This is a genomic window from Streptomyces sp. NBC_01515, assembly GCF_045040345.1.
GTDB lineage: Bacteria > Actinomycetota > Actinomycetes > Streptomycetales > Streptomycetaceae > Streptomyces.
Map to the genome: position 1 here is coordinate 3,824,194 of NZ_CP109416.1, position 228,992 is coordinate 4,053,185.

Below are 228,992 nucleotides of genomic sequence, written 5' to 3' on the forward strand. Positions count from 1 at the left end.
TGGCTCGGCTCGATCCCCTTCACCCTGCTCGGCCTCGGCAACGGCTACGGGCTCACCTCCCAGACCACCGGCGTCGCGAACATGGCCTGCACCATGGGGCTCGCGGTGCTCGGCGGCCTGTGGTTCCCGATCAGCCTCTTCCCCGGCTGGCTGCGCGCGATCTCCCACTACACCCCGACCAACCGCTTCGCCGAGCTCGGCACCTCCGTCGCCGACGGGCATGCCCCGGCACTCGGCGCGATCGTGGTGCTGACAGCTTGGCTGCTCGCGTTCGGTTCGTACGCTGTGCTGGCGTACCGCCGGACCGGGCGGACCGTGTGACCGGGGGAGCGAGAGAGATGTCCTGGATGCGAGGGATCACCTGCCAGGTACGCCACTGGCGGGCGGAGCGGGCCCGCTGGAAGGCCGACATGGCGGAGTTCAAGGCCGCGCAGAAGGAGGCCCGCCGCAGGGGCGAGTGGCCCGAGAACCCGGGCCCGCCGCCGACCGGCTTCACCCTGCTGCCGTGGCTCCTGATGGGCATGGGCTCCTTCTCCAACCTCCTCCAGGGCAAGACCTCCAACCCCTGGATCGGCGGCCTGGGCCTGTTCGCCTTCAACTCCCTCTACATCTATGTGGTGTTCCGCTCCTTCGTGAAGGAGAAGCGCCAGGCGGTCTCGACCGTGGTCGCGCTGATCGTGATGGGCCTGATCACCTGCGGCCTCGCCCTCGGCTACGGTGGCAGCTGGCTCTACTTCTTCCCCCTGCTCGGCCTCGCCACGGGCGCCGTCGTCCGGGGCCCGCGCCTCGGCCAGGTCGGCCTCGCCCTGACCGCCCTCGCCGCCGCAGTCTCCGTGTACCGGTCCGGCTGGGACGCGATCAACATCGCCTACGGCACGTTCCTGTCGACGATGGTGACCGCGGCGATCCTCTCCCTCTCCGAGGCCGTACGCGAACTGCGCTCCGCCCGCGAGGAGTTGGCGCGCCGGGCGGTCGAGAAGGAACGGATGCGGTTCTCCCGCGACCTGCACGACCTGCTCGGGCACACCCTCTCGGTGATCGTGGTGAAGTCGGAGGCGGCCCGGCGCCTCGCACCCCGCGACATGGAGGCGGCGCTCGGCCAGATCACCGACATCGAGGCCGTGGGCCGGCAGGCGCTCACCGAGATCCGCGAGGCCGTCACCGGCTACCGCGAGGGCAGCCTCGCCACCGAACTGGACCGCGCCCGCTCCGCCCTGTCCGCCGCCGACATCGACCCGGTCGTCCGTCAGTCGGGCCCGCTGCTGACCCCGCAGAACGAGGCCCTGCTGGGCTGGGTGGTCCGCGAGGCGGTCACCAACGTCGTACGGCACAGCGGCGCGACCCGCTGCGAGATCACGTTCGACGGGGTCATGGACCGCGTCCGCCTGACGATCGCGGACGACGGCCCCGGGGACAGCCTGAGGGACGGGAACTCCCCTGCGACCGGTCCCGCCGAGGGCATCGGCGGGACCGGTCTGAAGGGCCTGACGGAACGCCTCGCGGTGGCGGGCGGCTCCCTGCGGGCCGGCCCGTCACCACGCGGCGGCTTCACGGTCACCGCCGAACTCCCGGTGGAGTCGGCGGACTTGACGCCCTCCGTCGTGACTACGGCTGGGTCTACGGCTGGGTCTACGGCGCCCAGGGAGCCGTGACGACCCAACTCACGTCGTCCGTCCACGAGGTGGCGCTGTCGAAGGCGTTGGAGCCGCCGTCGCTCGCGATGTAGACGTTGTAGTTGTAGTGCCGGAGATATCTGGTCGGGTAGTTGTACGACGCGAACGACGTGCCCGTGCCGCTCTTGCCGGTCGAGGCGCAGAACGTGGCGTCCTGTCTGAACTGCGTTGTCCCGACCATGGGTTGGCGGTAGAGCTGGTAGTTGTAGTGGCGCAGGAAGTCACCGGGATAGTTCCGTGACTCGAACGAGTAGCAGGAGCTGTCGGCGAGTCCCCTGCGGACGATCCAGGTGGCATCGCTCTTGTCGAGCGTCGCGCTGCTGGACGTGATGGCCGAGAGGACCGCCGCGTTGTTCTGGTGCCGGATGTAGTCGCCGGTGCAGCACGAGGTGGTCGCGCGCAGCGAGATCTCCGAACCGGCCGCCAGCGTCCCGGTGGTGCCGGTCGAGGCACCGTAGCCGACGGACACGATGTTCGCCTGTACGGAGTCGTCGGCGGCGTCGGTCGGGATGCCGGCGGTCATGACGCCCTCGAAGAACGAGCCGATGGAGCCGTTGCTGTTGTCCCCGCCGGTGCCCAGGACGATCGCGCCTTCCTGATGCATGGGCGAGTAACCACTCGTGGTGGGTTCACCCCCGGAATAGGAGGTCGTGAGACTCCCCGACTGCGCATTCCCGGATCTCAGCGCGAAATGGTCCTGACCGTTGTTTTTCAGCAAAGCGGTGACGAACGGTATCGCGCCGGTGCCGGTGTTCGCCGTGTTCTTGCTGTACCCGGAGTCCGACTGGAACAGCCCGTTCTCCAGGTCGGCCTGCACCCAGGGGCCCCCGCCGTAGCAGGGCGAGAACCAGCACTCGGTACCGAAGTTGATCGCGTCCATGTGACCGTTGCCGGTGTCCTGGTTGCTGGTCTCCGCGTTGCCGTAGTCGAAGCAGCAACTGCCGTTGACGTGGGTGCCCGACGTCACCATGTACATCCCCTCGGCGGCACCGTTGGTGGCCACGCCCGAGGTGGCGTTGTCGCGGTAGCCCATGCCGGCCGAGATCTCCAGGCCGTAGACCTGATGCCCGCCGGCGGTCACCGGCAGCGCGTCCGCGGGCGCCCCGACATCGGCGACACCGGCCCCGCCCGCGCCCTCGATCGTGAGGTCGTTGTGGCGCGCGGACTGGTCGTAGATCTTGGTGATGACGCAGGTCGTACCGGCACAGAACGAGTCCTGCGCCGCCGCGTTGGCATACCCCCCGGCCGCCAGCGGCCCGATGTTCGCGGTGGTGCTGTCGGAGGCCCGCTGCACCTGGTACAGCGAGCCGTTGTACGAGGAGTAGAGCGCCCGGACGAGACTGTGCGCGGCGACGCAGGGGGTTCCGGCGGTGGCGTAGATGTCGCACGGCAGCGAGGTGGCGGCCGAGGCCTGCGGCACGCCGACGGCCAGCGCGAGGACGGTCACGAGCGCGGACAGGGCGGCGAGGGTGGCGTTTCTCAGCCGGCGCGGCCGGGTGCGGAGGAATCTCAAGAACACGGTGCACCTCATTCTGTTGCTGTTCCTGGTAGGGCGGTGCGGGTGGTTGACGCGGGTGCGGGTGCGAGTGCGGGTGGTTGACGCGGGTCCGGGTGAGGGTGCGGGTGCGGGTGGAGCGTCGGCGCCCGATCGGTGCGGTCGATATACCGAACGCCGTTCGATCGAAATGCCGAACCAATTCGCGATCGAAATGTCGAACTGTCGAGAGTTTGTCGAAAGGTTCCCGAAAGCGGCCCGGCACCCGGAAATTCAAAGGCGATTACAGAATGCCGAGGCGATTGTTTGCCCGCAGCCGGATACCGTCAAGACTCGCGGACGCGAACAATGAAGAGTTTTTGACAACCACCCCGGGTCTCCCTGGGCCTTACTCTTGCCCCGTGGATGAGATGCCCCGGGACCACCGGCCCGCCAAGTCCGTCAGAGTGCTGCTCGCCGAGGACCAGGGCATGATGCGCGGCGCGCTCGCCCTGCTGCTCGGCATGGAGGCGGACCTGGAGGTCGTCGCCCAGGTCGGGAGGGGTGACACGATCGTGGACGCCGCCCTGACCCACCGCCCCGACGTCGCCCTCCTCGACATCGAACTCCCCGGCATGAGCGGCCTGGAAGCCGCCGCCGAACTCCGCGAACAGGCCCCGGACTGCCGGGTGTTGATCCTCACGACCTTCGGCCGCCCGGGCTATCTGCGCCGGGCGATGGAGGCGGGCGCGGCGGGCTTCCTGGTGAAGGACGGCCCGGTCGAGGACCTCGCCGCCGCGATCCGCCGCGTCCTGACCGGCGAGACGGTCATCGACCCGGCCCTGGCCGCCGCCGCCCTGAGCGCGGGCCCCAATCCCCTCACCGCCCGCGAGTGCGACGTCCTCAAGGCCTCGGTGGACGGCGCGACAGTCTCCGACATCGCCACGAAACTCCACCTCTCCGAGTCGACTGTCCGCAACTACCTCTCGTCAGCGATCGGCAAAACAGGCACCCGCAACCGCATGGAGGCGATGCGGGAGGCCCGACAACAGGGCTGGCTGTAGCCCCCGACTCCCCCGGCCCGCCGCCGCCCTACGCTCCGGTCCCCCGGCGGAACAACGCCGTCCAGAGGAAGTCCTCCCCGAAGCACGGCGAGGCGTCCGGTTCATCCCGCATCCGGCGCACCTCGACCACCTCCAACTCCCCGAATATCCACCGCAGTTCATCATCCGTGTAGGCCAACCCGCCCTGAAGCCCGGAGCCGCGATAGAGCTCGGCATCGGGCAGCTCGGACCCCATCCCGCCGGCGGCGAAGCACGTGAGCGCGAAGTGCCCGCCGGGTGCGAGGACTTGGTCCAGCAGGGCGAGGTAGCTGATGCGCCGGTGCGGGGGCAGGTGATGGAAACACCCGGAGTCGTAGACGAGGTCGTAGGGGCCGGGGAGTTCGGTACGGGGGAGGGCGAACACGTCCCCGCAGTGAAAGCGAACCTGGGGGCCCTCCCCCTCCCCTCCCCCCACCCCCGCCTCCCCCACTCGGTCCCGCGCCCGCTCCTCCGCCCAAGCGACAGCCGTAGGCGACAGATCCACCCCGTCCACTTCGAAGCCCCGCGCGGCCAGTTGAAGCGCGTTGCGCCCCGGACCGCACCCCAGGTCCAGAGCGCGGCCACCCCCGCTTATCAGCCCCCGATCGACATACCCGACCAGGTTCTCGTCCGGCTTCGCCACAAAGAACGGCACCGGCCTGTCACGGTCGGCATAGAACCCGTCCCACCAGGAGGCACCCCGCGAACTCCAACGGTCGGCCTCCGGCGCGAACAGCCCGTCCAGGAGCCGGAGTACGTCGTCGACCGTGCGTATGTCCCGCCCACGCCGATTCCGATCCGCCCGGTCCATCCGGCCCCCTCTCCGATACGCCGATCGTAGAAGCGGACAGACCGAAAACCCAGGTCAGCGAGCATCCAGGACGCCCGCACGAACCCCGTCAACTCCCGTGTACGGGGCGGGAGTCGACACCGAAAGGGCACCACCCCAGGGGCCCGGTGAAACCATGCCGACACCCCGCCCCAGGCCCACCAGGACGGCACTCCCGGTCACGCCGGCCACACTTTTCAAGAACTCAGCCCTCACCCCACGCCCGCAGCCTTCACAAGCGGTGCGTCCCGCGACAGCTCCCGGAACCCGAGCCCGTAGTACAGGCCGCGTGCCCGGGGATGTCCCGGTGCGCCCAGGCAGGCGACCGTCATGTGGGTGGCGCCGGAGGCTCGTGCTCGGTGCATCCCGTGGAGGAGCATCGCTCTTGCCAGCCCTTGTCGCCGGTATTCCGGATGCGTTCCGACCGGTTCGAACTCGGCGGTGCTGTTCGCCTCGTCGAGCCACATGATGGTCGAGGAGGCCATCGTGCCGTCCGGTGCCTCCCCCAGGATGTGCAGGTCGCCGCGGTAGCCCGGGGTCCGGCGGACGCTCTCGTAGCTCTCGGCCGTGTAGGCCGAGGGAGCCCAGGCGTCGAGGTGGGCCTGGACCGCGGCCTCGGGGCCGACCTCGTCGGCGGTGCGGAAGCTGAACCCCTCTGGGAGTACCGGCTGTTCCAGGTCCGTCAGGTCCCGCTCGTTGAGCTGGGTCCAGGAACCGGTGTCGCCGAGCGCGGCCGAGTCGGTCTCGTAGCCGTGTGCCGCCCATCGCTTCAGGGCGGACTCGTCGGCGGCGCTGGGCATCACCGTCCGCTCGATGCCCGCCGCCGTGCCGTCGTACCAGTCGATCACCTCGTCGATGAGCCCGGCGTGGTCGGGGTGGACCTGGTACGTGAGGCAGGCCTCGGTGTTGTCCTTCACCGAACCGTCGTTCCGGCGTACCCGGTGCGGAAGTCGGGCCCAGCCCCACGCCACCAGGTCCCCGCCGGAGAACCACAGCCGACGCGGTCGGCCCGTGTCGGCGGCGGCCTGCCCCTTGCCCCAGTTCCAGGCCAGCTCGCCGAACATCGCTTCGGCGTTCACCAGCTCCGGGCGGACGGCGGTGACCCGCTGCGCCAGCCCCTGCATGAGCCGCAACTCCGCGGCGGTGACAAGCTCGACGTTCGTCATGGTGGGCCACTGTGTCAGGGCCCCGCGAAGTCGGCGAACCGTTTTCCGGGGCCGCCCATCGCGACGGTCACCTACGGAGGCCGACCGCCGCGCGTCACGGCCCGGCGCGAACGGTGCCCGCCGCAGCCCTAGTTGGTGGTCACCTCCGCCGACTCGTAGGCAGTCCCCGCCGGGGCCACGCATGCGAACCAGTTGTCCGGAGAGCCGGCCGCCGGGCGGATCGACGCTTCGCCGCTGCTGGCGTCGGCCCCCGCGGCCACCCTGCGGGCCACGGTGGACGTGCCGTCCTTCCAGGTGCAGGTGACCTCCTGCGCGGTCTTGGCGACCTGGCCGACGACCAGACGCGCGGGACCGTCGGTCTTCTTCGGGTCCAGGGAGGTCGCGCCCGACTTGAGGTCCGTGCCCGCCATGGTGTCCTGCTCGGAGGCCGAGTCACCCATCAGGAGACCCGGCTCGCCGCTCCCGACGGCCCGTCGTACGAAGTACGTGATCTTGCCGACCAGCGCGGACGCCCGGTCCTTGTCCCAGGGTTCCTCGTGCCTGCTGGACATGGACCTCAGCTGGCCCTCGGCCTCCGCCAGGGTGCGGGGGGCGCCCCACACGTCGACCGTGACGTACCACGCCTGGCCCTGCTCGGTGCCCGTCGCGAGCAGGGTCTCCTGCGGCACGTACACATGCCGGTCCTCCGGCGTCGACGGCTCGGTCGCCCGCTGTGTCACCGCGGGCGACACCTCGACCCCGTTCCCGTCGCGCAGCCCGGCCAACGCGAGCGTGCCCGATCCGCCGACGATCACCAGTGCCGCCGCCGTCGCGAGTGCCCAGCGGCGGGCCCGGCGTCGGCGTCCGCCGCGGATCACCGCCTGGTAGGGGGCTATGCCGATCTCGACCTCGTCCGCGGCGTCGGCCAGCAGGAGGGCGATGTCTCTGTCCGTCATGGTCTGGTTCGTCTCCCGGTCCGCGCTCATCACTTCCGCCCTCCCTGCGTCACCATCTCGGCGAGTCCCGGTATGGCGCGGAGTTTCGCGATCCCCTTGGCCGCGTTGCTCTTCACCGCGCCGACCGAGCAGCCCATCGCCTGGGCCGTCTGTGTCTCGGTCAGGTCCTCCCAGTACCGCAGCACCACCGCCTCCCGCTGCCTCGGCGGCAGTTGGGCCAGTGCCTGCAACAGGGCGCTGCGGTCCTCGGCCTGGGCGATGCGGTCGCCGGTGTCGGCGATCTCTCGCACCAGGCCCGAGTCGTCCTTGGGCGCCAGGAACTCCTTGAGTCGTCTCCGGTGCTTGCGTGCGTGCGCGTTGATCATCACGCGCCGTACGTACGCCTCCGGATCGTCGGCCGCGCCGACCTTGCGCCAGGCCACAAAGGTCTGTTCGAGCGTCGACTGGACCAGATCCTCCGCGGCGTGCTGCTCCCCCGTCAGAAGAAATGCCGTCCGCATCAGCCGCGGCCAGCGGCCGATGACAAAGCTCTGGAACCCGTCATCCCGAGCCTCCCGAGCCTGCTTGCGATCCCCCATGGGCACCTCCTAGATGTCTAAAGGAGTCCATGAGCAGCCCGGACCGTTGCCTCACTTCTCAAAAACCGTTGCCTCACTCCTCGAAACCGTCGCCTCACTTCTCGAAACTCGTGGAAGCCGCGCCGTCCGAGGCCGCCGCCGGATCCGAGGCCGCCCCCGGGTCCGCACCGACCACACCATCCGCCACGCCCTCCGCGTCCACCACAACCTCCCCGTCCACCACAACCTCCCCATCCGCGCTCGCACTCGCACTCACCCGCGCCACAGCAGGCCCCGCCCCCTTCCCCTTCCCCCACGGCAGCCACACCGCCATCAGCACCACCCCACCCAGCAGCACCCCCGCCCCCGTACGGAACGCCAGCGCGTACCCCTCGGTCAGCGCCTCCGGCGTCCCCCCACCGCCGCCCGCCACCCGCGCCGTACGCGCCGCGGCGATCGTCGACATGACAGCGAGCCCCAGCGAACCCCCCATCGTGCGCGAGGTGTTGATCAGCCCGGAGACCAGCCCGGCCTCCCCCGGCGCGGCCCCGGACGTGGCGAGCGCGGCGAGCGGCGTGGCCGTCAGGCCGGCGCCGAGCATCATCAGGATTCCGGGGAACATGATCTCGGTCAGGTAGTCGCCCCGCGCGGTCATCAGGGACTGCCAGCCGAAGCCCACCGCCGCGATCAGCGTCCCGATGACGGCCACGTTGCGCGCGCCGAGCACCGGCATGAAACGGGGCGCCGACTTGGAGCCGAGCAGGACCGCGAGCGAACTCGGCACCAGCGCGAGCCCCGCCTCCAGCGGGGTGTACCCGAGCACGTTCTGTGCGTACAGGGTCATGAAGAACCACATGCAGAACATCGCGGAGCCGGACAGGAACATCGCCGCGTTCGCCGACGACACCGCCCGCGCCCGGAACAGTCCGAGCGGCATCAGCGGAGCCGCCGTACGCGCTTCGACGACGAGGAAGAGCACGATCAGCGCGAGTCCGGCGGCCAGCGGAAGCAAGGTGGCGGTGGCCGTCCAGCCCCTGGCCTCGGTCTGCGAGATGCCGTAGGCCAGCACGCCGAGCCCCGCCGTGACCAGGACGGCGCCGGGCAGGTCGAGCCGCCGCCGGTCTCCGGCGCGGCTCTCCGGGAGCCAGCGCAGCGAGCTGAGCAGTACCACCGCGCCGACGGGCACATTGATGAGGAGCACCCACCGCCAGGACAGGGTGTCCACGAGGACCCCGCCGACGAGTCCGCCCGCGGCCCCGCCGCCGGCGCCGACGGCCGTCCAGGTGGCGATGGCCCGGGCGCGGGCCGCGCCCTCCGCCACCGCCGAGGTGACGATGGTCAGTGTCGAGGGCGCCAGCACCGCGGCCCCCAGTCCCTGCACGGCCCGGGCGAGCAGCAACTGCCAGCCGTCCTGGGCCAGTCCGCCGCACAGCGAGGCCAGGGTGAACAGCGCGAGCCCGACCAGGAACATCCGCTTGCGGCCGTAGAGGTCACCGGCCCGGCCGCCGAGGAGCATGAACCCGGCGAAGGCGATGGCGTACGCGTTGACGACCCATTGCAGCCCGGACGCGCTCATCCCCAGGTCGGTCCGCATCGAGGGCAGCGCCACGTTGACGACGGACACGTCGAGCACGACGAGGAACTGCCCGGCACACGCGAGCGCCACGACCAGCCAGGCGGGCGGTGCCGCGCCGCGGGGGAACAGGCGGGATATTCGGGAGACGTCAGCGGCTCGGGGCATGGTGGTCATACTCTCAACCGGCCCGCGCCCCTTGCATCGGCATTTCGCCCGGGAGGTGGGAGGGCCGTAGGACCTAGACCACAGGACCTACACCGCCCACCGGACCTATACCGTCCGCAGGCCCTACACCGCCCGCAGGCCCTGCACCGCCCGCAGCAGGGTCACCACGGCCGCCCCGCCCAATCCGATGTTGTGCGCGAGCCCCACCTCGGCCCCCGGCACCTGCCGCTCCCCCGCCGTCCCCCTCAACTGCCAGACCAGCTCGGCGACTTGGGCGATCCCGGTGGCCCCCAGCGGATGTCCCTTGGAGATCAGCCCGCCGGACGGGTTGACCACCCAGCGCCCGCCGTAGCTCGTCGCCCCGGACTCGACGAGCTTCCCCGACTCCCCCGGCTCGCACATGCCGAGCGCCTCGTACGTCAGCAGTTCGTTGATCGAGAAGCAGTCGTGGAGTTCTACGACGTCCACGTCCTCGATGCCGAGTCCGGACCGTTCGTAGACCTGGCGGGCGGCGGCCCGGGACATGGGCTGGCCGACGACGTCGATGCACGAGCCGGACGCGAAGGAGTCCTCGGTGTCGGTGGTCATCGCCTGGGCGACGATCTCGACGAGCGAGCCCGCACCCTCACCCGGTCCCGTCCCCCTCGCCAACTGCCGCTGTTCCGCGAAGCGTTCGGAGACCACGACCGCCGCCGCGGCTCCGTCCGAAGTCGGTGAGCACTGGAGCTTCGTGAGCGGATGGTGGACGACCCGCGCCGCGAGGATGTCGTCGACGTCGTACACGTCCTGGAACTGGGCGTTCGGGTTGTGCGCGGAGTGCCGGTGGTTCTTGGCGGCGACGGCGGCGAGCTGCGCCTCGGTGGTGCCGTACTTCTCCATGTGTTCGCGGGCCGCGTCGCCGAAGATCTGGGCGGTGGGCGGGGTCATCTCGAAGCCGTGCCGGGCGGCCATGACGCCGTAGTGCCGGGCGACGGGGGAGGTCGAGAAGTCCCCGCTGTCCGCCCCTCCGCCCAACGCGCCCCGCTTCATCTTCTCGAAGCCCAGCGCCAGCACGCAGTCGGCGGCCCCGCCCTCCACGAGCTGCCGGGCCAGCATCAGGGCGGTCGAGCCGGTGGCGCAGTTGTTGTTGACGTTGTAGACGGGGATGCCGGTGAGACCTAGCTCATAGGCTGCGCGCTGGCCCGCGGTCGAGGGCTGGAAGCAGTAGCCGACGAGAACCTGTTCTACGTCGCCGTAGGAGATCCCGGCGTCCGCGAGGGCGGCGTTCCCCGCCTCCCTCGCCATGTCCCAGTACTGCCACTCCCGGGTCTCGGGCTTCTCGAACCTCGTCATCCCGACACCTGCGGCATAGGCCTTCATGGCGGGCGAGATTAGAACACGTTCCAGTGAATGACCAGACCTGACGAGAGGTCAGATATTCATGGGACGGTCAAGGATTCGTTAGTACGCCGAAGCATCGGAATAGTTGCCCATGCATACGAGGTTTACCGTGCACTTATCCCGCACGGATCACGCCACACCTACGGCCTGGAGGCCCTACTCCATGACGCACACGTCGACCGACCAGCCCGCACGGAGGCCGTCCGGCGCCGTCGTGCCGGTGCTCGCCTTCGCGGGCATCGTTGTCGCGGTGATGCAGACCCTGCTCGTCCCGGTCATCAAGGACCTGCCGCAGCTGCTGAGCACCGAGCCCAGCAACGCCACCTGGGTCCTGACCTCGACCCTCCTCTCCGGAGCCGTCGCCACGCCGATCATGGGCCGCCTCGGCGACCTCTACGGCAAGCGCCGGATGCTGATCCTCAGCCTGGCCATCATGGTCGTGGGAGCGCTGGTCAGCGCCCTCACCAGCGACCTGCTCACGATGATCGCGGGCCGCGCGCTCCAGGGCTTCGCGATGGGCGCGATACCGCTGGGCATCGGCCTGATGCGCGACATGCTGCCCCGCGAGAAGCTCGGCTCGGCGATGGCCCTGATGAGTTCCTCGATCGGCGTCGGCGGCGGCCTCGCGCTGCCCGCCGCGGCGCTCGTCGCCCAGCACGCCGACTGGCACGCCCTCTTCTACGGCGCCGCCGGCCTCGGTGTCCTCGCGATCGGCCTGACCCTCCTCGTCGTACCGGAGTCGCCGATGCGCGCGGAGGGCACCTTCGACGTGCTCGGCGCGATCGGTCTCTCCGCGGGCCTCGTCCTCTTCCTCCTGCCCATCACGAAGGGCAGCGACTGGGGCTGGACCTCCGGCACCACGCTCGGCCTGTTCGCCGCGGCGGCCATCGTCCTGCTCCTGTGGGGCGTGATGGAACTGCGTCTGAAGGCCCCGCTGGTCGACCTGCGCACCACCGCCCGCCCGGCGGTCCTCTTCACCAACCTCGCCTCGATCATGGTCGGCGTCTCCTTCTACGTCGTGTCCCTCGTCCTGCCCCAGCTCCTCCAACTGCCTAAGTCCACGGGCTACGGTCTCGGCCAGTCGATGGTCACCGCCGGTCTGCTGGTGGCACCGCTCGGCCTGACGATGATGTTCACGGCCCCCGTCTACGCCCGTCTCTCGGCGAAGTACGGTCCCAAGGTCACCCTGATCCTCGGCATGCTGATCATCGGCATCGGCTACGGCGCGGGGCTCGGCCTCATGAGTGCGGCCTGGCAGTCCCTTGTCATCGCCGTCGTCCTCGGTGCCGGTATCGGGCTTGCGTACTCCTCGCTTCCCGCGTTGATCGTGGGGGCGGTGCCGGCGTCCGAGACCGGTGCGGCGAACGGGCTCAACACCCTGATGCGGTCGATCGGTACGTCCGTCTCCAGTGCGGTGATCGGGATGGTGCTGGCGAACACCGCGAACCATGTGGGCGGGGTTGCCGTCCCGACCATGCACGGGTTCCACGTCTCGTTCCTGATCGCCACGGGTGCGGTTGCCGTGGGGCTGTTGATGGCGCTGTTCCTTCCCAAGCCGAACCGGGCGCCGCAGTTGAACTTCAGCAGCGAGGAAGAAGCCAACCTTGAGCGGGCCGAGGAGGTTCTGCGGGGCTTCCGGGGGCGGGTGTTGAGCGCCGACGGGGTTCCGGTCGCCCGTGCCAAGGTCACGCTGATCGACCGTCGTGGGCGGCAGGCGGGGGCGACGCTCTCCGAGGAGGACGGGAGTTATGTGCTCGCTGTGCCTTCGCAGGGGGCGTATGTGTTGGCGGCGCGGGCTTCAGGGCACGGTCCGTTGGCCTCGTCTGCGACGCACGGCGGGGACGAGGCTGCCGTGGACCTGGATTTGTCCTTGCCCGGCGAGACCGTTAGCGTGTAGTCGGTAGTTCGTTGTCTGCGGGCGCGTGGGGACTGGTCGCGCAGTTCCGCGCGCCCCTAAAAGCTGGTCGCGCCCGCGCGGCGGAGCCGCACATCGATACAGTCCCGCGCCCCTAAAAGACGGACGCGCACCCCTGACTCGTAGCGGAGCCGCGCCCCTGAAGGCAAAAGCCGCACCGCACCCCCTGTCGAATTGCTCGGCGGGGGGTGCGGCAGCATATGCGTACGCCCCGCCGAAAGGACCCCCGTGCCCTCGACACCCAAGCCCAAGACCCTTGCCGCGTTCGAGGCAGCCAAGGGGTTCATGCCGGCCGGTGAAGGGCTCGCCCTGTACGCCGCCGCCGTGGAAGCCGGAGGCCTGGGTCTCCCCCTCCTCGAAGTCGGGACGTACTGCGGGCGGTCCACGCTCCTCCTCGCCGATGCCGCCCGCGAGGCCGGAGTCACCGCGCTCACCCTGGACCATCACCGGGGCAGCGAGGAGCAGCAGCCGGGCTGGGACTATCACGACCCGGAGACCGTCGACCCGGAGATCGGGCTGATGGACACGCTGCCGGCCTTCCGGCGCACCCTGCACAAGGCCGGGCTGGAGGAGCATGTGGTCGCGCTCGTCGGGCGGTCGCCGCAGGTGGCCCGTATCTGGGGCAGCCCGCTCGGGCTCGTCTTCATCGACGGTGGGCACACCGACGAGCATGCGAACGGGGACTACGAGGGGTGGGCGCCCCATGTCGCCGAGGGCGGGCTGCTGGTGATCCATGACGTGTTTCCGGAGCCGGAGGACGAGTTCACCGGGCAGGCGCCGTACCGGGTGTATCTCCGGGCGCTGGAGTCCGGCGCGTTCACGGAGGTGTCGGCGACGGACTCCCTGCGGGTCCTACGGCGTAGCGGTACCGGTATCTGAGGTCAACTGGGCAGCCCCGCCAACCAGTTGATGAGGTACTGGTTGACCTCGGCCGGGCGTTCCTGCTGGATCCAGTGGCCGCAGCCCTCCAGGATGTGCGAACCGCGCAGGCCGGGCAGGGTCACCGGGTACGCGGCGATCGCGTCGGACAGCCAGGTGGTGGAGGCGTCCAGGGAACCGCCCAGGAACAGGGACGGCTGGGTGACCGGGGCGCCGTCGTAGGCCACCAGGTCCTCCCAGTCGCGGTCCATGGCGCGGTAGCGGTTCAGGGCGGTGGTCAGGCCCGTGCGCTCGAACTCCCCCGCGTAGACGTCCAGTTCGGCCTCGCTCAGCCAGGCGGGCGTCGACGCCGGGAAGCGGTCGCGCAGGGTGCCGCCGCCCCTGCTCACGAAGTGCGGGTCGGGGGCGCCCGGTTGGGGCATCGTGTCGGCGGAGAACGCGGCGTAGAAGCCTGCGAGCCAGCCGCGTACGTCCGGTTCGATCTCGGCCTCGGCGCGGCCCGGCTGCTGGAAGTAGGAGACGTAGAACTCCTCGTCCCCGCCCATCCCCGCGAAGATCTCGCTGGGGCGCGGGCCGCCGCGGGGCGTGTAGGGGACGCTCAGCAGTCCTGCGGCTCGGAAGACGTCCGGCCTGAGGAGGGCGGAGTTCGCCGCGATGCCGGCACCCCAGTCGTGGCCGACGATCACCGCCGACCGCTCGCCGAGCGCGTGCACGACCGCCACGGCGTCCTCGACCAGGTCGAGCATCCGGTACGCCGACACGTCCTCGGGGCGCGAGGAGCGGCCGTAGCCGCGTACGTCGACGGCGACCGCGCGGTGGCCCGCCGCGGCCAGTGCCGGGAGCTGGTGGCGCCACGAGTACCAGGACTCCGGGAAGCCGTGCACGAGCAGGACCAGGGGGCCGGTGCCCTGTTCCACGAGGTGGATGCGGCCGGCGGGGGCGGGGACGAGCCGGTGGACGGCTTCCTTGACCATGGTCATGTGTCCTCCGTGACGGGGGCTGGTCCCTTGATCCTCCGCCCCGGCACCGCCACCCCACGACTCTTGTTGCCGCTTCGGCAAACCCACCCTGTGCGGCGGCTAGGGTGGCTTCCGTGTCGTACGTAGGTCCGGACTTCGATCCTCCGCAGCCCCGCCGTCCCCGTCGAGGGCCCCTGACCGTGGCGCTGGCCGCGCTGGTCCCGGGGGCGTTGATCGGGTGGTTCGTGTACGAGGCCGTCGGCGGCCCGGGCGACAGCTCGGGCAACACGGCCTCCGCCTCCACCGCCTCGTCCAGCGCGCCCGTGTCCCCGTCGGGCACCGCGTCCAACGACGACAAGCCGCCGGGGCCGAGTCCCCTCAAGGGCAAGGTCGTCGTCATCGACCCGGGGCACAACGTCACCAACTTCCAGCACAGCGCCGAGATCAACCGCAAGGTGGACATCGGCACGAACTGGAAGGAGTGCGACACCACCGGGACGTCGACCAACGCGGGTTACGCGGAAGCCCAGTTCACGATGGACGTGTCCCACCGGCTGAAGGCGATCCTCGAAAAGCAGGGCGTCACGGTGAAGTTGACGCACGACGGCGACTCCCCGTCCTGGGGACCGTGCGTCGACCAGCGGGCCAGGATCGGGAACGACGCGCACGCGGACGCCGCGATCTCCATCCACGCGGACGGCGCACCGGTCGGCGACCGGGGCTTCCATGTGATCCTGCCGGGCTCCGTGCACGCGGGCGGCGCCGACACCCGCGCCATCGTCGGCCCCTCGGCCATCCTCGGGAAGGGCATCGCGGGCGATTACCATCGCGCGACGGGCGAACAGTTCTCCAATTACATCGGCGACGGCACCGGTCTCGTCACGCGTAAGGACCTGGGCGGTCTCAATCTGTCAACGGTTCCCAAGGTGTTCATCGAGTGCGGCAACATGCGCGATAGCAATGATGCTGCACTGCTGACGAACAGCGCCTGGCGACAGAAGGCGGCGCAGGGAATCTCTGAGGGAATCGTGAGTTTCCTGCGCGGGTAGCGATCAGTGGGCTGATCCGGGCGGACACCCCGACAGGGTGGACGATAGGGTCAACCGACGACGAGACGACCTACGAAGGACCTGAAGTGAATATCCGCTCCCTCACACGAGGCGACGGCGTGGTGATCGGAGCAGCGGTATTGCTCTCCATCGCGTCGTTCCTCAAGTTCTACACGGCCAACGGGATCGACCTGGACATCACCGCGTGGACGAGCCTCGGTAACGGCCTCGGCACCTACATGGGCGGCGTCATCGGTGCCGCTCTCGTCGTCGTCAACCGTTGTCTGCCGCAGCCGCGCAAGGTCGTGGGCCTGGACCTCGGGACAGTCGGCGTGGCGTTCACGGTCCTCACCGCGTGGGCCCTGTTCTGGACGCTGGTGGACGTCGGCGACAACGTCAGCGCCGGTGCCGGCCTCATCCTCGGTTTCATCGCCGCCCTCGTCCTGGCCGGGGGCGCCATCGCCACTCCCCTCGTCCCCGCCCTCCAGGCCGCCCTCGTCCCGGCCCCCAAGCCGGCCGCCCCGCAGCCCTACGGCGCCCAGCCGCCCGGTGGTTACGGCTACCCGGGCGCCGGTGCGCCGCAGCCCTCGTACGGCACTCCGCCCCAACAGGCGCAGGCCGCCCAGCCGTTCGGGCAGCCCGCGCCGGCTCCGGCCGGGGACTTCTCGCCGTTCTGGTTCGCGGTGCCGGTGGCCCGGCCGCTGTTCGCGGAGGACGGTTCGCCGTCGCCGATCGCCGAACTGGCGCCGGGTACCTGGTACTTGGCCGTGGAGCAGCGTGGTCCGGCGCTCGTGGCGCAGACCCAGGACGGCCGTCGTGGCGTCCTGCAGGACACGTCGGGGATCCAGCGCGGCTGAGTCCCCCTCCCGCTTCGACCGCGGCCCCTCGCCCTTCCGGGTGGGGGGCCGTTGTCGTACAGTCGCAGCCGTCGATCGATTGACTGACGGACCGTCAGAGACTGCAACTCGGTTGCTGTGGAGGCGATATGCGGCTCGGTCTCGCACTCGGGTACTGGGGGCGCGGGCCCTCCGCCGACCATGTGCCGCTGGCCCAGGAGGCCGAGCGGCTCGGGTACGACTCCGTGTGGACGGCCGAGTCGTGGGGCTCCGACGCCTTCACTCCCCTCACCTGGATCGCGGCGCGGACGTCAACGATCAAGCTGGGTACGGCCGTTGCGCAGATGGCGGCCCGGTCCCCGACCACCACCGCGATGCACGCGCTCACGCTCGACCATCTCTCCGGCGGGCGCGTGCTGCTCGGGCTCGGGCTGTCGGGGCCGCAGGTGGTGGAGGGGTGGTACGGGCGGCCGTTCCCCAAGTCGCCGCTCACCGCGACCCGGGAGTACGTCGAGGTCGTACGGCAGGTGCTGCGGCGGGAGGCGCCGGTCGAGGTGGCCGGGCGGTTCCACGCGCATCCGTACCGGGGCGCGGACGGCACGGGGCTCGGCAAGCCGCTCAAGTCCATTACGCATCCCCTCCGTTCGGACCTGCCGGTGCTGCTCGGTGCGGAGGGGCCGAAGAACGTGGCGCAGACCGCCGAAATCGCGGACGGGTGGCTGCCGTTGTACTGGTCGCCGAGCCGGCCGGAGGTCTACGGGACGACCACGTTCCGCGACGGCTTCCTCGTCGCACCCATGGCACAGGTGAAGGTCTGCGACGACGTCGCCGAGGGCCTCCTCCCCGTGAAGATGATGCTCGGCTTCTACATCGGCGGGATGGGGCACGCGGCCCGTAACTTCCACGCCGATCTGATGGCGCGCATGGGGTACGAGGAAGAGGCCCGGCGGATACAGGAGTTGTTCCTCGCGGGCCGCCGGGAGGAGGCCGTGCTCGCGGTGCCGGACGCGTTCGCCGACGAGATCTCGCTCGTCGGACCGCGTGAACGCATCGCGGAGCGGCTGGAGTTGTGGCGCAAGGGCCCGGTGACGGACCTGCTGGCCCTTGCGCCCGACCCGCACACGCTGCGGGTGCTGGCGGAGCTGAACTCCTAGGAGCCGCTCAACTCGCCTTCAGCCGCCCGCCAGTTGGCCTGCCGACGGCACCTTGTCGGTCACCGAGGCGCCGGCGCTCTTCCCGGCGTCCTTGACCTTGTTGATGATGTCGTCGAAGGAACCCGCCGTGGCGTCGGTCGAGTCGCCCTTGCGGAGCTTGGACGGCAGGTCCTTGAGGGAGTCGATGCCGGCGCTGAGCGGGGCGACCGCCTTGGCGAGCGTGGGGTCGCCCTTGGCGTTCTTCGTGGCCGCCTTGAGCCGGTTGTACGCGAACGCGCCCGCGAGGCCCGCCTTGATGAGCGCGAACCTGCGTCCGCTCGCGCCCTTCTTGAACTTGCCCGCCTTCCAGGGCTTCACGATCCACTGGTAGGTGGCACCGGCGGCGAGGCCCGCGTTCGCGACGAAGCGGGTCTTGGCGAACTTCTGCCGTTCGGCGGAGGTACTGGGGCTCGGGGTCGCGGCGGCCACGACGGCCGCGGTGTCCTGCGTGGCGTCATCGGTGGCGCTGCCGCAGGCCGTGGCTCCGGCGAGCAGGGCGCAGCACAGAGTGAGCGCCACGAAGAGGCGCCGTATCGGTACGGGCACGGGTTCCTCCGGGGTGTTCTCCCCGAGTGGGTGTCCTTACCCCGGCAGCCTCACCCGGCTCGGCCACGCGCGCCACCCGGGCGGGACCGTACGGGTTTCATCCCGCCGGAAGCGGCAATCCGCTTGGCATGTCCCCCTACTACCGACGCGGTTCGAATTCGGTCGGCAATGTCATCGTGATCATCGCCGACATCATGGCCCTCATCCTGGCCCTCTGGATTCTGATGTACCTGTTGGACGCCAACCGCGCGAACGACCTCGTGCAGTTCGTCCACCGCTCGGCCAACTGGCTCGCCGGCTGGTCCCGCGACCTGTTCACCTTCGACGAGGCGTGGGCGCGGGTTGTCTGCGGTTATGGCCTGGCTGCGGTGGTGTACCTGTTCATAGGGCATGCGATAGCGAACCGGGTTCACCGCTAAGCACCCGCGCGGATGTCGTCTGCGGGAGCGTCGTGGCTGGTCGCGCAGTTCCCCGCGCCCCTAAAAGCACCGGGGTTTTTAGGGGCGCGGGGAACTGCGCGACCAGCCCCCACCGGGCCCGCGCCTAACAACAATCCGGATCCAGCCCCAACGGCAAGTGCTCCGCACCGAACACCGCACAGGTCGCGTCATGCCCCCCGAGCGCCGCCACCGCAAGCAGCAACGACCCCGCGGTCCACGTGGTCAGCTCACGAGGCCACACCGCATCGTCATCGAAGACGTACCCGGTCCAGTACAGCCCGCTCTCAGAATCGCGCAGGTGCCGAATGGACTGGAGAATCTCCAACGCCCGGTCGGACTCACCCAACACCCAGAGCGCGAGGGCGAGTTCGGCGGACTCACCCCCCGTGACCCACGGGTTGGGAACGACACACCGCACCCCCAGCCCCGGCACGACGAACCGGCTCCAGCCCTCCTCCACCCGGGACTTGGCCTCCGCACCGGTCAACGCACCACCCAGCACCGGGTAGTACCAGTCCATCGAGTAACGGCCCTTGTCCAGGAACCGTTCCGGATGCCGCCGGATGGCGTGCCGCAGCGCCCCGACCGCCAACTCCCAGTCCGGCTGCGGCTCTTCCCGCTCCTCGGCGATCGCAAGGGCGCACCGCAGCGCCTGGTGGATCGAGGAGGAGCCGGTGAGCAGCGCATCGGCCGTGTCCGTACCGTCGTCCTCCCGCTTCCACCCGATCTGCCCGCCCGGCTGCTGAAGGCGCAGCACGAACTCGACCGCGGCGAAGACGTTCGGCCACAGCCGGTCCAGGAAGGTGTCGTCACCGGTGGCGAGGTAGTGGTGCCAGACGCCTACGGCGATGTAGGCGACGAAGTTGGTCTCGCGCCCCCGGTCGGTCACCTCGCCCGCGTCGCCGTCCGCGTAGGCCGCGAACCAGGACCCGTCCTCGTTCTGGTGCCGGGCGAGCCAGTTGTACGCCCGCTCGGCGGCCTCGTGCTCGCCCGCCGCGTCCAGCGCCATCGCGGCCTCGGTGTGGTCCCACGGGTCGAGGTGATGGCCCCGGAACCACGGGATCGCCCCGTCCTCCCGCTGCACGGCGAGGATGCCGGCGACGGTCGCGGCGGCCTGCTCCGCGGTGAGGACCCCGGGCAGGACGAGGTGTTCTGTCCGGGGAGTGGTCACTTGGCTTCCGCCACGGGGAGGTGCGGCTTGGTCGCGTAGGCCACGAAGCTCTTGCCGATCAGCGGGTTCAGCGCCTGTTCGGCGACCCGGGTCGCGAGGGGTTTCTTCATGATGTCCCAGACCAGGAGCTTGTGGTACGCCTGCACCGGCAGCACCTTGTCGTTGTCCACGCCGAACGCGCACTTCAGCCACCAGTACGGCGAGTGCAGCCCGTGCGCGTGGTGCGTGCCGTACGGCTTGAGGCCGGCCTCGCTGATCTTGGCGAGGAGTTCGTCCGCCTTGTAGATGCGGATGTGGCCGCCCTCGACCTCGTGGTAGGCGTCGGAGAGGGCCCAGCAGATCTTCTCTGGGCCGTAGCGCGGGACGGTGATGGCGATGCGGCCGCCGGGCTTCAGCACCCGGACCATCTCGGCGAGCACTCCCTTGTCGTCGGGGATGTGCTCCATGACCTCGGAGATGATCACGACGTCGAACGACTCGTCCGGGAAGGGGAGTTGAAGCGCGTCGCCCTCCATCGCGGTCGCCGTGGCTCCGGCGGGGGCCTCGCCGGCCTCCTTCATCGCCGCGAACCACTTGGCGACCTCGCGGATCTCCTCGGCGTTCTGGTCGAGGGCGACGACCTGTGCCCCTCGCCGATAACACTCGAACGCGTGCCGCCCGGCACCGCATCCGAGGTCCAGGACACGGTCGCCAGGGGCGAGCGGGAACCGGGAGAAGTCGACGGTCAGCACGTGGCCCTGCTTTCGGGAGAGACGCCGGTAACACTGGTCGGGGAAGGGGAAAGGGACGGAGCCGGAGACGGGGACGGAGTCACCGAGGGCGACAACGATGCCGGGGCCGCGCTGCCCGCCGGGCCTGCGGCGATCGCCTCGCGGTACCTGGCCGCCGTGCCCTCCGCCGCCTTCGCCCAGGTGAAGCGGGCCAGGACGCGTTCGCGGCCGGCCGCGCCGAGGCGGGCCCGGAGTGCCGGGTCGGTCAGGAGGCGGCTCAGGGCGGTCGCGAGTGCGCCCGGGTCCGCCGGCGGTACCGCCAGGCAGGTCTCGCCGTCGCGCCCCGCGACCTCCGGGATGGCTCCGCCCGTGGTGGCGACGAGGGGCGTACCCGTGGCCATCGCCTCCGCCGCCGGGAGCGAGAAGCCCTCGTACAGCGAGGGCACGCAGGCGACCTCCGCCGAGCGGACCAGGTCGACGAGTTCGGCGTCGGAGATGCCCTTGACGAAGTCGACGGCGCCTTCGAGGCCGTAGCGCTCGACGGCCTGGGCGACCGGGCCCTCGGTGGGGCGTTTGCCGACGACGATCAGGTGGGCGTCGGGGTGTTCGGTGCGGACCTTCGCGAGGGCCTCGACAAGGAAGACGAGGCCCTTGAGGGGGACGTCCGCGCTGGACGTGGTGACGATCCGGCCCGGCACCTGCGGTACGGCGGGGTCCGGGGAGAACAGGTCGGTGTCGGCGCCGATGTGGACGACGTGGATGCGGTCGTCGCGGACGCCGAGGTGGTCGATGATCTCCTGGCGCGAGGTGCCGGAGACGGTGAGTACGGAGGGCAGGCGGCGGGCGACCCGCTTCTGCATCCGCGTGAAGGAGTACCAGCGGCGCTTGGACATGCGCTGGCGCCAGTTCTCGGCCGCGTCCAGCTCCAACTGCCGGTCCACGGTGATGGGATGGTGGATCGTCGTCACCAGCGGGGCGCCGACGTCCCCCAACAACCCGTACCCCAGCGTCTGGTTGTCGTGCACGATGTCGAACTCGCCGCGCCGGGCCCGGAGATGGCGGCGGGCGCGGAGCGAGAACGTGAGGGGCTCGGGGAAGCCGCCGGTCCACATCGTCGCCACTTCGAGGGCGTCGATCCAGTCCCGGTACTCGTCGCGCTTCGGGGTGCGGAAGGGGTCCGGGGAGCGGTAGAGGTCGAGCGAGGGCAGCTCGGTCAGGGAGATGCCGTCGTAGCCCTCGTCGAGCACGGGGTACGGCTGCGAGCCGATGACCTCGACGCGGTGCCCGAGGCGGGCCAGTTCGCGGGAGAGGTGGCGGACGTAGACGCCCTGGCCCCCGCAGAACGGGTTCCCCTTATAGGTGAGGAGTGCGATACGGAGCGGTCGCTCGCCGTCGGCTGCCAGGTCCTCCTGGGGACCCGCCTGACTGGCCTCAGCGGTCACTCTGAGCCCCCTTCTGCCTGCACTGTCCCGCGAGATTACGCCGGGACGCTAATCTAGAACAAGTTTCAGACTTGATCGTCCAGGAGGTTCCGAATCTACCGGCCGGTACGGGCGCTGTGAGAAGTGGATCAGGTGATTCACACCACGGCCGACGCCCTGCCATGATCGGTGCGATCACCCGCCCTCACCGACAGTCACGGATCGGGAGCCATGTCAGCGCAAGCCAAGCCCGAAGCCACTGCGCGGACCTCGCCGCCCCTCACCGAGCGGCAGGAGGCCCGTCGGCGCCGCATCCTGCACGCGAGCGCCCAGCTGGCGAGCCGGGGCGGTTTCGACGCGGTGCAGATGCGGGAGGTCGCGGAGTCCTCGCAGGTCGCGCTCGGCACGCTGTACCGGTACTTCCCGTCCAAGGTGCATCTCCTGGTCGCCACGATGCAGGACCAGTTGGAACACATGCACGGCACGCTCCGCAAGAAGCCGCCGGGCGGTGACACGGCGGCCGAGCGGGTCGCGGAGACCCTGATGCGGGCCTTCCGCGCGCTCCAGCGCGAGCCGCACCTCGCCGACGCGATGGTCCGCGCGCTGACCTTCGCGGACCGCAGCGTCTCCCCCGAGGTCGACCAGGTGTCGAGGCAGACCACGGTGATCATCCTGGACGCGATGGGCCTCGAACACCCCACGCCCGAGCAGCTGTCGGCGGTCCGGGTCATCGAGCACACCTGGCACTCGGCGCTGATCACCTGGCTCTCGGGACGGGCGTCGATCGCCCAGGTGAAGATCGACATCGAGACGGTCTGCCGGTTGATCGATCTCACGGAACCGGGCGGGGCCGGGGACCGATAATTCCCCCATGGCGATCATCCACCGCACCTACCTGAAGCCCACGAAGCTCGAACTCCTCACCACCTGGCTCCCCACCCGCGCCTGGTATCACGGCTCCCCCGAACCGGAGTTGGTGAAGTCCGGCGGGTTCCGGCTCGACGACCCTGAGGGCGAGGTCGGCATCGAGTTCATGGTCGTCACCGACGCCCCGGACGCCTACCTCGTACCGCTCACCTACCGGGCCGCCCCGCTCCCCGGCGCCGAACACGCCCTCGTCGGCACGATGGAACACGGCGTGCTCGGTCCGCGCTGGGCCTACGACGGCTGCCACGACCCGGTGCTGACCGCCGGGCTGACGGCGCTCGTCGAGGGGCGGGTGGAGGCGCAGGCGCAGAGCGTCTCCGACACCCTGGACCGGGAGGTCGCCCGCTCCTGGACCGGTACGGCACGCGTCCCCGCCCTGGGCGCCCCGGCCGACACCGCCGAGGCCACCGAGTTCGCCGTACCGGACGGCCCGACCCTGCGGCTGCACCGGGTGCTGACCCCCGGCTCCACGCCTCCCGAGGACGCGATCGGCCAGGTCACCGGCGCCTGGGCACAGGCCGACGGCACCCGGGTCCGAGCGCTGTTCGCCACGCTCCGGCCCGGTTAGTCCCTTAGTTCCTCAGTCCCTGTGGCTCATGCGCTGGTGGAGGCCAGCGCCTTGCGCCGGTCCGCCACGTAACGCGCCACGGTCTTCCGGTCGGCCGCCGTCAACAGCCGCTTCTCGACGGCCTGTTGGACATCCCGGACCGCTCCGGACAGCCCCGTGTCCGCCTGGCACTCCGCGTCGGCGCGTGCGGTGCGGATCTCGTCGTTGCCGAGCGCGCGCAGGGCCGTCTCGTCCGAAGCAGCTTGCTGTAGACGGGAGCTGACATTCTGCCGGGGTGCCTGGAGGTCCTTCGCCGGGTGCCCCGCCTTGGTCATGCACGAGGACCAACGGCGTACGGCGGCAAGGTAGTCGGGGTCCTTCTCCACGGCGTCGAGGACACGGTTCGCCAGTCCTACGGTGACGGGCTCGACCTTGTTCCAGTCCGCGCCGTACAACTCCGCGCGGGCCCGGGCGACACAGCCGTCGGTGGAGTAGGCGAGGCTGACGCCGTCGGGCAGGCGCAGGCTCACCCGGTGGGCCGGGGTGCCGGTCAACGCCCGTTGCCAGGCGGCCTGGTGGGGTTCGCTCGCGGGGACGGGGGTGGACCGCTGGTAGAGGTACTCGCCGACGATGCCGTAGCCGTCCTGGGTCGCCTTCCGGACGGTGAGCAGGCCGTAGGGGTTGGTCTCCTCGCCGCGCCGGGACGCGGTGCGGGGCTGGGCCGTGTAGGTCTGGCCGCGGGCGCTCATGCAGGCGGCGACGGCTCGTTCCTCGCGGTCGTGCAGGCGTACGGCGTCGGCGTACGTGGACGCGGTGGCGCCCGACAGGGGACGGACGTCGGGTGCCTCGGGCCCGCGGGCCGGCTGCTCACCCCCGTGAGAGCAGCCGACCGCGGTCAGCACAAGGAGCACCGTGAACAGTGTCCGCCGCGCCGTGGTTGTGCTCACACGCACCAGTCGTTGGAGGCGACGTTGTGCCAGTACACGGTGTTCGCCAGCGAGCCGTTGTAGTAGCCCTTGGCGAGGATGTAGCTGGAACCCGTGTAGCCCGTGCCCGAGTAGATCCGGACGTTGCAGTTGTTGCCGTTGTTGTACAGCGACTCGGCGTTGTTGAACTTGTTGTACTGGAGCAGGTTCGTGTTGTCGCCGTAGACCACGCCGGGGTCGCCCGAGCCGTTGACGCCGAGGTAGGCGCACAGTCCCCCGGAGGGGCAGTCCGACAGCGCCGCGCTCGCGGGGGCGGCGGTGATGAACGCGCCGGTGGTGGCCAGGGCCACGCTTCCCAGGGCGATGCCGGCCTTGGCCAGGATCCGCTTCATTCTCTGTGTTCCTCCATCACTCGGGGTGCCGCCCACGGGACCAAGTCGTCCGTGGCGCGGGCGAGTTGCCGTGACCAAGGTGGCGGAGGGAGGTGGCCGTGGACCTTGCGCAAACCTTGTCCCGCAGGTGGGCAGGTGGTTGGGTGCGCGGTGGAGAACCCGTGAAGCACGTGGGGTGGGGCTGTGGAGACGGACGCGAGCGGATTTCGGCTGCTGGGCCCCGTGGAGTTATGGGTGGCGGGCTGCCCGGTCGACCTGGGCCCCGCCAAGCGGCGCACGGTCCTGGCGGCCCTGCTGGTGGACGCGGGCCGCTGGGTACCGGCCGAGACCCTGATCGACCGGGTCTGGGGCGAGGCCCCGCCCGCGCAGGTGCGCGCCACCTTGTACGCCCATGTCGCCCGTATCCGCCGGGTCCTGGCGGAGACGGGGCCAGGGCTCACCGCACTCTACGGCGGTGACCCTGGGAGCCCCGAAGTCCTCTCCCCCGCACCGGAGTTGGTGCGCGGCCCGGCCGGATACCGGCTCGACCTCGGGCCCGACCTGGTCGACGTGCACCGCTTCCGGAGCCTGGTCACGCGGGCCCGCCGGACCCAAGGCTCCGACGCGGCACGGGTGTTGACGCTGCGGGAGGCGATGGGGCTGTGGCAGGGGACGCCGTTGGCCGGGCTGCCCGGCGAGTGGGCGGCGCGGACCCGGGAGAGCTGGGTGCATCAGTACGTCGACGCCGTGCCGGCCTGGGCGGAGGCCGAACTCCGGGTCGGGGGGCACCTGGTGGTGGTCGACGCGCTGTCCGTCCTCGTCGCCGAGCACCCGCTGGTCGAGCCGCTCGCGGTGGCGCTGATCCGGGCGCTGGACGCGGCCGGGCGCGCTCCGGAGGCACTCGCCTGCTACGGCGCCCTGCGCGAGCGGCTGGCCGGCGAACTCGGCACGACCCCGGGGGCGGAGGCCCAGCGGGCACACCAGGCGGTGCTGCGCGAGAAGGCCGCCCCGCGACCGCCGTTCGGGACCGGCACCGAGCGCGCCAAGACGGTCGTACCCGCTCAACTCCCCCTCGATGCCGTGGGGTTCACCGGTCGGGAGGAGGAACTGGCGCGGCTGGAGAAGGTCTTGGGGGCGAGCACGCGGCGGCCCAGCGCCGTCGTGGTGTCGGCGGTGTCCGGGACGGCGGGCGTGGGCAAGACGGCTCTGGCGGTGCACTGGGCGCACCGGGCCCGGGACCGGTTCCCGGACGGGCAGTTGTATGTGAACCTGCGCGGCTACGACCCCGACCGTCCGATGACCGCCCCCGACGCGCTGGTCCGGTTCCTGACCGCGCTCGGGGTGTCCGAACAGGACATCCCGCCGGAGCCGGACGACCGGGCGGCGCGCTACCGCACGGAGGTCGCGGACCGGCGGATGCTGATCGTGCTGGACAACGCGGCGACCGTGGAGCAGGTCCGTCCGCTGCTGCCCGGCACCGGTTCCTGCGCGGTGCTGGTGACCAGCCGGGACAGCCTGGCCGGGCTGGTCGCGCGGGAGGGCGCCCAGCGTCTCGACCTCGACCTGCTGCCCGCCGACGCGGCCCGCACCCTGCTGCGCCGGCTGATCGGCCCCCGCGCCGAGGCCGAGCCCGCCGCCGTGGACGCCCTCGCCGCGCAGTGCGCCCGGCTGCCCCTGGCGCTGCGCGTCGCCGCCGAACTCGCCGCCGCCCGCCCCTGCACCCCGCTGGCCGACCTCGTGGCCGAACTCGCCGACCAGCAGCGGCGGTTGTACCTCCTCGACGCGGAGGGCGACCCCCGGGCCGCCGTCGTCACGGTGTTCTCCTGGTCGCTACGGCAACTGCCCGCGGAAGCGGCACGCACGTTCCGCCTGCTCGGCCTGCACCCCGGCCCCGACCTCGACGCGTACGCCGCCGCGGCGCTGACCGGCAGCACGCTGCCGGCCACCCGCCGAGCCCTGGAGATCCTCGCCCGCGCCCATCTGGTCCAGCGCGCGGACACCACCCCCGCACCGACCGGCACGTCCACGCAGGCCGCCCGCGGTCCCCTCGACACCCCCACCCGGGCCCACCTGAGCCAGCGCGCGGACACCACCCCCGCACCCACCGGCACGCCCACCCCAGACACCCGCCGCACCCACGACACCCCCACCCCCAACCAACCCGCCCCACGCGCGAACCCCGCCCGCTACGGCATGCACGACCTGCTGCGTGCCTACGCCGTCCGGCTCGCCGTGGCCCAGGACGCGCCGGAGACCCGCGAGGCGGCGCTCGACCGGCTCTTCGACCACTACCTCGCCACCGCGGCCACCGCCATGGACCGCCTCCACCCGGCCGAGGCCCACCGGCGCCCCGCCGCTCCCGAGACCTCGACTCCCATGCCCGACCTGTCGGATCCGGACGCCGCACGCGCCTGGCTGAACACCGAGCGCACCTGTCTGACGGCGATGTCCGCGCACACCGCCGCGCACGGCCGGCCCACGCACGCCATCCGGCTCTCCCTCACCCTGTACCGCCATCTCATCAGCGGCCACCACACCGACGGCCTCACGATCCACGGCCACGCCCGCGACGCCGCCCGGCTGCTCGCCGACCCGGCGAGCGAAGCCCTCGCCCTGCTCGGCATCGGCACCGCCCACTACCAACTGGCCCGGCACGAACCGGCCCGCCGGCACCTCCAGGAGGCGCTGGCCCTGTTCCGCCGGGCCGCCGATCCCACCGGCGAGGCCCGCGCCCTGACCAACCTCGGCCTGGTCGAGGAACGCCTGGGCCGCTTCCTGTCGGCCGTCGAGTACCTCGACCGGGCCCTGGTGCTGTACCGGAGCATCGACGACACGTCGGGCGAGTCGATCGCGCTGAAGAATCTCGCCCATGTCGAGGGCCAGTTGGGCCGCTACGACGAGGCCGCCGACCACCTCCAGCAGTCCCTGACCCTGCTGCGCCGCACCGGCAACCGCTATCTGGAGGCGCACGCGCTCATGGACCTCGGCACGGTCGAGACGCGCCTCGACCGCCTGGACGAGGCCGCCTGTCACCAGGAACAGGCCCTGGTCCTGCTCCGGGAGGTGGGCGACGGCTACGGCGAGGCCGGGGCCCTGCACGGCCTCGGCCTGGTCCACTCGCTCCGTGACGACCACGTACAGGCCGCCGAATGCCACCGCCAGGCACTCGCCCTCTACTCCCGCAACGGCGACCGCGACGGCGAGGCCAGAGCCCTCAACGGCCTCGGCGAAGCCGCCCGGGCCGCCGCCCACCCCACCGACGCCCTCACCCACCACACCGACGCCCTCACGATCGCCGAGGACATCGAGAACCCGGGCCAACAGGCCCGCGCCCACGCGGGGTTGGCCGAAGCCCACCACGCCCTCGACGACCCCGCCCCCGCCGTCCACCACTACGAGCACGCACTCACCCTGTACACGGAACACGGCATGCCGGAGGCGGACGCGGTCAGGCAGCGGCTGGCCTCGATGACCCCTGGAGTTCGCTCTCCCGGGGCCACCGGCCGCTGAACCAGGGCGAGTTACTCCTCCGGCGGAAACACCGGCTCCCCGCTCCCCAGCAGCGTGATCATGATGGCCTCCACCGGGCATCCCTCCGCCGCCGCGAGGATCCTCTCGTTGGCGTCGGTCTCCGGTTCGGCCGGGTGGGACTGCATGGCCGCGTCGAGGCGGAAGCGGTCGGGGGCCTGGTGGGTGCACTGGGCCGAGCCGATGCAGATGGAGCGGTCGACCTCTACCTGCCAGCGGTCGCCCATCGCCTGGTCACCCCTCCCAGCCGGCGGGCAGGTGGATCATCTTGTGTTCGAGGAACTCGGAGTAGCCCTCCGGCCCGAACTCCCGTCCCAGGCCGCTGTTCTTGTAGCCGCCGAAGGGGCCGAGCATGTCGAGGCTGAAGGTGTTGACGTTGTACGTGCCGGTGCGGACCTGGCGGGCGATGTCGATGCCGTGGGCGACGTCGCCGGTCCAGACGCTGCCGCTCAGGCCGTAGTCGGAGTCGTTCGCGATCTTCACGGCCTCCGTCTCGTCGCCGTACGGGAGGAGGCAGATCACCGGGCCGAAGATCTCCTCGCGGGCTATGCGCATGGAGTTGTCGACGTCTCCGAAGAGGGTCGGCTCCACGTACCAGCCGTGGTCGATGCCCGGTGGACGGCCGCCGCCCGTAAGGATTTTGGCGCCCTCCTCCTGGCCTATGCGGATGTAGTCGAGGTTTCGTTGTTGCTGACGCTTGGTGACCAGCGGGCCCACCTGGGTGGCCGGGTCGAGCGGGTCGCCGACCACCAGCGCGCTCGCCGCCGCCGCGAACGCGTCCGCGAACTCGTCGTAGCGCGAGCGGGGTACGAGGATGCGGGTCTGGGCGACGCACGCCTGGCCGTTGTTCATCCAGGCGGACGAGACGATGCCGGGGACGGCGGTCGTGATGTCCGCGTCGGGCAGGACGATCGCCGCCGACTTGCCGCCCAACTCCAGTGTCACGCGCGTGAGATGGCGGGCCGCGACCTCCATCACGCGCTTGCCCGCCGCGACCGAACCGGTGAAGGAGACCTTGTCGATGCCCGGATGTCCGACGAGGTACTCACTGACCTCGCGGTCGGCCGGGAGGATCGACAGGACGCCGTCCGGCAGGCCCGCCTCCTTCGCTATCTCGCCCAACAGGTAGGCGTCCAGGGGCGATTCGGGCGACGGCTTGAGGATCGCCGTGCAGCCGGTGAGCAGCGCCGGTGCGAGTTTGGCGGCGGCCACGAACTGCGGGACGTTCCACGGGACCACGGCCGCGACCACCCCGACCGGCTCCCGGCGGACAAGGATCTTGCCGAGGACTCCGTCGCGGCTCTCCTCGTAGGTGAAGCCCTTCGCGACGGTGATCGCCGCGTCCCAGACCATCATCGCGCCGAGGGCCTGCCCGAGGATGCTCCAGGAGTACGGCGACCCGTTCTCGGAGGAGATGACGCGGCCGATCTCCTCGTACCGGGCGGCGATCGCGTCCTTGATGCGGGTGACGACCGCGATCCGTTCGTCGAGGGTCGTGCGGGGCCAGGGTCCTTCGTCGAAGGCCTTGCGGGCCACGGCGACCGCGCGGTCCACGTCCTCCCTCGACGCGTGCGGCACGCGGCCGATGACCTCCTCGCTGTGCGGGGAGATCACCTCGATGACGTCCTTGCCCAGGGGATCGGTCAACTCCCCGCCGATGAACAGCTGTCGGTGTTCCACGAGCTCCGTCATGGCCGAACGCCTCCCCGGTACCGCTGTCTGACGATCCATCAGATACGAAGACTGAATACCAGTTCCGGTCGATGGAGTCCACGTATAGTGGCCGGAAGGCGGCGATTGGGGAGTCCATGACGTCCATGGGGCAGGTCCACGACCACGGCGGCGGCGTTCGCTCCATCGAAGTCCCCATCCCCGACAACCCGTTGGGGACCACCCTCGTCTACGTCGTCGACACCGACCGCGGACCGGTCCTGGTCGACACGGGCTGGGACGACCCGGCTTCCTGGGACACCCTGGTCGCGGGCCTGTCGGCCTGCGGGACGTCGGTCGGCGAGGTCCACGGCGTGGTCATCACCCACCATCACCCCGACCACCACGGCCTGTCCGGGCAGGTGCGCGAGGCCTCCGGGGCGTGGCTCGCGATGCACGCGGCGGACACGGCGATCGTACGGCGGGCCCGGTCGACCCAACCGGGGCGCTGGCTGGCGTACATGACGGCGAAGCTCACGGCGGCCGGTGCCCCCGAGGAGCACCTCGCACCCCTGCGCGCCGCCCGCCCGCGCAGCGTGCCGGGCCTGGCCCCCGCCCTCCCCGACCGCGAGATCGTCCCCGGCGAACTCCTCGACCTGGCTGGGCGTCGACTGCGCGCGATCTGGACCCCGGGCCACACCCCCGGCCACGTCTGCCTGCACCTGGAGGAGGACCACCCGGCCCAACTCCCGGGCCACGGACGCCTGTTCTCCGGCGACCACCTGCTCCCCGAGATCACCCCGCACATCGGCCTGTACGAGGACCCGGACGACGACACGCTCCCCGATCCGCTCGGCGACTACCTCGACTCGCTGGAGCGGATCGGCCGGCTGGCCCCGGCGGAGGTGCTCCCGGCCCACCAGCACACGTTCACCGACGCGGCCGGTCGCGTAAGGGAGTTGCTCGCCCACCACGAGGACCGCCTGGCCGACCTCCTCTCGCTCCTCTCCGAACCCCTCACGCCGTGGCAGGTCGCCGAGCGGATGGAGTGGAACCGGCCCTGGGCCCACATCCCGTACCAGTCAAGGAACATCGCGGTCTCGGAGGCCGAGGCGCACCTCCGCCGACTGGTCAAACTGGGCCAGGCGGAGGAGCGGACGGGGAGCGAACCGGTGACGTACGTGGCGGTGTAGTCCGGTCACGGACGCCATTCCGTCGCGGGGATAAATCGGTCGTGGGGCGACGGGTGCGGCTGATACCAACGACCGCATGGACCTTGACCCTTTGCAACGCCTGCTCGCCGAACGTGCCTGTGAGCGCGTGATCCTGGACTTCGTCCGGCGCCTCGACCTCGGCGAACCCTCCTCCGTCGCCGAGTTGTTCACCGAGGACGGCACCTGGGAGTGGCCGGACGGCAAGCGGCTCGTGGCGGGGCGGGAGGCGCTGCGGAAGTACTTCGGTTCCCGTCCCGCCGGCCGGCTCTCGCGGCGCCTGATGTCGAACGTCCTGGTCACCCTCACCTCCCCCGGCACGGCGATCTCGACCGCGTACTTCACGACGTACCGCGTCGACGGCCACCACGGCGGCATGGTCCCCGCCGGTCCCCCGGTCCAGGTCGGCCACTACGAGGACAACTTCCGCGAGGTGGACGGCAGTTGGCTGATCGCGACCCGGACCCTGTTCCTGCCGTTCGGCGGCCCCACCCCGCGTCACTGACCACCTGAACGACTGCTCGCGTACGCGATCCCCTCGTCGTACGACATCGCCAGGCCCTCCCGGTATCCCGTCTCGTAGGCGGCGTCGCCGAGGTGTTCGCGGACGCGGAGTTCGCAGGTGCGGCGGGTGGCGATGAGGTCCGGGGAGTCCATCTGGGCGCGGCCGGTCAGTTCCCAGAGGCGGGTGCCGATGCCGAGGAGACGGGCGGCGCGCTGGGCGTCTCCGGTCGCGACGACGGCGGCGGCCAGGAGGTCGAGGGACATGGCCGCGCCGGCCGTGTTGTGCAGCAGGGCGTGGCCCGCGATCGAGGTGCGGGCGCCGCGCACCGCGGCCGGCAGGTCACCGCGCCCCAGGTCCGCCTGGGCGATCAGGTAGTCGGCGTAGGCCCCGCACCAGTACTCGCCCTGCTTCCGGCTGGCGGTGCGCACCTCGTCGGCGACCTCGCGGCCCCGCCCGTACTCGCCGCGCAGGACGAGCGCGAGGGAGAGCGCGAGCCGGACCTGGAGCTGGGCGGCGCCGAACGCGTCGTCCTGGATGACGAGTTGGGGTGCGGCGGCGAGGACGTCGATCGCCTCGGCGAGGCGGCTGGTGAGGGCCAGTTGGCCGCCCCGCACGTACACGGCGGCGACCATGGCGACCGGGGAGTCCTGTTCGCGGGCCGCGTCTGCGCAGCGGACCGCCCAGTTGGCGGCTGCCTCCTGGTCGCCCTGGAGGATGGCGACGGCGCCGCGCGACCACAGGGCGAGGGTGCGGCCGTGGCCGGGCGGCGGGTCGGCGGCGAGGGCCTGGTCGAGGCAGGCCTGGGCCTCGCGGAGGTAGCCGCAGTGCCGCCACAGGAACCCGACATGGCCCGCCATCTCCACGGCCGCCGTACGGTCCGGTTCGGCGAGCGCGCTTTCAACTGCCGCACGGAAATTGGCGTGTTCGCTCAGCACCCGCTCGCACCAGGCGACCTGCCGTCCGGTGTTCCACTCGGCGCAGCCCTGCTGGGCGAGGCGGGCGTAGTGCTCGCGATGGCGGCGTCGTACGGCATGTTCCTCGCCGAGGGCGTACAGCCAGTCGGTGCCGTACTCGCGGACGGTGTCGAGCATCCGGTAGCGGGCCGAGATGACGGGGTCGGGCAGCACGATGGACTGCGCGACGAGCCGGGCGAGCAGCCCGGCGATCCGCTCCGGGGCCAACGGGCCGCCCGCGCACACCTGTTGGACGGTCTCCGCGCAGAACCCGCCGGTGAAGACGGACAACCGCGCCCACAGCAGGCGTTCGAGCGGCGCGCAGAGTTCGTGGCTCCAGCCGATGGCGGTGCGCAACGTCTGGTGGCGGGGCGGGCGTTCACCGGGGGCGGAGGTCAACAGGTCCAGGGTCGACGGCAGATCGGAGGGCGAGGGCAGGCGTTCGCCGAGCCGGGCGTGGAGTTGGTCGAGGGTGAGGTCGGCTAGGCGGGCGGCGGCGAGTTCGAGGGCGAGGGGGATGCCGTCGAGGCGACGGCAGACGGCGGCGGCGATGGCACGGCCGGCCACGTCGTCCTCACCCAACGGCCGCCCGGCGTCGGCGGCACGCTCGGCGAACAGGGCTACGGCGTCACCGGCGGCGGCACTCTCGCCGGTACCGTCACCGCTGCCGCCGTCCACGGGGAGCGGTTCGAGGTGGAGGACCTCCTCGCCGGGCAGCGCGAGGCGTTCCCGGCTGGTGACGAGGATGCGCAGCCCGGGTGCGCGGGACAGCAGCGCGGCGGCGACCTTGGCGCAGTCGGCGAGGAGGTGCTCGCAGGAGTCGAGGACGATCAACAGCCGTTTGCCGTGGGCCCATTCGGCGATGACGTCGATCACCGGCCGGGTCGACTGGTCGGCGAGCCGGAGGGTCTCCATGACGGCGAGGTCGACGAGCCCCGGGGTGTGCAAGGGGGACAGCTCGGCCAGCCAGACACCGTCGGGATACGCGTCCCGCACCCCCGCCGCCGCCCGCAGGGCGAGCCGCGTCTTCCCGACCCCACCGACCCCGACCACACTCACCAGCCGGGCCGCCGGCCCGCCGCCCGGGTCCAACAGCGCCTGAAGCAGGGCGAGTTCGTCGCGCCGCCCGACGAAACTGTGGGTCTCGGGCGGCAGATTCCCGAGGTTCCCGGGGTTCGGGTGAGTCGTGTCCGGCACGAGGCCCAGTGTGTCCGCACACCACCGACTCCACGCGCGTGTCCCGGAACGCGGTCCACGCCTGCCCGGAATAGTCGCAACACCCCCAAAATGGCCGTACTTCATGACCACTTGCGGCCTGATTTCGACGCGCGGTGATCGAGAGGTGATCAACTCCCGGTTGGCGCAGCACCCCCTCGTCCGGTTCAGCCCAACTTGAGGAGCAGTTCGGAGAGTTCGGCCGGCCTGGTGATCATGCAGTCGTGGCCGGTCTCCAGTTCCCACACCTGGGCCGGGGTGCCGTTGGGCTGGATCGTGGGGACGGGCCGCCGCTCGAAGCCTTCCGGTTCGCTGCCCACGCAGTGGATGTGGGTGCGGGGGATCGTGTTCGCGGCGGGGTTGTCCAGCCGGACCGGTTGCTGGAGGCACAGCGCCGGCTGATCCGAGATCATCGTGCGCAGCCAGGCCACGTCCGCCGGATCGGTGACCCCGAACAGGCCGCCGGGCGGCGGGAGTTCGGGCAGCGGGGGAATCCGCCAGGGGGTGTCGGACTGCGCGGCCAGGTCGATCAGGACCTGGGTCACGGGCAGGAGGTCGGTCGCGCGCTCGCCGTCCACCGGGACCATCGCGTCGAGGTAGACGAGCTGGGCGATCCGGTCCGGGAGCGTGTTGGCCACGCCGGAGACGACCAGCCCGGCGTAACTGTGCCCCACGAGGACCACGTCCGTGAGGTCCTGCTCGGTGATCAGCCCGACGACGTCGTCGACGTGGGTGTCGAGGCCGACCTCGGGGCCGAGCAGGTGCGCCTTGTCCCCATACCCGGTGAGGGATGGGGCGAGCACCCGGTGTCCGGCCGCCGTCAGCAGCGGGACCACCCGGTCCCAGGCCTGCCCGCTGTGCCAGGCGCCGTGTACCAGCAGATATGTAGACATGACTGTGCTCCTTGGTGTGGTGGTGGTGGCCGGGGTTCCCGAGCCGTGGCGGCCGGCGCGCTGATCAGCACACGCTCGACCGGCCATCGGGTGGCCACTGAGCGGCCGTCGACCGGCCACCGCCAACGCTGCCGCCCACCCCACCCCCCAGCCAGTGCCCCACCGACCCTGGGGGTGACAGGACCAGGCACGCGCCCCTCCTGCCGCTCTACAGTGAGGAGATGGCCGAGGAACCGAACCCGCTGGGCGAGTACGTCCGCGCCCGCCGCGAACTCGTCACCCCCGAACAGGCGGGCATCCCCGCCTTCGGGGTACGCCGCGTGCCCGGCCTGCGCCGCGAAGAGGTCGCGATGCTCGCCGGCATCAGCGCCGACTACTACCTGCGCCTGGAACAGGGCCGCGACCGCAACCCCTCCGTACAGGTCCTGGAGTCCATAGCCCGGGTGCTGCGACTCGACGACGACGCGACGGCCCACCTCCTGCTCCTCGGCGCCGCCAAGCCCCGCCGACACCGCACCAGGCCCCGCCCCCGCAAGGAAACCGTCCCCCCGGGCATCAGCAAACTCATCGCGACACTCCCCCTCCCCGCACTCGTGGAGGGCCGCTACTTCGACGTCCTGGCCGCCAACTCCCTCGCGACCGCGCTCTCCCCGCGCTTTACCGCGGGAGCCAATCGGCTGCGGTCCCTGTTCCTCGACCCCGCCGAGCAGGCCCTGTACCCGTACTGGGAGGGCGCCGCCGGAGGCATGGTCGCCGGTTTCCGCGAGTCCGTCGGCACCGACACCGACGACCCCCGTTTCATCGAGCTGGTCGGCGAACTCTCCCTCGCCAGCCCCCTGTTCAGCCGTCTCTGGGCCCGCCACGACGTCCTGGCCTGCGAAGCCGCCCCCAAGCACCTCGCCCACCCCCAGGTCGGCGGCCTCCAACTCAACCGCGAACGCCTGAGCATCGACGGCGCCCCGGGCCGGACCCTCGTCATCTACCACCCGGACCCCGACACCGACGCGGCGGACAAACTCGCCCTCCTGGCCTCCTCCATCGCTACGGCAGCAGCGCGACCGACCGCACCAACTCCTCGGCCGCACCGAGCAGTTCGACCTCACGCGCAGTCATCGTCGGATTGACCGCCCGCCTCCGCCGCGCCTCCGACACCCCCTCCCCCGTGAGCCCGGAGGGATCCGCGAGCAGCGAGACGAGCAACGCGCGCGCCGGTCCGGCGACCGGCCGATCATCGTCTACGGCGATCTGGGCCAGGATCATCGCGGAGAGCCCCCAGTCCAGCCCGGGATCACCGTCCTCCGCCGTGGCCCAGTCGATGACGCGGGGCCCGTCCGGGGTGAGGATCACGTTCTCCGGATGCAGGTCGAGGTGCAGCACCCGGGTTCCGGGCCGCCGACCGGGGACGGCGTGCAACTGCCGTAGCAGAGAAGCGAGTACGGTCCCGGCCCGCACCACGTCGGTCGCGCCCGCGACGAGGGCCTCCAGCATGGTGGGCCCGGTCAGCCGCTCCATCACGAGGTCGGTACGCGAGGCGCCCGCGTCCCCCATGCGCACCCGGGGCACGGGATAGCCGTGGGCCCGCACATGTTCCATCACCGCGCCTTCGGCCGCCGCGTCCCCCCAGTCCTCGCGATTGCGGCGCAGCACCCACGCCTCGTCGATCTCGTACACGTCCGCGGTACGGCCGGAGCCGATCAGCTTCCCCGTCGCGTTCCCCCTGGCCGGCATGGCCAGAAATCTAACCCCTGTGTGAGGCGGCGCGCACCGGCCGTGACAGAGGGGGTGAAGCGGCCCACATGACCCATGTCACGAACTACTTGGATTAGTAGTGTTTAGGGGTGTCATGTACGCGTCCCAAACACCCTCTGACCTGCGGTTTGAGAGCCAGGTCACACAGTTCATCTTTCACCCACATGCGACCACAACTAGTAAAAGGGGTCTTTGCGGACACGGATCGAGAGTGTTTCTCTGGAGCAGTCGCACGGCGCCGACGAGTCCTCACGGGCCTCGGCGCCGACGCATTGCCACCGCCGCGCACCGCGTGACACCGGCAGGCGTACGACGCCTCTGTCCCCGAAGAAACAGGTTCTCCGTGTCCGTCTCCCGCATCGTCGCTCGCATCGCCTCCCCGAAGAAGGCCCTGACCGCCGCCGCTCTGGCCGCCGCCACCACCGGTCTCGTGCTGACCTCGGCTCCCGCCCAGGCCGCGACGACCTCCGCCTCCTCCGCTCAGTCGGTCGCGCACAAGATGATCCCGAGCGCCGCGCAGTACAACGCGTTCAGCAAGATCGTCGAGCACGAGAGCGGCTGGAACGTCACCGCCACGAACTCCTCCTCCGGCGCCTACGGCCTGGTCCAGGCCCTCCCGGGCTCGAAGATGGCCTCGGCCGGCTCCGACTGGAAGACCAACGCCGCCACCCAGATCAAGTGGGGCCTGGACTACATGAACTCCCGCTACGGCAGCCCCACGGCCGCCTGGAGCTTCTGGCAGTCCAACGGCTGGTACTGATCCACCGGCTCCACACACGCACCACGCGGCGGCGGTCCCCGGCACACCGGGGGCCGCCGCTACATTGCGTTCATGGCCGAGAACACACCGCCCCAGTCCTACGACCGTGAAGCGCGCGGAGTGCGGCTGGTGGCCGTGCTGCTGGGGCTGACCGTGGTCAGCGGGCTCATCGACGCCGTCAGCTATCTGGGCCTCGGGCATGTCTTCACCGCGAACATGACCGGCAACGTCGTCGTCCTCGGCTTCGCCGCCGCCGGGGCGCCCGGTTTCTCGGTGGCGCACACCCTCACCTCCCTCGGCTTCTTCGCCGCGGGCGCGGTGGCCGGCGGCCGGATCACGGCCCGCATGGACACCGGTTCCCGCCGCACCTGGGCCCGGGTGAGCCTGGGCGCCGAGGCGCTGCTGGTCGGCGCGGCGGCGGTGATCGCCTTCGCGGCGCCGGACGAGCGCGCCACGACGTACCCCCTGATCGCGCTCACCGCCTTCGCGATGGGTCTGCGCAACGCCACGGTCCGCAAGCTCGGCGTCAGCAACTACTCGACCACCACGGTCGTGACGATGACCATGACCGGCCTGATCTCCGACTCGGTCACGGGCAAGGCCTCGGGCCCCGGCGCCCGCCGCCGCGCCGCCGCCCTCGTGGCGATGCTCCTCGGCGCGTTCCTGGGCGCCTGGCTCACTCTGCACCACGGACTGCGCTACCCACTCCTGCTCGCAGCCCTGGCCGCCGGAGTGTTCGCGCTGACCGCATCTGGCCGGGAGTAGCCCAAAGGCCGGTCAAGAAGGCAGAATTCGTGCGTCCAAGTCCCACGATCAAGAGGATCGATCACGCATGATCACGCTCACGAAGGAAGACGGTCCGGCGGATCTGGACGGAGTGACCCATCTGGAGATCGGGGCGTCCTGGGACCCGACCGTCGGCAGCAGCGGCGGCTTCATCGGGAAGCTGCGCCAGAAGGCCGGTACGGACCTCGACCTCATCGCCATCGCGATGCAGGGCCAGGACCCGGTACGGCTCGCGGGGCTCGACTCCGTGGACCCGCTGGGCAACGGCTCGCTGGTGCACAGCGGGGACAACCAGACCGGCAAGGGCGAGGGCGACGACGAGACGGTGACCGTCGATCTCGCGCGGATACCCACCAACATCACGTCGATCGTCTTCGTCGCCGCCGCCTACAAGAAGGGCAGTTCCTTCCAGAAGGCACGGAACATCGCCTTCAAGGTGTACGACGCCACGGGCGGCAGCACCCAGCAGGTCGCCGAGATCTGGCCCAACCTGCTCAGCGACCACAACAGCTGCGCGGTCGCCAAGGCGGTCCGGGAAGGCGGGAGTTGGAAGCTCCAGGTCATCAACGAGACCGGGAAGATCAAGCAGGGTGACGAGCGGGAGCTGATGAAGTTCGCGGTACGGAAGTAAGCACAGCGGTGATCGAGGACGGGCCGGCGGCGCCGGGATGCCGCCGGCCCGAGTTTCTCAACCGGCGGTCACCTGAAGCTCTTTGACGCCGTTGATCCATGCGGAGCGCAGCCGGCGCGGGTCGCCCGTCAGCGTCAGGCCGGGCATCGCGTCCGCGATCGCGTTGAAGATCAGGTCGATCTCCAGGACCGCGAGGGACTTGCCGAGGCAGTAGTGCGGGCCTCCGCCGCCGAAGCCCAGGTGCGGGTTCGGGTCGCGCATGACGTCGAACCGGTCCGGGTTCTCGAAGACTTCGGGGTCGTGGTTGGCGGAGGCGTAGAAGATGCCGACGCGGTCGCCCTTCCTGATCGACTTGCCGCCCAGCTCGGTGTCCTGGGTCGCCGTGCGCTGGAAGGCGTTGACCGGGGTGGCCCAGCGGACGATCTCCTCGGCGGCGGTCGACGGGCGCTCCCGCTTGTACAGCTCCCACTGCTCGGGGTGGGTGAGGAACGCGTGCATGCCGTGGGTGATGGCGTTGCGGGTCGTCTCGTTGCCGGCGACCGAGAGCATCAGCACGAAGAAGCCGAACTCGTCGGAGTTCAGGTTGCCCTCGTCCTCGGCGGCGACCAGGGTGCTGACGATGTCATGGGCCGGGCACTGCTTCCGCTCGGCGGCCATGCCCATGGCGTAGGCGATGAGTTCGGCGGCGGACTCGGCGCCGACCTGCTCCGTGATGGCGTACTCGGGATCGTCGTACGCGATCATCTTGTTGGACCACTCGAAGATCTTGACGCGGTCCTCCTGCGGGATGCCGATGAGTTCGGCGATGGCCTGGAGGGGCAGTTCGCAGGCGACCTCGGTGACGAAGTCGAAGGGGCCGGAGTGGGCGCGGGCGCCCGCCACGATCGAGTGGGCCCGGTCGCGCAGGCGTTCCTCCAACGCGCGGATCGCCCTTGGTGTGAAGCCGCGTTGGACGATCTGGCGGACACGGGTGTGCTCGGGCGGGTCCATGTTGAGCAGGATCAGCCGCTGGACGTCGATCGACTCGCGCGTCATGTGCTCGCCGAAGCGGATGATCGCCGTGTTGAGGGTCGAGGAGAAGATCTCCGGGTGGGTGGAGACGTACCGGACGTCGGCGTGCCGGGTCACGGCCCAGTAGCCCTCGTCCTGGAACCCCGCGATGTTGAGGGGCTGCGGTATCCAGCGCACCGGCTCGGCCGCGCGCAGTTCGGCGAACTCCGGTAGCGGGACGCGGTGGTGGAGCAGGTCCGGGTCGGTGAAGTCGAACCCGTCGGGGAGAGCTGGACAGGGCATGGGCACTCCAGCCGGTTTCTGACGGTCCATCAGGAACATGGGAATGCCCGTGAAGGTAATAACGGGTTCTACAAGTCGCAAGAGGCACGGCAACCCGAATTCCCTGCACGACCCTTGCGGTTGTGGACGGCCTGTCAGCAGACTGCACACAGAACTAGAACGCGTACTAGTTCTGCGTGGCGGGTGGCCGGGACGCCCGCGCCGCGCGGTGTACGAGGAGAGGACGTGTCCCATGGTCGCGGAACCCGTCATCGTGGAAGCCGTACGCACCCCCATCGGCAGGCGCGGCGGAGCACTCGCCAACCTGCACCCCGCCTATCTCCTGGGCGAGACCTACCGTGAACTCCTCGGCCGCACCGGCATTCACGCCGACTGCGTCGAGCAGGTCGTCGGCGGCACGGTGACCCACGCCGGCGAACAGTCCATGAACCCCGCACGCAACGCCTGGCTGGCCATGGGGCTGCCGTACGAGACGGCGGCGACCACGGTCGACTGTCAGTGCGGCTCCTCGCAGCAGGCCTCGCACATGACGGCCAACATGATCGCGGCGGGCGTCATCGACGTCGGGATCAGCTGTGGCGTCGAGGCGATGTCACGGGTGCCGCTGGGGTCGGGGTCGAAGCACGGACCCGGGAAGCCGTTCCCGGACGAGTGGAACGTGGACCTGCCCAACCAGTTCGAGGCCGCCGAACGCATCGCCCGCAACAGGCGGTTGACCCGCGAGAACGTCGACTCGCTCGGCCTGATCTCGCAGGAGCGGGCGGCCATCGCCTGGTCCGAGGAGCGCTTCAAGAAGGAGACGTTCGCCGTCCAGGTACCGACGACGGAGGACGAACAGCGCGCCGGGCACGGCATGTGGCGGCTCGTCGACCGGGACGAGGGCCTGCGCGACACGTCGATGGAGGCACTGGCGCGGCTGAAGCCGGTCATGCCGACTGCCGTGCACACGGCGGGCAACTCCTCGCAGATCAGCGACGGAGCGTCCGCGATCATGTGGGCGTCGAAGCGGATGGCGCGGGCGCTGAAGCTCAGGCCGAGGGCACGGATCGTAGCCCAGGCGCTGGTTGGATCGGATCCCCACTTCCACCTCGACGGCCCGATCGACGCGACACGTGCGGTGCTCGGCAAGGCGGGCATGACGCTCAAGGACATCGACATCGTCGAGATCAACGAGGCGTTCGCGTCAGTGGTGTTGAGCTGGGCGCAGGTCTTCGAACAGGACCTGGAGAAGGTCAACGTGAACGGCGGTGCGATCGCCCTCGGCCATCCGGTCGGCGCGACGGGCGCACGGCTCATCACCACGGCCCTTCACGAACTGGAGCGCTCCGACAAGGAGTTCGCACTGATCACGATGTGCGCGGGCGGGGCGCTGGCAACCGGCACGATCATCCAGCGTCTGTAGCAAGCCAGTTGGCGGGGTGCAGGTGCTCCTCGGCGCAGGCGCGGAAGGCCGCGAGGAGTGGGCGGCCCTCCTCGCCCGCGCGAACGGCCAGCACGACCGGGACCGGGGCCACGCCGTCGATCGGGACCGTCGTCAGATCGAGCCGCAGGCCCTTTCTGACGGCGCCCGCCGGAACGATCGCCACCGCCTCGCCCGCCGCGATGGCTTCGAGCTTGTCCTCCAACTCCCGGACGAACGGCCCGTCAGGCGCGGGCCGGCCGTCCGGGCGGGGGTCGACGCGCCAGAACGCGTTGAACTCCTCGTCGGGGAACCGGGGTACGGGCTCGTCGGCGATGTCGTCGATGCTGACGCGCTCCTTGCCGGCCAGCCGGTGACCGACCGGCATCAGCAGCACGCGGGGCTCCTCGCAGAGGACACTGACGCTCAACCCCTCGGTGGCGAACGGGAATCGGCCCACCACCACGTCGACCCGGTGCTCCAGCAGAGCGGACGGCAGCTCGCCCCAGCCGAGAAAACGGCTGTGCACGTCTGCCTCCGGGTGCCCGGCACGCAGCGCACGCACCGCCGGGGTGATGATGAGCCCGGTCATGAACCCGACGACGACCCGGCTGGGCTGCCCGACCTCCCGCACCACAGCCGCAGCCTCCGCCGCCGACCGCAACAGCGCCTGGGCCCGGGGCAGGAACGCCCGCCCCGCTTCGGTGAGTTGAGTGCCCTGCGCGGTCCGGTCGAAGAGCCGCACGCCCAACTCGCCCTCCAAGCGCCGGACATGACGACTGAGGGACGGCTGCGCGAGATGCAGCACGACCGCAGCCCGCCCGAAGTGCAGTTCCTCGGCGACGACGGTGAAACAGCGCACCAGCCGCAGATCCAGGTCACTCATACCTCGACTGTACGACGGCACAACCGCGCGAGCTGCACTGATACCGGAAATGAATCACGTCTTCCGGAGTCGGTCTTGGACGGACGGGGTGCGCCGGGCGCAGGCTGAAGGCACACCAATTCTTCCGACCCGACTTATTGGATCAGGGTGATTTCGTCATGCGTGTTTTCGTCACCGGAGCGACCGGATTCGTGGGCAGCGCGGTCGTCCGCGAACTGCTCGACAACGGCCACCAAGTGCTGGGCCTGGCGCGTTCCGACGCGTCGGCCGAACGGCTCGCCGCGACCGGGGCGGAGGTGCACCGGGGTTCGCTGGAGGACCTCGACGCCCTCCGCGCGGGCGCGGCAGCGTCCGACGGTGTGATCCACACCGGTTTCATCCACGACTTCTCGAACTACGCCGCCTGCGTGGCGATCGACCTGAGCGCGGTGAGGACCCTCACCGAGACCCTCACCGGTTCGGACCGTCCCCTCGTCATCAGCTCCGTGATGAGCCACGGCCGCACCGAGGACGACGTACCCGACCCCACCGCCCGCCCCGACCTGGTCCGCCTCCCGGCCGAGGTGACGACCCTGACGGCGGCGGCACGAGGCGTCCGTTCCTCGGTCATCCGACTTCCCCAGGTGCACGGCGAGGGCGATCACGCCTTCGTCCCCGGCGTGATCGAGATCGCCCGCACCAAGGGCGTCTCCGCCTACCCCGGCGACGGCACGAACGCCTGGGCCGCCGTCCACCGCGACGACGCGGCGGTCCTCTTCCGGCTGGCCCTGGAGAACGCCCCCGCGGGCACGGTCCTGCACGCGGTCGACGACGAGGGCGTCCCCGTACGGGAGATCGCCGAGGTCATCGGCAAGCGGCTGGACCTACCGGTGAAGAGCGTGCCGGTCGAGGAGGCCGGCGCCCACTTCGGCTGGCTGGGCCACTTCTACACATCCGACCTCGTGGGCACGAGCACGGTCACCCGGGAGCGGTTCGGCTGGACCCCGACCCGGATCGGCCTGCTCGCCGACCTCGACAACGACTACTACTTCGAGGTCAACCAGCCGTCGTAGCAGACCAGTTGACGAAGCTCGTGAACGCAGCGGGGCCGAGGGTGAGGATCGGCCCCGCCGGGGTCTTGGAGTCGCGGACAGCGAGGGAGGAGGTGGGGCAGGGGAATTCAGCGATCTCTACGCACTGCCCGCCCTGGTCACTGCTGTACGAGGACTTGCGCCAGGCGAGCGGACCGAGCGGCGCGCACTCGACGCACTGCCCGCCCTGGTCACCGCTGTAGCTGGACTTGCGCCACTGAGTCGCCTTCGGCATCGCGTTGTTCCCCATAACGTTCCTCCATCACGCGCCGGATCAGCTCCGCCGAATCCCTGAGGGAGAGGGCGGCGGCCTGGAGATGATCGTAACGGAGCGAACAGTCGTTGACGGTGTCTGGGTTGGCGGTCGGATTCCCGCTTCCGTAGCCCTCGGTGTAGACGATGGTCGGGTCGCTGGGGAAGCGGTAGAGGTCGTACGAGCCTTGCAGCCCCGCGTGCGCTCCCGCCGAGAACGGCAGGATCTGGATGTTGACCCGAGGATTGTTCTCATAGCTCAACAGGCGGGCCAGTTGGTTTCTCATGGTCTTCCGGCCGCCGATCTCCAGATACAGCGCGGCCTCGCTCAGGATCGCCCAGAAGACCGGCGGATTCTCCTTCTCCAAGATGCGCTGACGAGACATTCGTACGGCGGTCCGGTCGTCCAGCTTCGTCTCGTCCAGCGTGCCGAGCACGGCGCGGGCGTACTCCTCGGTCTGGAGGAGACCGAGGATCATGTGCGCCTCGAAGGAGCAGATCTCGACGGCCCGCGCCTCCAGCTCACCCACCTCCCGGAACCAGGCGGGGAGTTGACTGCGCAGCACCAGGTCGAGCAACCGGGTCAGGAGCCCACCGGTGTTGAGGGCGGCGTCGACCTGCCTGCTGAACTCCAGCGTGGGGAGCTTCTTCGCCGTCTCGATCTGGCCGATCAGTGACCCGGTGTAGTTGATGATGACGCCGAGCTGCCGCTGTGTGAGACCGGCCGCTTCCCGATAGCGGCGCAACTCGTAGCCGTAGTAGTCCAGCGGCGACGCCCCTGGATCAAGCGTAGCGATGTGCACGCGAAGCCCCCTGTCTCCGTCTCCCGACAATGCGCACCCGTAAACGGGTTGTATTCATGCCATTGCCGAGGGTAGCGACGGGGCGCCAGTCTCGTAGCGTGAACGAACCAATTCCCCCCGCCATGCTGGCCGTTCCCCACCGCCAGCAGTACGTCATGCACCTCACCGTGGGTGAACACTCGGCCCGGCACATCCGCCGTATCGTCCGCTCGTTCCTCCTGGAATGGGGCATGCCGGAGCTGTCCGACGCCGTCGAACTCGCCGTGACGGAGCTGGTCGCCAATGTCGTACGGCATGTTCCGGACCGGCGCTGCGGACTGCTGTTGCTGCGTCAGACGACCGGCGTACGGGTCGAGGTGAGCGACAGTTCCTCCCAACTCCCGGACCTGCACACCGACTTCGACGCCGAGTCGGAGAACGGACGCGGGCTCGTGATCCTGGACGCGATGACGGACAAGTGGGGGGTGACACGGGCTTCCGGAGGGGGAAAGGCGGTGTGGTTCGAATGCTGGCGCACCCCACCCCTCCAAGCCGGGGTCATTTCTAACCAGTAACAGCCCATGACACTGGTTAGATTTACCCCCAGCTTCCAGCAACCACCCACCCGGGGTTGGCCGCTGAGCCGAGGCGGCGTGCTGGCGAGGCGCGAGCGCGCCTCCTCACCCCGGCCCACGACGCAGCCCACCCGACGGGCTCCCCACCTGGGCCCCCGTTCCTCAGGGCCGCTCGCTCGCTTCTCCAACGGGCTGGAGCGGCCCTAGTCAAGGGTGGCCCGCAGGGCCATCGCCGAAGGCGACGCGACCGCAGGGAGCGCCCTTTACTCGGGCCGCGGAAGCCCGACACTGGCCAAGAAGCGGGCGGCCCAACGTCCACTTCTGACGAGGCCGGTTCTTCACTGCGGCCCGGTGGGGGCTGGTCGCGCAGTTCCCCGCGTCCCTTAAAGGCGCTGCACATCACCGGCGTTGACCGGCTCGGCGTTGATCTCAAGGGGTTTCGGCGGCCGCAGCGACCGCGCCCGCGGCCCCTGGAAGACGTACGCCAGACCGAAGCCCCCGGCGACGACCGCCGCACCACCCGCCGCGTCCAGCACCCAGTGATTGCCGGTCGCGACGATCGCCGAGACGGTGAAGAAGGGATGCAGCAGACCCAGCGCCTTCATCCACCACTTGGGCGCGAGAGCGAAGATGACCACCCCGCACCACAACGACCAGCCGAAGTGCAGCGAGGGCATCGCCGCGTACTGGTTGGTGAGAGCGGTGAGAGTGCCGTAGTCCGGCTTGGAGAAGTCCTGGACGCCGTGGACCGTGTCGATGATGCCGAGGCCGGGAAGCAGGCGGGGCGGGGCCAGCGGGTAGAGCCAGAAGCCGACCAGGGCCAGCAACGTGGCGAAACCCAGCGCCGAACGAGCCCACCGGTAGTCGACCGGCCGACGCCAGTACAGGACAGCCATCACCGTCAGCGGCACCACGAAGTGGAAGGACTCGTAGTAGAAGTTGAAGAAGTCCTTCAGGAAGTCGACCTTCACGACCCAGTGGTTGACCGCGTGCTCGACATCGATGTGCAGGAAGCGCTCGATCGAGAGGATCTCGTGGCCGTGGTGTTCCGCCGTGGCCCGGCCACCGGAATTGGTGCCGCCGGTCGCCGCGAGGCGGACCTGCTGGTAGGCGGCGTAGGTGACGCGGATCAGGAGGAGTTCGAGGAGGAGGTTCGGACGGGTCAGGACGCGGCGCAGCTGCGGGATCAGCGGGACGTGCTTCCAGCGCGTGGGGACCGGCTCGGCGTACTCGGTGGGGATCGGCCGCCGGTAGTACTCCGACGTACGGGACAGGAACGGCACGACGGTCGCGGCGGCGAGCGCCATGAGCAGGACGACGTTGTCACGCAACGGATAGACGGCCGCCATGTTCGGCAGCATCATCTTCGCGGGCAGCGTGACCACGAGGATCACGGCCACCGGCCACACGTACCGGTCCGAGGCCCGCTTGCCGACCCGGCCGACCACCGCGAGCAGCACCCACAGCAGCTGGTGCTGCCAGGTCGTCGGCGACACGGCGATCGCCGCGCAGCCGGTGACCGCGACCGCGAGCAGCAACTGCCCGTCGCGCGCGTACCGCACGGCCCGGCGCAGGCCCAGGTACGTGACGGCCGCGCCGAGCGCCAGGAAGACGCCGATCTCCAGCGGGCCGGTGAGGCCGAGCCGCAGCAGCGCGCCATGCAGCGACTGGTTGCCGAGGCCGTCCGCCGCGCCGCCGAGACCCGCGCCGGCCATGTGGTGCACCCAGTAGGTGTACGAGTCGTGCGGCATCGCCGCCCACGCGATCGCCACGCTCGCGGCGAACGTCAGCACGGAGGTGATCGCGGCCCGGCGCCGGCCGGTGAACCACAGCAGCGGCGCGAACAGCAGCACCGTCGGCTGGAGCGCGGCGGCGAGACCGATCAGCACCCCGCCGGCCCGCTCGCCGCGCACGGTGAAGCAGCCGAGCAGTACGAGCAGGACCGGGATGATGCTGGTCTGGCCGAGCCAGAGCGTGTTGCGCACCGGCAGCGACAGCATGAGCAGGCTGATCGCGACGGGCGCGGCCAGCAGCGAGGCACGGCGGGTCACGGGCTTCGGCAGGGCGCGGGAGACGACCAGGCCGAGCGCGACGACCAGCAGCAGGGTGCCGAAGGTCCAGCCCCAGCCGAGGGCTTGTTCCGCGGCCCGGGTGAGCGGTTTGAGGACGAGCCCGCCGAAGGGCGTGCCGGTGAACTGCGTCGAGTCGTACAGCGAGCCCTTCACATGAAGGACGCCGTTCGGTCCGACCCAGGTCTCCAGGTCGGTCAGCCGGTCCCCCTGCGGGGTGCTGAGGACCACGGCCACCTGCCGTACGGCGAGGACCGCGGCGACCAGCCACAGACCCAGGCGCGCCACGCGCAGCCGTGCCCTGGCCGTCTGGGCCGCACTCGACCCGAATGCTCCCGCGGCTCCCGCCGGTCGCCCGCTGTGCTCCACGTTCGCCACGCCTCGTAGGCCTCCGCCCCGCTCGTCCCACGCGATCACGCGCGCGGTTGTTCCCTCTGGGAACCCTATGAGGTTCGCACCCCCTGCGGGAGAGACGCAGGCAACCCCCCCTTCACCTGACGTCCGCCCTCCTTTTGTCCGGATGACGATAGTCGGCCCCCGGTTGCCTGGACACGGCAAATAACTACGCGCTTCCGACCGGCCCGACGGCCCGATAGCTTGTGGACATGATCGGTTTACTGATCGTTTCGCCGCGTGGGTCACTACTGAGGTCCTCGCGGAGGCAGCGGCGGGGGCGGGCACGCGCGCGTGTGACGGCCGTCGTCCTGGCGCTGTTCGCCCTGCAGCTCGGCTCGCTGGTGTCCCCGGCCTGGGCATGCGGCTGCGGCGCCCTGGTGCCGGGCGGTTCGCAGCAGGTCGCGGTGGGACGCGAGGCGTCGGTGGTGCGCTGGGACGGGCGCCAGGAGCAGATCGTGATGCGGCTCACCGTCTCCGGGGACGCGCGCCGGGCCGCCTGGATCATGCCGGTGCCGCACCGGGCGACGGCCACGCTCGCCGACCCCGCGCTCTTCGACGCGCTGGACACGCTCACCGCGCCCGCGCACCGCACCCGCCATCACTTCTGGCCCCAGGACGGCGACTGGCCGCTCGTCTCCGGCGGCCCCGGCGGCGGCCCCCCGCGCGGCGCCGTACCGCCTCCCGGAGTGGGCGTGGTCGGCCGTGAGCGGCTCGGCCCGTTCGACGTGGCCCGGCTGACGGCCACCGACCCGGACGCACTCGGCGACTGGTTGCACACGAACGGGTTCGTCCTGCCGTCCCGCCTTGACCAGGCCCTTCAGCCGTACGTCGACCAGCGCTGGGAGTACGTCGCGATCCGCCTCGCCCCCGCGACCGCCGGCACGGCCCTGAACGGCGCCCTCGACCCCCTGCACCTCACCTTCGCCGCCGAGTCCCCCGTCTACCCGATGCGCCTGTCCCGCCTGGCCGGCACCCCGCAGTCGCTCGGCCTGTACATCTTCGCCGCGCACCGCATGAAACTGAGCAGCACGATCGGCGGCTCGCAGCCGCAGGTCGCCTACGCCGGCCGCGTCACCGCCACCTCCGGCCCGCTGGCCGCCCTCGCCAAGGGCACCCCGTTCCTGACCGCCGTGAACCAGGAGTTCCCCGACCCGTCCCGCATCACCGGCGACCACCTGCTGCGCCGCACGGCGACGGACACCACGTTCCAGCAGGTGATCTACGAGGACCGGCTGAGCAAGGTCGCGGGCGTCCCGGCGTGGCTGCTGACGATCGGCGGGGGCCTCGCGCTGCTCACGACGACCGGCGTCCTGCTGGCCGTACGGCGGTCCCGGCGGACGCGGCGGCCGGAGATCCCGCCGCCACCGGCGTTTCCACCGCCGCCGACGCGCGCGCCGCCGGGCAATTGACGATGCTGCTCATCGGGGTAAGCACAACTCACCGGACACACGAAAGGCACGAGCACATGAGCGAGTCGCAGGTGTGGAACGACGTGGACGACTACTTCATCAGCCAACTCGCCCCGGACGACGAGGTGTTGGAGGCGACCCTGCGCGACAGCGAGGCCGGCGGCCTCCCCCAGATCGCGGTGTCCGCCACCGAGGGCAAGCTGCTGCACCTCCTGGCCCAGATCCAGGGCGCCTCGCGCATCCTGGAGATCGGCACGCTCGGCGGCTACAGCACGATCTGGCTGGCCCGCGCGCTGCCCGCCGACGGCCGGCTGATCTCCCTGGAGTACAGCCCGAAGCACGCCGAGGTCGCCACCCGCAACCTCGCCCGCGCGGGCCTCGACAAGATCGTCGAGGTACGGGTGGGCCCGGCCCTGGAGTCCCTGGCCGCACTCGCCGACGAGACCGCCGAGAACCCGGCCCCCTTCGACCTGGTCTTCATCGACGCCGACAAGTCCAACAACCCGCACTACGTGGAGTGGGCCCTCAAGCTCACCCGCCCCGGCAGCCTGATCATCATCGACAACGTGGTCCGCGGCGGCCGGGTGGCCGACGCGGACAACACGTCACCGGACGTCCAAGGCACGCGCACCGCGATCGAGTTGATCGGCTCGCACGCGCGCCTGTCGGGTACGGCGATCCAGACGGTGGGCAAGAAGGGCTACGACGGTTTCGCGCTGGCGCGGGTGCTGGCCTAACCCTCCCGACCCTCCCGGCCCTCCCGGGTTCTCAACCCTCGTGATAGAAGCCGACGTTGACGCTGCGCGGCCCGGTGCGGTCCTGGATGACGATCTCGCCGCTCCCGCCGCGCGGCAACGGCACGCTGCCGCCGTAGCCGACGGTCTGGGCGTACTCGCCGACGATCAGGCGTACTTCGGAGGACGGGTCGGGCTGGGAGCCTCTCAGCCAGCTCACCTGCCAGATGCCCTCGGGTCCGCACAGGAACTCCAGATGGACCCGTGAGATGAACAGCCAGTCGTCCGGTGTCACCAGCCGGCACACCGTCTCGTCGCGGCCCACCCGCAGCACCGCGCCCGGGTCACTGGGCGCGTCGGCCATCAGCATGCCGGCCGTGGCGCCCTCGTCCGTCCCGGAGACCGAGGCCATGGTGAGTTCGAGCACGTGCGCTCCCCTATGAAGTGTCCTTACAGCAGCGGGCGCATGATAAATCGCCCGGCGCCACCGCGTCCGGCACAATTGAAGTCATGACCGAGCGAAAGCCACCGGGTGTGTCCTTCGAGTCCTGGGTCGACAAGCAGATCCGGGACGCCGAGCGGGCCGGAGAGTTCGCCCAACTACCGGGCGCGGGCAAGCCGTTGCCGTCCGGCGCCGATACGACGTACGACGAACTGTGGTGGATCAAGCAGAAGATGGCCCGCGAGGGCATCTCCGTGCTGCCGCCGACGCTGGCCCTGCGCAAAGAGGCCGAGGACGCCCTTGCTGCGGCGTACTCGGCCTCTTCGGAGCGGATCGCACGGCGGATCATCACCGAAGTCAACGTGAAGATCCGCGAGATGATGTTCAAGCCGCCGCCCGGCCCCCCGCTGGGAATGAAGCCGTACGACGTCGAAGAAGTCGCGCGGGAGTGGCGGGAGCGCCGGGCGGTTGACGGGCAGGGCTGAACTGGCGGCCTCGGCCGGTCACATGTGTAGCGATCACATGTGGAGAAGCCGCTCCGTCAGCTCGCGGTAGTCCCGCAGGGCCAGGCGGAGTTGCTCGGTGTCGTCCGAGCCGTCGGTGCCCTTGGACTCCCAGGAGCCGTGCAGGGTGGCGCGGCGCTTGGTGACGGCCTCCGTGAAGCGGGCGGCGACCTCTTCCAGTACGTGGTCGGCCTCCTCGACGGCGGACCGGGGCTCGTCGACGAACCCGGTGACCGCGTGCTGCAGCCGCAGGCTGAACTTGTCGCTCTCGTCGTGCGCCAGCAGGCTGCCGTTCTCGGCGTCCTGCGGGACACGCCGTCCGTTGCCATTGCCCGAGGCGGCACCGGTACTGACGGCGGGGGCGGGCTCGGGGGCATGGACGGGGCGGTCCGTGCGGTCGGAGCGCTCGGTGCCGGTCGTGTCGCCGGTGCGCGGGCTCGGGATCGCCCGGTCGGTTTCACGCGACGAGGTCGTCGGTGACGTCGACGTCGTCGTCGGAGTCGATGCGGTCGGCGTCCTCTCGGACGACCCGAGCGGCGTCACCTTCTCGGAGCCTCGCGGTGCCGACTTGTCGTCGGTGGTCCGGCCGTCGGTGGACTTGTCGTCGCCGGTCCTGCTGCCGAACGGCTTGGTGCCGGACCCGGTCGCGGTACCGGACTCACGCGACGCCTTCTCGGCATCCCGCTGTTCGGCGGTCTTGTCCATGGTCCTGTCGGTCCTGTCGGTCCTGTCGGTTTCCTTGCGGTCGGCGCGCTCCGCGTTCGTGCTCGTGCTCGCGTCCTTGTTGTCGCCGGTCGGCCGTATCGCGTCGGACATATAGCTCAACTCCCCTTCAGTGCCTGCTTGTTGAATGAGCCGATCGAGTGGCGGCCGCCGCGCCCGTGGCCGTTGCCGTTACGGCTGTCGTCGCTCACCAGGTCGTCGAAGAGGGCGCGGGCTTCGAGCATGGCCTCACGCATCTCCTCGGTACCGGCCTGGCTCTCCGGTGTGCCGTTCGTCCGCGCGGTGACGACGCGGTGCACGCGCCGGTAGCCGTGGACGTGGTCCGCGTGGTGCACGGACAGCGCGTCGAACTGCTTCTCGTACTCCTGGACGTCGGGGAAGCCCCGGGCCCCGGCGACCTCGCCGAGCAGCTGGTCCACGTCGGACATGGCCTGGCGGGGCGAGTCGACGAAGAGCTCCTGGGCGGAGGCCCAACGGGCCTGGTACTGCTCACGGGCCGCGGGCTCCAGCGGCTGCTCCTGCAGCGAACCGTGCTCCTGGACGCGCGCGCCGAGCTCCTGCTCGGCGGCCTTCGCGTCGCCGTCGTGCCGGGCAACGGTCCGGTCGTACTCCGGCCCGAAGCGGCGCTTCAGGCCCGAGCCGCCGGTCGCGCCTCGGGCACGCAGCGCCAGGGCGGCCGCGGCAGCGACCACGCCGACCACGATCACGATCAAAACGATGATCACGCCTGTGGACATGAGTGCCTTCCGGGTTCTTGGCCAACCGGCTCTCGTAGTCGGTCGGTTCCTCTACCGGGTTGCCGTAAAGGCCCTCTTCAAACGACGGCCACACCTCGGCGGAATTCGTGGTGCCGGTGTGTCGATCCCGCCCCGCCCCGTTCGACGCACGGGTAAGGACCGATCGAGGAGGTAGTCATGGGTGAGGTAGTCATGGGTGAGGTAGTCGCACGGCTGGCCGTGTCGCTGGACGGGTACATCGCGGGGCCGGAGTCGGGGCGGGAGCATCCGCTGGGTATCGGCGGGGAGCGGCTGCACGCGTGGGTGTTCGGGCTGCGGAGCTTTCGCCGGATGCAGGGATGGGAGGGCGGGGCGGGCGGCCCGGACGACGAGTTGCTCGCCGAGTGGATCGAGCGGCTGGGGCCGGTGGTCATGGGGCACGGGATGTTCGTCACCGGGGAGATCCCGTGGGGCGACGAACCGCCGTTCCACGCCCCGGTGTTCGTCGTCACGCACCAGCCGCGCGAGTCGGTGGTGAAGAAGGGCGGCACGACCTACCACTTCGTCACCGAAGGCCCCGGCCGCGCACTGGAGCTGGCCCGCGAGGCGGCCGGCGGCAAGGACGTCTCCCTGGCGGGCGGCGCCGATCTGGTCCAGCAGTTCATCCGCGCCGGGTGGTTGGACGAACTCCTCCTGCACGTCGTGCCGGTCCTCGCGTGCGGCGGGCGCCGCCTGTTCGACAACGTGGGCGACGCGCACATCGAGTGGAGGAAGACCCAGGTCCTGGACTCCCCCGAGGTGACCCATATCCGGTTGCGCCGCACCCCCACCGGCTCCTGACAATGGCCGCATGACCTGGACGATCGCCCCGGAACCCTACGACTCCCCCGTCGCCGCCGCGCTCTGGCGGGCGTACTACACCGAGGTCAGCGACCGCTGGTACCTGCTGCACGAGAACCGTCGGACGGATCCCGCCGAGCTGGAGCGGGAGATCGCCGCCCCGACCGGCTCCGAACTCGCCCCACCCGGCGGCCAGTTGCTGGTGGGGTGGTACGAGGGTGCGGCAGCCGGATCGGCGGGCGTACGACTCCTCGACGCGACGACCGCCGAGCTGACGAGGGTCTTCGTCCACGAGGGGATGCGCGGCCGGGGCGGCGCCCCGAGGCTCGTCACGGCCGCCGAGGACGCCGCCCGCGGGCTGGGCGCCAAGGTGATGGTCCTCGACACCCGGAACGACCTGGTGGAGGCCCGCGCCCTGTACGCCCGGCTCGGCTACGAGGAGACCGAGCGGCACAACGACGACCGGTACGCGGAGCACTGGTTCCGCAAGAGCCTCAACTGAGCTTCGCAGCCGTCCCGTTGTGCGGCTGCTCGCTGTCCGACCCGCACAGCTCGCCGTTGAGTTCCTTCACCAGTTGGATCAGATCGGTGGGCCGGTCCGGCCCCCACCAGTCCCCCAGGGTCTCCGCGAGGGACTCCTCACGGGCCTGGGACAGCTTCTCGGCCACTTCCCGTCCCTCGTCGGTCAGTCGGAGGTCGAGGCCCTCCCGTACGGCGAGGCGGCGGCCCTCGATCTGGCGGACGGCGGCGAGGATGACGGGCAGCGGCACGGAGCTGCGCTCGGCGAGCACACCCGGTTCCGCCCAGCCGTCCCGCTTGATGCGCAGCAGCAGCCAACTCGCCGCCGGCTGAAGGTCGTAGCCCGCTTTCGCAGTGATCGTCTTGTAGATCTCGCGGCGCCCTTCCCGCGTGCCGAGCACGGACAGCGCGCGGCAGACCTCGTCGTAGGAGGACCGCTGGACGGGGTTGCTGGCGAGGGTCTCGGTGACATCCGGTGCCGTGACCGAGCCGCGCAGCTTGTCCTCCTTGAGGAACCACGCCAGGACGAAGCCGACGAGGGCGACGGGGGCGGCGTAGAGGAAGACGTCGGTGATGGAGGAGGCGTAGGCGTGGAGGGCCTCGGGGCGTACGGCGGGCGGGAGTTGGGAGATTCCGCGCGGGTCGGACTCCAGGCCGTCCGGGGTGACGCCGGGCGGGAGTGAGGTACCCCGGAGAGCATCCGTGAGCTTGTCACCCAGGCGGCTCGCGAAGACCGTGCCGAAGATGGCGACGCCGAACGAGGCCCCGATGGAGCGGAAGAAGGTCGCGCCGGAAGTGGCGACGCCGAGATCCTCGTACGAGACGGCGTTCTGCACGATCAGCACCAACACCTGCATGACCAGGCCGAGTCCGAGCCCGAAGACGAAGAAGTACGCGCTCATCTCGGCGGTGGAACTGCCCTCGTCGAGGCGGTGGAGCAGCAGCAGGCCGAGGGCGGTGATGCCGGTGCCCGCGATGGGGAACACCTTCCAGCGGCCGGTGCGGCTCACGATCTGGCCGGAGGCGGTGGACGAGATCAGCATGCCGAACACCATCGGCAGCATGTGGACGCCGGACATGGTCGGGGTGATGCCCTGGACGACCTGGAGGAAGGTCGGCAGATAGGTCATCGCGCCGAACATCGCGAAGCCGACGATGAAGCTGATGACGGCGGCGAGCGTGAAGGTGCGGACGCGGAAGAGTTTGAGCGGGAGGACGGGTTCGGCGGCCCGGCGCTCGACGGCGACGAACGCCCCGATCAGCACCACGCCGAGCACCGCGAGCCCGATGATCTGCGGCGAGCCCCAGCCCCAGGTGGTGCCGCCGAGCGAGGCGACGAGGACCAGGCAGGTCGCGACCGCGGCGATGAGGAAGGTGCCGAGGTAGTCGATGACGTGCCGGGTCGACTTGCGCGGGATGTGCAGGGCGGTGGCGATGACGGCGAGGGCGACGACGCCGACGGGGAGGTTGATGTAGAAGACCCAGCGCCAGCTCAGATGCTCGGTGAACAGCCCGCCGAGCAGCGGCCCGAGGACACTCGTCGCACCGAAGACGGCGCCGAACAGCCCCTGGTAGCGCCCGCGTTCGCGCGGCGAGACGACGTCACCGACGATCGCCATCGACAGCACGATCAGACCGCCGCCGCCGAGTCCCTGGAGGGCGCGGAAGCCGATCAGCTGGGGCATGTTCTGCGCCGCGCCGCAGAGCGCGGACCCGATGAGAAAGATCACGATCGCGATCTGGAACAGCCTTTTCCGGCCGTACTGGTCGCCGAGCTTGCCCCAGAGCGGGGTCGCTGCGGTCGACGCGAGCAGATACGCGGTGACCACCCACGACAGGTGCTCCAGCCCGCCGAGATCGCTGACGATGGTCGGCAGCGCGGTCGACACGATGGTCTGGTCGAGGGCGGCGAGCAGCAGCCCCAGGAGCAGCGCCCCGATCGAGACGAGGACGTTGCCCGACACGTGTTCCTGAGCGGAACTGCCCCGCTGCGGGGGCCCCTCCGGTGGCTGCCCGTCCTGCACATTCCCCGTCATACCGTGCGCATCGTCGGCCATGAAGACCTCCTGCGGCTCTCGTTACACATCCATGGTGATCGGTATGGCCGTTTACGGCCTGTTGAGTCCGTTTGGAAGCTGTCATTCCGGGGGTCGGAGGAGACGACGTGAAGGAGATCCGCATAACCTCTGGAGTCCGACGGGGAGGGACGAACACGTGAACGAGGCGAAGGGCCACATATGCCCGCAGTGCGGGGCACCCCGGGCGGCCGACGGCTCCCCGTCCTGCGCCTGCACCCAACGGGCGTCCGACGCGCTGCGTGACGCGCGCACGGCGGAGGCGGCAGCGGCGGAGGACTTCGACCCGCTGCGGATCAGGCCGTATGTGGAGCTGGACGGCACCCCGCAGGACCAGCCGCCCGCACCGGTGCCGCCGGTGGCACCCGAGGGTGAGACCCAGCGGCTGCCGGCGGTGGAGCAGACGATGCCGCTGCGAGCGGTGACCCCCGCACCGGCCGCACCGGCTCCCCAGGGGGAGACGTCGGTCCTCCCGCCCCCGGCAGACCTGAGCCTGTTCGCGCACGGCGGCAGCGGCGAGGGGGGGCCGGAACACCCCACGGACGACGACGCCTCCCCACGCCGCCGCAACCGCCGCACCGTCCTCCTCGCCGTCACGGGAGCCGTCGTGGCGGTGGCAGCGGTGGCGGGTTTCGCGAGCGGCATGTTCTCGTACGAGACACCGTCCCGGGACGAGGCGGCCCCCCAGGACGTGAGGGCGAGCGTCCCGACGCCATCGAAGAGCGGGGCACCGGCAACACCGTCCGCGACCGGCTCCACCTCCGCACAGCCCACGTCGGCGTCCCCGACCCCCTCCCCCAGCGAGACCCCGTCACCGACGGCGTCGTCGACCCCGTCGGCCACGGCGTCCAGCTCCGCGAACGCCAGCAAGACCCCAACCCCCACCACCACCGCTTCCACGGCCTCCGCCACGAACCGCCAGAGCAGCAGCACCCCCAACCCGGTCCTCCAACGCGGCGACGAAGGCCCCGAGGTAACCGAACTCCAGCTCCGCCTGACCCAGTTGAGGCTCTACACCGGCCCCGACAACGGCATCTTCGACAAACAGGTCCAGACGTCGGTACGCACCTACCAGGTGGCCCGAGGCATCACGTCCGACACGCTGGGGGTGTACGGGGCGGCCACGCGAGCGAGGCTGGAATCAGAAACGACCGAGCCGTGACGCTGCGCTGGCTGGGGGGCGGGGGGGGGCTGAGAGGCGCCGGGGTTGTTGGGCGACAGGGCCGTGACGCTGGGCTGGCGGGGGGCGGGGGCTGAGAGGCGCCGGGGTTGTGGGAGGTGCCGGGGTTGTGGGGTGACAGGGCCGTGACGCTGGGCTGGCGGGGGGCGGGGGCTGAGAGGCGCCGGGGTTGTGGGAGGTGCCGGGGTTGTGGGAGGTGCCGGGGTTGTTGGGTGACAGGGCCGCGAGCTGGGCCGGCTGGGGGCTGATAGGCGCTTGGGTTGTGGTGGGTGCCGGGGCTACGCACGGGCCCGCAGGGCAACTCCCCGAGGGCCAACACCCCAAAGGGGCGCGGGGAACTGCGCGACCAGCCCCCACGGCGCGGCACCCGCAAGACAACCCCAGGAGGCACAACCGGCGCGCCACCCCCTCCCCCTCCCCCTACCCCTACCCCACGTGCAGCCGAATCCCCCCGCCCCCCAAGTCCTCAACCCGCACCTCACGCAAATCCCGCACCACCACATCCGCCCGGTGGAACCCGGCCTGCGGCCCGACCCCCACCACCCGCATCCCCGCGGAGCGCCCCGCCGCAATACCCGCCCCGGAGTCCTCGAAGACAACACAGTCCGCGGGCGCGATGCCCAGTTCGGCGGCGCCCTTCAGGAAACCCTCGGGATCAGGCTTGCTCGCGCCGACGGATTCGGCGGTGATCCGGACCTCCGGCAACTCCAACCCCGCCGCACCCATCCGCGCCGTGGACAGCGCCACGTCCGCCGACGTGACGAGCGCGTGCGGCAGCCCCCGTAGAGACGCCAGGAACTCCGGCGCGCCCGGAATCGGCACGACGCCCTCGACGTCCGCGGTCTCCTCGGCCAGCATGCGGGCGTTCTCCGCGTAGTTCTGCTCCATGGGCCGGCCGGGCAGCAGCACAGCCATCGACGCGTACCCCTGCCGCCCGTGCACGACCTTCATGACCTCGTCCGCGTTCAGCCCGTGCCGGTCGGACCAGTTCCGCCAGATCCGCTCGACGACGGCGTGCGAGTCGACGAGGGTGCCGTCCATGTCCAGCAGGAGGGCGCGGGCGGTGAGCACGGTGGTGGCCGTCATCGGCAGGCTCCAAGGAACGGGAGAGAGAAACGCGGGTCAACCCCCGGAGGGACAAGGTGGCCCCGCCCGCCGGTCAGGGAGAACGGACGGGAACCACTTTGTTTCCCTACGGTACAAAACCGAACCGGCATCGCGCCACCACCCCCCGGAACAGTTCACCCACCGTTCAGCTCACCCCGCCGAACCAAAGCCCCCATCAGCCCCCATCAGCCCCCATCAGCCCCCGTCACCCGGCGACGACCTCCCACAGACTCCACGCCCCCAGCGCCAGCATCAGCACCGCCGCGATCCGCGTGATCAGCTTCAACGGAACCCGCTTCATCAGCGCCTTCCCGCCCACGATGCCCAGCCCGGCCACCGCCCACAGCGCCAGCACCGCACCGAGCCCGACGGAGAACGGATCGTCGTAACGGGCCGCGAGGTTGGCCGTCATGATCTGGGTCAGGTCACCGAACTCGGCGATCAGGATGAGCATGAAACCGGCGCCGGAGACCCGCCAGAAGGACTGGTCCTTCGGCTTGCGGACCTCCTCCTCGTCCCCTCCCTTCTTGAAGAGGAGCACCGCGGCCCCGCCCAGGAAGAGCACACCGGTCACCGCGGCCACCAACTGCTGCGGCAGCAGCGTCAGTACGCTGCCCGCCGCCACCGCGAGCACGACATGGAGCAGGAACGCGGCGGCGACGCCGACGAAGACGTACGAGGCGCGGTAACGGGTGCCGAGGACGAGTCCGGCGAGCGCGGTCTTGTCGGGGAGTTCGGCGAGAAAGACGACGCCGAAGACGAGCGCCGTCACGCTGATGCTGATCAAGATTCCTCAATCGGTCGGGGCTGCCCCACCGAGAGTGTGTTTGCTGTCCGCGGACACCTCGGCACGGCAGCGCACACGAAAAACGACTAGTGCACTGCTTTACCGAAGGTCTCGCTGGCCGACCCATCCCACCTGCGAGATGAACCTGCCTCCGGGCGCCGGCTCAGACGAGCTGAGCAGTATGTCGACGGTCCGGCGAAGAGCTACTCCCCTTCTGCGGCATCCACTGTACGCGAGGACCGGCCCTGCCCACCCGTGAGGAAAGTCTCGTCACACCTCTTGTTGTGTCATGAACACGTCACTAGCTTCTTACCGGACGCACACCTCCCCGCAACACGGCACCGCGAGCATTTCCCCGCTCGCACTCCAACACCCCCACACCACAAGGGAGTTCGCATGCCGAAGTTCTACGCGCGTCGACGACGGCTCAGCATACTCGCGGCACTTACCGGACTCATAGCCTTCGCCGGACTCTTCAACGGCCCGACCGCCTCCGCCGCCCTCCCCACCCCGGTCAGCGCCGCCACCGCCCGCACCTACCTCGCCTCCCTCACCGTGGCGACCGAGGTCAGGACCGGCTACGAGCGTGACCTGTTCCCGACCTGGGACACCATCAGCGGTACCTGCAACACCCGTGAGTGGATCCTCAAGCGCGACGGCACGAACGTCGTCACCACCGCCGCCTGCGTCGCCACCAGCGGCAGCTGGTACTCCCCCTACGACGGCGCCACCTGGACCGCCGCCTCCGACGTCGACATCGACCACCTCGTCCCGCTGGCCGAGGCCTGGGACTCCGGTGCCCGCAACTGGACCACCGCCCAGCGCGAGTCCTTCGCCAACGACGTCACCCGCCCGCAGCTCCTCGCGGTCACCGACAACGTCAACCAGTCCAAGGGCGACAAGGACCCGGCCGAGTGGATGCCCTCGCTCACCTCGTACGCCTGCACCTACGTGCGTGCCTGGGTCCAGGTGAAGTACTACTACGACCTCTCGGTCGACACCGCCGAGAAGGCCAAGCTCACCTCGGTCCTCAGCGGCTGCTGAGCCCCGCAGTCAAGTGGTCATCCGCGGAACCTAGTCGCTGGCCTCCGTCGTTCCGTACCGTACGGGGCGACGGAGGAGGGCGAGCCGTAGGGGCGCGCCGGTGTCGAGAGTGCGAGCGCGCGGAGGCGCGAAGCGCTGAGCACGGTCGTGCTCTCGACACCGGCTTGAGCGCCCCGGAGGCGAGCCCGACCAGACAAGGGGCGGGTGATCAACCGTGGCCGGACTGCGCCTTGGACCACTGCTTCGCTACGCCGACGGCTCGTCCGCGACCGTATGGGTCGAGGCGAGCCGTCCGTGCACCGCCGAGGTACGCTGCGCGGACGGCGCCCGGGGCACCGCCCGGACCTTCCAAGTGGCGGGCCACCACTACGCGTTGGTGCCGGTGGAGGGCCTCACGCCCGGGACGTCGACACCGTACGACGTGTTCCTGGACGGCACGCGCGTGTGGCCGCTGCCGGACTCCCCCTTCCCGCCGTCCGTGATCCACACCCCGGACGCCGACGGCACGGTCCGTGTCGCGTTCGGCTCCTGCCGCTGGGCCGCACCCGCCGCCGACGCCCACGACCCGGTGGGCCCGGACGCCCTGGACACCCTGGCCTCGCGCATCGCGCGCGACCCGGAGTCCGAACGGCCGGACGTACTCGTCCTGTTGGGCGACCAGGTGTACGCCGACGAGGTCTCCGACGCGACCCGCCGCTGGCTCTCCGCCCGCCGCGACCTGCGCGAGCCGCCGGGCAGCGAGGTCGCGGACTACGAGGAGTACACGCGCCTCTACTACGAGTCCTGGCTGGACCCGGAGATCCGCTGGCTGCTCTCCACCGTGCCGAGTTGCATGATCTTCGACGACCACGACGTCATCGACGACTGGAACACCAGCGCCGCCTGGCTGGCGGACATGCGGGCCACCCCGTGGTGGCGCGAGCGGCTGCTGAGCGGGCTGATGTCGTACTGGGTGCATCAGCACCTGGGGAACCTCTCCCCCGCCGAACTCGCCGCCGATCCCCTCTACCTGGCGGTCCGGGACACCCCCGACGGCACCGACGAACTCCGCGCCTTCGCCTGCCGCGCCGACGCCGACCCGGCCACCGTCCGCTGGAGCTACCGGCGCGACTTCGGCCGCGTCCGCCTGCTGATGGTGGACAGCAGGGCGGCCCGCGTCCTCGACGAGCGGAACCGCGCGATGCTCGACCCCGGCGAGGCCGACTGGCTGCGCACCGAGGCACTGAAGGACCCCGGTTCCTACGACCACCTCCTCATCGGCACCTCCCTGCCCTGGCTGCTGCCGCACCTCGTCCACGACGCCGAGTCCTGGGACGCGGCCCTGTGCCGGGGCGAACGGGGCGCCCGCTGGGCCGAGTTCGGCGAGAAACTGCGCCGCGCGGCCGACCTGGAACACTGGGCGGCGTTCCCGGAGTCCTTCGAGGACCTGGCCGACCTGATCGCCGAGGTGGGCTCGGGAGACGCGGCGCCGGCGTCGGTGCTCGTGCTGTCGGGGGACGTACACCACGCGTACGTGGCGGAGCCCAAGTGGCGGACCAGGCCAGGCGGTTCGGGACCGAGCGAGCCCGTGGACTCCCGCGTCCTCCAGCTCACCTGCTCCCCCGTCCACAACTCCATCCCCGCTTACATACGCGTCGGCTTCCGCTTCGGCTGGAGCGCGGTCGCGCGCGGCCTGGGCCGCCGCCTGGCCCGGCACGGCCGTTGCCCGCACCCGTCGGTCAAGTGGCGCAAGACGGGCGGGCCTTGGTTCGGCAACCAGCTCATGACCCTTACCCTGCACGGCCGTTCGGCCCGGCTGCGGCTGGAGCAGGCGCGGGCGGACGGGACGCTGAAGACCGTGGAGGAGTCCCCGCTGACACCCCCGTGACCTCGGTCGGGGCATGATGAGGCGGGCCGTCCGTTTTCCCAGCGGGCGGTCTGCTCCATTGCGCCCCCACACGCCCGGGAGTCACCCCTTTGTCTGCAGCGAACGCGTCCGACGGCGACCCGGCCCCCGTCCTTGCCCCCACCCCGGCCCTCACCCCGGCCTCCGTCTCGGTCGCCGTGGTCGGCGCCGGTCCGCGCGGCACCAGCGTCCTGGAGCGCCTCTGCGCCTCCGCGCCCGACCTCCTCCCGCCCGGCACCCGGCTCACCGTCCACGTCGTCGACCCGGCGCCCCCGGGCCCCGGCCGCGTCTGGCGCTCCGCGCAGCCCCCCGAGCTGCTGATGAACACCGTGGCCTCCCAGGTGACCCTCTTCACCGACGCCAGCGTCGACTGCGCGGGCCCGGTCCGCCCCGGCCCGAGCCTGCACGAGTGGGCGCCCGCCGAACTGGGCCCGGACGACTACCCCACCCGCGCCCACTACGGCCGCTACCTGGAGTGGGTGTTCGCCCGCACGGTCCGCGAGGCCCCCGAGTCCGTTCAGGTGGAACCGCACACCGCCCGCGCCGTACGCCTCGACGACACTCCCGACGGCCACCAGCGCCTCACACTCGACAACGGCCGTACCCTGTCCGCCCTTTCGGCCGTGGTCCTGGCCCAGGGCCACCTCCCGACGGCCCCGGACACCACCCACCGCCGCCTCACCTCCTACGCCGACCGCCACGGCCTGCGCCACATCCCGCCCGCCAACCCGGCCGACGTCGACCTGACCGTCGTACACCCCGGCGAACCAGTCCTGTTGCGCGGCCTGGGCCTCAACTTCTTCGACCACACGGCCCTGTTGACGACGGGCAGGGGCGGCCGTTTCGTCCGCACGGAGAACGGCCTGCGCTACGTCCCCTCCGGCAACGAGCCCCGCCTGTACGCCGGTTCACGCCGAGGCATCCCGTACCAGGCCCGCGGCGACAACGCGAAGGGCCCCTACGGCCGCCACACCCCCCTCCTCCTCACCCCCGAGGCGATATCCGCCTTCCGCAAACGCGCCGACTCCGCCGAGCCCCCCGAATTCCTCACGGAGATATGGCCGTTGGTGGCGAAGGAGGTCGAGACGACCTACTACACCGCGCTGCTACGGCCCTCCCGGCGCCCGGAGTCGACGGACTTCACCGAGCGCTTCCTCGCCGTCCCGCACCGGGACCCCCAAGAGGCCCTGATCCTGGACGAGTTCGGGGTCGTGGCCGCCGACCGCTGGTGCTGGGACCGGCTGGCGCGGCCGTATACGGAAGCCGATCTCGCGCATCCCACCGCCTGGCGGGACTGGCTGCTGTCGTATCTGCGCGAGGACGCCGAGCACGCGGCGCTCGGCAATGTGGACGGCCCGCTCAAGGCGGCCCTGGACGTGCTGCGCGATCTGCGCAACGAACTCCGGCTGGTCGTCGACCACGGGGGTCTGGCCGGTGCCTCCCGCCGTGACCACCTGGACCGCTGGTACACGCCGCTCAACGCGTTCCTGTCGATCGGCCCGCCCCGGCGCCGTATCGAGGAACTGGCCGCACTGGTGGCGGCGGGCGTGGTGGAGGTGCTCGGGCCGCGGCTTGAGGTGCGGGAGGCGGACGGTGCCTGGGTGGCGCGCTCCCCGGAGGTGCCGGGCTCGGCGGTGCGTGTGACCACCCTCATAGAGGCGCGGCTCCCCGAACCGGACCTGCGCCGTACCGCCGACAAACTGCTCGGCCGGCTGTTGACGACGGGCCGGTGCCGGCCGCACACGGTGGACGGTTACGAAACGGGCGGACTCGACGTGACACCACGTCCGTACCGTCTGATCGACCGTCAAGGAGGCGTCCACGCACGGCGGTTCGCGTTCGGGGTGCCGACTGAGGGCGTGCACTGGGTGACCGCGGCGGGTGCTCGCCCAGGCGTGGATTCGGTCACGCTTTCGGACGCCGACGCGGTGGCGAGAGCGGTTCTGCGTGCGGCGACGGCCGAACCGCAAACGGAAGCGGAAGCGGAACGGTGGCCAAATGCTGAACTCGCAAGCATTGATTAGGTGCTCTTCGCCCGCCACGGAGCGGCCTTGCTCTTCGGCATCCTCGGCGGCGCTGCCGGCGAGCGGACGTCGGCGGACCAGACGCCGGTAGCCGCCTGGCCTGCTGAGCGACTGGCCGGTGCCCCCTCCCAGGGGCACCGGCCAGTCGCGTCAGGGAGCCCAGCCGAACGGCACCGTGAAGCAGGCGGCGCGGGTGTGGCTGCCGGGCATGTCGTGGATGACGACGGAGGACGCCTCGCCCTGCCGGAAGCCCCACTCGTGCCGGGCACCGACCTCGGCGGCGCCGTGCTCGTCGGCCGTGAAATCGAGCCAGACCTCGTTGTCGGCGTTGGTGGCGGCCGGGTCCGTGGACGGCTTGTGCTGGAAGTGCCCGCCCGCGGCGGCCGGGTCGGCGCCGCACGGCTTCTGGTGCACATGGACGCCGTACGCGTGCCCCGGCACCATCCCGTCGACCTTGAGCCGCACGGTCGTAGCGCCACTGACCGCGATGTGCTGACCGACCTGGATCCACGCGGCGGCCGGAACCAGCTTGCTGTCGTACGTCACCGCCGCCGAGGGCACGAGGGCGCCGACCGGAGCGAACCGGGCGTCCGTCCGCATCCAGTACCCGTCAGGGGCGCCGGAGCCGACGCCGGCGCCGCCTCCGCCGCTCGCCAGGAGGGCCGCGACGACGGCGCCCGCGCATATGCCTGCCATCATGATGTGTACCGTTCCTCACGTTCAGGTGCGTTTAGGTGCGTTTAGATCCCCTTTACGTTGCTACGGGATGCGAGCCCGCCCCGCCCCCCGGGACAGGGCAGCCGGGTGAACACGCTGTGCGGATCACACGCGCCCCCCGTGAATCTCCTGTACCCACCCAGGCGTACGCTGTATGGCTGTCACTGGCCGCCTTCGCCGCGGCCCACGGGGGAGTTCACGGGGAGACGCGTTGTTCGAGAGTGTGGGGTCGCTGACCGGCAGCCCATGGATCTACGCCATGGTCGCCCTGTCCGTGCTCCTTGATGTGTTCCTGCCGGTTCTGCCGAGCGGTGTCCTGGTCATCGCGGCCGCGACGGCGGCGGCAGCGGGCACCGGTGCGGCGGCGGACGCCGTTCCCGTCCCGCACGAGGTCCCCAGCATCCTGGCGCTGATCGCGTGCGCCGCGACCGCGTCCCTGCTGGGTGACCTGGTCGCGTACCGGCTGGCCTGGCGCGGCGGCGCCCGCCTGGACCGCGCGATCTCCCGCTCCCGCCGCCTCACCACCGCGCAGGAACGTCTCGGCCTCGCCCTGGCCCGCGGCGGCGGCGCCCTGGTCATCCTGGCCCGCTTCGCCCCCGCCGGCCGCTCGGTGGTCTCCCTGGGCGCAGGCGCCGCCCACCGCCGAGCCCGAGACTTCCTCCCCTGGTCAGCCCTCGCGGGCCTGTCCTGGGCGGCGTACAGCGTGGCTCTCGGGTACTACGGGGCGCAGTGGCTGGGGGCGACATGGCTGGCGACGGGGGTTTCGCTGGTGGCGTTGTTCGGGGCGGGAGCGGGGGCGGCATTCGTGATGCGCAGGCAGCCGGGGGTGACGGCGGAGGTGAGTGCCCCTTAGGGGGCGGGGCTTCGCTACGGATCGGGGCGCGGGTTCGTTCGGATCGGGGGCGCGGGTTCGTTTCGCAGGGGCGCGCGTCCGTTTTCAGGGGCGGGGCCTCGCCACGGATCAGGGGCGCGCGTCCGCTTTTAGGGGCGCGGGGCTGTGTCGATGTGCGGCTCCGCCGCGTGGGCGCGACCAGCCTCCACCGACCCGCACCTTCGCTACAGACCGGAGCCGCACGTTCGTTTCGCAGCGGCGCCGCTCAGCTACAGACCAGGGGCGCGCATCGGCTTTTCAGGGGCGCCGCTTCGCTACAGATCAGGGGCGCCCGTCCGCTTCTCAGGGGCGCGGGGAACTGCGCGACCAGCCCCCACCGGCCGGCACCTTCGCTACGGACCGCACGTTCGTTTCCCAGGAGCCCCGCTTCGCTACGGACAAGGGGCGCGCGTCCGTCTCTCAGGGGCGCGAGGAACTGCGCGACCAGCCCCCACCGGGCCCGCACTTTGATCACTACGCTCCCCGCGGAGCGCCCGCCCCCCTCACCTCAAGCCCCGCAAGCAACTCAGCCGTAGCCTCCGCGATCACATCAACCGCGTGGTCGAAGACCTCGCGGTTGTGCGCGGCCGGCGCCCGGAACCCGGAGACCTTGCGCACGAACTGCAACGCGGCGGCACGAACCTCCTCCTCCGTGGCCTCGTCGGGCAGGACAGGCGGTCGAAGCGTCTTGATACTGCGGCACATACCCCCAGTCTCCCGCGTCCGCAGCGATACCGCCGCCCCTCTCCCGAACACACCTGCGATGATCCTTCCGAGGCGGCCACCGTCACCACGCACGGGGCCGACCGACGAGAGGACGCAACAACATGGCGAACAACGAACTCACCGTGGCGGTACTGGGCCCCGGCGGCGTAGGCGGCCTGCTCGCGGCGCTCCTGTCCCGCGCCGGCCACCGCGTGATTTGCCTGGCCGGAGCAGAAACGGCCGACACCCTCCGCACGAACGGAATCCAGGTCCACAGCGCCCGCTACGGCGACTTCACCGTCCCGGTGGAGGCGGACACGGAACTCCGCGAACCGGTAGACGCCTGCCTGATCACGGTCAAGGCGACAACCCTGGACGCGGCCCTCACCCGAGTCCCGGCGAAGACCCTGGGCGACGGCCTCCTCGTCCCGTTCCTGAACGGCGTAGAACACCCGGCACACCTACGCGCCCGCTACAGGCCCACCCAGGTCGCCCCCGCGATCATCCGGGTCGAGTCAACTCGCACCGCCCCAGGGGTGATTGAACACGGCAGCCCGTTCGCGGAGATCGACCTGACAGGCGACCCGGTCCCCCGGGAACGCCTCGACACACTCGCGGCGGCACTCCACGCGGCCGGCCCCGCCACCCAGGTCCTGCCCGACGAAACGGCCGCACTCTGGGCCAAGATGACCTTCCTGGCCCCCCTCGCCCTCCTCACCACCCGCTACGCCCTCCCCCTGGGCGACGTACGCACGCGCCACCGCGAGGAGTTGACCGCCCTGCTGGAGGAGACCGCGGCGGTGAGCCGTTCGTACGGCGGCCCCTCGGACGCGGCGGGCGCACTGGCCCGCTACGACACGTTCCCTCCGCAGACCAAGTCGTCGATGCAACGTGACGCGGAGGCGGGCCGCCCGCTCGAACTGGACGCGATCGGCGGGGCGTTGCTGCGGGCGGCGGAGCGACAGGGAATCGCGGTGCCGGTAACGGCAAGGCTGGTAAGGGAGTTGGGGACACCGAGCCCCAACTGACAGCCAGATCCCCCTCGAACGGCCGACGGGGTCACCCCTGGAGGTCGACCCGCCAGTCGTTGGAGGTGATCCAGTGCCCCTTGGGGTACTCGAACTCCACCTCGCCGAGCAGCGCGAACCCGGCTTTGCGGCACACCGAGTTGGACGCGGTATGGCCGACGCTCGGAAAGGCATGCAGATACCGGTGCCGCCCATCGGCCCGCGCCACGTCGACAACGGCGCGGGCCGCCCGGGCAGCGAGCCCGCGCCCCTGGAACTCGGGCAGGACACCCCACCCGGTCTCCCACACCGACTCGCCCTGCCACTCCCGCTCCCAGAACCCGATCGAGCCGACGGTCTCCCCGCTCCCCGCCAACTCGACCCGGTACATGCACCCGCGCCCCAGCCCGAGATACCGCCGATGCCGAGCCTCAAGCTGCGCCTCGCTCTCGGGGCCCCCCAAGTGCGCGGTCATCTCAAGGCTGTTGTTCCGCTCCAACAACCAGAAGTCACCCGCACCCCAGGGCTGAAGCCTCACGAGTTCCACGTCCATGCCGAGCACACTAGGCGGACCCACTGACATCCGGCTTCGTCGACTTCTTCAACGGGAAGGGGTTCGGCGAGGGGGCACGGCCCGGCGAGCCTGCCCGGCAGCCGGTCCTCTTCCCACTCGTCGTCCACGGCCCACTCCTCGCCGGTCTCCAGGCGACGAGGGACGGCCAACGGCATCAGCCCGTGGCCGGGACCGGCAGGTGCGTACCCGCCCCGAAGCGCGACCGGTCCGGGTCCCGTGCCGCCGGCTCCCGCCTCCGACAGCGCACGCCGTCCTCGTCCCAGGCCTCCGTCCAGCGACCGTAACAACAACTTCCCCAACCCGATCGTGTGAAGTCCCCCAAGGAACTCGCGACCCAAATTCGAACAGGCGTAGCATTAGCGCGTGGCTACGACCTATGACTTCCCGAGTGACCTCCTCGCCGGTCAGGAGGAGCTGCATCAGGTCCGGAACGAGCTGTCGGCCCTGCTGAAGCGGCTGCCCTGGTCGGTCGAGCCCCTGGACGGGTTCAGCGACGTGGGCGGCTGGCGCAAGGTGGAGCGCCCCGCGTCCCCGGGCTGGACGCCCGACGAACAGGCCGAGGTGGAGAAGCTCCGGCAGCGCGAGCACGAACTCGCGGTCTTCGTCAGCGGCCACCGTTTCTGGACGGAGGTCGCGGCGACGGAGCGCGTGGAGGGCCGGATGCGGCTGAAGCACGCCCACGAGACGCCTCCGGCGGACGGCGAGGGCGACTGAGACTGAGGGGGCCAGGACGACTGGAGCGGTCTGGGTGATCAGGGCGACCGGGCGACACGCGTTGACGTAAGCCTTGGTGCGTCGACGTACGCGCTGGATCGTCGGAGCGACCGCGGGGCGGCGATCACAGGTGCGGGCAGTCCTGCCTCAACTACGGCTTCCGCAGCACCCGTTGGGCCACCACCAGGACCGTCACGGCCCCCACAGCCCCCACGGCACCGGCACCGACGGCCCGGAAGCCGCGCGTGGACCGCCACGACAGCACCGACCACCGCGACTGCGCCGACAGCGCGGACCCCGTACTCAGCCACGACCCCGCCGAGACCAACGACAGGGCCGAGCCGATCGACCCCACCGACAACGCGCTCCCGATCGACCCCACGGACAGGCTCGACCCGACGGACCCGATGGAGAGCACCGACCCCACCGAGCCGATCGACAACACCGAGTCCTTGGACCAGAGGGACAACACGGAGCCGGTTGCGGCCGCGCCGGGACCGGTGCGAGGTCTGCTCATGAACCCATCCTGCCCACCATCCCCGGAAACCGCGACACCACCGAACCGAAATGGCCGACGCGGTCACCCGCCACCACCTCAACTCCCCACCCCGGCAAGGGAATGTCAGGGTTAGCCCGACGGCATGACCAATGCCGACGACGCGTCCTCCATACCGGCCTCACCCGAGCCGCACCGGCTGTCGCCGCGCGACGAGTCCCGCGTGGCCCTGGCCCTGACGCTCCGTCAATTGGCCGACGCCGTACTGGATTCCGTACCGGTCGAGCCGGATCCCGCGCCGGGCGACCTGCTCCGTACCGCCCTGAGGCTCCAGCGTCGTATGGACGACGTCGTACGGGAGGCGGTGGTCGCCGAGCGGGAACGCGGCACCACGTGGAACCAGATCGGTGACGCCGCCGGCATCACCCGGCAGTCCGCCCACGAGAAGTGGTACAGCGACGTCCACGGCTGGGCGGCCATCGGGCGCAGCGCCCTGCCGCCGGAGCTGAAGACGCTGGAGGTGGCGGCCGAGGCGGACGCCCGTTACGCCAGGCTGCGCCCCGACCGACCGCACGCGGTCACCTCGGGCCTGGACGCGATCCGCTACCCCGGCTCCCACGCGTACGAGGCCAGCCTGCGCGCCCGCGGCGCCGCCCTCCATCTCCGCCGCACGGACCTGGACGCCCGGGCCACCCAACTCAACGATGAATACGGCGAGTTGCACGCCCACGGCCCGACCTCCGCCCCCTTCGGCGACGACCCGCTCCTGATCGAGACCCACCGCGGCCACGCAGACGCGGTACGCGCCAACCGCCTCGCGATCGCCGCGATCCACGACGAGATATCCGCCCTCTACGACGAACTCACCACCGCGGAGCCCTCCTTGGCGGACGAACACCACACCCAGTCCACCTGGCACCACAACGCCGCGACCCAGGCCCGCAGTTACGCCGACCTCCTCAACGGCGGGAGGAGTTAGCCGTCCGCGGGTCCTTGGGCGGCGGGCTTCGTAGGATGCCGTACGTGACGAAGAGCGTCGTGCTGTGGGACTTCGACGGGACCTTGGCGTTCCGGGACGGTAGGTGGCGCGGGTGTCTGGTGGAGGCGTTGGACGAGGTCGCGCCCGGGCATGGTGTGGTCGCTGCCGATGTGGCGCCCGGGCTGCGTGACGGCTTTCCCTGGCATCGGCCCGAGAGCGGGCATCCCGAGCTGAGCACACCTGACGCGTGGTGGGGCGCTCTTCAGCCGCTCTTCGTGAAGGCGTATGCCGGGGCGGGCGTCGAGGCGCGGCTGGCCGCCCTTGCCGCGAGCAGGGTGCGGGCCCGCTACATCGATGCGAGTCGTTGGACCGTCTTCCCCGACGCCGTCTCCGCGCTGGAGGAACTCGCCGCCGCCGGTTGGCTCCACGTCGTCGTCAGCAATCATGTGCCGGAGTTGGCTGGTCTGCTTCGGGATCTCGGGCTCGGTCGGCACTTCGCGGCCGTCGTCAACTCCTCGCTGGTCGGGTGGGAGAAGCCGCACCGCCGGATCTTCGAGGTGGCGTTGGACCGGGCCGGGTCTCCCGGGCGGGTCTGGATGGTCGGTGACAATCCGGTGGCCGATGTCGCCGGTGCCCAGGCCCTCGGGATCCCCGCGATCCTTGTCAGGCCGGGACAGGACGACGGGTTGCGACCGGCCGTGCGGCGCATCCTCGACGACGATGTGGCTGGGGATGGGGATGTGGATGTGGATTCCCCGCCTGCCTCGGCCACGGGAAGAGGCCTCCCGGAGATCTCTCCGGAAGGCCTCTGACCTGCTGCTTATCCTGGTGGGCGCGGACGGTTTCGAACCGCCGACATTCGCCTTGTAAGGGCGACGCTCTACCCCTGAGCTACGCGCCCAGGACGAGTCGACAGCCTACATTGCCGGGGGGCCTGTCCTGCAAACCCGTATCGCCGTGGAAGAAGGCCCGGGGGATGTCAGGGGGCAGGTCAGGGCACTCTCGGGGGTTTACCCCACCCCTAGTCCGGGAGTGCGCCGGATGCCCCGGCGGAGCGTCGCTCCCTACGGTCGAGGGGAGCCGTAGGAGTCACCGGGACTCCTCGTCCGTCCCAGGGGGAAATCACCGTGACCCGCACCGGCGCCCACAGCCGCACTCGTAGCCGCACCCGCGCCACCCGCGCCCTCACCGCCACCAGCACCCTCGCCCTGCTCCTCCTCACCGCCACCGCCTGCGGTACCGCATCCGCCGGGGACGACAAGCACCCCGATCACCGCACCTTCGCCCTGGCCGGCCGTACGCTCACCATCGACTCCGACGACTCCGCGCTGGAAATCGTCGCCGCGGACTCGAATCCGGCCGGGAAGATCGAGGTCACCCGGTGGTGGCAGGGGAGCGTGGCGATCGGGTCGGACCCCAAGGTGACCTGGGCGATGAAGGGCGACCGGCTGGTGCTGCGGACGAAGTGTTCCGGGGTGATCGCCGACTGTTCGGCCAAGCACCGGATCGAGGTGCCGCGCGGGGTCGCCGTGAAGGTGGAGGACGGGGACGGGAGTGTGCGGGCGCAGGGGTTCGCGGACGCCCTCGACATTCGTACGCACGACGGGTCCATCCACGTGACCGACTCCAGCGCACCGCTGACCCTGCACAGCGGGGACGGTTCCGTGCACGCCGAGGTGTCGTCCCGGCAGGTGCGGACGACCACCGGTGACGGATCGGTGCACCTCGAACTCGGCGCCGTACCCGACCTGGTGGAGTCCAGCAGCGGGGACGGGTCCGTGACGATCGCGTTGCCGGCGGGCGCCGCCAAGTACCGGGTGAGCACCAAGACCGGGGACGGATCGGTGGATGTGTCGGTGCCCCGGGACTCGTCGAGTTCTCATGTGGTGACCGCCCACACCGGCGACGGGAAAGTCACGGTGCGGAACGCGAACTGACCGGCCCGTGTGTTCGTCCTCTACCGGTGGGAGAATGACAACGGTCAGGACGGACAACACGGGAGAGGGATGTGACGGCGACACCAGCGCAGCCGTATTCGCCGCTCACAGGGCCCCGGCGCGGTCCCACCGCCGCCTGTGCCCCGCACCTCGAACCCCCCGCCCGTATCTCTCGCGCCGCCCTCGACACCCTCACCCTGATCAGCCTCCCCCTGCTCGCCGCCCTCGCGCTCACCCTCCCCGCCACGTTCGCCGGCGGCGGCACCCGGCGCTGGTTCGGCGGGCGGGCCGAGAGTCAGCGGGCCGAGGCGCAGGCGGCGAAGGATGCCGCGGCGGCAGCGTTCTACGAGCTGGACACCGCCCAGCGGGATCTGCGGATCTCGATAGACACCATCACGGCGGTCGACGACTCGCCGGCCGCCCGCCGGGCGGTCACCGACTTCGAGTCGCTGGGCCGCCGTATCGACGAGGCCAGCGAGCGGTACATCAACGCCGTCGACGCGCACGACCTCGACCGCGACGACCTGGAGGCCGCTGCCGCGAACCGTGCCCGCACCGAACTGACCGCCGCCAAGGACCAGTTGGGGCAGGTCAAGCAGGAACTGGACCGGTTCGAGAGCGGGCTCGGGCCGCTGCTCGGCAAGGCCGAGACCCAGCTCGCCCGGCTGGCGCCCGCCGTCGAGCGCGCCCGGCAGGCACTGCTCGCCGCCTCCAACGCCCTGGACGCCGTACGGGCATCAGGGCTGCGCGCCGACGCTCTCGCCGCCCGGCTCGCCGCGCTCGCACCGGAGCTGACGAAGCTGAACCAGGGCGCCGGGCAGCACGGCGTACCGCAGACGCTGGAGCGGGCCACCCAGGCCGCCCGGGAGGCCGAGGCCATCCGGGCCGAGGCGGAGCAACTGCCCGAGCGGGCCGCCGAGATCGACCACCGGCTGGTCTCCCTCCGCACCCGCGCCCAGGCGCTCACCACCCGCGCCGGTCAGGTCGACCCGGTGCTCAGCGAGCTGCGGCGGCGCTTCTCCGCCGCCTGCTGGCAGGACCTCCAGCAGGTGCCGCAGCAGGCCGGCGAGAACGTACGGCAGGCCGAGCTGAAGCTGAAGGAGGCGCAGGCCGCCCGGGACGCGCAGCGCTGGCCGGACGCCACGTCCCTGCTGTCGACCGTACGGGCGCTGCTGAACACCACCGACGAGGCCGTGTCGGCGGCCGGTGACCGGCTGCGCCGGCTGAACGCCGTGCAGAAGGACCCCCAGCAGGAGATCGACCGCACCCGCTTCGCGATCCGCGACGCCCAGCGCCTCGCGATGTCCGGCCGCACCACCCCCGAACCCCGCCACGCCCGCCCGCTCGACGACGCCGTAGCCCGCCTCGACCGCGCGATCGCCACGCTGGAGGGCCGCCACCCCGACTACTGGCACTTCCTGACAGAAACGGAAGCCGTACGCCAGTCCGTGACCCGGGTCGTCAGCCAGATCCGCGAGGAACGCGGAACCCCAGGGAAGTGACTGCGCGCCCACCGGCCCGCAGACCAACCCCGCCCGGTCCTCCTCGTCCGTCACCGTCACGCGCTTCATCGTGCGGCCGGTGATCGACGAGGCGCCGTCCAGGACACCGGGCCACCCTCCGGCGCGGACAACTCGCCGGTCTTGAGGGCGGCGCCGAGCGCCGCGAGCCGGGCCCGGGTGCCGTGCGGGCCGGACGCCGCGCAGTTCCCGGTCCGCGTCAGTGCGGTGGTCAGCCGTGCCCTGCCCGTCAACTTCGCTGCCGTGGGGGCCACTTGGGGCCGACCCGGCTATGCCGCCGTACGGTCAGAGAGGTCTCTACGAGGTCAATTCGGGGCGCGCGGATCCGTCGGCCGCCGTCACGGTACGGTGTGCGGCAGTCGATCGCCCGTTCTGTGATCGCCGACCATCAAGGGGGTTTCATGAATCACCGCCGCACGCGCCACCGTCGAAGACTGATCGCCATATCGGCCGGTTCGGCGGGTGCGCTGGCCGTCGTGCTGGGTTTGGGGCTGACGTCCGCGATGGCCACCGGGAAGACGTCCGACAAGCCCGCGACCGCCACGTCGTCGTCCGACCAGACGCCGCAGTGGGCGCCCGAGAACGACGAGGCGCCGCTGGGCAAGCACAACGCCAAGACCGTACGCCCTCAGACCCTCTCGGCCGACCGCAAGGCCGCGTCCGCTCTGCAGCTCAAGATTCCCGCACCGAGCGGGAAGTACAGCGTGGGCATGGTCGGCCTGCACCTCGTCGACAAGTCCCGTGCGGATCCGTACGTGTCCGGCAGCACGTCCCGCGAGCTCATGGTCTCGCTGTGGTATCCGGCCACCGCCACGTCCGGGCACTATCAGGCGCCGTGGATGCCGTCGATCTCCGGCGCCCACTTCCTCGCCACGCGCGGACTGTCGCCGCAGCGGGTGACCCTGCCGACCACGGCGGGTCATGTGCTCGCCCCGGTGAACACCACGCTCGGCAAGCTGCCCGTCCTGCTGTATTCGACCGGGCTGCACTCGGACCGCGCGATGGGCACCGCCCTCGTCCAGGATCTCGCCAGCCGCGGCTACCTCGTCGTCACCGTCGACCACACCCACGACGCCAACGAGGTGCAGTTCCCCGCCAACCGGCTTGAGGTCAACAAGATGCCGTCGGGGACCCACTCCTCCGACACGCTCAAGGTGCGCGCGGCCGACATCAAGTTCGTCATCAACCAGCTCAAAACGCTCAGCACGGGCGGCAACCCGGACGCCGGCAAGGCCACGCTCCCCACCGGGCTGACGAAGTCGGTCGACATGTCCCGCATCGGGATGTTCGGCTGGTCGCTGGGCGGCGCGGCGGTCGTCAACGCCATGCAGCTCGACAGCCGTATCGACGCCGGCGCCAACCTGGACGGCCAGTTCTTCGGGACGGCACCGAGCAAGGACCTGAAGCGCCCCTTCATGCTCTTCAGCTCCGCCGGCCACAACCGCAACAACGACGCGTCGTGGCGCACGCTGTGGTCGCACCTGAAGGGATACAAGGTCGACATCAAGCTCAAGGGCGCGGCGCACCTGTCCTTCAGCGACAACGAGTGGATGGTGGCCCAGGAGGCGAACCTGCTCGGGCTCTCCAAGGCACAGCTCCAGCAGCAGTACGGCACGATCGACCCGACCCGGGCGATCGCGGTCCAACGCGTCTATCTCGCGGCCTTCTTCGACCAGGAGCTGCTCAAGAAGCACAGCACCCTGCTCGACGGGACCAGCAGCAAGTACCCGGAGATCTCGTTCGTCCCCTGACCTGACGACTGATCGGACATCCGAAGGGCGGGTCCTGTTCGCGGGTCCGCCCTTCGGCGTGTCGCGAGTGGTGGTGGCCGATAATCCGCCGGCCGCCGCCCAGCGGCCCGTTCATACGTACGACACTCGGGCGATTGTGTGATGGTAATGTGACGGCGCAAGGCTAGAGCGTTCGATTGGTCGAACACTCGGGCGCCTGGTGCCAGTTGTGGAAGGATTCCTGCCCTGCCCTCCGCCCCCCGGGCGCCGCGCCGACACCGCATCCGCCGCCGCGCCGACATGCCGATACTTGGCGGGGTGCGCCCGCCGGTCGCCGCGCTCGTCGCACTTCTGCTGGTGGTCGCCACCCTGACCATGATCAGCCTCAACGGCATCCATGCCGGGCGGGTGCCGCAGGCCGTGTCGGACGGGGAGCAGCAGATCGCCGCGGACACCGCACTGTCGACGCGCACCACGATCGACGCCGAGGCGCGCACGCTACGCCGTACAACCGACGCGTACCCGGCGACAGGCACATCGACCCCCGCGACCGTACTCAAAGAACTGACTTCCGCCCGGAAGACGATCCTCGGCGGTGTGCTGCTCGACCCGCGCACCGGCAAACTCCTCGCGACCGGCGGGAAGACCGTGCAGCTGGCCGGGGTGAACGTCGTCAAGACGGCGTCCGGGCACGGGGCGATCCCGCCCCGGCTGGTGACGTCGGGCGGCACGCGGCAACTGCTGTACTTCGCCCGGGTCACGCTGCCCGCGCAGCAGGAGGACGCCAACCAGGACCAGAACCAGGTCTCCACCCAACGGCAGTGGCTGCTGGTGGTCTGCGAGGCGCTCCCCGCCCCCACGGTGTACGGCGACGGACGCACCGCCGAAGTGCTGGACGCGAGCGGCACCGCGCTCGCCGCCACGTCCCGCGGCACGGTGTCGCCGGCCGCCGGCGACCGCGGTCTGCCCTCGGCGGCGGCCCGCGCCGCGAAGGACTCGGGGCGTGACACCGACGCCTCGGGAAGCCTGCTGGGCGCCGCCACGGGCAGCCGGAGCACGGTGGCCGGCTGGGCCCAGGTCGCTTCGACGACCGGTCCGGGCGACACCGACGACCTCGGTCTCGTGGTGTTCACTCACCGCGCGGTGCCCGCCATGACCGCCACCGCCGACTACTCGGGCTTCGCCTTCCAGGCCGCGGGGGCACTGGCCGTGCTCGCGCTCCTGCTCGGGCTGGCTCTGCACTTCTCTCTGCAGCGGCCACTGCTGCGGTTGTACCTGTCCGCCGCCCGCCTGGCGCGGGGCGCGACCGAGGACGGGCCGACCGCGTGGGAGGAGCTGTCCCGGCCGGTCCCGGTGCACGGCTTCGGAGAACTGGCCCGGATCGGGCGGGCACTGGAGTCGCTGCGCGGGCAGCTGCTCGGCGAGAGCGGCCCGCAGGAGTTCCCGGCCCGGCGCGGACCGGGCTACCGGGCGCTGGCCATGGTCGGCGTGCTGGTGGTGGCCTGCTGGACGGTACCGATGATCTTCGTGCTGAACCGGGCGGACACCGCGACCGCGGTTCCGGCCCAGGTCCTCGCCGTCCAGCAGACGCGCACCGAGCTCGCGTCGAACCGGATCCGGCAGTCCCTCGACCAGCTGTACACCGACCTGAGCGGCGTGACCGCGACCCTGCCGGGCACGAGCCGGGCCGCCCAGGCCAAGGTTCTGCGGCACACCCTCGCCGAGCACAAGCAGTACCGCTCGCTGTATCTCCTGGACCGTTCGGGCGGCATCACGCTGCGCGTGGGGGGCACACCGCTGCGCACCATCGTCCACGTGCCCGACGGCGGCGGGATCACCACCGTCAACTCCTCGGGCCGGATCCCGGCGATCGCCGCCTACGCCCAGGTGCCGGCCGCCAAGGGCAAGGCCCCGGCGGCCGGGGTGGTCCTGTTCGGCGAGATCGACGTGAAGGCGCTCAACTCCATACTGTCCAGGCCGAAGCTGGGCAGCGTCTGGGTGACGGACGGCGACGACAAGGTGCTGGCCGCGAGTGTGGGCTACCGCGCCTTCCAGACGCTGCCCGACTCCGGCCTGAGCCGTCTCGCCCGCGCCACCCAGGGCGCCCCGGGGACCGCGGGCACCGCGGTCTCGCGAGTGCTCCGCACGTCCTCCGGCCCATCGGTCGACGCTGCCGCGCCGCTGGCACAGAGCGGCCCGACGACCCGCCTCGGCTGGCACGTGGTGACCGCGGAACCCGCGGCAGCGCTCCAGATTCCCGCGGTGCAGGCCGAGCAGCGCACCATGCTCGGAGGGATCCTGAGCCTGACCCTGGGCTCGGCCTGCATGGGCTGGCTGTACGTCGTGGTGATCCGGCCGCTGCGCTCGGTCGCGGTACTCGTCGAGCGGCTGGCCGCCGGAGATCGCCGTACCGTGCTGCACCCGGTCAACCACGACGAGGTCGGCTCGGTCACCCGCAGCCTGGAACTGATGCGCCAGGCCCTGGTGGAACGCGACCGGGCGGCCAGATCCGGCCACGCCGCCGGGACCTTCCCCTCCCTGCCTCAGACCACCCTCCAGCGCTAGAAGGACGGAATCGGCGTGCTCTTCCTCTATGTCATCGTCCTGCTGTGCTGCGCCGGGCTGTGGGTCGCCGGAATCGTGGAACAGCAGCGGCACTTCGCCTCGCTGGAGCAGATACCGACGCGGGTGCTGGTCAACGGCATCCGCGGCAAGAGCTCGATCACCCGGCTGTGCGCGGGCGCGCTGCGCGGCGGCGGCCTGGTCACGGTGGCCAAGACCACCGGCACCGCCGCCCGGTTCATCCATCCGGATGCCACCGAGGAGCCGGTGTACCGCAAGTTCGGGCTGGCCAACATCGTCGAGCAGATCGGCATCGTGCGGCGGGCGGCGACCTACCGGCCGGACGCGCTGGTGATCGAGTGCATGGCGGTGATGCCCGCGCTGCAGGAGATCAATCAGGAGAAGCTGATCCGTTCCACGATCGGTGTGCTGTGCAATGTCCGCGAGGACCATCTGGAGGAGATGGGGCCGACGCTGGACGACGTCGCCCGCTCGCTCTCCCGCTCGATGCCGGTGGGCGGGGTGTGCGTGACGGCGGAGAAGGACCGGCTGCACATCCTCCAGGAGGAGGCCGACAAGCGGAACTGCCGTCTGATCGCGGTCGATCCGGAGTCGGTGACCGACGCCGAGCTGCGCGGCTTCAGCTGGTTCACCTTCAAGGAGAACGTGGCGATCGCGCTCGCCGTCGCCCAACTGCTCGGCGTGGAGCGGCAGACCGCGATGCAGGGGATGTGGGACGCGCCGCCCGACCCGGGCGTACTGTCGGTGGAACGCTACGTCACCCCCGAGGGCAAGCAGCTGCGGTTCGCCAACGTCTTCGCGGCCAACGACCCCGAGTCGACGCTGATGAACGTCCGGCAGCTGGAGGATCTGGGCGCGATCCGACGGCCGGTCAGCGTCGTCATCAACTGCCGCCCGGACCGGGTGGAGCGCAATGGCCAGATGGGCGCGATCGTGCCCGACCTGGGCGCCGAGACGGTGTTCCTGATCGGCCACCCGACCAAGAGCGCCCGCGACGCGATCCCGGCCGGCTTCACCGGGCGGGTGGTGGATCTCGGCGGCGACCGCCGGGACCCCGGGGAGGTGACCGAGGCGATCCTCGCGGAACTCGGCCCGTCCTCCTCGCTGGTGGCGGTCGGCAACATCCACGGCCAGGGCGAGCTGTTCCTGGAATGCCTCGCCGGGCTGCCGCTGGACGCCTCCGAGGAACCGCTCGACGCCGTTCCCCACGGCGACGGCCTGGACCAGGAGACGATGCAGATCGTGCTGGTCCGGCCGCAGGTCGCGATGGCCCGGCCGCCCGAGCCGGAGCCGTTCAGCTGGGTGGCACCGCTGGAGACAACCCAGAGCATCCGCATCCCGGAGCAGCGCGAACTCGCCCGCCGGTTCGCCGCCCGCCACGGCCGGCCCGATGACCGGAGCGACGACGGCGACCCGCACTACTCCTACGATCCGACCCAGTCCACGAGGAACCCGTGATCCCCGCCAACCTCACCGCACAGACCGCCGCGCTCGGGATCGCCCTCGGGCTGGTCTTCTCGCTCGTCTGCTATCTGACCACCAACCTCTCCCCCGGAGGGATGATCACCCCGGGCTGGATCGCCCTCACGCTCGTCACCGACGTGCAGCTGGCCGGGCTGATGGTCGTCGTGGCGGTACTCACGTACTTCACTACGAAACTGCTGCAGCGCACGGTGATTCTCTACGGCAAGCGGCTGTTCGCCGCCGTGGTGCTGAGCGCGGTGCTGATCCAGACCACCGTGATGCTCGCCCTCAGTCACGAGTTCCCACTGCTGTACACATCACAGACCCTTGGCTTCATCGTCCCCGGTCTGGTGTCCTACCAGATGGTCCGTCAGCCGATGGCGGCCACGCTCATCTCGACCACGGCGGTGACGCTGGCCACGTACGTGGTGCTGGTCTCCGGTCTCCTGATCGGCGCCCTGCCCACCGGCTGACCCGTCCACCGCGCTCCCACCCCGTACTTCCAGGAGGAACGGCCATGCACTCCCAACCCGCCGGCAGACCCAGCCGCCCGACTCGCCGCGCCCTGCTCGGGACGATCGCGGGTGTGGCGGCCGCCGGGGTGGCGGGCGCGTACGCCTGGGACCACCTGGAAAACGGCGGCGACAGCTCCGGCGGCACGGCGGCCGACGGCAAGGACACCGGCTCAAGCACCGGGAAGCACACCTTCGAGCGGCTGTCCGCCCCCGACCGCACCGTGGTCCGCGCCTCCGACGGCGGCACGCTCGCCACGTTCACCGACGGAGCCCGTACGGCCGTACTCACCGGGCCCTCCCGTACCTTCAGCGAGCGGCGGACCACCGAGTCGAAGGTGACCACGGACGCCTGGGTACGGGTGCTGCCGCACATCTGGCAGCAGGGCATGGAGAAGTCCGCCTGGTTCCCGACCTGGTTCGGCAAGACGCTCGGGGCCACCAGCCCGGACGTCTTCGCGGTGGCGTTCCAGTACAGCAGCGCCGGGGCGGCCGACAAGCGCAACGCCGACGACGTGCGCTACGCGGGCACCGCGCACTTCGGCCCGCGCAACGACGAGGTCGCCAACCCGCTGGACTTCGCCTACTACGACGAGAAGTCCGACTTCTACGACTATCTGGGCGTTCCCTGGGACTTCCCGGACGGCACGCGCGTGCAGCCGGAGCAGGACCGCTACGGCTGCGTCGACTGCTCCGGCTTCCAGCGTCTGGTGTGGGGCTACCGCATGGGCTTCCCCGTGCACAACACCAACACCAAGGGCGTCGGTCTGCCGCGCCGCGCCTTCGCCATCGCCGCCTACGGTCCCGGCCGCGTGGTGATCCCTCACACCGGCACGAAGCAGGCCACCGACCTGGGCACCCTGCAACCCGGCGATCTGGTCTTCTTCGCCATCATCAAGGACCGGCCGGACTTCATCGACCACGTCGGCATCTACATGGGCCTCGACGACAAGGGGCGCCACCGCTTCTACTCCAGCCGTTCCGCCGCCAACGGCCCGACCATGGGCGACCTGTCGGGCCACGCGCTGCTGGACGGCACCGACTTCTACGCCCGCGGCTTCCGGTCGGCCCGCCGCCTGTGATCCCGTCGCCAGTGCACCGCGGCCCCACCTGACCTGCTGACCCGAGGACCACTGCCATGACCGCCATCCCCGCCGTCCGGCCCACCGGAGCGCACCGAGGCCGCCGGGCGGCGACCCGTCGATCCGGCCCGCCGGAAGACGCCCCGCGCTGGGAGCGCCCGGCGCTCGCCGCGGTGCTGGCCGTCGCCACGGCGCTGTACTCCTGGGGCATCGGGCACGCCGCGCTCCACCCCTTCTACGGTGCGGCGATACGTTCGATGGCCGGCGGCTGGCGTGCCTTCTTCTTCGGCGGGCTCGACACCAACGGTTCGATCAGCATCGACAAACTGCCCGGCGCCTTCTGGCCCGACGCCGTCTCCGTCTGGCTCTTCGGCCCGCACACCTGGGCGGCCGCTCTTCCGCAGGTCGTCGAGGGCGTGCTGACGGTATGGCTGCTGCACCGGATCGTCCGGGCCTGGGCCGGGCCGTTCGCCGCGCTGATCGCCGCGCTGGTGCTCACCCTCACCCCGGTCACCGTGGTCCTCAACCGGGCCACCATCCCGGACACCGCGCTCACTCTGCTCCTGGTGGCGGCGGCCGGAGCGCTGCAGAAGGCGGTGCGCACCGAGCGGCTGCTGCCGCTGATCACCTGCGGGATCTGGATCGGGCTCGCCTTCCAGGCGAAGATGCTGCAGGCGTGGCTGGTGCTGCCGGTCTTCGCCGTCGTCTACCAAGTCGTCGCGCCCGGCACGCCGTTGAAGCGCGCTCTGCGCTTTCTGCTGGGCGGTACGGTCGCGCTGGCGGTCTCCTGCTTCTGGGTGCTGATCGCCTGGGCGACACCGGTCGCCGACCGCCCGTACCTCGACGGAACGTCCGACAACAATCCGTTCGCCCTGGTCTTCGGCTACAACGGCCTGAGCCGCTTCAGCAGCGATTCCACCGCGTTCGGCGCCGTCGCCGGCACCGCCAACAGCCGCACCACCGGCAACACCGGCTGGAACATGCTGATCAACGACACGGTCGGCCCGCAGGTCGCCTGGTTCCTGCCGCTCGCCGTGCTCGCCGCGGTCCTGGGCGTCGTCTGGCGCGCCGGGCAACCGCGAACGGACCTGACGCGCGCGGGATTTCTGCTGTGGGGCGGCTGGCTGGCCGTGCACGCCGTGGTGTTCAGCGCCTCCAACGGCAACCACGCCTACTACATGGCCGTCATCGCCCCGGCGCTCGCCGCGCTGGCCGGCGGCGGGCTCGCGCTCTTCCGATCGGAGTACGAGTCGGCGCACGATCCGGAGCACAAGCCGGAAGCCGATCCGGAATACGAGCCGGAACAGGAACCGGAACAGGAACCGGAGCCCTGGTCGCCGTACGTGTCGGCGTACGAGTCGAAGCCCGGGCCGGAGGACGAGTCCGAGGACGAGTCGAAGCACGAGTCGGGCGGCCGGCGGCACTTGGCGCTGCCTGCGGCGATCGTGCTGACGGTGGGGTGGGCGCTGGTGCTCGACCGGCCGACCGGATTCGTCTCCTGGCTGCTGCCGATCGCCGTGATGCTCGCGCTGTGCGGGGTGGTGGGCCTGTGGAGCCGCGGGCCGCGCACCTCCCCGCGAATGGTCAGCGGCGCCCTCGCCGCCGGGATCACGGCCACCCTGGTCGTACCGGCCGGCTGGGCCGTCTCCAGCCTCGACCCGCTCTACGCGGGCGCCTCCACCGCGCCGATAGCCGGTCCGGTCGGCAACGCGTACTACGCCGGCGTCCGTGAACACCACGCGCCGCGGAGGATAGGGCTCGACCGGCCCAGCGCCCGCGACACCGCGCTGCTCGACTACCTCACCACGCACCGCCGCGGCGAGAAGTACCTGCTCGCCACCCAGACCGCCTACGGCGCCGAGCCGCTGCTGCGTGCGAAGTCCGAACCCATCCTCGTCATGGGCGGCTTCACCGGCAACACCCCCTTCCCCACCACCCAGCAGCTCGCCGGCCTGGTCACCGCCCACCAGCTGCGCTACGCACTGCTCACCACCCAGCGCCCCACCACCGCCGCCACCACCTGGGTGAAGTCCCACTGCACCGTCATCCGGCCCAGCGCCTACGGCCGCAGCACCGGCGGGAGCTTCACGCTGTACGACTGCGGCCCCAAGGGGTGAGGCAACATCCCGAAGTCGCCTCAAGCACACACACGAGGAGGCCCGGGAAGACGAAGTCTTCCCGGGCCTCCTCGGTCATGGCAGCCCGATCAAGAGCGCAGGTGCCGGATCAGCTCCGCCCCGCAGCCCGCCAGCGCGCCGCCGCACAGGCACACGAGGAGCGACCGCGTCGACGGCAGTCCCCTGTGGGTGATGAAGCCCTCGATCAGAGCGCCACAGACACCGGCCAGTACGAAGAGCAGGATGCGTCCAACACTGGATGTCATCGTCACGTCACCAGTATCCGTAGTAGACGAGGTAGATGTACGGCCAGGAGACGCCCCACTTGCGATGAGTGCCGTACTTGAAGATGAACACCTTCTGCCGGGGCGACCAGTTGTCGCCGATGTACGAGCTGAGGACGCCCGCGACGATGCCCGCGATGATGGCGCCCCACAGCCCGGTCTTGGATGCCACACCTCCGGCGATGCCCCAGACCGCGCCCTGTGCGATCGCACGCTGGTCGGCCTTGTTCAGGACCACCGCGATGTACGGCTTGGTCTTGTAGATCTTGAACAAGCCATTCAGGTCAAGGGCGTTGACCGGGTCCTGGCCCGCATAGTCGTAGGCGTTGGCACTGCCTCCGAAGACCGGGTCGGTGGTAAGGAACCGTCCTGCGCTCGGTTCGTAGAGGCGGGCGCCCATGAGAATGTCTCCGGTGGGCGTCTCGCTGGAGCGCTGCTTGCCGCCCAGCCAGCCGTAACGCGAGGTGCTGGTGCCGGTGAGCGGATTGCCGTACTCGTCGGCCGCCATCACCAGGACCGGGGTGGCGCTGTCGTTGATGGGCAGCACCATGTTGATGTCGCCGTGCAGATTGGTGAGTTGCAGCAGGATGTCCCCGTTCGCCGAGGAGTAGATGGCGCTGAGGTCTCCAGCCAGGTCGTTGATGTTGCGCGTGTAGGCGCTCGTGCTCTCACGGATCCAGGAGGGCGAGTCCGAGGAACCGTCGTAGTGGTTGGTGCGGGCCGCGCTCTGGGTCCAGCTGCCTGACGTGTTGGTTTCCGACGTAGCGGACCGGATGCGGCCTGCGGGGTCCAGCTGCCAGGTGACGCGGCTGGTGCCGGAGGTCTGCTGGTAGGCCAGGTCGTTGGCGTAGTACGCGGTCGTCGTCCCACTGGGTTCAGCGGTCGTACGGCCGAGGGCGTCGTAGGTGTAGCCGCTGTCGACCAGCCGGTCGGCGGTGTCGTAACTGTGGCTGACCGTGGTTCCGCCGCTGGTGGGGCAGGTCGCCTTGGCGGCGCCGACGGCCGTGGTCAGACCCGTGCGGTTGGAGTCCTTGTCGAAGGCGTAGTGCCGCGTGGTGCAGGTACTGCTCGCGCCAGTGGTGGCGCTGGTGGTGAGGACGGTCTGGCCGACGTCCGAGAGGCGGCTCGCGGCGTCGTAGGCGTACGTGTTGTTGAGGCCGAGGCCTCCGGTGGTGGACTGGGCCCGGCTGACCTCCAGCCCGGTTCCGGAGTACCCGGCCTGGTCGGAGAGCAGTACGTTCCCGCTCGCGTCGGTGTAGACCCGGGAGGTGGCCTGTCCGGTCTCGTCCGTGGTGATCTTGAGGGTGATCGATCCCGGCAGGGACTCCGTGCTCAGGTTGCCGTCGGCGTCATAGGTGGCGCCGAAGGCCCCGGCGTTGGAGTCGGTCTGCGTCGTCGGCACACCGCGTGGGTCCTTGCTGGTGTCGTAGGTGTAGATGGTGGTCGACGGTGCCGTGTCGGTGGTCTGCGTGGGGCGGTCCAGCGCGTCGTACTGGACCGCGACGGTGTTCCCGTCCGCGTCGGCCGACGAGATCCCACGGCCGAGTTGGTCGTAACTCCAGGTGTTCGAGGCGCCGTCCGGCGTCGAGACCTTCGACTGCTGACCGTTGCTCGCGTTGTATGCCGTGATCGTCGTCTGCACAGCCTGGCCGACACCGCCGGAGACCGCGACCGTGTTCTTGCGGCCCGCCGCGTCGTAGGTGGTGGTGCTGATACGGGTGACGCCGTTGGCGGTCTGGGTCACCGTGCTCGGCGCGCCGTACAGGTTGTACGTGGTCGTCGTGGTGGTCCGCTGGCTCGGGTTGGCGCCACCACCGGTGATGGCTCCGGCGGGAGCGGTCTGGCAGACCAGGTCGGCCCACTCGGGGTGGCCTCCGCAGGGACTGCTTCCGGTAGCGGTGTAGTAGGTGGTCGTGGTGGCACCGGCGTCGGAACCGGTGGAGGACGGCTGGGAGTTGGAGATCACCTTGCCGGCGGAGTTGTACCCCGTCGCGGTGGCGATCGCCAGGCCCGCCGGGTCGACCGTGGTCTTGGTCGCCTGTCCCAGCGTCCAGTCGTAGGTGGTCCTGGTGGTACGCGGGTCCGCGTCCGTGGCGTAGCCCGCGACGGTGCTGCCGGTGACGGCCGTGGTCACCAGACCGGACGCGTTCGCGGAGCCGTCGGTGGGACGGCCTTCGTCGTAGGTGTTGTGGATGTGTGTCCGGGCGGCGACGACGGAGCCGGCCGCACGGGCGGCGCTGGTCCCCGAGGCGGCCAACGCGTGCTCCAGGGTGACCTGGTGCAGCGGGCTGTACGAGTCGGTCAGGAGCTGGCCGCTGCTGTCGCGGACGTTCACCGTGGACAGCAGGTTGGCACGCTGCGCGGTGGTCATCGCTGCCAGTCCGAGCACGTTGAGCTCGGTGTTGGTGCTCGCGGCCAGGGCGAGTTCGCGGTTGGCGGCGCTGAGCTGGCGAGCGGCGTTCCCGAGAGCGTCGTAGTCGGTGGTGGTGATGTGCCCGCCGGGCGAGGCCGTGTTGGACTCGCGCCCGCTGACATCGAAGTAGTGGATGTCGGCGCGGGTGTAGGAGTTGGAGGTGAGGTTTCCGGATCCGGTGTTGGAAGTGGGAACCTGATCCGCGGGGAAGATCGCCGTGGCGTCGGTCGGCGCATCGGCCTGGGCCAAGGAGGCCACGTCCGAGGCGCTCATCGCGTAGGGGCCGCCCGCCGAGGTGGTGAGGGGCACGTCGTAGACGACGGTGGTGGTCGCCGTGCCGTTGGTCGTCGACGCGGAGCCCGGGGTGAGGGTCGGGCGGGAGACGCTCAGCAGGCGTCCCGCGTTGGTGTCGCCGCTGGTGCCGGCGGTGCCGTAGGTGAACGTCCAGGGGAGCTGGCCCGGAGGCGTGAGTGTGGCCACCCGGCCGGCCGAGGTGTAGGTGTACGCGGTCACGAGGTTGGGCGTGATCTGCGGGTTCCACTCCTGGCGGAGGGCGCCGGTGGAGTCGTACGCGTACTGGGCGACGACCTTGGACGTCTCCGTTCCCGTGGCCGGGTCGGTGGCCCACATGCTGATCATGCCGACCTGGCCGGCGTAGTCACCGAACGTACCGCTGGTCGTGCCCGTCGCGGTGGTCGCGGTGGCATAGCTCAGTTGCAGGACCCGGCAGCCCACCGCCGGCGTCGTCGGGGTGAGGCAGGACGCGTTGGTGTCGGAGATCGCGGACGTGGGCGCGGCCATCCGGGCCAGGCGCATCGTGGTGGTGCTGCCGCTGGTCACGGAGTCGAAGCGGTAGCGCACCGAGGTGCCGCTGCCCGGCGGGCTCGACGAAGCGACAGCCCACGCTCCCGCCGTGGTGGCGGACTTGGCGAAGACCGTCGTCGTTCCCGAGGTGTCGGTCAGCGTGTAGGTGTCCGCGGAGCTGCTGTAGCTGAGCGTGTACGCCTCGGCGCCGGGCTCCGGAGTCCAGGACCCGCTGCTGCTCTTGGTGAACGAGACCTGGGTGCCGGCCGCGCCGACGAGTTGCACCGCGGTGGAGGTCACCGGACGGATCTCGGTGTAGTCCGTGAGCGCTGTCACGGAAGCGCCCGCCAGTTGCCAGCCGGGCCCGAAGGGTGCGATCTGACCGGCCGGAGGGGCCCCCTGGGAGGTGCGGGAATCGAGTGTCTGGCCGATCGACATGCCGAAGGCGGGTATCGCCGGGCCGGACAGCGTGTAGTTGCCGGTCGACAGGTTGAGCGTGCCCGGGCCGACCGGGGCGCTGGCGGTCTGGGTGGCCGCGCGGTCCAAGGTGGCCGTCACAGCCGAGGTGTCGTGGGCCGCCGAAGAAGTGTCCGTGAACTCGGCACGGACCTGGACCGAGCCGTCGTCGCCCAAGGTGCTGGAAACGTCCCAGACGAGCGGGGAGTTGGCACCGCTCGTGACGGTCACCGGCCAGCTGCTCACGGCGTTGCCGCCGGACGTCACGTCGGCGACCGGGATGGTGGTCCAGCTGTCCGTGGCGGATCGCCGGTACTGGAACTTCACCGACTGCCACGTCGATGACGCCGCGGCGGCGGTCAGCGTGACACGCCGCGCGGTCCTGGCACCGTCGGTGGGCGAGGTGACGGCGCCGTTGCCCGCGTTGAAGCCGTAGACCGTCGACGCGGACAGGTTGCCGGCGTTGTCGCGGGTGGAGACGGTCAGGGTGTGCGGGCCGTCCGCGGACGGAGTGACGCTGACGCTCACGGCGCTACCGGTGGTCGCCACGGAGTTCTGCGCCCCGGAGTCGAGCTGCCAGACGACGCCGGAGGTGTCCGTGCCGCCGGAGGGCGGGGTGATGGTGAACGCGCCGCTCTGTCCGGCGCCCTTCGCCCAGCCGCCGGAGGGGTAGTCCGTGGAGGCGACCGTCGGCGCGCCGGGCTTGGTGGTGTCGATCGTGAAGACCAGTCCGTTCGGGACGGTCTGACGCGACCACAGGGAGCCGTCGTACCCATAGGGCCACGCGGTGTAGGTGTGGCCGTTCACCAGTGTTCCGGACGGGACGGAGGCGCTGGAGATGCCTCCGGAGGCGGTCCAGCTGCCGTTGAGGTTGGAGATGACCTTGGTGTTGGCGCCACCGGTGGTGTCGTAGACGTTCCACTGGGTCATGACGTTGCCACCGTCGGCGTCGGTGACGGTCGACTGGAGCTGCGGGGTGGTCGTGTTGGTGTAGAGAGTCGTGGTGGAGCCGGAGACCGAGGAGACACCGGGCGCCACGGTGGGGGCGGTCGGCATCGGGTACGAGTTGTAGGTCACCGACAGGTAGGGCACGTTGGCGGAGGCGTTGGCGGAGTAGAAACGCTTCCAGCTGTTGCTGTCCGTCTCGTCGGACGCCCTCAGGCCCAGGTAGGCGACGTCGTAGCCGTTGTCACCGGCGTACTGGAGGAAGGTCGAGGGGTCGATGGAGACCCAGCCCTCCGCGCTGGAGGTGGTGCAGTCGCTGGAGTAGCCCTTGGTCTGGGAGGTCGTGGCGTACTTCGCCTTCCAGACCGGCTGGTTCGACCAGACCGTGTCCGTGGAGGACTCTCCGGACTCCCACAGTTCCCATGGCGACTGGACGCAGCCACCGGCCCAGTACTCGTACAGGTTCAGCGACGAGGACAGGATCTGCGTGTTGTCGAGCTGGAGGACCGGGAACTCCAGGAACGAGCGGGCGACGTCCGTGCCGCCGTCGTAGGTGCCCAGCTTCAGGTCGGTGGACGTGTACTCGGGGGCTGTGTCGGTGTTCTCCACCCACGTGTCCAGCAGGGGAGAAAGACTCGTGGAGGGGTCCACCGTGACCGGGTACCGCGTGTTGGGGTCGGCCAGGAACGTCGCGTCCGGGGTCAGGGTGAGATTCACCGTGTCGCCGGACTGGGACATCGTCATCTTCACCCGGGCACGGTGCGGGTGCTCCAGGGACTTGGCGTCGACCTGCGCGTCCCACATCACCGGCGCCGGGATGGTGCCGACGACCTTGTGGTGGGCATCGGTGAAGGTGATCGAACCGTTCTTGCGCTGCTTGGCCGTCAGCCCCTTCGCGGAGACGGGAATGGTCACCGTGTAACCGGCCTCGGGGCGCGACTTGAGGACCACGTTCTCCTCGAAGCCGGTCCGCGTCGCCTGTACGGTCACATCCGCGCCCGGCGTGACGTTCGCGTAGGTGGCGGTGGTGCCCTTGAGGGACGGCTTGGGAAGCGTTCCCTTCCAGCCGACCGCTACCCGGTGCTTGCCCGATCCCAGGCCGGCAAGCACGGCGTTCTTGCCACCGGGCGCGAGAACCAGGCCATTTTGCTGGGCCTTGGGCGCCACAGCGCCATCGGCGTTCATATGCAGGGTCGTATCGACATCAACCCATTTCCCGGCTCGCTTGAAGCGGATCGGCGCCGCATACGACCGGGTGGTCACCGTGCCATTCGGATTTGCCCACGTTGTGCTCTTGGCGGTGATTTGGTCGAGTATCTCGACCTTGCGCTTACGCAGTCGGGCTGTGGCGAATGCCGACGCCGCGTCAGGAGCGGAGAGCGGCCCGGCAGAGGCGGGGCGGGGCTTCGCCGCCGAGACGGCGGGCACCTTGTGAGCGGAGACGGCGAAGGCCTGTCCAGTGGTCGAGAGGGCTACGGCCGCTTCGGTGACAAGTAACAGCGCCAGCGTCGTTGCCGTTGCCACTCGCCCAGGGGAGAGGGGCAGGGATCTGCCGTTCGGTCTTATTCGGAAATGGCCTGTACGTCTGTTCCTCACGGGACTCCCCTGGCATGTCAGGGCGCAGGCGGCGCCCAGAATCACACAAGAGATACCGGTGGGGATCTTCACGGTCTAGACACATTTCAGGCCGCCAAAGCTGATCAATTACGACGAAAAATGATCGCCAGAACTATATGCGCACTCGGGCGGCAATTAAATCCAAAGTATTTGGTCGCCAGGGGTCAAAAACGCACCCTCGGCACCAAGGAAGGATTACCTTCGGGTCATGGTCGGGCAAAGACGCACTCGTGAAGCCGTAGTGAGGATGCGTCAGAAAATCCCATGGCCCGTATGCCCCGGCGCTACGGACGCTGCCCCCTTGACGGATCGCCCGCACCCGACGCCCTGGCGATCCGCTGCCGCCCGGGGCGGTCGCGCCCGTGTCACTCCCGTTAGCCTGTCCTCATGCCTCGCTACGAGTACCGCTGCCGCACGTGCGGATCCACGTTCGAACTGAGTCGGCCTATGGCGGAGTCGTCCGCGCCGGCGGACTGCCCCGCGGGGCACGACGACACCGTGAAGCTGCTGTCTGCCGTGGCCGTGGGCGGTACTACGTCCGCCCCCGCGACCGGAGGTGGCGGTGGGGGCGGTTGTTGTGGTGGCGGGTGCTGCGGCTAGACGAAGTCTGTGCCGTGCGTTGTTGGGTGGGCCGCTCTCAGGAACTCCTGGAGGATTCGTTCGCCTGCCAGGACGCCTCGCTCGGGTAGGGCTGTGATGTTGGGGGCCGTCCACGCCTCGTCCGCCAGTTCTCCGTGGCCTGGGCGCCAGCCCTTGTCCGCGGCGAGGAGCAGGTCGGCGTCCAGGAGCGAGTCGCCGGCTGCGAGGGTCAGGGTGGCGCCGGTGCGGTGGGCCACCTCTCGCATGGCCGCGCTCTTGGTGAGGGGCTTCGGGACGGCGTAGATCTTGCGGCCCTGCAAGGACACCGTCCAGCCTCGGTTCTCCGCCCAGACCGCCAGCTCCTTCACCCATTCCTCGGGGAGGAGTTCGCGCTCGACGACGAGGTAGGCGAAGAGGTCCTCGGCGACGCGGTGTTTGCGGACCCAGGCCGGGTCGGCGGAGTCGGCGAGGTACTGCCGGACCTCCTCCAGCGGGGCGCACTCGGCGGCCAGCTTCGACTGCACCCGCGCGTGCCAGGCCTCGTCGGTCACGCCGTCGACGAGGAGGTGGCCGCCGTTGGCGCAGATCGCATACTTCGGTTCCGGGCCGGGCAGGCTGATGCGCTGGTACTGCTTGCGGGTGCGGGTGGTGGTCGGCACGAAGACGGCCGCGTCACCGAGTTCGGTGAGGAGTCCGGCCGCGGTCTCCGTCATGAAGGACAGCGGTTTGCTCTCGTGCACCTCGACGCAGAGCAGCCGGGGCGCCCGCGCGTCCGGCATCGTCAGGGCGAGGGCGGCCGAGGAGTAGATGAGCGTACGGTCGAGGTCGCTCGCGACGAGTACCGGCATCAGACCGCCACCGCCCTGCCGTCGGCGCCGGTCGCACCGCGCGTGTACTTGGGGTGGATCAACCCCACGCAGGTGTACGGCAGTTCGGCCACCTCCTCGACGGGCACGCCCCGCTGCTCAGCGAGCAGTCTGACGTGGTCGAGGTCGGCGCCCGCACCGGCTCGCGCGAGGATCTTCCAGGGCACCCGGCGCAGCAGCACCCGGGTGGTCTCGCCGACGCCGGGCTTGACGAGGTTCACGTCGTGGATGCCGTACTCCTCGCTGATCCGCTCAACTGCCGCCCAGCCCTCCCAGGTTGGGGTGCGGTCGGCGGCGAGCAGTTCCTTGGCGAGGACGGTCACCGCGTCCGAGACCTCCGGGAATTGGGCGGCCACGGCGTCCAGGAAGTCCACGGAGACGTCGGCTCCGGCGAGTTCGCGGTAGAACTTGGCGCCGTGGAAGTCGTGCGGGCCGACCAGGTCCGAGCGGAGCACCGTACGCGAAATCAGCCCCGACACGGTCGAGTTGAGGCAGGCGGAGGGGATGAGGAAGTCCTCGCGGGTGCCGTACGTCTTCACGCACGAACCCGGATCGGCGAGTACCGCGATCTCCGGGTCGAAGCCGGTGATGCCGTCGGACTCCTCGAACTCCCTGACCGCGTCGGCGAGTTCGCGGGTGATGGCGCCCTTGCCGGTCCAGCCGTCGACGAACACGACGTCGGCGGGGTCGTGGTGGGCGGCGAGCCAGCGGAGCGCGTTGGCGTCGATGCCCCGACCGCGCACGATCGACACGGCGTAGTGCGGGAGGTCGAGACCGTGGCGGTGCTGGGCCCAGCGGCGCATCAGGACGCCTACGGGGGTGCCGGCGCGGGCGAGGGAGACGAGGACGGGGTGCGGGGAGCGTTCGGCGAGGACGAGTTCGGTGACCGCGCCCACGGCCAGCGCGAGTCGTCCGGCGGCCTCGTCCAGGGCGGTGTGGAACAGCTGCTGATACTGCTCGCTCGGCTGGTACTCCACCGGCAGCGATTCCGCGTAGTGCGCGCCGCCGCTCTGGATGGCCTCCTCGCGCTCCTCGGTCGGCGCCTCCAGCGTCACGTCCGAGAGGTCCTGGAGCAGCCAGCCGACCTCTTCGGGCGCGTACGAGGAGAAGGCGGGGCCGCGGAGGGGGTCGGGGAGCATGGGGGGCCTTTCGGGGACGTACGAGGGAACCACCGCGAGGACGACGTGCGGGGTGTGTTCGGCGAGCCTCGCCAACAGGCCGTCCGGGGCGTGGAGTTCGGGGGTGTCGGCGGTGTCGTCGAGCACGGCTACGACCGCGTCGAAACCGGCGCCGGCGATGTTGTAGGCGTAGCGGTCGCCCGGGCCGTCGGCGGGGGTGTCGTGGGCCGGGAAGGTCAGGCGGGTTCGTATCGCGTAGCCCGGGTCGTCCACCGCGAGGACGGGTGAGCGGGTGGTGGTGGAGTAGGTGACGTCGGCGTCGACGACCTGCTCCAGCTCGCGGGCCAGTCTCAACGGGGCGTACATCAGCTCTTCGAAGCCGAGGATGTGCACGCGGCGAGCGTCTTCCGGGAGGGCTTCAGCGAGGCGGGCTGCCATTGCGGGGAGGGCGCGTTCGAGGCGTATTCGGTGATGGGGGGTGAAGCCGTGTCTTCCGCCATCGGGGAGGTTTCCGGGCCAGCGGAGTTCGACTCGGGTGATCCGGTTGTGGGTCGAGTGCGGGCCGGTGGGGGCCGGTCGCGCAGTTCCCCGCGCCCCTGGGGGGTTGGGGGTCGGGGGGGCTTCGAGGCGCGGGGCGATTTCGGTGATCGGAGCGGTTTCGGTGATCGGGGCAGTTTCCGGACTCGGGGTGGCTTCGAAGCTCGGGGCAGCTTCGATGCGCGGAGTGGCTTCGCTGCTTGAGTCGGGTTCGATGCGCGAGGTGGCTTCGCGGCTCGGGTCAACGGCATCGCCCTCGTCTGTCAGGGGCGCGGGGAACTGCGCGACCAGCCCAGACGGCGCCGCAGACGACGAACCACCTGTCTCGGCACCCCCCGACTCGTACCTCGCCACCAACTCCTGGCCCTTCTCAAGGACCCCATCCGGCAAACGCACCGTCCCCGAGGCCGCCGCCACCAGGTCCACCCTCGCGCCTATCTCCGCCGCGAACTCGTCCAGACGGCCCGCGTCCGCCGCCGAGCGCATGTCGACCAGGGCGACCACCACGTATCGGTCACGCGGGTAACGCTCGTGCAGGTCGCGGATCGTGTTCAGGACCGTGTTGCCCGTCGAGAACTCGTCGTCGACCAGGATCAACGGGCCCTCGCCCGAGAGGAGTTGGGGGTTCTCGGGGAGGAGGAGGTGGGACGTCGCGTGGGAGTGGGACTCCTCGAAGCCGCCCGCCGTGGCGACGCCGGCGACCGGGCGGCGGGTCGAGTGGAGGTAGGGCGCGAGGGCGATGCCGTCCGCGACCGCGTGGCCGAGGCCCGTCGCCGTCTCCGCGTAGCCGAGAACCACCGCCCGGGCGCACTCCTCCGCGCCGAGGAGTTCGCGTACCCGGCGGCCCAGGGTGAACCCGTAGCCGTACACGATCGACGGGGACTGCGGGACGTGCTTGCCGAGCACGTTCGACACCAGCAGGTGGGCCCGCTTGGGGTTGCGGCGGAGGGCCAGGCCCAGGAGGTCGGTCAGCTCGGGGTCGCCGAGCAGTTCGACCCCGAGCCGCTCCGCGACCCAACTGCCCGACCAGACCCCGTTACCGCCCGACCGGACACCGTCGTTCACTGCCTTGTTCATACGTCCCTTGCGATTCAGCCGGGGATTCCGGCGGCGAGCAGCTCCACGAAGCCGACGTCCTCGCGTGCGACCCCGAAGATCTCGGCGCGCAGCATCGTCCGCTCGGCCCAGGCGCGGTGCGGCTTCACCTCGTTCATCTTGTTCGTGTACGCCGAGCGCAGCACGCCCCCGCCGCCCCGCTCCGGCCGCAGGATGTCCTGCGCGTCGCAGAACTCCTCGTGGCTGACCACGGACAGCGCGTGCACGGGCAGCACGTGGGTGGGGTGGATGCAGGTCTTGCCCAGCAGCCCGTTGGCCTGGTCGAGGGCGATCTCGCGCAGCAGGCCGTCCATGGCGTGCTCGATCAGCGCCTCGCGCAGCTCCTCCGCCTGGCCCTCCAGGAAGGGGCTGCGGCGCAGCTGCGGCTTGAACATGCGCTCCTGGACCCGGAAGTACTCCCACACCGGGCCGGTCACCGTGAAGCCGGTGCCGTCGGCGCGGCCCAGCATGTTCACCACGTCACCGATCACGTTGGCGACGATCTGGACGTCGTAGGCCGTCATGTCGGAGGCGCGGCGGAGGCCGTAGGACGAGCAGAAGTCCGTCACGCCGAGGCGCAGGGCGAGAACGCGGTCGCGGTACTTGTCGACCGCGCGGGAGATGCCCTCCAGGGTCTCGACGCGCGACTCGCGGTACAGCAGCTCCGGCGACTCCAGGACCGGCATGCCGAACAGCCGGTGCCCGCTCGCCGCCTCCGCGGCGGCCAGCGCCTCCAGGAAGGGCGTCCCGCTCTCCTCGGTGAACTTCGGCATCACGAAGCCGGAGAGCAGTTCTACGGCCGGGCCCATGCGGCGCACGAGATCGGGGATCTGCTCGGGCACCCGAACCCGGACGAACAACAGCGGAAGCTCGGTGTCCGGGCGGGCGGCCAGCTCGGTGAACTGCTGGACCAGGTTCTCCTCGGCGGCCGGTACGTCCTCGTCGCCGATCGAGTCCTCCAGGCACAGCACCATCGACACGACGCCGCGTCCCGCCAGCTTGACGATGTCGTCGGCGAGGTGGGGGCGGGTGGCCGGGCTGTAGAGCGTGGCGCCCAGGGCCGCGGCGAGCAGCCGAGCCGGGGAGTCCGCGTCGAACTCGCACGGCTCCTGGAAGAAGAGATGCTGCCGTACCTCAGGGGCAATGTGCCCGAAATGACGCATAAAGCTCCCCCGTGGTGCCGATGTGGTTCGTGATTGTTTTCGATAGGTGGCCGGTAATAGTACGTACAAACCCATGTCAGGGGTTCCCACCGGGCATGAACTTCAGGTAACTCGGCCATGTCGGTGTCCGAACCCCCACGTTGTCGTGACCAGGACCGAGAGGGCAGGATGACCGCATGACGCACGCGATGCTGAAGGGGTCGAACGTCCCGCTGGAAGCCACCACGGTACGTGCCGTGCTGCGCTGGACTCCCGGGCAGGGGGTCCCGGACGTGGATGCCTCCGCGCTGCTCCTCGGCCCCGCCGGTCAGGTGCGTTCCGACGAGGACTTCGTCTTCTACAACCAGCCCCGGCACCCCTCCGGCAAGGTCTGGTGGCTCGGCAAGAAGCGTGTCGCGGAGGGGCCTACCGACACGATCCAGACAGATCTCGCCGGTGTCGAGCCCGAAGTCGGCCGGATTCTCGTCGTCGCTTCGGCGGACGAGGTCACCTTCGACCGCGTACAGGGGCTGCGCATCCTGCTGTACGACGCGGCTGTCGCCGAGGGTGATCCGCTGCTGTATTTCGACATCAAGCCGGAGACGGGCGAGGAGACCGCGCTGATCTGCGGGGAGCTGTACCGGCGGGGTGACGGGTGGAAGTTCCGGGCGCTCGGCGAGGGGTACGCCAACGGGTTGCGTGGGCTGGCGATGGACTTCGGGATCACGGTGGACGAGTCGGAGGGGGGCGCTGCGGGGGCCGTTCCGGAGGTTTCACAGCCGTTGCCTCCGGCGGTTCCGGTGCAGTCCGGGTACGGGTATCCGCAGGAGCCGGTGACTCAGCCTGCGTATGGGTATCCGCAGACCTCGCCGGCGGGGACGTACGGATACCCGCAGCCGGTGCCTGTCGCTGCCGCGCCGGATCCTGACTTCCGGTTGCCGCCGCAGGGGCCGCAGTTCATCTGACGTGGGGGCGGTAGTTCGTTTGGTGCGGGCTGGTGGGGGCTGGTCGCGCCCACGCGGCGGAGCCGCAAATCGACACAGCCCCGCGCCCCTAAAAAACTAGCGCTCGACCTTTGTTTTGTAGCCCCTGCCCCACTGCAAGCCCCACCCGTACAACCGGTCCAGTTCCGCCTGGAAGCCGTAGACGAACTTCACCTCGCGGCGGACCACCAGCTCGCCCTTGACGTTCTCGATCATGACGACCGCGCAGGAGCGGGCTTGCGGGTGGCGTTCGTCGAGGCCTATCTCGATGCGGGGGCCGTTGCTGGGATAGAGGGTGACGATCGCGTGGGTGCGGTCGAAGGCCGGGGTCTGGTCGTAGATGTAGACGAAGACCAGGAGGCGTTTGATCTCGTCGCGGTGGTCGAGGTTGACGTACATCGTCTCGCCGGACGCGGAGCCGAAGCGGTCGTCGCCGCTGAGTTTGACGTACGGCGGTGAGTTGACGTCGCCGAGGAGGCCACCGAGGGGCTGGACGACGCCCTTGGTGCCGTCCATCAGTTCGTAGAGGCAGCCCAGGTCGAGGTCGACGTTGACCATGCTCTGGCTGTGGCCCATGACCTCCGGGGGCTTCAACGCCTTGAAGGGGTGGCGCAGCAGGCTGTCGCGCTGGAGGCCGCCTATGTCGGAGGTCCGCATCCGCCAGGTGAGGTTGACGCGGAGGTTGCCGGTGGCCGCGCCCTGTTTGGTGAGCGAGACCTGGTGGTGCCGTTTGGTCAGTTCGATCGCGTTGCTGGCCGCGCTGCCCGAGTCGAAGTCGGCCTCGCGCCGCCAGATTCCGTCGAAGAAGCCCATTCCCGCCCCCACGTTCGCATCCACACTGCGTATGACAAAGCCGTCGGGGCGGCCAGACGGAGGACATGTCCTCGACGGCCGCCCCGAACAGAAGCGTTCCCTCACCAGGGAGCTTGTCACACCCCGGACGGGACCTCAGTCTTCTCGTCCGAGCCTGCTTTTCCCTCGGCTTCCGCGAGGGCCTTGTTCCTGCGGACCGAGGACCAGAAGGACCAGCCGATCAGGACCACGCCGACCAGGCCCGTGATGACCTCGTTGATCTGGTACTGGATGGTGACCATGAGGATCACGGCCAGGGCGCCGATCGCGTAGTGGGCGCCGTGCTCCAGGTAGACGTAGTCGTCCAGGGTGCCCTGGCGGACCAGGTAGACCGTCAGGGAGCGGACGTACATCGCGCCGATGCCGAGGCCGAGGGCCATGAGGACGATGTCGTTGGTGATGGCGAAGGCGCCGATCACGCCGTCGAAGGAGAACGAGGCGTCCAGGACTTCGAGGTACAGGAACATGAAGAACGCCGCCTGGCCGGCCAGGACCACCGCCGAGCGCTGCTTGCCGGTGCGCGCGGCCTCTTCCTCCTCCTCGTGCTCCCGCTCCTCCTCTTCTTCGAGCTTGTCCTCGAAGTAGCCGGAGAGCCCGCCGACGATCATGTACGTGATGAGGCCGGAGATACCGGCGATCAGGACCGTCTGCGCCTTGTCCGCGTGCGCGCCGCCGTGCTGGTGGGCGTGGGCCGCGAAGGTGAACGAGGTGATGAGGAGGACGATCAGGGCGATGCAGACCGACAGCATGTCGACCTTGCCGAGCTTGGCGAGCGGGCGCTCGATCCAGCGCAGCCACTGGATGTCCCGGTCCTCGAAGATGAAGTCGAGGAAGATCATCAGCAGGAACATGCCGCCGAAGGCCGCGATCGCCGGGTGGGCGTCGGTGACCAGCTGCTGGTAGTGGTCCTTGTTGTTGAGCGCGAGGTCGACCGCGTCGATCGGGCCGATCTTGGCGGTGACCGCGACGATGACGACGGGGAACACCAGCCGCATGCCGAAGACGGCGATCAGGACACCGACCGTGAGGAAGATCTTCTGCCAGAAGGCGGACATCTTCTTCAGGATCCCGGCGTTGACCACCGCGTTGTCGAAGGACAGCGAGATCTCCAGGACGGCCAGGATCGCCACAATGCCGAAGGCTTCCCACCCCCCGTAGAACGCCGCTGCGACAAGGCCGAGCGCGGTGACCGCGAACGACCAGCCGAAGGTTTTCAGAAGCACTGGCTACCCAATCGTGTGTTGGGGGTTCCCCCAGACGGAGTCTGGGGGAGGGTCTCCCCCCGCGCCGCACTCGGCTTTACTTAAAATTTGACGTCGAGCACTGAGTCTAGAGGGAGACTCCGCCGTCCGGGACAGCCGGTGTGGATAACGCCTTTACGAGACGTTGACCCCGAAGTCCATGGCGATGCCCCTCAGCCCCGACGCATACCCCTGCCCGACCGCCCTGAACTTCCACTCGCCCTGGTAGCGGTAGAGCTCGCCGAAGATCATGGCCGTCTCGGTGGAGGCGTCCTCGGAGAGGTCGTAGCGGGCAAGCTCCTGGCCGTCGGCCTGGTTGACGACGCGGATGAAGGCGTTGCTGACCTGGCCGAAGGTCTGGCCGCGCTCGTCGGCCATGTGGATGGAGACCGGGAAGATGATCTTGTCGCAGGTGGCCGGCACCTTCGGGAGGTCGACCAGGATCGACTCGTCGTCGCCCTCGCCCTCACCGGTGAGGTTGTCGCCGGTGTGCTCGACCGAGCCGTCCGGGCTCGTGAGCTGGTTGTAGAAGATGAACCACTCGTCGCCCAGCACCCGCCCGCCGCTGCACAGCAGTGCGCTGGCATCGAGGTCGAAGTCGGCTCCGGTGGTGGAGCGCGCGTCCCAGCCGAGGCCGATCAGGACGTTCGTGAGGTTCGGTGCGGCCTTGGACAGGGAGACATTGCCCCCCTTGGCGAGCGTGACGCCCATAGTGCTGGTCCTCCCCGAGGTGATGCTTCTTTGGTTGTCCTGCGCTCCCCCGGAGGGGAGACCCCCGGGCGCCGCACGCGAACCGTGCGGCGCCCGGGCGGTGAAGCCTCCGTACGCCGGGCGTCCGTACGCCGGACGCCCGGACGTCAGACGTTGACGCCGAAGTCCTGGGCGATGCCGCGCAGGCCCGAGGCGTAGCCCTGGCCGATGGCGCGGAACTTCCACTCCGCGCCGTTGCGGTAGAGCTCGCCGAAGACCATCGCGGTCTCGGTCGAGGCGTCCTCGGAGAGGTCGTAGCGGGCGATCTCGGCGCCGCCGGCCTGGTTCACCACGCGGATGAACGCGTTGCGGACCTGACCGAAGGACTGCTGGCGGTTCTCGGCGTCGTAGATCGAGACCGGGAAGGTGATCTTGTCGACGTCGGCCGGGACCGCCGCCAGGTTCACCTTGATCGCCTCGTCGTCGCCCTCGCCCTCACCGGTGGTGTTGTCACCGGTGTGCTCGACGGAGCCGTCGGGGCTCTTGAGGTTGTTGAAGAAGACGAAGTTCGCGTCACTGGCGACCTTGCCCGCGCTGTTCAGCAGCAGTGCGCTGGCGTCGAGGTCGAAGTCGGTGCCGGTGGTGGTGCGGACGTCCCACCCCAGACCGACGATGACCGCGGTCAGGCCCGGGGCCTCCTTGGTCAGTGATACGTTGCCGCCCTTGCTGAGGCTGACTCCCACGAGTCCTCCATTGGTGTCCAGGGGCGGGGATGCCCCGTAGTGCGTCGGTATCGGATCAACGTCTCGATCCTAGTGACGGGTTCCCGACCCTCGCAGGCTCTGGAACCTAACAATCACAGGCTGTCGAGCGCCTTCACGTACTCGTTGAGGTCACGCGCGTCCGGCAGGCCGTTGACGACCGTCCAGCGCACGACGCCCTCCTTGTCGATGACGAAGGTCCCGCGCACGGCGCAGCCCTTGTCCTCGTCGAAGACGCCGTAGGCGCGCGAAGTGTTGCCGTGCGGCCAGAAGTCGGAGAGCAGCGGGTACTCCAGGCCCTCCTGCTCGGCGAAGACGCGCAGGGTGTGGATGGAGTCGTTCGAGACCGCGAGGAGCTGGGTGTCGCGGTCGGTGAACTGCGGCAGGTTGTCGCGCAGGGAGCACAGCTCGCCGGTGCAGACGCCGGTGAAGGCGAAGGGGTAGAAGAGCAGCACCACGTTCTTGTCGCCCCGGAAGTCGGACAGTTTCACGGTGGCGCCGTGGTTGTCCTTGAGCTCGAAATCGGGGGCCTTGTCGCCGACCTGGATCGCCATCTCGTCCTGCATCCCTTCGGTGGGGCTGTTCGGGTGAGTCCACCCTGCGACCACCCTACGCAGCGATCACCGGATGCGGACGGACGGGCTGGCGTGGCCAGCCCGTCCGGGATTCAACGATCGAGGTACCTCCGGGGACTACCTCTTGGACTTGGCTGCCTTGGGCGTCACCAGCCGGCTGCCACTCCAGTCCTTGCCCACGCTGACGCTCTTGGCCGCGGAAAGGCCCGCGGTCGTGGCGGCTTCCGAGATGTCGCTGGGCTCGACGTAGCCGTCACGGCCGGTCTTCGGCGTCAGCAGCAGGATCGAGCCGCCCTCCTCGACGTACGAGATGGCGTCCACCAGCACGTCGGTCAGGTCGCCGTCCTCGTCGCGGAACCACAGCACCACGGCATCGGCGACGTCGTCGTAGTCCTCGTCCACCAGGTCGCTGCCGATGACTTCTTCAATGGCCTCGCGGAGTTCCTGGTCTACGTCGTCGTCGTAGCCGATCTCCTGGACCACCTGCTCGGGCTGGAACCCCAGCCTGACGGCAGGGTTCGTCCGCTCCTCCGCGTGGTCCGCGGTCGCGCTCACGGGTTGCCTCCTGATCATGTCTTGATGAATGTCCAGCCACGCGCGTGCGCGAAGCATTGGCCGTAGTCCACACGGACGGGCCGGATCGCGCAAGTACCCGGCGATTCGGAACGCCGAAACGGTGACGATCCTGGCCGTGTCGCCGCAACTCCAGGCACGCTATCGCGGCCGCCGGTGACGTACACCACAGCGTTCTGCCCGGTTTGCACGTTTGAGAACCCTCCGAGGGTACGCGACTCGAATGACTTTGCTAAACGAGTCACGGTTACCTCACGGTAGAGATGACGATTGCCCTCCTGCGGTAGACCATGGGGAACGGTGCAGAACCATGGAAATCCAGCGCCGATAAGCCTCATTAAGCCCCCATCGGCCCCCCATCGGCCTCAGACAGCCCCCTCACACAGCTCCCTCTGACAGGTAAGGAACAGCGTGGCTTCCGGATCCGATCGCAATCCGATCATCATTGGCGGCCTTCCGAGTCAGGTTCCTGACTTCGATCCCGAAGAGACCCAGGAGTGGCTCGACTCGCTCGACGCCGCCGTGGACCAGCGTGGCCGCGAGCGGGCCCGCTATCTGATGCTCCGGCTGATCGAGCGGGCCCGCGAGAAGCGCGTGGCCGTGCCCGAGATGCGCAGCACGGACTACGTCAACACCATCGCCACCAAGGACGAGCCGTTCTTCCCCGGCAACGAGGAGATCGAGCGCAAGATCCTGAACGCGACCCGCTGGAACGCCGCGGTGATGGTGTCCCGGGCCCAGCGGCCGGGCATCGGCGTCGGCGGCCACATCGCCACGTTCGCCTCCTCCGCCTCGCTCTACGACGTGGGCTTCAACCACTTCTTCCGGGGCAAGGACCAGGGCGACGGCGGCGACCAGATCTTCTTCCAGGGGCACGCCTCGCCGGGCATCTACGCCCGCGCGTTCCTCCTGGACCGGCTCAGCGAGCAGCAGCTGGACGCGTTCCGCCAGGAGAAGTCGAAGGCACCGTACGGGCTGTCCTCGTACCCGCACCCGCGGTCGATGCCGGACTTCTGGGAGTTCCCGACCGTGTCGATGGGCCTGGGCCCGCTCGGCGCGATCTTCCAGGCGCGGATGAACCGCTACATGGCGGCGCGCGGGATCGCGGACACGTCGAAGTCGCATGTGTGGGCGTTCCTCGGCGACGGCGAGATGGACGAGCCGGAGTCGCTCGGCCAGCTGTCGATCGCGGCGCGCGAGGGCCTCGACAACCTGACCTTCGTCGTCAACTGCAACCTCCAGCGGCTCGACGGCCCGGTGCGCGGCAACGGCAAGATCATCCAGGAGCTGGAGTCGCAGTTCCGGGGCGCCGGCTGGAACGTCATCAAGCTGGTCTGGGACCGCACCTGGGACCCGCTGCTCGCCCAGGACCGCGACGGCGTGCTGGTCAACCAGCTCAACACCACGCCGGACGGCCAGTTCCAGACGTACGCCACGGAGACCGGCGCGTACATCCGCGAGCACTTCTTCGGGCACGACCACCGGCTGCGCGCGATGGTCGAGAACATGACCGACGACCAGATCCTGCACCTGGGGCGCGGCGGACACGACCACCAGAAGGTGTTCGCGGCCTTCGAGGCGGCCAAGGAGCACAAGGGCCAGCCGACCGTCGTCCTCGCCCAGACGGTCAAGGGCTGGACGCTGGGCCCCAACTTCGAGGGCCGCAACGCCACGCACCAGATGAAGAAGCTGACGGTCGCCGACCTCAAGGGCTTCCGCGACCGGCTGCACCTGCCGATCACCGACCAGGAGCTGGAGTCCGGCGCGCCGCCGTACTTCCACCCGGGCCGGAACTCGGAGGAGATCCAGTACATGCACGACCGGCGCAACGCGCTGGGCGGCTACGTCCCGACACGCGTCGTCCGCTCGAAGCCGCTGGCGCTGCCCGAGGACAAGACGTACGCGAGTGTGAAGAAGGGTTCGGGCCAGCAGTCGATCGCCACCACCATGGCGTTCGTACGACTGCTCAAGGACCTCATGCGGGACAAGGAGATCGGCCGGCGGTTCGTGCTGATCGCGCCGGACGAGTACCGCACGTTCGGCATGGACTCGTTCTTCCCGAGCGCGAAGATCTACAACCCGCTGGGCCAGCAGTACGAGTCGGTCGACCGCGAACTCCTGCTCGCCTACAAGGAGTCGCCGACCGGCCAGATGCTGCACGACGGCATCTCCGAGGCGGGCTGCACGGCCTCGCTGATCGCGGCGGGTTCGGCGTACGCGACGCACGGCGAGCCGCTCATCCCGGTCTACGTCTTCTACTCGATGTTCGGTTTCCAGCGCACCGGTGACCAGTTCTGGCAGATGGCCGACCAGTTGGCGCGCGGTTTCGTGCTGGGCGCGACCGCGGGGCGTACGACTCTGACCGGCGAGGGGCTGCAACACGCGGACGGCCACTCGCAGTTGCTGGCGTCGACCAACCCGGGGTGTGTCGCCTACGACCCGGCGTACTCGTACGAGATCGCGTACATCGTGCAGGACGGGCTGCGGCGGATGTACGGCTCGGACGCGGAACACCCGCACGGCGAGGACGTCTTCTACTACCTCACCGTCTACAACGAGCCGATCCAGCACCCGGCGGAGCCCGCGGACGTCGACGTGGAGGGCATCCTCAAGGGCGTCCACCGCATCAGTCAGGGGGCTTCGGGGACGGTTCCGGCGCAGATCATGGCGTCCGGGGTGGCCGTGCCGTGGGCGCTTGAGGCGCAGCGGATCCTCGCCGAGGACTGGAACGTTCGGGCCGACGTCTGGTCCGCGACCTCGTGGAACGAACTGCGGCGCGAGGCGGTCGAGGTCGAGCGGCACAACCTGCTGCATCCCGAGGAGGAGCAGCGGGTTCCTTATGTCACGCGGAAGTTGAGCGGGGCGGAGGGGCCGTTCGTGGCCGTTTCCGACTGGATGCGATCGGTTCCCGACCAGATCTCGCGGTGGGTGCCGGGGACGTACCAGTCCCTGGGGGCGGACGGGTTCGGGTTCGCGGACACGCGCGGGGCGGCTCGGCGGTTCTTCCACATCGACGCGCAGTCGATCGTGGTGGCCGTGCTGACGGAGCTGGCCCGGGAGGGGAAGGTCGACCGGTCGGTGCTGAAGCAGGCGATCGATCGGTACCAGTTGCTGGATGTCTCCTCGGCTGACCCGGGTGTTGCCGGAGGGGATGCGTAGTTTCTTGCCTGCGGGTGCGTGGGGGCTGGTCGCGCAGTTCCCCGCGCCCCTAAAGGGCGGCCCTTCGGGGCGGCCCATCAGCCCACCCCCGCCGCCCTAACATGCCGTCATGAACGAACCATCGGCACAAGCTCGTTGGGAGCAGCGCACTCAGCGGCCTCTGTTGGCGCTCGCGGTGGGGTTTGCCGTGGCCTATGCCGTGCCGATCGTGGACACCACCGCCGGTCATTCGCTGACGGCGGTGTGTACGGGGGTCGAGTGGGTGGTCTGGGCGGCGTTCGCCGTCGACTATCTGATGCGGCTCGCGATGTCGCGGGACCGGCGGCGGTTCGTACGCACCCACTGGATGGACCTGTGCGCGGTGGTGCTGCCGATACTTCAGCCGCTACGGCTGCTGCGCATGGTGTCGACGCTGATACTCGTCGGGCGGCGCGCCCGGATGGCCTCGCAGATCCAGCTCACGACGTATGTCGCCGGCGCGGTCATCGGACTGTTGATGTTCGGTTCGCTCGCGGTGCTGTCCGTGGAACGGGACTCGCCCCACGGGAACATCCGGACGCTGGGTGACGCCGTCTGGTGGTCCTTCACCACGATGACGACCGTGGGCTACGGCGACCACGCCCCCACCACCGGCCTGGGCCGCATGATCGCCGTCGGCCTGATGCTCTCCGGCATCGCCCTCCTCGGCGTCGTCACCGCGAACATCGCCACGTGGTTCATCGCCCGCTTCGAGAAGGACGACGTGGAGGAGCGGCGGCAGACGCTGGCGATCGAGGCGCTGGCGGAGGAGGTGCGGGGGTTGCGGGCGGAGGTGGCGGCGCTGGCGGGGGTGCGGGTGGATGTCTCTGGGGCGAGGGTGACGGGGGTCTCCGGGGTGGGGGTGGTGGCCGGCTCCGGGGCAGGGGTGGCGGACCCGTCTGGGGCGTCGGGGGTGGATTCCTCCGGGTCGGCGGAGGCGGTTCCCTCCGGGGCGGGGCGGTAGCCCTCTCCGGGGCGGACGGTGAAGGACCTGTCCGGGGCGGCGCGGGAGTCCCCTCTCCGGGGCGGCGGAAGCGGTTCCCTCCGGGGCGGGGCGGTAGCCCTCTCCGGGGCGGACGGTGAAGGACCTGTCCGGGGCGGCGCGGGAGTCCCCTCTCCGGGGCGGCGGAAGCGGTTCCCTCCGGGGCGGGGCGGTAGCCCTCTCCGGGGCGGACGGTGAAGGACCTGTCCGGGGCGGCGCGGGAGTCCCCTCTCCGGGGCGGCGGAAGCGGTTCCCTCCGGGGCGGCGCGGGAGTCCCGTCGGAGGCGGCGCGGGAGTCCTCTCCGGGGCGGAGGCGGTGGCGCCTTGTCCGGTGCGTCGGTGGTGGGGGTTCCGTTACCGGTCGGGGACGGGTTGTTCCGTTGGCCGCGGTTGCAGGAGGTCGCCGTTCGGGCGCGGTTCGGGGGAACGGGTGGTCAACTGTGGCTCAGGAGAAGGTACGTTCGGCCCCGGCTCAGAGGAACGGCCGCTCGGCTTCGGCTCGGAGCAACGTCCGCTCAGCCACCGCTCAGGGGAAGATCCGCTCAACCTCGGCCCAGAACCACGGCCCCGCGATCTCACCCCAGAGCGACGCCCGTTCAACCGTGACCCAAGAGAAGGTCCCCTCGGCCTCGGCCCAACGCAACGACCGCTCGGCCTCGGCCCAGAGGAACATCCGCTCGTTCTCCGCTCAGCAGCAGGTCACTCGACCGCCGCTCAGAAGAACGTCCACATGACCGCCGCCACCGTGTCGATCGCACCCAGCACCAGGGCCACCAACGCCATCACCCGGCGGGAGCCCGTCCACCTGCGGCCCATGGCCAGCCAACCGCACACAACGGCGATCGGGCCGAGGACGATCCCCAGGTTCCCCGCGGTGAAGAAGCCCGCGATCGCGCAGACCAGTCCGACGATGGCGAGCGTCGCGCGGTCCGGCCCGGTCCCTGACCCCATACGGCCAGGCGAGCGGGGGGTCCTGCGCGTTCCGTTGCCGAAGCCTGTCATCGTCAACTCCCTGGGCGTTCAAGCCCGTTCGGCCCGTACTCCTACGGTGACCGGATACCCGCGTACACGCAAAAAAAGCCTGCTTGCGCGCTGCCCCCCTCCGGCAGCGCGCCGCAGACCAACCCGTCCCCCCTGCCCTGCGGAGGACTTGACTTACTGTGACCTGCGGCGCGTACCGGACGCCAGGAATCTTTAGCGGAGTCACCCTGATAGGCGAACTCGGCCTGAATCAGGGTCAGATGTGCGCCGCCCCCGCGCCCGCCTCCGCGTTCTCGCCGCGCTTGGTCAGGAGCGCCACGAACACCGCGATCACCGCTACGCCGGCCGCGACGAGGCAGGCCAGGCTCATGCCGGAGATGAAGGTGTCGTGGGCGACCTGCGTGATCTTCGCGGCGACCGTCTCCGGGGTGTTCGGGGCGATCGGGGCCACGCCGACCTGGACCGCCTCGGCTGCCGCGTCGAGTTGGGGCCGGGTGAGCTTGGGCAGGCCCGCGTCGGCCCAGTTGCCGGCGAGGTCGTTGTCGACACGGGAGGCCATCACCGCGCCGAGGACGGCCGTACCGAGGCTGCCGCCGATCTGCATCGCGGCCTGCTGGAGACCGCCGGCGACGCCGGAGAGCTCCATCGGCGCGTTGCCCACGATGACCTCGGTCGCGCCGACCATCACCGGGGCGAGGCCGAGGCCCAGCAGGGCGAACCAGATCGACATGACGGCGCTGCCGGTGTCCGAGGTGAGGGTGGACATGCCGTACATCGCGATCGCGGTCGCCGCCATGCCTCCCGCCAGCGGGATGCGCGGGCCGAGCTTGGTGATCGCCGCGCCGGCGAGCGGGGAGCCGACGATCATCATCCCGGTGAGCGGGAGGAGGTGGAGACCGGCGCCGATCGGGCTCATACCGTGCACGTTCTGCAGATAGAACGTCACGAAGAACAGGCCGCCCATGAAGGCGATCGCCATCAGGACCATCAGGACCACGCCCGCGGACAGCGGGACCGAGCGGAACAGGCCCAGCGGGATGAGGGGTTCCGCGACGCGCTGCTCCCAGTAGGCGAACAGGGCGAAGCCCAGCACCGACACGGCGAGGAACGCCCAGGTCGTACCGGAACCCCAGCCCCAGGCCGGCGCCTTGATGAGGGCCCACACGAGGCAGAACATCGCGCCGGAGAGCAGCACGATGCCGAGGATGTCGAAGGAGCGCGGCGCACTGTATCCATTTTCCGGGCTCCGCCCGAGGGCGGCGCGGTGGTCGCGGAGGATCAGCAGGCCGAGGACCAGCGCGATGGCACCGACCGGCACGTTGATGAAGAACACCGACTGCCAGTTGACGTGTTCGACGAGCACGCCGCCGAGGATCGGGCCGCCCGCGGTGGAGGCGCCGATGACCATGCCCCACAGGCCGATCGCCATGTTGAGCTTCTCGGCCGGGAAGGTGGCCCGCAGCAGACCGAGCGCGGCCGGCATCAGCAGCGCGCCGAACAGACCCTGGAGCACGCGGAACGTGACGACGAACGCGATGCTGTGCGAGAGGCCGATCGCGCCGGACGCGAGGGCGAAGCCGCACACGCCGATCAGGAAGGTCTGGCGGTGGCCGAAGCGGTCACCGAGCTTGCCCGCGGTGATGAGGGAGACCGCGAGGGCGAGGAAGTAGCCGTTCGTGATCCACTGGACGTCGGCGAAACTGGCGCCGAGGTCCTTCTGGATCGCCGGGTTGGCGATGGCGACGATGGTGCCGTCGAGGGCCACCATCATGACGCCGACGGCGACGGTTATGAGGGTGAACCACGGGTGGCCGCGCAGCCCCGTGGACGGCGTCGGCTCGGACGGGGCGGCTGGTGCCTTGTCCCCCGGTCCTGTCGCGCTGATGGTGGTCTGGCTAGTCATACCGACGATGCTAGTGTCAGCCTCTGACAGTTGACAAACAGATTCACTTGCCGGTGACTGACATTGTGCGATCCGCGACCGAACCACGTCAGGAGCTGAGCCCCATGGAGACGTTGCGCGAGCGCAAGAAGGCCCGCACCCGGGACGCACTGCTGCACGCCGCCCTGGAGCTGTTCACGACCAAGGGCTACGAGCGGACCACGGTCGACGAGATCGCCGAGGCCGTCGACGTCTCGCAGCGCACCTTCTTCCGCTACTTCGCGAGCAAGGAGGAGGCCGCGTTCTTCGTGGCCCGGCTCACGGAGACGCACTTCGTCGAGGCCGCCCGCGCCCGCCCGCCGCACGAGGCCCCGCTGGAGGCGCTGCGCCGGGCCGTCCTGGAGAGCTGGGACACCATCAACGAGGCGATCCAGCAGGTCGTACCGCTGGACCTGCACATGCGCACCTACCGCGTGATCGAGTCGACGCCCGCGCTGCTCGCCGCGCATCTGCGGCGCTCGCAGGAACTGGAGGAGGAGCTGGCGCAGATCGTCGCCGAGCGCGAGGGCCTCGGGGTGGACACGGACCCCCGGCCGCGCCTCGTGGTGGCCGTGTTCAGCGGGGTGATGCGGGTGGTGGAGCGGATGTGGATCGCGGGCGACGACCTCAGCATCGAGGCGATGCGGGAGCTGACCGCCGACTATCTGGACGGGGTGGGACCGGCGCTCGCCGGGAACTGGCGCACGAGTCGCACAAGGTGAGTCGTACTGAGTTTCTCGTCACGTACCGCTGAAACGTGATCCCCGTCACTCGGTTAACGCGAGACCCTCTCGTTCTCCTAGTGTGTCCTCCCAGTGACTTCCTTCGACTCCTCCCCCACGCTGAACGCCTGGCGCGCACTGGCCGCGCTGGCCGTGGTGTTCGTGATGCTGGCGACCACCGGTTGGACCGCGGTCCGCAGCCACCCAGGGAAAACGGCGCTCCAGAGCTCGCTCTCCGCGTGGGAGCACGGCCGGATCGACGGGCGCGAGCTGCCCGACCCGGACGCGTCCCCGACCCGGCTGGCCCGCTTCTTCGCCTCGCTCACCGCGCAGCAGCGGACGCGCCTCGCGCACCGCTACCCGCTCGCGGTCGGCAACATGAACGGCGCCCCGGTCACGCTGCGTTACCGCGCCAATCACATCGCCCTCGACCAGCAGCGCGAGGTCGAGAAGAAGCGCATGCACGACAACCGCCTCACGCCGCTGGGCCAGCAGGAGGCGGGCCGCCTCATGCACCGCTTCGAGGCGCTGACGACCAAGGGCCGCCACATCCTCGCCTTCGACCCCGAGGGTTCGGGCCGGATCGCCGAGGTCTTCGGCGACCTGGACACCGCGCAGCGCGTCTCGGTGATCGTCCCCGGCGTCGACACCGACCTGCTCACGTTCCAGAAGACGAGCAAGGACTACTCGGCACCGGTCGGCATGGCACAGAACCTGTACGCGGCCGAGAACACGGCGAAGTCCGCGACGGACACGACCGGCACGCGTACGGCGGTCATCGCCTGGGCCGACTACACCTCCCCCGGCGGCCTCGGCATCGACTCGGCCACCGCGGGACGCGCCGAGGCAGGCGCCGTACGACTGAACGCGCTGGTGCGGGCGCTGCCCGGGACCTCCCAGGTCGCCCTGTTCTGCCACAGCTACGGCTCGGTGGTGTGCGGGGTCGCCGCGCACGAGCTGCCGGCCCGGGTGACCGACATCGCGGTGGCCGGCAGCCCCGGCATGCGGACCTCGAAGGCCTCCCACCTGCACACGCTCGCGCGGGTGTGGGCGATGCGGGACGCCGACGACTGGATCCAGGACGTGCCGTACATGGAGCTCGGCGGCCTCGGGCACGGCGAGGACCCGGTGTCGAACGCCTTCGGCGCGCGCGTGCTGTCCGCGAAGGACGCGGAGGGCCACACCGGTTACTTCGCCGCGGGCACCGACAGCCTCACCAACTTCGCCGACATCGGAGTTGGCGCGTACCACTCGGTGACGTGCGCGCACGAAGGTGACACCTGCCGAGAGGGTTTGTCCGGCGCCTCGGCCGCCGGACGCGCGTAGAAACAGCAGGAAGTGCGGTCTGCGCGGGGATGGGACGGAGGAGCATGTGCCGCCTACGATGAGCCGCATGGGTGACGTACTGGCCGGATTTCATGCCGCCTGGGAGTTCGAGTCCGACTCCGTGGTCATCCGCTACGAACGCGGCATTCGAACACCCAAGCTATTTCAGGCGCTCGGTGAACGCCGGATCCCCTACGAGGCGATCCAGGCGGTGACGCTCGCCCCCGGCCGGCGCGGCACCGTCGTGCTCCGCGCGGAGCCCCGGGCGGGTGCCGATCCGCTGATGGACGCGGCGGCGGGCCAGCTGAAGGAGAGCTGCGATCCCTATCGGCTGGTGCTGCCCGCCGAGCGCGAGACGCTCGCCGAGTACTACGCCGACGAGTTGCGTGCGCGGCTGAAACCGGACGACGAGCCCGCGGAGCGGTTTCTCGTGGCCGCGCCCGAGGTGCCGTTGCGGTTCAAGGCGTACGACGGGAAGGCGTCCTTCGACGGGAAGACCGTGGCGTTCCGGTGGTTCTGGACAGGGGCGTCGTCCGCGAAGTGGAAGGCCGGCGACCAGAGCTTCGCGGTCGCCGACCTGAGCGGGGTCGAGTGGCGGTCACCCGAGGTCTTCGAGGGGCATCTACGGCTGTTGCGCGGGGCCGAGTCGCTGTTGCCCGTCGATCAGGATCCGGCGGCTGTGGTGTTCGGGCTCGGGTATGGGCCTGTGCACGAGTCTCTGCCGTTCGCGGGGGCGGTGCTTGCGGCGGTGCGGTCTGGACGGTCTGTGGGGGTGGTGCCGGTCGCTCGGCGTGATCCTGGGGATATCGCCGAGCGGATTCGGCATCTGGGGGAGCTTCATCAGTCGGGGCTCGTGACGGATGAGGAATTCGCCGTGAAGAAGGCTGAGTTGTTGGCGGAGTTGTAGCGGGGGCTGCTCGTAGTTTCTTTGGCCGCGGGCCGGTGGGGGCTGGTCGCGCCCACGCGGCGGAGCCGCACATCGACACAGCCCCGCGCCCCTATAGGGCGCTATTTAGTTCTCCCTGCTCGTCGACGCGAACGACATGTCCGCGTAGCGGTCTCCCGCCACCTTGCCCGCGATCGGCTCCAGGAGGGACAGCTCGTCATCCGTGAGGATGATCCTGGTCGCCGCCGTGTTCTCCTCCACCCGGCCCGGCTTGGTCGTGCCCGGGATGGGGATGACCGGGAGGCCGTGGACCTGGGCGCGCTGTTGGACCCAGGCCAGGGCGATCTGGCCCAGGGAGGCTCCGTGTGCCTCGGCAACTGTCCGCACGGGGTCCAGGAGCGCGCCGTTGGCCGCCGCGTTCTCGCCGGTGAAGCGGGGTTGCGTGCGGCGGAAGTCGCCCTCGGTCAGGTCCTGGTCGGCGTTCGAGAAGGAACCGGTGAGGAAGCCTCGGCCGAGGGGTGAGTACGGTACGACCGCCACGCCCAGGTCGGCGGCTGCGCCCACCAGGCTGATCTCGACGTCGCGGCTGAACAGGGACCACTCCGACTGGACGGCGGCGATCGGGTGGACGGCATGGGCGGCCCGCAGTTCCGCGCCCGTGATCTCGCTCAGGCCGAGGTGTTTCACCTTGCCCTCGGCCACCAGCTCCGCCATCGCGCCGACGGTGTCCTCGATGGGGACGGCCGGGTCGCGGCGGTGCATGTAGTAGAGGTCGATGACGTCGATGCCGAGGCGCTGCAGGCTGGCCTCGACCGCCTGGCGGATGTACGGGCGGTCGTTGCGGATGACGCGGCGGGTGGGCTCGCCGGGCGCGAACGACAGGGCGAACTTGGTGGCGATGACGAGCTGGTCGCGGTGCGCCTTGAAGAACGGTGACAGGAACCGCTCGTTCTCACCGACGCCGTACGCGTCCGCCGTGTCGTACAGGGTCACGCCGAGGTCGAAGGCGCGGTCCAGGGCGGCCTGCGACTGCTTCGCGTCCGAGGGGCCGTAGGCGAAGCTCATGCCCATGCAGCCGAGGCCCTGGACGCCGACCTCGGGGCCGGCCGCGCCGAGTCGTGCGGTCGGGATCGGGGTGTCGGTCATCCGGCTTTCTCCTTCTCGTATACGTGGGCCTCGCCGTAGAAGGCGATCTTCCGGTCGAGTACGGCGAGGGTGTCGTGCAGCTCGGCGATCCTGGCCAGGACGTCCCGGCGGGTCGCCTCCAGCAGGTCGAAGCGGTCGCCGTAGGTGTGGTCGCCCTCGCGGACCAGCTCGGCGTAGCGGACCATGTCGGCGACCGGCATCCCGGTCAGGCGGAGCTTGCCGACGAGGTCGAGCCAGTCGAGGTCGCGGTTGCTGTAGCGGCGCTGGCCGGTGTGCGAGCGGTCGATGTGCGGCATCAGGCCGATGCGCTCGTACCAGCGCAGGGTGTGTGCCGTCAGGCCGGTGAAGGCGACGACCTCGCTGATCGTGTAGCTGTCCTCGCCGTCGGGACGCCGCTCAACGTGCGGCGGGCCCGCGCAGCTGTCGGTACTGGTACCCGTGGTCTCCATCACCGTCATGACCACCACGCTATGGCCTTGGAGTGCACTCGAAGCAAGCGGAACCGGTAAGAAATCGGCAGGACGGGCCGGGGGTGCGGTGGATAGCGTGCGGGACATGAGTCTCGTACGACGGGCCGCCCCCGACGACGCCGCCGAACTGCTGCGACTGCGCCAGGTGATGATCGACGCGCTGCCCGGGTCGGACCCCGGCACGGACTGGCACGCGGAGTCCCTGCCGACGCTGCGAGAGCGGCTCGCCTCGGACGAGGACTTCGGTGCCTTCGTCGTCGATCACCCCGAGCGGCCGGGGTCGCTGGCGGCCCTCGTGGTCGGGACCGTCGACTACCGGATCGGTAAGGCGGAGAACCCGCACGGGAAAGCCGGGTTCGTCTTCAGTGTCGCCACCGATCCGGACGCGCGGCGCCGGGGGTACGCCCGCGCGTGCATGGACGAGCTGCTCCAGTGGTTCCGCGAGCGCGGCGCCGGCCAGGTCCTCCTCACCGCCTCCCCCGACGCCGAGCCGCTCTACGCCTCCCTCGGCTTCACCCGCAAGCCCGACCCCATGATGGGGCTCGTGCTCTGAACCGCTTAGGCTCGACGGCATGTCCTTGCAGAGCCTCGCGCTGATCGAGAACTGGCCGGTACCGACCGCCGCGGCAGCCGTCGTACGAACCGACGGGACCGTCCTCGGGACCCACGGCCCGGTCGACCACCGCTTCCCGCTCGCCTCGGTCACCAAGCCGCTCGCGGCGTACGCGGCCCTCGTCGCGTACGAGGAGGGCGCGATCGAGCTGGACGAACCGGCGGGCCCGCCCGGCTCCACGGTCCGCCATCTCCTCGCCCACACCTCGGGGTTGGCCTTCGACGAACACCGTGTGACGGCCCCGCCCGGACAGCGCCGCCTGTACTCGAACGCGGGCTTCGAGCAGCTCGGCGACCACCTCGCGAAGACGACGGAGATCCCGTTCGCGGAGTACCTGCACCAGGCGGTCCTGGACCCCCTGGGCATGACGTCGACCACGCTGGAAGGCGCCAACTCCCCGGCGAAGGACGGCGTTTCGACGGTCGAGGATCTCCTGCGGTTCGCCGCCGAGGTCCAGTCCCCCCGGCTCCTCGACCCCCGTACGGTCGCCGAGGCGATGACGGTTCAGTACCCCGGCACCAAGGGCGTGTTGCCCGGCTACGGCCACCAGAACCCCAACGACTGGGGCCTCGGCTTCGAGATCCGCGACTCCAAGTCCCCGCACTGGACGGGGAGTTCGTCCTCTCCGCGCACGTTCGGTCACTTCGGGCAGTCCGGTACGTTCCTGTGGATCGACCCGGCGGCGGGCGTGGGCTGCGTGGCGCTGACGGACCGGGCGTTCGGGCCGTGGGCGGTCGAGGCGTGGCCGCCGTTCACGGACGCGGTGCTCGCCGAACTCTCCGAGCACTGACGGGCGTTGGCTCTCCGGGCGCTAGGTCATCTCCCACATCAGCAGCTCGGCCCAGGTGGCCGCCTCCACCACCAGATCCCGCGCGTCCGTGATCCGCGCCGCGTCCCCCGGCCCCAACTTCTCCCCGCCCAGGCTCACTTCGCCGCGCACGACATGGACGTACACATGCACCGCGTCCGGTACGGCCGTGCGCTCACCGGGCGTGAGCCGGCGCACGTGCAGCATCGCGCCGGCCTCCGGCACCGCGTACGGCGTGGAGTCGGCGATGCCGTGGACGATCTCGTACGACGGTTCGCCACCCGGCTCCAGCGGAGCGAGCCACATCTGCACGAAGGTCAGGGGCGAGTCGCTATCGTTGCGCTCGACGTGCCGGACGCCGGCCGCCGAGCGGAGGCGCTGGACGTCGCCGGGACGGACCCGCGTCAGGTGCCCCGTGGAGTCCCGGTGGCTCAACTCCCCTTCCACGACCCAGGTGATGATCTCCGTGTGGCTGTGCGGGTGTTCGTCGAACCCTGCGCCGGGCGCGAGCCGCTCCTCGTTGCAGGCGATGACCGCGCCGAACCGGAGGTTGTCGGGGTCGTAGTGCGGCCCGAAGGAAAAGGCGTGCCAGGACTGGATCCCGGCCTGCGGGTCACCCCCTGGGTAGCGCTCGACGGAGCGCCGTACGTCCATCACGGGGACCACGGTAGCCCTCGGTCGAGACCCGGCACCGCATACCGTCGCCCGGATAAGGCAGTCTTGTTCCGTGCCCGAACCCGAAACCAGCAGACCCGCAGGCCCCGCGCCCCGTGCCCACTCGCACCCGGCGACTCTGAAGCGGCTGGAGCAGTCGTCCGGGAGTCTCGCCGCCCAGGCCATCGCGCGCATGGACGAGACGCTGCCGTGGTACCGGGCGATGCCACCGGAGAACCGTTCCTGGATCGGGCTGGTCGCGCAGGCCGGTATCGCCGCGTTCACCGAGTGGTTCCGGCACCCGGACGCGCCGCAGGCCATCTCCACCGATGTGTTCGGGACCGCTCCCCGTGAGCTGACCCGCGCCATCACCCTCCGCCAGACCGTCGAGATGGTGCGCACCACCATCGAGGTCATGGAGTCCGCCATCGACGAAGTCGCCGCCCCCGGCGACGAGTCCGTGCTGCGCGAGGCGCTTCTCGTGTACGCCCGGGAGATCGCCTTCGCGACCGCCCAGGTGTACGCGCAGGCCGCCGAGGCGCGCGGCGCGTGGGACGCCCGGCTGGAGTCCCTCGTCGTGAACGCCGTGCTGAGCGGCGAAGCCGACGAGGGGGCCGTCAGCCGGGCCGCCGCGCTTGGCTGGAACTCGCCCGAGCATGTGTGTGTCGTCCTCGGTACCGCGCCCGACGGGGACAGTGAGCTGACCGTGGAGGCGATCCGGCGGGCCGCGCGGCACGCCAAGCTCCAGGTGCTCACCGGGGTGCTCGGGGACCGGCTCGTCGTCATCGCCGGCGGGAGCGACAACCCGCTCGCCGTGGCCAAGTCGCTGATCGGGCCCTATGCGGCCGGACCCGTCGTGGCCGGGCCCATCGTGCCCGATCTGCTCGCCGCCACCCGGTCCGCGCAGGCCGCCGCCGCCGGGCTCAAGGCATGCTCCGCCTGGCAGGACGCCCCGCGCCCGGTCCTGGCGGACGACCTGCTCCCGGAACGCGCGATGGCCGGTGACCCCGGCGCCCGGGACCAGTTGGTGGAGGAGATCTACAGACCGCTGGAGGAGGCCGGGTCCGCGCTCCTGGAGACGCTCAGTGTCTATCTGGAGCAGGCGAGCAGCCTCGAAGGTGCCGCCCGGATGCTGTTCGTCCATCCCAACACCGTGCGCTACCGGCTTCGACGTGTGACTGACGTCACCGGCTGGTCGCCGTCGGATGTACGGTCGGCGTTCACGCTGCGGATCGCGCTGATCCTGGGACGTCTGGCCGATGGAGATCCCCAGAACTAGCCTTTTGTCGGGGCTCCACAAAACCCCTTCCCGTTCTTCGTCCCTGTCCCCACGGGCGGCCGTGCCCGTCTCCAAGAGAGAGTGTGAGAGTGCTCGTACTCGTCGCTCCCGGCCAGGGCGCCCAGACGCCCGGCTTCCTGACCCCCTGGCTCGACCTCCCCGGTGTCGAGGACCGTCTGCGTGCCCTCTCGGCCGCCGCCGACCTCGACCTGGTGCACTACGGCACGGCCGCCGACGCGGACGAGATCCGTGACACCGCCGTCGCCCAGCCGCTGCTCGTCGCCGCCGGACTGGTCTCCGCGGCCGCCCTCGGTGACGTGACACCGGGTGCCGTCGCCGGTCACAGCGTCGGCGAGATCACCGCCGCCGTCCTCGCGGGTGTCCTGGACGACACGGCCGCCCTGACCCTCGTACGCAAGCGTGGTCTGGCGATGGCCGAGGCCGCCGCGATCACCGCGACCGGGATGTCCGCGCTGCTCGGCGGCGACCCGGACACCACGGTCGCGCACCTGGAGAAGCTGGGCCTGACCCCGGCGAACGTGAACGGCGCGGGCCAGATCGTGGCCGCCGGCACGCTGGAGCAGCTCGCCGCCCTGGAGGCCGACAAGCCCGAGGGCGTGCGGCGGGTCGTGGCGCTGAAGGTGGCCGGCGCGTTCCACACGCTGCACATGGCCCCGGCGGTCGACACGCTCGCCAAGGCCGCGCAGGAACTGACGCCCGGCGACCCGACGATCACGTACGTCTCGAACAAGGACGGCAAGGCCGTCGCCACCGGTGCCGAGGTGCTGGAGCGGCTGGTCGGCCAGATCGCCAACCCGGTCCGCTGGGACCTGTGCATGGAGACCTTCAAGGAGCTCGGCGTCACCGCGCTCCTGGAGCTGTCCCCCGGCGGCACCCTGACCGGCCTCGCCAAGCGCGCCCTGCCCGGCGTGAAGACGCTGGCCCTGAAGACCCCGGACGACCTCGACGCGGCCCGCGAGCTCATCGCTGAGCACGCCAACGCCTGAAGAAGGAGCCGTACGAACATGTCGAAGATCAAGCCGAGCAAGGGCGCACCGTACGCGCGCATCCTCGGTGTGGGCGGTTACCGTCCGGTCCGTGTCGTCCCGAACGAGGTGATCCTGGAGACGATCGACTCGTCCGACGAGTGGATCCGCTCCCGTTCGGGCATCGAGACCCGGCACTGGGCGAACGACGAGGAGACCGTCGCCGCGATGTCCATCGAGGCGTCCGGCAAGGCGATCGCGGACGCGGGGATCACCGCCGAGCAGATCGGCGGCGTGATCGTGTCCACGGTCTCGCACTTCAAGCAGACCCCGGCCGTGGCGACGGAGATCGCCGACAAGCTGGGCACGAACAAGGCCGCCGCGTTCGACATCTCGGCGGGCTGCGCGGGCTTCGGCTACGGCCTGACCCTCGCCAAGGGCATGATCGTCGAGGGCAGCGCCGAGTACGTGCTCGTCATCGGCGTGGAGCGGCTGTCCGACCTGACCGACCTGGAGGACCGCGCGACGGCCTTCCTGTTCGGTGACGGCGCGGGCGCGGTCGTGGTCGGCCCCGCCAAGGAGCCGATGATCGGTCCGACCGTGTGGGGCTCGGAGGGCGACAAGTCCGACACCATCAAGCAGACCGTGCCGTGGACCGAGTACGACAGCACGGGCAAGTTCCCTGCGATCACGCAGGAGGGCCAGGCGGTGTTCCGCTGGGCCGTGTTCGAGATGGCGAAGGTCGCCCAGCAGGCGCTGGACGCGGCCGGGATCACCCCGGACGAGCTGGATGTCTTCATTCCCCACCAGGCCAACGAGCGGATCATCGACTCGATGGTGAAGACGCTGAAACTGCCGGAGCACGTCACGGTCGCGCGTGACGTACGCACCACCGGCAACACCTCGGCCGCCTCGATTCCGCTCGCTATGGAGCGGCTTCTGGCGACCGGCGAGGCCAAGAGCGGCGACACCGCGCTCGTCATCGGCTTCGGGGCGGGTCTCGTGTACGCCGCGACGGTCGTTACCCTCCCCTAGGCACTCCGTGCCGGATCATCATCGGATCCGGTACGGCTGTACTCACCTGCCGCTGCCGCGGCGGGCACCGCCACACCCTCTGGATCACAAAGAAGGAGCGCCTGACATGGCCGCCACTCAGGAAGAGATCGTCGCCGGTCTCGCCGACATCGTGAACGAGATCGCCGGCATCCCGGTTGAGGACGTCCAGCTGGACAAGTCCTTCACCGACGACCTGGACGTCGACTCGCTGTCCATGGTCGAGGTCGTCGTCGCCGCCGAAGAGCGCTTCGACGTCAAGATCCCCGACGAGGACGTCAAGAACCTCAAGACGGTCGGCGACGCGACCGCCTACATCCTCAAGAACCAGGCCTGAGCCACCACTTAGGCCCGGACCACCAGGACCGAGCCGCCCCATAGGCCCGGCTGCATGGCCCCGCCACCCGGCGGTGGCGCCGCTTAATCCTCGTACCGTTGGAGAAAGAATTCCCGTGAGCCCGACCAATCGCACCGTGGTCGTCACCGGTATCGGCGCAACCACACCGCTGGGTGGCGACGCAGCCTCGACCTGGGAAGGCATGATCGCCGGCAAGTCCGGCGTGAAGCCCCTGGAGCAGGAGTGGGCCGCCGAGCAGGCCGTCCGTATCGCCGCGCCGGCCGCCGTGGACCCCTCCGAGGTCATCCCGCGTCCGCAGGCCCGCCGACTGGACCGCTCGGCGCAGTTCGCGCTGATCGCGGCCAAGGAGGCCTGGGCGGACGCCGGTTTCACCGACAGGGCCGGCGAGGACCCGGCGGTCGACCCCGACCGTCTGGGCACCGTCATCGCCTCCGGCATCGGCGGTGTGACGACCCTGCTCGACCAGTACGACGTGCTGAAGGAGAAGGGCGTCCGCCGCGTCTCCCCGCACACCGTCCCCATGCTGATGCCGAACGGCCCGTCCGCCAACGTGGGTCTGCTCGTGGGCGCCCGCGCGGGCGTGCACACGCCGGTCTCCGCGTGCGCCTCCGGCGCCGAGGCCATCGGCTACGCCATCGAGATGATCCGCACCGGCCGCGCCGACGTCGTCGTCGCGGGTGGCACGGAGGCGGCCATCCACCCCCTCCCCATCGCCGCGTTCGGCAACATGATGGCGATGTCCAAGAACAACGACGACCCGCAGGGCGCCTCGCGTCCCTACGACACCGGCCGCGACGGCTTCGTCCTCGGCGAGGGCGCGGGCGTCCTCGTCCTGGAGTCCGCCGAGCACGCCGCGAAGCGCGGTGCCCGGGTGTACGCCGAGGCGGTCGGGCAGGGTATCTCCGCCGACGGCCACGACATCGTGCAGCCGGAGCCGGAGGGGCGTGGCATCTCGCAGGCCCTGCGGAACCTGATGGACAACACCGATCTCGACGCGGCGGAGATCGTGCACGTGAACGCGCACGCGACGTCCACGCCGGCGGGTGACGTGGCCGAACTCAAGGCGTTGCGCAAGGTGTTCGGTGACGACGCCGACCACATGGCGGTCTCGGCTACGAAGTCCATGACCGGGCATCTGCTGGGTGGTGCGGGGGGCGTTGAGTCGGTCGCGACCGTGCTCGCGCTGTACAACCGGATCGCGCCGCCGACCATCAATGTCGAGAACCTCGACCCTGAGGCCGAGGCCAACGCGGATGTTGTTCGCGGGGAGGCTCGGAAGCTGCCTGTTGAGGGACGGATTGCCGCTCTGAACGACTCGTTCGGGTTTGGTGGGCACAACGTGGTGTTGGCGTTCCGGACGGTCTGAGATCTTTGCTGAACGGTGTGTGGCCCGTCCCCTGGGTTTTTGGGGGCGGGCCACACGTTGTTTTTCGTCTACCGGTCGGTGGGGGCTGGGCGCGCAGTTCCCCGCGCCCCTAAAAGCCTCACACCACCTGGTGGAGCCAGCGGACCGGGGCGCCTTCGCCCGCATACCTGAAAGGCTCCAGCTCGTCGTCCCAGGGCTTGCCGAGGAGCTTGGCGATCTCCGCTTCCAAGTCGGTCTCGCCCTGTTGAGACCTCGTCAGCGCCGCGCGTAGACGGTCCTCCGGGATGAGGATGTCGCCGTGGATGCCGGTTACCGCGTGGAAGATGCCCAGGTCGGGGGTGCAGCTGTAGCGCTCGCCCTCGGCGGTGGAGTTGGGCTCGGCGGTTACCTCGAAGCGGAGGAGGTGCCAGCCGCGCAGGGCGGAGGCGAGCTTGGAGGCCGTGCCCGCCTCGGCCTTCCAGGAGAACTCGGAGCGCCAGGTTCCGGGGGCGGCGGGCTGCCGGATCCAGTCGAGGCTGACGCGTGTGCCGAGCACCCCGGCGACGGCCCACTCGACGTGCGGGCACAGCGCGCGCGGCGCGGAGTGCACGTACAGAACTCCACGTGTCGTCACCGGGACCTCCGGACAGAGCGGGGCATCTTGCAGACTGGCGAACGGCGGCGGCAGGGCAGCCACGTTGAGGGCGAGGCTACCGTGCGGCGGCACGCGGAGTGTGACGTACCGTCCCTCCCGGTGCCAGGAAACGCCGCCATTCACCCATGGGGACGCTTGTACGGGGGTGAGCCGTTGCATCGCACACGTTCGGGAACCCTCGCGCGTTGTTATGGGTTGAGATGTGACACGACACCAAGGGGCTGGGCCAGGGCATGCGAATCCGACGTCACCGTTCACGGGCCGCGCTCGCCGTCGTGGCGGCGGCCGTCCTGGGAGCCGCCGGCTGCGACTCCGGCGGAGGCGGCTCGGCCGGCGCGCACAGCAAGAGCGGTACGGCGGCCAAGGCGAAGCCCTCCCCCGCCCCGGTGTGGGACAGCAGCCCGTCCTCGGTCGCGGCGGTCGGTGACTCCATCACCCGTGGTTTCGACGCCTGTTCGGTCCTGTCGGACTGCCCGGAGGTGTCCTGGGCGACGGGCAGCTCGGCCGCGGTCGACAGTCTCGCCGTACGGCTGCTGGGGAAGACGGGCGCGGCGGAGCGCAGTTGGAACTACGCGGAGACCGGGGCGCGGATGGCCGACCTGCCCGCGCAGATCGCTCAGGCGGTCGCGCGCAAGCCGCAGTTGGTCACCGTGATGGCGGGGGCCAATGACGCCTGCCGGGCCTCGACCTCGGCGATGACCTCCGTCGCGGACTTCCGCGCCGAGTTCGAGACCTCGCTGAAGACGTTGCGCCGGGCACTGCCGAAGACGCAGGTCTACGTCGCGAGCGTGCCGAATCTCAAGCGGCTCTGGTCGCAGGGGCGGACGAACCCGCTGGGCAAGGAGATCTGGAAGCTGGGCATCTGCCCCTCGATGCTGGCCGACGCGGATGCCCTGGACTCGGCGGCGACGGAGCGGCGCGACACCGTGCTGGACCGGGTGGAGGCGTACAACAAGGTGCTTGAGCAGGTGTGCGCGACGGACGAGCGGTGCCGGTTCGACGGGGGCGCGGTCTACGACTTCCGGTTCGGCACGGACCAGTTGAGCCACTGGGACTGGTTCCACCCCAGTACGGACGGTCAGGCGCGGCTCGCCGAGATCGCCTACCGTCGCGTCACCGCGCGCACACCCGTGACCTAGGGTTTCCCTCATGAGCGAACTTTTCGGCACCCTGCCCGACGGCACGCCGGTCCACCGCTGGACGTTGGAGCGGGCGGGCGTGCGGGTGCGGGTGCTGTCGTACGGCGGGATCGTGCAGTCGGTCGAGGTGCCGGACCGGGACGGGCACGCGGCGGACGTGGTGCTCGGGTTCGCTGATCTGGACGGCTATCTCGCCCATCCCGAGCCGTATCTCGGGGCGTTGGTCGGGCGGTACGCGAACCGGATCGCGGGCGGCCGTTTCCCGCTGGAGGGCGTCACGTACTCGCTGGCGCAGAACAACGCGCCCAACTCCCTGCACGGCGGGGAGCGCGGCTTCGACAAGCGCGTGTGGGACGTCGAGCCGGTCGAGCACGGGCTGCGGCTCAGCCGGGTCAGCGCGCACGGCGAGGAGGGCTTCCCGGGGCGGCTGGTCGTCACCGCGACGTACACGCTGGACGAGTCGGGCGCGCTGCGCTTCGGCTACGAGGCGACGACGGACGCGCCGACCGTCGTGAACCTCACGAACCACAGCTACTTCGACCTGAGCGGCGCGGGCAGCACGGGCGGCGCGGGTGGTCATGAACTCCGGCTCGCCGCTTCCCGGTTCACGCCGGTCGACGGCGACCTGATCCCGACCGGCGCGCTCGACGAGGTGGCGGGCACGCGCTTCGACTTCCGGGAGGCGCGGAAGGTGGGCTCCGGCTACGACCACAACTTCGTGCTGGACAAGGGTGTGACCCCGGCCGCCGTGGAGATCGCCGAGCTGTACGACCCGGCGTCGGGGCGGGTGCTGACGGTGGCGACCACCGAGCCCGGCATCCAGCTCTACACCGGTGAGCACCTGGCCGACCCGTTCGCCCCGGGTGCCGGGATCGCCCTGGAGACCCAGCACTTCCCGGACTCCCCGAACCGTCCGGAGTTCCCGAGCACGGAGCTGCGGCCTGGCCGGACCTACCGCTCGGAGACGGTGTACGGCTTCTCGGCCCGCTGACCGGACCGGCCGGGATGCGATGAGCCCCGGCCCAGGGGTCAGGTCCCGGGCCGGGGCTGTCTGTGGGGAGCTTGTCCCGGCTCAGACGTTAATCGTCGTGACGACCCCGCGGTCCGCGATCGAGCGCCCCGCGTGGATCTCGTACGAACCCTTTACAACTGCCCACGAGTTCGCCGTCTCATCCCAGATCTCGAAAGCCCGTCGCGGAAGTTCGACGATCACCTCGGCGCTCTCGCCCGGGCCCGCCTCGACCCCCGCGAAACCGGCCAGCCAGCGGGCGGGACGCTCCGGAGCGGTGACAGTGTCGGTGTCGGTGTCGGTGTCGGTGGGGGCCAGATAGACCTGGACGACCTCACGGCCATGCCGGGCACCGGAGTTGGTGACGCGGACGGTGACGGACGTACCGCCGCCCTCGATCTCCGCCTCGGTCTCCCCCTCGATCTCCGCCTCGATCGATTCATAGCTCCAGTCGGTGTAACCGAGGCCGTGCCCGAAGGGGTACGACGGGCTGCGGCCCTCCTTCTCCCAGGCGCGGTAGCCGATGAAGACGCCCTCGGTGTAGGCGAGTTGGCCGTCATCCGGGACGACCCGGGTGACCGGGGCGTCGGCGAGGGAGCCCCAGGTGGTGGGGAGCCGGCCGCCGGGTTCGTGGGCGCCGGTGAGGACGTCGGCGAGGGCCGCGCCGCCCTCCTGGCCGGGGAACCAGCCGAGCAGCACGGCGGCGACCTCGTCGCGCCAGGGCAGCTCGACCGGGGAACCGGAGTTGACGATCACGACGGTGTTCGGGTTGGCGGCGGCGACGGCGTGCACCAAGTCGTCCTGACGGCCGGGGAGTCGGAGGTCCGTCCGGTCGTAGCCCTCGGACTCGACGCGTTCGGTGGTGGCGACCACGACGACGGCGGTTTCGGCGGTGCGCGCCGACTCGACTGCCTCGGCGATGAGTTCGTCGGGGTCGCGCTGCGGTTCCTGGTGGACGAGGGTGAAGCCGATGACCTTGAGGTCGCGGTTCTCGGAGAAGCTCACGACGTAGGTCAGGGACACCTCGACCGGGGTGCCGGCGGTGAGGTCGACGCGGGCGCGGGGTTCGGGGGCGCCGAAGAAGGAGCTGAACGGGTCGTCCTTGAGCGGGCGTTGGACGTCGTCGTAGTACGTCGTGCCGTCGACGGTGAGGGTGAAGGCGCCGAGTCCCTTGATGCCGAAGGTGTGTTGACCGGTGTCGCGCGGGGTGAAGGTGCCGGCGAGTTCGACGGCGTGGAGGGTGTCGTGGGTGACGCCCTCGGGGAGGTCGGCGCCCATCCACCGGAGCTGTCCGCTGGGCGCGGAGGCGGTGCCGATGACCCGGCCCGCCGCGTCCCGGCAGATCGCGCGCAGCTCGAACCCCTTGTCGGCGTCGGCGAGTTCGGTGTTCGGGTCGGCGCCGACGGCGTAGCTGAGGGTGCCTTCGGGGAGGGCGGCGGTGAGGCCGTCGAGCGGGGAGACGACGTGGGGCGGGAAGACGATGGCGGAGCCGCCGCCGAGGACACGGGCGTCGCGGGCGGCGGCGCCGAGGAGCGCGACGGTGCCGTTCGGCTTCAGCGGGAGGGCGTCGTTCTCGTTCCGGACGAGGACGAAGGAGCGGCGGGCGATCTCGCGGGCGAGGGCCTCGCCGTCGACAGGGGACGGGAGTTGGGCCTCCGCCACGATGGGCTCGGCGCCGTCCAGGATGCCGACGCGGGCGGCGAGCCGCAGCACGTTCCGTACGGCGGTGTCGACGGTGGCCTCCTCGACCTCGCCGTCGCGCACGGCCCGGGCGAGGGCCTCGCCGTAGACGGTCTTCGGGCCGGGCATGGCGACGTCGAGGCCGCCCTCGATGGCGCCGGCGGTGGAACGGGCGGCGGTCCAGTCGGAGACGTTGAAGCCGTCGAAGCCCCATTCGCCGCGCAGGATCTCGTTCACGAGGTACCGGTGCTCGGTCATCGTCGTGCCGTTGACCGTGTTGTAGGCGGTCATGATGCCCCAGGGGTGGGCGTTCTCGACGATGAGCTCGAAGGGGGCCAAGTACAGCTCGCGCAGGGCGCGTTGGGAGATCAGGTTGTCGACGGTGAAGCGGTCGGTCTCGGCGTCGTTGGCGACGAAGTGCTTGACGGTGGTGCCGACGCCGCCGGACTGGACGCCCTCGACGTACCCGACGCCGATCCGTCCGGTGAGGTACGGGTCCTCGCTGTACGCCTCGAAGTGCCGTCCGCCGAGCGGGGAGCGATGGAGGTTGACGGTCGGGGCGAGGAGGACATGGACCCCCTTGCGCCGGGCCTCCTGGGCGAGCAACACGCCCGCCCGGTGCGCGAGTTCAGGGTCCCAGGTGGCGGCGAGGGCGGTGGGGGACGGCAGCGCGACGGAGGGATCGTCGGCGGTCCAGCGCACGCCCCGGACGCCGATCGGGCCGTCGGACATGACGAGCGACTTGAGGCCGATCTCCGGGAGCGCGGGCAGCGACCACATGTCCTGCCCGGCGAGCAGCCGGGCCTTGGCATCCAGGTCGAGCTTGCCGAGCGCCGCCTCGACGACCGCGTCGACTGCTCCGCCCGCTTCGACCGCTTTACGGGGTCCCGCCATCCCGGTGCCTCCTCGCTGAATCCGTGTGGTGCCGTGCCTCCATCGTGCATCGGCTACCTGTAGAGCGGTAGGTTTCGTAACCTTGCTGTTATATGAGCGGTCGCCGGGTGTCGTACGGTGACGCCATGAACGCCACGAACTCCAGGACCCGGCGCGAGGAACGACGCGCCGAGATCGTGCGGGCGGCCCTGGAGGTCATCGCCGAGCGCGGCTACCGGGGCGCGAGCCTGGCGGCGGTGGCGGAGCGGGTCGGCCTGACCCAGCAGGGCCTGCTGCACTACTTCCCCACGAAGGACGCGCTGCTCGTCGCCGTCCTGGAGGAACGGGACCAGTGGGACGCCGTACCCGACAGCCGCTGGCGCGTCGACCTGCTGGCATCCCTGGTCGAGTACAACGCGATGCGGCCCGGCATCATCCAGACCTTCTCGGCCCTGCTCGGCGAGAGCGTCACGGAGGGGCATCCGGCGCGGGACTACTTCACCGAGCGGTACGTCCGCGTCCGGGCGAACATGGCGGGGGTCCTGCGTGCCGAGTACGGCGACCGCCTGCCGAACGGCCTGACGCCCGAGCGGGCGGCTCCGCTGCTGGTCGCGGTGATGGACGGGCTGCAGTACCAGTGGCTGCTGGACCCGGAGTCGGTGGACATGCCGGGGGCGTTCCGGGACTTCCTGGCGTTGCTGGGCGAGGGGTGAGTCGAGGGCCGGGTCGTGAACTCGCCCGCTACTGACGCCAGATGACGGCCAGCGTCTTGCTCACCACACACACGAGGGCGAGGACGAGGGCCCAGTCGTAGACCCCGGCGAGGACCAGCGCGGCAACCCCGGCCCCGAACCACACCACCTCGAACCCGACCCGGCCGGCGCCCCGCACCTTGTACTTGGCCTTCGGCGAGCCGCACAACCCCCACACCACGGCAAGCACCACAGGCCCACCGATCCCGAGCAGCCAGGTCAGCGGTGTGGCGAGGTCCCGCGTGAACCCCCAGTAGCCGACGGCCACGAGGGCGCCGATCTCGATGGCGAAGAGGACTCCGAGGTTCGCTGCCTTGGCCGTGTCCACTGGCTTCACTGCCTTCGCTGCCGTCATGGGCGGCAGTATCGCCCGGCGGGGATCAGGCTGTCGCGGGTGCGGCGGCCACGACTTCGGATCATCCCTCGCACCCGTGGCGCAGCCCCCTCCCGTCACGCGATACTGCGGCCGTCCGGCACCGCACCGCACCCCACTGCGAACGGAAGGCCTCAACCACCTTGAACGTCATACGAGTTCGGACCGGCATCCTCGGACTGGCCCTGCTGGCCGGTTTCTCCGCTCCCGGTACCGGGGCGGCGGCCGACACCACCCTGACCCCGACCGTCGAGGAGCAGCGGCTCGACAGGGCGGTCCCCCAGGAGATCCTCGAACACTCCGGATTCGACACCGTGGCACCAGAGTTCGCCCACGCGCTCGAAGGGGCGCGCAGTTACGCGCAGGCGCGGCGCGTTGTCGTGGACAAGGGGACCGCGTTGTGGCGGCGGGCCGTGGCGCGGGCCCAGGGGCGGGGGGAGGCCTGCGGGGATCTGAGCCGGGATGATGACCGGCCGTTGTACTGGGCCCGGTTGGGGATGACTCGGGAAGTCCGGGAGTGGGAGCCCGGGTTCGGAATCACGGACGGGCAACGGGCCGCTCTGCTGGGGCAGTTGGAAGTGACCTCGCGCGGGCAGAGCAGTATTCGGTATCCGCACGAGAAGGGGGTCAAGCGGATTCTCGTGACCGGGTTCGACCCGTTCACGCTCGACGCGGACATCCGGATCTCCAATCCTTCCGGGGCCACCGCGCTCGCGCTCGACGGCACGGTGATCCGGACCGCGGACGGGCCGGCGCGGATCGAGACGGCCATGTTCCCCGTGCGGTGGGCGGACTTCGCGGAGGGGAGCGTGGAGCGGGCCTTGCGGCCGTATCTGCCGAAAGTGGATCTGTTCACGACCGTGAGCCAGGGGCGGGTGGGCCGGTTCGACGTCGAGCGGACCAACGGGGCCTGGCGGGGCGGGTATCCGGACAACGACAACGTGTCGAAGACCGAGACCGTGCCCGTCGCCGATCCGGCCTCGCAGCCCCAGTGGACGTCAACGACCCTGCCGTACAAGGCGATGGTGGCCGCCGACACCGGACGGTTCCCCGTCTACGACCACACCGAGGTGACGGAGATCCCCGCCGGCGCGACCGCTCCTGTCGTACGGCCGGACGGGCCGACCGCGGGGTCCACGGCCCGTGCCGGGGGCGGCGGCAACTATCTCTCCAACGAGATCGCCTACCGCGCCACGCTGCTACGGGACCGGCTCGGGCTGCACGATGCGCTGCCGGGCGGGCATATCCACACGCCGGTACTGCAGTTCGGGGCGGGGAACACGGACCCGGCGACCGGGGCGATCACCGATCCGGAGTTCGTGCGGAACCGGGTGGACATCATCGCGCAGGTGAGGGCGATGGTGACGGTGGCGATGGACGCGGCAGCCGGTTCATAGCGTCGTAGAAGACGATTCACCCTCGTCCTCCGCGCCCTCCCCCTCGGTCTCCTCCCCCAACAGCTCCCGCGCCATCATCGTCGCCCCCGCCACCGCCCCCGGCATCAGGAACACCGCGACGAACGGGATCAGGAAGGAGAGGCCGAGGGGGGTGCCGAAGCCCCAGATCAGGGTCTTGCGGGAGCGGAGGAGGGTGAGGCGGGCGCGGAGGTCGATGCCTCGGCGTTGGAGGGCGACCGCCGTCAGCTCCTCCGTGAGGAAGAAGCCGGTGACGAAGAAGCCGATCACCGGGACGACCGTCTGGCCGATGAACGGGACGAAGCCCAGGGCGAAGAGGAGGACGCCCCACAGCACCGCGCGGACCAGGATGCGGAGGCTGTCGCGGGCCGAGATCCACAGGTCGCGCCAGAGCGGGAGGCCCGATTCGGGGGCCGTGCCGTCCGGGGAGACGTCCCGGTCGACCTTCTCGGAGAGGGTCTCGTAGAAGGGCTGGCCTATGAGGAGCGTGACGGCCGTGAACGTCAACACCGAGAGCAGCAGGGCCAGTACGAACAGCACCGCCGTGAGGAAGCCGCGGAACAGGCCCTGCCACGGGCTCGACCAGTCGTCCGCGAAGGGCGTCGTCCAGGTGACGAAGTCCTGGCCCCAGAGCGCCAGCGCGACCAGCGCCGCCACGTACAGGACCAGCGTGATCAGGCCGGGGATCAGCCCGAAACCGTAGTGCCTCCCGTGCCGCGCCATCCAGCGCTGGCCCTTCAGGAGATAGCCGAACCCCGCGCCAAGATCATGCATGGGGCGAACTCTACGGTTCGCCTCACTCCCGGTCGACACCGCTACGCACCCGCGTTCGACACCGCCACCACAACCCCCCGGTCCGCCGCCGGCGACACCGCCGCCGTCACCCGTACCGCCGTCGCCCGGGCCACCCGGCCCGCGCGGGAGGTCGCCGCGAGGAGGGCCGGCTGGACGCGTTCCAGGGCGGAGACCAGGAGTTCCTCGCCGGCGACCAGGACCGGGCCGGCCACCTTCGTGGTCGCCGCCGCGGCCTCCGTGAGGTCGGCGAGTGGGGGCAGGGCGGCCCGGATCACGTTCGCGCCCGCGGTCGCCGCCCGTTGCGCGAGGGCGACCTGGAACGGGAGCAGCGGAGCCAGCGCCGCCGTCAACGCCTCGGCCACGCGCCGGAGTTCGGGGGACGCGTCGGCCAGGGTGTCGGCCAGCGCGCGGATCGGCGGGGTGAGGGCCAGCAGGACGCCCGCGGCCACGCCCGCCGCCGCGGGCAGCAGCGGGGACGCCGCCTCGACCAGGTCGCCGAGTGCCGTGGCGAACTCCTCGACCGCCGGTTCCACCGCGTCCAGGACGGGCAGCAGGCTGTCGCCGAGCACGGTCAGCAGCGCCTGCGCCGGTGCGCTCACCGGGTGCACGGCCAGCGGGGCGCCGGTCGTGCCGAGCCGGGTCAGGGTGTCGACGATGCGGTAGAACGCCTCCTGGGCCTGCGGCGACGCGCTCGCCTCGGCCAGTTCGGCGGTGGTCTCGCGCAGGACCCGTAGCGCCTCCGCGCCCGAACCGTCGCGTGGATCAAGGGTGTTGATCGCGATCCTGGTGATGTTCCCGGCCGTGTCCAGGAGTTGGCCGGTGATGTCGGTGGTGCTGCGTGCCATCCGCAGCACCTCGTCCCTGCTGGGGATCGAAGGAATCGTTGCCATGGGACCTCCTCGCCGTACACGCTCGCCGCCCGGTACCGGTGACCTGTGCTCAGCATGCCCCCTCCCCGGCCCGGTGAATGCGCCATACGGGGCATCGACGACACCGACAACTTCCTGTTCACCGTTGAGTCGAACAGGTGCGGCTCGCCGTACCGATCTCTGGAACCAAAGAGGAGGTACGCGTGCGCACCATTGCCAGAGCCGTCCCCCCGAGACCTGTTCTGATCACCGCCGTCGCCCTGACCACCGCCGCCGGTTCGCTCCTGCTCCAGCCCCGCACGGCGGACGCCACTCCCCGGCCCGTCCCCCGCCGGGGTTCCGCGCCCGACCCGACCATCCGTGAGGGCTCCGGCCCCGACCGCTACGCCGGCCGCGCGCCCGCCACCGCCGCCCGCCGCGCTCTCACCGCCACCGTCCCGCGCACCGACCCCCGCCTCGGCTACCCGCGCCGCCAGGTCCTCTCCCCCGACCCGGCGAACCCCGCCGACACGTCCCTCAAGCTCGGCCTGATCCCGTACGACGCCCTCGCTCCGCGCCTGAACTCCCTCCAACAGCTGGGCGACCGGGTGAGTGTCGAGGTCGCGGGCGTCTCGGCCGGCGGGCACCGGCTCTACCTCGTCACGGTCACCGCCCCGGAGACCCCCGACCAGGCCACCGCCCAGGAACGGATGCGCGAGCTCATCGAGAACGCGCCCGCCTCCGCCGCCAAGTCCCCGGAGATCAAGGCCGGTTACAAGACCCCGGTGCTCTTCGACAACAACATCCACGGCGACGAACGCGAGGGCACCGACGCCTCCCTCGACCTCATCCAGCGGCTCGCCACCGCCAACGACACCAAGACGAAAGACCTGTTGGCGCACAGCCGCCTCTACTTCAACATCACCGCGAACCCGGACGGCCGTATCGCGGGCACCCGCGCGAACGCCAACGGCTTCGACCTGAACCGGGACTTGATCACCGCGTCCCAGCCCGAGACCCGCGCGATCCGCGCGCTCACGATCGACAAACAGCCCGCCGTCCTGCTCGACCTGCACGGTTACGTCAACGGCACGCTCATCGAGCCGACCACTCCCCCGCACGGCGAGAACTACGAGTACGACCTCTTCCTCAAGAACACCTACGCCAACGCCCTGGGCATGGAGACCGCCGTCAACGGCCTCGGCTACACACCGGCCAAGGACGGCGTCGAGCCCGTCCAGATCCCCTTCCGGGACCAGGCGGAGGGCTGGGACGACTGGCCCCCGGTCTTCACCCCGCAGTACGCGGCCTTCCAGGGCGCGGTGGCCGCCCACACGGTCGAGATCCCGCTCCAGGTCGACAACGCGGCCTACGACACCCTCCCCGCCGCCGAGCTGCACCGCCGCGCCGCGATCGACGTGGCCGTCGCGGGCGCCGCCATGCGCGCCACCCTCGACTTCGCCCGGTCCCACCGGACTTCCCTCATCGCCGACCAGATCGAGATGTTCCGGCGGGGCGCGGCGGGCGCCGAGCAAGTACCGGTGTCGGCGCGGACCGTCCCGGGGGTGCCGGGCATCGGCCCCGAGGACGTCTACACGACCGAATTCCCCCGCGCCTACACCATTGCGGCCGACACCGCGGGCGCCCGTCTCGTCGCGCACCTCGTCGCCAACGACGTCCGCGTGCTACGCGCGGCGACCGGCCCGTACGTCGTCGACATGCACCAGCCCAAACGCGGCCTGGCGAACGCCCTGTTGGCCGACGGCCGTGACATCAGCGGCAAGGTGACGGCGATGTACGACATCTCGGCCTGGAGCCTGGGCCGACTGTGGGGCGCCAAGGTCGAGCCCCTGCCCAGCCTCCCCACCTCACCCCTCACCACCGTCTCCGTCCCCTCCCCCGTCGCCCATGTCGCCCCGCACGGCGCCCTCCGCCTGCGCCTCACCGACCCGGCCGAGTTCGCGGCCCTCAACTCCCTTCTGCGGCAAGGGGTTCCGGTACGGCGGGCGGCGGACGGCAGCGCGATCGTGCCGGACACGCCCTCGGCGCGGGCGGGAGCGACCACGGCGGCCCAGGCGTACGACGTGGCGTTCGAGGCCACAACCCTCCCCGGCATCAAGGCACTTCACCCCGTCCGCGTCGCCGCCGCCGTCACGCCAGGTGAGTTGTTCGCGCTGCGGGAGATGGACTTCGACGTCACGCCCGTGTCGACGGACGTCCTGAACGCCGGTTTCGACTGGTCGAAGGCGGATGTGCTGTTCGTGTCCGCGGAGTTGGAGTACGGCGACCTGACCCCGACCGCCCGCACCGCCCTGGGCACCTTCCTCTCCGCCGGGCACGGACTCGTCGGCCGGGGCGTCACCGGCGCCGCGTTCGCCTCCGCGACCGGACAGCTGACGGCCACGCCCGTCGAGGGCACCGAGGAGGCCAACGGCGTTGTACGGGTGGTGAATTCGGGCCAGGTCACAGCGGGTGCCCCGCCCTACGGCTTCGTCTACGCGCCGGTGTGGTTCACCGGACTCGGCTCCGGAGTGCGCGTCGAGCAGTCGTACGCGACCGGGACTCCGCTCCTCGCCGGGCACTGGCGGACGCGGGCCGACGGGTCCGGCGGTCCCGCGGACGCGGCGGGGCGGCCCTCGGTCGTCAGTGGCCGACACGCCGTCCTGTTCGGCACGGAGCCCCTCTTCCGGGATCATCCCAAGGGGGAACTCCCGCAGGTCGGACGGGCGTTGTTCACCATGGCACACACGAACGACGGCACACGCGCAGGGGCACACGCGAGCAGCGGATCAGTCGAGGAGAGCAGATGACCCAGGAGATCCACGGCACCGTAGCCGACGGCTTCGAGACGGTGCGGGAGGAGTTCGCCGCGGTGGTGGCGGGCGAACGTGCCGATTATGAGGGCCAGTTGTGTGCATACCTACATGGTCGGCGGGTCGTCGACCTGTGGGCGGGGCCACCTGGTACCGACGGCGACTCGCTCTATGGCGTGTTCTCGTCCACGAAGGGCGCCGCGCATCTCGTGGTGGCGCTGCTCGTGCAGGACGGCACGCTGGAGCTGGACCGCAAAGTGACGTACTACTGGCCGGAGTTCGCGTCCGAGGGGAAAGGCGCGCTGACACTGCGCGAGCTGCTCGCGCACCGGGCGGGTCTGGTCGGCACGGACACCGGGTTCACGCTCGACGAGCTGGCCGACGACCGGGCGGTGGCCGAACGCCTCGCCGACCAGCGGCCGTTCTGGCGACCGGGCACGGTCTTCGGCTATCACGCCCTGGTGATCGGCGCGTTGACCGGCGAGATCGTCCGGCGGGCCACGGGCCGGTCGCTCCGGGACGTGCACGAGGAGAGAGTGCGCGCGCCGTACGGGCTGGACTTCTTCCTCGGGCTGCCGGCGGTGCACGAACCCCGATTCCGCACCGTCCAAACCCAGTTGTTGACCCCGGAGCAGGAGGCCGCGCGTGCGGCGGAGCCGTCCGGGCCGCACAGTCTCGCCGCGATCGCGTTCAACGAGCACGCGGCGCAGCCGACCGTCCTGGAGTCGCTGCCGAACGAACGGGTGATCCGGGCGAAGGGTCCCGCGTCGGTCGGCGGGGTGGCGTCGGCGCGCGGTCTCGCCGGGCTGTACGCGGCGGCGATCAGCGAGGTCGACGACAGGGCCGCGCTGTTGAAGCCGGACACGGCGGCGGAGTTCGGGCAGCTGCACTCCGTCGGGTACGACGTGGTGACCGGCACGCACCGGGCGTACGGCCTGGGTTTCCAGGCGACCGCGGACGCCGTGTACCCGTTCCTGGGCGCCGGCACGATCGGCCACAGCGGCGCGGCCGGCTCGCAGGCCTTCGCCGACCCCCGCAGCGGCCTGGCCTACGGCTACACCAGGCGCCGCTTCGCCTTCCCGGGCGGGGCGGCGGCGGAGAACGTGGGGCTGGTGCGGGCCGTGCACGGCGCGGCGCTGGCTCAGTGACAACGGTCGAGGCCGCACCCCGTATCAAGGGGTGCGGCCTCGTCGTAGCAACTGCTGCTGTCGGAAGAACTACAGCTTGACGATCATCTTGCCGGTGTTGTCCCCGCGCAGCTGGCCGAGGAACGCCTCCAGGTTGTTCTCGATGCCCTCGGCGACCGTCTCGCGGTACTTGAGCTCGCCGGAGGCCACCCACGCGCCGACCTCCTGGACGAACTGCGACTGCAGGTCGTAGTGGTCGCCGACCAGGAAGCCCTCGATGCGGCCGCGAGTCTGGATGAGGCGGCTGAGGTTCTTCGGGCCGGGGGCGGGCTCGGTGTTGTTGTAGACCGAGATCATGCCGCAGATCGCGATACGGCCGCGCTCGTTCAGGGAGCCGATCGCCGCTTCCAGGTGGTCGCCGCCGACGTTGTCGAAGTAGACGTCGACGCCGTCCGGGGCGGCCTCGCGGAGCTGCTTGGCGACCGGGCCGTTCTTGTAGTTGAAGGCCGCGTCGAAGCCGTACTCCTCGACGAGGAGCTTGACCTTCTCGTCGGAACCGGCGGAGCCGATGACCCGGGAGGCGCCCTTGAGCTTGGCGATCTGGCCGACCTGGCTGCCCACGGCACCCGCGGCGCCGGAGACGAAGACCGAGTCGCCCTCCTTGAAGGACGCGGTGCGCAGCAGGCCGGCGTAGGCGGTGAGGCCGGTCATGCCGAGGACGCCGAGGTAGGTGGAGAGCGGGGCGAGGTCGGGGTCGACCTTGACGGCGCCCTTGGCGTCGATGGTCGCGTACTCGCGCCAGCCGCCGAAGTGCAGGACGTGGTCGCCGGCCGCGAAGCCCTCGGCGTTCGACTCGACGACCTCGCCGACCGCGCCGCCCTGCATGACCTTGCCGAGCTCGAAGGGGGCCGTGTACGACTTGGCGGCGCTCATGCGGCCGCGCATGTACGGGTCGACCGAGAGGTACTTGTTCCGCACCAGCACCTGGCCCTCGGCTGGGGCCCGGGTCTCGGTCTCCACCAGGGCGAAGTCCTCGGGCTTCGGCCAGCCGACCGGGCGGCTGAGCAGGTGCCATTCGCGGTTGATCATCACAAGCGCCTTTCGTAGTGCAGGGGGCCGTGCGGGGTGGTTCGCATACTGCCGAATACTTCAGTACCTGAAACAACCATGCGCCTGAATATTTCATGATGTCAAGTAACGGGGTACTCTGCGTCCATGGCCACACCCGAAAAGACGCGCCGCTCCGACCCCGTGACCATGGAGGTCGTCGAGCTGATCGGCGACGTCGTGGCGCGGTTCTACGCGGACTACGAGGAGGCGGCGGGCGACCACGCGCTGACCGGGGCGCAGGCCAGGCTGCTCAGCCTGCTGTCCCTGGAGCCGCTGCCGATGCGCAAGCTGGCGCGGAAGCTGAAGTGCGAGCCGTCGAACGTCACGGGGATCGTGGACCGGCTGGAGACCCGCGGCCTGGTGGAGCGCCGCCCCGACCCCGCCGACCGCCGCGTGAAGCTGGCGGCGGCCACGGACGAGGGGCGCCGGGTGGCCCGCAGCCTGCGGGAATCGCTGCGGTTCGCCCGCGAACCGCTGGCCGGGCTGTCGGACGAGGAGCGGCTGGCGTTGCGGGGGCTGCTGCGGCGGATGCTGGAGGTCTGAGCCGGGCCACCCACGGGCGTCCGGGCCGGGCGGCTCAGCGACACCACTCAGACTCTAGGAACACCACCACAGGATCTGCTCGCAGGTCTCCGAGGGCGACGGTGTCGGGCTCGGGTCCGAGGACGACGGGTCCGAGGACGGGGTGGTGGTCGTCGGGTCCGTCGAGGACGTGGACGCGGGGGACGTGGCGCCGCCGCTGCCTGCCGTCGGGGTGCGTGACTCCTTGGGGTCCTTCGTTTCCTTCGCGGACTTGGACGGCGACGCCAACGGGGATCCCGAGGCGTCCGGGGATGCCGTGCCCGCGCTGGTTCCGACGGTCTTCGTGACGTCCAGGGGCTCGGCCGTCTCGCTCGCCTCCGAGTCCGACCCGCCCTCCGCCGAGGCGCCCGGCGCCGCGGACCTCTGGCTGGAGAACGGCGCGTCGGTGCCCAGCTCTGCCAGACTCAGGCCGCCCGCCGCCAGTACGAAACCGGCCGTTATGAGAAGCACCCGGCGGCGCCGCCTCCGGTGTGCCGCGGCCTTGCGATCGCGACGGCTCGCGCTCGCCACGTCCGGGCTCTCGGCATCGTCGTCGCCGTCCCCGTCGTCCCGGATCGCGACAAGGGCGCTGTCATCCCGGCCGCGCCCGCGATTCCTCCGCCGTGCGGCGCGCCCCTGGTGTTCGTCGTCCTCGTCATCCGGACTCCCGGTGTCCCCGTCACCGTCCGCGACCGGGTGCCGGGCGCTGTCGCCACGTTCGCGCCCGCGATTCCTCCGCCGCGCGGCGCGCCCCTGGTGCTCGGCGCCGTCGGCGTCTTCCTCGTGGCCGCCCGCGCCCTCGTGCGGGGCGCCGTCCGTTTGCGGGTGCGCGTCAACTCCGCGCGCGTGGGCGTGAGTTGAGTCGGCGGGCACTTCGGCTGATGCGCCGCACCCCGGGCACGCGAGGGCGCCGTTCAGGTGCCGGCCGCAGGGGTGGCAGTAGTCCATGACGCGGGAAGACTAAGTTCCTCACAGGTGACGTTCATAGTCACGCCTGTGAAAGTTGTGTAGGGACGCGGCGGGAAACGACAAGAATCGACACGAACCGACGCGGCCGAGCGGCAGGCCGACCGCGTCTCTTGCCGAAACCGTTACGCGTTCGACCCATTGACACCCCCGCCCCGCCGTCTTTACTGTCTGCCCAGCATTTCGAACGTGATCCGATATTTCGAACAGCACCGAAGAGCACAGGGGGCATCTGCCGTGCGCATCACGGGAATCAGTACGCACGTGGTCGGGACGCCATGGCGCAATCTGACGTACGTCCAAGTGCACACCGACGAGGGCGTCACCGGCGTCGGCGAGACCCGGATGCTGGGCCACACCGATGCGCTGATCGGTTACCTGCGCGAGGCCGAGGCAAACCACATTCTCGGTTCCGACCCGTTCGCGGTGGAAGACCTCGTACGCCGGATGAAGTACGGCGACTACGGGCGCGCGGGTGAAATCGTCATGTCCGGCATCGCCGTGATCGAGATGGCGTGCTGGGACATCAAGGGCAAGGCCCTCGGCGTGCCCGTGTGGCAGCTGCTCGGCGGCAAGGTCACCGACAAGGTGAAGGCGTACGCGAACGGCTGGTACACCACCGAGCGGACCCCGGAGGCCTATCACAAGGCCGCCCAGGGGGTCGTCGAGCGCGGGTACAAGGCCCTGAAGATCGACCCCTTCGGCACCGGGCACTTCGAGCTCGACCACGAGCAGACCCTGTACGCGGTCTCCCTGATCGAGGCCGTGCGGGACGCGATCGGTCCGGACGCCGAGCTGATGCTGGAGATGCACGGCCGGTTCTCGCCGTCGACCGCCGTACGGCTGGCGCACGAACTCGCGCCGTTCAAGCCCGCGTGGCTGGAGGAGCCGGTCCCGCCGGAGAACCTGAAGGCGCTGGAGAAGGTCGCCGCGAAGGTGGACATCCCCATCGCGACGGGTGAGCGCATCCACGACCGGATCGAGTTCCGCGAGCTGTTCGAGAGCCAGGCCGTCGACATCATCCAGCCCGACGTCGGTCACATCGGCGGCATCTGGGAGACCCGGAAGCTGGCGGCGACCGCCGAGGCGCACTACGTCCTCGTCGCCCCGCACAACGTAGGCGGACCGGTGCTGACCGCCGCCTCGCTCCAAGTCGGCTTCTCCTCGCCGAACTTCAAGATCCTGGAGCACTTCAACGACTTCGCGGACGCCGACATCAAGAAGGTCGTCAAGGGCGCCCCGCAGGTGATCGACGGCTACTTCCACCTCTCGGACGCGCCCGGTCTCGGCGTCGAGCTGGACGTCGACGCGGCGGCCGAATTCCCGCAGCAGCAGGCCCGGTTCGACCTCTGGGCGGACGGCTGGGAACAGCGCAAGCCGAAGGGTTCGAAGTGAGCACCGCGGTCGTCATCGAGGCACCGGGCGAGCACCGGCTGGCCTCGCACGAGCCGCGGCAGCCGGACGCGGGCGAGGCGCTGGTACGCGTCCACGCGGTCGGCATCTGCGGCAGCGACCGCGAGGTGTACCAGGGCAACAGGCCCGAGGGTTACGTCCGTTACCCCCTCACCCCGGGCCACGAGTGGTCTGGCACGGTGGAGGCGGTCGGCACGGGCGTGCCCGCAACTCTCCTGGGCCGCAAGGTCGTTGGCGAGGGCTTCCGCAACTGCCAGGTCTGCGACCGCTGCCACGCGGGCGAGACGACCCTGTGCACGGCGGGCTACGAGGAGACCGGCTTCACCCAGCCCGGCGCGATGGCCGCCACCCTCACGCTGCCCGCCCGGCTCCTCCATGTCCTCCCGGACGAGGCCGACTTGACGGCCGCGGCACTGCTGGAACCGGCGGCCTGCATCGCGGCGGCGGCACTGAAGGCGAACGCGCGGCCGGGTGAGCGGGTCGCGGTGGTCGGTACCGGCACGCTCGGGATGTTCGCGGTGCAGTTCCTGAAGGCTGGCTCCCCCGCCGAGTTGCTCGTGGTGGGCACCCGGCCCGACCGCGCGAAACTGTCGAAGGACTTCGGCGCGAGCCGATTCCTCACCAGGGACCAGGAGTTGCCCGACGACTTCGACGTCGTGATCGAGACCGCCGGGTCCGCGTCCGCCGCGCGCACCGCCGCCTCCCTGCTCCGGCGCGGCGGACGCCTGGTCCTCACCGGTATCCCCGCGCCGGGCGCCGAAGGTCTCGACCCCACCGATCTCGTCGTACGGCAGCTGGAGGTGCACACCGTCTTCGGGGCACCGCCGGACGCCTGGGCGCACACGGTGCGGGTCTTCGGGGCGGGCTTGCTCGACCCCCTCCCCCTCGTCACCCATGAGCTGCCGCTCGCCGAGTTCCCGCAGGCCATCGAGCTGGTGGGGTCCGGCGATCCGAAGGTCGGCAAGGTGCTGCTGCGGCCGTAGGAAACCCAAGCCGTACGCCGGCACGGGGTGTCCTGACCACCCCGTGCCGGCGTACCACCAGAGTCTTTTTCTACCCCGAGCCGCGAACCTCGTCCGAAATACCGAACGCGAAGGACAGCAAGTGACCGACACCGCCACGGCAGCCCGCAGGCCCGGGGAGCAGGCCCTCTCCGCGCTCGGCCTGGGCGCGCCCGCCCTCGACCCCGCCGACGCCTCCACCCACACCTTCCCGGACGGCGGTCGCTGGCGCACCGAGATCCCCTCGTGCGAGGGGCCCGAGGCGCTGGCGGTCATCCTCAAGGAGTCCTCGCGCCTGGACGTGCCGATCCACCGGATCAGCCAGGGCAGCGGTGTCTGGATGCTGACCGACGCCGAGATCACCGAGATGGTCGAGGCCACCGCCGAACGCGACATCGAGCTCTGCCTGTTCACCGGGCCGCGCGGGACGTGGGACATCGGCGGCTCGGTCCGTTCCGACTCGCGTGGCGGGGGTCTGCGTGCCCGGGGCCACGACGCGGTCGCCGGGTGCATCGAAGACGCCGTGCGGGCAACGGAGTTGGGCGTCAAGTGCCTGCTCGTCGCGGACGAGGGCGTGCTGTGGACGTTGCACCGGGCGCGGGTGGCGGGCATCATCCCCGGCGACACAACACTCAAGGTCTCGGCGCTGATCGGTCCCGTCAACCCGGCGGCGTACGCGGTGTACGAACGCCTGGGCGCGGACTCGCTCAACGTGCCCAGCGATCTGACGCTGGATCACCTGACCGAGATCCGGCGGGTGTCGGCCGCCCCCATGGACATGTACATCGAGGCGCCGGACGACCTCGGTGGCTACATCCGGATGTACGAGGTCGCGGAACTGATCCGCCGAGGCGCCCCCCTGTACCTGAAGTTCGGCCTCTCCAAGGCCCCCGGCATCTACCCGTGGGGCACCCACCTGCGCGACGTCACCCTCGACACGGCGCGCGAGCGGGTCCGCCGGGGCCGGCTGGCCCTGGACCTCCTCGCGAGGCACGGCGCGGACGGGGACATGGCGCCCCTCGGCACGAGGTTGCCGGGCTCCCTCCACCGTTTCCCGACCGAGAGTGCCACCGACTGACCACTGGGGTCCGCAGGCCGCCTGTGGCTGGTCGCGCAGTTCCCCGCGCCCCTGAAAACCCGGGCCGGTACTTAAGGGGCGCGGGGAACTGCGCGCTCAACCCCCACCGAACCCGCACCAACGCACAACCGGCATCACCCGCCCGCACCTCTCGAACACAGTCCCGCTTCCGAAGGGGCGCGAGGAACTGCGCGACCAGCCCCCACCGGGCCCGCACCACACAACACAACCGGCACCACCCCGCACCCGCACCACCGAACCCCGCATCCTGAACCACCCCCACGCTCGCTGCACCTCTCAACGACGAGAAGAATGAGGCCAGTTCACATGCGCATCCGCAGAAGTCGCGCCCTCCCCCTCATAGCCGGCGCCGCCACCCTCGCCCTGACCCTGTCCGCCTGCGGCCAGAGCGGCTCGGGCGGCAGCAAGGAGAAGGAGAGCAGCGCCAAGGGCGGCACGATCGGCATCGCGATGCCGACGAAGTCCTCCGCGCGCTGGATCTCCGACGGCAACAACATGGTCAAGGACCTCAAGACCAAGGGCTACAAGACCAAGCTGGTCTACGGCGAGGACGACCCGGACACCCAGGTCTCGCAGATCGAGAACATGATCACCCAGGGCGTCAAGGGCCTGATCATCGCGGCGATCGACAACAAGTCCCTGAACAACGTGCTCCAGGAAGCCGCCGCCGCGAAGATCCCGGTCATCGCCTACGACCGCCTCATCCTCGGCACCAAGAACGTCGACTACTACGCCTCGTTCGACAACGAGAAGGTCGGCACCCTCCAAGGCACGTACATCGCCGAGAAGTTGGGGCTGACCACCGGCAAGAAGGGCCCCTTCAACATCGAGCTGTTCGCCGGCTCGAACGACGACAACAACACCAAGTACTTCTTCGACGGCGCGATGAAGGTGCTCCAGCCGTACATCGACAAGAAGGAACTGGTCGTCAAGTCCGGCCAGACCGCGCTCAACAAGGTCACCACCCTGCGCTGGGACGGCACCACCGCGCAGAACCGCATGGAGGACATCCTCACCGGCTCGTACAAGACCGGCCGGGTCGACGCGGTGCTCTCGCCCTACGACGGCATCTCCATCGGCATCCTGTCCGCACTGAAGTCGGACGGCTACGGCACCTCCGCCAAGCCGCTGCCGGTCATCACCGGCCAGGACGCCGAACTGGCCTCGGTGAAGTCGATCATCGCCGGTGAGCAGACGCAGACCGTCTACAAGGACACCCGGCAGCTCGCCAAGGTCGCGGACACCATGATCGACGACGTGCTCAACGGCAAGACGCCGCAGACCAACGACACCAAGACCTACGACAACGGCACCAAGGTCGTCCCCGCCTACCTGCTGCAGCCGGTGAGCGTCGACAAGACGAACTACGAGGACGTGCTGGTCAAGGGCGGGTACTACACGGCCGCGCAACTCAAGTAAGTCCGCGGCCCGTTACCCACCCCACACTTGATTGGTAGGCACGACCATGGCGGGACCCGTCCTGGAAATGCGCTCGATCGTCAAGACCTTTCCCGGCGTCAAGGCGCTGTCGGACGTCACGTTGACGGTCCGTCAGGGCGAGGTCCACGCCATCTGCGGTGAGAACGGCGCCGGGAAGTCCACCTTGATGAAGGTGCTCTCCGGCGTCCATCCGCACGGCAGTTACGAGGGCGACATCCTCTTCGAAGGGGAAGAGTGCCGCTTCCGCGACATCCGGGCGAGCGAGCAGCGCGGCATCGTGATCATCCACCAGGAGCTGGCGCTGGTGCCGTTCCTCTCCATCGCGGAGAACATCTTCCTCGGCAACGAGCACGCCACGCGCGGGCTCATCAACTGGAACGAGACGCTGCGGCACGGCACCGAACTGCTGCGCCGGGTGGGCCTGAGCGACCACCCGGAGACCCGCGTCGCCGACATCGGCGTGGGCAAGCAGCAGCTGGTGGAGATCGCGAAGGCGCTGTCGAAGAAGGTGAAACTGCTCATCCTGGATGAGCCGACGGCGGCCCTGAACGACGAGGACAGCGGCAAACTCCTCGACCTCATCCTGGAGTTGAAGAAGCAGGGCATCACCTGCATCATCATTTCGCACAAGCTGAACGAGATCCGCAAGGTCGCCGACTCGGTGACGATCCTGCGCGACGGCCGCTCCATCGAGACCCTCGACGTGAAGGCGCCGGAGACCACCGAGGAGCGGATCATCTCCGGCATGGTCGGCCGCGACCTCGACCACCGCTTCCCCGAACGCACCCCGCACGAGGGCGAGCCCGAGGCGGCACCCGCCCTGGAGATCCGCGGCTGGACCGTGTTCCACCCGATCGACCAGCAGCGCAAGGTAGTTGACGATGTGTCAATAAATGTGCGCAGGGGCGAGATCGTCGGCATCGCCGGACTCATGGGCGCCGGCCGCACCGAACTCGCGATGAGCGTCTTCGGCCGCTCCTACGGCCGCTACGCCGGCGGCACGGTCCTCAAGGACGGCGCGGAGATCCGTACCAAGTCCGTCGCGGAGGCGGTCGGCCACGGCATCGCGTACGTCACCGAGGACCGCAAGCACTACGGCCTCAACCTCATCGACACGATCAACCGGAACATCTCGCTGGCCGCCCTGAACAAGGTCTCCCGGCGCGGAGTCGTCGACGAGCAGGAGGAGCGGCAGGTCGCCGAGCGGTACCGCAAGTCGATGAACATCAAGGCGCCGACGGTCTTCGAGCCGGTGGGCAAGCTGTCCGGCGGCAACCAGCAGAAGGTCGTCCTCAGCAAGTGGATCTTCGCCGGTCCCGAGGTGCTGATCCTGGACGAGCCCACCCGCGGTATCGACGTGGGCGCCAAGTACGAGATCTACACGGTCATCGACCAACTCGCCGCCGAGGGCAAGGCGGTGGTCTTCATCTCCTCCGAACTGCCGGAGCTGCTCGGCATGTGCGACCGCATCTACACGATGGCGGCGGGCCGGCTGACCGGTGAGGTGCCCCGGGCCGAGGCCACGCAGGAAGTGCTGATGCGCCAGATGACGAAGGACAAAGAGGTAACGCGATGAGCACGGACGTGACCGCCAAGAGCCCGGCCCCCGCGCCGCCGGGCGGGAGCGGATCGGCCGCGGGCGGCGGCCTGTTGCAGCTGATGCTGGACGGCCTGCGGCGCAACATGCGCCAGTACGGCATGCTGATCGCCCTCGGTCTGATCGTGATCCTCTTCGAGGTGTGGACCGGCGGGGACCTGCTGCTGCCGCGCAACGTCTCCAACCTGGTGCTGCAGAACAGCTACATCCTGATCCTCGCGATCGGCATGATGATGGTCATCATCGCCGGGCACATCGACCTGTCGGTCGGTTCGCTGACGGCGTTCGTGGGCGCCTTCGCGGCGGTCCTGATGGTCAATCACCAGGTGCCGTGGCCCGTCGCGTTGGTGCTGTGCCTGCTGATGGGCGCCGTCGCGGGCTCCGTACAGGGGCTGTTGATCGCCTACGCGGGCATACCGTCCTTCATCGTCACCCTCGCCGGGATGCTGCTCTTCCGCGGCCTCACGGAGATCCTGCTCCAGGGCCAGACGCTGGGCCCCTTCCCCAACGGCCTGCAGAAGATCGGCAACGGCTTCCTGCCCGCGGTCGGCCCGAACACCAACTACCACAACCTCACGCTGCTGTTGGGCCTCGCGATGGTCGCCGCGGTGGTGTGGCAGGAGGTGCGCGACCGGCGCCGGCAGCTGGAGTTCTCGCTCGACGTGCCGCCGGTGAAGCTGTTCCTGCTCAAGCTGGTGGCGATCGTCGCCGCGATCGTCTGGCTGACCATGCTGCTCGCCAGCTACAACGGCGCGCCGGTCATCCTGATCATCCTCGGTGTCCTGGTGGTCGGTTACGGCTACGTGATGCGCAACACCGTCTTCGGCCGCCACATCTACGCGATCGGCGGCAATCTGCCGGCCGCGAAGCTGTCCGGCGTCAAGGACAAGCGCGTCAGCTTCCAGGTGTTCCTGAACATGGGCGTGCTCGCGGCCCTGGCGGGTCTGGTGGTCACCTCCCGCCTCAACGCGGCCTCGCCGAAGGCCGGTGACGGCTTCGAACTGGAGGCCATCGCCTCCTCGTTCATCGGTGGCGCGTCCATGAGCGGCGGTGTCGGCACGGTTCTCGGTGCCATCATCGGCGGTCTGGTCCTCGGCGTGCTGAACAACGGCATGAACCTCCTCAGTGTCGGCACCGACTGGCAACAGGTCATCAAGGGCCTCGCCCTGCTGGCCGCGGTCGGCTTCGACGTGTGGAACAAACGCAAGTCCGGTTCGTAAGTCCAGATTGGGCCCCGCACGTCTGTCGTTCGCACAGCACGGCGGGGCCCCTTCCATGTGCAGGAGCCGCTCAATGGAACTGAACAGACGCACGGTCATTGCGGGTGCGGCGGCAGCGGGTATCGCCGCGAGCGCACTCGGTACGGGTACGGCGCAGGCAGCGAGCTCGGGAGGCGGCAAGAAGCCCGTGAAGGAACTCTTCGGCACCCTCGCCGACGGGACGAAGGTCTACCGCTGGTCGCTGGCCAACGGCGGCACCCGCCTGAAGGTCCTCTCCTACGGCGGCATCGTCCAGTCGCTCGAACTCCCGGACCGGCACGGCAAGTACGCCAACGTGTCGCTCGGCTACGACAACCTCGCCGCGTACGTCGCCGGCACCACGTTCTTCGGCGCGACCATCGGCCGGTACGGAAACCGCATCGCCAAGGGCCAGTTCACCCTCGACGGCAAGGCGTACCAGCTCTCCGTCAACGACGGCGTGAACAGCCTGCACGGCGGGGCCAAGGGCTTCAACACGAAGGTCTGGGACATCGAACCCTTCACCAAGGGCTCCGACGTCGGCCTCTACCTCCACTACACCAGCGTGGACGGCGAGATGGGCTACCCCGGCACCCTCAAGACGAAGGTGACCTTCACCCTCACCAAGCACGGCGACTGGCGGATCGACTACGAGGCCACCACCGACAAGCCGACGGTCGTCAACCTCACCAACCACACGTACTTCAACCTCGCGGGCGAGGGCAGCGGCGGCATCTACGACCACGAACTCTCCATCGCCGCGAGCCGGTACACGCCCACCGACTCGGGGCTGATCCCCACGGGTGAGCTGGCGAAGATCGCGGGCACCCCCTTCGACTTCCGCAAGGCCAAGCCGATCGGGCGGGACATCCGGGCCGGGCACCCGCAGCAGGTCACGGCCAAGGGCTTCGACCACAACTGGGTGCTGGACAAGGGAGTTACGGCGAAGCCCGAGCACATCGCGACGCTGCGGGACCCGGCGTCCGGGCGGACGTTGAAGATCTCCACGGACCAGCCGGGGCTGCAGTTCTACTCGGGCAACTTCCTGGACGGCACGCTGATCGGCACGTCCGGTCGCACCTACCGGCAGGGCGACGGACTGGCCCTGGAGACCCAGCACTTCCCGGACTCCCCGAACGAGCCGTCGTGGCCGACGACGGTGCTTCGCCCCGGTCAGACGTACCGGACGACGACAATCCACTCGTTCGGCGCGTAAGCGCTTCGCTGGACAGGCCGTGGGGAGCTGCGGGTCCGTCGTGGCTGGTCGCGCAGTTCCCCGCGCCCCTTGGGGGCGCGACCCCTCGCCGGGGTTTCTGAACTCACACGAATTTCACACAGGTTGAACAGCGCCACTCGCGTCCCCGTATTGATGGGTGGCCCGTGCTCCCCCGCGCGGGCCACCCAAGACGACGGGCCCGGTCGTCCCCGCCGGGCCCGCCTTCATACGGAGGTTCCATTGGCCGACTCCAACGTCACCTCGCTGTTCCGCAGTACGGCGGCGCACAGCCCGTCGATGGCAGCGCTGGCGCGTGAGAGCGACGGCACCGGCCCCGTGGACTTCTGTATTCCGTGCAACCCGTACTTCCCCACCCCCGCCATGTTCGACGAGATGGCGGCCCGGTTGCGCGAGATCATCACGTACTACCCGAGCAGCGCCGACACCATCACGGCCGAGCTCTGCAACCTGCTCCAACTCCCCCCGAGCTGCGTCGCGATGGGCAACGGTTCCACCGAACTGATCACCTGGATCGACCACTTGATGGTCCGCGAGTCCCTCGCCATCCCCGTCCCCACGTTCGGCCGCTGGACCGACCAGCCCATGGAGACCGGCAAGCGGGTCGACATGTTCCCGCTCCAGGAGTCCAGCGGCTTCGCCCTCGACCTCACGCAGTACGCCGAGTTCATCCGCAAGCGCAACACCAAGGTCGCGGTCATCTGCAACCCGAACAACCCCGACGGCGGCTTCATCCACAAGCAGGCCCTCGTCCAGTTCATGGACGCGATGGCCGACCTCGACCTCATCATCATCGACGAGTCCTTCCTGGAGTTCGCGGACGCCGAGGTCGAACCGAGCGTCGTACAAGAGGCGATGCTCCGCCCCAACGTGGTCGTCCTGCGCAGCCTCGGCAAGAACTTCGGCCTGCACGGCATACGGTTCGGCTACCTCGTCGCGAACCCCGCCCTGGCCGGCCGCATCCGCTCGATGCTCCCCAAGTGGAACCTCAACGCCTTTGCCGAGCATGTGGTGTTCATCCTCAAGGAGCACGGCGCGGAGTACGCGCAGAGCCTCCAGCAGGTGCGCCGCGACCGGCTCGACATGGCGAGCCATCTCTCCGCGCTGCCCGGCCTGACGGTCTATCCGTCACAGGGCAACTTCCTCTTCGTACGCCTCCCCGTCGGCGCCGAAGGCACGGTGGTCCGGGACCGGATGCTGACCGAGCACCGCATCCTCGTCCGTGAGTGCGGCAACAAGATCGGCTCGTCCAGCCGCTTCCTGCGGCTCGTGGTGCGCCCCCAGACGGACGTGCGTCGCCTGGTGTCCGGCATGGAACAGGTGCTCTACGGGACCAGGAGGGGAGCCGCCGTACCCGAGCTGAGTACAGGGACCAACTACAGCTCGGGTACGGCGGCCGTGGACCGCCTGGTCGGGGCGACGAACGGGGCGGGCATGCAGAACCTCGCCGCGCAGGCGCTCCTCGGTACGGGGACGTCGGGGGTCGGCATGCCGATGCCCGTGCCGACGCCGATGCCGGTGCCGGTGCCTGCGGTGGCTCAGATGCCGATGCAGCCTCAGCCGGTGCCCATGCCCATGCAGGTGCCCCAGCCGCAGCTTGTGCCGCAGCCCCAACAGCCTCAGCCCCAGCCGCAGTTCGAGCCGATGGTGGCCGCCGCGCAGGTTCAGCAGATGCCGATGCAGCAGATGCAGCAGATGCAGATGCCGCAGCAGATGCCTCAGCAGCAGCCCTTCGGCGTCCCGGCGCCCGCACCGGCGCCCATGCCCCCGCAGGGGCCTACGCCTACCGGTGTGCCTGCGCGTAACGGGCTTACCGCCGCGCAGGTTCGGGGGGCTACCAGTCCCAACGGGATGCAGAACCTTGCGCCGGCGCCTGCGACTGGGTGGCCCAATGCCCAGGCCCAGGCTCAGAGTTGGCCCAATGCCGCGGGGATGGGGCAGGCCGGCTGATCTCCGTTGCCGGGTGCGGGGTGCGCTGTGGCTGGTCGCGCAGTTCCCCGCGCCCCTAAAGGGAGTTGGCCCTAACGGCATTTACGAGCGAGGCTCCCAGCGGTAGCGCGTGACAACCCTGCACCTCGAAGCCTGCCTTCTCCAGCAGGCGCCCGTAATGGGCCTCGTCGCGTTCTTGGCCGCCCACGTTGCAGAGCATGTGGACGTCCCAGGCCACTGCCGTCGGGGTGGGCAACAGGCGTTCCACCACCAGGAGTTGGGTGCCCGGGCGCATCGCCTCCGCACACCTGCCGAGGATCGTGAGGCAGCGGTCGTCGTCCCAGTCATGGAGGACTCGGGAGAGGAGGTAGACGTCTCCTCCCTCCGGTACGGAACGGGTGAAGTCGCCGGCTACGAAGGAGCAGCGTTCGGTGAGTCGGGTGCGGGCGGCTTCCAGGGCGCCGGGGCGTTCGTAGAGGACGCCCTCCAGGTGGGGGTGGGCCCGGAGCAACCGGCCCAGCAGCGCGCCGTTTCCGCCGCCCACGTCCACCACTCGTCGCGCCTTCGAGAAGTCGATCAGCGTGGGAACCGGGGTGAACATCTCCGCGCTGGCCGCCATCGAGCGGTGGAACAGGCTGCCCAGTTCGGGGTGTTCGGCGAAGTAGGCGAAGTGGTGCCGGCCGTTGCGGTGGGCGAAGGCTTCCTCGCCGGTGCGTACGGAGTGGGTCAGGCCCGCGAAGGAGTCGTAGAACGGGCCCGCGTAGAGCTGGGCCAGGGGCTTCAGGGAGAACTCCGTCGCTGTGCGCAGGGGTTGGCCCGCCGCCGTGAGGTGGTAGGTGTCGTCCGATGCCGTCAGCAGGCCCAGCGTCGTCAAGTAGCGGAGCAGGCGGCGTAGCGCGTCGGGGTGCGTCGAGGTGAGGGTTGCCAGCCGCTCCGCCGACATGCCGGGGTGGTCCGCCAAGTGGTCCGCGATGTTCAACTCGGCCATCGTTGCCACCGCTTGGGTGGCCCAGGCTCCGGTCATCACGGTGAGCAGGGTTGTTGTCGGGTCGGGGAGGGGCAAGTGGCGGCCGGGGAGGCGGAGTTCGAAGCGGCGGTGGGTGGTGGTGCGGTGGTAGAGGACGGTGACGTTCTCGTGGCCGTTGTAGCCGCCGCCGTCGGGGACCGCGCCGCCCCGCTCCTGGAGGAGGAGCCGTAGACCTGCGGGGACCACCGGGCCGGGGGCCGTGACCGCGAAGGCGTGGTGGGACTCGTGTTCCGCCTCGCGTTCGTCGGCGGCCACCGCCTCCAGTGCGGACTCCGGGGCCACCGGGAGCGCGAAGATCTCCACGCTGCGTCCCCCGACCGCCACGTGCACGATGCCCACCGGGATCTCGGCGAGTTCCGGGCCGTAGCGGCGGGCCAGGCGGTCACGGACCACGACGCTGGGGGTCACCGGGCCCGGTTCGAAGCCGAGGCGGCGGAGTTCCTCGCAGAGGCCGTCGAGGGAGTCCGGGAAGACCAGGACGGCGGTGTGGTCGAAGACCAAGTGGCGGGAGACGTCCGCCCGTTCGGCCGACGTGAGGGCCGGGAGGAGTTCGGCCAGGACCTTGTCCGTGTCGTGGGTTTCGACGTAGGCCGCCGCGCGCTCGATGCGTGCTACGTCGGCTGCGGCGAGGCGTGCCTGTACGACGGGGAGGTTCATGAAGGGGTTCCCGGTGAATCGTGGGGACGGGCGGCGGGAGACGGGCGAGCGGGAGACGGGGTCAGATGCCCGTGTAGTTCTCGGCGAAGAAGTCCTGGTGCGTGCGGGACGTCCGCAGGCTGTCCAGGCGGGCGTACTGGAGCGCGCGGCCGTAGCGGGCATGGGCCTCGACGGTGTTCTCGGCGTCCTCGGCGGACGGGCCGTGCAGCAGGCCGCTCATCCAGTGCGAGAACTCGTGGGCCCGCCAGACGCGCGGCAGACAGTCGGACGCGTAGCGGGCGAGGTCGCTCTCGTCGGCGTGCTTGAGCGCCAACACCAGCGCCTGGGCGAGGCGTTCGGCCTGGAGTACGGCGAGATTGGCACCCTTCGCGGCCGAGGGGCTGATGAGGCCGGCGGCGTCGCCCGCCAGCCAGAGTCGCCCCTCGCCGGGGGTGTCGAGGACATCGGACCGCAGATCCACGACCGCCTTCTCCAGGACCGGACCGTCCTTGAGCTGACCGAACTCGTCGACACGGAACCGGGTTTCCAGTTCGGCCCAGATCCGGTCCTCGCTCCAGTCGGCAGGATCGGTTCCGCGCGGGCACTGGAGGTAGTAGCGGGTGACCGTCGCCGTGCGGGCCATGTGCCCGGCGAATCCCCGTTCGTGCAGGGCGTATCCGACGGCTTCCATGCTCGGCGGGGCCTCGACCAGGACCGCGAGCCAGCTCACGCCGTGGTCCCAGCGGGCGGTACGCGTCCCGTGGGCGGTCATGGTCGCGCGGGCGACTCCCCGGTGTCCGTCGCACCCGGCGACGTAACACCCGACGAAGTCCGTGCCGTCGGACGTCCGTACCCGGCCGCCCTCGGAGATCTCCTCGACCTCCGTGTCGAAACGGATCTCGCCGCCGCGTCGGAGGTACTCGGCGAGGAGGTCCCGTACCAACTCCTGCTGGGGGTAGACCGTGTGCACCTCCCCGCGCCCCAACTCGCCGTAGTCGAGGGTGAATTCACCCTGCTCGCTACGGAAGAGGCAGGTCCGGTGGGTGTGGCCCTTGGCCAACATCCCGTCCGCGAGGCCGTGTTGGGTGAGGACGCGGACCGAGTGGGCGGCCAGGAATCCCGCTCTGGCCCGCCCTTCCACCGCCTCGCGTCCGCGCCGTTCCAGGATCACGCAGTCGATGCCACGGTCCAGCAGCAGGTTCCCCAGGACGAGCCCCGCCGGGCCTGCCCCGACGATCACCACCCCGGTCCGTACTCCGGTCCGCGCCCCGGAGTCGAATCGTTTCCCCACATCCACCCCTGATCTTGCTTTTTCGGCCAAGGGGTTTCATATCAGCCAGATCAGGGTGATGAGGAATCGAAAGCGGCTTCTTAGCCCATAAGGGCCAACTGGGCATATGTCACTGGCCGTTGACTCGGTCGTCAGTGGTCGTTGTCCAGGTGCAGCTTGAGCAGGTCAACGCCGTAGTCACCGGCGTTGGGGGTGCGGATGATGGTATGGATGTGCTGCTGGGTCGGCGTTCCATTGGGACCCCCCATTCCACCCTTTGTTCCGTACGCCAGCGGCGACTGGGCGTCGTACTCGATGAGGACGATCGGGCTGTGCACGCGGTAGTAGAAGGCGGAGGAGTCCTTGGTCTCGCCCATCCAGGAGAAGTAGGTCGCGTCGAGGTGGGCCTCGACCTCCGTCATCTTCACCTCGGCGTGGCCGTCGTTCATGTTGCCGACGTAGACGCGCACGAGGTCGAGCAGGTTCTGCTTCTGGGCGCTGGTGAAGTCCTTGGCGACGAGCCCCTGGTAGGCAAGCTTGGCGTTGTCCTGCCCGGCGCCGGCCTTCATGTCGTCGCCGGACTTCTTGTCGCTGGAGATCACCTTGGCGCGCTGGGCGGCGGTGAGCGAACGCAGGAGGGTGAGACCGGCCTTGGTCTCCGTCTTGAACAGGGTGATCTTCTCGCCCTTGTAGGTGGCGGAGGTCGGCTCGGACCCCATGAAGGTCGGGGTCATGACGACCTGGTCGCCGAGCACGAAGAAGTTGATGGCCACATGGTGACCCTCGTACTGGAAGCCCCACGGCTTGGTGGTGGACGGCGTACCCATGAAGGTGAAGAAGTAGGCGCCCTCGGTGAGGGTGTCCCGGTCGCCGCCGCTGTAGTCGCCGAGGAAGGCGTTGAGCTTCATGATGTTGCGGGTCCGGGTGAGCCCGTCGGCGGACAGGGCGGCGCCGAGCAGCGCGTAGCCGAGGTCGCGCTTCGTGGCGGTGATGTCGCCCATCCGCACGCCCTTGCGTTGGTACCCGTCGACGTTGCTCCAGGCCAGCCACTCGTCGTTGTCGACGTCGAATGTGCAGGACTTGCGTTCCTTGGCGCCGAGCCCGTCGAGGAAGGCCTGCGCGGCCTTGACGATGCCGTCGGTCGAGACGTCGGTGGAGTGGATCGAGTAGAGCCCGTCGGCGATCGTGCCGTTGGTCGAAACGCCTTTGAAGTCGGCGTACTTGACCTCGCTCTGCCCGGGGCCCATCCCCTTGCCCCCTCCCCCGGGCCCGCCGGAAGGCATCGCGCCGGTGGGCATGCCGCCGCCGGGGCCGCCCGAGGGGGCGCCGTTCGGGGCGCCGGAGGACGAGGAAGCGGTGGCCGTGTCGGAGGCGTCCGACGAGCAGCCGGTCATGGTCGCGAAGGCGGCGGCTCCGCCGGCGAGCAGCGCCGTGTTCATGAACCAGCGGCGGCTGCGGTCGGCTTCGGGGCTGCGGGGGCGGTGTCCGTGCATACGGGCCAACCTCCCGCACCAACCTGAGCCGAACCTGAAGCCGGGCCCGAAACCCCGTCCAGCCGCACCCTCGACGTCCGCGGCGACCGGCATGACCGCCGCGGGCATGATGCCGCGCAGGGTGACCGCCTCGGAACACCAAAGTCAAAGGTCGCCCGCCGCCGGGAACTCCGCCGCGGACCAGACGCCCGCGAGTGCGATGATGCGGCCATGGCACAGTCACCGCAGGAACCCCAGGACTCCTCGGTCACCGAGGGCGGAATGACCGCGGCCCAGGCCGTCGACCGGATCGAGGCCGCCGCGCACCCGCGTCCGCACGATCGCCGCCTGCACGCACGCGGGGCCGTGTACGACGCGCGGTTCGTGCCCACCGGGCAGATCGCGAAGTGGACGACGGCCGCCTGTCTCACCGCCGAGTCCGACGCGGTCATCCGGTTCTCGAACGGGTCCGGCAACTTCGCCGCCGACGACCGGGCACGGGGCGTACGCGGGATGGCGGTCAAGTTCCTTGACGGCGACGGCAGTAGCGATGACGCCAAGGCCGCCATGGATCTCGTCGCCGCGAACTTCCGCGTCTTCCCCAGTCACAATCCCGAGGGGTTCATCGACCTCGTCGAGGCGCTGGGCATGGCCGGTACGGAGGGTGGTTTCGCCGACCGGGCCAAGGGGAAGCTCGCCGCGGCCGGGAAGTTCGCCACCGTCCTCGCTCAACACCCGGAAAGCCGCGGCGCGTTGAAGTCGTTCGCGGGGCAGCAGGCGCCCGCCAGTTTCGCGACCACCCGTTACGACGGGCTGCACGCCTTCGTCCTGGTCGACGAGTCGGGCGTGCGCCGCCCCTTCCGCTACCGTCTCGTGCCCCAACTGGGCGAGGTCGAGATCGATCCCGCGTACGCCGAGACACTCGCCCCGGACTTCCTCATCGGCGACCTCGACTCCCGCCTCGAAACCGGGCCCGTCACCTTCACCGTGGTGTACCAGCTCGCGGAGCCGAACGACCCGACTCACGACCCCTCGCAGGCGTGGCCGGAACACCGCCCGCTGATCCCGGCCGGCCATCTGCACGTGACGGCCCGCTCACCGCGCGAGGACCACTGGCAGCAGCAGGTCTTCGACCCGACGCGTCTCGCCCCGGGCGTGGAAGCCTCCGACGACAAGATGCTGGCCTTCCGCCGCCACGCGTACTCCGTCTCTGCGGAACGCCGGCTGGCTCCCTGACCACCACCCTCCCCCCAGAAATGTGACACTCACCCACCCGAGTGTCACATTTCTCCAGCCCGCCCCCGCCCTCCACCCCGCTTCCGCTCCCGACGCCGACTTGCCCGCCGCTCCTTTCCGGGCAGCGCACCACCGAGTTCCCCCACCGGTGCGAGGTCATGACAGCCGTCGGCCGTACCGCCCCGGCACCACCACACCAGACGCCCGCTTCCGCCGTCGTTCCACCCCTCCCAGTCGACCGCCGTCCCCTCGGGGCGAAGATGCGTGCCGATCTTGTGGAACGGACACACCGGCCACGCCTGCCAGAGCCGCTCGGTCACCGTCTCCTGCGCCGCGTCCGCGACGAGGCCGAGGGCGAGGGTGAGGGCGAGGTCGTCGGGGGCGTCGGCGTCCGGTTCCTGGAGACCGTTGTGGTGCCAGCTGCCGTCGGACACGGCGACGTAGACCTGCTCCTCCCAGACCACCAGCCTGAGTGGCGGCTGGTCGGGCAGGGTGGCCGCGAGGTCACGGTTGACCGTGGCGAGGGCGGCCTCAAGTCGCGGGTACCTGCCGGGTTCCGCGCGTCGGGGGTCGAAGGGCTTCACCTGGTGATCCTCCCCCACCGGACGGGAAACACCTGTCCGAATTACCGCGCGCTGACGGGCCGAGCCAACTCGTCCTGTTCCGCGGCCAGTTGCGTCATGCCGCCCACCTCGCCGGCGCCCGGCGCCGGGACCCCGACCGCAACCACCCCAACACACCTGTCTCGCAATAAACTTGACGGACCGTCACTTTGCCGTTCGCACAGCCAGGCTACAGCTTCCGCTTCTAAGGTGCCGTGTCCATGACAGACATTAACGGAGCCACCCCCACCCCGGTCGGACGCCGTGCCGTCCTGATCGCCACCGGCACCACGGCCGCCGTACTGGCCGTGGGTGCCGCCGCTCCCCATTCCCCCACGACCACCACCGCGGCGGACGCAACTCCCGCTGCGGCGGCGGCAGTCTGCACCCTCACCAAGGAGATGACCGAAGGCCCCTACTACCTCGACGGTGCCCTGGTCCGCGCCGACGTCACCGAAGGCAAGGCCGGCATCCCGCTCAAACTCGCGCTCACCGTCGTGAACGACAGCACCTGCGCGGTCATCCCCAACGCGCTCGTGGAGATCTGGCACTGCGACGCGCTCGGCGAGTACTCCGGCTACGTCGGCAACAACGGCCACAGCGAGCCGGACGACGGCACCTTCCTGCGCGGCGGTGTCCTCACCAACTCCGCCGGGCTCGCCAACATCACAACGATCTACCCGGGTTGGTACCGCGGGCGCTGCGTGCACATCCACGTGAAGGTGCACACCGGCGTCACGCTCACCTCGGACGGCTCGTTCACCGGCGGCAGCGAACTCCACACGGGTCAGCTCTTCATCGACGAGACCCTCACCACGGCCGTCGCCAAGATCTCCCCGTACTCGACCAACACGGTCACCCGCACCACCCTCGCGCAGGACTCGATCTACGACGACGGAGGTGCCGCGTCCGGGCTCATGACCCTTACGGCGCTGGGCAGTTCGACCTCGTCCGGCTACACGGGCACCCTGACGCTGGGCGTCAGCCAGAGCTGACGCGGCGCTGAACTCCCCCCACGGAGAAGGGGTGGCCCGCGGTGCGACACGGGCCACCCCTTCCTCATGTCATCTCACAGCACCGCGCGTCAGGTGCCCGGGCAGTGCTCCCACGCCATGTGGTACACCGTGCTGATGTCGCCGTCCGTCGAGTCCATCGTCATGAAGCTGACCGCGCTGGACGACGAGGTACCGGCGCTGACCCGCAGCTCCGTGTTGATGTTGAAGTTGCGCTGAACTCCGCAGGGTGCCCAGACCAGTTGGGCCACGTCCGTGGTGTCGTTCGCCTGCCAGTTGTCGTCGTAGGGACCGTTGAACGGGTGGTTCTTGCTCGCGGTGTTCGACGAGCCCTGGAAGTAGTACGAGGCCTTCTGCGCACCGCTCGCGCCGCGCTGGAGCGAGGCGAAGCCCCGGTAGTCGGCGCTCGCGATGGCGTACGTGAAGCCCTGCGGGACGTGGACGACCAGGTTGAGCTGGCAGTTCTTGCGGAACGCCGTGGGGTCGGAGTTGCCGCCGACCTGGGCGAGGTACGCGCTGTAGGTCACCGTGAAGGCGGTGTTGTCCTCGGAGACGGCGACCGCCGTCGTGCCCTGCGGGCAGCCCGAGCCGTTCACCGTGGCGACGTTGATGACGATCTTGTCCGGGGGCGGGTTGTCGAACACGGGCGAGGACGAGTGCTGCGTGGGCAGCGCGGTGGTGAGAAGAGCGGCGACGGCGCCGCTCAGGAGGAGCCCACCAGGCATGGTTTCTCCTTGGGGTTGGGGGGTGGCTGCGCCCCAAGTCTTTGAAGAACCAATGAAGTTCCTGTGAAGACCGACGGCGCGCTCGCATCGTAGGGAGCCGCACGGGGAGCGGTCAGCGCGAACTCAGGCCATTCACAGACGCGTCTTTCACATTCTCTCCACAGTGTGTGAACTCTGTTGAAATAAGCGGCCGTTGGCCGTTCCGTCCCCAGGTCCTTCACAGCGGCACATCAAGGAATCCTTCAGATACGGCCCTAACTTCCTTGCCATGACGGGAAACAACGAGAACGACCAGCGACTCGACCAACGGCCCGCCCGGCACCGCCGGGACAAGGCCGTCCAGCGCCGCCGCGTTCTGATCGGCGGCGGCACCGTCGCCCTGGCGGGCGGCCTCGCGGCCGCCGGCTTCGCCTCGGCCGACACATCCACGACCACCACCGACGCGTCGACCTCCACCGAGACGTCGACGACCACCGTGACCACCGACGCGTCCGCGTCGGCCACGAGCAGCGTCTGCACCCTCACCGCCGAGGTCACCGAGGGGCCGTACTCGCTCGACGGCGCCCTGATCCGCGAGGACATCAGGGAGGAGAAGGAGGGCGTCGAGGTCCAGTACACCTTCACCGTCGTCGACCAGGACAACGACTGCGCGCCGCTCGCCGACGCCCTCGTGGAGCTCTGGCACTGCGACGCGCTCGGCGAGTACTCCGGGTTCGTCGGCAAGAACGGCCACACCGAGGACGACGACGGCACGTTCCTGCGCGGCGGCGTGCTCACCGACTCCGACGGCGCGGCAAGCATCGTCTCCATCTGGCCGGGGCACTACGTCTCGCGCGCCGTCCACGTCCACATGCGGGTGCACACGGACGTGACGCTCGCCGACGGCACGTACACCGGCGGCACGCTCGTCCACACCGGCCAGCTCTTCTTCGACGCCGACCTCAACGAGGAAGTGCAGGCCACCTCCCCGTACTCGGACAACACCACCGCCGAGACATCCCTCGGCGACGACACGATCTACGACGACGGAGGCGCCGCGTCCGGTCTGCTCACGCTGACCGCGCTCGGCTCCGACGTGTCCGACGGCTACACGGCGACCCTGACCGTGGGCGTGAGCACGAGTTGACCAGGAGGCGGATGACCAGGAAGCACTGATCGGGGATCGCCGATCGCACCCCGCGCGGCTGCCGCCCTCCGGCGGACTCGGACTCGGTCCGCGTCTCCAGCGCCCTCTCCCGGCGATGGACACGGACCGAGTACGCCAGGGCGGCAGCCCGCATCCCGTACAGCACGACGTGCACCGGAGTGCTACGTCGGCAGCAACGCCTCGACGATCTTCGCGAGCTGGTCGCGCGTCACCGCGCCCATCCGCGTCGCCGCCACCCTGCCCGCCGGGTCGATGACGATCGTGTACGGCATCACCTGCGTGTTCACCAGGCCGCGCGGCAGCCGCAGGGCCTGCTTGCCCGAAGGATCGTGCAGCGACGGATAGCCCAGGTGGTGGTCCTTCTGGAACGCGAGCCCGGCGGACCGACTGCCGTCGTTGTCGATCCCCAGCACCCGCAGCCCCCGATCACCCCACGTCTCCCGGATCAGCCTCAGCTCGGGCGCCTCCGCCCGGCAGGGCCCGCACCAGGACGCCCAGGCGTTGATCAGGACGACCTTCCCCCGGTAGTCCGACAGCCGGATCGCGTCCCCGTCCAACGAGGTCCCGGCCAGATCCGCCACGGCCGGACGCCGGCCCTCCTCGAAGATCCGGGTGAGCGGATCGCCGGGGGCGGCATCGCTGACCGGCGCCGGGGAGGAGCAGCCCGCGAGGATCATGCAGGCAGTGGCAACGGCCGTGTACGCGCGTCGAGTTGTCATCGTCGTCGTCATCACGTCATTGTCCTCAGCGCGCCGCGGCGACGAGGTCAGGGGTTCTCCCAAGCCGCCGGTTCCGCCGCCAGCGCGCGTACCGGCTCCGGCAGCGCGTCCGCCGCGATGTCCGCGACGGTGACGCCCTCAAGGATCTTGCGGACGTTGGCGCGCAGGGCGATCCAGAGGGGGAGGAGAGGTTCGGCGGTGCCGGTGTAGGCGAGGCCGGTGGGGCGTTCGCCGCGTACGGACACGATCGGGCCGTCCACCGCGCGTATGACGTCCGCCACGGTGATCGCGCCGGCCGCGCGGGCCAGCCGGTAGCCGCCGCCCCCGCCGCGGCGGCTGTCGACGATCCCGGCGCGCCGGAGGTCGCCGAGAATTCCCTCCAGGAATTTGTGCGGGATGTCCTGCGCGGTGGCGATGGTCTCGGCCTTCACCGGACCGTCCGGTACAGGGCCGTCGTCACCCCGTACGGCGAGCTCCAGTACCGCCCGTACCGCGTAATCCGCCCGTGCCGAGATCCTCATGCGTCCATTGTGGTCCGTTCTGGCGTAGAGAATGGCCCCGCACGACGGCCTCCTGGGACGACCACGGAAAATGGCTTCGCACGTGCCGCCGACGGACCGGACCCGGGAGGAGCTTCCAGTGGAGCTGAGCAGGCGTACCTTCAGCACCCTCGCGGGAACGGCCGCGCTCGGATTCGCGCTGGGGGGTGGCAGCGGCGGCAGCGGGGACGCGTACGCCGCGCATGTCGTGCCGACCGGCCCGCCCCCCGCGCCACCGGCCGCGGACGGGCAGCCCCACACGATCGGGTACGACCGCTACTCCCTGATCGTCGACGGGAAGCGCCTGGTCCTGTGGTCGGGCGAGATGCACCCCTTCCGGCTCCCGAGCCCGTCCCTGTGGCGCGACGTCCTGCAGAAGATGCGCGCCTTCGGCTACAACGCGGTCAGCATCTACGTCTCCTGGAACTACCACTCCCCCGCCCAGGGCAGCTACGACTTCACGGGCGTCCGGGACCTCGACCTGTTCCTGCGCATGGCCGCCGAGACCGGCCTCTACGTCATCCTGCGCCCCGGCCCGTACATCAACGCGGAGATCGACGCGGGCGGCTTCCCCGGCTGGCTCACCGCCACGAAGGGCACGGCCCGCACCGCCGACCCGACCTATCTCTCGCACGTCGACGAATGGCTGACTCACGTCAACTCCATCGTCTCCAAGCACCTGTTCACCCAGGGCACGGGCACGGTCCTGCTCTACCAGATCGAGAACGAGTACGACGCCCAGACCACCCAGCCGTCCGGCACCGCCTACATGTCCCACCTGTACAAGAAGGTGCGCGCCGACGGCATCGACGTCCCCCTGTTCCACAACGACAAGGGACGCAACGGCTATTGGACCCCGGGGTCCTTCGACACCGGCGCGGACAAGGGCGGTTGGCTGTACGGCTTCGACGGGTATCCCTCGCCGTCCCAACTCCCGCCGGACTGGGGCCACTACGGGATCGGCGGGGCCAAGGGCGGGGCCACCGCCAGCCCCAAGACCCCTGGTTTCGTGCCGGAGTTCGGTGGCGGCTGGTTCGATCCGTGGGGCGGGTCCTGGTTCGACGGCAAGGGGTACGCCGAGTCGCGCCGGACGCGTGACGCGGCGTACGAACGGCGTTTCTATCTCACCAACCTCGCCAACGGACTCACCCTGCACAACGTCTACATGACCTTCGGCGGCACCTCGTGGGGCTGGCTGCCCGCGCCGGTCGTCTACACCTCGTACGACTACGGCGCCGCCTTCGACGAGGGCCGCAACGCGACCGCGAAGCTCGTGCCGATGCACCAACTCGGCCATCTGCTGCGGACCGTGCCCGACTTCGCCAAGCTGGACCGCGCGGCGGACGTCAAGGCGGACGGCCTGAAGGTCTACCACCTCACCAACGCCGACACCGGCGCGCACGTCTACGTCCTGCGCAACGACGGCACGAAGGCGGTCACTTCGACGCTGCCGACCACGACCGACGACATCGAGGTCACCGTCCCGGCCCAGGACGCCCGCCTCCTCGTCACCCAACTCGCCCTCGGCGGGCGCAAGTTGAGGTACTCGACGGTCACGCCGATGATGTTCCTCACCGCCGGTCGGCAGGACATCGCCGTGTTCGCCGGGACGCGCGGCGAGATGGCCCACCTCGTGGTCGAGTGCCCGGACGAGCCGGTGGTGACCCGGCTCGACGCGCAGGCCGCGTGGGTGTGGGACCGCGGTCTCCTGCACGTCACCGTCCCGCTCGGCATCGGCGGCCTGACCCGGGTCCTCGTCCAGGCCGGCGGCGTCGACAACCCCCTCCTGCTGGTCTTCGCCGACGAGGCCGGCTCCGTACGCCTGTGGCCGTACGAGACCGGTTCGGGCACCGCGCTGGTCTACGGCCCGGCACTGCTCCGCGATGCCACCGTCAGCGGGACGACCGCCCACCTCACCGGCGACACCATCGCCGAGACCGGCCTGGAGGTGTGGGGGCCGCGCGGCATCGCCGACGTCACCTGGAACGGTCAGGCCGTGCCCTCGACCGTCACCAACGCGGGCAGCCTGCGCTCGAACCCGGACGCGCTGCTGCCCGGGGTGCCCGCGGTACCGCTGCCGGCACTCGACGGCTGGCGCCGGAAGGTGGAGAACCAGGAGGCCGCGGTCGCCTTCGACGACTCCAAGTGGACGGCGGCGGACAGGACTTCGACGTTCAGCACGACGGCCGTCCCCTCCGGGCAGCCGCTGCTCTTCGCGGACGACTACGGCTTCCACTACGGGGACGTCTGGTACCGGGGCCGGTTCACGACCGGCACGGCCGACGACCTTGAGTCGGTGACCCTCGCCTACAGCACCGGCACGCAGGGGTTGTTGATGGCGTGGCTCGACGGCGAACCGCTCGGCACGCACCGGATGCCGGTGCCGACGAACAGCAGTGTGCGGCAGGGGAGTTGGACGGCGAAGGCGACTCTGCCGGTCCCGGAGAAGGTACGCACAGGCGGCTCGCATGTCCTGTCCGTGCTGGTGCGGCGGATGCAGCACGACCAGAACGGCAAGGCCCTCGACACCCACAAGGTGGCCCGGGGTCTGACGGCGGCGACCTTCAAGGGCGCCTCGCCGAAGGTGAGTTGGCGCCTCCAGGGCGAGGCCTCACCCGATCCCGTGCGCGGGCCGCAGAACAACGGCGGGCTGTACGGCGAGCGGGAGGGCTGGCACCTGCCGGGGTACGCGGACGCCGGCTGGGAGGCCGTGACACTCCCCCGCGCCGACAAGCGGCAGGGCGTGGCCTGGTACCGGACCAGCTTCAAGCTCGCCGTGGACACCGGCATCGACGCCTCGATCGGCCTCGTCCTCGACGACGACCCGACGCGCGCCTACCGCGTCCAGATCTTCCTCAACGGCTGGAACATGGGCCAGTACATCAACGACGTGGGCCCGCAGCACACCTTCGCGCTGCCGAACGGGATCCTCCGCACCCGGGGCACCAACACCCTCGCCCTGGCCGTCCTGTCCGACGGCACCACACCGGCGGGCCCGAAGGACGTACGGCTGACGCTGTTGGGGAGTGCGGCCGGAGGAGTACCGGTTTCGCCGGTGGCCTCCCCCGGCCGGTAGCCACCTCAGCCGAGTCGGATCATGTTCCAGGACAGCGGCTCCAGTACGGCGGTCAGGGTGCCGTCCTGGAGGGTGGTGCCCTCGACCGCGTGCGGGGCCACCCGCTCCGGGTCGGCCAGGGTGTTGCGGGCGTCCGGGTCGGCGTCCGCGAGGGCGCTGTGCTCGACGACCGACGTCAAGTCGAGGCCCTTCAGGCCGACTTGGAGCGGGAGCGACTCGGTGCGGCTGCGGTTGACGGCGAACACCGTGACCGAGCCGTCCTCGCCGCGCACGGCGGTGGCGTGCAGCAGGTCGGCCTCGCCGTACTTCCGCGTCCCGTGCTTCGGGGAGTCGACGCGGACGTCGAGGACCTGGCCGCGGCCGTACCGCGAGGCCTGCGCGAAGGGGAAGAACGTCGTCTGCCGCCAGGCCGGGCCGCCCGGTTCGGTCATGATCGGCGCGATGACGTTGACGAGCTGGGCGAGGCAGGCGACGGTGACGCGGTCGGCGTGCCGGAGCAGGGCGATCATGAGCGAGCCGAAGACCACCGCGTCCATGACGCTGTAGTTGTCCTCCAGGAGGCGCGGCGCCTCCGGCCACTCGGCGGGATCCGCGTTCTTCGTCTGCTCCTCCCAGTCCGACGTGTACCAGACGTTCCACTCGTCGAAGGAGAGGTTGATCTTCTTCTTCGACTTGAGGCGGGCGCCCACGTGGTCGGCGGTCGCGACCACGTTCTCGATGAACGACTCCATGTCGACGGCCGAGGCGATGAAGGAGTCGAGGTCGCCGTCGGTCGGCTGGTAGTAGGCGTGCAGCGAGATGTAGTCGACCAGGTCGTACGTCTCCTGGAGGACCGTCGACTCCCACTCGGCGAAGGTCGGCATGGCCTGGGAGGAGGAGCCGCAGGCGACGAGTTCGACACCGGCGTCGATCTGGCGCATCGCGCGGGCCGTCTCGGCGGCGATCCTGCCGTACTCCTCGGCGGTCTTGTGGCCCGTCTGCCAGGGGCCGTCCATCTCGTTGCCCAGACACCAGAGCCGGATGCCGAAGGGGGTCTTGTCGCCGTGGGTGATGCGCTGGTCGGAGAGGGTCGTGCCGGCGGGGTGGTTGGCGTACTCCTGGAGTTCCAGGGCCTCGGCCACGCCCCGGGTGCCGAGGTTGATCGCCATCATCGGCTCCGCCTGGGGGCCGAGCTTCTTCAGGAACGCGATGTATTCGGACAGGCCGAAGCGGTTGGACTCCGTCGAGCGCCAGGCGAGGTCGAGGCGGCGGGGGCGATCCCCTGCGGGGCCTACCGAGTCCTCCCACTTGTAGCCGGAGACGAAGTTGCCGCCGGGGTAGCGGATGGTGGTCACGCCCAGTTCACGGACCAGGTCCAGGACGTCCTGGCGGAGGCCGGCGTCGTCCGCGGTGGGGTGGTCCGGTTCGAAGATGCCGGTGTAGACGCAGCGGCCGAGGTGTTCCACGAAGGAGCCGAAGAGGCGGGGGTTGACTTCGCCGATGGTGAAGGCGGGGTCGAGGGTGAAGCGGGCGGTGCGCATTGCTTCCTTCCGGGGGTTGAGTTTTGTCTGCCGGTTCGTTGTGGCTGGTCGCGCCCACGCGGCGGAGCCGCAAATTGACACAGCCCCGCGCCCCTAAGACAACTGGGGCCAGCCGTTAGTCGTCCAGCTCAGGGTGTTGAGCCCCAGCTTCGGGGTGCCTGAATCCTCTCCGTCGTAGTAGTGGTATGCCAAGACATCCTTACCTTTGTCTTGGAAGACGGATTCTCCGCCCGGGCCTATGTAGCGGCCGTGGGTGGCCAGCAGTAGGTCTCCGCCGCCCGCCAGCATTGGCTTGCCGGTGCTGTCCGCGTAGGGGCCCGTGACCGAACTCGCCCTGCCCACCCGGATCTTGTACGTGGAGTTCACGCCGGCGCAGCACGCGTCGTACGACGCGAAGAGGTAGTAGTAGCTGCCGTGCTTCAGCACGTACGCGCCCTCGACCGCGTAGGGCGCGTCCGGGCGGGTGGCCAGGTGGGCGACAGTCGCGCCGGGGATCGCCTTGCCCGTGACGGGGTTCAGCTCGACCAGGCGGATGCCCGTCCAGTACGAACCGAACGCCATCCAGAGTTTGCCGTCCGCGCTAATCAGCGCAGGGTCTATGGCGTTCCAGGCGTCCGTCGTCTCCGAGGTGAATGCCTTGCCCTGGTCGGTCCAGGTGCCGGGGAGGCCGGTGGGGGACGTTGCCACGCCGATCGCGGAGTGGTTGGTGCCCCAGGAGGAGACGGCGTAGTAGAGCCAGTAGCGGCCGTCCCGGTAGGAGAGGTCGGGGGCCCAGGGGTCGCCGGTCGAGTTGTAGTCGTACCACCAACTCGGGGGCGCGGCGAAGGCGTTGCCCGCGTCGTCCCACTGGACGCGGTCCTTGGAGGTGCGGGCGCCGATGACGCCGCCGGTCGAATAGGCGACGTAGGAGCCGGACTTGAGGCGGATCACCGTGGGGTCGTGGATGATCTGCTGGCCGGTGACGGGCTGTGGGTCGGGGTAACTCTCCGCCGCCTGGGACGTGGTGGGCAGCAGTACCAGAGCCGCCGCCATCGCCGCCGCGGCAAGACCTCTTCGTATGGTCACTGTCCCGCCAATCCGGTGTGGGCCACGCCCGCGACGATCTGGCGCTGGAAGAAGACGAAGACGATGATCAGCGGCAGTCCAGCCATGAGGCCGCCGGCCATGAGCTGGGCCCACTGGATGCCGTAGGAGTTCATGACGGTCGCGATGCCGTTCGGCATGGTCATCAGGTCGGGGTTGTTGGTCACCATGTACGGCCACAGGAAGTTGTTCCAGGAGGCGATGAAGGTGAAGATGCCGACCGCCGCGAGGGAGGGGCGGGAGAGCGGGACGACGATGGTGAAGAAGATCCGCCAGCGGCCCGCGCCGTCGATGAAGGCGGCCTCCTCCAGTTCGCGGGGGATCCCCTGGAAGAACTTGTAGAGGATGTAGACCATCGCGGCGGGCGCGCACTGGGGCAGGATCATGCCCCAGTAGGTGTCGACCATCCCCATCTGCTGGACGGTGGTGAAGAGGGGGACGCCGAGGACGGCCGGGGAGATCATCAGGCCCGCCATCACGGCGCCCATCAGGACTGACTTGCCCTTGAACTCGGTGCGGGCGAAGCCGTATCCGGCGAGTGCGGCGACGGTGACCACGATGGCCGTCACGAGGATCGACACGACGAGGGAGTTGACGAACCAGTCCGTGATGTTGCCGGTCTTCCAGAGGGCCTTCCAGGCCTGGCCCGTCCAGACCTGGGGCAGCCAGTGCGGCGGGATCTCGGCCGCCTCGGCCTCGGACTTGAGCGAGGTGAACAGGGCGGCGGCGATCGGCGCCACGAAGAGCGCGGAGACGGCGGCGCCGAGGAGGGTGAGGACGATCTGGCTGGGTGTCCAGGGCCTGCGGGGCTTGGTCCGCAGGGACTTGAGCCGTGGCTGGGTGGTGCTCATCGGGTGCCCTCCTCACGGGTGCGGAGCAGTGCCATCCGGGCGAGGGCCACGGCCGCGATGATCACGAAGAAGATGACGGACATCGCGGAGGCGTAGCCGACGCGGTAGCTGGTGAAGCCCTGTTCGAGGGTGTACTGGACGAAGGAGCGGGTGCTCAGCTCGGGTCCGGGGCCGAAGTCCATCATCACGACGGCCTGGTCGAAGAGCTGGAGCGAGGCGAGGGCCTGGAGCGCGATCACCAGGCCGGTGATGTGGCGCAGCATCGGCAGGGTGATGTGGACCGTGCGGTGCCAGGCGTTCGCGCCGTCGAGCCTGGCGGCCTCGTAGAGGTGGTCGGGGATGCCCTGGAGCGCGGCGAGGTAGAGGAGGAAGCTGAAGCCGACCGTCCACCAGAGGGTCTCGATGACGATGGCGAGCATCGCGTAGGACTTGTCGGTCAGCCAGGGTGTGGTGAGTCCGAAGGTCTCGTTGAACAGGCCGATCCCCTGGGTGAACAGCCACTGCCACATGTTGCCCGCGACCGTCGACGGCAGCAGGAACGGTGCGAAGAAGCACAGCCGCCACAGCCACTTCCCGCGCTCGATGTGGTGCGCGAGCATCGCCAGCAGGAAGGCGAGGACCGTGATGCAGGGCACGACGAGCAGGGTGAAGTACGCGCTGTGGCCGAGCGCGTCCCACATCGCCCGGTCGTGCAGGGCCTCGCGGTAGTTGTCGAGGCCGATGAAGTTCGCGCCGTCGCCCGAGATGTTGGCGTCCGTGAGGCTGAGGTAGACGCCGCGCAGCAGCGGCCAGACGACGAACAGGGTGAAGAGCGCCAGGAACGGGGCGACGAACCAACCCCCGTGCTGGAAGCCCTGGTCGCGGCGGACGGTCGCGGTGGCGGTGGCGGTCCTCGCCCGCGCCGGTGCGATGACGGTCTGGGCACTGGTGGTCATGCGGCTGCACCTCCTTGCGCTGCGGTCCTGCCGTCCATCGGGTTCTTCGAGGCGAGGAGCTTGGTGAGGTGGTTCTTCATGGTCCGGGCCACGGCGGCCGGTTTGGCGGAGCCCATCGTCGAGGAGACGACGAGGGGGCCGAGGTCCTGGGCGAGGACGCCGGTGGAGCCCGCGAACCACACCTTCGGCTCGGTGGCCTGGTGGTTCATCGCGGAGACGTACTCGTTCTGCGGGGTGAGCTTCTGGTAGGCGGCCGTGGAGAGCGTCGGCGTGTACGCGGGGATGTGGCCGCCGGCCGCCCACTGCAGGGCGTGGGTGACGACGTACGCGGCCAGTTCGTGCGCGGCCTCGTTGGTGGCGCCGCCGCGGCCCGACTGGTGCGGCAGGACGAAGGAGTGCGACTCGGCGTGCGTCGCCTGCTTGCCGAAGACGGGCGGCAGCGGGGTCGCGCCGTAGTCCAGCTTCGCCCCGGAGAAGACCGGCACCGACCAGTCGCCCTCCCAGGTGAAGGGAGCGCCGTTGATGAACTGCTCGCCGGTCGGCGCACCCGGGATGACGTATCCGTCGGTGACATGCTTGCGGAAGAACTCCAGGACCTGGGTCGCCTTGTCGCTGTCGAAGAGGACCTGGGTGTCGCCGTCGTCGAACCATCTGCCGCCGAGCTGGGTGTAGAAGGCGACGAAGAACCACCACTGGAAGTTCTGGTCGTTGGTCCACAGGCCGATGGTCTGCAGGCCCTTCTTCTGGACCGCCCTGGCCTTCTTCAGGACGCCGAACCACTCGTCGGTGGAGGTGACTTGGATCATCCGGCCGTCGTCGCCGAGCAGGTCCGCCTTCTTCAGGACGTCCTTGCGGTAGAAGCAGAGCTGTACGTGGATGTCGAGAGGCAGGGCGTACAACGTGCCGTCGATGACACCGCGGTTCCACAGCGCGGGGTTGTAATCGGCCTTCCGCACGCCGTACTTGGCGAGGAGGTCCTCGTCCCACGGGTCGAGGAGCCGGCCCGGCGAGAAGCCCGCGACGCGGCCCATGTGCATGACGCCCAGCTCCGGTGCGTGGTTGCCCGCGGCGGCCATGGCGAGCTTGGTGTAGAAGGGGTTGCCCCACTGGAGGGTGGAGTCCTTGACGTCGATGCCGGGGTGTTCCGCGCGGAAGGCGTCCAGCATCGCGATCATGTTGGCGCCGTCGCCGCCGCTGAAGAGGTTCCAGTAGCGCACCCGGGTGTCCGCGCCGGAGGCGAGCGCGTCGGCGCCGGTGCCGAGAGCGGCGAAGGCGAGGCTGCCCGCGACCGCGAGGCCGCCCGCCGTGGCCAGTAGATGCCTGCGATTCAGGTCAGGTCGTCCCATTGCCTGCCCTTACTGTAGAGATCCCGTCGTGTTCGACATGCCGAATGCTGCTCGCAACTTCGAACGGGACCGTAAAATCGAAGCGCTTGCGCGTCAATGGGTTCGACACAGTGCACAGTTCATTCGCGGGGGCGATTTCCGGACACAGCGGTCGTTCCCGGTCCCACAACGGCCACCGGACGACATGACGTTGGCAGTTGTGGGCGCGTAACCTCGGACCGGCTTGTGCAGCGGACGGCGGGAAGGGGGAGCGTACGACGTGGTGACGACCTTCCTCGGTGAGCTGTACACGTCCTTCGTGTGGGTCCCCACGGTGGTCCTCGGTGCCGCCCTCGCGCTGAAGCTGCCGGCCATCGTCCGGATGTGGCGGGACCCGCTGCTGCGGGCGGTCGGCGGGCTGCTGCTGTTCGCCTGCGCGCTGTTCGTGTCCGTGACGCCGTCGGTCATCGGCTGGATCAACCGGGTCACCGGTGTGCCCAACTTCGCGGCGCCGTGGGCGTATTCGCTGCTCACCGCGTTCAGCGGAGCGGGGTTGCTGCTCATCGTCGCCTGGCGCTTCGGGCTGTCCGAGCGTTCGAACACGACCCGGCGCGCCAGACGGTGGATCATCTCCCTCTACTCGGGCGTGATCGTGGCGCTGTGGGTGCTGTTCGCCCTCGCCGACGTGCCGGTGGAGCGGGTGCGGGACCTGGACACGTACTACGCGAACACGCCCTTCATGCGCGAGGAGATCCTGCTCTACCTGCTCGCGCACACCGTGGCCGCGCTGATCACCGTGCGGCTCATCTGGAACTGGGTCCGCGCGGACGCCCTGCACGGCTGGCTGCGCTGGGGACTGACGTTCCTGGGCGCCGGTTACGCGCTGAGCCTCGTCTTCGATCTCGCCAAACTCACGGCGGTGACGGCCCGTTGGACCGGGCACGACCTCGACGCGCTCAGCACGGACGTCGCTCCGTGCGCGGCCTGCCTCTCCGCCGTGCTGATCGCCGTCGGTTTCATCCTGCCGCACACCGGCCAGTTCCTGCACGGCCGCCTGCGCGTACGCCTCGCCCACCACCGACTCCGGCCGCTGTACGTCCTGATGCGCTCCGTCGACGGCGACGGCGTCCCCTTCCTGCTGTGCGCGGCGCCCGAACTGCGCCTGATCAGGCGGGAGACGTACATCCGCGACGTCCTCCTGCCCCTCGCCCGCCACCTCGACGAGGACCTCCGCACCCGCGCCCACCGCGCCGCCCTCCGCCTCGGCTGCACCCCGCGCCGTGCGAAGGCCCTCGCGGCGGCGGTGGCGATCCTGGACGCCATCGACTCCGGCCGCCGCGACGACAGCACCGGACATCCCGACACCGCCGACCTCCTCCAGGAGATCGGGCCCGTCTCCTGTGCCCTGCGCCACCGCGACGCGATCGACGCGGTGCGGGCGGCGGCGCGGAGCGAGGGAACGGGGGCCGGCGCGACGGAGACGGTGGGTGCCGTTCAGGCCAATTGCGCGGCTCAGGCCAACTCCGGTCCGCCGGCGGCAAGTTCGGCGGACCCGGTGCGCCGTATTCCCCCCGTCCATCCCGCGGAAGCGCCTCGCTTCCTGCTGCCGCGGCGACGGTGAGGTGGCTGAGTCGGCGTATGTCCTGGCATATTGCAGCGGTGCGCACGAAGAAGGAGATGCGCCGGTTCGCCGGTGCCCTCATCGATCCCATGCGCGTCCCGGTCCCGGCCGATCCCGAGGCCCTGTTCGACGCGCTGGTCGACTCCGTCACGCGCTGGCGGGGGCGTGAGATCGTCGTCCGCCGCGAGGTGTTCCCGCCGCACACCGCCAGCGGGCTGTGGCTGGAGGGCGACACCTACGACGTCATCGTCATCGACAAGCGGGCCGCCGCCTGGCACCAGATCGTGATCTTCTGCCACGAGGTGTGGCACATGCACCAGCGGACCGCGCAGCCCACCCCCACGCCGACCGCCGACGGCAGCCCCCGGCCCGTCGCCGCCCGTACCGACTTCAGCCTCGCCGACGAACAAGAGGCGGACAGGTTCGGCATGTTGATGAGCGGCCGGCTGCGGCCCTGGCTCCAGGCGGCGGCCACGGCGAACCCCACGCACGACCCCGCCGCGGCCGACGACGGCACGCAGGGTGTCGCCGGGCGGATCGGCGCCGCCCTCAACTACCGCGGGACCAGAAAATGAGCAGTCTGATCGACTACCTCAGCTGCGGCCTGCTGTGGCTGGGCGTGCTGGTGAAGGCGCCGGACCTGATACGCCACTGGCACGACCCCTATCTCCGGGTCATCTGCGTGTTCCTCGGCCTGGCCGGGGCCTGCTTCCTCCTCGGGGCGCCGCCCACCGTCGGCGCGATCAACCACCTCAGCGGCATCCCGAACCTCGCCGCGCCGCTGACCTACGCGTCGGTCACCGCGTACGGCGCCTCCTCGCAGGTCCTGATCGTCTACTGGCGGGGCGGACCGCACGTCCACCGCACCGCCCGCCGCTGGATCGTGGCGTACACCTTCATCCTCATCGGCATCGCCGTGACGTTCGCGCTGGGCCGCACCCCCGTGGAGCGGCGCACCGATCTGGACACCTACTACGCGACCACCCCGTTCATCGCCGAGATGATCGTGCTCTACCTGGCCGGCCACCTCGCCGCCGTCAGTGTCACCGCGGTGTCGGCGCTGCGCTGGGCGCGGCAGGTGCACGGCTGGCTCCGCGCGGGCCTGATCACGCTGGGCGTCGGCTCGCTGTGCGGCGCCGGGTACAGCCTCACCAAGTTCGCGGCGGTGATCGCCCGTTGGTGCGGCCAGGACTGGACGCGGCTCGGTACGACCGTCTCGCCGGTCGCCGCCGGGCTGGGCGCGGTGCTGACCGTCGTAGGCGTCCTGATCCCGCTGACCGGCCCCCGGCTGACCCAGTGGCGGCAGGCCCGGCGGACGTACGCCTGTCTCGAACCGCTGGAGCACGAGCTGGCCGAACTCCTCACCCGCCGCGCGCTACGGCTGCCCCGGCCGCGCTGGTCCTCCCCCGCGACCCGGCTGGTGTGGCGGCAGACGAGCATCCACAACGCGCTCGGCCACCTGGACGCGTTCTTCGACCGGGCCCTGTACGAACGGACGTTGGAGGCCGCGGCAGGGACCACCGGCGACCCGGAGCAGGCCGAGGCGACGGCGTGGGCGGCGGTCGTGACGGCGGCCGTGGCCGAGGAGCGGCAACGTGACGTGGCGGAACGCGACAGCGACCCGCGCCCCGCACCGGCCGACGAACCGGGCGGGCTCCCCGACCGGGCCCCCGGCACCGCCCTCCTCGTGCCCATCGCGGACGCGCTGACCCGGTCCCCGCTCGTCGCCCGGGTCCGCACCGGCACGACGGAAGGGAGCACCCGGGCATGAGCCTCATGGTGTATCTCGCCGCCGGTGTCTTCGGGCTGTCCTGCACCGTGCTGCTGCGCCGCCCCTGGCGGATCCCGCGCGACCCGCTGACCCTGTCCACCTGCGCGGCGATCGTCCTCGGCTCGCTGGCCCTGGTCTGCTCGGCACCGCTGACCCTGGGCACGGTCAACCGCCTCACCGGCATCCCCAACTTCGGTGCCCCGCTGACCTACGGCATGCTCTCCGCGTACAGCTGCTCCCTGCTCGTCCTGCTGATCCACTGGCGGGGCGGTTCCCCCGCCCGGATCCGCCGCATGGTCCTGCGCAGCATGGCCGCCTACGGCGCGCTGATCGTGGCCATCGTCGTGCTGTTCACGCTGGCCGACCCGAACACCGAGCGGCTCACCGACCTCGACACGTACTACGCCGGGACGCCGTACATGCGCGAGATGATCGTGCTCTACCTGCTCGGGCACAGCGCGGCCACCCTGGCGCTGTGCACGGTGTGCGTCACCTGGGCCCGCGAGGTGACCGGCCTGCTCAGGACCGGCCTGCAGCTGATCCTCCTCGGCACCCTGCTGGACGTGGTGGGCTTCCAGCTCGTCAAGTACACGGCGCTGGTGGCCCGTTGGTCCGGTCACGACCTGGACTTCCTGTCCACCGGCGTCGCCCCGCCGATGGCCTCACTGGCCGCCCTGACCTGCTCGGCGGGCTTCGCCCTCCCGAGGCTCCTGCCCATGGCCCGAGCCCACTGGCGCGACCTCAACGACCTGCGCGGACTGGGCCCGTTGTGGTCGGAGGTCCGCTTCGCGTCCATCGCCCCGAAGCCGCCCAGCGCCCTGCGCCAACTCCCCCGCATGCGCCTGCACTGGCGCGAAGTCTCCATCCACGACGGCCTGTTGGCCCTCACCCCCTACTTCGACGACCACCTCCGCGAACGCACCCGCCACGCCGCCCTCCACGAGGGCCACTCCCCCCACGAGGCCCGCGTGACCGCCGAAGCGGCCATGGTCGCCGACGCCGCCCGCCGAGCCGCCGCCCAGGAACAACCCTTCAACACCCCGAGCACGTACCGCCTTTACGCCACAGAGGTCTCCGACACGGGGGGTCTGGTCGAGCTGGCAAGGGCCCTGGCACGATCACGGCTGACGGCAACCCCGGCGGTAAGCAAAGCGCTGGAGGCCCTGGAGAGTTCAGGCGACTGAGGTCTTTTGCCTTTAGGGGCGCGGGGAACTGCGCGACCAGCCACGACGCGCCCGCAGTCAAAGAACCAACCCTCGTCACCCCGCAAAAGCAGGCTGCACCAATCCCTTACCGGCCCCCGGCACAACCAACAGCGACCCAGCCACAGGTTCCGGCGACTCAAGCCCCACCCGAGCAGTCGTAACGTACAGGTCAGTCAAATCCGCACCCCCGAACGCGCACGCGGTGACCAGCGAGGCCGGCAACGAGACAACCCGCTCCAACTCCCCGTCCGGCGTATACCTCCGCACCGCACCCCCACCCCACAACGCCACCCACACACACCCGTCCGCATCAACGGTGAGCCCGTCAGGAAACCCCGCGCCGACCTCAACCTCCGCGAACCGCCGCCGCTTCGACACCCGCCCGTCCGCGTACTCGAACACATCGATCCGACGGGTGGGCGAGTCGATGTAGTACATCAACCGCCCATCAGGACTCCACCCGGTCCCGTTGCTCACGGCCACGTCATCAAGAATCAGCCGCACGGACCCGTCCCCGGCGACCCGGGACAACGTGCCCCCGCAAGCCGCCTCGTCGTACCGCATCGTCCCCACCCACAACGCCCCGTCAGGCGCCACGGCCGCGTCGTTGGCCCGCCGCCCGGCAACCGGCTCCCGATGCAGCCACCGGAACTCCCCGTCGGGATCGACAAGCCCGACCCCGTCCCGCAGATTGAGAACGAGCCCCCCACCAACCCGGGGCTTGGCAGCCCCGACGTGCTGCTCGGTCACCCGCACCGTCCGGCGCCCCGACGACGGGTCGTACGTATGCACCCGGGACCCAAGGATGTCGATCCAGATCAACCGCCCCGCCGTGGCGTCCCACGTCGGCCCCTCGCCCAACGTCGCCTCGGCCCGTACAGCCACCTCGTACGTCATCCCACACTCCTGTGCCCGAGCCGCTCCGACAATTCAACGGCGCCCTTCGCGGCGAGCTGCTCCAACTCCACCCGCCGCTCGTCGCTCCACCGGATCATGGGAACGGAGATGGAGAGAGCGGCGACGACCTGTCCCGTGCGGTCCCGCACGGGCGCCGCCACGCACGACACATCCGGATTCGACTCACGACTCTCGACGGCGACCCCCCGCGACCGGATCTCGGCAAGAGCCTCCCGGAGCGCCCCCGGCTCGACAATGCTGTTCGGCGTCATCGCGACCAACGACACATCGGCCGGAATGCGCGCGGTCAGCTCCGGCTCGGGCAGCGAGGCCAGCAGCATCTTGCCCACGGACGTGCAGTGCGCGGGCAGCCGACGCCCGGCCGCCGACACCATGCGCACCGCGTGCGTGGAGTCGACCTTGGCGATGTAGATGACGTCGGTGCCTTCGAGGATCGCGACGTGCACGGTCTCGTCGCAGGTCTCGGCGACGGACCGGGCGACCTGCTGCCCCTCGGCGGCGAGGTCGAGCTGCTCGGCGTATCGGCTCCCGAGCTGGTACGGACGGACTCCGAGCCGGTAACGTCCCGGTTGTCCGGGCACGGGCACGATGTACGACCGGGCGGCGAGAGTGGTGACCAGTTCGTGCACGGTTGTGCGCGGCAGTTGCAGCTTGCGCACGATGTCGGGGGCGGAGAGCGTCCCGTCCCCGTCGAGGAAGAGCTCGAGAATATCGAGAGCCCGGGTCACGGCAGGTACGAGTCGTCCCACAACCGGCCCCCTTCTAGGTGTCTGCGAGTGGCTGCATGGGGTGTCGCACCGAGCGTCGTGTTCGAAATTTCAACTGACGATCGGCATGACGAACACAGGCTAGCCATACAGAGTTGCACGGGCAATGGTCGCGTGACCATGTGACTACCGACCGGCCCTGGGATCGCCCAGTTCACCACGCAACCGCTGGGCGCGCAGCACGAGTTCGAGCTCGAACCGGCGGTCCGGGTGGTCGATCTCGTCACCCCACAGTTCGCGGATCTGCCGGAGGCGATACCGCACGGTCTGCGGATGCACCCCGAGCCGCGCGGCCACCTCCGGCGCCCCGCCCCGCGTCTCCAGCCACGCCAGCAGGGTCTCCGCGAGCCGCCGCCGGTGCGTCGGCCCGGAGTGCTCAAGCGGCGCGAGACACCGCAGCGCGAGATCGTCGATCAGCTCCTCCGGCTGCAACAGCACCAGCGCCTCGGTGTGCTCGGTGCAGTACAGAACACCCCCGCCCGGCAACAGCCCCCGCTCCATCAGCCCTACGGCCGCCTCGGCCCAGCGCGCCGACTTCACCGCGTCGGCCAGCGGCACCGGCGGCCCGATCGCCCCGGCCCAGCCGGTCAGCGCCCGGTGCAGCAGCTCGGGCCGCCCGGCGGCATCCGGCTCGGGCACGACCATGCGCGGCTGCTCGTACTCCATGTCGAGCAGCACCTCCTGCCCCACGGCGGGGGCGACCGCCTCGCGGGCCGGGCGCAGCAGAACGCCCACGGCGACCTTGTCGGGCAACGGCCAGCCGATGCGGGCGGCACGTTCGGCGAGGGCCTCGGTCGGGTCGCCCCGGTGGTGCTCGGCGAGGAGGAGTTCCATGAGCCGCCGCTGAAGGCGCAGCCGCTCCCCCGCCTGCCGGGCGGCGGCCTCCGCGTACCCGCGCACGGACTGGTCGACCAGCCCGTCCAGATACTCGTAGCCCGCGTCGACGAGTGCGTACATCGCGGGCGGCGGGATCTCGACCCGCTGCCCGATCTCGGCCAGCCGCCGCCAGGCGAGCCGCACGCCCATCCGGTAGATCGCCTGGAGCGAGTCGAGGCTGCGGCCGTGCAGGCCCTCCCCGCGCCCGAACTCCTGGAAGACGCCCGGCGGTACGGTCGGACGGCCCTCGGCGGTCTCCAGGTGCTGGACGAACACCTCGATGGCACGACGGATGCCGACCAGAGCCATCGGCTCACCCGACTCGTCGAGAACCAGCGGCAGTTGGGGGTGCTCACGGCGGATCTCCCGCAGGATCTCCTCGGCGAGCGCGGGCGCCTCGGCCATGGCGATCGCCGCGAACTCCCGTACCTGGACGTGCGGTACGTCGTGCCACGCGGAGCGCGGCATCACGGTCGCCGGTGGTGCGGACACGGGGTCAACTCCCCTGGCCCGCTTGCTCGTACGTGACCAGAGGCGTGTTCGGCTGGGCCGGTCTCGCGTCCAGCAGCGCGACGACACCGAGCGCGGCGCCCACGGCGAGGGCGGCGGCCAGGACCATGGTGAGTGCGGCGGCGAGCAGTCTGGGCATCGCGGGGTCAGCCTCTCTGTCCCGAGGTCCGTGCGCCCTGCCCCTGCCCGTCGGCCCAGTGTCGGCAGACATTGACACTCCGTCAAGGGGCGCCTACGGTTCCCGGCCCAAGAGCGGCCCGAACTCCGTCACCAACCTTCACTGGAGTGTCCGGATGCGCCGTACGACCTCTCCATTTTCCTTGATCCTGCTGGGACTTGGCACATTTCTGCTGGTCCTGGCGCCACTGCTGGCGTGGTACGTCGAACCGCGGGCCGCCGTGACCCCGATCGACATCGACACGACCGCCGTCTACCGGGGCACCGGAAGCTACTTCGACACCGGCGAGTTGCGGACCGTGGACGACCAGCGGATCACCGTGACCCAGCAGGTGCGCGGCGATGTCGCGGACAGCGAGAGGAGCGGGGACGCGGTCTGGGACGTCACGACGACCGTCGACACAGACAAGTCGCTGCCGGCCGCCGATCCGCACGACGCGCTGGAGTTCTTCCCCAACCGCTGGGTCACTGACCGTAAGACCAACAAGCCGGTGCACTGCTGCCACGAGAACCCGTACTTCGAGGGCGACGCCTTCCTGAAGTTCCCGTTCGACGTGCGGAAACAGCCGTACCAGTGGTGGGACAACTCCCTCGGCGCGACGGTGACTCTGCGTTACGCGGGGACCGAGAAGGTGCAGGGCTACCCGGGTTACGTCTTCAAGGGCACGGTCCCGCCCTCGAAGATCGGCACCCGCCTGGTCCCCGGCAGCCTCGTCGACCAGCCCAAGTCCCCCCAGATCCTGGCCGAGGAGTGGTACTCCAACCACGGCATCGAGCTGATCGTCGACCAGCGCACCGGCCGGGTGATCTACGCCCGGACCGGCCCCCGGCGCACCCTGCGCGCCCCCGGTCACGCCTACGACGCGGTCCTCCTCCTGGACGCCGACAAGCTCGCGTTCACCACGGCCACGCAGAAGGAACAGGTGAAACTGGCGAAGCGGGAGAGCGGCCAACTGCGCCTGGTGGGGCAGTCGTTGCCGATCGGTGCCGCTGTGGCCGGATTCGTCCTCGCTGTGGCGGGTGGCGTTCTGGTGCTACGAGGCCGCCGGCGCCCCGAATCGCCCGCTTCACCCGAGTATCCACCCACGATGTGACGTGACGTCAGTTCCAACAACCCCGGAAATTGTCATGCGGGTGAGTAGCCGTCAGCAACGCCGGGGCGAAAACTGACCAACCCACCCCGGCACAGCCCACACACAGAACTCCGCACCGCGCCCTGATCCGCCGCAGTTCCGCCCTCCGATCCGCCAACGTTCCGCACCCTGAGACGAGTTGGAGCACCCATGCCCCAGCACGTGCCCTACTCCCTGCGCGCCCCGTTTCCCCCGGTCGCGCAGCACCCCCCGGCGCCGGTGCCGCAACCGCGCCGGATCGTCTTCCTCGCCCACCGGGACCTCGACAATCCCCAGGCCGGCGGCTCCGAACTTCTCGTGGACAGACTCGCCGACGGCCTCACCCGACTCGGCCACCAGGTCACCCTGTTGTGCGGCGGCCCGGCCGCCTACCGCGACTACCGCGTGGTGTCGGCGGGCGGTGCGTACGGTCATTTCCTGCGTGCCCGTACCGCCTTCGCCCAACAGATCGGTGACTGCGACCTGTTGGTCGAGGTGTGCAACGGGATGCCGTACTTCGCTCCCGTGTGGCATCACGGGCCGACCCTGTGCCTGGTCAACCACGTCCACACGGATGTGTGGAAGATGCGGTTCGGCGGGCCGATGGCACCGGCCGCGCGGATCGGGCGAAGACTCGAACACTGGGCGCTGACCGGGGCACAGCATCGTGGGCTGTTGGTCGCGGTGTCTCCCTCGACCGCGCATGCGCTGCGCGGGATCGGGGTGGAGCGGGACCGGATCCGGGTTGTCCACAACGGAGTTGAGGAGCCGGGGCCTCGTGCCGAGCGCTCCGTCGAGCCGCTTTTCGTGGCTGTCGGGCGGCTCGTCGAGTACAAGCGGATCGATCTGCTGCTGCGGTTGTGGGAGCGGGTACGTCCCGTGACGGGCGGGCGGCTGGTGATCGTCGGTGACGGTCCTGAACGGGAGCGGCTTGAGCAACTCGCCGGGCCCGGTGTGGAGTTCACCGGGCATGTCTCGGAGGCCCGGAAACACGAACTGCTGTGTGCGGCCTGGTTGTTGCTGCACCCTTCTGCGCTGGAGGGGTGGGGGTTGGTGGTGACGGAGGCCGCCGCCCGTGAGACTCCGGCGATTGCGTTTGATGTGCCTGGGTTGCGGGACTCGGTTGTTGACGGGGAGACCGGCGTGCTGGCTCGTGGTGAGTCCTCCTTCGCCGCTGCCTGGTGCACGTTGACTCTGTCTGGGCTTCGGCGTGAGGCCATGGGTAAGGCTGCGTGTGATCTTGCGGGGCATTATCGCTGGGATCGGACGGTTAGACAGTTTCGTGTGGTGGCCGGTGAGGCGGTGAAGGGCTGGGGGTCGTGAATTGGCTGCGGGTGCGTCGTGGCTGGTCGCGCCCCGCGGCGGAGCCGCATATCGATACAGCCCCGCGCCCCTTAAGGGGCGCTGCACCTCAGCGGCGATTCAAGGACCCGTCCCTCCAGCGCTCTCTTGCCCTGTTTCGCGCCTTCCTGCATGAACAAGACGATCCGGAGTTCTGCTACTCGCTGCTCGCCCGTGATGCTGCCGATCAAGTCGAGGCCTACCACGGTTCCGTCGCCAGTCGGACCGTCATTGATGTCGGCGGTGGGAGCGGGTATTTCACCGAGGAGTTTCGGCGGCGTGGTGCTCATGCGTATCTCTTCGAGCCGGACGTACGGGAGTTGGGAGGGAAACCGTCGGACGGGACCGTCATCGCCGACGGGTATTTGCTGCCGCTGTCCGACGGGGTCGCGGATGTGACGTTCTCCTCCAACGTCCTTGAGCATGTGGCCGATCCGGAGACGTTTCTCAGTGAGCTGGCTCGGGTGACGCGGCCCGGTGGGCTGATCTATGTGTCGTTCACCAACTGGCTGTCCCCGTGGGGCGGTCACGAGTGGGCGCCCTGGCACTACCTCGGTGCCGAACGGGCCCGCGGCCGCTACCGGCGCCGTACCGGAAAGCCGGCCAAGCACACGCTCGGCGAGAACCTGTTCGCCGTGCACATCGGTGCCACCCTGCGGCAGGTCCGTGCCCGTGATGACGTCATGGTCGTCGCGGCGCGTTCCCGCTACTGGCCCTTCCTCGACCGAGCCGTCGTAAAAGTGCCCGGGATAAGGGAGTTGGCCACCTGGAACCTCCTCCTCATCCTCCGGCGGTGTCCACCATGACGGCGACCACGGTCCAGGCCCCGCCCCCGGCGGCCGACCCCACCACCACGACCATCGCGGGTCCCCCGGAGGGCCCGAGGTCTTGGCGCTGGCTGCTGGGGTTCTGGGCCGTGGTGTTCGTGCTGTTCCTCGCCGTGCACCCGGGGCGCCAGACCTTCGACACGAAGCTCGGCGTCACCGTGGACCCCGGTCAATTCCTGTCCGACCTGGGCCAGTTGTGGCACGACCGGGGTTCGTTCGGCGGTATCCAGGACCAGTACGCGGGCTATCTCTGGCCGATGCTGCCGTTCTACTGGCTGGCCCATGCCGTGCAGTTGCCGGTCTGGCTGGCGGAACGGCTGTGGCTCTCGCTCGTCGTGTCGGTGGCCTTCTGGGGCGCGCTGCGGCTGGCCGAACGGCTGCGCGTCGGCAGCCCCGCGTCCCGCCTCCTCGCCGCCGTGACGTACGCGTTGTGGCCGGTGTTCACGATCGTCGTGGGGTCGACCTCGGCTGCCGCCCTACCTGGCGCCTTCCTCCCCTGGGTCCTGCTGCCGCTCACCAACGAGCGCTATACGGCCCGCATCGCGGCCCTTCGCTCGGCTCTGCTCGTCCCCTTCATGGGCGGCGTCAACGCTGCCGCGACCCTCGCCTCCCTCCTCCCCGTCGGCCTGTATCTGCTCTCCCGGCCACCGGGACCACGGCAGCGCAAGCTGATCGCCTGGTGGGGGCCGGGGGTGATCCTGGCGACGGCATGGTGGTGGATCCCGCTCCTCATGCTCGGCGTGTACGGCGAGAACTTCCTTCCCTACGTGGAGACTTCGCAGACCACGACGGACACCATGTCGGCGACGGAGGGTCTGCGCGGAGCCGGTGACTGGGTCGCCTATCTGCACCTCGGGGAGGCCTGGATACCGGCCGGCTGGACGGTCGCCTCCTCGGTGATCGTGATCGTCTGCTCGGCCCTCGCGGCAGGGCTGGGGCTGGCCGGTCTGGCCAGACGGGACATGCCGGAGCGGCGGTGGCTGGTGCTGACCTCCGTGACGGTCGCGCTGATCCTGTTCGCCGGGTACGGCGGCGCGTTCGGGGCGCCCTTCCACGGGCTGGTGCAGGACTGGCTGAACGGCCCGCTCGTCCCGTTCCGCAACATCTACAAGTTCCAGGCGGGCCTGGCCCTCGCACTCGTCCTGGGTCTGGCCCACCTGGTCGGCGTGGCCGCCGAGACACGCGGGGCCCGCCCGGTGCCGGGCCGCCGACTCGCCCCGCTGATCGCGGCGATCCTCGTACTCCCCGGACTGGCGTGGCCGTATCTCAACGGGTCGATCCTGAACCCCGGTTCGTTCCAGCAGCTCCCCAAGTACTGGCAGTCCACGGCGGACTGGCTGCACAAGTACTCCCCCGACTCCCGCGCCCTGGTCGTCCCGGCGACCGCGCACGGCATCTACACCTGGGGCTCCCCCATCGACGAACCCCTGGACGTCCTCGCCAACTCCCGCTGGGCGGAACGCGATTACGTCCCGATGGGCACCCCCGGCAACCGGCGGGCGATGGACGCGGTCGAGCAGGCACTGGCGAGCGGGAGTGAAGTCCCGGGCCTGGCCGACTACTTGAGCCGGGCGGGCGTCTACTACGTCGTCGTACGCAACGACCTGGACCCCGACCAGATCGGCTACGTCCCGACCACCACCGTCAAACGCACCCTGGAACAGTCCGGCTACCAACGGGTGACGGGCCTGGGTCCCGTCATGACCGGCGGCCGGATCGCGAACGACACCCCGCTCCAGGTCGAGGGCCTCTACCCGCGCCAACGGGCGGTGGAGATCTACGAACCGACGGGCAAGGACGTGATCCGCCCCGGCCAGGCGGGCCTGACGCCGGTGGCCGACACGGCGGTGGTCTCCGGCGGCCCGGAGTCCCTGCTCCCCCTCGCCACCGAACTCCGGGGCAGGGCAACGGTGTTGACGGGCGACAACCACCCGGGCCTTGGATCGCCCGCGCTCCAGGTGGTGGGCGACGGACTGCGCCGCGCCGACACCCGGTTCGGCCTGGTCGACGCCAACACGTCGTACACATACACACCCACCGAACGCAACGCGCCCGACGCGGTCCAGGACGCGGGCGAGAAGCCGAAGCAGATCCTGCCGACGAAGGGCATCGCCCACCAGACGGTGGCACAGCTGCGCGGCGCCCGTTCGGTGACGGCGTCTTCGAGCGGCAACTGGCTGTTCTCGCTCCCCCAGTTCGACCCGGTGAACGCCTTCGACGGCAACCCGGACACCGCGTGGGCGGAGGGCGCGGCAGGCTCACCGAACGGCCAGTGGCTGCGCATCGCCTTCGCGGGCGGGTCGTACGACATGCCGGGTTCGTTCAAGGTCACGCCGCTCCCGCAGGAGAGCGTGCGCGCGGCGGCGACGGAGGTGCGGGTGGAGACGGCGAAGGGCTCGGCGACCAGCTACCTCCAGCCGAACGGCATGCCTCAGACGATCAAATCCCCATCCGGCTCGACGAGTTGGATGAAGCTGACGATCGTCGACTCGGTGGCCCGCCATACCGGCCTGACCGGCGCGGGCTTCTCCGAGATCACCCTTCCCCACATCCAGGTCACCCGACTCCTCAAGCTCCCCACCGACGCGAACACGACCGACGCCTCCGCCGAGCTCATCTCCCTGCACCGCACGGCCGACCCGACCGGCCTCTCCCCGACGGGCACGGAGGCGGGCCTGCACCGCACGTTCTCGACGTCGACGGCGGGAACGTACGAGATGAAGGCGACCGCGGTGGCGACACCCGGTGAGGAGTTGGACAAGCTCCTCTACGAGGTGGCCCCCGCCCAACAGCACCGCATCACGGCAACGGCCGACTCCACAGCGGCACTTGGCACAGGCCTCGCCGCCCGCAACCTCACGGACGGCGACCTGACGACGGGCTGGATAGCGGGCGACCGCCCGACGATCCACCTCACCTGGACCGGCAAACAGCCAGTGGGCGAAGTGGTGTTGGCGCCCGCGGGCGGCCTGTCGACCCGCCCGACCGAGGTGAACATAACGTCACCGGACGGTTCGACGATCGCCGGCGTGGACGAGAACGGCGTAACCCGCTTCGACCCGATAACGACGGACAGCCTGTCCATCACGATCACGAAGACGGCCCCTCTCACTCTCCACAACCCGATAGCCGACGAGAACCTCCAACTCCCCGTGGGCCTGACCGAGGCCTACATCCCGGCCCTGGACCAGTACCGCACCCCCCAACCGACCCCGTCCCGCCCCTTCACCCTGCCCTGCGGCAAGGGCCCGGTGGTGGGGGTGGACGGCGAGCTGTACGAGACGAGCGTGAAGGGGACCGTAGGCGACCTGACGGAACGCCGGGAGGCTGAAGTGACGCTCTGTCAGCATGGCAAGGCGGACGGGGCGTTGGAGCTGGCGTCGGGAGCACACCGGGTCGAGGCGGGGGACGCGGGACCCCTGTCCCTGACAAATGTGACACTCACCCGGGGAAGTGTCACATTCGCGAAGGACACTGGTCGGGGGCTGCGGGTCGTGGACTGGCTCGGCGACCGCCGAGAGGTGACCGTCGGCTCGGGCACGGCCTCGTACCTCACCACTTACGAGAACTACAACACGGGTTGGCAAGCCACCCTGAACGGCAAGGAGTTGACCCCCCTCCGCCTGGACGGCTGGCAACAGGGCTGGCGAGTCCCGGCAGGCGCAGGCGGCACGATCAAGCTGACCTACGAACCCGCGACACCATACGAGGCCGGCCTCATCGGCAGCGGAGTCGCCCTGGTCGCCCTCCTGGCCCTGGTGGTCTGGCGCCGCGACGAACCAAGCCCCGACGAGGTGCAACCACCCCCACCACTCCCCGGCCTGTGGCTGGGCACGGTGGCCCTGACCCTGATCGGAGTGGTGATAGCAGGCTGGTTCGCCCTACTGGTCCCGGCCCTGGCCCTGCTGGCCTACCGCAGACACGCGCTCCTGGTCCCGATCGCCTTCGCGGCACTGGCAGGGGCAGGCATCGCGGCGGCAACGGGAGCGGGCGAACCGGTGGGCGCAGGCGAGGGAGCGTTCAGCCACACGGCCCAACTCCTCGCACTGATCGGCTTGTTCGCGGGCCTGGTAGCCGTACGAGAGCGCTCCGCTCCGGAACCAGCACCGGTCCCACCCCTACCCCAAAGAGAACGAGGCACAAGCACCCTGGGCGAAAAGGCCCCAGTGGAATCAAGCCGCACAATCTCAGCCCAGGCCAGGGGAGCCACCCCTCCAGAGGCACGGGGCCATGACATCAGCGACTCCGCCGCACGGGCGCATCCAGCCCCCTCCGAACCCGGAGCCAACAACAACCAGCCGCCCCACGGCGAGGACCCAATAGGGGCGCGGGACCGTGACATCAGCGACTCCGCCGCACGGACACGCCCAACCCCCACCGAACCGGAGGCAGACAACGGTGCCCCTTCAGGGGCGCGGGGCCGTGACATTGGCGGCTCCGCCGCGCGGGCGCACCCAGCCCCCACCGGCCCGTACCAAAAGGACGGCCCCCGATGACCACACTCGACCAGCCTCCCCGCACCAACGCCCCCACTCGCATCCCCTTCCCCACAGTCGACGAAATCGCCCGCCACTGCCACCAATCCGCCGAACCGGAAACCGTCCACATAGAGGTCCACCTCCCAGGCCCCGTAAACCCGGAACGGCTCCGCACCGCATTCACCGAGGCCCTGCACCACCACCCCCGCATCCTCATGCGCGAGGCCCCCGGCCCCTGGTACCGCCGCCGCTACGAATGGGAGCTGACCGACACCCCGGACCTAGACGTGGTCACCTTCCCGCCCCCCGCCCAAGACGCCCTCAAACAGGCCCGCACCCGCTCCCTCACCCACACCCCGCCCCTCACCGCATCCCCACCCATCCGCCTGGAAGCAATCGAACTCCCCCACGGAACCGCCCTCATCCTCACGGTCAACCACACCGCACTGGACGGCCCCGCCTGCCTCCGCATCCTCGCCACCGCAGCGGAGCTGTACGGCGGCAAGGACAACACCCCCACCGCCCCACCAACCCGCCCCCCGGACCCCCCAGAACCCCCCACGGACACCCCCTCCGTATGGACTCCACCCGCACGAGTAGCCCCCGGCACCCCCACGCGCACCCCCGGCGGCAACGGCCTCCTCCTCACCGAACTCCCCGTCCCCCACCGCCCCAAGGGCTCCCCCTACACGGTGAACGACCAACTCATGGTCACCACGGCCCTGATGATCGCCCACTGGAACCGCGAACACGGCGCACACCCCCGCCCGCTGCGCATCACGATGCCCGTGGACGACCGCCCCCGAGGCACGGACATGCCGATAGGCAACGGCACGCGCCTGGTCGAAGTCACCTTCGCCCCACAGGAGTTGGCCACCACCCCCGCCCACCACATGGCCGAACTACTCCACCGCACGGCAACCCGAACCCGCGCCCTCAAAGCCCTCCCCCGCCCCCAACTGGGCCACGGAGCAACCCTGTTGACGAGCCCGGTCGTCCCCGTCGTCTGGCGAGCCACCCTCACCCGAGGCCTCCGCAGGGCAGCCGCCCCCTGGACCTCGACCACCCTCCTCAGCAACATCGGCCGCATCCCGTACACCCTGGACTTCGGCGCCCCGACGGGCCGCGCGCACGCGGTCTGGTTCTCCGCCCCCGCCCGTATGCCCCGAGGCCTCACCGTGACGACGGCGTCCACCGCGGGCAAACTCCACGTGGCCCTCCGCTGGTCCCGCACCCTCCTCGGCCCCGGCGACGGAGCCCACCTCCGCGACCTCTTCGAGCACTACCTGCACACGACGGAACAGACGGAGGCGCACCCGGAATGACGACCACCACTCCCCCGAACCAGGTGCGCCCCGACCTCCGCGACTTCTACGAGAACCCCGCCACCCCCGTCGCCTCCGGCCCCTCCCGCACCCTCCGCCAGGCCCGCGTCCTCGCCACCGCCCTCGGCCCGGCCACCGCCGAACACCCCCGCACGATCCTCGACATCGGCTGCGGCGACGCGACCGCCGCCGCCACCGCCGCCCCCCTCCTCACCGGCCACCGCATCATCGGCGTCGACTGGTCCCAGGACGCCCTCACCCGAGCCCGCACACACCTCCCGTACACGGTCCGAGGCGAACTCACCGCGTTACCGCTCCGCACAGCCACCGCCGACGCCGTCCTGTTCAGCGAAGTGATCGAGCACCTCGTCGACCCGGACACCGCCCTCGCCGAGATCCACCGCGTCCTGCGCCCGGGAGGCCATCTCATGCTGTCCACCCCGAACTTGGCCGCCTGGTACAACCGCGCCCTGCTGCTCGCCGGCGTCCAGCCCGTGTTCTCGGAGGTGAGCCTGCGCGCGATCCACGGCCGCCCGGGCAAGGAGGTCGTAGGACATCTGCGGCTCTACACCCCGCGTGCGCTACGGGAGTTCGTGACGGCGGCCGGCTTCGAGGTCGTCGGACTCAAGGGCGCGCCCTTCCACGGCGTACCGCGACCGCTCCGCCCCCTCGACCGACTGGCCTGTGCCAGACCGCAGTTGGCGTCGATCCTGCTGCTGCACGCACGGAAGACGTAGGGGGCGCGGCCGTGTGGTGGGGAGTGGCCGCGGCCCTGTTGGCGAACGTGCTGTACAGCACCGGCTTCGTCCTGGAGAAACGGGCGCTCGCGGCCCTGCCCGAGGTGACGGTCCGTCAACCGGCGAGGCTGCTGCGACTGGTGCTGGGCAGCCCGTTGTGGATCGGCGGGTCCCTCGCGCTGGCCTCCGGGTTCGGCGCGCAGCTCGCCGTGTACCGGACGCTGCCGATCGCCGCCGCGCAGGGCATCTTCGTGTCCGGCCTGGTCCTGCTCGTGCTGCTGTCCGCGCGGATGCTCGGCGAGGAGACCAGCGGGCGCGAGAGGTACGCGCTCGGGGCGATCCTCGTCGCCCTGCTGATGGTCGTACTCTCCCTCAAAGAAGGCTCGGACCACGTCAGCCGCAACGCGCCCTACCCGCTGATCCTGCTGGTCTGCGTACCCTCGCTCGCGGCCGGAGTCTGGCTGTACCGGTCCACCGAGCGCAGTGCGGGACACCGGCACCGGCTGCCCACCACGGGCGTCGAATACGGCGTGGCGGTGGGCCTGTTGTACGGGGTCAGCTCGCTCGCCATCAAGGGGGTGTCGAGCTATCTGACGACAAGTGACCTGGGCGGAGCGGTAGTTGGACTGCTCCGGTCCCCATACCCCTACCTCCTCCTCTTCACCGGCGCGTTCGGCCTGGTCATGTCCCAGGCGGCGCTCCAGCGTTGCCGGGCCTCGCTGATCGTGCCGGTCTGCACGACGGTGACCAGCCTGTTCACGGCGGTGCTCGGCACCCTCGCGTTCGGCGAGGCCCTGCCGCACGACCCGCTGCGCCTGGCCCTGCGGATCGGGGGCACCCTCCTGGCGGTCACCGTCCTGCTGACCATGCCGAAGCACGACAACGCACCTCAACCACCGGTCGAGGCGAAGGAGTTGACGCCCCCATGAACCCGGACGACCCGCTGCTGAAGATCCTGGCCTGCCCGCTCGACAAGGGCCCGCTGCACCTGCTCCCCACGGACGCCCTCTACAACCCGCGCCTGCGCCGCCGTTACCCCATCGTCGACGGCATCCCGCAGCTGCTGCCGTCGTCCGGAGAACAAGTGACCGACGACGCCGAGCACTTGGAACTCCTCAAACGGATGGCGCCATGACGTCCAAGCGCCGCACCCCCGTTCCTCGTACTCTCACCGCCCGCCTCGCACCCCTCCTCCCCACCCGCCTCGTCGCCGCCACCGCCCGCGCCGTCTACCCCCGCTTCGAACCCGAACTCGCCCGCCTGGCCGACCTGTTGCCGCCCGACTGCGGCACGGCGGTCGACGTCGGCGGCTGGTACGGCCCCTGGACCCACCGGCTCTGGCGGCACGCGCGCGAGGTGGTGACCGTAGAACCGGTCCCGCACCTGGCGCGGCTGCTCGAAGCCGCCGCCCCCGCGCACGCCCGGGTGATCCCGGCCGCCGCCTCCGACCGTCCCGGCACCGCACGCCTGTGGCTGCCGCCGGACGACGAGGGTGACCGGGGGGTGTCGTCGCTGGTGCGCCGGGACATCCACGCCCGCGCCGTGCACGTGCGCTGTGTCACGCTCGACGGGCTGGGGCTGCGGGAGGTCGGTTTCATCAAGGTCGACGTCGACGGCAGCGAACTGGCCGTCCTGCACGGCGCGACCGGCCTGCTGACCCGCGACCGCCCCGCGCTCTTCGTCGAACTGGAGTCCCGTATCCAGCCGATCGCTCCGGTGGTGACGTACCTGTCGCTGCTCGGCTACGAGGGCTGGCTCCTGCCGGACCGGAGCGGGGACTGGGTCCGGCTGTCGGCCTTCCCCCTGGAGGAGCATCAGGCCCGGACCTCGTACGTCGTCTCCCAGGGGCTGCTGCGCCGGGTCCTGCCCTTCGCGCGCGGGCCCCGTTACGTCAACTCGGTGCTGTTCCTCGCCGACGGCCGCACCCCCGGTGTCCGGCCCGATGCCAGGCCCGATGTCAGGCCCGATGTCAGTGCCGTGCGCGACGATGGATCGCATGCCCGACGCGAACCGCCCAGCCCGCCCCTTCAGCCCCCTCGACTTCCAACTCGTCCTGCTGCGCCGCATGGCGGACCACAACCCGGACCTGGTCGAGAACGCCCGTCATGAGCTGGGCGTCTCGATCGCCGACATGCGGGAGGCCAACAAGCGTTGGCAGGCGATGCTGCACTCCCCGCGCGGCCGGGCCGCCGCGTCCCGGTACCGCTCGATCCTCGGCACCCCGGAATCGACCGTCAAGCACAGGATCGGCGACCTGGACTGCGAGGCCTGGCAGTGGCCGGTCCCCCTCTGGCCCGACCTCCGCTTCGAGGTGCTCACGGCCCCGAACGGCGCCGTATGGAACGAATGGCTGGTCCGCGCCCCGGGCGCCACACCCCCGCCCCTCCGCACCCTCGACGACCTGACCCCCTGGTCCTGCACGGTCGACGAGGCGGCCCGCGCCTTCGCCCCCGCCCGCCCCCTGGAGGGCACCGCCCCCACCCGCTGGGGCCTCGCCTTCACCGCCCCGGACGCGCAGGGTGTCCGCCACCAGTGCACGGCCGAGTTCACCTGGGGCCTGCTCCAGCGAACGGCGGTCAACGACTGACGGTCATCGACCGACGTTCAGCGACTGACGGCCGCCCCCAGAATCGCCTCGACCACCGCGGTCAGCGAGGACTCCGGATGCAGATCGAGAAAGAGGTTCGGCTCGACGAGTTCCAGCTCCATCACACACGGCTGTCCGTCCGGCCCGTCGACGAGGTCCACGCGCGCGTACAGCAGCTCCGGTGCGTCCGGTACGGCGGCCAACGCCCGCTCGGCGACGGAGAGTTCGGCCTCGGTCGCGGTCCACGGTTCCAGGTCGGGGTGCGACACCTTGTCGTCGTCGTACGCCGTCCCGCGCGCCAGCACGGCCCCCTTCCGCGAGGCGTGCACGAACCGCCCCCCGAAGAACAGCAGCGCCCGCTCCCCGCTGACGTCCACGTTCGTGAGGTACGGCTGCACCATCGCGGTGAGCCCCTCAGCGTGCATGCGCTCCAGCTGTCGTACGGCCGTCCCGTGCTCGTCGGGCGTGTAGCGGGCGGCGAAGCGGGCGCCCGCGCCGGAGGTCGGCTTGACGACGTACTCGTGGTCGTCGGGGAGGTCGGCCGGGTCGCCGGGGGCGAGATAGCGGGTCGGCACGACGGGCACGCCGGCCGCCGCGAGGTCGCCGAGGTACCGCTTGTCGGTGTTCCACCGCACGACCTGCACCGGGTTCACGAGCCGTGTCGCCTTCGCGGTCCGCTCGGCCCACGCCAGGAACTCGGCGGGGCGCCAGCTGTAGTCCCAGGTCGAGCGGATGACCACGAGGTCGTACGCGCCCCAGTCGGTCCCGGCGTCGTCCCACGGCGCGGCGACGGCCTCGGCCCCGGCAGCCCGCAACGCCTCGACCAGCACCGGGAGGTCACGGTCCTTGCTGGGCTTGGGTCCCGGGTCGTAGGTGGCGAGCGCGATTCGGGGCACGGTGCCTCCATCGTCGTACGGACTGCGGACAGATCCGCAGGTTAACCGCCGCCCCCGCAACCACGGCAACCGGATTGACCTTCCCCCTCGGTGAAGCCCCAGCATCGGTGACGGAACCGAGAAGAGGTCGAGGCGCACATGGGCGGTACGGGGAACATGCTGACGATCGGGGCCTTCGCGCGGGCGTGCAGGCTGTCGCCGAAGGCGCTGCGGCTGTACGACGAGCTGGCGCTGCTGCGGCCGGCGCGGGTGGATCCCGACAGCGGATACCGGTACTACGCGGTGGCACAGCTGGAGCGGGCGCGGCTGGTCGCGTGGTTGCGGCGGCTGGGCATGCCGCTGGCCGGGATCCGCGAGGTCTGTGCCCTCGAACCGGCCGCCGCCGCCCGCGAGATCCGTGCCTTCTGGGCGCGGGTCGAGGCGGAGACGGCGGTGCGGCGGGATCTCGCCGGGTTCCTCGTCGACCATCTCGCGGCCGGACCGGCCGTACCGGGAAAGGACACCACCATGCTGGAACTGCGTTACGCCGCCCACTCGGACCGGGGCCGGGTCCGCCCCTCCAACCAGGACACCGCGTACGCGGGCACGCGGCTGCTCGCGGTCGCCGACGGGTTCGGCCCGGCGGGCGCGCCCGCGAGCGGGGCGGCCGTGGAGGCGCTGCGTTTCCTGGACACCGAGGAGGTGCCGGCGGGCAATGTGCTCAACCTGCTGGAGGAGGCGGTACGGGGTGCCACCGACGCCGTCCGTAACGTGGCCGATCCCGGTGAGAACGGCACGACCCTGACCGCGCTGCTGTGGACGGGCTCGAAGCTGGCGCTGGTGCACATCGGGGACTCGCGCGCGTATCTGCTGCGCGACGGCGGGCTGTTCCGGATCACGCACGACCACTCGGTCGTCCAGTCGCTGATCGACGAGGGTCGGCTGACGCCGGAGGAGGCCGGCTCCCACCCTCAACGCGCCATGCTGCTCAAGGCGTTGACGATCGGCACCCCTGATCTGAAACTCCACGACACCCACCGCGGCGACCGTTACCTCCTGTGCTCGGACGGCCTGACCGCGGTCGTCCCGGAGCACCGGATCCGCGAACTCCTCACCGCGGGCCCGGACCCGGAGGAGGCGGTACGGACCCTGGTCGACGCGGCGAACGAGGCCGGGGGTCCGGACAACATCAGCTGTGTGGTGGCGGACGTGGTGTAGGAACGGGGGTGTCCCCGGCACCTGGGGACCGTTGCCCCGACGGCTAAGGAGTGCGCCGCGTGTCCACCCTCTTCCCCGCCCTGAGGAACCCCGGCGAGCAGCCCGCTCTCCGCTTCGGTGACCGGTCCCTGACCTACGCGGAGCTGGGCGCGGCGGCGGACGCCCTCGCGGCCCGGTGCGCGGGCACCGGCCGGGTCGCCGTCTGGGCCACCCCCTCGCTGGAGACGGCCGTCGCCGTGATCGCCGTACTGCGGGCGGGAGCCGCGGCCGTCCCCCTCAACCCGAAGTCGGGCGAGAAGGAACTCGGCCACATCCTCGGCGACAGCACCCCGACCTTGATCCTGGCCGCACCGGGCGACGAACTCCCTTCTCCGCTACGACACTTGGAGCGCGTCGATGTCGATGTGCGGGGTGTCGGGGGCGACGGTCCGGCCGTCTCCCCCGACGACGAGGACCCGGCCCTCGTCGTCTACACCTCCGGCACCACCGGCCCGCCCAAGGGTGCCGTCATCCCGCGCCGGGCGATCGCCACGACGCTGGACGCGCTCGCCGACGCGTGGCAGTGGACCGGCGACGACGTCCTCGTGCACGGGCTGCCGCTGTTCCATGTGCACGGGCTGGTGCTGGGCATCCTGGGCCCGGTGCGGCGCGGCGGCTCGGTGCGGCACCTGGGCAGGTTCAGCACGGAGGGCGTGGCACGGGAGCTGAACGACGGCGCGACCATGGTGTTCGGCGTCCCGACGATGTACCACCGCATCGCCGAGACCCTCCCCGACGACCCCGGACTGGTCAAGTCCCTCGGCCGCGCACGCCTGTTGGTCTCCGGCTCGGCCGCGCTCCCGGTCCACGACCACGAACGCATCACGTCGGCGACCGGCCGCCGCGTGATCGAGCGCTACGGCATGACGGAGACCCTCATGAACACCAGCGTGCGGGCGGACGGCGAGCCGCGCGCGGGGACGGTCGGAGTCCCGCTGCCGGGTGTGGAGTTGCGGCTGGTCGAGGAGGACGGCACGCCCCTCCCCTCCTACGACGGTGAGAGCGTGGGCGAGATCCAGGTGCGCGGCCCGAACCTCTTCACCGAGTACCTCAACCGGCCCGAAGCGACGGCCGCCGCCTTCACCGCCGACGGCTGGTTCCGCACCGGCGACATGGCCGTGCGCGACCCCGACGGCTATGTCAGGATCGTCGGCCGCAAGGCCACCGACCTGATCAAGAGCGGGGGTTACAAGATCGGCGCGGGCGAGATCGAGAACGCGCTCCTGGAACACCCCGGGGTCCGCGAGGCCGCCGTCACCGGCGAGCCGGACCCCGACCTGGGCGAACGGGTCGTGGCCTGGATCGTGCCGAGCGACCCCCAATCCCCGCCGCGGCTGGAGGAGTTGGCCGACCACGTGGCAAGCCGCCTGGCCCCGCACAAGCGCCCGCGCGTCGTCCACCACATCACCGCACTCCCCCGCAACGACATGGGAAAGATCCTGAAGCGCTCCCTGACCACGACCCATGACTGAGCGACCCGTGACTGAGCGACCCGTGACTGAGCCACCCGTGACTGACCGCCTGTCCGCGCGCGAGACCCTGGCCCTCGTCACGGACGACACCACCTTCACCGAACTCCCCTACCCGGCAAGGGAGTCCAAGCCCGACGGCCCCCTCGCCTGGCAGGGCTACGACGCCTCGCGCGCCCGCGCCGCCGACCGCACGGGCGAGTCGGAGTCGGTGGTGTGCGGCACGGCGACGGTGGAGGGCACGCGGGCGGTACTGATCGCCTTCGAGTTCGGGTTCCTGGGCGGCTCGCTCGGCGAACGCACCGGGGACCGTCTGGAGGCGGCGTACACGTACGCCCGTGAACACCGGTTGCCGGTGGTGCCGTTGATCGCCACGGGTGGCAGCCGGATGCAGGAGGGCATGGTCGCCCTCACCCAACTCCAGCGCGTGGCCCGCCAGTCGGCGCTCACGAGGGAGGCCGGCCTCCCCCAGATCGCGGTCCTGCGCGACCCCACCACGGGCGGCGGCTGGGCCACCCTCGGCGCGGGCGCGGACGTGATCCTGGCCCTGCCCGGCGCCCAGGTCGGCTTCGCGGGCTCCCGCGTCCGCCCACCGGACGCGGACCCCACGGCGTACACGGCCGAGGCCCAGGTGGCAGCGGGCGCGGCCGACGCGATCGTAGAACCGGAGCGGCTGAAGGAAACCCTGGGGAGATGGCTACGGCTGCTGACCACGCCGTGGTCGGGGCAGGCACCGGTGCCTGCGGCGCTGGACCGGTCGACTCGGCACACCCCGGCCGGCCGACCAGCGCCCGCGCAAGATGCCGTGCAGCGCGTCGCGGCCGACCTCCCGGCCACCGGCTGGGAAGCCGTGCAGCGTGCCCGGGCGGTCCAACGGCCCCGCGCCGAGCGCTACTTGGACGCCTACTTCAGCCACCGGGTGGCGGTCAGCGGTGATCGGTGCGGGGGTACCGACGCGGGGATGCTGTGTGGGTTCGGGGAGCGGGAGGGGCGGGCGATCGCGTATGCCGCGCAGGGCGGGACGGCGACCCGGCCGGCCGGTTATCGGACTGCCGCCCGGCTGATCCGGCTCGCGGGACGGCTCGGGATCCCGGTGCTGACGCTGGTGGACACCCCGGGTGCGGCGAACGACGCCGAGGCGGAGCGGCAGGGCGCGGGCGCGGCGATCGCCGACCTGTTCGGCGCGGTGGCGTCCGCCCGGACCCCGCTCACCACCCTGCTGATCGGCGAGGGCGGCTCCGGCGGCGCGCTGGCGCTGGCCGCGCCGGGCAACACCTGGGCCACACCGGACAGCTACTTCTCGGTGATCGCCCCGGAGGCCGCCGCCGCGATCCTGAAACGGCCCCCGGAGGAGACAGAGCCCACGGCCGACCAACTCCGTATCCGGCCACAGGACTTGGCGGCGCTGGGGGTGATCAGGACGGGGCCCGCCTGAACCACCGCCTGAACCACCGGGCTCCGCCGACGCCGCGTCACCAGAGCACTCCCCACTGCCCCTTACTTAATCTTTAACTCGGGCATTACAGACAAATACCCCCGTTTAGCCGCACCCCGCCCGGCCCACCACAAGGCGCGCCCGCCGCACCGCCCCCGCACGATGCGAAAGAGGCCCGCCGCCCGGCGAAGCCCCGGTCCGCGCTCTCGGGAGAACCTGCCATGACCGTCAGTCTGGAGCAGTTGCGACGCTGCCATTTCGCCGTCGACCTGGGTGCCGCCCGTACCCGTGTCTACGTCAAGGGCGCCGGGCTCGTCGTCGACCAGCCGTCCGCCGCCGCCGTGAACACGCGGACCGGCGCGCTGATCGCCGTAGGAGAGTTCGCGGAGAAGATGACGGGCCGTACGCCCGACTACATCCGGGTGGTCCGGCCGGTGTCCGGCGGGACCGTCGTCGACATCGAGATGGCGCAGCGCATGCTGCGGCACCTGATCGGCGACAAGGTCCGCCGCGCGCTGCGCCGCAAGCCCCGGCTGCGGGCCGCCGCCTGCACCCCGCACGACGCCGATCCGCTGGCGCAGCGCGCCGCGATCGAGACGCTGGTCGGGCTCGGGGCGCGCCGGGTGGAACTCGTCGACACGCTGATCGCCGCCGCGGTCGGCTGCGGACTGCCCGTCGAGCGGCCCGAGGCGACCATGATCATGGTGTGCGGGGCCGCCGCGACCCAGGTCGCCGTGCTCTCCCTCGGCTCGATCGTCACCGCCGAGCGCATCCCGGTGGGCGGTGAGGCCGTGGACCACGCGATCGTCCAACACCTGCGCCACGAACACGAGTTGATGCTGCCGAGCCAGTCCGTACGGCCGTTGCAGCTCGCCCTCTCCGGCAACGGTCTCACCGCGCACGGCCCGACCACCACCGAGATCCACGGGCGGGACGTGGCGAGCGGCCTGGCCCGTTCCGTACGGGTCGACACCGCGGCCGTCCGGGACGCGATCGAGACCCCGCTGACCGCCGTGCTCGACGGGATCGGCCGGGTGCTGCGCAACTGCCCGCCCGACCTGGTGGCCGACCTCGCCGACCGCGGGATCATGATGGTCGGCGGCAGCGCGCTGCTCCCCGGCTTCGACCAGATGCTGCGCGCGGCGACCGGGATGCCGGTGCACATCGCCGAGCGGCCGGACGTGTGTGCCGTACAGGGCCTGGGCTACATGCTGGAGGGCAAGATCGAGCCGCTGGTCCTGGACCCGCTGGCCACCGCCTGAACCCCGGCCCGGCCGAGGCGGACGACGGCGTCCCCGACCTCTCACGCCTCCTCGAAGCCGTCCTGAGCGTCGGTTCCGAGCTCGAACTGCGCACCACGCTCCAGCACATCGTGGACGGCGCCGCCGAGCTGACCGGCGCGCGGTACGCGGCGCTCGGGACCACGGACCCCGCCCATGACGGCCTCACCGAGATCCGTACGGGCGGGGCCGAGCCGCCGCCCGCGGGGGTGCTCAGCGTGCCGATCCACGTCCACGACGAGGTGTTCGGCCACCTCCACCTGGCCGGCAAGCAACACTCCGCCCCCTTCACCGCCGAGGACGAGCAGCTCCTGCACGTCCTCGCCGCCCAGGCCGGCATCGCGATCGGCAACGCCCGCCTGTACGAGACGGCCCGGCAGCGCGAACGCTGGATCGAGGGCGCGGCGGCCGTCACCACCGCGCTGCTCACCGGTGAGACCGCGGCCGACGCGCTGAAGACGGTCGCGGAGGGTGCGCGGGCCCTCGCCGACGCCGCCGCGGGCGTGATCCTCCAGCGCACGGCGGCGGGCGGCATGGAGATCGTCACCGCGTCCGCCCACGAGGACCCGGGCGACATCGTCGGTACGACCATCGAGCCCGGCAGCCCCGTCCTCGTCCAACTCCTGGGCGGCGAACCGGTGTTCATCGACGACTCGGCGACCGACCCGCGCATGACGACGCATGTACGGCACCGGTTCGGCCCCAGCATGATGCTCCCGCTCCAGGCGGACGGCCGCCTCATCGGCACCCTGGCCCTCCCGCGCCGCCCGGGCGACCGCCCCTACACGGCCGTAGAACGCCTGCTGGCAACGCAGTTCGCGTCGCAGGCCGCGCTCGCGCTGGTCCTGGCCGACGCGCAGCACAGCCGTGAACGCCTCGCGGTCTACGAGGACCGGGACCGGATCGCCCGCGACCTGCACGACCTGGTCGTCCAACGCCTGTTCGCCACGGGCATGTTGCTGGAGTCCACGCAGCGCAGAACGGAGGACACCGACCAGGCCCATGAGCTCCTCGGGCGTGCGGTGGACGAACTCCAGTCGACGATCCAGGAGGTCCGCACGGCGATCTTCGCCCTGCAACAGCCTCCGGCCGAAGCCCCAACGAGCCTGCGGGGCAGGGTACTTCGGGAGACGGCCGCCGCCTCCGCCGTCCTGGGCTTCCAGCCCTCCACCCATTTCAAGGGCCCGGTGGACACGGTCGTCCCCGACCAGGTGGCGACCCACCTCCTGGCCGTCCTCCGCCGCGCCCTCACCACCGCGTCCGGCCGCGCCAGCGTGTCCCGCGTGGAGATCACGATCGACGTGACGACACCGCTGCCGGACGGCAGGGACGCCGTACGACTGAGGGTGTACGACGACGGAGGGACCGGTGACGGCGACGGAGGGACCGGTGACGGCGACGGTGGCGGCACGACGGTCCGTTGGCAGTCGCCTCTGTGAGAGCGGCGCCGGAGGGGTGGCAGCAGGGCCGGAGGCGGGATGTCAGTAGAGCAGGATGCGGGGTGTCAGTAGGGCAGGATCCGCCCCGACGGCGTCCTGCGGTCGATGGTGTCGTCGCGGGGCGTGATGGGCCGGCGACTGACGCGAACGCGGATCTGTCGGTTCATGGCGCCCTCCCGAGGCTCATATCTCCTATGCCCCTCTCCTATGCCCCACACTCGCCCTCGCGACTCCCAACAACATCAAGTCCGTACGGTGAGACCCATGACGACCACCTTCACGCTGCTGCATCCCGGCGCCATGGGCGCGAAAGTCGGCGGCGAGGCGACCCGTACGGGCACCCGGGTCCTGTACGTCCCGACGGGCCGAAGCCCAGCCAGCCTCCAACGCGCCCGCGAGGCAGGCCTGGAGCCCGCCGAGTCCCTCGAATCCGCTCTGGCCGCAAGCGACTTCGTCCTGTCGGTCTGCCCGCCGCACGCGGCGGAGGACGTGGCGCGAGAGGTCCTCACCCACCCGTTCCGGGGCGTGTACGTCGAGGCCAACGCGATCAGCCCGGACCGTACGCGACGCATCGCGGCGGCGTGCGCGGAGCGCGGCGTGCTGATGCTGGACGGCTCGATCGTCGGCGGCCCGCCCGGTCCGGGCAGCGCGCCGCGCCTGTACCTGAGCGGTGACGAGGAGCAAGTCGCCCGGGTGGCACGGTCGTTCAAGGACACGCAGGTCATGGCCCGCCCTCTGGACGCCCCGCTCGGTGCCGCGTCGGCGCTGAAGATGGCGTACGCCTCGTACCAGAAGTCGGCCCGCGTCCTGGCCGCCGTGTCGCACGCCCTGGCCGCGAGCCACGGCGTGGCAACCGAACTGGCTCTGGAGGCAGGGGCGTTGAGGTCCAACATCCTCGCCGAGACCGACCAGCTCCCCAGCGTCGCGGCCCGGGCCTGGCGCTGGGCACCGGAGTTGGAGGAGATCGCGGCCACCCTGCGCACAGCGGGACTGCCGGCCGACATGGCCGAGGGCGCGGCGGCGGTGCTGGGCCGGTGGGCGGACGACAAGGACGACTACGACCTGCCGCTGGAGGAGGTACTGGCCCACCTCAGAACGGAGGACTGAGGACGGGGGACTGACTGACTCAGGGCGCCGTCGTGGGTCCGATGCTCCGCAGCTCCTGGACGGTCCCCCCGAGCCGGGACCGGAACCCCTCCAGCAACTCAGGCACCGCACTGACGACCCACCGCGTCCCGACGAGGTACTTGCCGCCGTAGATGGCGGCACTGTCCAGCCAGGTCACCTTGAACCGCTCCTCGGGGAAGGTGGTGATCCGGTACTCGCCCTGCTTGGTACGGCACAGCCCCTCGCGCAGTTCCTCCGCCTCGACCCGGATCTCGGCGGTGCAGCCGGTCAGGCCGGCGATCACCTCGACCTTGGCGGGGGCTACGACTCCGGCTTCGGGGGCGGCGGTCACCGAGGTCGCGGCCGACTTGCGTTTCCCCTCCTCCTCGCCTCCGCCGCAGGCCACGGCCAGCGGGAGCAGGGCGAGCGCGGCACCTCGGCGGAGGCGGGAGGTGTGTCCTCGGCGGGGTGATGCCTGCTGTGTCTGGTGGTGGGTCATGGCAGGGGGTACGGGGGTGGTGGGGCGGACGTTCAAGCGGTTCGAGGCGCCGACGCCCCGACGTTCCGGCGCCCCGACGCCTCGACGTTCCAACGCCCCGCCGTGCCGACCTAGGGCTCAGTTCCGCCGACGCCGTTCCTGCCCGTACGGGCCACGGCGGTCATGGGCCCGCCACTCCTCCTCCACCGGGTCCCGGGCCGGGCGGCCGGAGGGCTGTCTGCCGGACCTTGGGCCGGGGTGCGGAGTCCGAGCCGGCAGCCTGGACGACAGACGGATCGGCGATTCGCCGCCCCGCTCCACGGGTCACCCCATTGCGTGCCGCTTCCCGCGCGGCCTTCCGTTTCCGCCGACGTCCGCCACCACTCCCGCCGGCGCCCGTACTCGCGCCCGCGCCCGTGCCTGTCGGAGCCGGTTTCCCCCCGGACGGCCGAGCCAATTGGGCACCGCTGGAAGGGAGTTGCTCCCTGCGACCGCCATGGAACCGTCGGTCCCGGGGTTGGTGGGGAGTTGCGCCGATTGCCGTAGCCGTCTACCGGGGGACCGATTCGGACGGAAATACCAAGAGTGAAGTCCCGGAACTCCCGCCTGGCACAACCCCGGTCGCTGACACGCTGGTTGAGGTGATCACTGGTCGGGGTGGTCGGATCAGCTCGGTGAGCCGCGCTGTCGGGGGGCGGGCGTGACGGTTCGGGAGGTTGTCGGGGGTTCTGGTTCCGGCGCTCCGCGGGCGGGCGGTGAGGGGCCGCGGGCGGTGCCTCGGCATGTGGCGTGCGTGATGGACGGGAACGGGCGGTGGGCGGCCCAGCGGTCGCTGCCGCGCACGTCCGGTCACCGTGCCGCGGAGACGACCGCGATCGATGTCATCGAGGCGGCGCGGGCGGCCGGCGTCGAGTGGCTGAGCATGTACGCGTTCTCGACCGAGAACTGGGGGCGTCCGAGTGCCGAGGTCGATTTCCTCATGCGGCTGGTGCGGCGGGTGGTGCGCAAGCACGCCCCGCTGCTGCACGCGCGAGGGATCCGCTGCCGCTTCCTCGGTGTCTCCGATCCCCGCATTCCCCCGGCGCTGGCCCGGGACTTCGCCGACCTGATGACGCTGACCGGCGGCAACCGGGGCCTGACGCTGACCGTCGCCTTCGATCACGGCGGGCGCCGGGACATCGTCGAGGCCGCGCGGTCGCTGATCCGCGACGGCGTGCCGGCCGACGGCGTGACCGAGCAGACCTTCGCCGCCCATCTGCCCTTCCCCGACACTCCCGATGTGGACCTGGTCATCCGTACCTCGGGGGAACAGCGCATCTCCAACTTCATGCTGTGGCAGGTCGCGTACGCCGAGTGGGTCTTCCCGCCGGTGCTGTGGCCCGACTTCCGCGCGCCGCACTTCCTGGAGTGCCTGCACGCCTACCGGCAACGCGAACGCCGTTTCGGCGGCGTCCGGCCCGCCCCAAATGGCCTCCCGCCCGTCCCTGACGGGCTCCCTCCCCTCCCGAACGGAGAACTTCGATCGTGACCGACGCAGGTTCCGGCATCCCCCAACAGCCGCGCCCGGCCGGCGACTTGGCGCCCATGTTCGGCCCCGGCTCGCAGTTCGACGAGTTCTTCAACGATCCGCGCTGGGCCCTGGCCGTGGTGCGGGCGACCGTACTTGAGGCCGCGCATCCGCAGATCGGTGCCGCCCTGATCGACAACTCCACGTTCGTCGCCCACCCTTGGCGCCGGCTGCAGAACACCTTCCTGAGCCTGCGGCGCATGTTCGGTGCCGACGACGACGTACGGCAGCGGGAGGCGGCGCGGCTCAACCGGCTGCACGCGCGGCTGAACGGGACCGACGCCCGCGACCGGCCGTACGACGCGATGGACCCGGAGGCGCGCGCCTGGGTGGTGGCGACGCTGTTCGAGAGCACGGTCACCATGTTCCGGCTGAGCGGACAGCCCCTGGAACAGCGGGCCATGGAGAGGCTGTACGCCGAATTCCAGGTGTTCCTCGTCGTCTTGGGGGACGAAGCCGGTCAACTGCCGCCCACGCTGCACGAGTTCTGGCGGTACTACGACCGCGTGGTGGAGGAGGAGCTGGAGAACACCGAGGCGATGCGCATCATCCTCTACAAGCTCTTCGACCACCTTCCCGCTCCGCCGCTGCTGAACGGTCTGCCCACCCTGTGGGCACTCGGCCGCGCGGTCGGCGGTCCGGTCATCGGGGCCATCACCGTGGCCTCGCTGCCCGAGCCGTTCCGCCGCCGGGCGGGGCTGCCCGAACTGCTCGGCGCCCAGACGCTGATGCAGAGTGCGTACCTGACCGTGGGCCTGGCCCGTTTCCTGCCCGACGGCTGGATCCGGGCCGAGAACATCGCCGACCTGCTGGCGCTCACCCCCGACAGCGACGACCCCCGCGCCCGGACCGTCCGCGCCCTGCACCAGAAGATGAAGCGAGCCGGAGCCTTCCTCCGGCTCGTCACACCCTTCGCCACGGAACCCGAATCGGAACCCGGATCCGGATCCGGACCGGAGTCCGCCGCACGCGGAGGGATGCGGCGCGACGCCGAGGAGTTCTTCCGCGAAGTGCTGGACCAGACCGGGGACGGCTACCTGGACTGGCCGGACCTCGCCGCCATGGCCCGCGAGCTGTCCACCCGCCTCGACCTCGACGAGCCCGAGGAGACCAGGCTCTACAACGCCTACGCCGACTGGTGGCGGGAACTCCAGAGCGCCCTCGACGCCGACGGCGACGGCCGCGTCAGCGCCCAGGAGTACGCCGCGGCCGCCCCGTCCCTGGCCGGCCCCGCGCTGATCCGCGTGGCCGAGGTCCTCTTCGACGTCACCGACAAGGACGGCAACCAGCGCATCGACGCGGACGAGTACCGGGCCCTGTTCCGGACCGCGTTCCATCGCGACACCACCGGCACCGGCACCAGTGGGGGCACCGGCGGCGCGTACACCCGTAGCGCGTTCGTCAAGGACTTCCTGTCCTTCATGTCCGGCCGACAGCGCTCGACCCCGTACGACCCGCTGCTCGCCCAGGCGTGACCACCTGCCGTGCATTCCCGGCGCATGTGTCGGCCGACGCTCACCGGCCGGCACATGGATAGTGGCCAGTAGATGCCGGTCCCGACAGTTCCGGCCGCCGGGAAGGAACTCATGACGCATCGGGCCAAGGACACCACCACCACGGACACCGCCACCGCCACCGCAATCCTCGAAAGCCTGCTCAGCGACGAGGGATCAGCCGACCCTTTTCCGCTGTTCGAGCGGGCCCGGGCGCTGGGACCCGTCCTGTCGACCGACGACGGCAGCCTGCTGGTGACCGGCTACCAGGAGGCGGAGCGGCTGACGCGCGACCGCGCTTTCGGAATCCTGGGCGGCGAGACGCACGAACCGACCGGCGCCGACTCCGACCCCGGCCCCGGCCTCTCCGGGCATCTGTCCAAGCGGATCGTCAGCGCCTCCCTCCTGGAGACCAATCCTCCCCAGCACACCCGTCTCAGGGCCCTGGTCGCGTCGTTCTTCGCGGCCCGCAGGATCCCCGCGCTCGAACCGCTGATCGCGGCGGCGGTGGACGACCTGCTCGACGGGATGGCGGATCGCGTGGGCCCCTCCGGCGCCCTCGACTTCATGGCGGCCTTCGCGTCCCGGCTGCCGATGAGTGTGATCTGCGAGCTGATGGGCGTACCGAAGGAGGACCGGCACCGGTTCCGTGCCCCCGCGTCCGCCCTCACCCGTTCGCTGGAGATCGTCACGCCCCCCGGGGTCGTCCAGTCGGCCGACGACGCGGCGGCCGAACTCGTCGCGTACTTCGGGGACTTGGCCGCCCGGCGCCGCGCGGATCCGCGGGACGACCTGGTGAGCGCGCTGGCCACGGCGGCCGAAGGGACGGACTCCCGACTCAGCGAGCACGAGATGCTGTCCATGTTCGTCCTGCTTCTCGTGTCCGGTTTCGAGACGACCTCCCATCTGCTCGGCAACGCCCTCGCACTCGCCTTCCAGCACCCCCTGGCGGCGGACGGGCTGCGCGGCGGCGGGATTCCGGCCGCCGGATTCACCGATGAGGTGCTGCGCCTGGAGGCCTCCGTCCAGTACGCGGCCCGCGTGCCGCTCCGCGAAGGGCTGGATGTCGGAGGGGTGCCCGCTCCTCTCGGCACGGTCGCCCTGGTGTTCCTCGGGGCCGCCAACCGTGACCCCAGGCGCTACGACCGCCCGGCGGAGTTCGATCCCCTGCGCACCGGTCCCCCACCGCTGGCCTTCGGCGGAGGTGCCCACTTCTGTCTGGGTGCCCCGCTCGCCAGGCTGCAGGCGGGCATCGCGCTGCCCGCGCTGCTGAGGCGCTTCCCCCGGCTGCGCCTCGCCGGGGAGCCCGTCCGGAGGTACGGATTCATGCTGCGCGGTTACGAGGAACTGCCCGTGGCGCTCGGCTGATATTCGCACTGTCGTTCCCAACCTCCTTCGTTACGGTCAGGCATTGCCACTCAAACCGCACAGAAGCACACATAACGCTCAGAGTGCGCTTGAGGGGATAGTTAAGCTGCAATGCGCTAATAGGCCGCATAACGAAGCATTTCTTTTCCCTCTCCGTAGAGGAGGGACGAAAAGGAAGAGTCGAAGAGGACCGGAGAGGACCAGGTGGATCCGGAAGCGCTGTTGTTCTCGATTTTCACCCCGGAGGGCAGGGTGAACCCGTACCCCGCACTCGCGGAGTTACGGCGGACCGAACCCGTCTATTACAACGCCGGATTCAACACCTATTTCCTGACGCGATTCGCGGACTGTCAGGCCGTTCTCACCGATCCCGAATTCCTGGTGCCCGATCTCGACTGGTGCGCGCGCGAGCTGCCCGACTGGCGTGACCGGCCGAGCGCGGAGTTCTTCTACTCCTCGCTGCTGCGCAGCAACGGCACCGACCACGCGCGGCTACGGCGGCTCGTCGGCGGCGGGTTCAGCGCGCGCCGGGTCGCCGCGCTGCGGCACACCGTGCGGGACATCACCGCGCGGCTGCTCGACGACTTCGCCGACGCCACCTCGGACGGCGGCAGCGCCGACTTCCAGGAACTCGTGGGGTATCCGCTGCCCGTCGCCGTCGTAGGACATCTCATCGGGGTCCCCGGCGAGGAGCAGCGGCAGTTCCACCGGCTGGGCCAGGACATCGGCCGGCTCCTCGAACCCGTCCGCTCCCCGGAGGACTGGCAGCGCGCCGACCTGGCCGTGGCGACCCTGCGCGCGTACTTCGCCGACCTCATCGCGCTGCGCCGGGCCCGGCCCGCCGACGACCTCACCTCGGTCCTGCTGGCGGTGCGCGACGCCGACGACGGCCGGCTCTCCGAGGCCGAACTCGTCGACATCCTCGTGCTCGTCCTGGTCGCCGGTTTCGAGACCACCGCCGGTCTGCTCGGGCTCGCGGTGCACGCGCTGCTCGCCCACCCGGATCAGTGGGACCTGGTCGTGAGCAAACCCGAACTGGCCGCGCAGGCCGTGGAGGAGAGCCTGCGCTGGGACACCCCGGTGCAGATGACCGAGCGCATCGCCGCCGCGCCGATCGACGTGGCCGGGGTGACCGTCCCCGCGGGCGCCAATGTGACCACCGTGCTGGCCGCCGCCAACCGCGACCCCGAACGCCACGCGGACCCGGACACGTTCGACATCCGGCGCGCCGACATCAAGGTGCTCGGCTTCAGCGCGGGCCCCCACTACTGCCTGGGCGCGGCCCTCGCCCGCGTGGAGGCCGCCGAACTCCTCGAACAACTCCCGACACGCTTCCCGTCCCTGACCGCGTCGGGCCCGCCCCTCCGCCGCGACTCCATCAGCCTGCGCTCCTTCGAGGAACTCCCACTGACGCCGAACGGCTGACGACAAACGGCTGACGCCACCCAGCTCCGCCCCACCCCAATCCCCCTAGGGGCGCGGGGAACTGCGCGACCAGCCCCCACCCACCCGCACCCCGCGCGCAACCCAAACCCCCCACCCCCGACCCGGCCCCAACCTCACCCCCACCGGCCCGCCACCGCCGGACGAGAGGCACCCCCCGTGAAGTTCCTGCACCATGAACGCGCCACCGTAGAAGCCCTGTTGCCGGGGCTGGACGCCGCACTCGCCCGGCATCCACTGGCCGAGTTGGAGAGCACGCCGAGCCCAGCCATCGCAGAGTTCCGCGCGGCAGGCGGCCCCGCGCTCCTGGTGCCGACCGAGAACGCGGGCATCGGCGCCGACCCCCTCCAGGCCGTACGGGTGCAGCGTGCCGTCGGCTCCCGCTGCCCCTCGCTCGCGGTGGCGACGACCATGCACCACTTCTCGATCGCGGGACTCGTCCAGGCCGCCGCATACGGCAACGGCAACGGCACCAACACCGGCACCGGCGCGGAAGGCCTGCTGCTCGAAGCCATCGCCAAGGAAGGGCTGTTGCTCGCCTCCGGGTTCGCCGAGGGCAACACCGGCCAGAACATCCTGGGCCCGCACATCACCGCCCGCCGCACGGACAGCGGAAGCATCGTGCTGAACGGCAGCAAGATGCCGTGCAGCCTGTCCCGTTCGATGGACCTGCTGACCGCCTCCGTGATGATGAAGGACGACGACGGGGTGGACCGGCTCGCCGTCGCCCTGATCCCGGCCGGATCACCGGGACTTGAGGTGCGGCCCTTCTGGAGCTCCCCCGTCCTCGCGGGCGCCGAGAGCGACCAGGTCGTGCTCACCGATGTCGAACTCGACCCCGCGATGGTGGTGTTCACCCAGGTCACCGCCGACGCCGTCCCCGACGAACTGAACATCGCCGGGTTCCTCTGGTTCGAACTCCTGCTGACCGCCGGGTACGTCGGGGTCGCCAGCGCCCTCGTCGAGCGCGTCCTCGACAAGGCCGGTGGCCCGCAGGACCCGACGCCCTTCCTGGTCGACATCGAGGCCGCGATGCTGGGCGTCGAGTCGGTCGCCCGGGCCATGGACACGGAGGCGTGGAGCGACGCGCTGCTCGTCGACGCCCTGTCGGCCCGGTACGCGGCGCAGGACGCCATCGCCCGCACCACCACGGCCTGTCAGGCGGCGCTCGGCGGTATGGCGTTCATCACGGCGCCCGACAGCACCTACCTCGCCTCCGCCGCCACCGGTCTCACCTTCCACCCGCCGTCGCGGTCCCGTATGGGCGCCCCTCTGCGGGAGTTCCTGAACGGCGCCCCCCTGCGGATCGGCTGAGCCCGGTGCTGACGACGAACAGGAGCGGGCTGCCCATGGAGCCCGCCGCCGACACCGCCTGCCGCGTGGAGGTACTGCGCTCGATCGACTTCCTGCCGGAGTCGGTCTGGCACGAACTCGCCCCGCCGGACGACCCGTTGTGGTCCCGCACCGTCTTCGAGGCCATGGAGGGCGGCGCCATCGGCCCCGACAGCTATGCCTACTTGGTGGTCCGCAGGGGCCAGCACACCGAGGCCGTACTGCCCCTGGCGCTCTTCCGGAACCTGCGTCTCGACGACATCGTCGGCCCGCGTGAGCGTCAACTCCTCTCGCCCGTAGGGAGGTTGGCGCCCCATCTGCTGCGGGTGCCGATGCTCTTCTGCGGCAACTTCCTCGGCCAGGGCCATGTCCTCACCTCCCGGCCACTCACCGACGAGGTCAGCCGATTGCTGGTCGACGCCGTACTCCGGTTCGCGCGGACCGAGCGCCTCGGCACCGTGGTCTTCAAGGACTTCACCCCGGCCGGTCTCAACCCGTTGCGCAGCGCCCTCAGTTCGGCGGGGTTCTTCCCCGCGCAGAGCATGCCCGACACCGAACTCCCGTTGTCCGCAGCCTCGTTCGACGAGTACGTCGAGCAACTCCCCGCCAAACCACGGCGCAACGCGCGCAGCAACCTCCGGAAATTCGCCGCCCGCCCGGGACTGCGGATGGAGACCGTCGAGGACTTCCGCCCGCTCGTACCGCAGATGCTCGGCCTCTACCGGCAGGTGATGGACCGGGCGGACCAGCGGCTCGACGTCCTCGACGCCGGCTTCCTCACCACCCTCGCGGCCTCCCCCGGGCCGGACCGACGGCTCGTGGCCTGCTTCGACGGCGACCACGGCGACCGGCTCGTCGCCTTCCTGCTCTGCCTGTTCAGCGGCTCCGGCGCCGCCGGCGCCCGCATCGGCCTCGACTACACGCTGGCGCACGACGCCCGCCTCTACCACAACGTGCACTACGCGGCGATCCGCCTGGCCCTCGACGCGGGCTGCCGCCACATCCGCTTCGCGCAGACCGCGTACACCCCGAAGATCGAGTTCGACTGCCGGCTGATCCAGCAGTCGTACGCGATCACCCATCTACGTCCGCTGCCGCGCGCGGTGCTGCGCCGGCTGCTGCCCGCCGCCCTCGCGGCGGCACGGACCCAGGCGCTCGGCCCGCACGTGCCCGCGCGGGCCACGCGTCCCCCGAGCCGCCCCGACCAGGAAGGTGCCCCCTTGCCATGCCCCGAGTAGAGGTCGAACTCCCCATCGCCGTACCGCCGGAGACCGCGTGGGCCGCCGTCGTGGACGTGGAGGCGTTCCCCGCGTGCATGGACAGCGTGGACTCCGTCACGATCACCCGGCAGACCGACGACCGGCACCGGACGAGCGCCTGGGCGGTGCGGCTGAAGGGGTCGGTGCTCCAGTGGACCGAGGACGAGGTCATCGACCCGGTCGCCCGCCGCTTCGACTTCCGCCAAGTCACCGGCGACCTGGGCGAGTTCGAGGGTCACTGGGCCGTACGGCCCGCGCCGGGCGGGCACAGCACGGTCTCCCTGGACGTCACCTTCGACATCGGCATCCCGCTCCTGGCCGACCTGCTCAACCCGGTCGCGGCGGACGCCCTGCGGGAGAACGCCGCCCAGATGCTGTCGGCGCTGGAACGCCGACTGCTGGCCACCGACGCCCAGTTGAGCGCCCCGGTGAGTGTCCCGCCGCCCACCCGTGAAGCCGAAGAGGAACCCGACCTCGTATGACCACGACCATCGGAGCCCCCTCCGACACCTTCGACCTGATCCGGCGTCACCTCTCCCCCCGGCTCGCCCTGACCGGTTCGTTCGCGGGCCGGGGCGCGACCGAGGTGTCCGGCGAGGGCTGCCGGGTGACGCTGTCCGACGGGCGTACGGCGCTCGACTTCGGTTCGTACGCCGTCACGCTGCTCGGCCACCGGCACCCGGACGTGCTCGCCGCCGTACGCGCGCAGCTCGACACGATGCCCACCTCGACCCGCAGCCTCGCCAACCCGACGGCCGCCCGCGCCGCCGCACATCTCGCCGAGTACTTCCAACAGGCCCTGCCCAAGGTGTACTTCGGGCTCAACGGCGCCGACGCCGTCGAGGTCGCCGTCAAACTCGCGCGCCTCGCCACCGGACGCGGCCGGGTCGTGGCGGTGCGGGGCGGCTTCCACGGCAAGTCGCTCGGGGCGCTGGCGCTCACCCACAGCCCCCTGTTCCGGCGGGGCCTGCTGGGCACGGACGTCGACGTCGTCCACGTCTCGCCCGACGACCCCGGCGCCGTCCTGCGGGAGGTCCGGGGCGGGGAGGTCGCCGCGGTCGTCTTCGAACCGGTCCAGGGCGAGAACGGCGCGGCCGTCCTGTCCGTCGACGTCCTGCGCCAGTGGTGCGCCGACGCCCAGCGCTACGGCACGTTCACCGTCGCCGACGAGATCCAGTGCGGGCTGCGCCGCTGCGGGGAGCGTTCCGTCGCCCTCGCGGCCGGGCTGCCCGTCGACGCCGTCCTGGTCGGCAAGCCGCTGGGCGGAGGGGTCGTACCGCTGTCGGCCCTGGTCTGCTCCGAGGAGTTGTACGCCCCGCTGAGCGCCGACCCGTTCCTCCACTCGGCGACCTTCGGGGGCCACCCGCTCAGCTGCGCGGCGCTGCCCGCCGCGCTCACCGCGATCGAGGGGGCGGCCGGACACGGCGAAGGACTCGCCGCGGCACTGGACAGCGCCCTGGCCGAACTCGCGGGCAAACACGGTGAGTTGATCGCCGGGATCCGCGGCAAGGGCCTGCTGCGCGGTATCGACTTCGCCGGCTCCGGGGTGGCCGGCTCGGTCGTGGTCGAACTCGCCGGCGCCGGACTGCTGGTGTCGCCGTGCCTGGGCCGCCCGGGCACCGTACGGCTGCTGCCGCCGCTGGTCAGCACCGAGGCGGACATCGCGGAGGCCGCCGACATCCTCGACTCGGCGATCACCGTGGCGGCGCGGCGCGCCGAGTGACCGGCCGTAGCGCTCCTCACCTCGCCAACTCCCCCACAGCGCACAGGAAAGAGACACGCATGGACCGCATGGATCTGAAAGACAAGGACCAGGGCCAGGACACACCGGCGCTCGGCCGGGCGGAGCTGTCCCTCACCGTCAGGACGGCCGTGTCGGACGTCCTCGGCACCGAGGTGGACGACATCGACGAGACGACCGACCTCGGCAACGACTTCGGCATCGACAGCCTGGAGTTGATGGATGTGGGCGCCCGGCTGGAGAACGTCCTGCGGGTCAAGATCCAGGTCTCCGACCTCCTGGAGGCCAGGACCGTCGGTGACGCCGTCGACCTGCTGGAGCGGCGCATGGCGAGGCCCGTATGAACGGCGTCTCCTCTTCCGCGCGGACCCGGGTCGTCGTCACCGGACTCGGGGTCAGGTCGCCCGCGGGCAACGACGTCGAGTCGGCGTACGCGCGGCTGCTCGCCGCCGAGTCGACCGCCGCCGTAGCCAAGCATCTGGTGGAGGCGGAGCCCGAGGTCGCCGTGGAAATGGCGTGCCTGGTACCGGAGTTCGACATCGAGCCCTACGTCACGCGGCGGGAGCGGCGTCAACTCGACCGGGCTGCGGAGCTGTTGCTCTGTGCCACCGTGGACGCGGTCTCGGACGCGGGCGAGTTGGCGCTCGCCGACCTCCCGTCCGCGCGGGTGGGCGTCCAGGTGGGCACGGGGATGGGCGGCCTGGGGACGATGGAGGGCACGACGTTCGACTACGGCGCGGACCCGATGGCGATGCCGGTGCACACGGTCCCCAGGACGATGGCGAACTCGGCGGCCTGCCGGGTGGCGATGCGCTACGGCTTCCGCGGCAACTGCGCCACCTACGCCACCGCCTGCGCGAGCGGCACCACCGCGATCGGCGAGGCGGCCCGCCGTATCCGGTACGGCGAGTTGGACGCCGCGGTGGCGGGCGGTGTGGACGCGCCCGTCACGACCACCATCGTGGGCGCCTTCGCCAAGATGCGGGCCCTGTCCCGGCGTTGCGACGAACCGGACCGGGCCAGCCGCCCCTTCGACACCGACCGCGACGGCTTCGTCATGGGCGAGGGCGCCGCCGTACTCGTCCTGGAGCGACGGGACTTGGCCCTCGCGAGGGGAGCCAGGATCTACGGCGAGATCGCGGGCTACGCGGCCAACTGCGACGCCTTCCACATCGCCGCGCCTGATCCCGAGGCGGCCACGGCGGCCGAGTGCATGCGGCTGGCCGTCGCGGACGCGGGGCTCGCACCGGCCGACATCGGGCACATCAGCGCGCACGGCACGTCGACGGTGCTCAACGACCGCTCGGAGGCGACCGCGGTCCACCGGTGCTTCGCGGGACAGTCGCCGCCGCTGACCGCCGTCAAGGGCGTGAGCGGTCATCTCATCGGCGGATCGGGCGCGTTGGAGGCGCTGCTGGGTCTGCTCTGCGCCGACCGGGGTGTGGTCCCGCCGATCGCCAACACGCTCGGCAGCCCCGAGGCCGACCTGGTGGACGTGGTGATCGGCAGGCGCCGCACGATCGCGCGCGGGCCCGTGCTCTCCAACTCCTTCGGTTTCGGCGGCCAGAACGCGTGCCTGGTCCTGACGCCACCGGCGTGACCGACGCCCGCTGAAAGCTCCGTACTCCCCACCCAACTCACGGAACGGCCAACACCATGCGAACCCTTGTCACCGGCGCCACCGGTGTGGTGGGCACCGAAGTCGTCGACCGGCTGCGCGCGGACCCCTCCGGTCCCGGGGTACTCACCCGGGTGGCCAGGCGGGCGCCGGACGCGGAGGTGACGACCTGGAACATCGGGAGCGAGCCGCCGCCGCCGGAGCTGTCGGGGCACTGGGACGTGATCGTGCACACCGCCGCCTCCACGCGCTGGACGATGAGCCGGGCGGAGGCGCTGGCGGCCAACGTGGACCCGCTGCGGGCGGTGCTCTCCCTCGCCGGCCGGGACACCCACGTCGTCCACGTCTCGACGGCGTACGTGGGCGGGACGCGGGCCCAGGAGGACCTGCGGGGACCGGAGTTCGACGGATACCGCAACGGCTACGAGTGGTCGAAGGCGGCCTGCGAGTCCCTGGTGCGCGAGGAGCACGACGGGCCGCTGACGATCGTGCGGCCGCCGCTGATCGTGGGCCGGCGCGACGACGGGCGGATCGCCCGTTTCTCCGGGCCCTACACGATCATCCACGCGCTGGTCTCCGGCCTCGCCGCGGTCGTCGTCGGCGACCCGGACGGCTACGCGGAGATCAGCCCGGTCGACGAGGTGGCGGAGGCCGTCGCCTCGGCGGTGCTCGCCGCGCCCCCGGCCGCGCCGCGCGTCGAGGTGGTCGCGGGCGGCGGCGGGAGTCTGCGCCTGTCCGCGATGATCGGCATCGCCTGCCGGACCCTCAACGAGTTCCGCGCGCGGCACGGCGTCGCCGGCATCGAGCAGCCGCCGTTCGTCCCGCCCGCCACCTGGAACCGGTTCTTCCTGCCGCTCGCGAACCAGTACCTGTCGCCGTTCCAGCATCACGCGGTCCAGCTGCTGGCCATGTTCCAGAGCTACACCAGCATGTCGTCCCCCTTCGAACCCACGCGAACGGTCCACGATCCGGGGGCGGTCATGGAAACCGCGGTACGCTACTGGGCGGCGCGCAAGCCGCGGCTGGCGCTGGCCCGGCCGAATCCGTGGACGCTGCTCGCCACGTGAGGGGCCTCTTCACACGGCGCAGGAGACATCGGCATGTCGACACGGTCAACACCCCTTACGGAGCGCGCATGTTGACTCCGTGTTAACCCGATGGAGTGACCTCTGATGCCACCGTTGACGGTGATAGCATTCCGCCGTCTGCGACCTTGATCCACTTTTGTTCAGGCCCCGAGCCCGAACGCGCTCATCTCCTCGCGTAGATCAGTCATGCAGTCCCCTGGACGGGTTGCGGATCCCTGCAAGGCGTACTCGACGACGCCTGCATGCCACGCGCCGGGAAAGGTTTCCATGACTCAAGACGTGCTTCTTTGGTGCCTGGTTGCGATAGCGGTGATAGCCATAGCCGCAGTCGTCGCACTCGTGCTCCGCAGCAGAGCCCTGGGGAGGAGGAAGAAGGAATCCGAGGCCGCGCTCGAAGCGCGGCTGCGGTACGCCCAGGGTGAACTCGACCGCGTTCAGGCCTCGTTGGTGAAGATGCGGGACGAGCAGGACGATGTCATCCGCGAGGCCGGGCAGGCCGCCGAGGAGAACACCAAGGCGGTCCTCAAGGGCGCCGCCCGGTTCCTGCAGAGCCTCGCGGCCGAGCAGACCACGCTCCTGGACGGGGTCCAGCGCGAGTACGGCGGCCACGCGGTCCTCTCCGACCTGATGGACATCACCCACGCGAACGCCCAGATGGCCCGCAAGGCACAGGGCATCGCCGTCATGTGCGGTGCGCCGCTGGGCCGCCGCAACCAGCCGGCCAGCGTCTACGACGTCGTCCGCAGCGCCCAGAGCCAGATCCGCAACTTCCAGCGGGTCGAGATCATGCAGCCCAGCGGCATCGCGCTGAAGGCCTCCGCGGTCGCGCCGGTCGCCCTGGCCGTCGCCGAACTCCTCGACAACGCCGCCAGTTTCTCCCAGGCGGACGCACCGATCGAGGTCACGTTCCGGCAGGCCCAGAAGAACCTGTGCATCGTCATCGACGACGCCGGTGTCGGCATGGGCGACGAGGACCGGCAGCGGGCGAGCGCCCAGCTGTCCGGAGAGGGTCTGCCCCGGCTGTCCCAGCTGGGCACCCAGCCGAAGTTCGGTTTCCCCGTCATCGGTCTGATCGCCCGTCAGCACGGCTTCACGGTGGATGTCACCGGCGTCTCCCGCTACGGCGGCGTCCGGGCCGTCGTACTCCTGCCCGAGGAGCTGTGGACCATGGAGGAAGCCCTGCCGCCGGCCACCGAGGCGCCCGTGAGCAGCATCCGGCCCATGGAGAACGGCAGGTCGGCGCGTACGGCGGGCGGCCTGCCCAAGCGCGGTGCCCGTATGTCGCCCACCGGTGTCGGCACCGGTGGGGAGCAGTCGCCCCGCCGAAGCGCCCGGCGTGGCTCCGGCAGCCTGGCCGCCCTGCAGCGCGGTACGCAGTCCGCGCGTGACACGGCCTCCTTCGACACCCCGACGCCCGGAGGGTCCGAAAACGCATGAGTACAGGAGACCTGTCCTGGATGGTCCAGGACATCGTGGACAACGTGCCGAGGGCACGGCACGCCGTGGTGTTGTCCGCGGACGGCATCCCACGCGGCTCCACCGACGATCTGACCGGCCAGGACGTACGGACCATCTCCGCCGCCATGGCGGGGATGCAGTCGCTCAGCCGGGCCACCGCCCACTTCGCCGGACTGGCCCGGGACCGGCAGTGGATCCAGACGGTCATCGAGTTCCAGCACGGCTGGGTCTTCCTGATCGGGGCCGGGCAGGGTGCCTACCTGGCCGCCGCCGCGGAGCCCGACGTCGACATGGAGCAGCTCTCGTTCCGGATGAACCGGCTGGTCTCCCGGCTGGGCAACAACCTCACGGCCCCGCCGCGGGTGACCGCCGGTGACCTGCCCCAGCCCGGGGACACCTCCGCGGCCCTGCGGGACGGAGGGGGCGGGGGCGTCTTCCTTCTCTCGGAACTGGACAAGGCGGTGGCGTCGGTGCCGGGCGCCCTGCACGCCCTGCTGCTCGGCGCGGACGGTCTGCCGCGCGGGGCGAGCGCGGGGATCGGCCGGAACCTCGCGGACACGATCTCGGCGGCCATGACGGGCATCCACGCGTACAGCCGGGCGACCGCGCCGTTCGCGGGCGGGCAGCAGGACGACGAGTGGATGCAGACGGTCATCGAGTTCGAGCACGGCTGGGTGTTCCTGATCGCGGCCGGCGAGGGAGCGTTCCTCGCGGCGGCGGCCGAACACGGCTGTGACATAGAGGAGTTCACCGTACGGCTGGGCGACACGATGCCGGCGCTGACCGCCGGGTCGGCCGCCCGGGGAGGAAGGACGGGCGATGAGTGACGAACTGGACGGCGAGCTGGAACTGACGGCCCCATTAGTCCCCCTCTTCGTCATCGCGCAGGGTCGCGCGCTGCCACGGGAGAGCGAGTACGAGCACACCACGATCATCACGGCCCAGGAGGGTGCCGTGGCGGCGGCGCGCACGCTGGCCCCCGAGGCCCGCACGGTCATGGACCTGATCGCGGACGGCTTCCTCTCGGTCGCCGAGGTCGCCGCCCACACCCGGCTGCCCCTGGGCATCGTCCGCATCCTGTTGGCGCAGATGGCCGAGGACGGCCTGATCCATGTGCGCAATCCGGTGCCCCACGCCGAACGCCACGACCCCGTCCTGCTGACCGCCGTGCTCGACGGCCTGATGCGAATTCGAACCGGAGCGTAGTCCCGTGTATCTGGATCCCGACGTCTCCCGCTCCGTGAAGATCCTGGTCGTGGGCCACTTCGCGGTCGGGAAGACCACGTACATCGGAAGTGTCTCCGAGATAGAACCGCTGCAGACCGAGGAGGAGATCACCGAAGCCAGCGAGGGTCTCGACGACCTCTCCGAGACCCCGGACAAGACGACCACGACCGTGGCGATGGACTTCGGGCGTCTCACCCTCGGCGAGGACCTGGTCCTCTACATCTTCGGAACGCCCGGGCAGGAACGCTTCAAGCAGATGTGGGAGGGGCTGTCCCGGGGAGCGCTGGGGGCGCTGGTCCTGGCGGACCCCGAGCGGCTGGAGGAGACGTTCCCCGTCCTCGACCTGGTCGAGGCGTTCGGCCTGCCCTACGTCATCGGCGTCAACACGTTCGAGGGGAAGCACGAGTTCCCGCTCGACGAAGTGTGCGAGGCCCTCAACATCTCCGAGGAGACCCCGGTCATCCACTGCGACGTCCGTGACCAGGACTCCTCGATGCAGGCACTCATCACGCTCGTGAAGCACCTCTTGTCCTCACTCGGCTAGGAGCCAGCATGCAACAGTCCTTCGACCCGTCCGGGGCACCGGCCGGTTGCCCCGCGCACGGCAACGTCCCGCTGTACGGGTCCGACTTCGGCTCCGACCCCGAGAGCATGTACGGCCGGCTGCGGTCCCTGGGGCCCAGCGCCCCGGTCGACATCGCGCCGGACGTCGAGGTCGAGCTGGTGACCAGTTACGACGCCAGTCTGTACATCCTGCAGAACCCGACCCTGTTCGTGCGGGACTCGCGCCGCTGGAACGCCCTGAACGCGGGGGAGGTGCCCGCGGACAGTCCGGCGCTGCCCATGATGGGGTACCGGCCCAACGCGCTGTTCAGCGACGGCGCGGCGCACGCCCGGCTGCGGCAGGCGGTCACGGACAGTCTCGCGACCGTCGACCAGGGCCGGATCGTCCGGCTGACGCAGCAGTCGGCCGACTACCTGATCAGCCAGTTCGGCTCCGAGGCCCTCGGCCAGGCGGAGTTGATGTCCGCCTACGCCCAGCCGCTGCCCCTGCTGGTCTTCGGTGAGCTGTTCGGCTGCCCGCCCGAGCTCGGCGACCGCGTGATCGCCGGGATCACCGGGATCTTCCAGGGCACCCCGGGTGCCGACGAGACCCTGGGCGGCGCGCTCGCCGAACTGATCGCGCTCAAGCGGCGGCAGCCCGGCGAGGACCTCACCACCCAGCTGATGGTGCACTCCTCCCGGCTCACCGACGAGGAGGTGCTGCACCAGCTGGTGACCCTGCTCTCCGGCGGCACCGCGCCCCTGACGGCCTCGATCGGGACCAGCGCCGCGCTGTACCTCAGCGACGACTGGCCGAGCGGCCTGCCGATCGAGGACGCGGTGGTGAAGACGCTGTGGAACTACGCGCCGATCTCCAACTACGCGGCCCACTACCCCACGCAGGACGTCGAGTTGGGCGACCGGACGCTCCGGACGGGCGACCCGGTGCTGATATCTTTCGCGGCCGCCAACACCGACCCCAAGCTGACCGCACACCGCGAACAGCTCAGCTCCAAGGCCCATCTGGCCTTCGGCGCCGGCCCGCACGCATGCCCGGCCAAGGACCCGGCGTTCATGATCGCGGCCACGGCCGTCGAGTCGCTGCTCAACCGGCTGCCCGACGTCGAGATGCGCGTCCCCTTCAAGGAACTCTCCTGGGTACCGGCGCCGTGGAGCCGCCAGCTGGTGACCGTGCCCATCCGGTACACCCCCCGCACCGTGCCGTCCGCGGCCAAGGCCCGGCCGGCGGGGCGGCCGTCTCCCGCTCAGCTCGCCCCGTCGCCCGCCGCCGTACCGCAGCCGAACGCGTTCAGCCGGCCGTCCCACGCCGCTCCGCGCCCCAAGGGCGGGATGTTCAGCCGCTTCCGCGCCTGGGTGAATGGCGAGTGATGTAAGTAACCCTACGAAAGCACTGTGTTATTGGATGATTCAAACACCCCACGGGTACGGATGGCGGCTGGCAGAGAGGAGCCACCATCGTGGGAAGCGTCACGACTCCGACATCGGACCGTCGGGCCACCATCTCCCTGTTCTCCCGTCTCCGGACGGCTGACGGACAGGCCGATCCCTTCCCCATCTACGCGGAACTCAGGGCGCGCGGCTCGGTCAGCCCCGCGCCCTGGGGCGGTCACCTCGTGACCGGCTACGGCATCTGCGACCAGGTACTGCGCAACGGCCTCTGGCTCGAACCGGACACCAACTGGCGGGCGCAGCAAGGCGCGCGCACCCGCTGGAGCGCCCCCTCCTCACGTGAGATCAGCCGGACCATGCCCGCGCTCAACCCTCCGGAGCACACCCGGGTGCGCCGGTCGGCGGGCAGCTTCGACCGCACCACCATCGAGCGGATCGGCCGCCGGGTGGGCCACGTCGTCGACGGGCTCCTCGACACCCTGCACGAGCGCCTGCACGCGGGGGAGGCCGACTTCGCGGCACTGGTGGGCGAGGAACTCCCGGTCGCCACCATCGGCGACTGGCTCGGGCTGCCCAGCGCGGACTGGCCCCGGCTGCGGGAACTGACCCACGACCAGGTCTTCACCCAGGAGCTGCTCCCGAACGCCAGCCAGTTGGCCCGTTCCGACGCCGCCATGGTGGAACTGCGGGCCTATTTCCTGGAGTTGGTGCGGGACCGGCGCCGACATCCCGGTGAGGATCCCGTCTCGCGGTGGATACGCACCTGGGACGAGCTCGAACCGGACCAGGACAAGGCCGACGAAGCCGTCTACTTCCTCGCCCTGTTCGTCCTGCTGGCCGCGCTGGAGACGACCGCGACCCTGCTGTCCACCATGACGCTCCACCTGGTCGAGGACCCCGACCGCTGGAGTCTGCTCGCCGAACACCCGGACCTGGTGCCCGCGTTCGTGGAGGAGACCCTTCGCTACGACCCTCCCACCCACGTCATCAGCCGGATCGCCTCCGAGGACTGTCTCCTGGAGGGCGCCGAGGTCAAGGCCGGAGAAATGGCCCACCTCATGGTGGGTGCCGCCCAGCGCGACCCCGCCCGGTTCACCGACCCGGACTCCTTCTCCCCCCGGCGCAAGGCGACCCACCTGGCCTTCAGCGGGGGCATCCACTACTGCCTGGGCGCACCGCTGGCCCGGCTGGAGGCGCAGACCCTGCTCCGCCGCATGATCGCCCGCCTGCCGGGACTCGCCCTGGTCCGCCGCCCCGCGCTGGCACCCCGGGTGGCGTTCAGGCGACTCCTGAACCTGGACGTTTCACTGACATGAACCCGCCAATATCGCCCAGCTCCGCACGGGCCCCCGTCCGGGAGCCCGTGGACCCCGCGGAGCCCGCGCCTCCCCCCGCGGCCGTGGGCCTCACCCGGACCGGGTCCGTCCTCCATGTGCGGCTCAATCCGTCCGCCCAGGACGACGACGTCCTGAGCTCGGCCGTCCTGGACGCACTCCTCGCCGTCCTCGACGGCCTCCACGACCAGCCCGACATCCGCATCCTGGTGCTCTCCTCCCTGGGCGAGGACTTCTGTCTGGGAGCGGACCGCCGGGAGTACCAGGAAGCCCTGGCCACCGATCCGACCGGCGCCACGCTGCGGCGCGCAGCGGACAAGGCCCAACGCCTGTGCCAGGCACTGGAGAACACCCATGCCGTCACCATCGCCCGACTCCACGGCAGGGTCGTCGGAGCCGGCCTGGCGCTGGCCGCGTACTGCGATCTGCGCGCGGGGGCGGACACCTGCCGCTTCCGTATGCCGGAGATCGGCCTCGGGCTCGCACCCGCCTGGGGCGGCGCCATGGGCCGCCTGATCACGGAGGCCGGTGCCGCCCGCATCCGCGAACTCATGCTCACCTGCGACGAGTTCGACGCCCCTACGGCCCACCGCCTCGGGCTCCTCCACAAGTTCGCGCCCCTCGACCAGCTGGACGACACCGTCACCGCCTGGACCAGGCCCCTCGCCCGGCGCTCCCCCCAGGCGCTCGTCCTGACCAAACGCATGCTCACCGGCTACGCGAAAGCCGCCCGCACGACCGACACCGCCCTGCTCGACGCCCACCTTCTCGCCGCCCAGCTCGCCCAACCCGGCTGACCGGTACCGCAGGGGGCCTCGGACCTCTGTGCCGCCTTGAGGAGGACGGCACGCACTCGGCCGGGACGCGGACGTCGCGCAGCGTGGCGCGACAGGAGACAGCGCACGAAGCCGCTCGTCCCGGCATTCCGAAACCGGTCCACGACCTCCTGCGGAACCGCTGTGCCAGATGCCCGGCCCGTCGCTCTCTCCATCGGCGACGGGCCGGGCATCCGCGCGACCGGGCCCGCAGCCGGCCTCAGTCGCCCGACACCGCAGTCGGGCGTAAGTCTCGGGCCTGTCACCCCGGCGCGGTGTCCGGTCGGCTGCCGCCGAGGCGGTGCTCAGCCGGCCTGTCCGGCTCCGTGCCGGTCGCCGCGGGAACCACCCGGCACTTCGTTCCGGGCCGCACCCAGGACAGGTCCGCGCCCTCAAGTTCGACGAGCGCGCTCCAGCCGGAGGGCAGCTCGGTGAACTCTCCGTACGGCGGACGGTGCATCCGGACCACTCGGGCCGGGGAGGTCCGGTCACCCGGGGGGCTGTCGACCGGGGCAACAAGGGCTGGATGTTCCAGACGACGACCACCAACGACGACAGCGCCGACTTCCCCACCGCGGAAGGGGACACCAACACCGGCGCCGTGGGCACCTGGACCCACCTCCTGGTCACCTACACCGCGCCCGTGGACGGCGACGACAGCAGCGGCGTGATGTCCATCTACCAGAACGGCACCCTGATGGGGACCGCCACCAACCTCACCCCGCAGTACGACTCTCCATGCCCCTGACCATCGGCGGCTGCGTCAACAGCGCCTCGGCCACCACCCCGTACCTGGCGTTCCCCGGCTCCGTCGCCGACGTCCACGTCTACCCGCGGACGCTGTCGGCGACCGAGATCGGCGCCCTGCACTGACCCGCACCACCCCCACGGGCCCCTGCCGGTTCATCACGGCTTGGTAAGCCCGGTGTTCCCAGAGGTCGAAGGCCTCCGCCGCAAGGCAGGGGCCTTCTGCCCGAGCTGCGGTCCAGTCCGTTCAGGCCAAGTTGACACTCCGCCACCCAGAACAGACGTTGCCGCAAGGTGTTGGACACGGGGTGAAGTCGGTCCCTCAGGGCCGTACCCGAGGCGGATCACCATCTATACGTAGGAAGGGCGGGCGTCCGCCGACGCCACGAGTTGTTCGAACTCCGGTCGGCCCGGCCGGAGTTCACCTCGTGGGGCGGTCGCCGGCGTGCGGCTGCTCCAGCTGGGAGGCCAGGACCGCGGCCTGGACACGGCGCTGGACACCGAGTTTGGCCAGCAGCCGGGAGATGTGGTTCTTGACGGTCTTCTCGGAGAGGTAGAGCCTCTTGCCGATCTCGCGATTGGTCAGTCCGTCCCCGATCAGGGCGAGGATGTCCCGCTCACGGGGGGAAAGACTCGCCAACTCGGGTGAGACGGTGGGAGTTTCGGTGGGATCGGCACGCAGCGAGCGCATCAGGCGGGCCGTGGTCGCGGGGTCCAGCATCGACTGGCCCGAGGCGACCGTCCGCACCGCCGAGACCAGGTCGGAGCCTCTGATCTGCTTGAGGACATAGCCCGAGGCCCCTGCCATGATCGCGTCGAGCAGGGCGTCCTCCTCGTCGAACGACGTCAGCATCAGGCAGACCAGCTCCGGCATCTGGCTGCGCAGTTCCCGGCAGACCGTGATGCCGTCGCCGTCCGGAAGACGTACGTCGAGCACGGCGACGTCCGGGCGCAGCGCCATACAGCGGACGAGCGCGTGCTCGACGGTGTCCGCGTCGCCGACCACCGAGATGTCCGGTTCGGCGTCGAGGAGGTCGGTGACGCCGCGTCGTACGACCTCGTGGTCGTCCAGCAGGAAGACACGGATCGGGTCCTGCTCCGTGAAGGTGCGTGCCTCGGCCATGACGACCCCTCGTTCCCCGGTGGCGGACGGCCTGCGGGTTGCCCGTGAGGACGATCATTGCTCGCCGGGCCCGGATGCACTAGGGCCGACCGGCCCCAGTCGGCTTCGAAACACGTCCGCACCGGCCTGAGCCTGTTCCGCTTTGGCTTTGGGGGACACCCTGGTGTGGTGGTCGGGCTGCGAGTGCGGTTTCGTACGCGGCGGGACCGCGGGGGCGCGCCCGTGGACTTCGAGGGACGTGCCGGTGACGGACCGGACCTGCGGGAGCCCGGCCACCCTCGTACGGCCGACGGCCCCTCTGCGGCTGCGAAGCGCCGGCCGTGCTCCCCAACAGGCCCTGCGGAAAGGGCCGTTCAGCCCTGGGGTCACGGACCTTTCGGCATCCGGCGGCCGGCGCCTCACGAGACCAGAGTGAGGAGCGTCAGACACAGACCGGACACTCCCGCTTCTCCCCGAGGGGATCACCACCATGGCCGTTCACGAGCCCGCGCACCGCAGCCCGGGTTTCCGCCTGCCGTCCTCCCGCGGCAACAGCACAGCCCCTGCCTCCGCATCCGCATCCGAGACCGAGACCGAGACCGAGTCCGAGTCCGCCGTGTCGGCACACAGCCGCACCCAAGCCGCCCGGGCCTACGCCTTCGCGTCCCTGCGCCTGCTCACCGGGTTCGTCTTCCTGTGGGCCTTCCTCGACAAGACCTTCGGCCTCGGCTACGCCACCCCTTCCGGCAAGGGCTGGATCGACGGAGGCTCGCCCACCAAGGGCTTCCTGAGCTCCGTCGCCGCCGGCCCCATGGCATCCACGTTCCACTCCTGGGCCGGTGCCACCTCGGTCGACTGGCTGTTCATGCTCGGTCTGCTCGGGGTCGGGGCCGCGCTCGTCGCCGGCGTCGCACTGCGCTTCGCGGCCGTCGCGGGCACCTTGATGATGGCGTTCATGTGGGTGGCCGAGTGGCCGCCGGCCCAGCACCTCTCGGACGGCTCGCCGAGCATGTCGTCGAACCCGTTCGTGGACTACCACCTCATCTACGCCGTCGCCCTGATCGCCCTGGCCGCTGTCTCCGCCGGCGACACCCTCGGCCTCGGCAGGCTCTGGGCGAAGCTCCCGCTGGTCCGCCGTAGCCACTGGCTGCGGTGATCGCGGGAGGGACGGCGGGCTCGTCGGTGGGCCCGCCGGACCGAACACCGGCCAGGGCCGGTCGGCCCCTCGCAGGGACCTGCGGCCCCTGTCGGGCGCCTCGTCCGAGGACCAGGCTCGCATCAGGACCCCCGATCCAGGACCCCCGATCCAGAAGGTGGACATCATGACCCGCACCGTCACCGTCGGCCTCGACGGCTCCGCCGAGAGCCGGGCGGCGGCCGGGTGGGCCGCCCGCGAGGCACAGTTGCTCGGCCTGCCGCTGAAGCTGGTCCAGGTCCGGGAGCCCGTACCGGCGCCCATGGCGCAGGCACCGCTGCTCGGCGCCGAGACGCAGCAGCACCGGTCCGAGAGGATTCCCCGCGAGACGGCCGACGGCATCCGGCTGCGCCACCCCGGCCTCGACGTGACCGGCGAACAACTGTCCGGCCGGCCCGCCGACGTACTGGTGAGCGCGGCGAAGGACGCGGAGCTGCTCGTTCTCGGCTCCCGCGGTCTGGGCGGGATCGGCGGGTTCATGGTCGGCTCGGTCGGGCTGTCGGTCGTGGCGCATGCCGACCGGCCGGTGGTGTTCGTCCGCGCCGGGGAACAGGCCGCCGACGAACACGCGATGGATCCGGCCGGCATCCCGTCCGCGGCAACCCCGTTCCGGCCCGTCGTCCTCGGCCTCGACATCGAGAGCCCCGACGACGACCTGATCGGCTTCGCGTTCACCGCGGCCGTCCGCCGCGGCACCTCCCTGCGCGTCGTGCACGGCTGGAACCCGCCCGATTACTACGCCTACGGCCTGCCCGTGGACCTCGAAGTGCAGGAGGCCCTGGCACTGCGCGAGTCCACCGGCCTCACCGAGGTCCTGCGCCCGTGGCGCGAGAAGTTCCCGGAGACCGAGGTCACCGAGGAGTGCCCCTACGGCAGCTCCGGCATCCACCTCGTCGGCGCATCCCGCGAGGCCTCGCTGGTCGTCGTCGGCCGCCGCGTCCGGCGCGGCCCGCTCGGCGCCCACATCGGCTCCGTCACCCACACCGTCCTGCACCACTCCACCGCCCCCGTCGCCGTCGTCCCGCACGACTGACCCACACCTGAGGAGCAGCAACCATGAAGGCAGCGGTCGTACGAGCCTTCGGCGAACCCCTGATCATCGAGGACCGTCCCGACCCCGAGCCCGGCCCCGGCCAGGTCCGCGTGCGCGTCGAGGCGTCCGGGCTGTGCCACACCGACATCCACGCCGCCCGCGGCGACTGGCCGGTCAGGCCGAACCCGCCCTTCGTCCCCGGCCATGAGGGCGTCGGCCTGGTCGAGAAGCTCGGCGACGGCGTCACCCACCTGTCCGTCGGGCAGCGGGTGGCCGTGCCGTGGCTCGGCTGGGCCTGCGGGCGGTGCGAGCACTGCCTGTCCGGCTGGGAGACGTTGTGCGAGCAGCAGATCAACACCGGCTACGGCTGCGACGGCGGGTACGCCGAGAAGATGCTGGCCTGGGCCGACTTCGCCCGGCCGGTGCCCGACGGCGTGAGTGCCGTGGACGCCGCCCCGCTGGCCTGCGCCGGGGTGACCACGTACAAGGCGCTCAAGGTCGCCGGTGTCCGGCCCGCGCAGCTCGTCGCGATCTCCGGGATCGGCGGGCTCGGTCACCTGGCGGTGCAGTACGCGAAGATCACCGGGGCCACCGTCGCCGCGATCGACGTCACCGACGAGAAGCTCGAACTGGCCGCCGAACTCGGCGCCGACCTCGTCATCGACGCCCGCAAGGACGACGTAGGAGAGGTTCTCAAGCGGCACGGCGGCGCACACGCCGCGATCGCCCTGGCCGTGAACGAGTCCGCGTTCGCCGCCGTCAACTCGGGCCTGCGGCGCGGCGGGAAGCTCGTCATGGTCGCCCTGCCCGCGCACGGCAGCATCCAGGTGCCGATCTTCGACACCGTGCTGAACGGCACCTCGGTGATCGGCTCGATCGTCGGCACCCGGCAGGACCTCGACGAGGTCTTCCAGCTGCACGCGGCCGGCCGTACGAAGGTCATCCGCGAGACCCGCCCGCTGGCCTCCGTCAACGAGTCCATCGACGAGGTGCTGCGCGGGGAGATCAAGGCCCGGATCGTCTTCGACCTCGGCACGGGGCGGTGAGGGCGATGGACCTGCCGGTCGTCGTCGGCGTCGACGGCTCCGAGCCGAGCCTGCGCGCCGTCGACTGGGCCGCCGACGAGGCCGTACTGCGCGGGGCACCGCTACGGCTGGTGTACGCGTCGCTGTGGGAGCGGTACGAGGGCACCTCGCTCGCCACAGACCTGAACAAGCCGTCCGAGCAGGTGCGGGCCGAGGACATCGTCGCGGCCGCCGCCCGGCGCGCGCGCCACCGTCGGCCCGACGTGAAGGTCTCCACCGGTGTACTGCCCGAGGAACCCGAGTACGCGCTGGTGCGGGAGAGCCGGAGCGCCTCGCTGCTGGTGACGGGCACCCGTGGCCGCAGCGGCCTCGCCGAGGCGCTGCTGGGTTCCGTGAGCCTGATCGTGGCCGGGCACGCGCAGTGCCCGATGGTCGTCGTACGCGGCCACCACGATGACCAGGCCCCGACCGGAGCGCACGGCCGTGTCGTCGTGGGTGTCGGAGAGAAGCCGGCCGGCTCGGCGGCGGTGCGCTTCGCCTTCGAGGAGGCGCGGCGGCGGGGGGTACCCCTGGAAGCCGTACGGGCCTGGCGGTGGCCGGCGCACGAGAGCACCGACCATCCGCTGATGGCCGGCGAACCCGCCCGGCTGCACGAGCGGCGGGCGGTCGAAGCCCTGGAAGCCGCGCTCCAGGACGCTCCCGCCGACGTCGCATCGCACCGCCGTACAGCCGAGGGCCACACCCGGACCGTGCTCGTGGACGCCTCGCGGGACGCCGACCTCCTGGTCGTCGGAGCCAAGCGCCGCCCCGGCCACTACGGCCTCCAGCTGGGCCGGGTGGCCCACGGGGTCCTGCACCACTCCGCCTGCCCGGTCGTGATCGTGCCCGAGCGGATGTGACCGCGGACCGACGCCATCACCCGACGACTTACGGAGTCACCATGACCATGGTCGAAGACCAGCACGGCACCGTACTTTCCGACGACGAACTGCGCGCCCTGGACGCCCACTGGCGGGCCGCCAACTACCTTGCCGTGGGCCAGATCTACCTCCTGGCGAACTCGCTGCTCACCGAGCCCCTCAGGGCCGAGCACATCAAGCCCCGGCTGCTCGGCCACTGGGGTACCTCGCCCGGCCTCAACCTCGTGTACACCCACCTCAACCGGGTGATCAAGGCGCGCGGCCTGGACGCGCTGTGCGTGTGGGGGCCGGGGCACGGCGGGCCCGCCGTGCTCGCCAACTCCTGGCTGGAGGGCAGCTACAGCGAGACGTATCCGAACGTGTCGCGCGACGCGGCGGGGATGGACAGGCTGTTCCGGCAGTTCTCCTTCCCGGGCGGCGTGCCGAGCCACGTGGCGCCGGAGACCCCGGGGTCCATCCATGAGGGAGGCGAGCTGGGGTATTCGCTGGCGCACGCCTACGGTGCCGCCTTCGACAACCCGGGCCTGCTCGTCGCCTGTGTGATCGGCGACGGAGAAGCGGAGACGGGGCCGCTCGCCGCCGCCTGGCACTCCAACAAGTTCCTCGACCCGGTCCACGACGGCGCCGTCCTGCCGATCCTGCACCTCAACGGCTACAAGATCGCCAACCCGACCGTGCTGTCCCGCCTCCCCGAGTCCGAACTCGACGAACTGCTGAGGGGATACGGGCACGAGCCGATCCACGTGACCGGCGACGACCCGCTCCAGGTGCACCAGGCCATGGCCGCCGCGTTCGACGACGCGCTGGACCGCATCGAGGCGATGCACCTGTCCGCCCGCGAAGACGGCGTCACCGAGCGCGTGCACTGGCCCATGATCGTGCTGCGCACCCCGAAGGGCTGGACAGGACCCGCCGAGGTCGACGGCGTCCCCGTCGAGGGCACCTGGCGCGCACACCAGGTCCCGCTGTCCGAGGTACGCGAAAACCCGGAGCACCTACGGCAGTTGGAGGCGTGGCTGCGCTCCTACCACCCGGAGAAGCTGTTCGGCGCCGACGGCCGGCCGGTCGCGGATGTCCTCGCCTGCGTGCCCGAAGGCACCAAGCGCCTCGGTTCCAGCCCGTACGCCAACGGCGGGCTCCTCCTGCACGATCTGCCGATCCCGCCCCTGGACCGGTTCGCGGTGCCGGTCGACAAGCCGAGCACGACCCTGCACGAGCCGACCCGCGTTCTCGGCGACCTCCTCGAACAGGTCATGCACGACACCGCGGCGAGCCGCGACTTCCGCCTCGTAGGCCCGGACGAGACCGCCTCCAACCGCCTCCAGGCCGTCTTCAACGCCAGCGGCAAGGCCTGGCAGGCCCAACTCCTGCCGGTCGACGAGCACTTGGACCGGCACGGCCGCGTGATGGAGATCCTCTCCGAACACACCTGCCAGGGCTGGCTGGAGGGCTACCTCCTCACCGGCCGGCACGGACTGTTCTCCTGCTACGAGGCGTTCGTGCACATCGTCGACTCGATGGTCAACCAGCACATCAAGTGGCTGAAGACATCGAGGGAGTTGGCGTGGCGGGCACCCATCGCCTCCCTCAACTACCTTCTGACGTCGCACGTCTGGCGCCAGGACCACAACGGCTTCTCGCACCAGGACCCAGGCTTCGTCGACCACGTCCTCAACAAGAGCCCCGAGGTCGTCCGGGTCTACCTCCCGCCGGACGCCAACACCCTTCTCTCGGTGGCGGATCACGTCCTGCGCAGCCGCGACTACGTCAACGTGGTCGTCGCCGGCAAGCAGCCCTGCTTCGACTGGCTCTCCATCGATCAGGCCCGCGCCCACTGCGCGCGCGGCGCCGGGATCTGGGAGTGGGCCGGCACCGAGAACGGCGGCGAACCGGACGTCGTCCTCGCCTGCGCCGGTGACGTACCCACCCTGGAGGTGCTGGCCGCCGCCCAGCTGCTGCGCCGTCACCTGCCCGATCTCGCCGTCCGCCTCGTGAATGTGGTGGACATGACGAGGCTCATGCCCCGCGACGAACACCCGCACGGCATGGGCGACTTCGAGTACGACGGCCTGTTCACCCAGGACAAGCCGGTGATCTTCGCCTACCACGGCTACCCGTGGCTCATCCACCGGCTCGCCTACCGCCGCACGGGCCACGCCAACCTGCACGTGCGCGGCTACAAGGAGATGGGGACGACCACGACCCCCTTCGACATGGTCGTGCGCAACGACATGGACCGCTACCGCCTGGTCATGGACGTCATCGACCGCGTCCCGGGACTCGGTGTCCGCGCCGCCGCCGTACGCCAGACCATGGCCGACGCCCGCACCCGCCACCACGCCTGGATCCGCGAACACGGCACCGACCTGCCCGAGGTCGCCGACTGGACCTGGACCGGCTGAAGCCCCCGCACCGACCGCGCGTGTCCCCGTACGACGCCGCTGTGATCGGCGGCGGGAAAGGGACGACCCCGTTCCATGGGGCACCACGGTGACGGGCGAGTACAAGGGCCGCTCGCGGTGAACACAGGGCCTGTCGGCCCTACTGCCCGCGGGCCCGGGCGGAGCAGGCTCGTGGTGAGACCAACACAAAAGGACTCGCGCCTCCCGGTGCCCCACTGCGGCGACGCCTCGCCGGACCTGGTGATCCGTCGCCACGGTCCATCCTCCGAGGGAGCGAAAACATGACCACCTTGATCACTGTCCTGGTGGTACTCGTCGTCCTGACACTGATCGGGCTGGCGACGGCGATCCGTGTCGTCCGGCAGTACGAGAAGGGCGTCCTGTTCCGGTTCGGCCGGCTGGTCGGCCCGCGCGCACCCGGGCTGCGGTTCATCGTCCCCTTCGTCGACGTCCTGCACCGTGTCTCGCTGCGCATCGTGACCATGCCGATCCAGTCCCAGGGCATCATCACGCGCGACAACGTCAGCGTCGACGTCTCCGCCGTGGCCTACTTCCGCGTGGTCGACGCGGTCAAGTCGGTCATCGCGATCGAGAACGTGAACTCCGCGATCGACCAGATCGCCCAGACCACCCTGCGGAAGGTCGTCGGCCGGCACACCCTGGACGAAACCCTGTCCGAGACCGACCGCATCAACCTGGACATCCGTCAGATCCTGGACGTCACCACCGTCGAGTGGGGCGTGGAGGTCACCCTGGTCGAGCTCAAGGACATCCAGCTGCCCGAGTCCATGAAACGGGCGATGGCCAGGCAGGCCGAGGCCGAGCGGGAGAAGCGCGCCAAGATCATCAGCGCCGAGGGCGAGTCCCTGGCCGCCGCCGCCCTGGGCGACGCCTCCGACACGATGATGGCCCACCCGCTCGCCCTGCAACTGCGCAACCTGCAGAGCCTGGTCGAGATCGGTGTGGACAAGAACACCACGGTCGTCTTCCCCGCACCGCTGATGAGCACCATCGGAGAACTCGGCGCCTTCCTCGCCCGCGAGGCGACCGCGGCCACCGTCACACCATCGACGGCTCCCCTGCCCGCCCCGGCCCTGGACCCGCCCGAGCCCGCTCGCGTGCCGACGCCCAACGGAGCGCCCCGGCCCGTGTGAGTGCCCTGTCGGCGCGAAAGCCGCGGTGCCCACGGCGCAGGTCCGACGGCCGGGGTCACCGCATCACGGTCCGCGTGCCCGCGCGCGGTCCGACGAAAGGACGTGACGGCCATGCCCGAACAGACACGGATCGACTCCGCTACGCCGACGGAACATCCCTTGGGTGACCTGGGACGACGCCTCGCCACCCGGCGTGCGCAGTCGGGCCTGACCCGGCCGGAGACAGCCACCCGGGCCGGTATGGCGCCCAGCTATCTGAAGTACCTTGAGGAGCATCCCGGTGCCACGCCGGGCAGGGGCACGCTTCTCAGCCTGGCCGCCGCCCTGGAGACCACGGTGTCGGAACTCACGGGCGGGACCGCCGATCTGCCGCCCGGTCTCGAACAGGCCGCCGGCAGCCCCGAGTTCACGGAGCTGAGCACGGACGAGTGCAGGTCCCTCCTCGGCACGCACGGCGTAGGAAGAATCGCGGTGTCGACCGACTCGGGGCCCCTCGTCGTGCCGGTCAACTACAGCGTCGTCGACGGCGCGATCGTCTTCCGCACAGCCTCCGGTACGACGCCCTCACTGGCCGCCGGCCAGCAGGTGGCCTTCGAGGTCGACCGCATCGACGACGCGTTCAGCCGGGGCTGGAGTGTGCTCGTGCGGGGGCGTGGGCGAGCGGTGACGGACCCCGACGAGGCACGCCGGCTGGCGGACGGTGCCCACAGCGGGCCGTGGGCGGGAGGCGAGCGCGAACTGTGGATGCGGGTCGACATGCAGGCGGTCACGGGACGCCGGATCACCGTGTGACGAAGCCGTCGTCGTCCGAACAGACCCCGGACGGACGGCACTTACCGCATCGCGAGCCGAACGGCCCTGTCCCAAGGGGCCGTTCGGCGTTCCGACGGGGGGACCCGCGGCTCCTGCCCCAGGCACACGTCCTGGGCGCACCCAGAGCCCGCAGAAGGGAAACAGGTCCATGACTCTCCCCCACGTGGTCGTCGGAGTGGACGGCTCACTGGTCTCCGTACGGGCGTTGGACCAGGCCGCCGAGGAAGCGGCACGGCGCGGTACCGCGCTGCGCGTGGTGTTCGCCGTGTCCGACCGCGACGAAGCCGGTCCGGTCCTCGCCTTCGCCGCCTCGCGCGTCCATGAACGGCACCCCGCCCTGCCGGTGGAGACCAGGGCCGTGGAGGACGGCGTCGTACGGGCGCTGGCCCGCGAGAGCGCGGACGCGGTGCTCACGGTCATCGGCACGCGGGGACTCGGCACACTGACCGGTCTCGTGTGCGGCGCGGTGAGCGCGCGGCTGGCCACGCGGGCACACGGTCCGCTGCTGGTCGTACGCGGAGAACGCCCGCACCTCGACCGTTGTGACGTGCTGCTCGGTCTGGAGGCCGACACCGGCACAACGGCGGCCCTGTACGCCCTCGACGAGGCCGACCGGCGAGGCGCGCGCCTGCGTGTCCTGCACTCCGGGACACACCGGCACCCGCCCGTCGAACTGCCCTCGCCGATACCGGCGACGAGCCCCGGACGGGAGCGCCGCCCGAGCCCGGAGGCCGAGAGCCGGACGATCCGTACCGCCCCGGCGCACGCGCTGGTGGAGGCCACCAAGGACGCCGCCGTCGTGGTCATCGGATCGCACCGGCCGGGCAGCCGGGACGGCGGTCACCTGGGGCCGGTCGCGGACGCTCTCCTGCACCACTCGCACTGCCCCGTGGTCGTCGTCCCCACCGGGTGACCGGCGCCGGTCCTCCCGCCCCCGGCGGCCGGGCACAGTTCAGACCGTGCCCGGCGGGCCGTCGGCGCTGAGCCGGATACCGGTGACCAGGTCGGGCCGGACCCGGATCATCTGATCCATGGCCGTCTCCACCCACGGCCGCAACATCGCCTGACAGCGGGCCAGTTCGGCGGGATCGGTCACGAGCCGGGCATACCCCGTCACCACCACGCTCCAGCCGAGACGCGAGTCCGCGTCGACGACGTCGGCCTCGTAGGCGACGACGGCACCAGGGGCGTCGGCCCGCCCGGTGTACGAGGTCAGGGCGGAACCCTGATGGGTGCGGATGACGATGTCCCCGTGGTCCAGCACATGGTTGACCGGGCGTACGGTCGGCAGCGCGTGCCGGGTGAAGACGATCCTCCCCAGAGACACGCTGCCCAGCAGCCGCAGCGCCTCGGCACTGTCGAGCTCGACACGGCGACGGGGACGGGGACGGGGACCCACGAGGGCCGGATGGATCGGTTGGCTGTCGTCCTTGACCATGGCGGGCTTCCATACCGTTAGGTACACGCTTGTCGAACTGCTGGGTGAACGGGCGGAGCGACACCGCGGGGGATCGGTGCCGCTCCCGCCTCCAGCGTCTCCCGGGCCTCGGCCCGCTCCAAGGGCCGGACGGGCCCAGATCAGGGCCCGGACGGCCCCCACCCGACCGGGGAGGAACCACTCCGGTCACCGCCGCCGACGGTCGTGTCCTGGGCGTTCGCATCCCTGGCGGTCATGTGCCGCGCTCCCTGCGGTCGTTGGTCGGTGCTGTCGGCTCCGTGCCGCGCCGCAGGCCCGCTTCCGGACGAGTCACCGGGACCCGGATTCGTTCCCGACATGGTTCCAGCGTCGGACGAAGCCGGTCGGCCCGGGCAGGTGCTGTCCGTCCCCACCGCAGGGCCGAACGGCCCCAGCGCGCCCCGCGCCGGGCGGGAGCGGCCACGGGACCCGGTACCACCGGCTCCGCTCCGATCCATACCGTCGCGCGCCCTGTGCCGGTAGCGTGAGCCACATCCGGAGCGGTGGGTGCCCACCCGCCACACAACCGGAGGAGGCACAGGTGGGAAGCCCCGAGGAACCCCGGGCGGCCCGCATACGGCTGCCGCAGCTGAAGCTGGACGAACTGCTGGAGGAGCTGCAGGCACGGCTGGACGCCGCCCGCGGCACCCGCGACCGGGTGCACAGCCTGCTGGAGGCGGTGCTCTCCGTCGGCAGGGAGCTGGAACTGGAGCAGGCCCTGCACAGCATCGTCGAAGCGGCGGCGGTCCTGGTCGACGCGGAGTACGCCGCGCTCGGCGTGATCACCCCGGACGGCAAGGCCCTGTCGGCCTTCCGCACCGTCGGGGTCACCGAGGAGCAGATCGCCGAGATCGGCCCGTATCCGGAGGGCCACGGCATCCTGGGTGAGCTGATCCGTCGTCCCGAGCCGCTGCGTCTCGCGAAGATCTCCGAGCACCCCGCCTCGTACGGTTTTCCGCCCAACCACCCGCCGATGAACAGCTTCCTGGGCGTTCCCATCCGGGTTCGAGACCAGGTCTTCGGGAACCTCTACCTCACCGAGAAGCGCGGCGGGGCGCAGTTCGACGACGAGGACGAGTCGGTCCTGTCCACCCTGGCCGTGGCGGCCGGGGTCGCGATCGACAACGCCCGCCTGTACGAGGAGTCCCGGCTGCGGGAACGCTGGCTGCGGGCGAACGCGGAGATCACCCACAACCTGATATCCGGCGATTCCCGCACCGAGATCCTCGCCCTGATCGCCGAACGGGCCGGCGAGATCACGGGCTCCGCCCTGACGGCGGTCGCGCTGCCGATGGAGGACACCGCGTCGCTCGTCGTGGAGATCGCCGTCGGGCTGGACGCCGAGGCACACCAGGGGCTCGTCCTGTCCATGGACCGCAGTCTGATGGGGCTGGCCTTCGCCGGCGCCGCCCCGGTCACCAGCGCGGACGTCGCCCATGACGGTCGCATCTCCCTGGACCCGCCGCGCTTCGGGGGACTCGGCCCCGCCGTGGCCGTGCCCATCGGCACCGGTGCGGCGGGGGTGCGCGGCGTGGTCCTGCTGGTGCGGGACGCCGGGCGGCAGCCCTTCTCCGCGATGGAGACCGAGACCCTGCAGACCTTCGCCGCCCAGGCCGCCATCGGGATGGAACTGGCCGAACGCCGTCGGGACGCCGAGCGGATCGCGGTGCTCCAGGACCGCGACCGCATCGCCCGCGACCTGCACGACCTCGCCATCCAACGGCTGTTCGCCACCGGCATGACCCTCCAGAGCGCGGGCCGCTTCATCGAACACCCCGAGGCCGCCGAGCGCGTCGCGCGCGCGGTGGACGACCTCGACGAGACGATCAAGATCATCAGGTCTACGATCTTCGGGCTCCGTTCACGCGAAGGCACCGGCGGGGACGGGCTGCGGGCGCGCGTGGTGCGGATCGTGGGCGAGGCGGCACCGGTGCTGGGCTTCGCGCCCAGCGTGCGGATGGAGGGGCTGGTGGAGACCCGGGTGCCGCGGGAGATCGCCGACCACCTGATCGCCGTACTCTCCGAGGCCCTCACCAACATCGCCCGGCACGCGCACGCCGGCCGTGCCGGTGTCTCCCTCACGGCCGACTCCCACCAGGTCCGTCTGACGGTCACGGACAACGGCGTCGGGATCCCGGCCGACGGCCGCCGCAGTGGCCTGCGGAACATGGCGGAGCGGGCCCAACAGCTGGGCGGGGAGCTGGAGTTGAGCAGTCCGTCCGACGGCGGGACCACGCTGGTGTGGTGGGTGCCGGTACCGACGGAGTAGCGGATCGCCGGATGACAGGGCCCGAAGCAGGGCCGGACGGCGTGCGCCAGGGACCCACCCGGCCCTGTCGAGCCCACCGCGCCGAGGGAGAACCTGAGGCATGGAAAGCACCATCCGCGCCGCCCGAGCGGCGCACCCAGGTTCTGACACCGCGCGAGGGAAAGGGAGATCCGTCATGAGCGGCCCGGTCGTGGTAGGAGTCGATGGCTCGCAGTCGGGCATGGCCGCGGTGGAGACCGCCGCGCAGGAGGCCGATCGGATCGGAGTGGAACTCCGGTTGACGCACGCCTTCGCGTGGTCGTCGGACCAGGTGTCACCCGGTGTTCCGCCCTGGGACCAGGGCGGGGCCGGAGCATGCCGTGTGGTGAAGGGCGCGATGGCCGAGGCCAGGCGATGGGCCCTCCGTGCGGCGCCTGATGTCCGTGTCACGCAGGAAGTCCTCATGGGATCCCCCGTGGCGGTGCTGGAGTCCGGATCCCGTGACGCGTGCCTCGTCGTGGTCGGCAACCACCCGACAGGCAGGACCGGTTCGCTGCGCCCCGACTCGGTCGCCGGGCAGTTGGCAGCCCATGGACGTTCCCCGGTGCTGGTGGTGCGAGGCAGGCCCGACCCCAGCGGTCCCGTCGTACTGGTGGGCGGCCACGGACAGGAGGTCCCGGCCGCGGTGGAATTCGCCTACGCCGAGGCATCGGCCCGTGGCGCGGACCTGCTGGTGCTGGACAGCACGACCGTCCGGAACGGCCGGGCGCGCAAGGGCTTCGCCGACAGTCTGTCCGTGCAG

At 70.5% G+C, this 228,992-nt stretch carries 206 protein-coding genes and 1 tRNA gene (2 of these 207 only partly in view); 127 read left to right on the top strand and 80 right to left on the bottom strand.

The annotated features are described in order from the left end of the window. Together OG407_RS16875 and OG407_RS16880 are read left to right on the top strand one after the other, a co-directional pair. Window positions 1-321, top strand: the 3' portion of a protein-coding gene (locus tag OG407_RS16875; protein WP_405858900.1) for an ABC transporter permease. The gene continues 396 nt to the left of window position 1, outside the view; only the last 321 of its 717 coding nucleotides appear in the window; its start codon lies beyond the left edge, outside the window; its stop codon occupies window positions 319-321. A 17-nt stretch (window positions 322-338) separates the two neighbouring features. Next, window positions 339-1,652, top strand: coding sequence for a sensor histidine kinase (locus tag OG407_RS16880; protein ID WP_405858902.1), 1,314 nt, complete (start codon window positions 339-341; stop codon window positions 1,650-1,652). On the opposite strand, the gene OG407_RS16885 is transcribed toward OG407_RS16880, so the two are convergent. Continuing rightward, window positions 1,630-3,192 carry an alpha-L-arabinofuranosidase B gene (locus OG407_RS16885; protein WP_405858904.1) on the bottom strand — a complete coding sequence of 521 codons (1,563 nt, stop codon included), beginning with the start codon at window positions 3,190-3,192 and terminating at the stop codon, window positions 1,630-1,632. The genes OG407_RS16880 and OG407_RS16885 overlap by 23 nt on opposite strands. Before the next feature lie 386 nt (window positions 3,193-3,578). Here OG407_RS16885 and OG407_RS16890 point away from each other — a divergent pair, with 386 nt between their 5' ends. Further along, window positions 3,579-4,211: a response regulator gene (locus OG407_RS16890; protein WP_403599115.1), complete on the top strand. Its 633-nt coding sequence runs from the start codon at window positions 3,579-3,581 to the stop codon at window positions 4,209-4,211. 28 nt (window positions 4,212-4,239) lie between these two features. Here OG407_RS16890 and OG407_RS16895 read toward each other — a convergent pair whose 3' ends face one another. The 6 genes from OG407_RS16895 to OG407_RS16920 all read right to left on the bottom strand — a co-directional run bounded on the left by OG407_RS16895 (window position 4,240) and on the right by OG407_RS16920 (window position 10,816). Continuing rightward, a complete protein-coding gene (locus tag OG407_RS16895) occupies window positions 4,240-5,040 on the bottom strand; it encodes a class I SAM-dependent methyltransferase (RefSeq protein ID WP_405858906.1) in 801 nt (266 codons plus the stop codon). Window positions 5,041-5,270: 230 nt separating this feature from the next. Continuing rightward, window positions 5,271-6,224 carry a GNAT family N-acetyltransferase gene (locus OG407_RS16900; protein WP_405858908.1) on the bottom strand — a complete coding sequence of 318 codons (954 nt, stop codon included), beginning with the start codon at window positions 6,222-6,224 and terminating at the stop codon, window positions 5,271-5,273. A gap of 128 nt (window positions 6,225-6,352) precedes the next feature. After that, window positions 6,353-7,159, bottom strand: a complete 807-nt coding sequence (locus OG407_RS16905; RefSeq protein ID WP_405858910.1) for a hypothetical protein — start codon at window positions 7,157-7,159, stop codon at window positions 6,353-6,355. 29 nt (window positions 7,160-7,188) lie between these two features. Continuing rightward, the gene (locus tag OG407_RS16910) at window positions 7,189-7,737 is read right to left on the bottom strand and encodes a SigE family RNA polymerase sigma factor (protein WP_403598891.1); all 549 of its coding nucleotides are present in this window, start codon (window positions 7,735-7,737) and stop codon (window positions 7,189-7,191) included. Between the two features lie 94 nt (window positions 7,738-7,831). Beyond that, window positions 7,832-9,466 carry a DHA2 family efflux MFS transporter permease subunit gene (locus OG407_RS16915; protein ID WP_405858912.1) on the bottom strand — a complete coding sequence of 545 codons (1,635 nt, stop codon included), beginning with the start codon at window positions 9,464-9,466 and terminating at the stop codon, window positions 7,832-7,834. Window positions 9,467-9,580: 114 nt separating this feature from the next. Next, window positions 9,581-10,816, bottom strand: coding sequence for a lipid-transfer protein (locus OG407_RS16920; protein WP_405858914.1), 1,236 nt, complete (start codon window positions 10,814-10,816; stop codon window positions 9,581-9,583). Window positions 10,817-11,000: 184 nt separating this feature from the next. Here OG407_RS16920 and OG407_RS16925 point away from each other — a divergent pair, with 184 nt between their 5' ends. Beyond that, window positions 11,001-12,734, top strand: coding sequence for an MFS transporter (locus OG407_RS16925; protein ID WP_405858916.1), 1,734 nt, complete (start codon window positions 11,001-11,003; stop codon window positions 12,732-12,734). Between the two features lie 246 nt (window positions 12,735-12,980). Next, on the top strand, window positions 12,981-13,631 hold the full coding sequence (locus OG407_RS16930) for a class I SAM-dependent methyltransferase (protein ID WP_405858918.1): 651 nt from the start codon (window positions 12,981-12,983) through the stop codon (window positions 13,629-13,631). A gap of 2 nt (window positions 13,632-13,633) precedes the next feature. Here the strand turns inward: OG407_RS16930 and OG407_RS16935 are convergent, their stop codons facing one another. Next, on the bottom strand, window positions 13,634-14,611 hold the full coding sequence (locus tag OG407_RS16935) for an alpha/beta fold hydrolase (protein ID WP_405858920.1): 978 nt from the start codon (window positions 14,609-14,611) through the stop codon (window positions 13,634-13,636). A 113-nt stretch (window positions 14,612-14,724) separates the two neighbouring features. Here OG407_RS16935 and OG407_RS16940 point away from each other — a divergent pair, with 113 nt between their 5' ends. The 3 genes from OG407_RS16940 to OG407_RS16950 all read left to right on the top strand — a co-directional run bounded on the left by OG407_RS16940 (window position 14,725) and on the right by OG407_RS16950 (window position 17,629). Next, window positions 14,725-15,639, top strand: coding sequence for an N-acetylmuramoyl-L-alanine amidase (locus OG407_RS16940; protein WP_405858922.1), 915 nt, complete (start codon window positions 14,725-14,727; stop codon window positions 15,637-15,639). An 86-nt stretch (window positions 15,640-15,725) separates the two neighbouring features. Further along, window positions 15,726-16,496 carry a hypothetical protein gene (locus tag OG407_RS16945; protein WP_405858924.1) on the top strand — a complete coding sequence of 257 codons (771 nt, stop codon included), beginning with the start codon at window positions 15,726-15,728 and terminating at the stop codon, window positions 16,494-16,496. Between the two features lie 128 nt (window positions 16,497-16,624). Continuing rightward, a complete protein-coding gene (locus tag OG407_RS16950) occupies window positions 16,625-17,629 on the top strand; it encodes an LLM class F420-dependent oxidoreductase (RefSeq protein ID WP_405858926.1) in 1,005 nt (334 codons plus the stop codon). Window positions 17,630-17,647: 18 nt separating this feature from the next. On the opposite strand, the gene OG407_RS16955 is transcribed toward OG407_RS16950, so the two are convergent. Then, window positions 17,648-18,214: a hypothetical protein gene (locus OG407_RS16955; RefSeq protein WP_405858928.1), complete on the bottom strand. Its 567-nt coding sequence runs from the start codon at window positions 18,212-18,214 to the stop codon at window positions 17,648-17,650. A gap of 128 nt (window positions 18,215-18,342) precedes the next feature. Between OG407_RS16955 and OG407_RS16960 the strand changes: the two genes are divergently transcribed. Further along, a complete protein-coding gene (locus OG407_RS16960) occupies window positions 18,343-18,633 on the top strand; it encodes a hypothetical protein (protein WP_405858930.1) in 291 nt (96 codons plus the stop codon). Between the two features lie 124 nt (window positions 18,634-18,757). On the opposite strand, the gene OG407_RS16965 is transcribed toward OG407_RS16960, so the two are convergent. The 3 genes from OG407_RS16965 to OG407_RS16975 are packed head-to-tail and all read right to left on the bottom strand — an operon-like array spanning window position 18,758 to window position 21,977. Then, window positions 18,758-19,825 (bottom strand): prenyltransferase/squalene oxidase repeat-containing protein, encoded by a 1,068-nt coding sequence (locus tag OG407_RS16965; protein ID WP_405858932.1) that lies wholly within the window; start codon window positions 19,823-19,825, stop codon window positions 18,758-18,760. Then, entirely contained in the window at window positions 19,822-20,556 is a 735-nt protein-coding gene (locus OG407_RS16970) for a class I SAM-dependent methyltransferase (protein WP_405858934.1), read from the bottom strand. Before OG407_RS16970 ends, OG407_RS16965 begins: the two co-directional genes overlap by 4 nt. Beyond that, window positions 20,550-21,977, bottom strand: a complete 1,428-nt coding sequence (locus tag OG407_RS16975) for a glycosyltransferase family 4 protein (RefSeq protein WP_405858936.1) — start codon at window positions 21,975-21,977, stop codon at window positions 20,550-20,552. Before OG407_RS16975 ends, OG407_RS16970 begins: the two co-directional genes overlap by 7 nt. Window positions 21,978-22,187: 210 nt before the next feature. On the opposite strand from OG407_RS16975, the gene OG407_RS16980 reads away from it, so the two are divergent. Further along, window positions 22,188-22,820, top strand: coding sequence for a TetR family transcriptional regulator (locus OG407_RS16980; protein ID WP_405858938.1), 633 nt, complete (start codon window positions 22,188-22,190; stop codon window positions 22,818-22,820). A gap of 7 nt (window positions 22,821-22,827) precedes the next feature. Next, a complete protein-coding gene (locus OG407_RS16985; RefSeq protein ID WP_405858940.1) occupies window positions 22,828-23,451 on the top strand; it encodes a maltokinase N-terminal cap-like domain-containing protein in 624 nt (207 codons plus the stop codon). Between the two features lie 26 nt (window positions 23,452-23,477). Here OG407_RS16985 and OG407_RS16990 read toward each other — a convergent pair whose 3' ends face one another. Further along, a complete protein-coding gene (locus tag OG407_RS16990) occupies window positions 23,478-24,377 on the bottom strand; it encodes a hypothetical protein (protein WP_405858942.1) in 900 nt (299 codons plus the stop codon). Next, window positions 24,374-24,748, bottom strand: coding sequence for a peptidase inhibitor family I36 protein (locus OG407_RS16995; protein WP_405858944.1), 375 nt, complete (start codon window positions 24,746-24,748; stop codon window positions 24,374-24,376). The genes OG407_RS16990 and OG407_RS16995 overlap by 4 nt, the downstream gene beginning before the upstream one ends. A gap of 183 nt (window positions 24,749-24,931) precedes the next feature. Here OG407_RS16995 and OG407_RS17000 point away from each other — a divergent pair, with 183 nt between their 5' ends. Continuing rightward, window positions 24,932-28,237 (top strand): tetratricopeptide repeat protein, encoded by a 3,306-nt coding sequence (locus OG407_RS17000; RefSeq protein WP_405858946.1) that lies wholly within the window; start codon window positions 24,932-24,934, stop codon window positions 28,235-28,237. A gap of 11 nt (window positions 28,238-28,248) precedes the next feature. Here the strand turns inward: OG407_RS17000 and OG407_RS17005 are convergent, their stop codons facing one another. Next, window positions 28,249-28,482 carry a ferredoxin gene (locus tag OG407_RS17005; RefSeq protein WP_403598935.1) on the bottom strand — a complete coding sequence of 78 codons (234 nt, stop codon included), beginning with the start codon at window positions 28,480-28,482 and terminating at the stop codon, window positions 28,249-28,251. A gap of 7 nt (window positions 28,483-28,489) precedes the next feature. Continuing rightward, window positions 28,490-29,947 carry an aldehyde dehydrogenase gene (locus OG407_RS17010; RefSeq protein WP_405858948.1) on the bottom strand — a complete coding sequence of 486 codons (1,458 nt, stop codon included), beginning with the start codon at window positions 29,945-29,947 and terminating at the stop codon, window positions 28,490-28,492. Between the two features lie 125 nt (window positions 29,948-30,072). Between OG407_RS17010 and OG407_RS17015 the strand changes: the two genes are divergently transcribed. Together OG407_RS17015 and OG407_RS17020 are read left to right on the top strand one after the other, a co-directional pair. Then, the gene (locus OG407_RS17015) at window positions 30,073-31,098 is read left to right on the top strand and encodes an MBL fold metallo-hydrolase (RefSeq protein ID WP_405868446.1); all 1,026 of its coding nucleotides are present in this window, start codon (window positions 30,073-30,075) and stop codon (window positions 31,096-31,098) included. Between the two features lie 76 nt (window positions 31,099-31,174). Next, window positions 31,175-31,621 (top strand): nuclear transport factor 2 family protein, encoded by a 447-nt coding sequence (locus OG407_RS17020; RefSeq protein WP_405858950.1) that lies wholly within the window; start codon window positions 31,175-31,177, stop codon window positions 31,619-31,621. Here the strand turns inward: OG407_RS17020 and OG407_RS17025 are convergent. Next, window positions 31,615-33,771 (bottom strand): ATP-binding protein, encoded by a 2,157-nt coding sequence (locus OG407_RS17025; protein WP_405858952.1) that lies wholly within the window; start codon window positions 33,769-33,771, stop codon window positions 31,615-31,617. The genes OG407_RS17020 and OG407_RS17025 overlap by 7 nt on opposite strands. 185 nt (window positions 33,772-33,956) lie before the next feature. Next, window positions 33,957-34,682 (bottom strand): alpha/beta hydrolase, encoded by a 726-nt coding sequence (locus OG407_RS17030; RefSeq protein WP_405858954.1) that lies wholly within the window; start codon window positions 34,680-34,682, stop codon window positions 33,957-33,959. 221 nt (window positions 34,683-34,903) lie between these two features. Between OG407_RS17030 and OG407_RS17035 the strand changes: the two genes are divergently transcribed. Further along, window positions 34,904-35,806, top strand: a complete 903-nt coding sequence (locus tag OG407_RS17035; protein ID WP_405858956.1) for a helix-turn-helix domain-containing protein — start codon at window positions 34,904-34,906, stop codon at window positions 35,804-35,806. Here the strand turns inward: OG407_RS17035 and OG407_RS17040 are convergent. Beyond that, window positions 35,724-36,410 (bottom strand): phosphotransferase, encoded by a 687-nt coding sequence (locus tag OG407_RS17040; protein ID WP_405858957.1) that lies wholly within the window; start codon window positions 36,408-36,410, stop codon window positions 35,724-35,726. The genes OG407_RS17035 and OG407_RS17040 overlap by 83 nt on opposite strands. Window positions 36,411-36,774: 364 nt before the next feature. Here OG407_RS17040 and OG407_RS17045 point away from each other — a divergent pair, with 364 nt between their 5' ends. The 3 genes from OG407_RS17045 to OG407_RS17055 all read left to right on the top strand — a co-directional run bounded on the left by OG407_RS17045 (window position 36,775) and on the right by OG407_RS17055 (window position 38,608). Beyond that, window positions 36,775-37,191: a transglycosylase SLT domain-containing protein gene (locus OG407_RS17045; protein ID WP_327404425.1), complete on the top strand. Its 417-nt coding sequence runs from the start codon at window positions 36,775-36,777 to the stop codon at window positions 37,189-37,191. A gap of 72 nt (window positions 37,192-37,263) precedes the next feature. Continuing rightward, window positions 37,264-37,956, top strand: coding sequence for a YoaK family protein (locus OG407_RS17050; RefSeq protein WP_405858959.1), 693 nt, complete (start codon window positions 37,264-37,266; stop codon window positions 37,954-37,956). Window positions 37,957-38,023: 67 nt separating this feature from the next. Next, entirely contained in the window at window positions 38,024-38,608 is a 585-nt protein-coding gene (locus OG407_RS17055; protein WP_329351033.1) for a TerD family protein, read from the top strand. A gap of 57 nt (window positions 38,609-38,665) precedes the next feature. Here the strand turns inward: OG407_RS17055 and OG407_RS17060 are convergent, their stop codons facing one another. Beyond that, window positions 38,666-39,901, bottom strand: a complete 1,236-nt coding sequence (locus OG407_RS17060; RefSeq protein WP_405858961.1) for a cytochrome P450 — start codon at window positions 39,899-39,901, stop codon at window positions 38,666-38,668. Window positions 39,902-40,133: 232 nt separating this feature from the next. Between OG407_RS17060 and OG407_RS17065 the strand changes: the two genes are divergently transcribed. Further along, the gene (locus tag OG407_RS17065; RefSeq protein WP_405858963.1) at window positions 40,134-41,303 is read left to right on the top strand and encodes a steroid 3-ketoacyl-CoA thiolase; all 1,170 of its coding nucleotides are present in this window, start codon (window positions 40,134-40,136) and stop codon (window positions 41,301-41,303) included. On the opposite strand, the gene OG407_RS17070 is transcribed toward OG407_RS17065, so the two are convergent. Then, window positions 41,287-42,186: a LysR family transcriptional regulator gene (locus OG407_RS17070; protein WP_405858965.1), complete on the bottom strand. Its 900-nt coding sequence runs from the start codon at window positions 42,184-42,186 to the stop codon at window positions 41,287-41,289. The genes OG407_RS17065 and OG407_RS17070 overlap by 17 nt on opposite strands. A gap of 158 nt (window positions 42,187-42,344) precedes the next feature. On the opposite strand from OG407_RS17070, the gene OG407_RS17075 reads away from it, so the two are divergent. After that, entirely contained in the window at window positions 42,345-43,238 is an 894-nt protein-coding gene (locus OG407_RS17075; RefSeq protein WP_405858967.1) for an SDR family oxidoreductase, read from the top strand. On the opposite strand, the gene OG407_RS17080 is transcribed toward OG407_RS17075, so the two are convergent. Together OG407_RS17080 and OG407_RS17085 are read right to left on the bottom strand one after the other, a co-directional pair. Continuing rightward, window positions 43,222-43,491: a DUF397 domain-containing protein gene (locus tag OG407_RS17080; RefSeq protein ID WP_405858969.1), complete on the bottom strand. Its 270-nt coding sequence runs from the start codon at window positions 43,489-43,491 to the stop codon at window positions 43,222-43,224. The two genes, OG407_RS17075 and OG407_RS17080, sit on opposite strands and share 17 nt — an antisense overlap. Continuing rightward, a complete protein-coding gene (locus OG407_RS17085) occupies window positions 43,448-44,311 on the bottom strand; it encodes a Scr1 family TA system antitoxin-like transcriptional regulator (protein ID WP_405858971.1) in 864 nt (287 codons plus the stop codon). Before OG407_RS17085 ends, OG407_RS17080 begins: the two co-directional genes overlap by 44 nt. Window positions 44,312-44,409: 98 nt before the next feature. On the opposite strand from OG407_RS17085, the gene OG407_RS17090 reads away from it, so the two are divergent. Next, window positions 44,410-44,865, top strand: a complete 456-nt coding sequence (locus OG407_RS17090) for an ATP-binding protein (RefSeq protein ID WP_405858973.1) — start codon at window positions 44,410-44,412, stop codon at window positions 44,863-44,865. A gap of 383 nt (window positions 44,866-45,248) precedes the next feature. Here the strand turns inward: OG407_RS17090 and OG407_RS17095 are convergent, their stop codons facing one another. Then, a complete protein-coding gene (locus OG407_RS17095; RefSeq protein WP_405868448.1) occupies window positions 45,249-47,312 on the bottom strand; it encodes a bifunctional glycosyltransferase 87/phosphatase PAP2 family protein in 2,064 nt (687 codons plus the stop codon). Between the two features lie 311 nt (window positions 47,313-47,623). Here OG407_RS17095 and OG407_RS17100 point away from each other — a divergent pair, with 311 nt between their 5' ends. Beyond that, window positions 47,624-48,739, top strand: a complete 1,116-nt coding sequence (locus OG407_RS17100; protein WP_405858975.1) for a DUF2330 domain-containing protein — start codon at window positions 47,624-47,626, stop codon at window positions 48,737-48,739. A gap of 56 nt (window positions 48,740-48,795) precedes the next feature. Further along, window positions 48,796-49,476 (top strand): O-methyltransferase, encoded by a 681-nt coding sequence (locus tag OG407_RS17105; RefSeq protein ID WP_405858977.1) that lies wholly within the window; start codon window positions 48,796-48,798, stop codon window positions 49,474-49,476. A gap of 31 nt (window positions 49,477-49,507) precedes the next feature. Here the strand turns inward: OG407_RS17105 and OG407_RS17110 are convergent, their stop codons facing one another. After that, complete coding sequence (locus OG407_RS17110) at window positions 49,508-49,900, bottom strand: hypothetical protein (RefSeq protein ID WP_327404407.1); 393 nt, start codon at window positions 49,898-49,900, stop codon at window positions 49,508-49,510. Between the two features lie 83 nt (window positions 49,901-49,983). On the opposite strand from OG407_RS17110, the gene OG407_RS17115 reads away from it, so the two are divergent. Beyond that, complete coding sequence (locus OG407_RS17115) at window positions 49,984-50,400, top strand: DUF1992 domain-containing protein (protein ID WP_405858979.1); 417 nt, start codon at window positions 49,984-49,986, stop codon at window positions 50,398-50,400. A gap of 33 nt (window positions 50,401-50,433) precedes the next feature. Here OG407_RS17115 and OG407_RS17120 read toward each other — a convergent pair whose 3' ends face one another. Together OG407_RS17120 and OG407_RS17125 are read right to left on the bottom strand one after the other, a co-directional pair. Continuing rightward, the gene (locus tag OG407_RS17120) at window positions 50,434-51,234 is read right to left on the bottom strand and encodes a hypothetical protein (protein WP_405858981.1); all 801 of its coding nucleotides are present in this window, start codon (window positions 51,232-51,234) and stop codon (window positions 50,434-50,436) included. Window positions 51,235-51,239: 5 nt separating this feature from the next. Beyond that, window positions 51,240-51,878 carry a hypothetical protein gene (locus tag OG407_RS17125; protein WP_405858983.1) on the bottom strand — a complete coding sequence of 213 codons (639 nt, stop codon included), beginning with the start codon at window positions 51,876-51,878 and terminating at the stop codon, window positions 51,240-51,242. Window positions 51,879-52,055: 177 nt separating this feature from the next. Between OG407_RS17125 and OG407_RS17130 the strand changes: the two genes are divergently transcribed. Both OG407_RS17130 and OG407_RS17135 read left to right on the top strand, forming a co-directional pair. Further along, complete coding sequence (locus OG407_RS17130; protein ID WP_405858985.1) at window positions 52,056-52,697, top strand: dihydrofolate reductase family protein; 642 nt, start codon at window positions 52,056-52,058, stop codon at window positions 52,695-52,697. Window positions 52,698-52,707: 10 nt separating this feature from the next. Further along, window positions 52,708-53,199, top strand: coding sequence for a GNAT family N-acetyltransferase (locus OG407_RS17135; RefSeq protein WP_405858987.1), 492 nt, complete (start codon window positions 52,708-52,710; stop codon window positions 53,197-53,199). On the opposite strand, the gene OG407_RS17140 is transcribed toward OG407_RS17135, so the two are convergent. Then, window positions 53,192-55,273 carry a DHA2 family efflux MFS transporter permease subunit gene (locus tag OG407_RS17140; protein WP_405858989.1) on the bottom strand — a complete coding sequence of 694 codons (2,082 nt, stop codon included), beginning with the start codon at window positions 55,271-55,273 and terminating at the stop codon, window positions 53,192-53,194. The genes OG407_RS17135 and OG407_RS17140 overlap by 8 nt on opposite strands. A 157-nt stretch (window positions 55,274-55,430) precedes the next feature. Here OG407_RS17140 and OG407_RS17145 point away from each other — a divergent pair, with 157 nt between their 5' ends. Then, complete coding sequence (locus tag OG407_RS17145; protein ID WP_405858991.1) at window positions 55,431-56,453, top strand: peptidoglycan-binding protein; 1,023 nt, start codon at window positions 55,431-55,433, stop codon at window positions 56,451-56,453. Window positions 56,454-56,897: 444 nt separating this feature from the next. Here OG407_RS17145 and OG407_RS17150 read toward each other — a convergent pair whose 3' ends face one another. Together OG407_RS17150 and OG407_RS17155 are read right to left on the bottom strand one after the other, a co-directional pair. Then, on the bottom strand, window positions 56,898-57,557 hold the full coding sequence (locus OG407_RS17150; RefSeq protein WP_405858993.1) for an HAD family hydrolase: 660 nt from the start codon (window positions 57,555-57,557) through the stop codon (window positions 56,898-56,900). A 226-nt stretch (window positions 57,558-57,783) separates the two neighbouring features. Continuing rightward, entirely contained in the window at window positions 57,784-58,365 is a 582-nt protein-coding gene (locus tag OG407_RS17155; protein WP_405858995.1) for a TMEM165/GDT1 family protein, read from the bottom strand. A gap of 396 nt (window positions 58,366-58,761) precedes the next feature. Between OG407_RS17155 and OG407_RS17160 the strand changes: the two genes are divergently transcribed. From OG407_RS17160 to OG407_RS17170, 3 genes are all read left to right on the top strand, one after another. After that, window positions 58,762-59,409: an HNH endonuclease family protein gene (locus tag OG407_RS17160; protein ID WP_328683617.1), complete on the top strand. Its 648-nt coding sequence runs from the start codon at window positions 58,762-58,764 to the stop codon at window positions 59,407-59,409. 214 nt (window positions 59,410-59,623) lie between these two features. Further along, entirely contained in the window at window positions 59,624-61,276 is a 1,653-nt protein-coding gene (locus OG407_RS17165) for an alkaline phosphatase D family protein (RefSeq protein WP_405858997.1), read from the top strand. An 89-nt stretch (window positions 61,277-61,365) separates the two neighbouring features. Next, window positions 61,366-63,318 carry an FAD/NAD(P)-binding protein gene (locus OG407_RS17170; protein WP_405858999.1) on the top strand — a complete coding sequence of 651 codons (1,953 nt, stop codon included), beginning with the start codon at window positions 61,366-61,368 and terminating at the stop codon, window positions 63,316-63,318. Between the two features lie 150 nt (window positions 63,319-63,468). Here OG407_RS17170 and OG407_RS17175 read toward each other — a convergent pair whose 3' ends face one another. Continuing rightward, complete coding sequence (locus OG407_RS17175) at window positions 63,469-64,017, bottom strand: superoxide dismutase family protein (protein WP_405859001.1); 549 nt, start codon at window positions 64,015-64,017, stop codon at window positions 63,469-63,471. 229 nt (window positions 64,018-64,246) lie between these two features. Here OG407_RS17175 and OG407_RS17180 point away from each other — a divergent pair, with 229 nt between their 5' ends. Then, window positions 64,247-64,888 carry a DedA family protein gene (locus OG407_RS17180; RefSeq protein WP_403599016.1) on the top strand — a complete coding sequence of 214 codons (642 nt, stop codon included), beginning with the start codon at window positions 64,247-64,249 and terminating at the stop codon, window positions 64,886-64,888. 492 nt (window positions 64,889-65,380) lie between these two features. On the opposite strand, the gene OG407_RS17185 is transcribed toward OG407_RS17180, so the two are convergent. Continuing rightward, complete coding sequence (locus tag OG407_RS17185; RefSeq protein WP_327404394.1) at window positions 65,381-65,611, bottom strand: DUF2277 domain-containing protein; 231 nt, start codon at window positions 65,609-65,611, stop codon at window positions 65,381-65,383. A 122-nt stretch (window positions 65,612-65,733) separates the two neighbouring features. On the opposite strand from OG407_RS17185, the gene OG407_RS17190 reads away from it, so the two are divergent. Continuing rightward, a complete protein-coding gene (locus tag OG407_RS17190; protein ID WP_405859004.1) occupies window positions 65,734-66,639 on the top strand; it encodes a ketopantoate reductase family protein in 906 nt (301 codons plus the stop codon). 31 nt (window positions 66,640-66,670) lie between these two features. Here the strand turns inward: OG407_RS17190 and OG407_RS17195 are convergent, their stop codons facing one another. After that, the gene (locus tag OG407_RS17195) at window positions 66,671-67,171 is read right to left on the bottom strand and encodes a GNAT family N-acetyltransferase (protein ID WP_405859006.1); all 501 of its coding nucleotides are present in this window, start codon (window positions 67,169-67,171) and stop codon (window positions 66,671-66,673) included. Window positions 67,172-67,555: 384 nt separating this feature from the next. Between OG407_RS17195 and OG407_RS17200 the strand changes: the two genes are divergently transcribed. After that, window positions 67,556-67,906, top strand: a complete 351-nt coding sequence (locus OG407_RS17200) for a hypothetical protein (protein WP_405859008.1) — start codon at window positions 67,556-67,558, stop codon at window positions 67,904-67,906. Between the two features lie 151 nt (window positions 67,907-68,057). Here the strand turns inward: OG407_RS17200 and OG407_RS17205 are convergent, their stop codons facing one another. Further along, the gene (locus OG407_RS17205; RefSeq protein ID WP_405859010.1) at window positions 68,058-68,423 is read right to left on the bottom strand and encodes a hypothetical protein; all 366 of its coding nucleotides are present in this window, start codon (window positions 68,421-68,423) and stop codon (window positions 68,058-68,060) included. Window positions 68,424-68,547: 124 nt separating this feature from the next. Between OG407_RS17205 and OG407_RS17210 the strand changes: the two genes are divergently transcribed. After that, on the top strand, window positions 68,548-69,381 hold the full coding sequence (locus OG407_RS17210) for a hypothetical protein (protein WP_405859012.1): 834 nt from the start codon (window positions 68,548-68,550) through the stop codon (window positions 69,379-69,381). Between the two features lie 44 nt (window positions 69,382-69,425). After that, window positions 69,426-70,193 carry an HAD family hydrolase gene (locus tag OG407_RS17215; RefSeq protein ID WP_405859014.1) on the top strand — a complete coding sequence of 256 codons (768 nt, stop codon included), beginning with the start codon at window positions 69,426-69,428 and terminating at the stop codon, window positions 70,191-70,193. 14 nt (window positions 70,194-70,207) lie between these two features. Here the strand turns inward: OG407_RS17215 and OG407_RS17220 are convergent. Beyond that, window positions 70,208-70,282 (bottom strand) — tRNA-Val (locus OG407_RS17220). Window positions 70,283-70,508: 226 nt separating this feature from the next. Between OG407_RS17220 and OG407_RS17225 the strand changes: the two genes are divergently transcribed. Together OG407_RS17225 and OG407_RS17230 are read left to right on the top strand one after the other, a co-directional pair. Beyond that, complete coding sequence (locus tag OG407_RS17225; RefSeq protein WP_405859016.1) at window positions 70,509-71,318, top strand: DUF4097 family beta strand repeat-containing protein; 810 nt, start codon at window positions 70,509-70,511, stop codon at window positions 71,316-71,318. A 167-nt stretch (window positions 71,319-71,485) separates the two neighbouring features. Next, window positions 71,486-72,820 (top strand): hypothetical protein, encoded by a 1,335-nt coding sequence (locus OG407_RS17230; RefSeq protein WP_405868450.1) that lies wholly within the window; start codon window positions 71,486-71,488, stop codon window positions 72,818-72,820. Window positions 72,821-72,885: 65 nt separating this feature from the next. Here the strand turns inward: OG407_RS17230 and OG407_RS17235 are convergent, their stop codons facing one another. Further along, window positions 72,886-73,092 (bottom strand): hypothetical protein, encoded by a 207-nt coding sequence (locus OG407_RS17235; protein ID WP_405859018.1) that lies wholly within the window; start codon window positions 73,090-73,092, stop codon window positions 72,886-72,888. A 147-nt stretch (window positions 73,093-73,239) separates the two neighbouring features. Here OG407_RS17235 and OG407_RS17240 point away from each other — a divergent pair, with 147 nt between their 5' ends. The 6 genes from OG407_RS17240 to OG407_RS17265 all read left to right on the top strand — a co-directional run bounded on the left by OG407_RS17240 (window position 73,240) and on the right by OG407_RS17265 (window position 82,326). Next, window positions 73,240-74,589 carry an alpha/beta hydrolase family protein gene (locus OG407_RS17240; RefSeq protein WP_405859020.1) on the top strand — a complete coding sequence of 450 codons (1,350 nt, stop codon included), beginning with the start codon at window positions 73,240-73,242 and terminating at the stop codon, window positions 74,587-74,589. Between the two features lie 297 nt (window positions 74,590-74,886). Continuing rightward, on the top strand, window positions 74,887-77,133 hold the full coding sequence (locus OG407_RS17245) for a HAMP domain-containing protein (RefSeq protein WP_405859022.1): 2,247 nt from the start codon (window positions 74,887-74,889) through the stop codon (window positions 77,131-77,133). A gap of 15 nt (window positions 77,134-77,148) precedes the next feature. After that, complete coding sequence (gene pgsB / locus OG407_RS17250; RefSeq protein WP_405859024.1) at window positions 77,149-78,609, top strand: poly-gamma-glutamate synthase PgsB; 1,461 nt, start codon at window positions 77,149-77,151, stop codon at window positions 78,607-78,609. Further along, the gene (locus tag OG407_RS17255; protein ID WP_403599047.1) at window positions 78,606-79,088 is read left to right on the top strand and encodes a poly-gamma-glutamate biosynthesis protein PgsC/CapC; all 483 of its coding nucleotides are present in this window, start codon (window positions 78,606-78,608) and stop codon (window positions 79,086-79,088) included. Before pgsB ends, OG407_RS17255 begins: the two co-directional genes overlap by 4 nt. Before the next feature lie 44 nt (window positions 79,089-79,132). Next, window positions 79,133-80,209: an NlpC/P60 family protein gene (locus OG407_RS17260; protein ID WP_405859026.1), complete on the top strand. Its 1,077-nt coding sequence runs from the start codon at window positions 79,133-79,135 to the stop codon at window positions 80,207-80,209. A gap of 56 nt (window positions 80,210-80,265) precedes the next feature. After that, window positions 80,266-82,326, top strand: coding sequence for an ArnT family glycosyltransferase (locus OG407_RS17265; RefSeq protein ID WP_405859028.1), 2,061 nt, complete (start codon window positions 80,266-80,268; stop codon window positions 82,324-82,326). Between the two features lie 89 nt (window positions 82,327-82,415). Here the strand turns inward: OG407_RS17265 and OG407_RS17270 are convergent, their stop codons facing one another. Together OG407_RS17270 and OG407_RS17275 are read right to left on the bottom strand one after the other, a co-directional pair. Further along, window positions 82,416-82,598 (bottom strand): hypothetical protein, encoded by a 183-nt coding sequence (locus OG407_RS17270; protein ID WP_403599056.1) that lies wholly within the window; start codon window positions 82,596-82,598, stop codon window positions 82,416-82,418. 1 nt (window position 82,599) lies between these two features. Beyond that, window positions 82,600-88,413, bottom strand: a complete 5,814-nt coding sequence (locus OG407_RS17275; RefSeq protein ID WP_405859031.1) for an RHS repeat-associated core domain-containing protein — start codon at window positions 88,411-88,413, stop codon at window positions 82,600-82,602. An 819-nt stretch (window positions 88,414-89,232) separates the two neighbouring features. Between OG407_RS17275 and OG407_RS17280 the strand changes: the two genes are divergently transcribed. Further along, window positions 89,233-89,445 (top strand): zinc ribbon domain-containing protein, encoded by a 213-nt coding sequence (locus OG407_RS17280; RefSeq protein WP_405859033.1) that lies wholly within the window; start codon window positions 89,233-89,235, stop codon window positions 89,443-89,445. Here OG407_RS17280 and OG407_RS17285 read toward each other — a convergent pair. The 3 genes from OG407_RS17285 to OG407_RS17295 are packed head-to-tail and all read right to left on the bottom strand — an operon-like array spanning window position 89,442 to window position 94,203. Further along, the gene (locus OG407_RS17285; protein ID WP_405859035.1) at window positions 89,442-90,272 is read right to left on the bottom strand and encodes an HAD family hydrolase; all 831 of its coding nucleotides are present in this window, start codon (window positions 90,270-90,272) and stop codon (window positions 89,442-89,444) included. The two genes, OG407_RS17280 and OG407_RS17285, sit on opposite strands and share 4 nt — an antisense overlap. Further along, window positions 90,272-93,022 carry a phosphoribosyltransferase domain-containing protein gene (locus OG407_RS17290; protein WP_405859037.1) on the bottom strand — a complete coding sequence of 917 codons (2,751 nt, stop codon included), beginning with the start codon at window positions 93,020-93,022 and terminating at the stop codon, window positions 90,272-90,274. Before OG407_RS17290 ends, OG407_RS17285 begins: the two co-directional genes overlap by 1 nt. A 14-nt stretch (window positions 93,023-93,036) precedes the next feature. Then, window positions 93,037-94,203, bottom strand: a complete 1,167-nt coding sequence (locus OG407_RS17295; protein ID WP_405859039.1) for an HpcH/HpaI aldolase/citrate lyase family protein — start codon at window positions 94,201-94,203, stop codon at window positions 93,037-93,039. 176 nt (window positions 94,204-94,379) lie between these two features. On the opposite strand from OG407_RS17295, the gene OG407_RS17300 reads away from it, so the two are divergent. After that, a complete protein-coding gene (locus tag OG407_RS17300; RefSeq protein WP_405859041.1) occupies window positions 94,380-95,147 on the top strand; it encodes a TerD family protein in 768 nt (255 codons plus the stop codon). Window positions 95,148-95,243: 96 nt separating this feature from the next. Here OG407_RS17300 and OG407_RS17305 read toward each other — a convergent pair whose 3' ends face one another. From OG407_RS17305 to OG407_RS17330, 6 genes are all read right to left on the bottom strand, one after another. Further along, window positions 95,244-95,978 (bottom strand): Tellurium resistance, encoded by a 735-nt coding sequence (locus tag OG407_RS17305; RefSeq protein ID WP_405868452.1) that lies wholly within the window; start codon window positions 95,976-95,978, stop codon window positions 95,244-95,246. Between the two features lie 116 nt (window positions 95,979-96,094). Then, window positions 96,095-97,240, bottom strand: a complete 1,146-nt coding sequence (locus OG407_RS17310) for a DUF475 domain-containing protein (RefSeq protein ID WP_328683596.1) — start codon at window positions 97,238-97,240, stop codon at window positions 96,095-96,097. Between the two features lie 153 nt (window positions 97,241-97,393). After that, entirely contained in the window at window positions 97,394-97,969 is a 576-nt protein-coding gene (locus tag OG407_RS17315) for a TerD family protein (protein ID WP_365300012.1), read from the bottom strand. Window positions 97,970-98,115: 146 nt separating this feature from the next. Then, window positions 98,116-98,691, bottom strand: a complete 576-nt coding sequence (locus OG407_RS17320) for a TerD family protein (RefSeq protein ID WP_019060360.1) — start codon at window positions 98,689-98,691, stop codon at window positions 98,116-98,118. A 113-nt stretch (window positions 98,692-98,804) separates the two neighbouring features. Next, a complete protein-coding gene (locus tag OG407_RS17325; RefSeq protein WP_026150930.1) occupies window positions 98,805-99,263 on the bottom strand; it encodes a peroxiredoxin in 459 nt (152 codons plus the stop codon). 138 nt (window positions 99,264-99,401) lie between these two features. Further along, window positions 99,402-99,839, bottom strand: coding sequence for a DUF3052 domain-containing protein (locus OG407_RS17330; RefSeq protein WP_019060358.1), 438 nt, complete (start codon window positions 99,837-99,839; stop codon window positions 99,402-99,404). 429 nt (window positions 99,840-100,268) lie between these two features. Between OG407_RS17330 and aceE the strand changes: the two genes are divergently transcribed. After that, on the top strand, window positions 100,269-103,016 hold the full coding sequence (aceE, locus tag OG407_RS17335; protein WP_405859043.1) for a pyruvate dehydrogenase (acetyl-transferring), homodimeric type: 2,748 nt from the start codon (window positions 100,269-100,271) through the stop codon (window positions 103,014-103,016). A gap of 109 nt (window positions 103,017-103,125) precedes the next feature. After that, window positions 103,126-103,998, top strand: coding sequence for a potassium channel family protein (locus OG407_RS17340; protein ID WP_405859045.1), 873 nt, complete (start codon window positions 103,126-103,128; stop codon window positions 103,996-103,998). A gap of 732 nt (window positions 103,999-104,730) precedes the next feature. On the opposite strand, the gene OG407_RS17345 is transcribed toward OG407_RS17340, so the two are convergent. Beyond that, window positions 104,731-105,018 carry a DUF4190 domain-containing protein gene (locus OG407_RS17345; protein ID WP_403599086.1) on the bottom strand — a complete coding sequence of 96 codons (288 nt, stop codon included), beginning with the start codon at window positions 105,016-105,018 and terminating at the stop codon, window positions 104,731-104,733. Between the two features lie 235 nt (window positions 105,019-105,253). Then, on the bottom strand, window positions 105,254-106,900 hold the full coding sequence (locus tag OG407_RS17350; RefSeq protein WP_405859047.1) for an MFS transporter: 1,647 nt from the start codon (window positions 106,898-106,900) through the stop codon (window positions 105,254-105,256). Between the two features lie 104 nt (window positions 106,901-107,004). Here OG407_RS17350 and OG407_RS17355 point away from each other — a divergent pair, with 104 nt between their 5' ends. From OG407_RS17355 to OG407_RS17365, 3 genes are all read left to right on the top strand, one after another. Then, window positions 107,005-107,640 (top strand): TetR family transcriptional regulator, encoded by a 636-nt coding sequence (locus OG407_RS17355; RefSeq protein WP_405859049.1) that lies wholly within the window; start codon window positions 107,005-107,007, stop codon window positions 107,638-107,640. Between the two features lie 93 nt (window positions 107,641-107,733). Further along, a complete protein-coding gene (locus OG407_RS17360) occupies window positions 107,734-108,966 on the top strand; it encodes an alpha/beta hydrolase (RefSeq protein WP_405859051.1) in 1,233 nt (410 codons plus the stop codon). A 58-nt stretch (window positions 108,967-109,024) separates the two neighbouring features. After that, window positions 109,025-109,873, top strand: coding sequence for a DUF4429 domain-containing protein (locus tag OG407_RS17365; protein WP_405859052.1), 849 nt, complete (start codon window positions 109,025-109,027; stop codon window positions 109,871-109,873). A gap of 105 nt (window positions 109,874-109,978) precedes the next feature. On the opposite strand, the gene OG407_RS17370 is transcribed toward OG407_RS17365, so the two are convergent. Then, the gene (locus OG407_RS17370; RefSeq protein ID WP_405859054.1) at window positions 109,979-110,998 is read right to left on the bottom strand and encodes an aldo/keto reductase; all 1,020 of its coding nucleotides are present in this window, start codon (window positions 110,996-110,998) and stop codon (window positions 109,979-109,981) included. After that, entirely contained in the window at window positions 110,995-111,456 is a 462-nt protein-coding gene (locus OG407_RS17375) for a MerR family transcriptional regulator (RefSeq protein ID WP_403599103.1), read from the bottom strand. The genes OG407_RS17370 and OG407_RS17375 overlap by 4 nt, the downstream gene beginning before the upstream one ends. Window positions 111,457-111,553: 97 nt before the next feature. On the opposite strand from OG407_RS17375, the gene OG407_RS17380 reads away from it, so the two are divergent. Beyond that, window positions 111,554-112,021: a GNAT family N-acetyltransferase gene (locus tag OG407_RS17380; RefSeq protein WP_405859056.1), complete on the top strand. Its 468-nt coding sequence runs from the start codon at window positions 111,554-111,556 to the stop codon at window positions 112,019-112,021. 19 nt (window positions 112,022-112,040) lie between these two features. After that, window positions 112,041-112,871: a serine hydrolase domain-containing protein gene (locus OG407_RS17385; RefSeq protein WP_405859058.1), complete on the top strand. Its 831-nt coding sequence runs from the start codon at window positions 112,041-112,043 to the stop codon at window positions 112,869-112,871. A 21-nt stretch (window positions 112,872-112,892) separates the two neighbouring features. Here OG407_RS17385 and OG407_RS17390 read toward each other — a convergent pair whose 3' ends face one another. Further along, a complete protein-coding gene (locus tag OG407_RS17390) occupies window positions 112,893-113,543 on the bottom strand; it encodes a pirin family protein (protein WP_405868454.1) in 651 nt (216 codons plus the stop codon). Between the two features lie 73 nt (window positions 113,544-113,616). On the opposite strand from OG407_RS17390, the gene fasR reads away from it, so the two are divergent. The 5 genes from fasR (at window position 113,617) to OG407_RS17415 (ending at window position 118,585) form a co-directional block, all read left to right on the top strand. Continuing rightward, window positions 113,617-114,822, top strand: coding sequence for a fatty acid biosynthesis transcriptional regulator FasR (fasR, locus tag OG407_RS17395; RefSeq protein ID WP_403601287.1), 1,206 nt, complete (start codon window positions 113,617-113,619; stop codon window positions 114,820-114,822). Between the two features lie 89 nt (window positions 114,823-114,911). Next, window positions 114,912-115,829: an ACP S-malonyltransferase gene (locus OG407_RS17400; RefSeq protein WP_405859060.1), complete on the top strand. Its 918-nt coding sequence runs from the start codon at window positions 114,912-114,914 to the stop codon at window positions 115,827-115,829. 18 nt (window positions 115,830-115,847) lie between these two features. Then, on the top strand, window positions 115,848-116,843 hold the full coding sequence (locus OG407_RS17405; protein ID WP_403601292.1) for a ketoacyl-ACP synthase III: 996 nt from the start codon (window positions 115,848-115,850) through the stop codon (window positions 116,841-116,843). Between the two features lie 106 nt (window positions 116,844-116,949). Further along, window positions 116,950-117,198 (top strand): acyl carrier protein, encoded by a 249-nt coding sequence (locus tag OG407_RS17410; RefSeq protein WP_403601295.1) that lies wholly within the window; start codon window positions 116,950-116,952, stop codon window positions 117,196-117,198. 115 nt (window positions 117,199-117,313) lie between these two features. Further along, window positions 117,314-118,585 carry a beta-ketoacyl-[acyl-carrier-protein] synthase family protein gene (locus OG407_RS17415; RefSeq protein ID WP_405859063.1) on the top strand — a complete coding sequence of 424 codons (1,272 nt, stop codon included), beginning with the start codon at window positions 117,314-117,316 and terminating at the stop codon, window positions 118,583-118,585. A 118-nt stretch (window positions 118,586-118,703) separates the two neighbouring features. Here OG407_RS17415 and OG407_RS17420 read toward each other — a convergent pair whose 3' ends face one another. Then, the gene (locus tag OG407_RS17420; protein ID WP_405859065.1) at window positions 118,704-119,198 is read right to left on the bottom strand and encodes a DUF3145 domain-containing protein; all 495 of its coding nucleotides are present in this window, start codon (window positions 119,196-119,198) and stop codon (window positions 118,704-118,706) included. A 254-nt stretch (window positions 119,199-119,452) separates the two neighbouring features. Between OG407_RS17420 and OG407_RS17425 the strand changes: the two genes are divergently transcribed. Both OG407_RS17425 and OG407_RS17430 read left to right on the top strand, forming a co-directional pair. Beyond that, entirely contained in the window at window positions 119,453-120,358 is a 906-nt protein-coding gene (locus OG407_RS17425) for an SGNH/GDSL hydrolase family protein (protein WP_405859067.1), read from the top strand. 10 nt (window positions 120,359-120,368) lie between these two features. Continuing rightward, window positions 120,369-121,349 (top strand): aldose epimerase family protein, encoded by a 981-nt coding sequence (locus tag OG407_RS17430; protein WP_405859069.1) that lies wholly within the window; start codon window positions 120,369-120,371, stop codon window positions 121,347-121,349. An 81-nt stretch (window positions 121,350-121,430) separates the two neighbouring features. Here the strand turns inward: OG407_RS17430 and OG407_RS17435 are convergent, their stop codons facing one another. After that, entirely contained in the window at window positions 121,431-123,941 is a 2,511-nt protein-coding gene (locus OG407_RS17435; RefSeq protein WP_405859071.1) for a beta-glucosidase, read from the bottom strand. A gap of 107 nt (window positions 123,942-124,048) precedes the next feature. Here OG407_RS17435 and OG407_RS17440 point away from each other — a divergent pair, with 107 nt between their 5' ends. Next, window positions 124,049-124,633, top strand: coding sequence for a TetR/AcrR family transcriptional regulator (locus OG407_RS17440; RefSeq protein WP_405868456.1), 585 nt, complete (start codon window positions 124,049-124,051; stop codon window positions 124,631-124,633). A 28-nt stretch (window positions 124,634-124,661) separates the two neighbouring features. Here OG407_RS17440 and OG407_RS17445 read toward each other — a convergent pair whose 3' ends face one another. Then, window positions 124,662-125,027 (bottom strand): YrdB family protein, encoded by a 366-nt coding sequence (locus tag OG407_RS17445; protein ID WP_405859072.1) that lies wholly within the window; start codon window positions 125,025-125,027, stop codon window positions 124,662-124,664. 161 nt (window positions 125,028-125,188) lie between these two features. Between OG407_RS17445 and OG407_RS17450 the strand changes: the two genes are divergently transcribed. Next, on the top strand, window positions 125,189-126,442 hold the full coding sequence (locus OG407_RS17450; RefSeq protein ID WP_405859074.1) for a pyroglutamyl peptidase: 1,254 nt from the start codon (window positions 125,189-125,191) through the stop codon (window positions 126,440-126,442). Here the strand turns inward: OG407_RS17450 and OG407_RS17455 are convergent. Both OG407_RS17455 and OG407_RS17460 read right to left on the bottom strand, forming a co-directional pair. Continuing rightward, a complete protein-coding gene (locus OG407_RS17455) occupies window positions 126,437-127,234 on the bottom strand; it encodes an EI24 domain-containing protein (protein WP_405859076.1) in 798 nt (265 codons plus the stop codon). The genes OG407_RS17450 and OG407_RS17455 overlap by 6 nt on opposite strands. A gap of 41 nt (window positions 127,235-127,275) precedes the next feature. After that, window positions 127,276-128,145, bottom strand: coding sequence for a hypothetical protein (locus OG407_RS17460; protein ID WP_405859078.1), 870 nt, complete (start codon window positions 128,143-128,145; stop codon window positions 127,276-127,278). A 182-nt stretch (window positions 128,146-128,327) separates the two neighbouring features. Between OG407_RS17460 and OG407_RS17465 the strand changes: the two genes are divergently transcribed. Both OG407_RS17465 and OG407_RS17470 read left to right on the top strand, forming a co-directional pair. After that, a complete protein-coding gene (locus tag OG407_RS17465; protein ID WP_405859079.1) occupies window positions 128,328-130,913 on the top strand; it encodes a M14 family zinc carboxypeptidase in 2,586 nt (861 codons plus the stop codon). After that, window positions 130,910-132,064: a serine hydrolase domain-containing protein gene (locus OG407_RS17470; protein WP_405859081.1), complete on the top strand. Its 1,155-nt coding sequence runs from the start codon at window positions 130,910-130,912 to the stop codon at window positions 132,062-132,064. The genes OG407_RS17465 and OG407_RS17470 overlap by 4 nt, the downstream gene beginning before the upstream one ends. Window positions 132,065-132,133: 69 nt before the next feature. On the opposite strand, the gene OG407_RS17475 is transcribed toward OG407_RS17470, so the two are convergent. Next, window positions 132,134-133,132 (bottom strand): NADP-dependent oxidoreductase, encoded by a 999-nt coding sequence (locus OG407_RS17475; RefSeq protein WP_405859083.1) that lies wholly within the window; start codon window positions 133,130-133,132, stop codon window positions 132,134-132,136. Window positions 133,133-133,258: 126 nt separating this feature from the next. Here OG407_RS17475 and OG407_RS17480 point away from each other — a divergent pair, with 126 nt between their 5' ends. Next, a complete protein-coding gene (locus tag OG407_RS17480) occupies window positions 133,259-133,696 on the top strand; it encodes a MarR family transcriptional regulator (RefSeq protein ID WP_318016110.1) in 438 nt (145 codons plus the stop codon). Window positions 133,697-133,750: 54 nt separating this feature from the next. Here OG407_RS17480 and OG407_RS17485 read toward each other — a convergent pair whose 3' ends face one another. Continuing rightward, window positions 133,751-134,185 (bottom strand): hypothetical protein, encoded by a 435-nt coding sequence (locus OG407_RS17485; protein WP_405859085.1) that lies wholly within the window; start codon window positions 134,183-134,185, stop codon window positions 133,751-133,753. A gap of 18 nt (window positions 134,186-134,203) precedes the next feature. Between OG407_RS17485 and OG407_RS17490 the strand changes: the two genes are divergently transcribed. The 9 genes from OG407_RS17490 to OG407_RS17530 all read left to right on the top strand — a co-directional run bounded on the left by OG407_RS17490 (window position 134,204) and on the right by OG407_RS17530 (window position 145,652). Then, window positions 134,204-134,575, top strand: coding sequence for a hypothetical protein (locus OG407_RS17490; protein WP_405859087.1), 372 nt, complete (start codon window positions 134,204-134,206; stop codon window positions 134,573-134,575). Between the two features lie 342 nt (window positions 134,576-134,917). Beyond that, the gene (locus OG407_RS17495) at window positions 134,918-136,075 is read left to right on the top strand and encodes a mandelate racemase/muconate lactonizing enzyme family protein (protein WP_327404350.1); all 1,158 of its coding nucleotides are present in this window, start codon (window positions 134,918-134,920) and stop codon (window positions 136,073-136,075) included. Next, complete coding sequence (locus OG407_RS17500) at window positions 136,072-137,076, top strand: zinc-binding dehydrogenase (RefSeq protein ID WP_405859091.1); 1,005 nt, start codon at window positions 136,072-136,074, stop codon at window positions 137,074-137,076. Before OG407_RS17495 ends, OG407_RS17500 begins: the two co-directional genes overlap by 4 nt. A gap of 121 nt (window positions 137,077-137,197) precedes the next feature. Beyond that, window positions 137,198-138,172 (top strand): hypothetical protein, encoded by a 975-nt coding sequence (locus tag OG407_RS17505; protein ID WP_405859093.1) that lies wholly within the window; start codon window positions 137,198-137,200, stop codon window positions 138,170-138,172. A gap of 327 nt (window positions 138,173-138,499) precedes the next feature. Continuing rightward, entirely contained in the window at window positions 138,500-139,612 is a 1,113-nt protein-coding gene (gene chvE / locus OG407_RS17510; RefSeq protein WP_403601347.1) for a multiple monosaccharide ABC transporter substrate-binding protein, read from the top strand. A gap of 46 nt (window positions 139,613-139,658) precedes the next feature. Next, a complete protein-coding gene (gene mmsA / locus OG407_RS17515) occupies window positions 139,659-141,209 on the top strand; it encodes a multiple monosaccharide ABC transporter ATP-binding protein (protein ID WP_405859095.1) in 1,551 nt (516 codons plus the stop codon). After that, entirely contained in the window at window positions 141,206-142,450 is a 1,245-nt protein-coding gene (mmsB, locus tag OG407_RS17520; protein WP_328683561.1) for a multiple monosaccharide ABC transporter permease, read from the top strand. Before mmsA ends, mmsB begins: the two co-directional genes overlap by 4 nt. 73 nt (window positions 142,451-142,523) lie before the next feature. Then, on the top strand, window positions 142,524-143,684 hold the full coding sequence (locus OG407_RS17525; RefSeq protein WP_405859097.1) for an aldose epimerase family protein: 1,161 nt from the start codon (window positions 142,524-142,526) through the stop codon (window positions 143,682-143,684). A gap of 240 nt (window positions 143,685-143,924) precedes the next feature. Then, window positions 143,925-145,652 (top strand): pyridoxal phosphate-dependent aminotransferase, encoded by a 1,728-nt coding sequence (locus OG407_RS17530; RefSeq protein ID WP_405859102.1) that lies wholly within the window; start codon window positions 143,925-143,927, stop codon window positions 145,650-145,652. A 55-nt stretch (window positions 145,653-145,707) separates the two neighbouring features. On the opposite strand, the gene OG407_RS17535 is transcribed toward OG407_RS17530, so the two are convergent. The 3 genes from OG407_RS17535 to OG407_RS17545 all read right to left on the bottom strand — a co-directional run bounded on the left by OG407_RS17535 (window position 145,708) and on the right by OG407_RS17545 (window position 150,057). Continuing rightward, complete coding sequence (locus OG407_RS17535; protein ID WP_405859104.1) at window positions 145,708-147,315, bottom strand: methyltransferase; 1,608 nt, start codon at window positions 147,313-147,315, stop codon at window positions 145,708-145,710. Window positions 147,316-147,376: 61 nt separating this feature from the next. Next, a complete protein-coding gene (locus OG407_RS17540; protein ID WP_405859106.1) occupies window positions 147,377-148,585 on the bottom strand; it encodes a 4-hydroxybenzoate 3-monooxygenase in 1,209 nt (402 codons plus the stop codon). A gap of 131 nt (window positions 148,586-148,716) precedes the next feature. After that, window positions 148,717-150,057, bottom strand: a complete 1,341-nt coding sequence (locus OG407_RS17545) for a DUF3500 domain-containing protein (RefSeq protein ID WP_405859108.1) — start codon at window positions 150,055-150,057, stop codon at window positions 148,717-148,719. Between the two features lie 210 nt (window positions 150,058-150,267). Here OG407_RS17545 and OG407_RS17550 point away from each other — a divergent pair, with 210 nt between their 5' ends. Next, window positions 150,268-151,272: a catalase gene (locus OG407_RS17550; RefSeq protein WP_405859110.1), complete on the top strand. Its 1,005-nt coding sequence runs from the start codon at window positions 150,268-150,270 to the stop codon at window positions 151,270-151,272. Between the two features lie 44 nt (window positions 151,273-151,316). Here the strand turns inward: OG407_RS17550 and OG407_RS17555 are convergent, their stop codons facing one another. Beyond that, window positions 151,317-151,856, bottom strand: coding sequence for a hypothetical protein (locus OG407_RS17555; protein WP_405859112.1), 540 nt, complete (start codon window positions 151,854-151,856; stop codon window positions 151,317-151,319). 239 nt (window positions 151,857-152,095) lie between these two features. On the opposite strand from OG407_RS17555, the gene OG407_RS17560 reads away from it, so the two are divergent. Further along, window positions 152,096-152,869, top strand: coding sequence for an intradiol ring-cleavage dioxygenase (locus OG407_RS17560; RefSeq protein ID WP_405859114.1), 774 nt, complete (start codon window positions 152,096-152,098; stop codon window positions 152,867-152,869). 89 nt (window positions 152,870-152,958) lie between these two features. On the opposite strand, the gene OG407_RS17565 is transcribed toward OG407_RS17560, so the two are convergent. Then, complete coding sequence (locus OG407_RS17565; RefSeq protein WP_405859116.1) at window positions 152,959-153,612, bottom strand: DUF4360 domain-containing protein; 654 nt, start codon at window positions 153,610-153,612, stop codon at window positions 152,959-152,961. A gap of 268 nt (window positions 153,613-153,880) precedes the next feature. Between OG407_RS17565 and OG407_RS17570 the strand changes: the two genes are divergently transcribed. After that, window positions 153,881-154,738 carry an intradiol ring-cleavage dioxygenase gene (locus OG407_RS17570; RefSeq protein ID WP_405859118.1) on the top strand — a complete coding sequence of 286 codons (858 nt, stop codon included), beginning with the start codon at window positions 153,881-153,883 and terminating at the stop codon, window positions 154,736-154,738. A 182-nt stretch (window positions 154,739-154,920) separates the two neighbouring features. On the opposite strand, the gene OG407_RS17575 is transcribed toward OG407_RS17570, so the two are convergent. After that, the gene (locus OG407_RS17575) at window positions 154,921-155,490 is read right to left on the bottom strand and encodes a TlpA family protein disulfide reductase (protein ID WP_405859120.1); all 570 of its coding nucleotides are present in this window, start codon (window positions 155,488-155,490) and stop codon (window positions 154,921-154,923) included. Window positions 155,491-155,525: 35 nt separating this feature from the next. Further along, window positions 155,526-155,999 (bottom strand): Rrf2 family transcriptional regulator, encoded by a 474-nt coding sequence (locus tag OG407_RS17580; protein ID WP_327404321.1) that lies wholly within the window; start codon window positions 155,997-155,999, stop codon window positions 155,526-155,528. Window positions 156,000-156,117: 118 nt separating this feature from the next. Between OG407_RS17580 and OG407_RS17585 the strand changes: the two genes are divergently transcribed. Next, on the top strand, window positions 156,118-159,093 hold the full coding sequence (locus OG407_RS17585; RefSeq protein ID WP_405859122.1) for a glycoside hydrolase family 35 protein: 2,976 nt from the start codon (window positions 156,118-156,120) through the stop codon (window positions 159,091-159,093). Window positions 159,094-159,098: 5 nt separating this feature from the next. On the opposite strand, the gene OG407_RS17590 is transcribed toward OG407_RS17585, so the two are convergent. The 5 genes from OG407_RS17590 to OG407_RS17610 form a co-directional block, all read right to left on the bottom strand. Continuing rightward, on the bottom strand, window positions 159,099-160,613 hold the full coding sequence (locus OG407_RS17590; protein ID WP_405859124.1) for an alpha-N-arabinofuranosidase: 1,515 nt from the start codon (window positions 160,611-160,613) through the stop codon (window positions 159,099-159,101). 93 nt (window positions 160,614-160,706) lie between these two features. Further along, window positions 160,707-161,645, bottom strand: a complete 939-nt coding sequence (locus OG407_RS17595) for an arabinan endo-1,5-alpha-L-arabinosidase (RefSeq protein ID WP_405868458.1) — start codon at window positions 161,643-161,645, stop codon at window positions 160,707-160,709. A 29-nt stretch (window positions 161,646-161,674) separates the two neighbouring features. Further along, complete coding sequence (locus OG407_RS17600) at window positions 161,675-162,547, bottom strand: carbohydrate ABC transporter permease (RefSeq protein WP_405859126.1); 873 nt, start codon at window positions 162,545-162,547, stop codon at window positions 161,675-161,677. Then, window positions 162,544-163,482 (bottom strand): carbohydrate ABC transporter permease, encoded by a 939-nt coding sequence (locus OG407_RS17605; RefSeq protein ID WP_405859128.1) that lies wholly within the window; start codon window positions 163,480-163,482, stop codon window positions 162,544-162,546. The genes OG407_RS17600 and OG407_RS17605 overlap by 4 nt, the downstream gene beginning before the upstream one ends. Beyond that, window positions 163,479-164,828, bottom strand: coding sequence for an extracellular solute-binding protein (locus OG407_RS17610; protein WP_405859130.1), 1,350 nt, complete (start codon window positions 164,826-164,828; stop codon window positions 163,479-163,481). Before OG407_RS17610 ends, OG407_RS17605 begins: the two co-directional genes overlap by 4 nt. A 259-nt stretch (window positions 164,829-165,087) precedes the next feature. Between OG407_RS17610 and OG407_RS17615 the strand changes: the two genes are divergently transcribed. The 4 genes from OG407_RS17615 to OG407_RS17630 are packed head-to-tail and all read left to right on the top strand — an operon-like array spanning window position 165,088 to window position 169,383. Beyond that, window positions 165,088-166,428: a DUF6545 domain-containing protein gene (locus OG407_RS17615; RefSeq protein WP_405859132.1), complete on the top strand. Its 1,341-nt coding sequence runs from the start codon at window positions 165,088-165,090 to the stop codon at window positions 166,426-166,428. A 38-nt stretch (window positions 166,429-166,466) separates the two neighbouring features. Further along, entirely contained in the window at window positions 166,467-167,003 is a 537-nt protein-coding gene (locus OG407_RS17620; RefSeq protein WP_403601386.1) for a toxin, read from the top strand. Continuing rightward, window positions 167,000-168,199 (top strand): MAB_1171c family putative transporter, encoded by a 1,200-nt coding sequence (locus OG407_RS17625; protein ID WP_405859135.1) that lies wholly within the window; start codon window positions 167,000-167,002, stop codon window positions 168,197-168,199. Before OG407_RS17620 ends, OG407_RS17625 begins: the two co-directional genes overlap by 4 nt. Beyond that, window positions 168,196-169,383 (top strand): MAB_1171c family putative transporter, encoded by a 1,188-nt coding sequence (locus OG407_RS17630; protein WP_405859137.1) that lies wholly within the window; start codon window positions 168,196-168,198, stop codon window positions 169,381-169,383. Before OG407_RS17625 ends, OG407_RS17630 begins: the two co-directional genes overlap by 4 nt. A 75-nt stretch (window positions 169,384-169,458) precedes the next feature. Here the strand turns inward: OG407_RS17630 and OG407_RS17635 are convergent, their stop codons facing one another. The 4 genes from OG407_RS17635 to OG407_RS17650 all read right to left on the bottom strand — a co-directional run bounded on the left by OG407_RS17635 (window position 169,459) and on the right by OG407_RS17650 (window position 172,614). Next, entirely contained in the window at window positions 169,459-170,301 is an 843-nt protein-coding gene (locus tag OG407_RS17635; RefSeq protein WP_405859139.1) for an SMP-30/gluconolactonase/LRE family protein, read from the bottom strand. Continuing rightward, a complete protein-coding gene (locus OG407_RS17640) occupies window positions 170,298-171,071 on the bottom strand; it encodes an IclR family transcriptional regulator (RefSeq protein ID WP_328683543.1) in 774 nt (257 codons plus the stop codon). The genes OG407_RS17635 and OG407_RS17640 overlap by 4 nt, the downstream gene beginning before the upstream one ends. A gap of 144 nt (window positions 171,072-171,215) precedes the next feature. Further along, window positions 171,216-172,433 carry a helix-turn-helix domain-containing protein gene (locus OG407_RS17645; RefSeq protein WP_405868460.1) on the bottom strand — a complete coding sequence of 406 codons (1,218 nt, stop codon included), beginning with the start codon at window positions 172,431-172,433 and terminating at the stop codon, window positions 171,216-171,218. Between the two features lie 28 nt (window positions 172,434-172,461). Beyond that, window positions 172,462-172,614, bottom strand: a complete 153-nt coding sequence (locus tag OG407_RS17650; protein WP_327404313.1) for a hypothetical protein — start codon at window positions 172,612-172,614, stop codon at window positions 172,462-172,464. Window positions 172,615-172,768: 154 nt separating this feature from the next. Here OG407_RS17650 and OG407_RS17655 point away from each other — a divergent pair, with 154 nt between their 5' ends. From OG407_RS17655 to OG407_RS17700, 10 genes are all read left to right on the top strand, one after another. After that, window positions 172,769-173,746, top strand: a complete 978-nt coding sequence (locus tag OG407_RS17655; protein WP_405859141.1) for a DUF3068 domain-containing protein — start codon at window positions 172,769-172,771, stop codon at window positions 173,744-173,746. Window positions 173,747-173,935: 189 nt separating this feature from the next. Beyond that, window positions 173,936-175,087 (top strand): glycosyltransferase family 4 protein, encoded by a 1,152-nt coding sequence (locus tag OG407_RS17660; protein WP_405859143.1) that lies wholly within the window; start codon window positions 173,936-173,938, stop codon window positions 175,085-175,087. 50 nt (window positions 175,088-175,137) lie between these two features. Further along, window positions 175,138-175,911, top strand: a complete 774-nt coding sequence (locus OG407_RS17665) for a class I SAM-dependent methyltransferase (protein WP_405868462.1) — start codon at window positions 175,138-175,140, stop codon at window positions 175,909-175,911. Beyond that, entirely contained in the window at window positions 175,908-180,428 is a 4,521-nt protein-coding gene (locus tag OG407_RS17670; RefSeq protein ID WP_405868464.1) for an alpha-(1->3)-arabinofuranosyltransferase family protein, read from the top strand. Before OG407_RS17665 ends, OG407_RS17670 begins: the two co-directional genes overlap by 4 nt. Next, the gene (locus OG407_RS17675) at window positions 180,425-181,735 is read left to right on the top strand and encodes a condensation protein (protein WP_405859145.1); all 1,311 of its coding nucleotides are present in this window, start codon (window positions 180,425-180,427) and stop codon (window positions 181,733-181,735) included. Before OG407_RS17670 ends, OG407_RS17675 begins: the two co-directional genes overlap by 4 nt. Next, on the top strand, window positions 181,732-182,472 hold the full coding sequence (locus tag OG407_RS17680; protein WP_405859147.1) for a methyltransferase domain-containing protein: 741 nt from the start codon (window positions 181,732-181,734) through the stop codon (window positions 182,470-182,472). The genes OG407_RS17675 and OG407_RS17680 overlap by 4 nt, the downstream gene beginning before the upstream one ends. Before the next feature lie 23 nt (window positions 182,473-182,495). Next, entirely contained in the window at window positions 182,496-183,401 is a 906-nt protein-coding gene (locus OG407_RS17685; protein WP_365615010.1) for a hypothetical protein, read from the top strand. Beyond that, window positions 183,398-183,607 (top strand): Trm112 family protein, encoded by a 210-nt coding sequence (locus tag OG407_RS17690; protein WP_019060261.1) that lies wholly within the window; start codon window positions 183,398-183,400, stop codon window positions 183,605-183,607. Before OG407_RS17685 ends, OG407_RS17690 begins: the two co-directional genes overlap by 4 nt. Then, a complete protein-coding gene (locus OG407_RS17695) occupies window positions 183,604-184,581 on the top strand; it encodes an FkbM family methyltransferase (RefSeq protein WP_405859149.1) in 978 nt (325 codons plus the stop codon). Before OG407_RS17690 ends, OG407_RS17695 begins: the two co-directional genes overlap by 4 nt. Beyond that, complete coding sequence (locus tag OG407_RS17700) at window positions 184,469-185,059, top strand: hypothetical protein (protein WP_405859151.1); 591 nt, start codon at window positions 184,469-184,471, stop codon at window positions 185,057-185,059. The genes OG407_RS17695 and OG407_RS17700 overlap by 113 nt, the downstream gene beginning before the upstream one ends. A gap of 17 nt (window positions 185,060-185,076) precedes the next feature. Here OG407_RS17700 and OG407_RS17705 read toward each other — a convergent pair whose 3' ends face one another. Then, complete coding sequence (locus OG407_RS17705) at window positions 185,077-185,955, bottom strand: RimK family alpha-L-glutamate ligase (protein WP_405859153.1); 879 nt, start codon at window positions 185,953-185,955, stop codon at window positions 185,077-185,079. A gap of 156 nt (window positions 185,956-186,111) precedes the next feature. Here OG407_RS17705 and OG407_RS17710 point away from each other — a divergent pair, with 156 nt between their 5' ends. The 6 genes from OG407_RS17710 (at window position 186,112) to OG407_RS17735 (ending at window position 193,921) form a co-directional block, all read left to right on the top strand. Beyond that, window positions 186,112-187,152: a MerR family transcriptional regulator gene (locus tag OG407_RS17710; RefSeq protein ID WP_405859155.1), complete on the top strand. Its 1,041-nt coding sequence runs from the start codon at window positions 186,112-186,114 to the stop codon at window positions 187,150-187,152. Between the two features lie 59 nt (window positions 187,153-187,211). Next, the gene (locus tag OG407_RS17715; protein ID WP_405859157.1) at window positions 187,212-188,663 is read left to right on the top strand and encodes an acyl-CoA synthetase; all 1,452 of its coding nucleotides are present in this window, start codon (window positions 187,212-187,214) and stop codon (window positions 188,661-188,663) included. A 37-nt stretch (window positions 188,664-188,700) separates the two neighbouring features. Further along, the gene (locus OG407_RS17720; RefSeq protein WP_405859159.1) at window positions 188,701-190,095 is read left to right on the top strand and encodes a carboxyl transferase domain-containing protein; all 1,395 of its coding nucleotides are present in this window, start codon (window positions 188,701-188,703) and stop codon (window positions 190,093-190,095) included. Window positions 190,096-190,316: 221 nt separating this feature from the next. Beyond that, complete coding sequence (locus OG407_RS17725) at window positions 190,317-191,357, top strand: rod shape-determining protein (RefSeq protein ID WP_405859161.1); 1,041 nt, start codon at window positions 190,317-190,319, stop codon at window positions 191,355-191,357. Next, window positions 191,354-192,814, top strand: coding sequence for a GAF domain-containing protein (locus OG407_RS17730; protein WP_405868467.1), 1,461 nt, complete (start codon window positions 191,354-191,356; stop codon window positions 192,812-192,814). Before OG407_RS17725 ends, OG407_RS17730 begins: the two co-directional genes overlap by 4 nt. Before the next feature lie 264 nt (window positions 192,815-193,078). Continuing rightward, window positions 193,079-193,921, top strand: a complete 843-nt coding sequence (locus OG407_RS17735; protein WP_405859163.1) for a DUF1932 domain-containing protein — start codon at window positions 193,079-193,081, stop codon at window positions 193,919-193,921. A gap of 19 nt (window positions 193,922-193,940) precedes the next feature. Here the strand turns inward: OG407_RS17735 and OG407_RS17740 are convergent, their stop codons facing one another. Then, window positions 193,941-194,420 (bottom strand): hypothetical protein, encoded by a 480-nt coding sequence (locus tag OG407_RS17740; protein ID WP_403601414.1) that lies wholly within the window; start codon window positions 194,418-194,420, stop codon window positions 193,941-193,943. A gap of 751 nt (window positions 194,421-195,171) precedes the next feature. Here OG407_RS17740 and uppS point away from each other — a divergent pair. The 18 genes from uppS to OG407_RS17830 all read left to right on the top strand — a co-directional run bounded on the left by uppS (window position 195,172) and on the right by OG407_RS17830 (window position 214,077). After that, window positions 195,172-195,927, top strand: a complete 756-nt coding sequence (uppS, locus tag OG407_RS17745; protein ID WP_405859165.1) for a polyprenyl diphosphate synthase — start codon at window positions 195,172-195,174, stop codon at window positions 195,925-195,927. A 56-nt stretch (window positions 195,928-195,983) separates the two neighbouring features. Further along, window positions 195,984-197,441 carry an oxygenase MpaB family protein gene (locus OG407_RS17750; RefSeq protein ID WP_405868469.1) on the top strand — a complete coding sequence of 486 codons (1,458 nt, stop codon included), beginning with the start codon at window positions 195,984-195,986 and terminating at the stop codon, window positions 197,439-197,441. Between the two features lie 111 nt (window positions 197,442-197,552). Next, window positions 197,553-198,827: a cytochrome P450 gene (locus OG407_RS17755; protein ID WP_405859167.1), complete on the top strand. Its 1,275-nt coding sequence runs from the start codon at window positions 197,553-197,555 to the stop codon at window positions 198,825-198,827. 252 nt (window positions 198,828-199,079) lie between these two features. Continuing rightward, window positions 199,080-200,252 carry a cytochrome P450 gene (locus OG407_RS17760; RefSeq protein ID WP_405859169.1) on the top strand — a complete coding sequence of 391 codons (1,173 nt, stop codon included), beginning with the start codon at window positions 199,080-199,082 and terminating at the stop codon, window positions 200,250-200,252. A 177-nt stretch (window positions 200,253-200,429) separates the two neighbouring features. Further along, the gene (locus OG407_RS17765; protein WP_405859171.1) at window positions 200,430-201,584 is read left to right on the top strand and encodes an acyl-CoA dehydrogenase; all 1,155 of its coding nucleotides are present in this window, start codon (window positions 200,430-200,432) and stop codon (window positions 201,582-201,584) included. A gap of 35 nt (window positions 201,585-201,619) precedes the next feature. After that, the gene (locus tag OG407_RS17770) at window positions 201,620-202,840 is read left to right on the top strand and encodes a GNAT family N-acetyltransferase (protein WP_405859173.1); all 1,221 of its coding nucleotides are present in this window, start codon (window positions 201,620-201,622) and stop codon (window positions 202,838-202,840) included. Then, window positions 202,828-203,343 (top strand): type II toxin-antitoxin system RatA family toxin, encoded by a 516-nt coding sequence (locus tag OG407_RS17775; RefSeq protein ID WP_405859175.1) that lies wholly within the window; start codon window positions 202,828-202,830, stop codon window positions 203,341-203,343. The genes OG407_RS17770 and OG407_RS17775 overlap by 13 nt, the downstream gene beginning before the upstream one ends. Further along, the gene (locus tag OG407_RS17780) at window positions 203,340-204,584 is read left to right on the top strand and encodes an aspartate aminotransferase family protein (RefSeq protein WP_405859177.1); all 1,245 of its coding nucleotides are present in this window, start codon (window positions 203,340-203,342) and stop codon (window positions 204,582-204,584) included. Before OG407_RS17775 ends, OG407_RS17780 begins: the two co-directional genes overlap by 4 nt. Window positions 204,585-204,643: 59 nt before the next feature. Next, complete coding sequence (locus OG407_RS17785) at window positions 204,644-204,946, top strand: acyl carrier protein (protein ID WP_405859179.1); 303 nt, start codon at window positions 204,644-204,646, stop codon at window positions 204,944-204,946. Further along, entirely contained in the window at window positions 204,943-206,202 is a 1,260-nt protein-coding gene (locus OG407_RS17790) for a beta-ketoacyl-[acyl-carrier-protein] synthase family protein (RefSeq protein WP_405859181.1), read from the top strand. Before OG407_RS17785 ends, OG407_RS17790 begins: the two co-directional genes overlap by 4 nt. Before the next feature lie 56 nt (window positions 206,203-206,258). Next, window positions 206,259-207,287, top strand: a complete 1,029-nt coding sequence (locus OG407_RS17795) for an SDR family oxidoreductase (protein ID WP_405859183.1) — start codon at window positions 206,259-206,261, stop codon at window positions 207,285-207,287. Between the two features lie 360 nt (window positions 207,288-207,647). Next, on the top strand, window positions 207,648-208,745 hold the full coding sequence (locus OG407_RS17800; protein ID WP_405859184.1) for an ATP-binding protein: 1,098 nt from the start codon (window positions 207,648-207,650) through the stop codon (window positions 208,743-208,745). A 20-nt stretch (window positions 208,746-208,765) separates the two neighbouring features. Continuing rightward, complete coding sequence (locus OG407_RS17805; RefSeq protein WP_403601507.1) at window positions 208,766-209,593, top strand: roadblock/LC7 domain-containing protein; 828 nt, start codon at window positions 208,766-208,768, stop codon at window positions 209,591-209,593. After that, window positions 209,586-209,972 (top strand): DUF742 domain-containing protein, encoded by a 387-nt coding sequence (locus tag OG407_RS17810; RefSeq protein WP_318018371.1) that lies wholly within the window; start codon window positions 209,586-209,588, stop codon window positions 209,970-209,972. Before OG407_RS17805 ends, OG407_RS17810 begins: the two co-directional genes overlap by 8 nt. A gap of 4 nt (window positions 209,973-209,976) precedes the next feature. Further along, window positions 209,977-210,537, top strand: coding sequence for an ATP/GTP-binding protein (locus OG407_RS17815; RefSeq protein ID WP_365300144.1), 561 nt, complete (start codon window positions 209,977-209,979; stop codon window positions 210,535-210,537). An 8-nt stretch (window positions 210,538-210,545) separates the two neighbouring features. Next, window positions 210,546-211,925, top strand: a complete 1,380-nt coding sequence (locus OG407_RS17820; protein WP_405859186.1) for a cytochrome P450 — start codon at window positions 210,546-210,548, stop codon at window positions 211,923-211,925. An 89-nt stretch (window positions 211,926-212,014) separates the two neighbouring features. After that, window positions 212,015-213,262 (top strand): cytochrome P450, encoded by a 1,248-nt coding sequence (locus OG407_RS17825; RefSeq protein ID WP_405859188.1) that lies wholly within the window; start codon window positions 212,015-212,017, stop codon window positions 213,260-213,262. Then, entirely contained in the window at window positions 213,259-214,077 is an 819-nt protein-coding gene (locus OG407_RS17830; RefSeq protein ID WP_405859190.1) for an enoyl-CoA hydratase/isomerase family protein, read from the top strand. Before OG407_RS17825 ends, OG407_RS17830 begins: the two co-directional genes overlap by 4 nt. Before the next feature lie 280 nt (window positions 214,078-214,357). On the opposite strand, the gene OG407_RS17835 is transcribed toward OG407_RS17830, so the two are convergent. Next, window positions 214,358-214,555, bottom strand: coding sequence for a hypothetical protein (locus OG407_RS17835; protein WP_405859192.1), 198 nt, complete (start codon window positions 214,553-214,555; stop codon window positions 214,358-214,360). A gap of 66 nt (window positions 214,556-214,621) precedes the next feature. Here OG407_RS17835 and OG407_RS17840 point away from each other — a divergent pair, with 66 nt between their 5' ends. Together OG407_RS17840 and OG407_RS17845 are read left to right on the top strand one after the other, a co-directional pair. Continuing rightward, a complete protein-coding gene (locus OG407_RS17840; protein ID WP_405859194.1) occupies window positions 214,622-214,843 on the top strand; it encodes a LamG-like jellyroll fold domain-containing protein in 222 nt (73 codons plus the stop codon). Further along, the gene (locus OG407_RS17845; RefSeq protein ID WP_405859196.1) at window positions 214,834-214,968 is read left to right on the top strand and encodes a hypothetical protein; all 135 of its coding nucleotides are present in this window, start codon (window positions 214,834-214,836) and stop codon (window positions 214,966-214,968) included. The genes OG407_RS17840 and OG407_RS17845 overlap by 10 nt, the downstream gene beginning before the upstream one ends. A 295-nt stretch (window positions 214,969-215,263) precedes the next feature. Here the strand turns inward: OG407_RS17845 and OG407_RS17850 are convergent, their stop codons facing one another. Beyond that, window positions 215,264-215,965, bottom strand: coding sequence for a response regulator (locus tag OG407_RS17850; RefSeq protein WP_405859198.1), 702 nt, complete (start codon window positions 215,963-215,965; stop codon window positions 215,264-215,266). A 469-nt stretch (window positions 215,966-216,434) separates the two neighbouring features. Between OG407_RS17850 and OG407_RS17855 the strand changes: the two genes are divergently transcribed. The 8 genes from OG407_RS17855 to OG407_RS17890 all read left to right on the top strand — a co-directional run bounded on the left by OG407_RS17855 (window position 216,435) and on the right by OG407_RS17890 (window position 225,399). Further along, the gene (locus OG407_RS17855; protein WP_405859200.1) at window positions 216,435-217,100 is read left to right on the top strand and encodes a hypothetical protein; all 666 of its coding nucleotides are present in this window, start codon (window positions 216,435-216,437) and stop codon (window positions 217,098-217,100) included. A gap of 166 nt (window positions 217,101-217,266) precedes the next feature. Beyond that, entirely contained in the window at window positions 217,267-218,172 is a 906-nt protein-coding gene (locus tag OG407_RS17860) for a universal stress protein (RefSeq protein WP_405859202.1), read from the top strand. Between the two features lie 23 nt (window positions 218,173-218,195). Then, window positions 218,196-219,218: a zinc-dependent alcohol dehydrogenase gene (locus OG407_RS17865; RefSeq protein WP_405859204.1), complete on the top strand. Its 1,023-nt coding sequence runs from the start codon at window positions 218,196-218,198 to the stop codon at window positions 219,216-219,218. 5 nt (window positions 219,219-219,223) lie between these two features. Further along, window positions 219,224-220,096, top strand: a complete 873-nt coding sequence (locus OG407_RS17870) for a universal stress protein (RefSeq protein WP_405859206.1) — start codon at window positions 219,224-219,226, stop codon at window positions 220,094-220,096. A 41-nt stretch (window positions 220,097-220,137) separates the two neighbouring features. Then, window positions 220,138-222,519 carry a phosphoketolase gene (locus OG407_RS17875; RefSeq protein ID WP_405859208.1) on the top strand — a complete coding sequence of 794 codons (2,382 nt, stop codon included), beginning with the start codon at window positions 220,138-220,140 and terminating at the stop codon, window positions 222,517-222,519. Window positions 222,520-222,800: 281 nt separating this feature from the next. Next, window positions 222,801-223,673 (top strand): slipin family protein, encoded by an 873-nt coding sequence (locus tag OG407_RS17880; protein WP_405859210.1) that lies wholly within the window; start codon window positions 222,801-222,803, stop codon window positions 223,671-223,673. Between the two features lie 111 nt (window positions 223,674-223,784). After that, a complete protein-coding gene (locus OG407_RS17885) occupies window positions 223,785-224,465 on the top strand; it encodes a helix-turn-helix domain-containing protein (RefSeq protein WP_405859212.1) in 681 nt (226 codons plus the stop codon). A gap of 169 nt (window positions 224,466-224,634) precedes the next feature. Then, window positions 224,635-225,399: a universal stress protein gene (locus OG407_RS17890; protein ID WP_405859214.1), complete on the top strand. Its 765-nt coding sequence runs from the start codon at window positions 224,635-224,637 to the stop codon at window positions 225,397-225,399. Window positions 225,400-225,438: 39 nt separating this feature from the next. On the opposite strand, the gene OG407_RS17895 is transcribed toward OG407_RS17890, so the two are convergent. Continuing rightward, entirely contained in the window at window positions 225,439-225,924 is a 486-nt protein-coding gene (locus OG407_RS17895) for a pyridoxamine 5'-phosphate oxidase family protein (RefSeq protein ID WP_405859216.1), read from the bottom strand. Between the two features lie 559 nt (window positions 225,925-226,483). On the opposite strand from OG407_RS17895, the gene OG407_RS17900 reads away from it, so the two are divergent. Together OG407_RS17900 and OG407_RS17905 are read left to right on the top strand one after the other, a co-directional pair. Then, window positions 226,484-228,211 carry a GAF domain-containing protein gene (locus OG407_RS17900; RefSeq protein ID WP_405859218.1) on the top strand — a complete coding sequence of 576 codons (1,728 nt, stop codon included), beginning with the start codon at window positions 226,484-226,486 and terminating at the stop codon, window positions 228,209-228,211. Window positions 228,212-228,386: 175 nt separating this feature from the next. Beyond that, window positions 228,387-228,992 carry the 5' portion of a universal stress protein gene (locus tag OG407_RS17905; protein ID WP_405859220.1) on the top strand. The gene runs 213 nt beyond the window's last position, so the window shows 606 of its 819 coding nt (coding positions 1-606); the start codon lies at window positions 228,387-228,389; its stop codon lies beyond the right edge, outside the window.

What these genes read in the sequence shown, in the direction of transcription:
- OG407_RS16935 (WP_405858920.1), bottom strand. Translation starts at nt 14,611, where the DNA reads ATGACCATGGTCAAGGAAGCCGTCCACCGGCTCGTCCCCGCCCCCGCC.
- OG407_RS16905 (WP_405858910.1), bottom strand. Translation starts at nt 7,159, where the DNA reads ATGACGGACAGAGACATCGCCCTCCTGCTGGCCGACGCCGCGGACGAG.
- OG407_RS17325 (WP_026150930.1), bottom strand. Translation starts at nt 99,263, where the DNA reads ATGGCGATCCAGGTCGGCGACAAGGCCCCCGATTTCGAGCTCAAGGAC.
- OG407_RS17175 (WP_405859001.1), bottom strand. Translation starts at nt 64,017, where the DNA reads ATGATGGCAGGCATATGCGCGGGCGCCGTCGTCGCGGCCCTCCTGGCG.
- OG407_RS17385 (WP_405859058.1), top strand. Translation starts at nt 112,041, where the DNA reads ATGTCCTTGCAGAGCCTCGCGCTGATCGAGAACTGGCCGGTACCGACC.
- OG407_RS17195 (WP_405859006.1), bottom strand. Translation starts at nt 67,171, where the DNA reads ATGGACGTGGAACTCGTGAGGCTTCAGCCCTGGGGTGCGGGTGACTTC.
- mmsA (WP_405859095.1), top strand. Translation starts at nt 139,659, where the DNA reads ATGGCGGGACCCGTCCTGGAAATGCGCTCGATCGTCAAGACCTTTCCC.
- OG407_RS17080 (WP_405858969.1), bottom strand. Translation starts at nt 43,491, where the DNA reads ATGCCGAAGGCGACTCAGTGGCGCAAGTCCAGCTACAGCGGTGACCAG.
- OG407_RS17425 (WP_405859067.1), top strand. Translation starts at nt 119,453, where the DNA reads ATGCGAATCCGACGTCACCGTTCACGGGCCGCGCTCGCCGTCGTGGCG.
- OG407_RS17480 (WP_318016110.1), top strand. Translation starts at nt 133,259, where the DNA reads ATGGCCACACCCGAAAAGACGCGCCGCTCCGACCCCGTGACCATGGAG.
- OG407_RS17070 (WP_405858965.1), bottom strand. Translation starts at nt 42,186, where the DNA reads ATGAGTGACCTGGATCTGCGGCTGGTGCGCTGTTTCACCGTCGTCGCC.
- OG407_RS17290 (WP_405859037.1), bottom strand. Translation starts at nt 93,022, where the DNA reads ATGAACAAGGCAGTGAACGACGGTGTCCGGTCGGGCGGTAACGGGGTC.
- OG407_RS17120 (WP_405858981.1), bottom strand. Translation starts at nt 51,234, where the DNA reads ATGTCCGACGCGATACGGCCGACCGGCGACAACAAGGACGCGAGCACG.
- OG407_RS17860 (WP_405859202.1), top strand. Translation starts at nt 217,267, where the DNA reads ATGACCCGCACCGTCACCGTCGGCCTCGACGGCTCCGCCGAGAGCCGG.
- OG407_RS17470 (WP_405859081.1), top strand. Translation starts at nt 130,910, where the DNA reads ATGACCCAGGAGATCCACGGCACCGTAGCCGACGGCTTCGAGACGGTG.
- OG407_RS17780 (WP_405859177.1), top strand. Translation starts at nt 203,340, where the DNA reads ATGACCACGACCATCGGAGCCCCCTCCGACACCTTCGACCTGATCCGG.
- OG407_RS17595 (WP_405868458.1), bottom strand. Translation starts at nt 161,645, where the DNA reads ATGGCGGCGGCTCTGGTACTGCTGCCCACCACGTCCCAGGCGGCGGAG.
- OG407_RS17740 (WP_403601414.1), bottom strand. Translation starts at nt 194,420, where the DNA reads ATGACCCACCACCAGACACAGCAGGCATCACCCCGCCGAGGACACACC.
- OG407_RS17340 (WP_405859045.1), top strand. Translation starts at nt 103,126, where the DNA reads ATGAACGAACCATCGGCACAAGCTCGTTGGGAGCAGCGCACTCAGCGG.
- OG407_RS17460 (WP_405859078.1), bottom strand. Translation starts at nt 128,145, where the DNA reads ATGGCAACGATTCCTTCGATCCCCAGCAGGGACGAGGTGCTGCGGATG.
- OG407_RS17770 (WP_405859173.1), top strand. Translation starts at nt 201,620, where the DNA reads ATGGAGCCCGCCGCCGACACCGCCTGCCGCGTGGAGGTACTGCGCTCG.
- OG407_RS17710 (WP_405859155.1), top strand. Translation starts at nt 186,112, where the DNA reads ATGCTGACGATCGGGGCCTTCGCGCGGGCGTGCAGGCTGTCGCCGAAG.
- OG407_RS17675 (WP_405859145.1), top strand. Translation starts at nt 180,425, where the DNA reads ATGACCACACTCGACCAGCCTCCCCGCACCAACGCCCCCACTCGCATC.
- OG407_RS17430 (WP_405859069.1), top strand. Translation starts at nt 120,369, where the DNA reads ATGAGCGAACTTTTCGGCACCCTGCCCGACGGCACGCCGGTCCACCGC.
- OG407_RS17835 (WP_405859192.1), bottom strand. Translation starts at nt 214,555, where the DNA reads ATGCACCGTCCGCCGTACGGAGAGTTCACCGAGCTGCCCTCCGGCTGG.
- OG407_RS17035 (WP_405858956.1), top strand. Translation starts at nt 34,904, where the DNA reads ATGGCCGAGGAACCGAACCCGCTGGGCGAGTACGTCCGCGCCCGCCGC.
- OG407_RS16900 (WP_405858908.1), bottom strand. Translation starts at nt 6,224, where the DNA reads ATGACGAACGTCGAGCTTGTCACCGCCGCGGAGTTGCGGCTCATGCAG.
- OG407_RS17295 (WP_405859039.1), bottom strand. Translation starts at nt 94,203, where the DNA reads ATGCGTCATTTCGGGCACATTGCCCCTGAGGTACGGCAGCATCTCTTC.
- OG407_RS17865 (WP_405859204.1), top strand. Translation starts at nt 218,196, where the DNA reads ATGAAGGCAGCGGTCGTACGAGCCTTCGGCGAACCCCTGATCATCGAG.
- OG407_RS17380 (WP_405859056.1), top strand. Translation starts at nt 111,554, where the DNA reads ATGAGTCTCGTACGACGGGCCGCCCCCGACGACGCCGCCGAACTGCTG.
- OG407_RS17435 (WP_405859071.1), bottom strand. Translation starts at nt 123,941, where the DNA reads ATGGCGGGACCCCGTAAAGCGGTCGAAGCGGGCGGAGCAGTCGACGCG.
- OG407_RS17405 (WP_403601292.1), top strand. Translation starts at nt 115,848, where the DNA reads ATGTCGAAGATCAAGCCGAGCAAGGGCGCACCGTACGCGCGCATCCTC.
- OG407_RS17655 (WP_405859141.1), top strand. Translation starts at nt 172,769, where the DNA reads ATGCGCCGTACGACCTCTCCATTTTCCTTGATCCTGCTGGGACTTGGC.
- OG407_RS17795 (WP_405859183.1), top strand. Translation starts at nt 206,259, where the DNA reads ATGCGAACCCTTGTCACCGGCGCCACCGGTGTGGTGGGCACCGAAGTC.
- OG407_RS17885 (WP_405859212.1), top strand. Translation starts at nt 223,785, where the DNA reads ATGCCCGAACAGACACGGATCGACTCCGCTACGCCGACGGAACATCCC.
- OG407_RS17345 (WP_403599086.1), bottom strand. Translation starts at nt 105,018, where the DNA reads ATGACAGGCTTCGGCAACGGAACGCGCAGGACCCCCCGCTCGCCTGGC.
- OG407_RS17525 (WP_405859097.1), top strand. Translation starts at nt 142,524, where the DNA reads ATGGAACTGAACAGACGCACGGTCATTGCGGGTGCGGCGGCAGCGGGT.
- OG407_RS17315 (WP_365300012.1), bottom strand. Translation starts at nt 97,969, where the DNA reads ATGGGCGTCACGCTCGCCAAGGGGGGCAATGTCTCCCTGTCCAAGGCC.
- OG407_RS16925 (WP_405858916.1), top strand. Translation starts at nt 11,001, where the DNA reads ATGACGCACACGTCGACCGACCAGCCCGCACGGAGGCCGTCCGGCGCC.
- OG407_RS17040 (WP_405858957.1), bottom strand. Translation starts at nt 36,410, where the DNA reads ATGCCGGCCAGGGGGAACGCGACGGGGAAGCTGATCGGCTCCGGCCGT.
- OG407_RS17695 (WP_405859149.1), top strand. Translation starts at nt 183,604, where the DNA reads ATGACGTCCAAGCGCCGCACCCCCGTTCCTCGTACTCTCACCGCCCGC.
- OG407_RS17670 (WP_405868464.1), top strand. Translation starts at nt 175,908, where the DNA reads ATGACGGCGACCACGGTCCAGGCCCCGCCCCCGGCGGCCGACCCCACC.
- OG407_RS17390 (WP_405868454.1), bottom strand. Translation starts at nt 113,543, where the DNA reads ATGGACGTACGGCGCTCCGTCGAGCGCTACCCAGGGGGTGACCCGCAG.
- OG407_RS17160 (WP_328683617.1), top strand. Translation starts at nt 58,762, where the DNA reads ATGCCGAAGTTCTACGCGCGTCGACGACGGCTCAGCATACTCGCGGCA.
- OG407_RS17030 (WP_405858954.1), bottom strand. Translation starts at nt 34,682, where the DNA reads ATGTCTACATATCTGCTGGTACACGGCGCCTGGCACAGCGGGCAGGCC.
- OG407_RS17775 (WP_405859175.1), top strand. Translation starts at nt 202,828, where the DNA reads ATGCCCCGAGTAGAGGTCGAACTCCCCATCGCCGTACCGCCGGAGACC.
- OG407_RS17055 (WP_329351033.1), top strand. Translation starts at nt 38,024, where the DNA reads ATGATCACGCTCACGAAGGAAGACGGTCCGGCGGATCTGGACGGAGTG.
- OG407_RS16985 (WP_405858940.1), top strand. Translation starts at nt 22,828, where the DNA reads ATGGCGATCATCCACCGCACCTACCTGAAGCCCACGAAGCTCGAACTC.
- OG407_RS17005 (WP_403598935.1), bottom strand. Translation starts at nt 28,482, where the DNA reads ATGGGCGACCGCTGGCAGGTAGAGGTCGACCGCTCCATCTGCATCGGC.
- OG407_RS17700 (WP_405859151.1), top strand. Translation starts at nt 184,469, where the DNA reads ATGCCCGACGCGAACCGCCCAGCCCGCCCCTTCAGCCCCCTCGACTTC.
- OG407_RS17370 (WP_405859054.1), bottom strand. Translation starts at nt 110,998, where the DNA reads ATGACCGACACCCCGATCCCGACCGCACGACTCGGCGCGGCCGGCCCC.
- OG407_RS17550 (WP_405859110.1), top strand. Translation starts at nt 150,268, where the DNA reads ATGGCACAGTCACCGCAGGAACCCCAGGACTCCTCGGTCACCGAGGGC.
- mmsB (WP_328683561.1), top strand. Translation starts at nt 141,206, where the DNA reads ATGAGCACGGACGTGACCGCCAAGAGCCCGGCCCCCGCGCCGCCGGGC.
- OG407_RS17820 (WP_405859186.1), top strand. Translation starts at nt 210,546, where the DNA reads ATGCAACAGTCCTTCGACCCGTCCGGGGCACCGGCCGGTTGCCCCGCG.
- OG407_RS17300 (WP_405859041.1), top strand. Translation starts at nt 94,380, where the DNA reads ATGACGCACGCGATGCTGAAGGGGTCGAACGTCCCGCTGGAAGCCACC.
- OG407_RS17010 (WP_405858948.1), bottom strand. Translation starts at nt 29,947, where the DNA reads ATGACGGAGCTCGTGGAACACCGACAGCTGTTCATCGGCGGGGAGTTG.
- OG407_RS16950 (WP_405858926.1), top strand. Translation starts at nt 16,625, where the DNA reads ATGCGGCTCGGTCTCGCACTCGGGTACTGGGGGCGCGGGCCCTCCGCC.
- OG407_RS17560 (WP_405859114.1), top strand. Translation starts at nt 152,096, where the DNA reads ATGACAGACATTAACGGAGCCACCCCCACCCCGGTCGGACGCCGTGCC.
- OG407_RS17535 (WP_405859104.1), bottom strand. Translation starts at nt 147,315, where the DNA reads ATGAACCTCCCCGTCGTACAGGCACGCCTCGCCGCAGCCGACGTAGCA.
- OG407_RS17105 (WP_405858977.1), top strand. Translation starts at nt 48,796, where the DNA reads ATGAGCGAGTCGCAGGTGTGGAACGACGTGGACGACTACTTCATCAGC.
- OG407_RS16890 (WP_403599115.1), top strand. Translation starts at nt 3,579, where the DNA reads ATGCCCCGGGACCACCGGCCCGCCAAGTCCGTCAGAGTGCTGCTCGCC.
- OG407_RS17135 (WP_405858987.1), top strand. Translation starts at nt 52,708, where the DNA reads ATGACCTGGACGATCGCCCCGGAACCCTACGACTCCCCCGTCGCCGCC.
- OG407_RS17680 (WP_405859147.1), top strand. Translation starts at nt 181,732, where the DNA reads ATGACGACCACCACTCCCCCGAACCAGGTGCGCCCCGACCTCCGCGAC.
- OG407_RS17130 (WP_405858985.1), top strand. Translation starts at nt 52,056, where the DNA reads ATGGGTGAGGTAGTCATGGGTGAGGTAGTCGCACGGCTGGCCGTGTCG.
- OG407_RS17635 (WP_405859139.1), bottom strand. Translation starts at nt 170,301, where the DNA reads ATGACGTACGAGGTGGCTGTACGGGCCGAGGCGACGTTGGGCGAGGGG.
- OG407_RS17205 (WP_405859010.1), bottom strand. Translation starts at nt 68,423, where the DNA reads ATGAGCAGACCTCGCACCGGTCCCGGCGCGGCCGCAACCGGCTCCGTG.
- OG407_RS17830 (WP_405859190.1), top strand. Translation starts at nt 213,259, where the DNA reads ATGAACCCGCCAATATCGCCCAGCTCCGCACGGGCCCCCGTCCGGGAG.
- OG407_RS17790 (WP_405859181.1), top strand. Translation starts at nt 204,943, where the DNA reads ATGAACGGCGTCTCCTCTTCCGCGCGGACCCGGGTCGTCGTCACCGGA.
- OG407_RS17650 (WP_327404313.1), bottom strand. Translation starts at nt 172,614, where the DNA reads ATGCCCAGACTGCTCGCCGCCGCACTCACCATGGTCCTGGCCGCCGCC.
- OG407_RS17375 (WP_403599103.1), bottom strand. Translation starts at nt 111,456, where the DNA reads ATGACGGTGATGGAGACCACGGGTACCAGTACCGACAGCTGCGCGGGC.
- OG407_RS17125 (WP_405858983.1), bottom strand. Translation starts at nt 51,878, where the DNA reads ATGTCCACAGGCGTGATCATCGTTTTGATCGTGATCGTGGTCGGCGTG.
- OG407_RS17645 (WP_405868460.1), bottom strand. Translation starts at nt 172,433, where the DNA reads ATGCCGCGCTCCGCGTGGCACGACGTACCGCACGTCCAGGTACGGGAG.
- OG407_RS17850 (WP_405859198.1), bottom strand. Translation starts at nt 215,965, where the DNA reads ATGGCCGAGGCACGCACCTTCACGGAGCAGGACCCGATCCGTGTCTTC.
- OG407_RS17840 (WP_405859194.1), top strand. Translation starts at nt 214,622, where the DNA reads ATGTTCCAGACGACGACCACCAACGACGACAGCGCCGACTTCCCCACC.
- OG407_RS17895 (WP_405859216.1), bottom strand. Translation starts at nt 225,924, where the DNA reads ATGGTCAAGGACGACAGCCAACCGATCCATCCGGCCCTCGTGGGTCCC.
- OG407_RS17140 (WP_405858989.1), bottom strand. Translation starts at nt 55,273, where the DNA reads ATGGCCGACGATGCGCACGGTATGACGGGGAATGTGCAGGACGGGCAG.
- OG407_RS17600 (WP_405859126.1), bottom strand. Translation starts at nt 162,547, where the DNA reads ATGAGCACCACCCAGCCACGGCTCAAGTCCCTGCGGACCAAGCCCCGC.
- OG407_RS17240 (WP_405859020.1), top strand. Translation starts at nt 73,240, where the DNA reads ATGAATCACCGCCGCACGCGCCACCGTCGAAGACTGATCGCCATATCG.
- OG407_RS17015 (WP_405868446.1), top strand. Translation starts at nt 30,073, where the DNA reads ATGGGGCAGGTCCACGACCACGGCGGCGGCGTTCGCTCCATCGAAGTC.
- OG407_RS17845 (WP_405859196.1), top strand. Translation starts at nt 214,834, where the DNA reads ATGCCCCTGACCATCGGCGGCTGCGTCAACAGCGCCTCGGCCACCACC.
- OG407_RS17275 (WP_405859031.1), bottom strand. Translation starts at nt 88,413, where the DNA reads ATGAACGCCGATGGCGCTGTGGCGCCCAAGGCCCAGCAAAATGGCCTG.
- OG407_RS16995 (WP_405858944.1), bottom strand. Translation starts at nt 24,748, where the DNA reads ATGAAGCGGATCCTGGCCAAGGCCGGCATCGCCCTGGGAAGCGTGGCC.
- OG407_RS17565 (WP_405859116.1), bottom strand. Translation starts at nt 153,612, where the DNA reads ATGCCTGGTGGGCTCCTCCTGAGCGGCGCCGTCGCCGCTCTTCTCACC.
- OG407_RS17020 (WP_405858950.1), top strand. Translation starts at nt 31,175, where the DNA reads ATGGACCTTGACCCTTTGCAACGCCTGCTCGCCGAACGTGCCTGTGAG.
- OG407_RS17810 (WP_318018371.1), top strand. Translation starts at nt 209,586, where the DNA reads ATGAGTGACGAACTGGACGGCGAGCTGGAACTGACGGCCCCATTAGTC.
- OG407_RS17660 (WP_405859143.1), top strand. Translation starts at nt 173,936, where the DNA reads ATGCCCCAGCACGTGCCCTACTCCCTGCGCGCCCCGTTTCCCCCGGTC.
- OG407_RS17750 (WP_405868469.1), top strand. Translation starts at nt 195,984, where the DNA reads ATGTTCGGCCCCGGCTCGCAGTTCGACGAGTTCTTCAACGATCCGCGC.
- OG407_RS17875 (WP_405859208.1), top strand. Translation starts at nt 220,138, where the DNA reads ATGACCATGGTCGAAGACCAGCACGGCACCGTACTTTCCGACGACGAA.
- OG407_RS17355 (WP_405859049.1), top strand. Translation starts at nt 107,005, where the DNA reads ATGGAGACGTTGCGCGAGCGCAAGAAGGCCCGCACCCGGGACGCACTG.
- OG407_RS17575 (WP_405859120.1), bottom strand. Translation starts at nt 155,490, where the DNA reads ATGACGACGACGATGACAACTCGACGCGCGTACACGGCCGTTGCCACT.
- OG407_RS17285 (WP_405859035.1), bottom strand. Translation starts at nt 90,272, where the DNA reads ATGCCGGTACTCGTCGCGAGCGACCTCGACCGTACGCTCATCTACTCC.
- OG407_RS16960 (WP_405858930.1), top strand. Translation starts at nt 18,343, where the DNA reads ATGTCCCCCTACTACCGACGCGGTTCGAATTCGGTCGGCAATGTCATC.
- OG407_RS17610 (WP_405859130.1), bottom strand. Translation starts at nt 164,828, where the DNA reads ATGGGACGACCTGACCTGAATCGCAGGCATCTACTGGCCACGGCGGGC.
- OG407_RS17115 (WP_405858979.1), top strand. Translation starts at nt 49,984, where the DNA reads ATGACCGAGCGAAAGCCACCGGGTGTGTCCTTCGAGTCCTGGGTCGAC.
- OG407_RS17870 (WP_405859206.1), top strand. Translation starts at nt 219,224, where the DNA reads ATGGACCTGCCGGTCGTCGTCGGCGTCGACGGCTCCGAGCCGAGCCTG.
- OG407_RS17590 (WP_405859124.1), bottom strand. Translation starts at nt 160,613, where the DNA reads ATGCGCACCGCCCGCTTCACCCTCGACCCCGCCTTCACCATCGGCGAA.
- OG407_RS17150 (WP_405858993.1), bottom strand. Translation starts at nt 57,557, where the DNA reads ATGACGGCCACCACCGTGCTCACCGCCCGCGCCCTCCTGCTGGACATG.
- chvE (WP_403601347.1), top strand. Translation starts at nt 138,500, where the DNA reads ATGCGCATCCGCAGAAGTCGCGCCCTCCCCCTCATAGCCGGCGCCGCC.
- OG407_RS17855 (WP_405859200.1), top strand. Translation starts at nt 216,435, where the DNA reads ATGGCCGTTCACGAGCCCGCGCACCGCAGCCCGGGTTTCCGCCTGCCG.
- OG407_RS16915 (WP_405858912.1), bottom strand. Translation starts at nt 9,466, where the DNA reads ATGACCACCATGCCCCGAGCCGCTGACGTCTCCCGAATATCCCGCCTG.
- OG407_RS17890 (WP_405859214.1), top strand. Translation starts at nt 224,635, where the DNA reads ATGACTCTCCCCCACGTGGTCGTCGGAGTGGACGGCTCACTGGTCTCC.
- OG407_RS16980 (WP_405858938.1), top strand. Translation starts at nt 22,188, where the DNA reads ATGTCAGCGCAAGCCAAGCCCGAAGCCACTGCGCGGACCTCGCCGCCC.
- OG407_RS17265 (WP_405859028.1), top strand. Translation starts at nt 80,266, where the DNA reads ATGACCGCCATCCCCGCCGTCCGGCCCACCGGAGCGCACCGAGGCCGC.
- OG407_RS17580 (WP_327404321.1), bottom strand. Translation starts at nt 155,999, where the DNA reads ATGAGGATCTCGGCACGGGCGGATTACGCGGTACGGGCGGTACTGGAG.
- OG407_RS17545 (WP_405859108.1), bottom strand. Translation starts at nt 150,057, where the DNA reads ATGCACGGACACCGCCCCCGCAGCCCCGAAGCCGACCGCAGCCGCCGC.
- OG407_RS16880 (WP_405858902.1), top strand. Translation starts at nt 339, where the DNA reads ATGTCCTGGATGCGAGGGATCACCTGCCAGGTACGCCACTGGCGGGCG.
- OG407_RS17605 (WP_405859128.1), bottom strand. Translation starts at nt 163,482, where the DNA reads ATGACCACCAGTGCCCAGACCGTCATCGCACCGGCGCGGGCGAGGACC.
- OG407_RS17805 (WP_403601507.1), top strand. Translation starts at nt 208,766, where the DNA reads ATGGTCCAGGACATCGTGGACAACGTGCCGAGGGCACGGCACGCCGTG.
- OG407_RS17350 (WP_405859047.1), bottom strand. Translation starts at nt 106,900, where the DNA reads ATGACTAGCCAGACCACCATCAGCGCGACAGGACCGGGGGACAAGGCA.
- OG407_RS17475 (WP_405859083.1), bottom strand. Translation starts at nt 133,132, where the DNA reads ATGATCAACCGCGAATGGCACCTGCTCAGCCGCCCGGTCGGCTGGCCG.
- OG407_RS17625 (WP_405859135.1), top strand. Translation starts at nt 167,000, where the DNA reads ATGAGCAGTCTGATCGACTACCTCAGCTGCGGCCTGCTGTGGCTGGGC.
- OG407_RS17185 (WP_327404394.1), bottom strand. Translation starts at nt 65,611, where the DNA reads ATGTGCCGCAGTATCAAGACGCTTCGACCGCCTGTCCTGCCCGACGAG.
- OG407_RS17570 (WP_405859118.1), top strand. Translation starts at nt 153,881, where the DNA reads ATGACGGGAAACAACGAGAACGACCAGCGACTCGACCAACGGCCCGCC.
- OG407_RS17065 (WP_405858963.1), top strand. Translation starts at nt 40,134, where the DNA reads ATGGTCGCGGAACCCGTCATCGTGGAAGCCGTACGCACCCCCATCGGC.
- OG407_RS17305 (WP_405868452.1), bottom strand. Translation starts at nt 95,978, where the DNA reads ATGGGCTTCTTCGACGGAATCTGGCGGCGCGAGGCCGACTTCGACTCG.
- OG407_RS17725 (WP_405859161.1), top strand. Translation starts at nt 190,317, where the DNA reads ATGACCGTCAGTCTGGAGCAGTTGCGACGCTGCCATTTCGCCGTCGAC.
- OG407_RS16910 (WP_403598891.1), bottom strand. Translation starts at nt 7,737, where the DNA reads ATGGGGGATCGCAAGCAGGCTCGGGAGGCTCGGGATGACGGGTTCCAG.
- OG407_RS17755 (WP_405859167.1), top strand. Translation starts at nt 197,553, where the DNA reads ATGACGCATCGGGCCAAGGACACCACCACCACGGACACCGCCACCGCC.
- OG407_RS17690 (WP_019060261.1), top strand. Translation starts at nt 183,398, where the DNA reads ATGAACCCGGACGACCCGCTGCTGAAGATCCTGGCCTGCCCGCTCGAC.
- OG407_RS17210 (WP_405859012.1), top strand. Translation starts at nt 68,548, where the DNA reads ATGACCAATGCCGACGACGCGTCCTCCATACCGGCCTCACCCGAGCCG.
- OG407_RS16920 (WP_405858914.1), bottom strand. Translation starts at nt 10,816, where the DNA reads ATGAAGGCCTATGCCGCAGGTGTCGGGATGACGAGGTTCGAGAAGCCC.
- OG407_RS17455 (WP_405859076.1), bottom strand. Translation starts at nt 127,234, where the DNA reads ATGCATGATCTTGGCGCGGGGTTCGGCTATCTCCTGAAGGGCCAGCGC.
- OG407_RS17060 (WP_405858961.1), bottom strand. Translation starts at nt 39,901, where the DNA reads ATGCCCTGTCCAGCTCTCCCCGACGGGTTCGACTTCACCGACCCGGAC.
- OG407_RS17280 (WP_405859033.1), top strand. Translation starts at nt 89,233, where the DNA reads ATGCCTCGCTACGAGTACCGCTGCCGCACGTGCGGATCCACGTTCGAA.
- OG407_RS17785 (WP_405859179.1), top strand. Translation starts at nt 204,644, where the DNA reads ATGGACCGCATGGATCTGAAAGACAAGGACCAGGGCCAGGACACACCG.
- OG407_RS17880 (WP_405859210.1), top strand. Translation starts at nt 222,801, where the DNA reads ATGACCACCTTGATCACTGTCCTGGTGGTACTCGTCGTCCTGACACTG.
- OG407_RS17630 (WP_405859137.1), top strand. Translation starts at nt 168,196, where the DNA reads ATGAGCCTCATGGTGTATCTCGCCGCCGGTGTCTTCGGGCTGTCCTGC.
- OG407_RS17050 (WP_405858959.1), top strand. Translation starts at nt 37,264, where the DNA reads ATGGCCGAGAACACACCGCCCCAGTCCTACGACCGTGAAGCGCGCGGA.
- OG407_RS17735 (WP_405859163.1), top strand. Translation starts at nt 193,079, where the DNA reads ATGACGACCACCTTCACGCTGCTGCATCCCGGCGCCATGGGCGCGAAA.
- OG407_RS17365 (WP_405859052.1), top strand. Translation starts at nt 109,025, where the DNA reads ATGAGCCGCATGGGTGACGTACTGGCCGGATTTCATGCCGCCTGGGAG.
- OG407_RS17190 (WP_405859004.1), top strand. Translation starts at nt 65,734, where the DNA reads ATGGCGAACAACGAACTCACCGTGGCGGTACTGGGCCCCGGCGGCGTA.
- OG407_RS17410 (WP_403601295.1), top strand. Translation starts at nt 116,950, where the DNA reads ATGGCCGCCACTCAGGAAGAGATCGTCGCCGGTCTCGCCGACATCGTG.
- OG407_RS17445 (WP_405859072.1), bottom strand. Translation starts at nt 125,027, where the DNA reads ATGACGGCAGCGAAGGCAGTGAAGCCAGTGGACACGGCCAAGGCAGCG.
- OG407_RS17260 (WP_405859026.1), top strand. Translation starts at nt 79,133, where the DNA reads ATGCACTCCCAACCCGCCGGCAGACCCAGCCGCCCGACTCGCCGCGCC.
- OG407_RS16895 (WP_405858906.1), bottom strand. Translation starts at nt 5,040, where the DNA reads ATGGACCGGGCGGATCGGAATCGGCGTGGGCGGGACATACGCACGGTC.
- OG407_RS17075 (WP_405858967.1), top strand. Translation starts at nt 42,345, where the DNA reads ATGCGTGTTTTCGTCACCGGAGCGACCGGATTCGTGGGCAGCGCGGTC.